Origin of the sequence: Ulvibacterium marinum (genome assembly GCF_003626755.1) — a bacterium.
Lineage (GTDB): Bacteria > Bacteroidota > Bacteroidia > Flavobacteriales > Flavobacteriaceae > Ulvibacterium > Ulvibacterium marinum.
In genome coordinates this window covers 230,687-461,372 of record NZ_RBCJ01000005.1, presented here as the reverse complement: position 1 = coordinate 461,372, position 230,686 = coordinate 230,687, and the positions used below count along the sequence as shown (strand labels likewise).

Genomic DNA, 230,686 nt, shown 5'->3' with positions numbered 1-230,686 from the left:
TAAGCTTCCGGATGCTTTGATGTATGGATTCTTAAGTTTGGCTATTTTTTTCTCCGTGCAAGTCTATTTATTGAAAACACATTGGAACAAACAATTTAATATTGAATAATCTCCCTCATCCTTTTTGAAATATTCTAGATGCTTATCTGTAAAGTATGGTCTATTATATTTATGGAATCCGTTAATTGGTAAATCCGATTTAGAACAGTACCTTGTTTGTTCTAACAACACCGACACCTCAAAATGAAAAGAAGACAGTTTTTGACAAAAAGTGGAATGGGAATGGCATCCATGGCGGTAATGTCCCAAATTCCGCATGCTTCCTATGCCTTAGGGACTACTAATATAGTTAAACAGCCCATTGGATTTCAATCCTATGTACTTAGGGAGGCCATAGGAAAAGATATTACCAAGACCTTGAGTGAAATGGTGGGATTTGGGTATGAACATGTTGAAATGTGCTCCCCTTCGGGTTATAAAGGGCCTTTTGAGCCGCTTGCGAAATATTCGGGAACGGAACTAAAAAAGATTATTTCGGATACGGGTATTCAATGTCACAGCAGTCATTTCACGTTTAGGGAGATGCGGACCAATTTGGAGGAACGCATAGATTTCGCCAATCAATTGGGGTTAAAGCACTTTGTCTGTTCCGGCGGCCTGGATGCACCAACATTGGATGAGGTAAAACAAAAGTGTGATGAACTGAACGAGATGGGAAGGAAAATAAAGGCCGGTGGTTTAGTTACCGGGTACCACAATCATAATGTGGAGTTTGAACATGAGTTTAACGGAAGGCCTGAATACGATATATTGCTAGAGGAGTTGGATTCCGACCTTGTGAAAATGCAATTTCAAACGGCGGTTATTACCCTGGGGTACAAAGCAGCTACCTATTTTGAAAAATATCCGGGAAGATTTATATCTGCACATCTTCAGGACTATTCACCTAGCGATACCACTAAGGAAATTGTCCTAGGACAAGGTATTACGGATTGGAAAGAATTTTTTGAGGCTTCAAAAAAAGGTGGACTTGAAGTAGTTTATGTTGAAATGGAGTCCAACCCCGGTACACTTGAGGGAAGTGTTGCCTATTTGAAAAATCTGTAAAGCCTAACTATTTGCTTTTCAATACAATTTGACCTTCCAAGAAAGGAACCATAGGTTAAACGAATATTCCTTTTTATATGGTTGCTGAATCGAATGCTTCTTTGGTACCTCTGGGCAACTGATTTAAGGATGCCGCATTACTTCACGGAAAACTGGAATGATGTTTCAGAAGTATACTTGTCCCCAGTATTTAGCACAACGGAGGGAAAGTCCGGTTTATTGGGAGAATCTGGATAATGTTGTGTTTCTAGACAAAAACCACTTCTTTGGGCATAGAAACCACCACCTTTTTTAGGTAGCGTACCATCTAAGAAATTACTGGTATAAAATTGAACTCCGGGTTCGGTTGAAAAAACTTCCATAACTCTTCCACTCTCTGGATGATGGACTCTTGCAATTGACCTTAAACCGTCATTTTGCCCATTCAAAACCCAACAGTGGTCATATCCCAGGCCTATTTTTACTTGCTCGTGGTCTTTTTCAATGTCGGCGCCAATAGGCTTTGGAGTGGTAAAATCGAAGGGAGTTCCCCCCACAGGAGCCAATTCCCCTAAAGGAATCAATTCGTTATCCACAGGCAGGTAATGGTCCGCATTAAGCATCATTTCATGATCTAAGATGGTTTTTGAAAAATCCCCTGAAAGATTAAAATATGAATGTTGTGTAAGGTTTACTATGGTGGTTTTATCCGTAGTCGCCTCATAAAGTACTTTCAAGGTATCATCATTTGTTAATATATAGGTGACCAAAACATCAAGATTTCCGGGATAGCCTTCTTCCATATCCTTGCTGATATAGGATAATTTTAAAGCGACGAAATCCTCTTCCTTTTCTTCGGATGCTTTCCACACCACCTTGTCGAACCCTTTTTTTCCTCCATGAAGATGGTTGTCTCCATTGTTTTTGGCCAAGGAATACTTTACTCCTTCAAGGGTAAATTTAGCGTCCGCAATCCGATTTCCATACCGGCCTACCAAGGCACCAAAGAATGGGTTTTTTTCCACATAAAGGTCCAATGAATCATAACCTAGGACGATGTTTTTAAAATCTCCTTGTTTGTTGGGAACTTTCAGGGAAGTAATAATGCCACCATAAGTAATAATGTCCACGGTCACCCCATTACTATTTTTTAAGGTGTAAAGATCCACTCGCTCACCTTCTGGTGTTGTACCGTATGTACTTTTTTGTATTGTTGGCATTTCTTTTAAGTCTTCGGAGATTTCTTCTTTGGACAATCCTTTCTTCTTTTCCGTTTTGCAATTAAAATTCAAAAGGGCCAAACTCAATATTAAAAAGGTACAAAGGTATTTATTAAAGGAAGACATCTACATTTAGATTAAACGGGTTGGACATAATTAAACGAAAGATAGCGTTTATTGCGCAATAAAAAACCGCCCGTTTCAACAATCAAGAAAACCGGGCGGTTTATGTTATTTCTATAATTTCAATTTCTATTTCACCATCTCATAGCTACGCTTAATGAAATTGGTCAGTTCCTCACCCTTAAGAAGCCCCTTGGAGAGTCTGGCCAAATCTATGGATTGGTTGATCAATCGTTCTCTTTTCTTGGCTGTTTTGGTATTCAAGATTTCACTCACCAGCTCATGATTGGTGTTTACGATAAGGTTATACATTTCCGGCATATTGCCCATACCGAACATACCACCGCCGCCGGTCTGCTGCATTTCCTTCATACGCCGCATAAACTCAGGCTCCGTGATGATAAATGGTGATGCATCGCTATCCATGGATTCGAGTTGAACGGTATATTTTTTATCTTCGATCACCTCTTCCAAATTTGTCTTGAGTTTTTCTTTCTCTTCATCGGACAATTTGGAAATTTGAGTATCCTCCTTTTTAATAAGATTATCCAAGTGATCGGCATCAACGCGTGCAAAGGAGAGCTTTTCTTTGGAAGTCTCCAGCTTTTGCATTAGATGGGAAATGATAGGCGAATCCAATAGCAATACTTCATAGCCTTTTGCTTTTGCAGCTTCAATATAGCTATGCTGTTCTTCTTGGTTCGATGCATATAGCAATATCAATTTTTCGTCCTTGTCCGTTTGATTGGCCTTAACTTTTTCCTGGAGTTCCTCAAAGGTATAATAGTTGCCATCCACGGTTGGATAAAGTGCAAATTTTTCGGCTTTCTCAAAGAATTTATCTTCGGACAACATACCGTATTCGATAACGATTTTAATATCGTTCCATTTCTTTTCGAACTCCTCCCGATCGTTTTTAAAGAGCGAGTTCAATTTGTCCGCTACTTTTCGGGTAATGTAGGAGGATATTTTCTTAACTGCGCCATCCGCCTGTAGGTAAGACCGGGATACGTTCAACGGAATATCCGGAGAATCTATGACACCTCTAAGCATGGTTAGAAATTCAGGGACGATACCCTCTACGTTATCCGTTACGAATACCTGATTTTGGTAGAGCTGAATGCGATCTTTCTGAATATTCAAATCGTTTGTCAGCTTTGGAAAATATAATATTCCCGTAAGATTAAAGGGATAATCCACATTTAAGTGGATGTGAAACAAAGGCTCCTCAAATTGCATGGGATACAATTCCCTGTAGAACTCCTTATAGTCCTTGTCTTCCAGTTCAGTGGGCTGCTTGGTCCATGCAGGATTGGGGTTGTTCACAAAATTATCCACCTCCTGGGTAGGTGCGGGATCGTCTTCCTTGGCATCCTCTGGCTTTGGTAAAGTTTCAGTGCGTGTTCCGAACTTTATGGGTATGGGCATAAACTTGTTGTACTTGCGCAACAGTTCACTTATTCTGTTATCTTCAAGAAATTCAGTGGAATCTTCCGCAATATGAAGAATAATTTCAGTACCTCTTTCTTCCTTTTTTCCTTTCTTTAAGCTAAACTCGGGGGAACCGTCGCAGGACCAGTGTACCGCCGGCTCATCTTTATAACTTTTGGTGATGATCTCCACTTTGTCGGCTACCATAAAGGAAGAATAGAACCCGAGCCCAAAGTGTCCTATAATACCGGCATCCTTTTCTGCGTCCTTGTATTTGTCCAAGAACTCCTCCGCTCCGGAAAAGGCGACCTCATTGATATATTTTTTTACCTCTTCCTCGGTCATTCCAAGTCCTTGATCAATGATGTGCAGCTTTTTTCCCTCCTTATCTACTTTTATTTCTATAATGGGGTTTCCATATTCCACTTTGGCCTCACCTATAGAAGTTAAGTGCTTGAGCTTTAGGGTTGCATCTGTAGCGTTGGATATGAGCTCCCTAAGAAATATCTCGTGGTCGCTGTACAAAAACTTTTTTATGAGAGGAAAAATGTTATCTACCGAAACATTGATCTTGCCTGTTGCCATTGTTGTATGTTTTTTTAACGTTAATAGATATCAGGCAGTCAAAAAAAATACCATACTCTACCAAAGTGACAAACTGACATATTATAGGACGCGAGATTTTAACACAAACTTTAACACCACTTTTGTTTAATTATTTTTAAAATTAATTAAACATTATGTATCTTTACCCATGATTAGGAAGAAAAATTGCTATGAGAATTTTAATTCTATAATCACGTTTGATTATTTATTGGTTAGGTTGTTTGAAAACGTGCTCTCCGTTGTGAGGGCACGTTTTTGTTTAGGATGGGGATTTTGTATTCCATTAACACAAATCCAAATCCTGTAGTAGTACCTTTATACATTATAAATAAGAAACCATGGCAACAAAGGCAAAAACAAAGAGAACATCTAAAGATGAAATCATATCACTGTATATGGAATATGTATTGGAGCATGAATCAGTTCCAAAATCCATTTACAAGTTTTGCAAGTCCAATGGTATCGAAGAAGCCGAATTCTATCAATACTTCGGTTCTTTGGAAGGATTGCAAAAAAACATCTGGGAACAGTTTTATACAAACACCGAAAATTTAATTCAAAAAAATAAAGAATATGGGCAGTTTTCCAATAGGGACAAAATGCTCACATTCTTCTACTCTTTTTTTGAACTACTCACCTTAAATAGAAGTTACGTGCTCTTTACCCTTAAGGAAGATAAAAGTCCGTTAAAGAATTTGGCCCAGTTAAAGGGGCTTAGAAAGCACATTAAGGAATTTGCCAAGGATCTTATTGAGGATGGTAACTCCGAAAAATCCCTTAAGCTGACCAAACATAATCCCCAGCTATTTTCTGAGGGTGCCTGGCTCCAATTCCTGTTTGTACTGAGATTTTGGATGAATGATGAATCCGCCGGGTTCGAAAAAACGGACATGGCCATTGAAAAATCCATTAATACCATTTTTGATGTATTTGACAACACACCGTTGGAAAATATTGTGGATTTTGGAAAATTCCTCTATAAAGAAACTTTTGCATAACCTATTCAAATAGATTGGATACTATTGAAAACACTGGACAAAATACCTACGGGAAAAATAGAACGGGCAAGTAAACTGGTAAAGACCGGTGTAAAGATAGGAGGCAACTACGTAAAGTATTATGGAAAAAAACTTGTAAACCCGGAACTTTCCAAGGACAAGTTGAACGAGGATAATGCGGAGGACATCTACGATGGATTAAAGAGCCTAAAAGGCAGTGCGCTTAAGGTGGCCCAGATGCTGAGCATGGAAAAAAACTTACTGCCCAGGGCTTACGTTGACAAATTTTCACTTTCGCAATTTTCTGTCCCACCGCTTTCGGCCCCCTTGGTCCGCAAAACTTTTAAAAAGTACCTAAACAAATACCCCGAAGAGATTTTTGATAGTTTTGAACGCGATTCCATTAATGCGGCAAGTATAGGGCAGGTGCACAAGGCGACCAAGGATGGTAAGGAATTGGCGGTTAAGATACAATATCCAGGTGTTGCTGAAAGCATAAGTAGCGACTTGGCCTTGGTTAGGCCCATTGCAATTAGAATGTTTAATCTTCAGGGAAAAGATTCAGACAAATATTTTAAGGAAGTCGAACACAAATTGATTGAAGAAACCAATTATATTCTTGAAATACGCCAGAGCAAGGAAATTACCGAGGCCTGTGAAGTGATTCCCAATTTGGAATTTCCGCAATATTATGAAGAATTGTCCAGCGAGCGTATCATTACCATGGATTGGATGCATGGGCAACATCTCAGCGAGTTTTCCAAGTCCGGGTTTCCAAAAGAACTAGGGAACAAATTGGGGCAGACCCTATGGGATTTTTATATGTTTCAAATTCATGGATTACGTAAGGTACACGCTGATCCCCATCCCGGCAACTTCTTGGTTAGCGATAAAGAAACATTAATAGCCATTGATTTTGGGTGCATCAAGGAGGTCCCGGATGAATTTTATACACCATATTTTGAATTGGCCAAAAAGGAAAATATCGAGAACGATACCATTTTTATGGAAAAACTATATGAGCTCGAAATTTTGACCCAGACCGATTCTCCGGAAGAGCTTAAGTTCTTCAAGGCCCTTTTCAAAGAAATGTTGACACTTTTTACTTCACCTTTTAATGAAGAATATTTTGATTTTGGCGCAGACGATTTTTGGCTCAAAATTGCCGATTTAAGCGAACGTTACTCCAAGGATGGCCAAATACGAAAAATGAACGGTAATCGAGGATCAAAACACTTTTTGTATATGAACCGTACTTTTTTTGGCCTATACAATCTATTACATGATCTTAAGGCTACTGTAGACGTAAATCGTTTTAGCAGATATTTATCCTAAAGCTTCCTTTCAAAAACCCCTTCATCCTACATTTTTGGTTATATTGGCACCGATTATTTAGCTTTTTTTAGTTTGATCGCTTTAGAAAGTTATGGATAAATAATCAAGGAAATTAAAAAAAGAAATCTTATGTACAATGCTAAGGTTCTGGGCTTGGGATATTTTGTCCCGGATAATGTAGTGACCAATGACGATTTGTCCCAGGTTATGGACACCAATGATGAATGGATTCAAGAGCGTACGGGCATCAAGGAACGCAGACATGTGATCAAGGGAGAGGACACTACCGCTACCATGGGTGTAAAGGCCGCAAAAATTGCTATTGAACGCGCTGGAATCGATAAAGATGATATCGATTTTATCATTTTCGCTACATTAAGTCCTGATTATTATTTTCCAGGTCCAGGAGTTCTGGTACAACGGGATTTGGGTATAAAAACAGTGGGAGCCCTAGATATAAGAAACCAGTGCTCCGGATTTATATACGCGGTCTCCGTGGCCGATCAGTACATTAAAAGTGGGATGTACAAGAATATTTTGGTCATAGGCTCCGAAGTACATTCTACAGGTTTGGATATGACCACTAGGGGTAGGGGTGTTTCGGTTATTTTTGGCGACGGTGCCGGTGCAGCGGTTCTGAGTAGGGAAGAGGATAGGTCCAAGGGAATTCTTTCCACGCACCTACATGCCGAGGGACAGCATGCAGAAGAGCTATCCTTAATTGCTCCGGGAATGGGCAAGCGATGGATAACCGACATTATTGATGAAGATGATCCGGAAGATGTTTCGTATTACCCACATATGAACGGGCAATTTGTTTTTAAAAATGCCGTGGTTCGTTTTAGTGAGGTCATCAAGGAAGGGCTTGAAGCAAATAATCTAAAGATCGGCGACATAGATATGTTGATCCCGCATCAGGCCAATTTAAGGATTTCTCAATTTATCCAGAAGAGTTTTCGACTAAGGGATGACCAAGTATTCAATAATATCATGAGATATGGCAATACTACGGCCGCTTCTATACCCATTGCCCTTACCGAAGTATGGGAGCAAGGTAAAATAAAGGAGGGTGATCTGGTGGTCTTGGCGGCATTTGGTAGTGGATTTTCCTGGGGTAGTGCAATACTTAGATGGTAGCGCTATGGGAAAGCGGATGTCACGGCTTACACCAAGATTAATTAACTTCATTAAAAATCAACGGCTATTTTTTGTCGCAACCGCAATGCAGGATGGCCACATAAACCTTTCCCCGAAAGGATTGGATTCTTTTAAAGTCATTAATGAAAATAGGGTTATTTGGTTAAACCTTACAGGCAGTGGGAATGAAACGGCTACCCATCTTTTGTATAATGAGCGAATGACCCTAATGTTCTGTGCCTTTGAAGGCCCACCAATGATTCTTAGACTTTACGGCTCTGCCAAGGTATATCATCAGTATGACGACTTATGGGAAGAAAACATTGGTTTTTTTCCAGAGATAGCAGGTGCCAGGCAATTAATCGATATGCAAGTTGAACTTGTCCAAGTCTCCTGTGGTTTTGGGGTTCCCCTAATGGATTATAAACAGCAAAGGAAGGAATTGGCAGCATGGGCAGAGGAACGGGGCGAGGAAGGTTTAAAGGAATATAGGGAAAAGAAAAATACCATCAGTTTGGATGGTCACACTACCAACGTTATTAAGTAAAACAAAACCCTGACTTTAAAGTCAGGGTTTCTTCTATTGATAGACCAGCGTTCAGAGTTTAACCAACCAATCCCTCTGGCACCGGCTCTATCAATATTCCTTTATAGGATTCCTCCACTGCCTTGTTTGGTATTGCTGTCCCTTCTTTTGCGCTGTGCGGCCCTATTCTTTCCACTTCCGAACATATAGGAAAGCCCTGCATAAACCGTTTGGCTTTCCCAGTTAAACTGACCATTTTGTACAAAAGGTCTTTCCCCGTCAAAGGCAAAACGCATTGTATTGAATACATCATTGAAATTGAGGCTAAAAGTGCCCTTGCCTTGGGCAAAACTGTACCGTGCCCCGGTATTTACAAAATATAAAGGCTTCACCAAAAATTGAATATTCTGGTTTTCTCCCCTATAGAAACCGAATAATTGCAGGGTAAGTTTTTTACCAACTTTAAAACTATTGTTCATACGAAAGTTCCATGCCGTGTTCTCCACTTCTACCTTTTCCACTACAATGTCATCTTCGGTGGCCGAAGAGTTATCGGTTAAAAGGCTTTCTGTAATTCCACGTTGTGTTTGCGAAAAGAGATCAAAGCTTCCGTTGATACTCCACCATTTGGTAGGTTTATAATTGCTGGATATCTCCACCCCATAAGCAGAAGTATTGTCAAAATTATCAAAGGTCAGTATCAATTTGTTCAGGTCTAATCGGTCTACATACACCGCTCTATTGATTTCATCGGCAATGGTCCTATAGAAGACTCCTGCTGTAATACTTCCTTTTTCCATTCTTCGGGTATAATTCGCTTCCATAGAATTTGTAAACTGGGGTACCAAGCTAGGGTTGCCGAAAGAAGATATCAATGGTGTGGCCCATTCCCGTATAGGGTTCACTTGTTGTAACCCAGGTCGGTCAACGCGTCTGCTGAAACTAAGTTGAAACTGGTTTTTTTCCGTGGGCGTATAGGTCAAAAAACCGGAAGGATAAATTTGCGTGTAATTATCCGTAAAAGCTCGTATTCTATTGGTATCCGCCTTAACTTCCACATCCTCTATGCGCGCACCTATTTGATAGGACCATTTCTCGCGATTCTGTCCAAACGTGACATAGGCCGAATATATATCCATTCCGTAGACAAAATCGGTTTCCGGTGTGGGTATAAGGTTACCGGCAGAGTTGAAGGACAACCCCGTTGAAGCGTAATCTACGTTGGTCTCAAAAAGACGTGTTTCCACTCCCACTTCTAGTTTGGATATGGAATCCAGCGGATTAACATAGTCTAAATTGGCTATGGTCTGTGTACGCTTTGTATCCACAAAATCCATATAATCCGGAAAAACGGTAGTACCAGTGGAACTAAAATTGGCATCCTCGTCATTCTTAAATCGGTTGTAGTCTACTTCCAATTCTATATTGTGCCCTTCTTTTTTAAATTCCATTTTGTAATCAAAATTGTATTGCTCACTGGAATTCTCCTGCACATTGTCAAAGAATTGAGTAGTATTTCTACTCAGCTCATCATAGTAGATGACATCGGTTACTCCCTTAAATTTTCCGTCGTATATATTTTGATTGGTAAAAAAGGAAATGGTATTCTTATCGTTCAGATAAAAATCCACCCCTAATTTATATAGATGCGATTTGTTGTTGTCGAAAAAATCAAAAATCTGTTCGGAGTTTTCCTCATCCCTAAAAATAAAGCCATCGTTCACATATTTACCAATATTATTGCCATAGTTGCCGTATAGGTTAAATTTTCCATTTCGGTAGTTCAAGTCTAGGGAACTATTGAATTTTGCTTCTATGCCTACGGTAAGACCAGTATTTATGGTGCCATTAAAACCAATATTCGCATTTTTATGCAACACGATATTAATGATACCACTCATGCCCTCCGGGTTGTATTTGGCCGAAGGATTTGTTATAAGTTCGATAGACTTTATGGAAGTGGACGGAATTTGACGTAATAATTGCGCAACGGGAACATTGGACAATTTCCCATCGACCATGACCCGTACATTGGAATTTCCCCGCAAAGTAAGCTCCCCGGTCTGTTGATCTACATTTACGGAAGGTATGTTGCTCATGATATCGGAAGCTGTAGGTCCCATGGTCGTGAGATCCTTGCCTACATTGATTACCTTACGATCTATCTTCTGTTCTATCGTGGTGCGTTCGCCAACTACTTCTACATTGGACAGTTCTTCTGCCTCCTCTTCCAGCGCAATTGTGCCTAGATTTAGCTTTCTATCCTTTTTAGAAATTGTTATCTGCTGGGAATGTGTTTTGTATCCGATGAACTGTACCTCGAATATGAGGTCGCCCTCGGGTAGGTTCTTTATTTCAAAGGTGCCGTCCTCTTGTGTAATCCCACCTGTTTTGTCGTTAGACCCATCCTGCGTTTTAATTACTATTGCGGCATAGGCAATGGGTTGTTGTAAGGCCTTATCTATAATCTTGCCGGTTACGCTGCCGATTCTTAAGTCCGATTCCGGTGGGGTATTGGCAGACGTAGTAATACATAGGAACACTGCTAAAAGCAGCAATACTTTTTTCATGGTTGTTCGTTTTTTTTGATTTGTCCACCTTACAGTGGATAGATGATTGATGTTACCTAAGTGGACGACAGAAATTAGGTTATGTTACCCAAGAGCATTCCTTTAACGTTTCTTTAACTTCTTTTGAGTAAGTATGCCCATGGTTTTTATTTGCTGTATTTTGCTCCTATGCAGTATGTTGAAACCGTTATCTTTGTCCTTTATGGCTGAAGGAAAAAATAATTTTCTTGACGTAATAAAACACAAAACCCTGACGTTTCCGTCAGGGTTTCTGTCATCGATTCAACCATACTAAACACTAACCATTAACTATAAACATATAGCCTCATCGATGACCAAAATTGTATTTAGAGTGATTTTTGCACATTATTGTTAGACGATTTTTTTTTTGGAAAAGTAACAAATCGAATAAATTTTAACACCCCAATATGAACTTATGAAAAAAACACTTGTTTTCGGAGCTTCTTTAAAACCAAACCGTTACAGCAATCTAGCCGTAAATCGGCTTATCGAAAACGATATAGTAACTCAAGCATTTGGAAGAGAACCTGGGGAAATTTCTGGCGTACAAGTTAAGACCAAATTAACCGATTTTCAAAATATTCACACCATAACTTTGTATATAGGTGCAAGCCGTCAGCCTGAGTATTACGGGGAAATTCTGAAATTGGCACCGAAAAGGGTAATCTTTAATCCTGGTACGGAGAACCCGGAATTTTATAAGCTACTTAGGGACAATGGCATAGAGGTGGAGGTAGCCTGTACCTTGGTTTTATTGGCTACGGGGCAATATTAAAAATTCAGTTATTTTTCACAGGAATTTTCGGACTTAACTTTAACATCCGTCAATAGGTATTTCACCGGATTTTTTTGCCGTTTATCAATGAAAATATCTCCTATGCTTTCTTGTCCCGTAAAAACCATAGTCCAATAAAAGTCAAAATGCCATTGATTGGTAATAATTCATAACCTACTTGGTAGCCTCCCAAATTTTCCGATGGTATCTTCCCAAAAATGTAAATTAACCCAACGGAGATAAGTGCAACGATCCAAACATAGTTGTCCTTTACTTGGTATTTGGTAAAAATCCCGAAAGTGAACATACCCAAAAGTGGGCCGTAGGTATAGGTTGCAACCGTTAAGAGACCATCAATAACATTTCTATCCAGGATGTGCTTAAAGATAATGACAACTACGACCAAAAGCAGACTCATTCCAATATGGGTGCGTTTACGAACTTTTTTTCGTTCGGACTCCGGTTTTTTTTCAATACCCAGGAAATCCACACAAAAGGAGGTAGTCAATGAGGTTAGGGCGCTATCCGCGCTACTATAGGCAGCTGCGATGAGCCCCAACATAAAGGTGATGGCCACGATTATTCCCAAACCGCTGTTCAGGGCAATTTCAGGAAAGAGAAGATCGGATTTTGGGGTACCGTCCATTAAAGGGGTTGCAATATCAAACTTGTTTGCATAAATAAACAATAAGGCTCCGAGAAGTAAAAAAGCAAAGTTTACGACTATAAGTACCAAACTAAAGGATACCATATTTTTTTGCGCATCCTTCAAGGATTTACAGGTGAGGTTTTTTTGCATCATATCTTGGTCCAGCCCGGTCATACAAATGGTAATGAATATACCGCCCAAAAAGGACTTTACAAAATGCGTCTTACCAAAGAAATCATCCACGAACAATACTTTATTATACTCTTTCAGTTCTTCTGAAGCCAAAAACTCGGCGAAGCTCCAATCTAATTTTTGATTGATGAAATAAATGGAAAATCCAACGGAAAGCAACATGAATAGGGTTTGCAACGTATCTGTCCAAACGATGGTCTTTATACCTCCTTTAAAGGTATATATCCAAATAAGTAAAATGGAAAGAACCACAGTGAGTTCAAAAGGCACGTTCCACGCGTCAAAAACAAATTGCTGCAGTACAATGGCCACCAAGAACAGACGAAAGGAGGCGCCCAGAACCCTGGATACAAAGAAAGAGATAGCCCCCACCTTGTAACTGGTAGTCCCAAAACGTTGTTTTAGATACTCATAGATAGAGGTAACGTTAAGCCTGTAGTATATGGGCATTAATATATAAGCAATTACAAAATAGCCGGCCAGATATCCAAAGACCACCTGCATATAACTGAATTGGGAGTCTTCCACCCATCCTGGAACAGAAATAAAGGTAACCCCGGACAATGAGGCGCCTATCATTCCAAAGGCCACCAAATACCACGGTGATTGCCTTCCTGCCTTGAAAAAATCATCGTTGGAATCGTTTTTGCCCGTAAAATAGGATATGAGTAATAACAGTATAAAATAGGCCCCTATCAGAAGCAGAATGTGGCTAGCGGTCATTGAAATAATTTAAAGGCAAAGTACGAAAAGTAAAAATAGTATGTAATTTTGTGGTTATGGAATTTTCATCCAAGCTTTTGGAAAACGCGGTGTATGAAATGTCGCAATTGCCCGGTATCGGTAAACGAACTGCATTGCGATTGGTATTGCATTTGTTGAAACAGCCCAATGAACGAACGGTCAATTTGTCCAGTGCGCTACTTAACCTCAAGGATTCGATAAAGTTTTGCAAGAACTGTCATAACATATCCGATGTTGTCTTGTGCGAGATTTGTGCCAATCCCAAAAGGGACAGGACCTTGGTGTGTGTCGTTGAAGATATCCGTGATGTCATGGCCTTGGAGAATACAGGGCAATACAAAGGTCTCTACCACGTTTTGGACGGTAAAATATCCCCCATGGAAGGAATAGGCCCACAAGACCTTAACATTCATTCGTTGGTGGACAAGGCAAAGCAGGGAGAAATAAAGGAACTTATTTTTGCATTGAGTTCTACTATGGAAGGCGACACCACTAACTTTTATATCTACAAGCAACTGGAGGGATTGGATATAAAAACCTCTACGATTGCCAGGGGTATTGCCGTAGGGGATGAATTAGAATATGCGGATGAGATTACTTTGGGGCGTAGTATTTTGAACCGGATTCCATTTGAAGGTTCCTTAAAAGCGAATTAATCTTTTTCCTCGGATTATGCGTTAAACCTAAAGATTGGATACTTTTTTTGATATTTTTGCAAAGTATTGGATAAAATAAGCATGTAGAATAATAATATGTCAAAGTTTGAGCTAAAATTACCTCGTATGGGGGAGAGCGTGGCGGAGGCTACCTTGACGACTTGGTTAAAAGAAGTTGGGGATTCCATAGAAATGGATGAGCCGGTTTTTGAGATAGCGACGGACAAAGTGGATTCGGAGGTACCAAGTGAGGTAGAGGGCGTTCTTCTGGAAAAACTGTTCACTGTTGACGAGATCATAAAAGTAGGGGAAACTGTTGCCATTATAGAGGTGAACGGAGAAAACCCTTCCTCAGAGACCAATATAAGTGATGCGGATGGTATCAATAAAGAATTGGAGGATGCCCAAAATGAAGCTCCGGTAGAAGCTGTAGCTATAGCGGAGGACATGATATCCGTGGCCCGAGAAACTGTGGATGCCCCTGTAAAGGATTACAGTACATCGGAACGTTTTTATTCCCCATTGGTCAAGAATATTGCCAAAGAAGAAGGTATTTCCATTGAAGAACTGGAAGCAATAAATGGTACTGGAAAAGAAGGACGGGTAACCAAGAATGATATTCTCGCCTACATTGAAAACAGAAAATCCGGGAAACAAAAAGACGTTCAAAAAATTGACCTTGAACCACAACCGGAGCCTTCAAGACCTCATACTGCAGTGCCTATTGAGAAGCATGAAGTGTCTACCGTGCAGTCCAATGGTTTGGATGAGGTCATCGAAATGTCCCGAATGGGCAAATTGATCGCCAAACATATGGTGGAGAGTGTTTCTACAGCTGCCCATGTACAGAGTTTCATAGAGGTTGATGTAACCAATATTGTAAATTGGCGTAAGAAAGTAAAAGATGCCTTTGAAAAGGCAGAGGGAGAAAAATTGACCTTCACCCCAATCTTTATAGAAGCCATTGCCAAAGCGTTAAAAAAATACCCGTTGATGAATATTTCCGTAGATGGGGAAAGAATCATCAAGAAAAAGAATATTAATATCGGTATGGCCGCGGCCCTTCCAGATGGCAACCTTATTGTCCCTGTCATCAAAAATGCGGACCAATTGAATTTGGTAGGTATGGCCAAAGTGGTCAATGACCTGGCCAATAGGGCACGTAACAATGCTTTGAAACCGGACGAGATCAAGGAAGGTACCTACACGGTTACCAATGTGGGAACTTTTGGAAGTGTTTTTGGAACCCCAATTATCAACCAACCCCAGGTAGGAATATTGGCTTTGGGGGCCATTCGAAAAGTTCCCGCCGTAATTGAAACCAATGAAGGCGATTTCATAGGAATACGCAGTAAAATGTATTTGTCCCACAGCTATGATCATAGAGTGGTGAACGGGGCTTTGGGCAGCATGTTTGCAAAAGCAGTGGCCGATTATTTGGAAAGTTGGGATGTAAACAGGGAATTATAGTTCCATCATTTAAATCATTCCTATCACCCAATCCTCATTTTTCGGTTCTATTTTTCTGTGGTTACCCTTATCTTTGATGTTTTACCAAACACCAAAGACATTTTTGAATGAAGTATTGCCTCCATAGAAATTGGAGATTTCTGTATTTTACCCTATTTACCTTCCTTTTGTTCCAAACCAGTTTTTCACAGGAAGAAACCAAGGCAAAAGGCCGAATCAAACTCTTTATCGAATGTAGTTGCGAGCGAAGCTATATTCGGCAGGAGATCAATTTTGTGGATCATGTTCGTGACCAAGGTCTGGCCAATGTAAATCTTTTTATCTATGATATTGCCAATGGGAGTGGTGGACGTACCTATAAATTAGAATTTGAAGGAGTTGGCGCATATGAAGGTACTTTGGCACAACGTTCCTATGATACCAATGTAAACATGACTGCCGATGAAGTACGCAACGGCCTGGTAGTAACTGTGAAATCGGGTCTTCTGGTATATCTCATACAGTCTGATTTGGCCGAAAAGATAGATTATAAAATAACAGCGGAAGGACTGAGCCAACAGCAGGATATCGATTTTGATGATCCCTGGAACAATTGGATTTTTGAAGTATATGGCGAAGCTGACCTGGATAGGGAAACCAGCAGGAGGGAATTTGAATATGAAGTTGGTTTTGAGAGCGACCATGTTACGGAAAATTGGCGTATAAGGACCGACCTACAGTTGAATCAGGCCAATGCCGAGTTTGAACGAGACGATGAGACCTTTACCAGTGAGCGTTTTCGTTATTCGGGTGCCGGAAGTATTGTTAGAAGTCTATCTGACCATTGGTCTGCGGGTATTTTTGGAGGTGCACGGCACGATACGTTCACCAATCTCGATTTTAGGTATTACTTCACACCTGCAATCGAGTACAATATATTCCCCTACCGAGAGGTGTTGCGTAGGGAAATTGTCTTTGCCTATAAAATTGGATATTTCCACAACGATTATATAGAACCTACTATATTCGGACAGATGCAAGAAGGCATCTTCAACCATTCCTTGGATGTACAGGTGCGTTATAGGCAGCCTTGGGGCAATATCTATTCCCGCTTAAGGGGCTCTACCTTTCTGGACGATTTTGAAAAAAATAGGATACAACTTTTTGGTAGGTTCTCCATACGGGTCTTTAAAGGTCTGGCCATAAGTTTTTCCGGGGATTTTGAAATTATCAGAGATCAGATCAACCTACCTGCCGGGGATGCCTCTATAGAGGATGTATTATTGCAGCAACGGCAAATTGCCACGGACTTTGAACTAGGGTTCGGATTTGGTTTAAGCTATACTTTTGGTTCGGCCTTCAATAATATTATCAATACCAGATTATAACTTTCATTGGGTATCTTTATAGTGAATTAGACCGGAATGAGACGTTTTCTAATACTCTGTATAGTCCTAGTAGTTTCTTGTGGGCCGAAGAAGTCCGATCAAGATGTATCCGCTTATCAAAAGATGGAATTCAAAGACAGGAACGGCCTACTTCCCTACCGTATTTTATTGCCGAAAGACTATGACAAGGATAAAGCATATCCCCTGGTATTGGTACTCCATGGGGCAGGGGAAAGAGGAAATGATAACGAGTCCCAATTGAGCTATGGTGCGGACCTATTTCTTCAAGAGGATATCCGGAAAGAATATCCGGCTATTGTTGTCTTTCCCCAATGTCCGGAGGATGGATACTGGGCGAATGTAAAAAAGGAACAGTTTCTTCTCTTCTTTACCTTTACTTTTTATCCGGATGGCGAACCTACTTCGGCCATGAAATCGCTTCAAGGATTGTTAAAAAATATTACGGAAAATTATAAAATAGATTCCAAAAGAATGTTTGTGGGCGGACTATCTATGGGCGGTATGGGAACATTGGAGCTGGTACGAAGAAATCCCGGGACATTTGCCGCAGCCTTCGCCATTTGTGGCGGCGCCCATCCAGATACCGCTCCCCAACTAGTAGGTACACCCCTGTGGCTTTTTCACGGAGATTCCGACATGGTAGTGGACTATGAACATTCCCAAAAAATGGCCGCCGCTTTAAAAAAGGTGGGGGGAGAGGTCAAATTTACTACCTATGAAGATGTAAACCACAACAGCTGGGAAAATGCCTTTGTGGAACCCGAGCTTTTGCCATGGCTGTTCTCACATTCTTTGGAATAAATTTTTAGTAATTTATCTTCATGGGAAAATCTATGGCTATCTTTGCCAAATATGGAATTAAAACTCACAAAACCCATTTGTTTTTTTGATTTGGAGACCACGGGCACCAATGTGGCGAAGGACAGGATAGTGGAAATTTCCATTTTGAAAGTACATCCCAATGGGAACAAGGAAAGTAGAACTTGGTTGGTAAATCCCGAAATGAAGATTCCCGAGGAAGTTATTGCCGTTCATGGTATTTCCAACGAAAAAGTGGCCAATGAGCCTACGTTCAAAGAGCTCTCCAAAGAGATCTATAGTATGATCAAGGACAGTGATTTGGGCGGATTCAACTCCAATCGTTTCGATATTCCCTTGTTGGCCGAGGAGATGCTCAGGGCCGAAATAGATTTTGATATGAAAAATATGGTTTCGGTAGATGTACAGACCATTTTCCATAAAATGGAAAAACGGACTTTGGCCGCTGCCTATAAGTTTTATTGTGATAAGGAATTGACCGATGCCCATAGTGCCGAGGCGGATACCCAAGCCACCTATGAAGTCCTACTGTCACAATTGGAGCGTTACCCGGAATTGGAGAATGATGTGAAGAAATTGGCAGAGTTCTCCACACATAAAAAGATGGTGGACTTTGCAGGATTCATTGCTTTGGATGACAATGGAGAGGAGGTCTTTTCTTTTGGAAAACACAGAGGTAAAAAAGTATTGGATGTTTTGGAACAGGAACCAGGTTATTTCGGATGGATTCAGAATGCAGATTTTCCCTTATATACCAAAAAAGTACTGACGGGCATACGACTTAAAAGCCTTAATTCCAAGTTGGGATAAAGTAGCAATGTACTGTACGCAGTGAAAGAAATTCAGCAATATAAATTTACAAACTTCCATACTTTTTGAACTTTCGTCCATTGACTTAATAACTCAGTAACTCTCAATAACCTATTAAATCAATAACTCTGATAACTCAGTAAACAACAAAACCTGATCCCAATGAAACTCATCTGTATAGGTAGAAACTACACGGAGCATATCCGGGAGCTGGCCAATGAAAAACCTGAATCTCCAGTACTATTTATTAAACCGGATTCGGCCATACTGCCCAAGGAGCAGGATTTTTACATACCGGACTTTTCCAATGATGTACATTATGAGGTTGAAGTATTGGTGAAGATCAAGAAGGTTGGAAAGCATATCCATAAGAAATTTGCACATACCTACTATGATGAAATAGGTCTGGGAATTGATTTCACGGCTAGGGACTTACAAGCCCGGTTAAAGGAAAAAGGATTACCTTGGGAAAAAGCCAAGGGCTTTGATGGGGCTGCCGTCATTGGCGAGTGGCTGCCGAAGGCCAAATTTAAAGATTTGGATGAACTGAGTTTTTCACTTTTCAAAAATGGGGAGGAAGTACAAAAGGGAAATACGGCGTTGATGCTTTGGAAGATAGATGAACTTATTTCGTATGCATCCGAGTTTTTTATGCTGAAAAAAGGGGATGTAATTTTTACAGGTACTCCGGCCGGTGTTGGAAGAATTCAGGCAAATGACTATCTTTCGGGAGTATTGGAGGGGCAGGAACTATTTTCCGTAAAAATTAAGTAGATGATTTACAACCTAGATAAAATCAATGAAATGGCCGAAGGTGATGAAGATTTCATCAATTCCGTCATTTCAGTATTTTTGGACGAAGTGCCCCAGGATTTGGAAGCTTTACAAAGTGCCTTGAAACAAGGAAACTATGACCAGGTGTACAAATTGGCCCATAAAATAAAGCCCAATGTAGACCTCTTGGGTATGGAACAGACGAGGGCCGCTGCCTTGGAAATAGAGACCTTAGGAAAGAAAGAAGCTAATATGGCTGAGATCGAGAGAATCTTTCCCTCTCTTAAAAAGGATATCGATCAGGTAGTCTCCGAGCTTAAAAAAGACTTTGGTCTATAATGCTTGCCGAAATCATTACCATTGGCGATGAGATTCTCATTGGCCAAATAGTAGATACCAATTCGGCTTTCATAGCCAAGGAACTGAACAAAATTGGGGTTTCCGTTTTCCAGATAACTTCGGTTCAGGACGATAACGACCACATCATAAAAGCACTAGGGGAGGCCGAGGAAAGAGCAAATGTTGTTATTGTCACTGGTGGATTGGGTCCAACTAAAGATGATGTCACCAAGAAAGCCTTTTGCGAATTTTTCCAGGATACTTTGGTCAAGGACACGAAGGTTTTGGCCTATATTGAACATTTATTCGCCAAATATATTTCCACTCCCATTTCGGATATCAATAGACAGCAGGCCTGGGTGCCTTCCAAAGCCATGGTATTACATAATGCCCACGGAACTGCTCCAGGGATGTGGATGCAATCCAATGAGGTATCCTTTATTTCACTTCCGGGAGTTCCCTTTGAGATGAAAAATTTAATGGTGAACGAGGTAATCCCAAAAATCGTAGAAAAGTTCAAGCGTCCCTATATCATTCATAAAACTTTGGTAACCTATGGTCTGGGGGAAAGTGCAATTGCCGAGAAAATTGAATCTTGGGAAGAAAATCTCCCGTCCTTTATCAAAATGGCTTATTTACCCAACCTAGGGAAAGTCCGATTGCGATTAACCGCCAAAGGGACAAATAAGAAAGTTCTGGAAGATGCCATTGAGCAGGCATCCCAGGAACTATATCCTTTGATCGGAGATATTCTATACGGCACCGAGGATGAAGAGACCCTAGAGGAGGTAGTTGCCAAATTATTGACCCAAAAGGAGCTGACATTAGCCACCGCCGAAAGCTTTACCGGGGGAAAGATTGCCCAACAATTGACCAGTATACCTGGAGCCTCGGCCTATTTTAAGGGAAGTGTGGTGAGCTATGCCACGGAAACCAAGATGGATGTACTTGGGGTACCCCTGGATAGTATAGACAAACACTCAGTAGTAAGCGGTGAAGTCGCTAAAATCATGGCCGAAAACGTAAAACACTTGCTTAAGGCTAATTTTGCTATTGCTACTACCGGAAATGCCGGTCCCACAAAAGGGGATTCGGATGAGGAGATCGGGACGGTATATATTGCCATAGCCACCCCAGAGCATGTTTTTGCGGAAAAATTCAATATGGGGAATCATAGGGAACGTATCGTTCAAAAGTCTGTCCATAAGGCACTTGAATTGCTTCAGAAAGAAATTTTAAAAATCTGAACTAAATTTTGTCCGTACCGTAAAAAAGATATAAATTTGCACCCTGTTTAAAGAAAATCCAGCGCAATGTCAAAAGTTTGTGAAATTACGGGTAAAAGGGCAATGTTCGGAAACAACGTTTCGTTTTCCATCAACAAGACGCGAAGAAGGTTCAACGTAAACCTTTCCAAAAAGCGTTTCTATATCCCTGAGGAAGACCGTTGGGTTACCTTGAAGGTTTCGGCCAAGGCTTTGAAGACTATCAACAAAAAAGGGATTTCCGCTGTTTTAAAGGAAGCTAAGGCGCAAGGATTTATAAAGTAAGACAATGGCAAAGAAGGGAAATAGGGTACAGGTAATCTTAGAGTGTACGGAGCACAAGAATTCAGGTGTTCCAGGTACCTCAAGGTACATCACAACAAAAAATAAGAAGAACACTCCAGAGCGGATAGAAATCAAAAAATACAATCCAATCCTAAGGAAGGTTACAGTTCATAAAGAAATTAAGTAAATTTCCGCAAAACGGAAGAGAAGATACAATACGAGTCATGGCAAAGAAAACGGTAGCAACTTTACAATCCAGTTCTAAAAGATTGACCAAAGCAATAAAAATGGTAAAATCACCTAAATCCGGGGCCTATACTTTTGTGGAATCCGTTATGCCACCGGAAATGGTAAATGAATGGATTGCGAAAAAGTAACGAAATTTCCAAACATATAAAGAAGCCGTCCGCAAATTTGCGGACGGCTTTTTTTATGACCAACACCAAACTTCAAATGGTCGAGTGCATTGTAATTTGATGGTAAAGACCGTTACCTTCCTTCCGATAGTATCAATTTTCCGACCTAGGATTTGTTTTGGTCTGTCCTAGTACCTAACTTAAAACCTCTCCAACAGGTGGTTTCTTACCTTTAACCAAAGACTTTCCCTTGGGTTTACGCCATTTACTTTCATATCTTTGACAAAAGCATTTTATAGGACATATGAGCTTATTCAAAAACATATTTTCTGCCAAGAAAAAGGAAACGCTGGACAAGGGACTGGAAAAGACCAAGACGAATTTTTTCTCAAAATTGAGCAAGGCCGTTGCCGGTAAATCCAAGGTAGATGATGATGTATTGGACAATCTGGAAGAGGTTTTGGTGACTTCCGATGTTGGCGTGGATACCACCCTAAAAGTCATTGAGCGTATTGAGGCCAGGGTGGCCAGGGATAAATATATGGGGACCGATGAACTGAATACTATTCTTAGGGAAGAGATTGCCGACCTACTTTCCGAGACCCATACCGGGGAAGAAACGGAATACAGCATCCCCATGGACAAAAGACCGTATGTTATCATGGTCGTTGGGGTCAATGGTGTAGGCAAGACCACCACCATAGGAAAATTGGCCTACCAGTTTAAAAAGCAGGGATTAAAAGTAGTATTGGGTGCGGCCGATACCTTTCGAGCCGCGGCCATAGACCAGCTGCAGGTTTGGGCGGATAGGGTAGATGTACCCATAGTAAAACAAAAAATGGGCAGTGATCCTGCTTCCGTAGCTTTTGATACCTTAAGTTCCGCGGTTTCACAAGGAGCCGATGTGGTCATAATAGATACCGCCGGCCGCTTGCACAATAAAGTGAATTTAATGAACGAACTGACCAAGGTGAAAAAAGTAATGCAAAAAGTGGTGGACGATACCCCGCATGAAGTTTTATTGGTATTGGATGGTTCCACAGGACAGAATGCCTTTGAACAGGCTAAACAATTCACCAAAGCTACCGAGGTAACTGCGTTGGCGGTCACTAAGTTGGATGGAACCGCCAAGGGAGGTGTAGTTATCGGTATTTCAGATCAATTTCAAATTCCCGTTAAGTATATTGGTGTAGGTGAGGGGATGGAAGATCTTCAGGTTTTTAACAAGTACGAATTCGTGGATTCCTTTTTTAAGATTTAGGTGGGGAAGAAATAATTGAAGCATGGAATTTCCAGGTTGATATGCAGGGTCTTTGAATATAAGTAATCATATAACTACAGGACAATTTTAGTGGGATATGAATATAAAAGGAATTTGGGCAAAATGGAAACAGCTTCATGTATAAGGCCTATATTCTGGACATATCAAAAAAGCTATGGGCGGCGGTTACGGATCTGATTCCGATAGTTGTAGTGGTCGTTTTTTTTCAAACCGTTGTTATTCAACAGCCCTTCCCCGAAATTGGTGAAGTTATTATAGGCATTCTGTTCGTTATCATCGGGTTAATGCTTTTTATTGAAGGGTTGGAAATCGGATTGTTTCCTATCGGGGAGGCCATGGCATATGCCTTGGCCAAGAAGGGAAGTCTTTTTTGGTTGTTAATTTTTTCCTTTGCCCTTGGCTTTTCTACCACCATAGCCGAACCGGCGCTGATAGCAGTGGCCAAGGAAGCCTCAATAATATCCTCGGACGCCGGGTTGATCGAGAATAATCAAAATACCATGAAAACCTACGCCTTTGGCCTGCGTTTGGCAGTTGCCTTTTCTGTGGGTCTGGCCATTGTTATTGGCGTATTGCGTATTCTTAAGGGTTGGCCCTTATATTACCTGATTATAGGGGGCTATGTGCTGGTGATGTTAATGACCATTATTGCCCCTGAGGAAATCATCGGTCTGGCGTATGATGCAGGTGGGGTCACCACGTCTACCATAACCGTACCATTGGTCACGGCCTTGGGTGTTGGTCTGGCCACCGTTATTAAAGGTAGGAGCCCCTTATTGGATGGTTTTGGCCTTATTGCCTTTGCATCACTTTTGCCTATGGTTTTTGTTATGGCGTATGGATTATTTTGGTTTTAGCTAAAACGTAGCCTATGTTCGATTTTATGATGGAATTTGTATGGATCCTTATATATACCCTTAGGGACGTACTGCCTATTATAGCATTGATCGTTTTCTTTCAATGGTTCGTCTTAAAGCAACCAATACCCCATTTGAAGAAAGTTGTGTTGGGAGGGGTTTATGTGGTACTAGGACTCGCTTTGTTCCTTATGGGATTGGAAAAGGCCCTTTTTCCTTTAGGGAAAATTATGGCGACCCAACTGTCCGATCCCGCTTTTATTGAGGCAAGCGGAAATGCGTTGACCGATTGGAAATCGTATTATTGGATTTATATTTTTGCCGCGCTGATCGGGTTCTCAACAACCATTGCCGAGCCATCCCTTATAGCTGTGGCCATTAAGGCCGGCGAAGTTTCCGCCGGGACCATCAGCCCTTGGGGACTACGGATTACCGTGGCTATAGGCGTTGCCTTTGCCCTGGCTCTGGGGACATTTCGAATAGTAACCGGAACACCCTTGTTCATTTATATTATGATAGGGTATATGGTCGTAATTGTCCAGACTATTTTTGCGCCCAAACGACTTATTGCGTTAGCCTATGACTCCGGAGGGGTCACCACTTCCACGGTTACAGTGCCCTTGGTGGCCGCACTTGGATTAGGATTATCCACTGCGGTACCCGGTAGGAATCCCGCTGTGGACGGATTTGGCCTTATCGCTTTTGCCAGCTTGTTCCCCATAATAACCGTATTGGGCTATGCCCAGTTTATGAGCCTAAAAAATAGAGTATTAAAAATTAAAATGGAGAAAGATGCAGTTTAAATTGATTATGGCCTTTGTTAAACCCAATATCTGTGATGATGTTGTGGATGCTATGAAAGAGGCCGGAGCTACCGGAGCTACCATTATCCCGGCCAGAGGTACGGGAATTCATGAAGCGAAGTCCTTTTTTGGACTTAGTATCGAGGATAAGACGGATATCATCGTGTTTCTGGTAGAGGAACACGTGGTGGAAAATCTTCTAAAGGTTATCCGGGAGGCCGGAAAATTCGACAAACCCGGAACGGGGATCGCCTTTGTTTTACCGGTAGAACACATTGCCGGTTTGGAAAGTCAGATGAAGAAGTTTAAAGATCAGGCGAGGGACAAGTATTTTTAAGACATTCCGTAATTTAGGGAAATACGGATTAAGTATAAACTAGAGCAAACATGGATACAAAAAGAGGATTTCAAGGGGCCAAGGACGTCATGACCAAAAGAGTGGTCTTAATAGACGGGATGGCCACGGCCAAGGAGGCCGTTGATGTCATGCGCAAAGAAGGTGTTGAAGCCTTGATCGTTAAAAAGCGTCACCCGCAGGATGCCTATGGCATTGTGGTGATACACGATTTGATCAAAGGCGTCATCATTCCCGACAAAACTTCCGAGGAAGTAAACGTATTCGAGATCATGACCAAACCGGTCATCAGTGTTCCGGCCGATATGGAGGTGCGCTATGTGGCCAGTCTGTTGATGAAAGTCGGGTTCCGGATGGCCCCGGTGGAGGAAAATGGGGAATATATCGGGATGGTCTCTATTTCGGATCTGATATTGGATAATTTACTTTTCTAGCACTACTAAAGGCTGAAAAGTCACTTAATGTCTAAAGAAATTATTGTGTCCGAGGACCCCTTATTTCGGATATTTTGTATCCATTATTTTCTTTTTATTGTTTTGGTCATTGTTAATCACAACTGCGGTTTAATACATTCACAGAATCTCAATGAAACAAAAACATTCCTAAAACCTAAGCCCGATGACTATGGCCAGCGAATATGACCAAATTACCGCATTCCATTACTCAGCTTTTCGACCTTCGTTACACTTACCGATTTTAAAGGAATGTTTGGAAGAAGGCGTACAGCATTCCTTTGGGTTGGACGTGGGGTGTGGAACGGGACAATCTTCCATTGCATTGACCCATTTTTGCAAAAAGGTGATGGGGATTGAACCGAGCAGAGAAATGTTGGAAAAATCAATTCAACACCCCAGGATAACCTATAGCTACTATAATGGACAAGATTTCAACTTTTCGGATGACTGCTTTGACCTTATTGGTTTTGCCGGTTCCTTGTATTATGGAAAATCCCAACAATTGCTGGATGAGGTTATAAGAGTGGGCAAGAACAATTCCCGGACAATCATTTATGATTTTGAATTATCCTTGGATACTATACTTAAAAGGCTAAATTTAGAACCTTCGCTTGAACAAGATTCACATTACGATCACGAAGTGAACTTCAACGGTTTAAATCAAGAACATATAAAATTGGAAAAGGAGTTCAAAGGGAATTTGCAATTGGAAATTTCCATATCAAATATTTCACACCTATTGTTGTCTTCCAAAGACAATTACAACTTGCTATTGGAATCTTTTGGAAAAGACGATCTTTACCAGACGGTTTTAAAAGAACTTCGTTCAAGGATGAATTCGGAAAATATAGTTATCGGCGCAAAGACCTATTCAACGGTGTATCGCATCAAAAAATAGGTATTAAAAATGTTGATATTCAAAAGGAAAAAGCTTATCCTACTGTGCAAAACCATAGGTGAAACTATATGTAACTTGGCTATCAAGGAATTTTACCGCACCGAAGTAATCCAAAACAAGGGAATTAAGAATTGAGAAAAGTATGGGAGAAATTCCCGTTGGCGAAGGTTCACATGACAAGTACAGAAATTAAAGATAATGGTAAAAAATATCGCAGCTAATAAAAGGATTGATCTTCTTTGCAACTGTAGGCAGGTTCAATAATTTAACCTTTATCCGTATACTAAAATCAGAAATATGAATAGACTAGTTTTAATACTTTTTATGGGCCTTGTGCTTTCTTGTCAGGAGAAAAAGAGTTCCGAAAGAGCTCAAGAAGATACTCAAATAAGTACTCGGGACTCCTTGACACGTGAACTGAATCAAATTCATGAAGCCGGATTTATCAACGGCTTTGGGGTTGCCCTGGTGAATCAAGACGGGATTTTATATGAAGCAGGAATAGGATTCTCTGATATGGAAGGCAAAAGGGCATATACCGAAAACACGATTCAAAATATTGGCTCGGTCTCCAAAACATTAATTGGAATAGCACTTCTAAAGGCACAAGAAATGGGAAAATTGAATTTGGACGACCCTATAAATCAATACCTTCCCTTTAAGGTGAACAATCCAAATTACCCTAAACTGCCCCTTACGATACGGCATTTAGCAACACATACATCTACTATTTTGGATACGGATTTTTACAACGCCAAAGCTTATGTGCTTAAGGATGAACAGGAGAAATCGAATCCGGATTCTGTAAAATTGAATGAGAATTTCAACGCTCCGGACTCTCATATGCCTATGATCGACTTTCTGGAAAAAGTACTTTCCAAGAAGGGAGAATGGTATGGGAAGGATGGGTTTTCCCAAAACAAGCCCGGAGAAATTTATGAGTATTCCAATGTTGGGGCCACTTTGGCCGGCGCAATTTTGGAAATCGCCGTTCAAAAACCGTACAGCGAATTCACCAAAGCACATATTTTGGAACCCTTGGGAATGTCGTCCTCCGGGTGGGCCTTTGAAAACATCGATTTGACCCAACATTCCAAACTTTATTCCGATCCAAAAACCGAAATTCCATGGTATTCCCTGATAACGTATCCCGATGGAGGATTAATAACAAGCAGTAATAATTTAGGAATTTATCTTTCTGAATTGATTAAGGGTCACTCTGGCGGGGGAACTTTGTTGCAAAAAGAGAGTTACGATGAACTCTTTAGGGAGCAATTGCCAGCGGGCAGTTTTCCGGAACGGGACGAAGAGGATGACTATGATGATGAGTACAATACGGGAATCTTTATGGGATTTACGCCAAGAGGTTACATTGGCCATACGGGTGGGGATCCCGGGATCGCAACCTATATGTTCTTTAATCCGGAGACAAAAATTGGACGAATTTTAATAATCAATACTTCCGTTTCCAATTCCGGTGGTGTAGATGAGTTTTATTCCATCTGGAATACACTGGGGAAATACGAGAACAAATTGAAGTAACAAAAGCTAGCTAGTAGCAACCTAGGTCAATTGGAATTTTACCGATTCGGATTTATTTACCTGATATTCAAAGAAAACCGATGAAAGGGTTATCTTGTACTAGGATGCATTTGGTTTAAAACTTTGAACCTATTAAAATCAAAACCTTTGAAAACATATATTGGACCAACGGACGAATCGCAAAAGGAATTCTATCTACAGTTTAAAGGAAAGGGTCCCATAACAATGCTGAATCTAGTGAAGTTTAAGCCTATCGCCGAGTATTCTGGAACAGGGATGCCGCAGGCAAAGGAAAGGATTTCCGGAAAGGAAGCCTATGCCAAGTATTTGGAATTGACCCTTCCAGTAATGAAGAAAGCTGGCGGTAACATTAAGTTTTATGGCAGCTGTGGAGATTTCTTGATAGGTCCGGAAAATAAAGGTTGGGACGCCGTATTGTTAGTTGAATATGAATCTGTTGATGTTTTCGTAGCGTTTGCCCAAAGTGAGGCCTATCTTAAAAATGCCGGGCATAGGACCGCCTCACTCGAAGATTCCAGATTACTTCCAATAGTAGCATCGGAACTATAATTCAGTTGTTATCTTAGTGGTCTACGGTCATCTTAAAAAAGAAGTCCATATGAAACAAATGCAATGGTTTAATGAACCGGAGGAGTGGAACGTTGATGAAAACGATTCGCTTTCCATGTATGTGACCCCTTATACGGACTTCTGGAGAATCACCCATTATGGATTTACGGTGGATGATGGTCTCTTCTACCATTGCACACTTGGCGGGGAGTTTCAATTGAACGTTAAATTAACGGGAGAATACAGAAATAGGTTTGACCAAATGGGTTTAATGATTCGTAAAGATGAAAAAAACTGGATTAAAACCGGAGTGGAATATGTGGATAAAAAAATGCATGTAAGTGCCGTGGTCACATTCGAAAAAAGCGATTGGAGTGTGGTAGAACTGCCACATAATCCTCAGTCCATCTGGCTAAAGGTTATCCGACGTTTGGATGCAGTGGAAATATATTATTCCCTGGACAACAAGGGTTTTAAAATGCTTAGATTGGCCTATTTTCCTGATAATACCCCCGTTATGGTCGGGCTGACTGCAGCCGCACCGGATGGTGATGGGTTTAAGGCAGTATTTGAGGATTTTAAGATTAGACATTTGCCTGACGTACGAAGGAAAAAATGGCTCGAGGATAACAAACCTGATTAACGGATTACCGGGCACTTTAATCCAAATATTGAAGTTCACCCAACGAAATACACAAATGGCCCGTATGAGAAAAACAAAATACAAAGCTTTTGTACAATATTTGGCAGTTATAGTATCAACAGGGATATTGTTATCCTGTCAATCGGAAAAGGTTGAACTTCCGCCTCCGAATATTGTATGGATTACCTCGGAGGATAACTCCAAGCATTATCTTAAACTTTTTGATGAAAATGGGGTATCCACTCCAAACATTGAATCATTGGCCGAGCAAGGGTTGGTCTTTACCAGGGCTTTTTCCAATGCTCCGGTATGTAGCGTAGCCCGATCCACTCTAATTTCCGGATGTTACAGCCCTCGGATAGGGACGCAATTCCACAGAAAATATATTCCTGTTCCTATGCCGGATTCGCTGCAAATGTTCCCCTCATACCTACGCGAAGCGGGCTACTTTACTTCCAATAACCAAAAAAAGGATTATAACATTATTGAGGGAGAAGGAGTATGGGACGAATCCTCCGAAGAGGCCACCTGGCGGCATAGAGCGGGTGACCAGCCATTTTTCCACGTGTTTAATATCGGGGTCTCCCACGAGTCCGGTTTGCACTTTTCTTCCCAGGAAATGGACTCCATTGTTACAGAAACAGGGGAGAATACATTTGAAGTTCAACCCAATCATCCGCAAACCCGAACTTTTAAATATACCAACGCCTATTATCGGGATAAGATCCGTACCATGGATAGCAAAGTGGGCGAAGTAGTAGATCAATTGAGAAAGGATGGATTAATGGAGAATACCTTTATCTTTTACTTTGGTGATCATGGCGGGGTTTTGCCGGGCAGTAAGGGATATCTGTACGAAACCGGCCTGCATATACCGCTGGTTGTCCGTATTCCCGAAAACTATAGACATCTGGTGAATTTCTCGACGCAAAGCACAGTTAAGGGCTTTGTTAGTTTTGTAGATTTTGCACCTACTGTATTGAATCTTGCGGGGATTACCATTCCCAAAGAAATGGACGGAAAACCATTTTTGGGTCCAAAACTCACTCCTGACGAACTGAATGCGCGAGACATAACTTTTAGCTATGCGGACCGGTTTGATGAAAAATATGATATGGTCCGTGCGGTCCGCAAAGGAAAATACAAGTATATCCGAAGCTATACGCCCTTTAACCCAGATGGATTAATGAATAACTACCGTTACAAACAATTGGCCTACCAGGAATGGCAAGCAATGTATGCCATGGGAGACTTGAACGAAATACAATCCGCCTTTTTTGAACCCCGGCAACCCGAACTGTTGTTCGACGTGGAAGCCGACCCCTTTGAGACCGTAAACCTTGCCGATCAGCCTGGTTATGAGGATATACGCGCTGATATGCACCTAACGTTGAATACATGGGTAAAAGGAATGCCAGATCTTTCCTTTTTTCCAGAACATTACCTGATAGAGCAAGCCTTTATCGATCCTGTAGTCTTTGGAAAGGAGCAACATGAAAAAATTAAGCACTATGCGGATATTTCCAATCTTTCCCTTTTACCTTTCAAGGAAGCCAAAGATCAGTTGATAGCCAGTCTTCAATCCTCCGATCCGTGGGAGCGATACTGGGCAATTAGTGTATGTAGTAGCTTTCGGGAGAGGGCAAAGGCATTGGAGGCACAAATAAGTGAATTGGCCTTAAGCGATTTGGAATTGATCAATCGGGTGCGGGCGGCTGAGTTCCTTGGAATTGTTCAAGCGGCCAATCCTTCGGAAATCATGTCAAAAGCGCTTTATGAGAGTAAAAAACCGAGTGAGGCATTGCTCATACTAAACTCGATTGTTTTAATGCAATCCACCAACTCGGCTTATACATTTGATTTGGACAGGGATAAAATAGCGACTTTGGTTGCGGAAGACGCTCAGGTGAAAAGGCGTTTGGATTATTTAATCCCATAGGAACAACTAGAAAAGCCAAGGAGGTTGATTTGCTTGCGAAAGCACTAATCCGTATAGTTGTGATCCGTGGTCAAATGGGACAATAGCTGCCAATCCTCGGTATCTTTTTTATAAATTCGGGTATATTTGATCCAGAAGGGATTTTTGTTTTTTCTACTTATGGTTGTTTTCCCCTTTATTATGGCAATACCATTACCAAGGGTCACGTTTTGAGCGTTGACCACTCTGGAAATATAGGTCCCTTCCTCGGAGGCCTTTTTTACATCGCTCAACCATTGCTGTTTATTCTGTGCATCTCCTGAACCATGGGTGAAAACAAAGTTTTCGGCATAGGCCTTCTCCAGAAAGTTTATATCGCCATTTGCCACCGCATTTTCAATAGCCGTTTCAAAGGCCATTATCTCTCTTTCTCCATCGGAAACTACAGGTTGGGCTTGGCTCCATAGGGGGAGAACCAATAAAAATGCGAGTAAACACTTCATGGGATTAAATGTAACAATTATTCAAACAGCATGCATAAACTAAATTGTTAATTGATCAAAGCTTCGTTCAATTTCCACAGGGAATCTAATGTTTCATTAGCCTTTGTCCGTCAGGGATCTAAATTAATGGACTTTTTAGTCAATAGAAATCCGTTGTAGGGATACCGTTAGGTTGTGGCCACCTTAAAAATTGAAGAAATCGCTCTAAAATAAACTTGTTCCAAGACCTTGTTGTACTTTTGCACCTGCCCGGAAGTAAGGGACAAAGTTATGCGCACGAAATCCATTAAAAAGAACAGGATAAATGTGGTCACTTTGGGTTGTAGCAAAAATGTCTACGATTCAGAAGTCCTTATGGGGCAATTGCGTGCCAATGATAAGGAAGTGGTCCATGAGGAGGAAGGCAATGTGGTGGTTATCAATACCTGTGGGTTTATTGCCAATGCCAAGGAAGAAAGTGTAAACACCATTCTGGAATACGTACAGAAAAAAGAGGAGGGGCAAGTCGACAAGGTTTTTGTTACTGGATGTCTGAGTGAACGATACAAACCTGATTTACAAAAGGAAATTCCGAATGTGGACGAATATTTTGGAACCAGTGACCTTCCCAATCTGCTCAAAGCTCTAGGTGCAGACTACAAACATGAGCTGATCGGGGAGCGTCTGACCACCACTCCAAAGAACTATGCTTATCTAAAAATCGCCGAAGGGTGTGACCGACCTTGTTCGTTCTGTGCCATTCCCCTAATGCGGGGTAAGCACAAAAGCAAACCTATTGAGGAATTGCTGGCCGAGGCGGAAAAATTAGCAGCCAAAGGTGTAAAGGAATTGATTCTGATAGCGCAAGATCTTACCTACTATGGTCTGGATTTGTACAAAAAACGAAATCTGGCCGAATTGCTTCAAAAGTTAGCTAAGGTAGAAGGCATCGAATGGATACGGCTGCACTATGCCTTCCCTACCGGATTTCCGATGGATGTTTTAAAGGTTATGCGACAGGAACCTAAAATCTGCAACTACATTGATATTCCCTTACAGCATATTTCCGACGCTATATTAAAGAGTATGCGCCGGGGTACCACGCAAACAAAGACCACAAAATTGCTTCAGGATTTTAGGGCGGCCGTTCCGGAAATGGCTATTAGAACCACCTTGATCGTTGGGTACCCGGGAGAAACTGAAGAAGATTTCTTGATCCTTAAGAATTGGGTGAAGGAAATGCGCTTTGAGCGTCTAGGTTGTTTTACCTATAGCCATGAGGAAAATACCCATGCCTATAATTTGGTCGATGATGTGCCTGAAGGGGTAAAGCAGCAACGTGCCAACGAAATTATGGAAATCCAATCCCAAATATCCTGGGAACTGAATCAGCGAAAAATAGGAAAGACGTTCCGATGTATTATTGATCGAAAAGAAGGCAATTATTTTGTTGGACGAACCGAATTTGATTCCCCGGACGTGGATAATGAGGTTCTTATCGATGCTACCAAACACTATGTAAAGGTTGGTGATTTTATAAACATTCGGATTACGGAAGCAGCCGATTTTGATCTATACGGCGAGCCTGTTTAATTGCTGTCCTGGGTTCCCCGAAAGAATAACATATCGAGACAGTATAGTAAAGTGCCAAATTCCAAATCTATCGTCTAGTATCTAAAACCGAACAGGGGTTGGAAGGACACGGCATGCTTTGCAAGAGGACTCAAATGGATAGAGTTTTGATTTATTCCTTATTTTAGTGCAGACCAACGCGATAATCACTTTTCCCATTTTGAAAAACAATAGATTTATGAAAGCCAACTTGCAATTTGCCCTTCTTGGATTGCTTCAATGTGTTTCCTGTCAGGAAAGCCATAATTTCTCAATTGAGATTTTAGATGATGAGGCACTCAGTCTTATTGATCCAAACACTGAAATAGAAGTAATCGGAAGTGGGTTCGAATGGACGGAGGGTCCTTTATGGATCGATTCGGGGAGCTATCTGCTCTTTTCGGACATTCCGAATAATACGGTTTTCAAAATTGATGAGGCCGGTGATTTGACTACATATTTAAAACCTTCCGGCTATTTGGGTGAGGCTTTCGATGGAAAGGAGCCCGGTTCCAATGGATTACTTTTAGATCCCACGGGGAGATTGGTTCTCATGCAACATGGAGAACGAAGGGTGGCCCGAATGAAGACCTCATTGGATGCACCCAATCCCGATTACGAGGCTGTTGTGGATAACTATCAAGGTAAACGTTTCAATAGTCCCAACGATGGGGTTTTTGATAGCCGGGGCAATCTTTATTTTACGGATCCACCCTATGGACTCCCCAAGCAAATGGAGGACCCGAACAAGGAGCTCGATTTTCAAGGGGTGTACTGCCTAAATACGTCGGGTGAACTCATTTTGGTAGATCAATTGACCCGACCCAATGGCATAGCTTTGTCCCCGGATGAGTCTAAGCTGTTTGTGGCTGTTTCAGATCCGGAAAGTGCGGTTTGGTATCAATATGATCTTACAGCTCCGGGAATGGTAAAGGACAAGAGGATATTTTATGATACCACTTCGTTAATTGGCCAAGAGGGTCAACAAGGATTACCGGATGGTATGAAAATGCATAGTAAAGGATATCTTTTTGCCACAGGCCCTGGAGGCATATGGATATTCAATATTTCGGGAAAAGCTATTGCACGGATTCATACCGGCCAAGCTACGGCCAATTGCGAATTTACCACCGATGAAAAGACACTTTTTATGGCTGCGGATGACTATATGTTGAAAGTATCCTTAAAATAGACTTTGTCCGATTGATCCATGAAAAGCTTTGGATTTCATCGAATAGTTTTCCATGGCTATAGAAGCATGTCAAGGTAAATAGCAAAATAATTGTATACCCTTATACCATGATCTACTTTTTGAAGTGATTCGCTACAATTATTCGGATTGCTGTAAAAAGGCCAACAAATCCGCCATTTCTTGGGTATCCATGCTATTTTCCAAGCCCTCGTACATCATTGAGCTTCCTGTAGAGGAAAAACGGTCAATATCATTTTTGCCGATTATTTTTTCCGTGCCTCCTACCATACGCAGACCTATTTCAGAATCGGTTTCATTGGTAACGATTCCTGTATAAATAGTGCCGTCCTTGGTTTGTACTTGATGGTTTAGATATTTGGTATCCACAGCGGCATTGGGATCTAAAATGTCGTAAAGCAGGGACTCCTTACTTTTGCGGTTGATTTCGGTCAACACAGGTCCCACATCATTTCCTAGCTCCCCATACCTATGGCATTGGGCACAGACATTTTGGAACACCTCCCTGCCTTTTTCGGACTTGCCTTGCAACTCCAATGACGGGCGCATAGCTTCAATAGCCTCCTTTCGTTGTACTACTCCGGCGTCCGAGAATAAGAATTCCGCTCTTTTCCGAATACCTTCATCATTCGAAAAAAGAAGGGTTCTCCGTCTTTCCAAATCCAAGTTGAACTCTCCCAAGCCTACCTTTTTATTTTCCATTGCCGTAAGGAGGGCATCATGGTGTGAGGATTTATACAAAAGGATATTCGTAGCATGTTTACGTGCCTGTGGCCCCAAGGTAGGCCAAAGCTCAATGAGTCGGGATGCTATATTCACGTCATTGGAACGCCAAAATTGGGACAGCGCCTCTTCTTGAAGTTGTAAGGGTTGTTTGTTGTCCAATAAGCGGTACAATAGAGCTTCACGGCTCTTAAAATCATCCAGTCCCACTAATTTTAAACGTTTCAGACGTTCTTCTACGGGAAGCTTTTTGTCAAAAAGGGATTGAGATGCTTGCTCAATAAGATTTTCAATTTTGGACGAGGCCGGCAAGGCTAGAATTTGCCGAAATTCTCCCGTGGCCTGTATTCTGGCAAAATCGGACCCCTCCTCCAAGGCTTCCAAATTTTCCACCAATCGACGGTTTCCCCTCGAGTTTATCAAGTCCGGGTTTCCTTTTTTCCAACCTCGGGACAGTGCCTTTATCAATTTGGTTTGTGTCTCAGGGGCGATTCCATCTTTTTGTAAGGCGAATAGAATATCGGCGGTCCTTTCCTTTTTTTCAGTTTTTCCGATCAATTCCGTTAATATTTCCAGTACTCTAATCTCCCTGGACTTAGAAGATGATGATCCCATGGATAATCTATTCTGAACAAAGTCTAAGGCTTGCCGTTCAAGGGCACTTGCGATGGACAAGGTAACCCACTGATCTCTATCAGGCTGACCTAGTTGGGTTGAAAGGACTCGGGCAATTGTATCCTTTTTCATATTGTAGTTCTCCTCTTGGAGCGTACTTAAAGCAAGGGTTGCCTGCATGCGTACACGGGCATGGCTGTCCTGGGTCAGGGCAAGAATAGGATTAACCAGATCCAGCTTCCCATTCAGAGTTTTTTCTGCGATTTTTAGGGCATTTTCACGTACACCAGGCGATGTATCTTCCAATGCCGCATTTAAATCGGATTCGTCCAAAGCTTGTAATCCTTCCAATACCCACATGCTGTGCAGTCTAGCCAAGGGATTGGTTGAAGTCTTAAACAGTTCTTTAAGAAAGGGGATAGCCTCGCTTTGTTTTTCGGTGACCAACAGACGATGGGTGGTGATTCTTTTCCATTGGTTGGAATCCCCTAACAACACTACCAGGGCTTCGATATCATCTAAAGGAAGGGGTGAAATCTTAGAGGCACTTCTATTTTTAGGGGTTATACGATAGATTCTACCCTTTTCCTTTCCAGCATTAAGGTCCATTTTTACCTCTAGTTCATCGGGGATCCATTCTGGATGTTCTATGACTTCACGATGCATATCTACCACATATAGCGCTCCATCTGGTCCTACGGTCATGTTTACCGGCCGGAAGGACCGTTCCTTGGAGGCAAGGAATTCCGCCTTGTCACGATCTCTACTAGTTTTAAATGAGGCCCCCATAGGGGAAAGGACATCCAAATGAACCAAATTAAGCACGCAATCCGCAACCAACAAACTGGAATTGAGTCCTTCGGGAAAAATTCCTCCGCCATAGTAGGTGATTCCGCAGGCCCCGGAAAAATAACCCGATTGCTCCGGATGGTTTACCCGAGTTTCCTGCTCCCCAATTGGGTATACCCGCGATAATCCATTTTCTTCATGGTCCGAAATATTGGTCAAGGCATGCGATGGCGAAGTGGGTAGGTTTTCTATGTACCTATCTTCGAATACCAAATGGGATACATGCTCCAGATTATGGGTCTCGTATAAATGCCCCCAATCATCAAAGGTGATTTTAAAACCTCCGGAAGATTCCCCTACACGGGCCAGCACTTCCCTTTCCAAATGGAATTTTAAATCGGTTCCCCGTAGATCCAAAACGTTTTCCGGAGCGTTCACGAAGAAAGGTTTTCCCGAATTACCGCCATTGGCGGCGTAGATCCAATTGTCCATGCCATAAGTAAGGCCATTAAAGTTATGCTGCAGATTGCCCGTGCTAAACCCATCCATTAGTATTTTTCGGGTATCGGCTTCCCCATTTTTATCCGTATCGCCTATCCAGAGTAGATGAGGCGGTGAAGCTACCAAAAAGCCGTTTTTATAAGGCATAAATGAAGATGCAATTCCCAAGTCAGGGGCATACACCTGTCTTTCATCATAGATTCCATCTTCATCAATATCCACTAGTTGTACTAGTCTACTATCAGCATCGCGCAACGGATAACCGGGCATTTCCAAAACGAAGGCCCTTCCCTGTTCATCAAATTTGAATTCTACCGGATCAAATACCAAAGGTTCGGAGGCAACTCGTTGCAAATTGAAATCGGGGTGTACTTCAAAGCCCTCGGGAGTATTCTTTTTATCTATTTTACAGCTTACGAGCAATAGTGGAATAAGGATAATGAAAGGAAATCGATTCATAGGAACAAGATACTAAATTCGGTACTAAAGGAATCCTTTGGAGCATGGGAAAGCGAGCTAGGTTGTACGGTTTCAGATTTATGGTTACATTTAAAAAAAGATGATAAATCCCATCCGATGAAGAACAATCCGAAGCATGCCCGATCCAGACGTAGATTTTTGAAAAATTCCACCGCTTTGGCAACAGGAATTGTATTGAGTGAACCCTTTGTTTTTGGAGCACCTTCTATTTTGTCCTCGTACAACCGAAACGACTCCAAAATTAATGGAGTACAAATAGGGTGCATTACCTATTCTTTTCGGGAGATGCCGGATCAAAGTGCAGAGGCCACTTTGCAATATGTCCTTGATGCGGGTATCAGTGCTATTGAATTGATGGGCGACCCCGCCGAACATTTCGCCGGAAAACCAAAAAACCCGGTAGATCGAAGAACTTTTTATGGTATGATGCGAAAAAGTAAGAGTGGTGAACTTACCGAGGATCAAATTCAGGAATTTGGGGAAATGAAGTCCCAGTTGGAGAGTCACAGAAAAGTGGTGGCGGATTGGCGTTCAACGGTGGGTATGGGCAAGTTTGAGGAACTCAAAAAAATGTATGCGGATAAAGGGGTGCATATTTATGCTTTTAAGCCAAATGCTTTTGGGGCAAAAAATACCAATGCAGAAATTGATTATGGCCTTCGTGCCGCCAAGGCATTGGGAGCGGATCATGTGACCTTGGAGTTGCCGGGCAATGATGCCCATACGAAAAAGTTGGGTGCTATGGCAGCAAAACATGGTATGGATGTGGCCTACCACGGGCACACCCAACAGACCCCTACCTTTTGGGATACGGCCCTAAAGCAGTCCGAACACAATATGTTGAATTTGGATTTGGGACATTACATCGCCGGAGGGAATACCGATGCTATGGAACTTATACAGGGCAAATATAAACGCATAAGCAGTATGCATTTAAAGGATCGCAGAAACCCTGAGAATGGCCAGGACAACATGCCTTTTGGAAAGGGAGATACCCCAATTGTGGAAGTGCTACAACTTATGCGGGATCAGAAATATACGTATCCCGTATCCATTGAACTGGAATATGAGGTACCCAAGGATTCAAACCCCGTTAAGGAGGTCGCCAAATGTTTGGACTATTGTGGAAAGGCCCTGGAGGGTTAGGAAAAGGCTATCTTTAAAATTTGAATTCCTTGTACAAATTTTTCATTTGGTATTCAGCATTTTATTCAAGCCCTCTTTATCAAATAGTATTCTGCCCACCTTAATGTCCGACCAACCTTCTTTCAATTCATAGGTAAAAGTTGGTTTATTATTTATTAGCTCACAATCTATGTAGTAATTCGAGACTTTTTCGTTTGTGGCATTTTTTAGTCTTTGTATGTGAGTGGATATTATAAAGTAGGAATTATCATATTTGCTCAAACCATTTATGGTCGTTTTGCAAATCTCGAAACCATCCTCAACATTTGTGCCACTAAAGAGCTCATCGAAAACAGCAAAACACTTCTTTCCCTTAGAGGCATTTTCTACTACCTTTTTAAGGTTCATTACCTCGGACATGAAATGACTATACCCTTTTAAAAGGTCATCTTTTCTATTAATCTGGATGGAGAAATGATTGCAAAAAGGGATTTCTCCGATGGATGCCGGTATCGCTAATCCAAGATGTCCAAAATACATACACAGTCCTACCGCTTTGAGAAAGGTGGATTTACCTGACATATTCGGACCATTCAAAACTATTACATTACTAGTGGTTTCAAAGTTGTTTTTTACAGGTTCGTCAATCAAGGGGTGGTAAAAGTCAAGAAGTCTTATTCCCTTTTCGTTGATACTCGGAAAAGTAAAGTCATGCTTAAGAATTCCAAAATTTATGGATAAATACGCCTCGAACCTAAACAAGTCTTGCCAAAAGGTTGAAATCATTTCTTTTCTTTTGAGTTCACCAATTTTTTCAGTTAAGCCTATGACGTGTTTATCTTTTAACTTATGTTCCCTTACAAGGTTTTCATGCTTTTTTAACTCAAAGTTTGAAAGAAATTGTAAAATCCGTTTGATGTTAGAACGATATCCTTGCGGAAACCGTTTTAAGTCTAGCCGTATAAAATATTTTGATTCTAGGCGATGAAAAAATAATATTAGCTGATTAAGTCTGCTCTTGTAGTTTGTTTTCTCCTTTTTTGAGGCGAACAACCTGTATCGAAACTTTTTTTGGGATAAGTCTTCAATTTTTGCGTCGTTCAGAAAAAAATGAACTTCGTTTAAATATAGGACAGTATATGAATACTCCTGTAGAATTTTATTGTTAGCGGCAAAACCCTTAAGAATATTTTGGCGTTCGAGAATTTCCTTTGCCGAAGTTAAAGGTGTCTCTAAAATTTCAAGAATTTCTTTCTTGGTGAAGGTATTGAGCGAATAGTTGAATAAGGGTAAAACTTCATTCTCGATATTTAAATCCTGTACATTGCTCATTCTTCATTTTAAATGAAATGTCCGGTTAAGTTACGAATAACCATTGGATATAAATATGAAGTGTACTTAGCTAACTTTTTACTGCTCGGACTTGTTTACTATTAATCCAACATGAACAGGGCATTGGCGATAAAGAGTTTACCATTTTCCCAAAAGCCACGGAAAAGCGGATTATCTACCAGATATACGACCTGGCCTTTCCCATATTTCTCAACCCCGAAGATTAAGGTTTTTCCTATCTTTTTCTGGGCTTCACTTCCTGCAAATCCTGATACGGGGGATTGGGTACTATCTTCAAAATAAGCCACCGTGCCCGTATCGAGATAGTCATAGGCATAGGTATTGTTTTTGAGTGTAAAATAGGTGTCGCCATAGCCAAAGGCCAAGGGATGTGTAGGGTCCACCTTGGTCTTGAAAATAGCTCCTTCAATTTTCCTCTTTAGTTTTTCACGCAAGGTTTCCTCATAGGCTAACATATGTTCATTGGAATCCTTCTCTTTCTCTTTTTGTTTTAGACCAAAGCCATGGTTTCCGATCAAACCTTGAATGGCCCCGCCCATGGCGATGAGCCGCCCCCCGTTGGACACCCATTTTTTAAGTCGTTGCAATTTTTCTGCATCCACAAAATCCGAGTAGCCTTCACCATCGGGTAAGATCAATATGTCATACTCGGACAAATCAACACTTTCCATATAGTCCGTATCGATCACTGTTAGGGGATAGTGCAATTGCTGTTCAAAAAAGTGCCATATTTCACCAAACCGTAAGGTAGATGTAGGCTTACCGGACAGCATAGCCACCTTTACATTAGGTACCATAAGCACATATTCCGATCCAAAATCCTTTCCGCTCTCTACGAAACCCGTATCCGTTGTGCCCAAGGTAATCCGGTGTTTATGAGCAATTTCTGTTAGAAGCGGGATGAACTCCTTATTGTTCGCGTTGTCCCCTTTAGTAATGATAAGGCTTCCGCGGTCATATCTTTCACCTTGGGTGGTAAATGGTTGTTTTGCGAAGCGAACCCGAATATTTTCTTGTATAAGCTCTGCCAAAAAACGGGCATCCTTTATGCTCTTCCAATCCGAAACGTAGGCATAGGTGTCTTTTGAAATATTGGCTCCCTTGGGCTCATTTATCCGCCAAGGATTGCCGCCCGTATCGGCTTCGATCTTTGCCTCGGACGCCAAGGCATCAAGGCCGTAGGCATAAGGGAGGGACCAAGCTGTAATATCGTAGGTAAGGGAGTCGCTTAATTTGGCATCGGGTTCAAAAAGTACCTTGACCAAAGTTCCCTTGCGTTGGTCCGTAGAAATCACCATACTCTTTTCGGAGCTTCTAAGACTACCGTTTTTTCCGGTTAAATATCGAAATCCTTTTACGGTACCGCCCTTGCCCGATCCGTATTCAATTTGATGTTGATCCAATAATTGGGCGAGAGCATCCAATTTTTCGGCATTGCCGTTGAGAAGATAACTTTTGTATTTATAGTTCTTGTCGTTATAGAACTTTTTGAATTCCGTGTTCAATTTTTCGGCGTTCTTTGCCGATATTTCCACAGTAGATAGTCCCGTGGTATGGTGGTGTGCAATTCTGTCCTTAAGGGTCAGCGTGTCACCAATTTGCGTAATGATACCTAGTCCGGCCTTTCCACTACCACCTTGCTCATAGGTCATCCCGATTCCGCCATTGTAGGTAGGATAGGTATCCCCATAGCTGGGATACAACAAATCAAAAGATTCCTTGGTAAAATAGAACCATCCTTTGGCATCAAAATACTTTGCATGGTTTTTACCAATGGCTATTTGAAAAGATTTCTGAAAATCGGTAATTACCTCATGGTAAGGTTCTGCGGCCGGTGCGAAATAATAAGGCTCGTCAACGCCTTGTTCATGGAAGTCCACATGGACGTGGGGCAACCATTTATTGAATACTTTGAGGCGTTGTCGGCTTTCTGTCTGAGTAAGCCAGGCCCAATCCCTATTCAAATCGAACATATAATGGTTGCTTCGGCCTGTCCACCATCCCTGATGGTGCTCCTTACTATTGGGATCTACGTTGTAGGGCGTGTTTTTATATTGATTGTACCAATTAACATAACGGTCCCGTCCATCGGGATTTATACATGGGTCAATAATCACCACCGTATTTTTGAGGTAATCACTTTTTTCTGTCAAAAGTGAGTGGATAGTCTTCATGGAGGCTTCCGTACTTACACTCTCGTTGCCATGCACATTATAGCTAAGCCAAACAATGGCCTTTGAAGCATTTCCTTCACCTTCCATCCCCCGCAAATGCTCGGTTCGGATACCCTCCAGATTCCTCATATTCTCGGCACTGGAAATATAGGCCAGCAAAAGAGAACGTCGCTCATACGTTTTGCCGTATTCCAATAGTTGCATACGTTCGGGGACCTTTTCTGCCAAATACTTGTAGTAGTCCACCACTTGATGATGTCTTGTAAATTGGGTTCCCAGAGGATATCCCAAAAATTCCGAGGGCGATTTTAGGTCCTGGGGAACTACCGAAAAGGGCAATGTAGTAAGTAATACCGCAAGTAAAAATTGCTTCATGAAGTTAGAATTAGATTTTGAAGTAAGTCAAATCTAACGATTCTTGGATAAAAACTGCATCAAAATCCATCACTGGTCCTAAATTCGGTTTAACGTATTTTTAGGAACTCCAAAAAGCGATAGTTTTATCTTTACGGGTATTTTGACCCGACCTATGGATATTGAATGTCTTCCCTTTGATCACACCGGTTATTTTTCGGAATTGATATGTGATTATCTAAAGGAAAAAAAATCACTTCGCTCCTTTTACCATCGTTTCCCAAATTTGGAGAATTTTCAAAAACAAGTAGAAGAAAAAACCAAGAACTTTCCTCAATCCCGTAGGGAAGTGCTGTATGATGCGCTTCAAAATCAGTATAAGGGGGTTCAAATCACCAAAAAGACAGAAACCCATATCCGACAGCTCAAGGAACCGATTACCTTTACCGTAGCGACTGGGCACCAACTCAACCTCTTTACAGGTCCCCTATATTTTCTATATAAGATTGTTTCTACTATAAACCTTACCCTTGAACTAAAAAAAGCGTATCCCCGGTATAATTTTGTGCCCGTATATTGGATGGCAACGGAGGATCACGACTTTGAGGAAATCAATTTTTTCAACTTCAAGGGCAAAAAAATACAATGGAACCCGGATAACCTTCAGGGCGGTGCCGTTGGACATTTTTCAACTGAAGGACTAAAGGAGGTTTACCAAGCTTTTACCAATGAACTTGGGAATAACGGCAATGCTGAGGCATTAAAACAACTTTTTGAGAAGAGTTATCTGGAAAATAATAACCTAACCGATGCCACAAGGTATTTGGCCAATGCTCTTTTTGGGGAATATGGTCTGGTAATTATTGATGGGGACGATGTGAATCTGAAGAAACAAATGATTCCCTATGTAAAAAAAGATGTTTTGGAAAAGATGGGGTTTCAAAAGGTTGCCGAAACGATTTCAAGTTTGGAAGCTCTACCCACAAAATATAATATCCAGGTCAATCCACGGGAAATCAATTACTTCTATCTCGCAGAGGGTATTCGGGAACGAATTATTGAAAAGGAGGGAAGATTTTATGTGAATGAAACGGAGATTGAATTTTCAAAGGATCAACTGCTGGCCGAACTGGAAGACCATCCCGAGCGTTTTTCGCCCAATGTGATTATGCGACCGGTATACCAGGAAGTAATTCTACCCAACCTTTGCTACATTGGTGGGGGAGGGGAATTGGCCTATTGGTTGGAGTTGCAATCCATGTTCGAAACCATGGGCGTAACTTTTCCAGTACTGTCCTTACGAAACTCTGTTTTGGTAATCGCGAAAAAGCAGTATGACAAGTTGAAGCGACTGAATCTGTCCACAACAGATTTGTTTCTAAAACAAAGTAGTTTTATCAACAAGAAGATTAGGGAAATTTCCAATATCGACATTGATTTTACTCCCCAAAAAAAATACTTGGAGGAACAGTTCAAAGCATTGTACGATTTGGCTGAACAAACGGACAAGTCCTTTTTGGGAGCCGTAAAAGCACAGGAGGTAAAACAAAAAAAGGGGTTGGATAGCTTGGAAAAACGCCTGTTAAAAGCGCAAAAACGAAAATTGGCGGATCATGTGACCCGAATTACGGACATCCAAAATGAACTTTTCCCCAACCAATCGCTTCAAGAACGAACCTTGAATTTCTCGGAACTCTACTTGGAGCTTGGGGATGACCTGATACCTATGCTAGTTAAAGTACTAAAGCCACTGCACCAAGAGTTTTTAATATTGACTTACTGATTATCTTGGAGATGTGGCTTTTTAGCGAACCGTCATGTGCATATCCTCGGAAGAAAACAACTGGGCCTAGGGAACCAAAAAGTCGCTTTTCCATGAATTATTTATCTTGGAATATTTAATTCGTAGGTGATTGGGTCGTTGCAATTTTAGGTATTCAATTTTAAAGGGTTCTATTTCCACAACACAAAAATAATTTTTGTCCTCAAGGTATTCCACAGCATCCGGATTTGAAATATCACTTCCAGGTGCTACCGAAGTGGTATAGTCTTTTCTGCTACCAGGCTGTACCTCTTTCCAGTACTTTTCAAGAATTTCCCCTTTGGTATGGATATCGGCCAATCCTTCAATTTTGATTTGAACCAATTTTTTAGGATGATAAAAAAGAAGACTTACCCTATTATTCTCCTTGATGTGCAAGATTTTTTTGGAACGCTGATCCGTATAGATAGAAATATTTAAATCCTCGGATACCTTTCTAAGCACCACCGTTCGAAGGCGGGGCATACGTTCCAATCCTACAGTGGCCATAGTGCAATATCGGAAGGGATGCGCTTTCTCGGTGGCTCCATTTTGCAGTTCTTTCGTTAATTCTTTCCAGAAAAGAGTATTCATTTTCAGCACCTTATACTTAAAGATAAAAAAAATTAAAAAAATAGGTAGGGTATTTTGGGGATGGGTTGTTCTATATACAAATTGCTATGAGTTGAGATTGATAAACTTCATCCCGATTCATCCCATATATTCGGGATGAGGTTTTCTTAAGATATCAAATTTTTATTTGAGTTAGTTAAATAAGTTCATGTGTTTAGGTTGGTTTTTTGATTTTGACAAAAGCCTCGATGTAGGGTCGAGGCTTTTTCTTTTAGCCTGAACCTGTATAATATGCCCCACTATATATAAATTGAGAACCCCGCCGGATATCTATCCGGCGGGGTTTTTCTATAAATCATCATAAGTAAACCTAGCTTTTGACCCTTGGAGTTTGGATATCAAAGCCCCAACAGAAAACTGTTAAGAATACTATTCGACTTTATAAGTTTTCCTTCCGGGTCCTACCCCCTTTAGGGTAAGAGATTTCCATTCCTTGGGTAGGATGGGGTTCTTTTGTACGATGCCCTCGTCCGTGATATCCAACCCTCCAAAACCGAAAAGAACCACCTGTAGCATACCTCCGGCCCCGGTGGCAAAATAAGGGTTATCGCTAGTGGCCGCTTCTGCCAAGGCACCAAAGGGTGGGCGTTTGTTGGGTTCATAGCTACGTCTAAAAAGCCGGTATGCCTCTTTGGCATTGCCCAAGCGGGCATAAATGACTGCAAAGACCGATTGCCCCATGGCAGGGCCTTCCTCTGCCAATTTGGGTTCATAGTATTTTAAATCTTTCAAAACGGTTGTTTCGTCATTCACTACATCCAAAGGATAGGTCAATAGATTTACATCGGCCTGTTTTATGCGTTCGCCGTTATAGGTGGCATGTTCCTTTGTGGTGCCATCAGGAAATTTTAATATCCTGATTTTTGAAGCTACTTCTACCCATTCCGGATTGGGCTTTTCACCAACTTTATTGGCAGCCAAAGTGGCAAACTCCAAAGCGGTAATGGCAGATCCATTGGTAAAGGCATTATCATCCACGTTTGGGGCAAATTCATTGGCACCTACAACATTTTTGATGCTATAGCTACCATCCTCATTTTTAGCGGCCCTACTTACCCAATAATCGGCCACCTCCTTCATTAGGGGATACCCTTTTTCCCTTAACCACTCTAGATTTTTGGTAACCCGATAATAGTTCCAGAAGGCAATGGACACATCTGCCGTGATATGATGTTCAAAGGTTCCTGTCAATGCCCAAGCTGGGGTCGCCTCTTCACCGGTGTCATCGCTTTCCCAGGGAAACATGGCTCCTTTGTACCCAAAATTGATGGCCTTTTCCTTCGCCTTGTCCAGTCTATCCGAACGATAATTCACCAATGAACGGGCAATATCCTGATTGAGCATCAATAGGGGAGGGAACATCCACAATTCCGTATCCCAAAAAATATGTCCGTTATAGTTTTGGGAGGAGAGTCCCATGGGTGCAATACTCAAATTCGAGTCTCCTCGGGAAAAGGCGTAAAGGTGGTAGAGTGCCAAACGCACATCCAATTGATCTTGGAGATTACCTTCAATAATAATGTCCCCTTCCCATAAATCGGCCCATAATTTTTTGTGTTGATCCAAAAGATCTTCCCTTGGGGTAAGGAGATTGAAAATAACAAAGCGTTCCGATTCCGTTTGGGGGTCTTCAAAATCTTGTGTACTACATTCAGCTCCGGTCCAGGCAAATTCAAACTCTTCTCCCTTTTTGAGTTCTTTTTCAAAGGAGAGTCGGTTATCATATTCCGATACTTTTTCGTGTACCAATTGGGGTCTTTGATGTTCCCGGGTGGAGTTAATGGCATGCCAAATAAAAGTGGCAGATATACCCACGGTATGTTTTCCCATTCTGCTCTTTGCTACAGTCTGAAGTATGGGCATGGTGGTCTCCAAATCCTGTAACACCCGAAATGTACTAAGAGGTTCAACGTATTCTTCAGGAGTACTGATCTTGCCTGTTGCCTTAACAGAAATTGATTTTGTAGGAATTAATTTAATATCCACATAACCAGAATATTGAACGTTTCTAAGTGCATAAATAGTATAAGTTATTTTTGCTTTATCCTTAAAGCTAAAGGAGGTGGTAAAAGCGGCCGTTTTCATGTCAAGGACCTGCTCAAAATCACTTATGTTTTCCTCGGTGATCTTTTCGCCATCTATCTCCAGGTCCAAATTGGCAAAGTTCATTCCCAACAGGATTTTGCTTACCCCCAAAGGCGATTCCTTGTCGTAGACATTGTTTAAAATAATGGATTTGGTTTTGAAAGGTTTATCCTCTGGCAGAATTCCGATTCGACCGTTGGCCGTAACGATCCCCGTATATTTTTCTACTTTTCCAGAGGAAATAATCCAGCCGTTTTCTTGAGCTTTTAGGGCAAAACAAAAAAGCATGCATAGGAATGCCGTTTTAGTCTTCATAATTATAAGTTTGAGTTAGTTGTTTAATCGAATTTAATCCACATTGTATTCCAGCCGCATGGTTATGGAAGCAGTCTTATTTTTTGAGGCGGTATTATAAGCTCCGCCCCAACTGTAATCTTCCCCGGAGTTCTGTCCAGTTATTTGAAAGACACCCATTCGGGCTGAAATAAGATCACCCAAACGCCCTCCTGCATTTTCGGCAATTTTCTCAGCGCGGATTCGGGCATCCTCGGTGGCTTTTGAAATCATTTCTATCTTCAAATCGGCTAATTTGGTGTAATAGTATCGTGGTGGGGAGGAATTGAATTGAACGCCTTTGTTTAAAAGTTCGGTGATTTCACGGGAAACTTCCTCTATCATGGCAACGTCGGTCGACTCGATCTGTACGGATTGAATTAATTCATAGCCTCGAAATGTGCTGCCGACAAAATTGCCGTTTTCATATTTGTTGTCCCGTTGCTCAATGGTCTGTACCGAGTTAAATATGATATTATCAGAATTGATTCCCTTGGAGGTCAAATACTCTTTCACGATTTCCTTTTGCTTGTTCAGTTGCTCAAACGCCGAAGTAAGCACGGTATTGAAAGAGGAAAAGCGACCTTCCCAAACAATAAGGTCCGAAGTAAAATTTTCATTGCCCAGGCCCGTTACGGAAATGACTTGCGGCGGATTTGCTCTTTCTACATAGGCATTCCCCAAAAAAAAGGCGGCAAGGACTATGGCAATACCAAAGATAATTGCAGTAATATGTTTCATAATGGTGTTGTGTAAAGTATTTGATAAATATACCGAAAAGATACTTTTCCAAATAGGTCAAATTCTTATTTTTGCCCATGCAAAACAACGTCCTTATCCTTGACTTTGGCTCCCAGTATACCCAATTGATTGCAAGACGCGTACGAGAGTTGAATATTTTCTGTGAAATTAAACCCTATAACAAACTTCCTGATGACCTTTCCGCATATGGAGCGGTCATCCTTTCCGGATCGCCCTTTTCGGTAAGGGCAGAGGATGCCCCGCATCCCGATCTGTCCAAAATAAAGGGAAAAAAACCCATTTTGGCCATTTGTTACGGGGCACAATATTTGGCTCATTTTCATGGCGGGAATGTGGCCCCCTCCAATACCCGCGAATATGGTAGGGCCCGCTTGACTACTATTAAAAATGATGAACCCTTTTTTTATGAGATTTCGGAGAGTTCCCAAGTTTGGATGAGTCATAGCGATACCATTAAGGAATTGCCAACTGGTGCCGTTCGTTTGGCCAGTACCTCCGACGTAGAAAATGCTGCATATCGGATAGATGGGGAGCAGACCTTTGGAATTCAATTTCATCCGGAGGTATATCACACTATCCAAGGAAAGCAAGTTTTGGAGAATTTTTTGGTTCATATAGCGGGGCTAAAACAGACCTGGACCCCAGATGCTTTTGCAGAAACTACAGTGAACGAACTTCGGGAGAAAATCGGGAACCAGAAAGTTATCCTCGGATTGTCCGGGGGTGTGGATTCTACGGTAGCCGCCGTTTTATTGCATAAAGCCATTGGGAAACACCTGCATTGTATTTTTGTAAACAATGGACTTTTACGCAAAAATGAGTTCACGGACGTTCTAGAACAATACAAAGGCATGGGCCTAAACGTTAAGGGGGTGGATGCTTCGGCACGCTTTTTGGATGCCTTGGCAGGAGAGGACGATCCCGAGCGAAAACGAAAAATTATCGGTAGGGTGTTTATCGAAGTTTTTGATGATGAGTCGCATTTGGTAGAAGATGCACAGTGGTTAGGACAGGGAACGATTTACCCGGATGTCATCGAATCCGTTTCAGCCACGGGAGGACCCTCTGCAACTATAAAAAGCCATCATAATGTTGGCGGGTTGCCGGATTTTATGAAATTGAAAGTCGTTGAACCCTTGAAGATGTTGTTTAAGGACGAAGTGCGCAGGGTAGGTGCCAGTTTGGGAATTGCGGATGAACGTTTAGGAAGGCATCCTTTTCCTGGGCCGGGATTGGCCATTCGAATTTTGGGAGACATTACCCGTGAAAAAGTGGCCATTTTACAGGAAGTTGATGCCATTTTTATCGATGGATTACGGGAATGGGGTCTTTATGATAAGGTTTGGCAGGCCGGAGCCATGCTTTTACCCGTAAATAGTGTAGGGGTTATGGGAGATGAACGTACATATGAAAAATGTGTAGCTTTACGGGCCGTAGAAAGTACCGACGGTATGACTGCGGATTGGGTTAATCTGCCCTATGAATTTTTGCAAAAAACCTCCAACGAAATAATAAATAAGGTTCCTGGCGTTAATAGAGTAGTATATGATATTAGTTCCAAGCCCCCGGCAACCATAGAATGGGAATAGAATGAACCGATTTTTTAAGAACACTATCCTGGTTTTGCTATTGGTCTTTATGGGCCATATAGCTTTCGCACAACAATTTGTAACCCACGCCGTGAAGGAGGGTGAGACCTTGGAGAGTATTGCCAAGCAATATCGAGTTACCCCCTACAACATTCTTAAGTTCAACAAGGAGCTAAAACAGAATGATGAGTTGTCCCCCAACACTATTTTGGTAATCCCCTCAGGTTTGGCGGCAGGCCAAGACCCATCCGCACCAGTGGCCGGTAAGAAAAAATTGTTTCCAGAGGAAGAGCCCCAAGAACAAATAGAACCATCAGGATTTGGGCGACATAAGGTGCGCAAAAAGGAAACCTTGTATGGCATTGCAAAACGGTACAATATAACCGAGGAAGATATAAAACGATACAATAGGGAGCTATATTCAAGCCAGTTACGGAAAAAAATGATTCTGAGAATTCCAAAATATCCGGAGCAAAGGGGAAGAACGGAGCGAGACTCCATTTTGGAAGCCGATTTTGAGATTTATACCGTAGCTCCCAAGGAGACCCGTTGGAGTATTGCCCATAAATATGGGATTACCATAGATAGCATGTTGGTGCTCAATCCCGACCTTTCCAAGATTACGGATTACCTGAGGGAAGGACAGGAGCTCCGTTTGCCCAAAATGCCCGGTAGCACAACGGAAAACCAGGAAACAGAATTATATATTTCGTACACCGTACCTCCAAAAATGAATTTTTATCGTCTAGAAAAGGAATTTGGGGTAAAATCCGATGAAATTGTACGGTTAAATCCGGAAATTGCCGAACGTGGGGGGTTAAAGGAAGGTATGGTCATACGCCTTCCCGAAAAAAAGCTAGATCCGGGTGCCATTAATACAGAGAACTATATTTTCTACGAGGTAAAGCCTAAACAGACCGTTTTTTCCCTGACCCGAAAGTTGGGGATTTCGTATGAAGATTTATTGCTTTTAAACCCAGACCTTAAAGAAGGCCTTAAGGCAGGGATGGTACTTAAACTTCCTACGGACCAGAAAGGTGATTTTGAGGTTAGAAACGCACTGGTATTGGATAAAATAAACCTTTTGGACAGCATTGATCCGGCCAATAGACCCAAACTACTGTTTCTCTTGCCGTTTCGTCTGGATCGTTTAAATCTCAGGGATAAGGAAAGTGTAGAGACCAATATTGAAAATCGTAATGATATTAAATACAGCCTGGGGCTTTATTCCGGGGCTCTTGTAGCTTTGGATTCTATAGCGGAACTTGGAATTTCGGTGGATGTAAGAACGTATGACAACCAATTAAACTTGGCTAGGACCAAGGAAGTTCTTTTTCGGGAAAACCTGTTGGATGTTGATGCCGTTGTAGGTCCCTTGGATGAACAATCTTTAAAGGAAGTGGCCGTACGCACTTCTGTTCACGGTATACCTGTAATTGCCCCTGTCCCGGTCAAAAGTGATATAAGTTTAAACAATGTGTTTTTTTCATATACTTCCGACAATATTTTGAGAAAGCGTATGCTTCAACATGTCACGGACAGTCTTACGGGGCAGAATGTTGTGGTTATCGCCGATCAAAAGAACGGGGTAGTAAAAGATTCCATTTTGGCTAAATTTCCGATGGCAAAGGTCTTGGAGGTCAAAGAAGAGGAAAAAAACATAGGTATAAATCGGGAAAAATTGGCCACCATGCTGTCGGAGGAGGTCGAAAATTGGGTTTTTGTGGAAACGGGTAATTTTAAGTTGATTTCCAGTGTAGTCTCTATTTTAAATTCCTTCAACGGTGCTTTGTTAGATGTGGAAAGTAGTACGGAAAAACTAAAAGTGAGAATGTTTACGACCAATAAGAATAGAGCGTTTGAGAACGATGTTATTTCCAGCTCACATTTATCCAATCTAAGATTCACCTATCCCTCAGTGTATCGGGAAGTGGCCAATGATAAATTCGTTAAGCGATATCGAAAACGTTTTGGCGATACTCCGGACCGATATGCCGTGCGCGGTTTTGATATTACGTACGACCTGCTTTTAAAATTGGCCTATAAGAACAATTTAATGGAAGCTTCCAAACTTATTGGAAAGACCGAATATACCGGAAACACCTTTGATTATGAGAAGGATTTTGCCACTGGCTACTTCAACCAAGCTTCATATATTATGACGTATGATAATTTACGGATCAAGGAGGTAAAAGAAAACCCATGACGTCAAAAGTGATTTATTCTGGTGAGTTGCGTACCGAATGCGAGCATGTCCGTTCAGGCAATACTTTTATTACAGATGCCCCTTTGGACAACAACGGTAAAGGAGAGGCCTTTTCTCCCACGGATACCGTTGCTACTGCGTTGGCAAGTTGTATGCTTACTGTAATGGGAATAAAAGCCAATGGGTTGGAAGTGGATTTGACCGATTCATCCGCGGAAATCACCAAACATATGGCCTCTGATCCCAGACGGATTTCAAAGATTGAAGTCAAGTTGAATCTTCCCGCCCATGTATCCGGAAAAAATCGTAAAATATTGGAAAATACGGCCAGAACTTGTCCGGTCCTTTATAGTTTACACGCCGACATTAAAAAAGAAATTGATTTTCATTGGGTACTTTAAGGCTATTTTCTTTTTCATTTTTATTACTTGGCCTGAGCACCGTTTTCTGCCAGGAGGAGGAAACCATTCCTTGGAGTGCGGATAGAAAATTGACTTGGGAGGACTTTAAGGGCAAGCCTTTAAAAACGGAATGGGCCGCTGCTACCACGGCCAGTGGAATTAGTTACGAGTTCTCCACATCCGGAACACTTGACAATTTGAAAGTAGATTTCAAGGTACATACCGACTTTTATCCACAAAAATCCTGGTATCGCCCGGAAATGTGCAATTCTGTAGTGTTAAGCCATGAGCAATTACACTTTGATATCTCCGAGTTGTTCGCAAGAAAGATGCGGAGAAGATTAAATGAAACTTCATTTACTCGAAATGTAAAGGCTGAGGTAAGGAAAATTTATAGGGAAACCTTAAAGAGTCTCACAGCATTTCAAAACAAATATGACCATCAGACCAATTTTTCCAGAAATATAGAGCAACAGCTAATTTGGAACAAAAAAATTAGTGAGGCGCTTTCCGCTACGGGATCAAGTCCCATGAAATAAGAAACCCCATACTATTATAGCGGAATCCAGAAATTTATACGTCGCAAATGGTGACCCCCTGTTTTAAAGCGGCTATTTTGTCTTCCCAGGAAGGAACGAACTCTTGGGCAACATGACCTTTATAACCGGTTTTTAAGATCGCTTTCATAATGGCCGGGTAATACAACTCCTGGGTCTCATCAATTTCATGCCTCCCTGGATTTCCTCCAGTGTGGTAGTGCCCAATATATTGATGGTAATCCTGAATATTGCGTATAATATCACCTTCCATAATCTGCATGTGGTATATATCGTACAGGAGCTTAAAATTTTCGGATCCCAACTGCTTGCATAATTCGGCGCCCCACTCCGTATGGTCGCACATGTAATCCTTATGGTCTACCTTTGAGTTCAGCAATTCCATTTGAATGACCACTCCGTGTTTTTCTGCCGAAGGCATTATTTTTTTGAGTCCCGCAACACAGTTTTTTAACCCAACACCATCATCCATTCCATTTCGGTTTCCGCTAAAACAGATAAGGTTGGTATACCCCGCCTTGGCGACCTTGGGAATTATTTGTAGATAATCGGCTATAAGTTCCTCATGGTATTGCGGATCGTTCCACCCTTTTTCTATCCCCATCCCCGCGCCCCAGCACATGGACGCGTGAATATCATATTTTTTCAAAAGGGGCCAATCTTCTGGGCCAACAAGGTCTATGGCCTTTACGCCCAAACCTTTTAAATCTTGTAGAAACGTTTCCAACGGTATGGAGTTGTAGCACCAATAACATGCGCTATGGTTTATATTGTTCTTTAGCTCTAGAGGTTTTTGTGTTATGGGCTTCATGGCATTTCCTGTTTTGCCGGCCAACATTCCAACGGATGCCACCGCCGAGGTTCCGATAAATGCTCTTCGTTTCATGATGAATTTTCTTTTTTGTTCCGTTTTAAAGATAGAACAATTAAATTTATCCATGGACGTATTTCCGGATGGAGAAAAGTTAAGGGAACTGGCACATTATAAAATGCCGTTTGGAAAGTATAAGGATAGCTATTTGATCGATTTACCCGAGCCCTATTTAGCCTGGTTTAAGCGAAACGGCTTTCCAAAAGGAAAACTAGGCAATTTACTGCAAGCCACTTTGGAAATAAAAATCAATGGTCTGGAACCGTTGATCCGTAAGGTTCAAAAAGATTTTCCCAAGGATTCCCTGTAATTTCCTTGGGCAATTCGTATCTTTGAATCCCGTAATCACGAATGCATCATGTCCAATACCAAATACATCTTCGTTACGGGGGGAGTAACTTCATCACTTGGAAAAGGTATTATTGCGGCTTCATTGGCAAAATTGCTTCAAGCTCGCGGCTATAAAACCACCATTCAAAAACTTGACCCTTATATTAATGTAGATCCAGGGACCTTAAATCCCTATGAACATGGCGAGTGCTATGTGACTGATGACGGAGCTGAAACCGATTTGGACCTTGGGCATTATGAGCGTTTTTTGAACGTACGAACATCACAGGCAAATAACGTAACTACTGGAAGGATATATCAAAGTGTCATAGAAAAAGAACGTAGGGGCGAATTTTTGGGAAAGACCGTCCAAGTAGTGCCCCATATTACCAACGAAATAAAGGAGCGCATACAGATTCTGGGTAAAAGTGGCGAATATGATATCGTCATTACTGAAATAGGGGGTACCGTTGGGGATATAGAATCCCTTCCTTATATTGAAGCAGTAAGGCAGCTCCTATGGGAGTTAGGGGATAATAACGGTATTGTAATCCATCTTACGCTGGTACCATATCTTTCCGCCGCAGGAGAACTGAAGACGAAGCCTACCCAACATTCCGTAAAAACATTAATGGAAAGTGGGATTAAGGCAGATATTCTGGTCTGTAGGACAGAACATGAAATTTCGGATGAAATAAAGGAAAAACTGGCCTTATTCTGTAATGTAAAGCGAGAGGCAGTAATCCAGTCCATAGATGCTTCCACTATTTATGATGTGCCTATTTTGATGCAACAGGAAGGTTTGGATACCGTAGCGCTTCAAAAACTGACCTTAACAGATACTAGCACACCGGATTTGAGACAGTGGAGAGAATTTCTGGAGCGGCATAAGAATCCCAAAAATGAGATAACGGTAGGACTTATTGGTAAATATGTGGAGTTGCAGGATTCGTACAAATCCATATTGGAGTCCTTTATCCATGCAGGAGCTGCCAATGAGGTGCGGGTAAACGTAAGATCTATACATTCGGAATATCTGTCGGAAAAGAACCTTGAACAGGAATTAAGGGGGCTTCATGGGTTGCTTGTTGCCCCAGGCTTTGGCGAGCGGGGAATAGAGGGAAAAATTAAAGCTGTGCAGTATGCCCGGGAAAGTAACATCCCGTTTTTGGGAATCTGTCTAGGAATGCAAATGGCCGTAATCGAATACGCCCGGAATGTTTTGGGGCTTACCGATGCCAATTCTACGGAAATGGACGAGTACACGACCCACCCCGTAATTAATTTAATGGAGGAGCAGAAGACCATTGTAAACAAAGGGGGTACTATGCGATTGGGAGCTTGGGACTGTACACTCTTTGAGGATAGTTTAGTTGAGCAAATCTACCAAGGGGCTAGCGAAATATCCGAAAGACATCGTCATCGATATGAGTTTAACAACAATTACAAGGAACAGCTAGAGGATGCCGGCCTTGTTGCTTCTGGTATTAATGCAGAAACAGGATTGGTAGAAATTGTGGAATTGGCCGATCATCCTTGGTTCATTGGTGTACAATATCACCCCGAATATAAAAGTACGGTTGCCAATCCACATCCACTTTTTGTAGGTTTTGTAAAGGCCGCGTTAACGCATAAAAAAAGACAAACCAATGCCAGTTTGGCATAAACTCCGGATTTGGACATATATTTGCAGACCCTAACAAACGAGATAGGCCTCCAGTTCTAAATAACCAGTGGGTCGCCAAATCAAATTTTAGATGGAAGAAAAGAAAATAGACATCAATTCTATAATAGGCTTTGTGCTCATTTTTGGCATACTCATTTATATGTTTTATCAGAATAGGCCTACTCCTGAAGAATTGGAAGTGGAAAAAGCCAAACAGGAACAGGTTGAGGCCGCTGCGTCAGAAAAGGAAGATGTTCCCGAAAAAAATGTGCAGGCCACACCAACCATTGACCTTCAAGACTCCTTGGCGGTCGCCAACTACAAAAATACGATAGGTGCCTTCGGATATACGGCAACATCGGATGCGACTACCAAACTGGAAAATGATTTGGTTTCCCTGGAAGTAAGCAACAAGGGAGGGCAAATAATAGAGGCCAGAATGAAGCAGTTCCATACCTACGACTCTGTGCCGGTTTATTTGGTAAAGGATGGTAATGCGTCTTTTGGATTAACTTTTTCTACTTCGGACAATAGGGTGTTGAATAGCCAAGATTTGTATTTTGAGCCATCATTATCCCAAAATGGGGATAATACGGTACTTTCCATGAAGGCCAAGGTATCCCCGAACCAGTTTTTGGAATATCGCTATGAAATGAAACCCGATGATTATTTAGTTGGGTTTACTATGCGTTCCCAAGGTCTCAATGGGATAATAAATGCCGGTCAACCCGTAAATTTAGAATGGAACCTAAAGGGTATTAGACATTCCAAAAGTATTAAGTACGAAAATAGATATACTAGGCTAACCTATCGTCACGAAGATGCGAAGATAAGCAAGCTTTCTGAAGGGAGTGACGATGAGGAGACCGAGGAAGATGTAAAATGGATATCTTATCGTCAGCATTTTTTCAGTTCTATACTAGCTACCAAGAATAATTTTAAAGAAGCTAATTTATCTTCCAAGAACTTGGTAGAAGAAGAAAGTAAGACCGCAGCATTTACTAAGGCTTATAGTTCGGTGATGCCTATTGAACTTAGTGGAGGGGAGGTATCCTTGGATATGGATTGGTATTATGGCCCAACGGATGTTGCGGTATTAGATAATTATAAGGAGTATGATCTGGCGGATTCCATCCCTTTTGGCTGGGGAATCTTTGGTTGGATCAACCGATATATCTTTACGCCTTTCTATTCTTTGTTGAGTTCCTTTTTGCCATTTGGTATCGCAATTGTGGTTATGACCATTTTGGTTCGTTTGGCCATGTCTCCGGTTACCTATAAATCCTATCTTTCACAGGCCAAGATGAAGGTGCTAAAACCGGAGATTACGGAATTGGGTGAAAAGTACAAGGACAACGCCATGAAGAAGCAACAAGAAACCATGAAGTTGTACAACAAGGCCGGTGTTAGCCCTATGAGCGGTTGCGTTCCCGCCCTGTTGCAGATGCCTATCTTCTATGCACTGTTTATGTTCTTTCCAACATCTTTTGCCTTACGCCAAAAACCATTTCTTTGGGCAGATGACCTTTCGTCCTATGATACCATTTTTGAGTGGTCTACCAATATTCCGGTAATCTCAACATTCTATGGCAATCATGTAAGTCTGTTTCCAATCCTGGCCTCTGTAGCCATATTCTTCTATATGATGATGACTACGGGTCAAAATATGCCACAGCAACCAGGGATGCCCAATATGAAGTTCATCATGTACCTGATGCCTTTTATGATGTTGATTTTCTTTAACAACTATGCCAGTGGATTGAGCCTGTATTATTTTGTCTCCAATCTTATTACCATAGGAATCATGTTGGTGATTAAAAGATTTATTCTGGATGAGGATAAAATCCATGCCCAAATACAGGAAAATAAAAAGAAGCCCAAAAAAGAGAATAAATTCCAACGTAAGATGCGCGAAATGATGGAGCAAGCCGAGGAGCAAAAGAAAGTAGGGAGGCGTTAATTTAGAATTTTTCAGTATTTAAGAAACCTTGAAAATGCTTTTTCAAGGTTTTTTTATGCCATTTGTTTTTTACATATTAAACCTTATCCCTTAAACGTTATCTAAGTTGTAACGATCCAAATAATTTAAAAATGAAAAATCTAAAATATGGTATCGTCATTTTTTTAGTGGCATTCCTGTTTTCCGGATATCAGGCTGAAGCACAAGTAAGGCGACCCGTAGTAAAGACGGTAAGGGTGAGCAAAAAGACAAAGCGTAAAGTTAGAAGACACAATAGAAGGGTGAGACGTAGGACCTTAAGGCGGTTACCCTCCGGCAGTAGGGCTGTGATTTTTAGAAATGTTTCCTATTATCCCGTAAGGGGAATGTTCTTTGTAGCAAGAAGAGGGGCATATGTAAGGGCTTTCCCGCCAAGAGGCTTCAGGCTAAGGGTTTTGCCGGTCTCTGCGGTTGCGCTACATGTGCGCGGCACAAGATATGCCTATGCCGATGGGATATACTATCAGCAGATACAGGATGAATACGAAATAGTAGATCCTCCTGTGGGAGCGGTGGTAAAAGAGCTGCCCGAAGATGCGGAGGAAATTGATTTTGACGGAGTCTCTGTTTATGAACTAAATAATGCTCTTTACGAGGCTGTAGAGGATGGTTATGAAGTTATTGACCTTTTGGAGGACTAATACCTTAAATAAAAAACAAAGGCCCGGACAATTTGTCCGGGCCTTTTGGCTTTAAAAAGAGGTTTAGTTTGGTAAGATTTGGGACAGCAAATATGGCCTGTAAATTCCATCAAAAAAAAATGAAGTTGTAAAGTGTTGGTTTTTGTATGCTAACCGGTTTGAAATTGATGTTTAGGTTTTAAGAATTCCTAAAATGATAAAGAAAAACTCCCGAGGATTTTTTCCTCGGGAGTCTTGAACAAATCAATTCATCAATCAAAACTAACTAACTTTCTTAATGGCTCGGGGGATTTAATGCATCCAATACTTCCTGAGGCAACAATACTTTGTCAATAAGGTGTACAATACCGTTGCTAGCCATTTGGTCCGGTCCAATTACGTTGGCATCCGTGTCCGTCTTATCGCGAATATCAATATCATGTCCATGGACAATGGCGAATAAGGACTCTCCTTGGAAGGTAACAATTTCCTGGTGATTGGTAAGGGTGGATGATTCTACCGCTGCACCGGAAACTACATGATATGTCAAAACCGTAGCCAATAAATCCTTTTCAGCTTGGGTATCAAAATCGGCCAAGCTATGATAGTCATCGCCTAAAGCATCCAATAAATCTGCAAAAGCCTTATTAGTGGGGGCAAAAACCGTAAAGGGGCCTTCTCCACTCAATACATCTACCAAACCAGCATCGGCCTGAATCAAGGCTTCGACCAATAGGCTCAAGTCATCAACAGACTGTGCCAATTGCACGATATTGGGTGTGGGTGGATTTAAGATATCCAAAACCTCTTGGGGCAACAATACCTTATTGATTACGTGTACAACCCCATTACTTCCCTCTACATCTGGAAGGACCACAGTGGCATTGTCCTCGGTAGCATCATCAATGTGTACCATGCCATCGTTAATTGAAATTCCAACATTTTCACCTTGGAAAGTCTCGATCATTTGTCCATCACTAAGGTCTGTAGAAAGCGCTTTAGTGCCGGCAACTACATGGTAGGTCAATACTTTTACCAACAATGCTTTTTCTTCATCGGTATCGAAATCGGCAAGGCTGTGGTAATCATCTCCTAAAAGTTCCAACAAGGCTACAAAAGCATGATTGGTAGGGGCAAATACCGTAAAGGGACCTGCGCCTCCCAAGGTCTCTACGAGACCGGCATCCGCTTGGATGAGAGCTTCGACCAATAAGCTTAAATCATCCGTAGCCACTGCCAATTCTACAATGGTCTTCATGTTTAAGGCCGTTACAAAATCAATGGCCGATTGCGGCAACAAAACTTTGTCAATAGTATGTGCCACTCCGTTGGAGGCCATAATATCCGTACCTGTGATATTGGCGTTTACGTCAGAGGCATCTCCAATAACAAAGGTATCTCCGGATGCAATTATTTCGATACTATTGTCGGTAAAGGCAGTGGGAACGGGACCTTCGGCCAAATCAGCTTCCTTAACTTCCGCGCCAGCTATAACGTGATATAATAGGATGTCCTTTAAAAGAGCGATTTCAGCTTCCTCATCAAAATCATCCAGGCTATTGTAATCATCCCCTAATACTCCTAAGAGGGCAACAAAAGCGTCATCTGTTGGAGCTAGTACGGTAAATGGTCCATCTGAGCTTAAAGTTTCTGCCAACCCTGCTTTGATAACGGCCGCTTCTAAAACGGAAAGCGCCTCTGTAGCCACCACAACATCTACCAAAGTACCAAGTTCATTTTCCATTTCGCCGCCATTCAAAGCGTCAATTATAGCCTGAGGCAACAATACTTTGTCTATTACATGGACAATGCCATTACTTGCGCCAACATCTGGGATGACAACTTTCGCTGCATCAACATCTTCGCCTTGCTTGTCCTTAATTTTTACGTCATCGCCCAACATTACGGTTACATCCTCTCCCTGAACCGTGGTTATGGTCTGACCATCGGAAAGATCCGAAGATTCAGCAGCAATGCCAGAAACTACATGATAACTAAGGATAGTGGCCAAAATATCTCTCTCTTCATCGGTATCAAAATCATCCAATGAATCAAATCCGTCCAGTGCTTCCAGCAAGGAGGTAAAAGCTTCATTGGTAGGGGCAAATACGGTAAACGGACCTTCACCGCTTAGGATGCCTATCAAGTCGATGTCATCTTTTTCATCCGCTTTGGATAGGGCTGCTACCAAAGAGCTTAAAGCATCTTGACCCTGTGCGGTCTCAACAATGTTGATCGCATCATTTTTGGCTACTAGATTGTCATCTTCACTGTCGTCATCACATGAGAGTGAGAATACTGAAGCCAGAGCAAGTACCAGCATACTCTTAAATCGAATCATTTTTTTCATAATAAAGTGTTTTAGGAATAAAATTGTTTAATAAAAAATTTTGTGGGTTGAACAAAAAAATAAAACATCATTTATGTCAATACTTAAACTAAAGTCAAAATCTGTTGAATTTTAAAGTAGTTTTTTTATTTAATAAAAAAATATTGTTTGACATTTATTCATTTTGTTTAAACACAAAGAAGATACTCCTAATTAAAAAAGGTTGCTTTTGTTTTACTTATTTTATAAAAAGTTTAACAAATATGACATAACATACTATGTGTCGACAAAGAGGTAAGGGTATAAAAAAACCGCCTCTAGGGCGGTTTTTAAAATTTTGAAAGAGATCTTTAGTTTTCAGTATCTGGCAACATAACTTGATCAATAAGGTGGATTACACCGTTGCTTGCCTGAATATCCACAAACCCAATGTTGACATCATCGTTCCCCGACCCATCTGTAATCACTGCTATAAAAGGAGCATTTACCTGCAAGGATACGGTGATATCGTCACCCTCCAATGTAGTTAGGTTAAGGCCTTCAGAAAGACCGCTGCTCCTATTATTTCCCGATACCACATGGTGTTGGAGCACTGCGGTTAGGAGGGATTCGTCAATATCTGAAAGTGAGGACCAATCCGGATTAGAATCCAATAATTCATCAAAAGCTTGATCCACAGGGGCAAAAACAGTAAAAGGACCCTCTCCCGACAAAATAGTTGCAAAATCCGTTCCGGGGGTCGCTGAGGTCAAGGCAATGGTCAATTGTTCAAAATTAAAATCCTCACCAACAAAAGTGACGACCGTCGGCAAATCGATTACCGCATCAACAATATGTATGGTTCCGTTTGAGGCTAAAATATCTGCTCCACCATTTACCACACTGGAAATACCATTAAATTCTACACCATCAGTAGCATCGAAATAAAGGGAAAGATTGGAGCCTTCTGTAGGGCCGGAGGCCAAAGTTGCCGCATAATTTCGCTGAAGTACGGTCAAATCACTTGAACTTAGTTCAGTCCCAATGACATGGTTCAATAAAATTTGGGTTAGAGCATCAACTGGAACATCCTGTACAGAAGTAAAATTATTCTGCCCCAAAAACGTATTAAAAGCCGCGTTGGTTGGGGCTAGGACAGTAAACGATCCACTTGCCTCTAATTCATCAGTTAGATTGGCACGTTGCAATGCCTCTACTAATATGCTCAAATCCGGGGTGGCAACGGCAAGTTCCACTATGTTTTCCCCTGACCGCGGTGGGCCATCATTGTCGTCCGAGTTACAGGAAGTTGCCGCTATTAAAATAAGGGTCAACGGCAAAAATTTGAATAACACAAGATACTTTTTCATAATCAATTATTTTGAATTTTAAGTTAAAGTCGTAATATTTTTAGTAGCCATAACAAGTCAACATCGTATTTTATGAAAATTTTAATATCATGTACTTCGAACTAGTAAAACGTGAAAATATTTGAAAAATTGATTCAAATATCTACCTTTTGTTTTGAATGAGAAGTAAACCCGACTCTAATTAAGAGTTTACAAGTGTTTTTTTTGCAAGTCTATTTTACGACGAAGGCCGCAAAACTGCGGCCTTTATACTAATACTTTAGGTACAATAAATACGTATCAATAACGATTTAGTTGGTGGTGTCTGGTATCAAAACCTTATTCACTACATGGATTACACCATTGCCAGCTTGAACGTCCACGGCAATAATGCCAATGTCCGTGTTTCCTGCGCCATCGGTGATATCCGCGATGTTGTCGCCACTTCCGGGCAGCGTTACTGTAATACCGTCACCTTCCAAAGTGGTTGCGGGGGTAGTACCGTCAGGTGTTAGGTCGGTGGAACGAATATTGGCTCCGGCTACGACATGGTGTAGCAGAACGGCTTCCAATTCAAAGAAATCCGGTATAGCATCCTGAGCCTCTAGAGCTTCATTGGTCGGAGCAAAAACAGTGAAATCAGGGTTTATTCCATCCCCATTTCCACCAGATGTCCTTGATAGTATTTCTACGAAATCCGTGTCTGGGGTAAGGTCAGTTAATGCGGCGACCAAGGTAGAGAAATCTGGATTTGCTGTTGCAAAAGTTACAACTGTTGGGATGTCTATTACGCCATCTACCGCATGAATGATGCCGTTTGTGGCAACAATATCCGCCGCTGCTACACTGCTTACACCATTTATTCTGACCCCATCATCAGTGTTGATATAAACATTCAAATTATCACCGTCCGCATTTGTGGCAGCTGTGGTTATATCATAACCGGTTTGAAGATCTCCGGAGAGGGCTGCAGTTCCTACAACGACATGGTTGGATAGAATATTCGCAATTTCGTTCTCACTGGTAAATCCGTCAAAGGCAGTATTGACCGGTGCAAAAACCGTGTAATTCGTGTCGGTGGCCGATAACAAGTCTGTAAAAGTGGTGTCGTCATCTGCTGTCAACAACCCAACCAAACTGGTAAGGTTCGGATTGGCCACGGCATGGTCCACAATATTAGGAAGGCCAATTACCGCATCCACTATATGAACAACACCATTGATTGCCTTGTTGTCTGGAGCACTAACTTCTGATACCCCATTCAAGGTAACCACATCCGCTACATTTACAAAAAGACTTAAATTGTTCTCTCCCGCTCCGGCGGTGGAAAGTGTAGATTCATAGCCTGTAGCCAAGTCGGTAGAAAGTTTCGTGCCACTTACCACATGGTTCAAAAGTACTTGGGTCAAGACATCTACAGGTACTGCCGATAAATCTGCAAAGTCGTTGGCTTCCAAAAAGGCGGTAAAAGCTTCATTTGTTGGGGCAAGAACTGTAAATGGCCCGTCACCTGCCAATACTGTAGGTAAATCCCCATTGGCAGCTTGTAAGGCGGCGACCAGATTGCTCAAGCTAGGGGTGGCAATGGCCAAGTCGGTTATGGATACTAATAATACATCCGCTAGGGCATCCAAAGCTGCTTGAGGCAACAGTACCTTATCAATAATATGAACAATACCATTACTCGTCATAACATCTGGCGTGGTAACTTGAGCAGCTTCTCCGGCAGCATCCGTAAAGAATACTCCTCCATCAAGACTAACGGTCAAAGTTCCGCCTTCAAGGGTAGTGACCGATTGATCTGCCGTTAAATCCGTAGAAGCTACCGCAGCTCCGGAAACGACATGATACGTAAGTATTGTGGCCAATAGGTCTTGAAGTTGTTCACTGTTAAAATCATCCAACGAATCAAATCCGTCCAGACGGGCAAGTAAGTCTGTAAAGGCATCATTGTTAGGCGCTAAAACTGTAAATGTGCCGTTTTCGTCACTTAAGGCAGCGACTAAGTCATTGGCGGCACTTTCATCTGCTTTCTGTAAGGCAGCAACTAAGGTGCTCAGGGAGTTTTCCCCTAAAGCAGTTTCCACAATATTTAAGGGGTCCATAGGTTGTTCGGGTGGTGTGGTTGGCCCGTTATCATCATCGGAACAAGAAGCCGCCAAGAACAACGCCATAGTCAAAATTGAAAAGGTAAAAATTTTGGAAATTTTTTTCATGATATTTATAATATTAGGAATTTATGTTTAACAAATATATATTAATACTTAAACAAAATATTTCATTTATTAAATGTTTAACAAACGAAACATGGATTTAATCAATTGATTTATATGATAGAATAAGGTGTTTGTGGCATAGCCACAGGCTAGATGAGGAATAAACGAAAGAGTTGCTTTTGTTTAATTTGTTTTATAAAAAATTTAACAAATTATAAAATTGCTTAATACTTAACAATACGGTTTTGCTTTTTGTGATAAGGTATTTTTGTAATTTTACAGACTATATTAAGGAAGATGAAAAAAGTGGTAATCGGACTTTCCGGAGGAGTGGACTCCAGCGTTGCGGCCTACCTTCTTAAAAAACAGGGATACGATGTCATTGGACTTTTTATGAAGAATTGGCACGATGATTCTGTGACGATATCCGAGGAGTGTCCCTGGTTGGAGGATAGTAATGATGCCCTTATTGTGGCAGAAAAATTAGGTATCCCGTTCCAAACCATAGATTTAAGTACGGAGTATAAGGAACGCATTGTCGATTACATGTTCCGCGAATATGAAAAAGGACGTACGCCTAATCCGGATGTACTTTGTAATCGAGAAATCAAATTTGACGTTTTTCTTAAAATAGCTCTTAAACTGGGAGCGGATTATGTAGCAACAGGCCATTATTGTAGAAAGGATATACAAAAGAATGAGAATGGTACCGAAACCTATAGACTTCTGGCCGGCCTGGACAACAATAAGGACCAATCTTATTTTTTATGCCAACTTTCCCAAGAGCAACTGTCCAAAACACTTTTTCCAGTTGGTGAATTAACTAAGCCGGAGGTGCGAAAAATAGCCTCGGACAACAACTTGATTACTGCGGATAAAAAGGATTCCCAAGGACTTTGCTTTATAGGAAAGGTGCGACTTCCCGATTTTTTGCAACAAAAATTGAAGCCAAAAAAAGGTGTCATAGTAGAGGTGCCGGCAGACGTCCCCCAGTATTTGGCTTCAAAGAGCAAATTTGAAACAAAAGAAGAAGAATTGGCATTTATGTCCGAAAAGCCAGTATATAATTTAGATGATGGCAGGGTAGTAGGCGAGCATCAGGGCGCACACTATTTTACCAAAGGGCAACGAAAGGGATTGGATGTTGGAGGCACTAAGGAACCTCTATTTGTCATTGAAACGGATGTTGAAGAAAACATCATATATACCGGTCAGGGCAAATCACACCCTGGATTGTATAGGAGAACACTATTCGTTAATGACGATGAACTCCATTGGATTCGTCAGGACTTGGCCTTGGAGGTAGATGGTACAATGCAAGTTACAGCTCGGATCCGTTATCGACAACCTTTACAAAAGGCTACCCTTTATAAAATAGAGAAGGGGCTTTATGTTGATTTTGAGGAAAAACAGTCTGCTATTACGGAAGGTCAGTTTGTGGCTTGGTATATGGACGATGAACTTGTGGGGTCAGGGGTTATTTCCTGAAATCCATAGTTGTAACACTTCGGATGTTATAGTTTATGCAAAACAGGATAACACAACTCTTTAATATAAAATATCCCATCGTTCAGGCGGGAATGGTGTGGGCCAGTGGATGGCGACTGGCTTCGGCAGTTTCCAATGCCGGGGGATTAGGTCTGATAGGTTCGGGAAGTATGTATCCGGAAGTACTGCGCGAGCATATCCAAAAATGTAAACAGGCTACAGAAAAACCTTTTGGTGTAAATATCCCCATGCTTTATCTGGACCTTGATAGGATTATGGACATTATTATTGAAACTGGTGTTAAAACTGTATTTACTTCCGCCGGAAACCCAAACACCTGGACGTCCTATTTAAAGGAAAATGGAATAACCGTAGTCCATGTGGTAAGCAGTGTTAAGTTTGCTTTAAAGGCCCAAGAGGCTGGAGTGGATGCCGTTGTGGCAGAGGGATTTGAGGCAGGAGGCCATAATGGGCGTGACGAAACTACCACCTTAGTCTTAATACCTAGCGTTAAGGAAAAATTAGAAATCCCGCTATTGGCCGCGGGAGGAATTGCCACAGGGAGAGCTATGCTGGCAGCTATGATACTCGGAGCGGATGGCGTGCAGATAGGAAGCCGATTTGTAGCAAGTTTAGAGGCTTCCTCACATGAGCTGTTTAAACAAGAGGTGATCAAGGCCAAAGAAGGGGATACCATTCTAACCCTAAAGGAACTCGCTCCGGTTCGATTATTAAAAAACAAATTCTATAAAGATATACGGCAGGCGTATGCGGATGATTCAAGCCCAGAACAACTAAAAGCCTTGTTAGGCAGGGGCCGGGCCAAAAAGGGCATGTTCGAAGGGAATTTGGAAGAAGGCGAATTGGAAATAGGCCAAGTCTCCGCTTTGATTAATTCAGTAAAGCCGGCGGCCACTATTGTAGATGAAATTATGGATGAGTTCTTCGAGGCCAAAAAAGAAATAGAGACTACTCGTTTCTTACCATAAACCACTTCTTTCCTTAGGTATTTAGACTTTTTTAAGTAATGTTGATTATATTGTGTCGAGATTAATCAACAAAATAGCTTAATGGCAAATATCAATGGAAAGGCCGTACAGCAACATACCTATGATGCCATAGTAGTGGGTTCAGGTATTAGTGGAGGCTGGGCGGCGAAAGAATTGTGCGAAAAAGGATTAAAGACTTTGGTACTGGAACGGGGTAGAATGGTAAAGCATGTACAGGACTATCCTACTATGACCAAGGATCCTTGGGATTATGAACTGAGAGGTGCCCTGGAACATGAAGAAAAGCAAAAACATGCCAGTTCAATTACAAGAGTAGGATGGGGGGGTGCGGATACCGAGCATTTTTTTGCAAATGATAAGGACAATCCATATACCGAGATAAAACCTTTCATCTGGATTCGTGGGCATCAGGTTGGGGGCCGATCCTTAACATGGGGCAAACAAACATACCGATGGAGTGACCTTGATTTTGAGGCTAATGCAAAAGATGGCCATGGTGTGGATTGGCCCATTCGTTATAAGGATATTGAACCTTGGTATACGTATGTTGAAAAATTTGCCGGAATAAGCGGTGAAGCTCTGGGTCTACCGCATTTACCGGATAGTCATTTTTTACCTCCGATGGAGTTGAACTGTGTAGAGAAGCATGCGAAAAAGAACATTGAAGAAAAATTTGAGGGGAGACATCTCATTATAGGTAGATGCGCCCATCTGACCAAACCCATAAACAGCCGCGGAAAATGCCAGTTTAGAAATCGCTGTTCCCGGGGCTGTCCATATGGTGCCTATTTTAGCAGTAATGCGGTAACACTTCCAGCAGCCGAAAAGACGGGTAACTTAACCATGCGGCCCAATTCTATTGTGAGTTCCATTATTTACGATGACGAAAAAGGAAAGGCGACCGGGGTGCGGATCGTGGACTCTGAAACTATGGAAGAAATGGAATACTATGCGAAAATTATTTTTTGCAATGCCTCGGCCATAAGTTCTACTAAGATTTTATTGAATTCCAAATCTGATCGTTTTCCCGATGGACTGGGCAATGATAGTGGAGAGTTGGGTCATAATCTTATGGATCATACGTATAAGGTGGGTGCCATGGGATCCATTGAAGGCTTTGAAGATCAATACTATTCCGGGCGAAGACCTAACGGAATCTATATACCACGTTATGTGAATCTGGATGAAAAAACCAAGTCGGATAGTTTTCTTCGAGGTTTTGGCTATCAGGGCGGAGCAGGACGGTCTAACTGGGGTTCTGGAATTAATTCCGATAATTTTGGTGGCGATTTCAAGGATAAACTCTTCAAACCGGGACCTTGGGGCTTTTTCATTACCGGATTTGCGGAATGCCTTCCCTATCATGAGAACAAAGTGACACTTAATTCCGATTTGAAAGACAAGTGGGGCCAACCTATATTGAATATAGATTGTGAGTTCAAGGAAAATGAACTCCGAATGAATGATCAAATTAAATCGGATGCCGTAGATATGCTAGAAAAATCAGGATTCAAGGATATTTTGCCCTTCGATAATGAAAGTCCACCGGGCCATGGTATCCATGAAATGGGAACTGCCCGAATGGGCAAGGATCCTAAAACCTCTGTTTTAAATGGTTTCAACCAGGTGCACGCTGCGAAAAATGTTTTCGTAACGGATGGTGCATGTATGACTTCTTCCTCCTGCGTCAATCCGTCCTTAACCTATATGGCAATCACGGCACGCGCAGCGGACCACGCCGTAAAAGAATTAAAAAGACAAAATATATAAGCATGGATAGAAGAATAGCCATAAAAAATACAGCATTGTTAATAGGTGCCACTTTGGGGAGCTCTACTTTGACAGGCCTTTTGCAATCTTGCCAAAATCAAAAGCGTATCGATTGGGTTCCTGTCTTTTTTACTGGGGAGCAAGCTGCCGTAGTTTCTGAAATTACTGAAATGATATTGCCCCGGACCGAGACTCCAGGAGCCAAGGATCTTAAGGTGGATATCTTTGTAGATCTAATGTTCGGAAAGGCCCTTTCACCTGAAGATCAAGAACATGTTAGGAAAGGATATGACCGATTTGAAGCGATTTGCCAGGAGAAATTCAATAAATCGTTTCTGGATTTGGGTAACGAGGAACGAAAAGAGGTTCTAGAACAGGTGGAAGTCGAAACCAATACATTCAATCCCGCCGTATGGGGAAGCCCTTTGGGTAAACAAGAACCCATCGATTTTTATCGGAGGGTAAAGCAATTTACATTGGTAGGTTACTTTACTTCCGAAGAAATCGGGAAAAATCACTTGCAATATGACCCTATCCCAGGGGATTATAAGGGCTGCTTTCCCTACAATGGGGAAAATTCCTGGACATTATAAATACCGAAGGAACTTTCTTCAGAGGTCAATCGTCCTTTAAACTGGCTAGAAATTCCATCAGGTCCCGTAGCTCACGTTTATTGATAAGGAGGCCCATGGGCGGCATTGCCGAAGGCATGTTTTCCCTCTTTTTTATCCTTGAAACTGCTATCTCCATGGGTTCGGCATCTGAAGTCCTCAATATAATTTCTTCTTTTGTTTCCTCTTCTAGGACCCCTGTAACTTTTTGGCCATCTTTCAACGTTAACCTTACGCTACCATAACCAGGAGCCAATCGAACACTAGGTTCTATGAGCGATTCCAGAAGTTGCTCCCGGGTTAGGAGGGCGCCGATGTTATCCAATGGCGGACCTACTTGTCCACCCGCACCGTTTACCGCATGGCATCGTACACATTGGGCGGTAGGATTATTGGTAAAAACACTCCGTCCCCGCCACCAGTTGCCCCCATAGAGGGTTTCGGTATAGGAATCCATGGTATTGCCATTGCTTTTTATTTTGTCAAGTTGGGCAATTAGTTTTTCGGAATCAGTAGCTTCCACTGCTTCAATAAGGTCCAGAATTACTCCTTGAGAGAGTTTGTTGTTATCTGCCATTTGAATCAATCCGTGTAACACATTTTCGCTTTTGTCCAGGGAGAGCTCACCCAAAACCCCTAGCATTTCCTGTTGTTCAAGCACGGACCCGTTCTTAAAAATAGGATTTACAATGTTTGGCAATTTGTCTTTACTTACATCCAATTTTCCAATAAGTCCTACGGCAACTGATCTAACTTTTTCGCTTTTATCCTTCATGCCCATTTCCATGGCCATTTGGATATTGGATTCGTCCAATTGGGCCAGGGCCCCAAGAGCAGCGGCACGAACCTCGGCATCGGAATTTCTTCGCATTAGACCGTATAAATCCGAATTATGGGAGTCGATGCCCAAAGTCCCTAAAACCTTTGTTGCTCCTATGAGAATAGCCGGGTCCTTATCCTTTAGAAAAAAAGGAATATCTTTTTCAATTTTTTGTTTTACCGTATTAGGGTCTCGTGTAATTTCACCCCTAAAACGGCCATCCACACGATCTAAAACGGATGGGGATGCCCAGGAACCAATAACCTCCAGGGCTTCCCTTCTTAAATTACTATTGACCTCTGGTCGTTTGGCAAATGCAATAAGATTGTCCAATTCTTTTTCCCCACCCACACGCAGAGAAGCATTAATACTTCTTCGTAACAAGGGTTCGGAAGAGAACCTTTCTTGGGTAAGGATTTCCGCTAAATCCGGCAAAGCTTCTTCAATGGACCAATCGTCGTTGATGGCACGGGCCGCTTCGGTAACGATATATTCGTCTGTATCTCCTAAAAATTGTGATACCCGTGCATCTTGTAACCTTCTAAGAACAAGCACAGCGGCAATACGAAGACTTTTTTTGGGGTTGTCCACGAGGTTGAGCATCGGTTCTGCCTTTCCAATACGTGACAAGGCCAAAACACCTGCATGCCTTAGATATAGATCCTTATCGTCATTGGCCGAAACCATATCTAGCAAAGGTTGGACGGCTTCCGTATATTTTACTCTACCCAAGGCCTGTGCGCCAAAGAATTTTACCCTGTCGTTTTCGTGCTTCAGTAACGGGATTAGAGCAGGACCAGCTTCGGAATATTTTACATCACCCAAGACCTTGGCTGCCTGGGCAATAATTTCTGGATCTTTATCGGACAGGAGTTCTAACAAAACTTCAGCCTTTCCATCATTTTTTGCCGCAATTTGGCCAATGCCCCATATGGCATGGATGCGTGCAAACTGGTTTGTACCCTCCTTGGCAATATCCCTTAAGGCCCTATATCCCCAAAATGTACTTTTGGCCAATTGAAACTGGGCTTTTTTACGTATTCGCATATCGGGGTAGGACAATAGGTTGGTCAACTCCTCTGTGGATTGATCCTCATAATCCAAGGTCATAAGGTGCTGGGTTTCTTTCCGTTCCTGGCTTAGGTCGTTTTTTCCTTCCTCTACATCCAATTTCCAGATACGACCATAATTTTTGGTCCCCCAACCGTTGATCCAATCGGCCAGATACAAGGCTCCATCTGGCCCGAATTTTAGGGCAGTGGGCAGAACCCCACTTAGAACATCCATATCTGACTGCAATTCAAAGGAAGCTCCCTTAGGTTTTAAATCGAAAGACCAAATATGGGAACGCCCTGGATCACCGACAAACTCGACCAAAAAGAAGCGATTTAGCCAATCCTTGCCCAATGCAGTTCCGGGATTGTAGGCCATTCCGGTTGGGCCGTTGTGAAAGTTGGCGATGGGAGGAATGATATAGGCTGCTTGCCCTTCCCATCTCGGAACAAAAAGTTTTTCGTCCATCCAAACCTTGTAGCTGTTGTTTTTTGGATCGGTGTACTTCCCATATTGCCAATTGGCCCGCCATCCAGCATCAGACCCTTCCACTATATGGACCAGACGCTCACTTTCACCTGCATGGTCTCCATCGTTGTCCGAAGAGATAATATTTCCGTAGGCATCAAAAACAAATTCGTGTGTGTTTCGTAATCCTCGGGCAAATACCTCAAAATCAGTTCCATCGGGATTGCTGCGAACAATAACACCCTGATTGGGATAATGATGTTTTTCACCATCCACAGTGGTTATACTGGCACCAATATCCCCTATGCCCCAATAAATCTTCCCGTCAGGACCCTCAACCGCGCCGGACATTCCATGAGCTCCAAAACCTATGTGTACTGCAAATCCATGTGCTATGGAAGTTTTCTCGTCCAATACCTGGTCTTCGTTGGTATCCGTAAGCCGCCACATATCTGGCCCTACACCCACAAATACCTCTTCGTCCCTTACCAATAGGGCACCTGCTACATCTGTGATCTCTTCATTGAAATCTTCCAAAATTCGGGTCGATTTGTCTGCGACACCATTTTTATTGGTATCCTCCAGCATCCATACTTCGTCCTTTTCAACGGTAAGGTCTTTCCAGTCATGGATACTGTCATTGTTCAAATCTGGAAACCATTCGTTCTCTTTACTTTTCTCAGGGGCAAAGGTGGTGCGCAAGAAGTTTCGTCTATCCTCTACGGATTGCAATGAAATGGATGCCGTCATCCAATCTTGATGCCCTCGTATATCGAACTCCGAATTTTTTTGGCGATTGGTGCTTGTTAAATAGATTTTACCAAAATTATCAATGTCCATAGCTATGGGGTCTGGCGCCAGGGAATCCGATGCCCATAGGCTTAAAACAAGTCCATCCGCAATCTTGGGAGCTATGTTTTTTCTTGCTTCCAAGGCCTGAGTCATTTCCTGTACTGAATCCTCATAAACGGTCAGAGGTGTTTCCCTTGGTTTTGTGGACTTTGTATTGCAAGACACAAAAAGGGTTAAGGCTATTAATAGGTATGTGGAGATTCGGGAGAATATATTGTATTTCATTAGGTACGGATATTTTGGTAATGAAGGTTTGTGCGAACTAAAATAAGGAATTCCCACTCAAGAAAAATTGTATAACCGTTTATTGTTTTAAACCGAAGTCTTTTAATGGATTTTCTTAGGTGCAAACTTGAGGAAGTATCGAACTAATTTTACTGATGTAATTCTACGATCCATATATCTAAATGGTAAAATTGATTAAAAACTGCAAAGCACAAATTTTCCGTTTTAAGGGTATGCGAAAGAAAGTATGGTTACTTTTGAAAACCATGAAACAGAGGACCATTGTATTTATGTTGACCTTGATTGCTTTTCAAAGCAATGCCCAAATTGAACAGGACAAGGTATTGCATTTTGGGGTAGGAGCCTTATGTGGTTTGGGCGGCGCCGTTCTTGCCGATGAACTTTCGGACGGAAATCGGTTTTGGATTTTTACCGGAGCGGTAGCTGGTAGTCTGCTCGCAGGTGTGGCAAAGGAAGCTTGGGATGAACAACAGAACAACGCCTGGGACAACGGGGACCTTGCGGCCACCGTTTTGGGTGGAGTTGCCGTAGGAGTCACCATTGAGTTGTTTTCCGGAAAAAAAAGAAAAGCAAGACATAGAGCTAAGGTGGCGTTTTATGAAAGTACCATGGGAACTTCCATCACCAATACCTTGGATCGTTCCTTGGATTCTAGAATAAATCCATCAACCTCCCAAATTCCGTATCCATCCCGTTTTCCCAAAGATTGATTATTAATTAAGACTTCCCCATCTAAAACAAAGATGTATACCCCGTTACTTTTTTTCTTTAGGGTATAGGTTTCCGAGGAACCTGAGTCAAAATCCCCCAAATGAAACCAAGCATCTTGATGTACCCAGACTCCCTGGTCTTGTTTGTTCGGAGACAGAATTTGATAAAAGACGTTTTTCCTTTCGATATCCTTTAAGGATATTTGATCATAGCGTGGCTCCACGTTTTGCTTATTGGGAAACATCCAAATCTGAAGAAACTTCACGGGTTTGTCAGGATTCTTATTGTACTCACTATGCTGAATACCGGTACCAGCGCTCATGACCTGAACATCTCCCTGCCTAATGATAGCAGAATTCCCCATACTATCCATATGCTGCAAATCACCTTCAAGGGGAATGGAAATAATCTCCATGTTGTTATGCGGATGTGTGCCAAATCCTCTAGCTTCGGAAACCACATCGTCATTGAGCACTCGTAAAACCCCGAAATTCATTCGATCCGAGTCGTAATAATTGGCAAAACTAAAAGTATGGTGGGAATCCAACCAACCATGATTGGCATGGCCTCGACTTTCGGCTGTATGTAAAACAAATGGCATAACTAATCAATTCTAAATTTCAACTGTGGTCAATTTTAATAATGTTCCGGACACCTTCCAAATAAGGCGTGGGGGAAAGGTTAAATCGCTTTTCAAATTTACTACTGTCAAAAACATAGGTTCTATCATACTGATATAGCATTTCTACCATCTCTTTCATAATGGGGATAAATAACCCGAGTATCCGTACCAAAAACCTTGGAGCGGTTTGGTACCTTGGAGGTACTCCCATTTCTTTGGCAATGGTTTCTATCCACTCCTTTCCTGTATACGGATTTGATGCAGTAGGTAAATGCCAGACTTCATTATAGGCATCATCAGTATTTCCCAATAGGGCCGTTGCTTTCCCGGCGTCCGGAGTATAGGTAAAAGAGTGCCTTTGGTCAATGGAAACCAACCAATTAGCCTTTTGATTTGAAGCTAGTTTCTTGAATACCATTTCCGTCAACATACTGGTCTGATTTATGGATGGGCCATAAAAATCGGCAGATCTGGCGATGAGCGCTGTAAGTTCTCCTGCTTCGATCTGATTCCAAATCATCTGTGCAATTTCGGCCCGGATCTTTCCTTTTTTGCTCGGGGGATTTATGGGCGTATCCTCTGTCATACCGTTTAGATGGTCTTTATCGTACATATAGATGTTATCAAAGAAGACCAATTTTGAGTTATTGGCCTTACAAGCGTTAATAACATTTTCCATAAACTTGGACCAACTCTCCTGCCAGACTTTAGAGCTATAGGGAAATCCTACGGTAACATAAACGATGGAAGAGCCTTTTACAGCTTTTTGGACCGCAGCGGGATTCAGCAAATCAGCGGATACCAGTTCGTCCGTTGCATTCACTTTTTCTGGATTTCGGCTTACCAATCGTATGTTGGAGGTATATTGGGTAAGTGCCTTGGCAAGTTCCGTACCTATGGCCCCTCCTGAGCCTAAAATTGTTTGCATGGCCTTTATTCTTTAGGGTTGGTGAACCCTGTTAAAGTTAACAAACTTTTGTCCGTTATCTTTTGCACTCACCATGTTTTGTCATCTTAATTTTTTGAGAGGTCATCTTATATAAGTCCGCGAGCCTTTATTTCCAAATATTTATTGATGGTATTAATGGTGAGATCTTCAGGCTTGGTTAGGATGGTCTGTATGCCATACCGTTGCAATTCCTTTTGCATTAACCGTTTTTCCAGAGAAAACTTTTCGGCTATGGTTTTATGGTAAATGGCCTGCAGGTCTTCTGCGTCGGTGGCTATAAGTTCCTCCAGTTCCGTATTTTCAAAGAATATAACTACCAATACATGATGTTTTGCCATGGCCAGAAGAAAGGGTAATTGCCGCTTGAGCCCTGAAATATGTTCAAAGTTTGTGTAGAGGAGCAATAAGCTTCTATGGGTCACCTTTCGTTTAATATGTGCATAAAGCAATCCAAAATCGGAATCGGTAAACTCGGTGGTAATGTTATATAATTTTTCCAAAATGGTATTAAGGTGGGTAATCTTCTGCAGTGCGGGGACGAAGGATTCAATGTTCTTTGAAAAAGTAAGCATTCCCGTTTTATCGTTTCTTTTTAAGGCCACATTGGAAAAGGCCAGGGTAGCATTAATGGCGTAGTCCAATAATTTTAATTCATTAAAGGGCATTTTCATTACCCTACCCGTGTCTATTAGAGAATAAATAGGTTGTGATTTTTCATCCTGATATTGATTGACCATCAAATGATTGTGCTTAGCAGTAGCCTTCCAATTTATGGTCCTAAAATCATCTCCTCTTACATATTCCTTTATCTGCTCAAACTCTTGGGTATGCCCGATGCGGCGGATTTTTTTTAAACCGAATTCCGTAAGCTTATTGCTTATGGCCAGAAAATCATAGTGTTGCATTTGGATGATACTTGGGTATACAGGCACCATTTGATCTTTTTGAAAGACAAAGCGTCGCTTTACGATTTTTAGGGGTGACGATGCATACACATTCAGGCTGCCAAATACATATTCGCCCCGGTCCACCGGACGCACCGAATACTCAAATGTTTTCCATTCCCCCTTTATAATAGAGGTCTTATGTATAAAATCCCTTTTTTGAAATTGGATCGGGAGTTCATCAATAATGGATATATAGGTTTTAAAAGGATAATGTGTGGCAAACTGGATGCTTAGGGGATTTACATCACTATTGGATAGTTTTTGGGGAAGCTTCCTTTTGGCTTCAAGGCCTTTTGCATGGGAATAGAGCAAATAGGCATCGAACAGGAATAGGCCCAGAAGCACCCATGTGAGCAGCCACGCAACAGGATAAAGCCAAGGTAGCCAATACGATAGCACAAAACATGCGGATAATAGGGCAAGGTATCTGAAAAATGTGTTATGTATGTAGAACGACCTTAAAAAATGCACAGCTTAACGCGGTATTTCAACAGATTCCATAATCATTTGTACAACGCTATCCGTGGTAACCCCTTCCATTTCACGTTCCGGAGTAAGGATAATCCGATGATTCAGTACCGGAACCGAGGCTTTTTTTACATCTTCGGGAATAACAAAATCGCGTCCATTGATGGCGGCAAAAGCCTTGGCAGCGTTTAAGGTGGCTATAGAGGCCCTGGGAGAACCACCCAGATACAAATGGGGATGGTTACGGGTTTTTGTGATGATGTTGGCGATGTACTTGACTATTTTTTCCTCGACAATGATTTCCTGGATCTTGGATTTATAATCCGCCAACTGTTTCGGTGTAATAACAGACTTTATCATTTCCTGAGGTTTTGAACCTTGCCGTTCATGATGGGTCTGAATGATTTGTATTTCTTCCTCAACCGATGGGTAAGCAACCTTTATCTTAAAAATAAACCGATCCAGTTGTGCTTCGGGCAGTGCATAGGTGCCTTCCTGTTCAATGGGATTTTGTGTGGCCAACACCATGAAAGGGGTATCCATAGTGTAGGTTGTGCCATCCATGGTTACCTGGCGCTCCTCCATGGTCTCAAACAAAGCGGCCTGGGTCTTTGCGGGTGCGCGATTAATTTCGTCTATCAATATGATATTCGAAAAAATAGGGCCCTGTTTGAACTCAAATTCCGAGGAGTTTAGGTTAAAGATGGAAGTCCCAAGAATGTCACTAGGCATTAAGTCCGGAGTGAACTGGATCCGACTAAAATCGGTCTTTAAGGTCTTGGCAAAAAGTTTGGCCGTAATGGTTTTGGCAATCCCGGGAACACCCTCTATTAGTACATGACCATCCACTAAAAGGGATACAATGAGCAGTTCTACAAAATCTTTTTGACCTATAATGACCTTGGAAAGTTCAGCCTTGATATCGTCAACAGTTTTTTTTAGGTCTTCCAGCGGAATACGACTGTTAAAACTAAGCTCCTCTTCCGGAGTATTATTTTCTTCCATTTGCTTTTACTTTGAATTTCTCTATTAATGTATTGAGTTTTTTGAGTTCGATGTCACTTATTTCTGTACGAACTTTTAGTTTTTCCATAAGGTTGAACAATTCCTTTACTTCTTCCAAGGAATGGTCACTGCGGGATGCAAGGTTGCTATAAAATCCTTCATCCCTATTTTGGGTATCCAAATAAAAATGGGACCGCAGGTACTCCAAAAAGTAGGCTATTTTATGTTCGGCTATCTGTTTTTGTTCCCCTTTTTCAAAATACATATCCGCGATGGTCCTAGTAAAGGCAAGTGTTTGATTTTTTAGGGGATGTACTACAGGTATGGCCCTTTGTTTTCTTTTTCCCTCAAAAATCACATAAAAAAGAGCACCTATCAATGCAATGTAGTAGGCCCATTTTAATGCTTTGGTGTTCAAGAAAATATGCATTGGAGATGTATAGAATGTTTTTCCGGCCTTATGATGATTGTCCATATAGATAGTTCGCGAACCATCCAAATAGGATAATAGACCGGCCGTATAATCTTTATTTCCTTCTTTTAGAATAAAGTAATTGGTAAATGCCTTGGGAAATAAAGAAAGGATAATTTCCCCTTTGCCGAACTTTTGTTTGATAACATTAAAGTGTGCCGTTTGAATACTATCGCTTACGGATGGGATTTCCACCGCTCCCAGAATATGGGTATTCAAGGTATCCAAAGATTCAAAATAGGAGGCATATCCATCTTTATTAAATGGATGGGGGGAATCTTTTTTTAGCATGGGATGAACCAGTTTATGAAATTGCACTCCTTCCTCCCCAAAGCCTGCATAAAGAGAACCGGTTTTTAGATGTAAAGTATCCAATAATTGCTCTTCAAAACCTCCTGCGGCCATAAATAGGTTATTGCCTGCGGCGGTCCAATCCAGGAGTGCATTCAATTCTGTTTCCCCAAATTCAATACGGTCGTTTACAAAAAAGTAGGTGCCCTCTATACTGGAACTGGTGGTTAAAAATTCAAAAGGCGAAACATGTATTTGCTCAATAGTACCCGAAAAAAAATTTGCCATGACCTCATTGAGCACATAAGTGCCATAGGGTATTTTGTGCTGCACAACATAAGAAGGAAACCAATTGATTTCCTTTGGCTTATTGTACTGCATAAGCATTAAAAGAGCAACGGTCAGTAAGGCTATGATAATATAGGTGACTCCCTTTTTACCCATTTTTAAGTATTCTTTTTTTAAAGGAGGTAAAAGTGGTTTCAAGCCTAGTATATTTAACCTCATCGATATCAAACTCCCCGTACCAGATATAGTCGTACAACCAGGTAATATGGCCGAACGGTTGTTTCAGTTCAGGTTCTTCAATTTCGGAGATGTAATCGGCATTGGTCTTCTGAAGCTGCCATTCTATAAACTCTCCATCGCTGAGCATTTTTAAAATATGGAGATAGTAATATCGTATCGCCAAGCGATAGTCCTTTTGTTGTATGGCTTCTTGAATCAACTGTTGTATGTCCTCGTTTTTAATAATGTGCTCCTCCTCGGAAAGCGTTACAGAGGATTGATTTTTTTTGGAATAAAGCAGTGACCTTGCATTGACGTTTAGAAAAAACTTAATGAGTAAAAAAAGAAGCAACCCCAAAAGGATATAAGGTATCCAGCTGAAAAATTCCGCTAAAAAACCAGCTGCTTTTTCTACACCAAAAAGCCATTGAAAAAAGTGGAGCAGCAAATTCCAAAGCCAAGTCAAGAAGTTATCCCACCAAGAAGGGTTGGATTCAATAACCTCATAATTAAAGTCAGGATTGTCTTTAAAGGTTTGTAAATCCTCATTTGTTATTTTTTTGATTTCTAAAGACCCGGTATCAAAAACAAGGCCAGTGGAATCCTTTTGCCCCGAAACCGAAATTGTCCCCAGAATCAATAGGCAAAAAAAAGATAAAAGTTTCCGCATACCTAGTTTTCAGGAGTTTTACCTAAATTTTGAATGCGTTCGTAGGTACCTGTGAAATTCTTTTTCTCGTTTAAGTTAAAATATACAAAGGCAGCAGCAATAACGGATATCAAATTAAGCAGAAGACTGGCCAAAGTGCTTAGTACATTCAACAGGATGTAGATGGGATCTACAAAATTACCGGTCATGGTTTCGGCATCCAACTCTCCGGAAAAAATGCCCATTTTCATCCAGCTATAAATGGCGGCCGGTATGTTAAAGGCATAGCTGGCGATACCAACGATTATACCAATGACCAATAGCGTGGCAAAGGTAATCCACCACTCATCCTTTATCAGGGTAAAGCTATATCCATAGGCATCCGTAGCTCCTTTTTGGTCAAATACCAATACGGAAAAAGAAAGCACCAAAGGTACATATAGGTAAACTCCGGGAATGACGCAGGCCATAAATCCGGCTATGATGGATAGCACCACCAAAAACCCCAATCCAATAAAACTCCATAAGGTGGCGTATACTTCCCTTTTAATTTCGGTCAAATCAATACTGCCTTTGTTGCTTGCATAGGATTTTATATAATGCAAGGTTGTGGACTGTGAGATGGAATAGACCAGCACCAAGGAAATTAGGAAAACAAAAAGGGACAACACCATTACGGCTCCTCCAAATATCTGATCGGATGGTTCTGATCCAATATCAAAAAAAGGTTGAAACGAATACAGATAAAACCCTGAAGCTATAAGCATTACAACCAAATATGGGCCGACTATCTTGAAGTACGTAGCAAAAAAGGGTTTAAATTGGCTACGGAGAAAGGCAAAGGTGTCCGACAGAATCTCCCCAAGTTCGCGTTGTTTTTTAAACTCAATGTAGTCATCCTTCATGGTTTAGTTTTTTATGGATTTGTCTCGGATAAATAATATAATAGAATATGATCAGTGCTAATGATCCACCAATAATCAGAATAGCCAATGTATCTGGCATTTCAGTATGTCGGGTAACGAACCCTTCCAGAAATCCGGCGATAATGAAGAAGGGTACGGTACTGATCATGATTTTCAGACCGTTTTTCACTCCCCTTTTAAAGGACTCCAATCGGGTATAGGTTCCAGGGAACAGCATTCCATTGGCCAACACCAAGCCTGCACATCCTGCTATAATAATGACCGAAATCTCTATGGTACCATGGATCCAAATGGTACGTACAGACTCCCATAGAAGTCCCTTGTCATAAAAAAAATATTGAAAACTACCGAGCATAATGCCGTTCTGAAGCATAATGATCAAGGTGCCCAAGCCAAGAAAAATTCCATAGGCAAAGGCCAGCAGGGCCACACGGATATTGTTGATGGTTATACCTAGGAACATGTTGAACTCGCCCATCTCCTTGTAAACGGCCATAGGATCACCCTTTTCTATATTTTCCAAGGTCATGTTTACATAACCATCCCCTAAAATAGATCGGACAAAATCCCCCTCATTGGCCGAAGAAAAAGCGCCTACCACAACAAAAAAGGAAAAAACCAGAAAGGCGATGAGCAATTCCCTATGATGGTAATAGAACATAGTGGGAAACTCGGTCTTCCAAAACTCGACAATACGATTTTTAGGTTCCCTTTTGGTCCTATAAATCTTTTGATGTGCTTGCGATGCCAGGGAATTTAGATAGAATTCCGTATTGCTACCACCATAAAAGGTCTTGGCATAACTAAGGTGGTCTGTGATTTCAATGTAGAGGTCGGACAATACATCGGGCGCTATCTTCGTTTTGTTGGACAGGGCATTTTCAAAAACAGCCCATTTGTCTTTATTTTGCTTTACGAATGCCGCCTCGCGCATCAACTTTGGGTTTACCTCAAAGAAACGAAACTATGGAACAATTTCAAATAGAAACGGCCCAAAATATAAGTATCGATCAAAATACGGCCCATCTCGGAGACCGCATGCTGGCGTACATCATAGACAGTTTTGTGATATTGGCCTATACAGTATTAATGATTTGGTTGTTGTTGGCACTTGACGTAGATTTTGCCGATATGTGGGCGCTGTATTTACTATTAAGTTTGCCTGCTTTTTTGTATTACGTTCTCTTGGAAACCTTTACGGACGGGAAGACGATCGGGAAGAACCTTATGCACATTCGTGTTGTAAAACTGGATGGTTCAAAGCCAAATTTTGCCAGTTATTTTGTTCGATGGATTTTACGAATAATCGATGTGGCCTTAAGTTCAGGAGGGGTGGCGGTATTGACCATATTGATTAGGGGCAAAGGACAGCGTGTAGGGGATATTGCCGCTGGGACTACGGTTATAAGCGAGCGTAAAAGGGTTTTTTTAAAAGACACTATCTTGCGGGAGTTGCCTCAGGATTATGCTCCAAAATTTCCCCAGGTCACTGTTTTTAAGGATAGGGAGATGCAGACCATAAAGGAGCTTTATGATGTTGCACGAGTAAACGGAGACCACCAAATTATTGTTTCACTGAGTGATAAGATCAAGGAAGTGGCCGAAATAGTTACGGATCTAAAACCCATTGATTTCGTGGATATTGCCATTAAGGATTACAATTACTATACCCAACAGCTATAGTCTCATGTTCTATTATATAATTGATATTCTAGGAACCATTGCCTTTGCCATTTCGGGAGTATTGGTGGCCATGGAAAAAAAGCTGGATCTTTTCGGGGTATGTATTATTGCCTTTGTAACCGCGGTAGGAGGGGGGACCCTGAGGGATATGCTTATCGGCGATACACCGGTCGTATGGATGCGTAGTTCTGATTACGTCATTACGATTTTGGGGTCCGTAGTTTTCGCCATTCTTTTTGTAAACCAGCTAAAATATTTGAGAAGGACACTTTTTTTGTTCGATACTATAGGTATTGGGCTTTTTACGATGGTTGGCATAGAGAAGGGAATTTCAGCCGATCTAATGCCCGTAATGTGTATTTTCCTAGGAACCATAACGGCTTCCTTTGGTGGGGTAATTCGTGATATCCTATGCAATGAGATTCCTGTGATTTTCAGAAAAGAAGTCTATGCCACAGCATGTGTTTTTGGAGGAATCAGTTATTTTCTTTTGATTAAGCTGCCTTGGGACGGGGCCTTTTCCTATGTCACAGCGATTCTTATCATCATTAGTATCCGATTATTGGCGGTACGCTTTAAGATTACTTTGCCTAACATCTACAGAAACAAAAAGTAAAACTTCAAATTCCAAATTACAAGCATCAAAATCCAAAAAGATGATTTGCAGCTTAATTATTGAAAGATAAGTGTCTATTTTGAAATCATTACTGTCCGGTTAGAGACAAAAGACCGCTATGCTGATAGACTTAAGAGGTAAGACTTCGTTTTAAGCATTTGAAAACCAAATAGTAGTAATTTGGATCTAACGTGAAAAGGGAAGGTAGTCATATCCTGATAAGCAAGCCCCTAAACGGGATATTTTATGGTAAACCCTACCCATATTGGCATATTTACACCTGAAAAAACTTTTAGCGGACAACAATGTTTTGAAATATATGACTTTGATATTAGTCCTTGGTTCGCCTTCCTGAAATACTATTTTCTTGGAATTTGGAATATGAGTTTTGTAATTTCAGTTTCAGAATTTGGGTTTTGGCGCTTAGACTGTGCTTATGCTAGCCCTCTTCGCCGTAGCAGCAAAGCTACGAAGGCTGAAAAGCTTCAGCGACACGCGTACGCTCAGCATGACATATTGGGTTATCGAAAGTTAAGTTCTAAGTTTGAGTTTTGGAATTTGGTGCTTCGACTTCGCTCAGCATGACATATTGGGTTATCGAAAGTTAAGGTCTAAGTTTGGGTTTGGAATTTCAACCGGCATCTACTCCAAAACCTCCGCCTTTTCTATATATACATTTTGAAAGGGCCAATCTCCTTTGCCTACCCTTACTTTGTTAATTTTATCCACCACTTCCATTCCCTGGATTACTTTTCCAAAGGGTGTATATTCCCCATCCAGATGATACGAGCCCGGATTGGTTACTACGATAAAAAACTCGTAGGGCGAGGCCAACATATGCGGATTGTTGATTTCACTACTGGGCATGGATAACGTACCTCTATGATGCTTATATCCTTTACGGGTGTCCGGTGGCAGGAGATAACGGCCAATTTCCCGACGTTTTTCCGGGGTGGCCTTGTCATCTGCATTGCCACCTTGGATGATGAAGTTTTTTACCACGCGATGAAACTGTGTGCCATCAAAATATCCTTTCCGGGTCAAGAAAATAAAATTGGCCTTGTGGTAGGGTACATTGTCATAAAGCTGCACGGTAAAACTGCCCATACTGGTAGTTAATTTTACCTTATTCACTTTTAGGTCCTTTTGGTAATCAAAGAAAAAATCGATGGCATTTTCCTCGGTAAGCAAGAACTTTTCCTCCTCCTGTATGGATGTTAGGGAATCAATTTGCGTGGTATCCTTCTCTGCGGATTTTACCTGTTCTCCAATCTGTTTTTTAGCCGAGGAATCCCCACATCCAGCCAAAAATAGTAGTAATATTGTATGCAAAGTGATTTTTTTCAATAGCATGGATTTCGATTTATTTTCCCAACGACTTTCAAAAATAAAAAATCTACCCTTACCGGGTGAAGTCTCCCATTTTAAAATGGCTCCCGAAACAAGGATTAGATTAATGCAGGAAGCAAGACAAAAAAAGAGAAATCCAAAAAGAGCCGCGGTAATGGCCTTGTTCTATCCGGATACTAATGCCTTGGCACACATACTACTAATCCTTAGAAAGGCCCATCCCAAGGACGTACACTCAGGACAAGTAGGTTTTCCCGGTGGTCAATCAGAGCAGGGTGATAGGGATTTAAGGGAGACGGCCCTTAGGGAAACCCATGAGGAAGTAGGTGTTCCCTCAACTGAAATTGAAGTCATACGGTCATTGAGTGAGATTTATATTCCTCCCAGCAATTTTGAAGTACGTCCCTACATAGGCATTCATCAAAATAGGAAGCCTTTATTTGCGCCTCAACAATCCGAGGTAGAAGCTTTGGTAGAGGTTCCGGTTGCTGACTTTATGGACGATTCCAAAATTTTTATGCAAAAGCTCAGTACTTCGTATGCGGCAAATATTGATGTACCTGCCTTTAATTTAAATGGTTACACCGTTTGGGGTGCTACGGCCATGATGCTAAGTGAGATCAAGGAGTTGTTGAAACAGGTCTTATAGCTCCATATTTTGTAGTTTTGCCTCTATGGGTTTATTCAAGGAAAATCCTTTTGGGCATATTCTCTTTTTAAAAAAGTGGCTCATTCGAGTCATGGGGCTCATGACACACTCACGGTACAAGGGCTTTAATACCTTGGAAATTGAAGGTTCGGAAATCCTAAGAAACCTCCCTGAAACAAACGTTCTTTTTGTAAGCAATCATCAGACCTACTTTGCAGATGTAGTGGCCATGTTCCATGTTTTTAATGCCAGCTTATCGGGAAGGGAAGACTCCCTTAAGAACTTGGGTTATCTATGGAACCCGAAATTGAACGTGTATTATGTGGCAGCTGCCGAGACCATGAAAAAGAACCTGCTCACCAAAGTCTTTGCCTATGCGGGCTCTATTAGTGTGGAGCGAACCTGGCGATCGGAAGGACAGGATGTAAAACGGCAGGTAAAAATGAGCGATATTTCCAATATAGGTAAAGCGTTGACAGATGGTTGGGTCATTACCTTTCCCCAGGGTACGACTACTCCCTGGAAACCCTTACGAAAGGGTACCGCACATATCATCAAAAAATATAAGCCAGTGGTGGTTCCGGTAGTTATTGATGGATTTCGGCGTTCGTTTGATAAAAAGGGACTTCGGGTCAAGAAAAAAGGAATTTTGCAATCCATGGTAATAAAAGGACCTTTGGAAATAGATTACAAGAACGAATCTGCCGAATCTATTATCGAAAAATTGGAATACGCCATAGAACAACACCCTTCTTTTTTGAAAGTGATTTCCCAAAAGGAATTATTGGCCTATGAACAGGAAAATGAATTGCGAAGGTTCCGCAATCGAAAGAAAGTTTAAATTTCCAGGCGTTTCAACTCCTGATAGTTTTTTTTAAGTTTCCTCAGCAAGATTCCGTAAAGTAAAAAATAGATTCCGCCCATTACAAGGGTAAAGAAGAATCCTCCTAGAATAACCCCCCAGAATACCATAGTCCGGATTTCTTCCAATGTTCTCTTTTTTAGCACCTCCTCAAAACCATCGATACTCATTAAGACATCATCTACGAAATACATTTCCAAGGCGTAGTACAAAAAGAAGACAAAAAACATGCTCAGGGAAAAAATGATATAATAGAAAGCCGTTTTTCTAGTAAGGATTATTTTGTCCATAAGGGTTTTGGCGTTTTCCAGAACGGAAATCTCCCTGTAGCGTTTGTAAAAAAGATAAATGAAATAGACGACCACCGCATAATAAAAAATGGATAAAATCAGAAGGCCAAGGTTAAAGGTGGAGTTGTCCAAAAGGGCCATTGAATTCCTAATCGATGGGAACAAAAATAATAATTGGGGAAGCGAAATCTCCAAAACACTAATGATCAATATCCATCTAACTATGGAAGAAGATTTTTTCCATAGCATGTTCTGTATTTCATCAAAGGACAATTTGGGAAGCTCCGCTCCCTTTTTTTGCCAATCTTTCTTCAAAAGTTCTAATTCGTCCATCATATCCTTAAGGATTCAATATGGTTTTCAATTTATTCTTGATTCGATTCATCTTTACCCTGGCGTTCACCTCTGTGATACCCAAGGTCTCTGCAATCTCCCTATAGTCTTTGTCCTCCAAATAAAGAAAGACAAGTGCCTTTTCAATATCGCCTAATTGTTTTAGGGCGTTGTACATTAGTTTCAGCTGTTTCTCCTCGGTCTCATCATATTCGTCGGCCTTTATCTTAAAAATTACGGACTCATAATCTTGGGTGATTACCTGTCTTTTTGATTTCCGATATAAAGTAATAGCCGTATTCAACGCTACGCGGTACATCCATGTACTGAATTTGGATTCGCCCCGAAATTTGGGATAAGCCTTCCATAATTGTATGGTTATTTCCTGAAAAAGGTCATTGTGCGAATCCCTATCATTGGTGTATAGCGTACACACCTTATGAACAATATTCTGATTGTTCTCAAGCTCTGTAACAAATTGATGTTCCAGTTCTTTGTTCACGTACGGGTTGGTAAGTTGTTATAGATTAGTATAGGGTTACTTTGTTTTGTTACAGTCTAGGTATAGAAGTTTATGATTACAAGTGTTTTAGAAGGTTTCAATTTCATTTTTCCCACTTGAATTTTTTAGGATTAAAGTGAATTTAACTCGATTTTTCTGCCCTCCGGCCTCTCAAACTCCAGCCGTAGATCCAGTTTTGCTATTTTTTTATTGTCCAACTTATAGACCAGTATAAACTCCATATCCGAAATATTGATGAAAGTAGAGTAGAGCGTACCGCCCGTTCTACCCTTCTTATCAACAGCCGGTGTTTGAACGGCACTGCCAACAGTGTTTGCAACTTTCAAAAAACTTATGGAATCTTTACTTTTCTCCAAGGCCTCCAAGTTTTTTTGGATGGCATTGTACCTTGGGCACGGATGGTTTCCTTTTGCGGGGTCGGCCAGTAAAAAATTGGTCATGATTAATTTATGGTTCGTTATAGGAATGATTTTCCGTTCTCCGTCCAACCACTCGATAACCACGGCATTTCCAGTGGCATCTCCGAACATAATATGGGCATCCGATAAAGCTATTTTTCGTTTTTCAATAAATGCAATGGCATCCTGTATGGTTTTACAGGAGGCCAAAACATCGTCGCCTAAATTTCCCTTTATTTTTTTGGAACCTTTTATTCTGGGTTGTTCCGGGGTAACTGCACCATCAAAAAACAATCCTGCTTCATTAATTCCGCCCTGTGCAAAATCATCCCAACCGTACCAGAGACGGGCCAATTCCCCTTTGGATTTTGGAACGATCTGAATATAGGCATCCACATCATACCAATAATCCTCATTGTTGGCCACATAGATTTTTCCTGTTATGGAGTCGATGTAATATACGACGGAACAGGCATGGCTTACTACTGAAAAAAGTAGAATGACAAGAAAAAAAAGAAGTTGTTGTTGTTTTGGCATAGCCCGTTTTAAGTGGCTTAAATATACTAAAATCGGTTTCAATGCAATTGATAAATTACCGCTTGGTAGGGTTCTAGTACAAACCTTGTATCCTTTTTAAGTTTAGCTGCCTTATCATTGCTAATAACAAGTTTGGCATGCTCAAAATCTAGTTGTTTCAGATTAATTTTGGCTTGTTTTATAGAAAAACTGAGCAATACCAAGAACGTATTTTTACTATCGCTGCGGGTGTATGCATAGATATCTTCATTTTGTGGCGCTAGCAAGGTATAGTCTCCATAGATTAAAGTAGTATTGGACTTACGAACACCAATCATACGTCTAAAATAGTTGAGTACGGAATCTTCTTCGGACTCCTGTACCATGACGTTTATACCTTCCTGATGATTCTTGTTGATTCCTATCCAAGGTTTTGAGCAGGTAAAACCGGCGTTTTCTGAAAAATCCCATTGCATAGGTGTTCGGGCATTGTCCCTACTGGCGTGTTTTTCATTTTGGATAAACGCTTCAATATTTCCTCCTTCATTTTTAAAAGTCTCAAAACGGTTCAAAGTATTGATGTCCCGGTAGTCCTCAATGTCATCGAACTTGATATTGGTCATTCCTATTTCCTCGCCGTACAGAAAATATGGAGTTCCCCTCATGGTAAGCACGAATGTATGGAGCATAGTGGCCGAATTGTGCCAATGCGCTTTTGAATCATTTCCCCAACGGCTTACGGCCCGGGGAAAGTCATGATTGTTCAAATAGATGCTTCCCCAACCTTTTAGGGCAAAAATGGAATCCCACTTGGAATGTATCCGCTTGAAATCGGTAAGCTTCCATTTTTCTTTTCGCATCGTAAACATTTGGCCTGGCTCTCGATCAAGATCCATCAAATCAAAATGAAAGAACATATTAAGTTCCTCTCGATCCTCATTAACGAAATCCAATGCACGATCAATGGATATGCCGGTTCCCTCACCAACGGTCATCACATCATAATTGCTTAGTACCTCCTTGTTCATCTCGTGCAAATATTCATGGAGTCTGGGCCCATTGGCATAGTATGGGATAAAATCTCCTCCATATTCTTCGGGAAGTTCTGGAAAGTCCGTATCCTTTGAAATAAATGAAATGACATCCATACGAAAACCATCGACCCCTTTATCGAACCAGAATTTCATGAGGTCATAGATTTCCTGCCGTACTTTGGGGTTTTCCCAATTTAGATCGGGCTGTTTTTCTGAAAAACAATGCAAGTAATACGCTTTGGTACTTGGGTCATATTTCCAGGCATTCTCCTCAATGTCAAAAAAGCTCCAACGCTTGGGCGGTTTTCCTTTTTCCTCTGGCCACCAATGGTAATAATCCCGATAGGGGTTGTCACAGGATTTTCTGGATTCCATGAACCAAGGGTGTTCGTCACTACTATGATTCACTACAAGGTCCATAACCAACTTTAGACCTCTTTGTTTCATTCCTTTGAGCAACTCGTCAAAATCCGCCATGGTACCGAATTCCTCCATTATGCCCCGGTAATCGCTTATATCATAGCCATGATCGTCATTTGGGGATTTGTATATGGGGTTCAACCAAACAATATCTACTCCCAGGCTTTTAATGTAATCCAGCCTCTGGATAATACCCCTTAAGTCTCCTATACCATTGCCGGTTGTATCTTGAAAACTTCTAGGATAGATCTGGTAGACAATACCTTCTTTCCACCATTTTCGCTTTGATCGTTCTTCCATACAAACTTTTTGCGGGACCCTAATATATTGTTTTCTTTAAGAAAAATTGGGTCTGGAAAAATCTTAAATCAACTATAACGATTGCGTTCCCTATTTTTTTGCAAATGAACTCCTTAATACTCTCGATACTGCTTAAATTCAAAGCTTTTCCTTTAAGATGAAGGCGAATACCTGTACGTTAAATTCATTTTAAATATTTAGGAATACCAAAGCGTTTCATCTACTTTTAGATATGCAATTACCAAAAACGAAGCCTGTGTTTTCACACTTAAAAGTTCCCAAGATCCTTTTCTTTTTTATGGGGCTCGTTGTGATGTATAGTCAAGAACCTAAGCCGGACCCCTTAGGTCTTATGAAGCAAGGCAATTTAAACATAGAAGGGTTTTCATACCCCTTATTTTTCAGCAATGAGGAACACTCGTCTTTTCTGATCAATTATGATTTATCCGAAGAACTGGATGTCCTGTTGGAAGGTTTTCACGATACATATATTGTTTCCAATAGGTTTAGAACCGCTCTTTTGGGAAGGTATTATCTTACGGAAAAGTTATACCTTCTTTCTGGAATGGAATTGGAAAGGGAAGCGAAAAAAGATGGGCGAGCCCCTTTGGCTCCCAGAATAGGTGTTATATCAGGTGCTGGCTATGAAGTACAGGAAAACTTTTTTTTGGAAGCAAGGGCTAACATACAATTTAATGATTCCAAGATGGGAAGCTTTGGAGAACCTCTTATTCCTACTCCTGCCCTGTATTCATTGGGAGGAAAATTCAAGTTCTGATATAAATGTATCTCTTTTAATTTCTAGGGTGGTATTTGTTCATAACGTCGGAAAGATGGCTACGATCTACGTGCATGTAGACCTCGGTCGTGGTAATGCTTTCATGGCCTAGCATTTGTTGTATGGCCCTGAGGTCCGCTCCATTTTCCAAGAGATGGGTGGCAAAGGAATGCCTGAACGTATGCGGGCTAATACTTTTCTGTAGTCCGATTTTTTCCGCAAGTCGTTTAATGATGGTGAATATCATGGCCCTTGTCAATTTTTTGCCCCTTCTGTTGAGAAAAAGGATATCCTCGTGGCCCTTTTGGATTTTTTGATGTATTCGGATTTCATTTCTATAGATGTCGATGTATTTTATATTGATGGTCCCTATAGGTACAAACCGTTGTTTGTCTCCTTTACCTGTAACTTTGACAAAACCTTCCTCAAAAAAAAGATCCGAAATCTTTAGGCCGATCAGTTCAGAAACACGCAGACCGCATCCATACAAGGTTTCTAGCATGGCACGGTTTCGCTCTCCTTCCGGCTTGCTTAAATCTATGGCCCCGATAAGCGTATCTATTTCAGGTTCAGAAAGGGTATCCGGGAGTTTTCGTCCAATTTTTGGGGACTCCAAAAGATCCATAGGGTTGTCAGTTCTGTATTCCTCAAAGACCAAATAATTAAAGAAACCCTTAAGTCCGGAAATGATACGGGCCTGTGAGCGGGGGTTAACAGTTTTGGCGATATCGTAGATAAATCTTTGTACTGTTTCCATGCTTACTTTTATTGGGTCCTCCAGAATGTTATGTGTTTCCAGATACAGTATAAGCTTGTTTACGTCCCTTTGGTAACTTTTGATGGAATTTTGGGCCAAGCCTCGCTCTATTCTTAAATAGTGCTGATAATCCTTCAATGCTTGTTGCCAATTCATGGTTTAAAGATACATCATGTCCAAGATTTCCATACCATCAATTCATAAATGCCACAAGTTGTTTTTGCAAAGTACGGAGGTGTTTTTAACAAAATTAAAACTTCCTTAATCGAAAATATCATTGAGTGAAATGGCTTTATTAGACGTTTTTTTCAGCATTGAAATGAAATTTTAAAACGGGTACTCTCTAAAAAATGGTACTTTTGTGTAGACAACCCTTAAATATGAAAACATGAAAAAAGCAACTTTCCTAACCGTTTTGTTTTCCTTTTTTATCTTACAATGCGCCTTGGCCCAAATACAGGGCACCAGTGGCATAGGTGCCGATGGAACGGTTGCCGTAAAGGCAGGATTTAACCTTTCCTCACTGGGTGGTGATAGTAGGTATGATTATGGCTCCAAGCCCGGTTTTCATATTGGGGGATTGGTAGAAATTCCCTTTTCAGATGTTATTATTCTTCAACCGGAAGTGCTTCTCTCCTTTCAGGGTAGTGGTACATTCCTGGATGATGACATCAATTTGTTTTACCTCAATGTACCTTTGATCGGTAAATACAATGTTTGGGACAATCTTTTTATAGAGGCCGGACCACAATTTAGCGTTTTACTTTCCAGTAATATTGATGAGGATACCTATGGTACTTTGGTTACACCGGACAAGAATACGTTCGACATTGGTTTTGCCCTGGGAGCGGGATATCGGTTGGACGAGAACTTTTATTTCCAGTTGCGTTTTATTCCTGGGTTTATCAATGTGGTCAAGGATTTCGACTCCAAAAACCGAGTGTTACAGATTTCTGCCAGTTACTTCTTTTAAAATCCAAAAGGAGGTAAAAATACTTTTCAAGCACTTATGTACTGTCTCCCGATAACCAAAGGGATAAGTGCTATTTTGCCTACTTCATTCAGTTTAGCATATTGGTGATCGCCTATACTCGCAAAAATATCTTCCAATTCATGAGTGTCACTATCCTTATTGATGCACCTATAAAGCCTGTGTACAACGGTTTTCCCAAATTTGGCAACAAAGTTGCTTCATCGTGTAGGTTAATGGACATATTTGACGTTATGGTACCAATAATCCATAATTATGAAACAAACCATATACGTCTTTGTCTTTATTTTATTCCGATGGTCCATCAATGCGCAAGAAGGATTTAAACTGGGCATTCAAGGCGGATTGCCCCTTGGGGACTTCAATGATGAGGTAAGTTTATTTGTTGGAGCAGATGTAGGTTATTCGTGGGCCTTGGGCCAGTTGGTGGACCTTGGTGCCACTGTTGGTTTTATCCATGGCTTTGCCGAAACTTTTCAAGATCAAGCCGTATCAGTTGATTTACCCAATGTACAGTTTTTGCCCTTGGCCGCTTCCATCCGGATTTGGCCTTCCAATTCCTTATCCTTTGGGATAAATGCCGGAACCGCCTTGGGTATCAATGATGGCAATGATGGTGGGCTTTATTATAGACCTATCATTGGCTTTTTGTTGGGTCCACAAACCGAATTGAATCTTTCCTATACCGGAATACAATTGGACGAAAGCACTTGGAACTCTGCCAATCTTGGTGTAATCTATACCTTTCCTACCGGGCGCAGGCGTTGATTCCAAAATCACCTGACCAACATTTTTTTTACGGGCGCTAATTTGTTTATTTTAGCTATATGAAAATCATTATAATCAACGGCCCCAACTTAAACCTTTTAGGCAAACGGGAGCCGGAGGTATATGGCAATCAGACTTTTGAGGACTATTTTTCGATACTGCAGTTCAAGTTCAAGGATGTGCAGTTGGAGTATTACCAATCCAATATCGAGGGGGAGATTATTGGCAAACTTCAGGAAGTGGGGTTTTCCTATGATGGTGTTGTCCTTAATGCAGCCTCCTACACCCATACATCGGTGGGTATCGGTGATGCAGTTAAGGCTATTGAGACGCCGGTTGTAGAGGTACATATCTCCAATACCCATAAACGGGAGGACTTCCGACATGTTTCCTATATCTCTTCGGGCGCCAAAGGGGTCATCCTCGGCTTTGGCCTACAAAGCTATGATTTGGCGATACAGAGTTTTTTGGGAAATATCACAGAATAGGCAATATCCCGAGTGGTGTTTGGGTATCAGAAGGGCAAACCTTGTTCGGTCATTCAAAAACAGGTGCAAAATTTATCCCCTTATTGCTCGGATTGTAACGGCTTTAGATATTTCTTGTCCATATAAAACGTACCAAAAGGCAACAAGGAGGCTAAAACCAATATGAACAATCGCTTTATGGTCCACTTTTTTTCCATCCAAAAAATAATGGCAAAAAGCAGATAAGCAATAAACAAAGCTCCATGGGCGTACCCAATATAGATATTGGGTTCACGGATGCCCGCCCAATACTTTAGGGGCATACTGATGGCAAAAAGCATCAGATAGGAAATACCTTCAAGTACAGCGGTAATTCTAAATGTGGTGAGCATTTTTTAAAGTGGTAAACGTTTTATATGAGCACAGCCTAGACCTTAAGGTTTCGACTGCGCTCAACCTGACATTATTTTATAAATGGATTACTTCATCATAGGCATCGGCCACGGCTTCCATTACGGCTTCGCTCATAGTAGGGTGGGGGTGAACCGCTTTTAAGACTTCGTGTCCTGTAGTTTCCAGTTTTCGTGCGACTACCGCTTCGGCTATCATATCCGTAACACCTGCACCGATCATATGGCAACCCAGCCATTCCCCATATTTGGCATCAAAGATAACCTTAACAAATCCATCTGCCTTACCGGAGGCCTTAGCTTTTCCACTGGCAGAAAATGGGAATTTCCCCACTTTAATATCATGCCCGGCCTCTTTTGCCTGTGTTTCGGTCAATCCTACGGAAGCTACTTCGGGCATACAATACGTACATCCAGGAATATTGCCATAGTCCAGGGGCTCTACATGCATGCCTTTTATTTTTTCCACACAAAGGATGCCTTCCGCAGAGGCCACATGGGCCAAGGCCTGCCCCGGGGTAACATCGCCAATAGCGTAGTAGCCGGGAATATTGGTCTGGTAATAATCATTGACCAGAATTTTATCACGGTCGGTGGCAATCCCCACATCTTCCAAACCAATGTTTTCAATATTCGATTTTATACCCACCGCGGAAAGGACGATATCCGCCTCAAGTACCTGCTCGCCTTTTGAAGTCTTTACGGTGGCCTTTACACCTTCTCCCGACGTATCAACACTTGTAACTTCGGAGGAGGTCATAATCTTAATGCCCGTCTTTTTAAAACTTCGTTCCAGTTGCTTGGAGACCTCTTCGTCCTCAACCGGAACTATGCGCGGTAGAAATTCCACTACGGTCACTTCGGTACCCATGGCATTATAGAAATAGGCAAATTCGATACCTATGGCCCCGCTACCTACTACGATCATCTTCTTCGGTTGCTTGTCCAAGGACATGGCTTCCCGATAACCGATTATCTTCTTGCCATCTTGAGGTAGGCTGGGCAATTCACGACTACGTGCACCAGTAGCGATAATGACATGTTCTGCACTATATTCTGTTTCCTTACCTTCTGTATCGGTAACGGCTATTTTTTTTCCAGGTTTCAGTTTCCCAAAACCCGAAATGACCTCGATCTTGTTCTTCTTCATCAAAAACTGTACGCCCTTGCTCATACCATCAGCAACCCCCCGGCTACGTTTTACCACAGCATTGAAATCCTTGTCCACATCATTTGCCTTAAGGCCATAATCCTCGGCATGTTGTAGATATTCAAATACTTGGGCGGACTTTAGCAAGGCTTTCGTAGGGATACAACCCCAATTTAGACAAACCCCGCCGAGGCTTTCTTTTTCAACAATCGCGGTTTTGAAACCCAATTGGGAAGCCCTAATAGCGGTAACATAACCACCGGGGCCACTACCCAAAACAATAACATCGAAATTGGCCATTTTTAAACTTTTTAGAGATTACCTCTCGAAAGGTCCCGAATAGATCATCGAGCGAGAGCGGTGCAAAAGTACGGAAATCAGAACCCAAATTACAAATTCAAAACCCCAATTGTTTGCTAAGGAATTCTAAATGATAAATCAAAACATGGATTTACTGATTCTCTCTTTTTCTAAGTTTTGAAACGTTTTTTGGATTGAAAAGTGAAACCTTTTAAGATGTTGTTTTATTTCGATCCTAAATATAAGATGCCCCTATTCATTGGAACAATATGCCAACTATTAAGTTAGGTTAACTCAGTTAAAGTAATGAAAGATGTGAGGTGTTTTTATTCCTTGGCTACAAAATCCAGTGCCACGCCGTTGATACAGTGTCGTTTTCCTGTGGTGTTCCTAGGGCCATCATCAAATACATGTCCTAAGTGACCCCCACATGTAGCGCAATGTTCCTCGGTACGTTTGTAGCCTATTTTATAGTCTACATCGTAAGCCACGTTGCCTTCTATTTCCCGATCAAAACTAGGCCAGCCGGTACCGGAATCGAATTTGAATTTACTTTCAAAAAGCGGAGTACCACAACCCGCACAAACATAGGTTCCTTCTTCCTTGTTATCCAAAAGCTCACTACTGAAGGCATTTTCCGTAGCGGCCTTGCGCAGTACATAGAATTCCATATCGTTAAGCTCCTTTCTCCATTCCTCTTCCGTTTTGGATACAGGGAAAGTTTTTTCTTCTTTTTTATCTGGATTGGAGGCGATTTCCTTTTCTTGGGAATTTCCTTTACATCCGGTTATTAGTAGGATGAAGGCGATCAAAAGTGTTTTACTGTTCATGAAAATTAGTTTATACTACATTTTTTAGATTGGACGACACAATTGGTAAATCCTTTCAAATGTAATCCACTTTATGAAATGAATTGCGTTAAGGTTTTGCTAATGCCATCTACCCAATAGGAAAAGCCCCATTCGCCATTTGGGGAACAAGGCCTTTCCTGTGTTTTATATGGTAAGATGATTAATCCAATTGTATTTTTTTAATATCCTTTTCTTCGATACCCAAAGAGCGCATTACGGCATCGATATTGGATTTATCCATTTTTGAAGATAATCCTAAATCTGCTGGAATAACAACGATTCTAAAAACCTGGTTTTGGACCAAATCCGCTGGAACCAAACCTGCATCAAATTCCGGTTCTACCAAAACGCTATAATCATTTAGGGTAAAGTCAAAATTGTAGAACAACAATCCCTGATCGGAAAAGAAAGGCTGTGGCAATTGTCGCCAAACGTCGAGGTCATTGTTTACTTCCTCCAATCGATACATGAGCACCACATCGTCCTGTAATAATATTACATCATCCGGGAAGGGCTCAAGAGCAAACTCGTACCTGTTCAGGTCTGCATTTAAAACCATATCAATATCAATTTCAAAGGCGATTGCCTCAAATTCGGGACCTGGAGGTCCCTGGGCACCATCTGCTCCATCAAATCCGTCCAATCCTGGAGGCCCTGCCGGACCCTCGCAGGATATAAAAAATAGGGCCAATACTGTACTAAATACCAAAGTTGTTTTTTTCATAATTACTGTATTTTAGCTAGAGATATGATTCTTTTTTGTACCTGTTTCAAAAAGCGTTCCAAAAATGAAATCGGTAGAATTTGACTTCCTCAAAGAACCCAAGATTTGTGCCTCTCTCATGCGGGATTATCGTTTTATTTCCTATTTTTAGCAAAACCGGACAAACCTTAAACTATGTTAAGACAACAACGTGTTGTTATAGAAAATGTTTCACCACAAATTCAATGTGGGGCGTTTTTTATCAAGAGGACCGTAGGCGAAAAAATAACGGTATATGCCGATGTGCTTCCCGATGGCCATGATGTTATCCAGGCCGAAATTCTTTATAAGCACGAGAGTGAGAAGAAATATTCGGTGGTCCGTATGCAAGATCAAGGACAGGATGTATATTTTGAAACCTTTGCGGTAGATAAACAAGGATTTTACGACTATAAGGTACAGGGATGGGTAGACCATGCCCTTAACTGGCAGCATGGTATTGAGGCCAAACTTGAGGATGGCCAACACGTAAAGAGCGAACTTTTGGACGGCGTGCAGTACTTGGAGTACGTTTCCAAAAAAGCGCCCGCCCAGGAGAGACCATATCTTCAGAAACTAATAAGGCTTTTTAAAGAAGACAATTCTTATAATGAGGCGGTAAAGGAAGCCGTTTCCCCCAAATTACACGAATTGTTTTTGAGCTGCCCTCAACGTTTTCTAGCCAATAGCAGTAAAGTGCTTCAAGTATATGTTGATCGCAAGAAGGCTAATTTTAGCACCTGGTACGAGTTTTTTCCAAGATCTTCCTCGACAAAGACCAATACGCATGGGACTTTTAAGGATTGTGAACTATTACTGCCCAGAATAGCCAATATGGGCTTTGATGTAGTGTATTTTCCGCCTGTGCATCCCATAGGGGAGGTAAACCGGAAAGGGAAAAACAACACCGTAAATGCAATTGAGGGCGATTCCGGTGTACCGTGGGCCATTGGATCTAAATTGGGAGGGCATACCGCCATACATCCGGAACTGGGGACTGAAAAAGACTTTAAGAACTTGATCAAAAAGGCAAATGACCATGGAATAGAGATTGCTATGGATCTTGCTTTTCAGGCGGCCCCGGACCATCCATATATTACCGAACATCCGGAATGGTTTAGAAAGCGGCCTGATGGAACCATCCAATATGCCGAAAACCCTCCTAAAAAGTATCAGGATATCGTCAATTTTTATTTTGAATCCAAGGCATATAAAGAGCTGTGGGAGGAACTATTGAACGTCACTCTACATTGGGTCAATTGTGGGGTTCACATTTTTAGGGTAGACAACCCCCATACCAAACCCTATTATTTTTGGAATTGGCTTATTGGCCAAGTCAAAAAGGATTATCCGGACGTGCTGTTCTTGGCAGAGGCGTTTTCCCGGCCAAGGGTTATGCAGCAATTGGCCAAACAGGGCTTCTCGCAATCCTATACCTATTTTACCTGGAGGGTATGGAAACATGAGCTTATAGAGTATATGGTAGAGCTTACCCAAACAGAAATGAAGGAGTACTACCGTCCCAATTTTTGGCCCAATACCCCCGACATTAATCCGTACCATCTACAGGGGGCCAATGAGGCGATGCATCTTATTCGGTATGCCCTGGCCGCGACAATGAGTGGAAACATAGGAATCTATGGACCGGTGTTTGAATATATGGATACCGCTGCCCTTCCGGGGAAGGAAGAATACATGAATTGCGAAAAATATGAGATACGCCATTGGGACTGGTCCAAGGAAAACAAATTGACCTATGTTATAAGCAAAATAAATGCGGCACGTAAAGCGCATGAATGCCTACAGCAAACCAATAACATTCGTTTTTGTACTATAGACAATGATAATTTGATCGCTTTTTATAAGTGGAACGATGATTGTACGGACCAAATGTTGATTGTAATCAGTTTGGATCCTTATTACTCCCAAAGGGGCACGGTTCAACTTCCATTGGAAGGCTTGGGAATCCATGCAGGGCAATCCGTACAGGTCCATGATGTTGTTACGGATAATGGGTACCTTTGGCACAGTGAATGGAACTTTATAGAACTGCATCCTGCATTGCCCTTTCACCTATTCCATATCAATACGTAAGAGATGACCAAAAAGAAAAAGGAATCCTTGGCACGACCACCTTATCATTTCGATACCATATGGGAAGAATTGATGGGGAACGATAAGTTTGTCAAAGTATTTCTTTCCGATGTGCTGGAGAATTATGTGGTACAGCAAAGGTGGTATGGCGGTAAGGCCAGTAAGCTGAAATATTTGGAGCTTCAGGAGTATTTTAGGATTCAACAAAATGAGGAAGTCTACTATGGCCTTTTATTGCAGGTTAATTTTGAAGAGGCCTTCTACCAACATTACTTCTTGCCCATTGCCTTTGTATCCGATGAAAGTTTTGCCGAGAAAGACCGCATATTACCCATAAAAATAAAGGACCAGGAAGGTTATATTATAGACGCGCTCAATCTTGAGGCCTTTCGAAAATTGGTCTTTGAGCGTATCATGACGGCCGTACCCAATGATACTACCAAAGTGAGGTATCATAAAAGTGCCAGTTTTTCAGAAACGGAGTACGTATCCTCCAGATTTATGGGCTTGGAGCAGAGTAACACTTCGGTCATAATCAATGATAGGTTGGTCATTAAGTTTTTCCGCAGAATTTATTCCGATAAAAATCCCGACTATGAAATGACCCGATTTCTCTCCGAGGAGAAAGAGTACAGGAACATACCGGCATATAAAGGAAGTATCAACGTCATCGATTCCGATAATGTGAATATCACAATTGCCCTAATGCAGGAATTGGTGCCCAACCAAGGGGATGCATGGGAGTATATGTTGGGGGAGCTACATAAAATATTCTGCAATCTGGAATACAAGCGTATCCAAGTCAAGAACTTGCCTGAAACCTCGATGTTTAAAAATTTAGGCATTAACGATGTACCTCCACAGATTATTGATTGGGCCGGGCTTAATATTTTTTTGAAAATCCAAAAACTTGCGCAAAGAACTGCGGAGATGCACATTGCCTTGGGATCCGAATTTGGCGATACAGCCTTTCACCCCACACATTTTAACGGGGACTATGAAGTATGGTTAAAGAATAGGCTGTTGTATCAATTTCAGAATCGTTTGAATATCGTTGAGAACAATATGCACCGCTTGGAGGGACTTTCCTTGGAATTGGCCCAGGAGTTTTTAGAACGGAAGAACGAGATACGAAAACGATTCGTAAATTTTGATTGGACCAAATTGAAAGGGGAGCGCATACGAATACATGGGGATTATCATTTGGGCCAGGTATTGGTTCAGGAAGACGACTTCTACTTGCTGGACTTTGAAGGCGAGCCGGAGAGCACTATTCGGGACCGTAAAGTGAAACAACCTCCCCTAAAGGACGTTGCCGGTATTTTTCGCTCTTTCCACTATGCAATTTATGCTACCATCTTTGGAAAAGGGGAAGAGTATCCGTATTCACGGGAAGACCTATATAAGGCAGGCGAAATATTATATCGCTATTTCATCGGGGTGTTCTTGGGAAGCTATGTAGGGTTGATACAGGAACACAACCTTAACATAGGATATGTCCAAGAACGTATATTTCTTCTGAAATACTGTATGTTGGAAAAGGCAGTCTACGAATTAGGTTACGAAATGAATTCCAGGCCACAGTGGGCAGTAATACCCTTGGAAGGTATTATGGGAATTATTAACGATACTAACTAAACAATACTATGGAAAACGTAATAGCGTACAGTCTATTTACCGATTTTGATATTGACCTTTTTAAATCTGGAAAGCACTATCAGCTTTATAAGAAACTGGGATCACATCCCTTGGAACTGAATGGCCAAAAGGGCACCTATTTTGCCGTATGGGCACCAACTGCCAAATCCGTATCGGTAGTGGGCGATTTCAATTATTGGATCGAGGGCGACCACAAACTCTTTGTACGATGGGACGAAAGTGGTATTTGGGAGGGATTCATCCCAGGTATAGATCAAGGCTCTTTATATAAATACAAAATACACTCCCATAATAACGATATCAAGACGGAAAAAGCAGATCCTTTTGCGCGTTATTGTCAACATCCGCCCAATACGGCGTCTGTAGTTTGGAATGATAATTACAAATGGAAGGACAAAAAGTGGATGGGTTATCGCGGCGATAAAAATGGTCTGGATAGGCCCTACTCCGTATATGAGGTGCATCTAGGTTCTTGGAAACGCAAAAATGGAAACGAATATCTGTCCTATGTCGATTTATCCGAAGATCTGGTAAAATATGTAAAGGATATGGGCTTTACGCACGTGGAGTTTATGCCTATTATGGAGTATCCATACGATCCCTCATGGGGCTACCAATTAACGGGGTATTTTGCACCGACCTCAAGATTTGGAAAACCGGAGGATTTTAAATTATTAGTAGATAAGCTTCACCAAAATGATATTGGGGTCATCTTGGATTGGGTTCCTTCCCACTTTCCCGAGGATGCCCATGGACTTGGCTTTTTTGATGGATCTCACCTTTATGAAAACCCGGATCGTCGTAGGGGTTACCATCCCGATTGGAAAAGTTTGATTTTCAACTATGGTAGGAACGAAGTCAGGGCCTTCCTCATTAGTAATGCCATGTTCTGGCTGGAACAATATCATGTGGATGGTCTAAGGGTAGATGCCGTGGCCTCCATGCTCTATTTGGACTACTCGCGGGAAGAAGGAGAATGGGAGCCCAATATATATGGCAACAACGAAAATCTGGAAGCCATATCCTTTATTCGGGAACTCAACGAAACGGTTTATGGGAATTATCCGGATGTACAGACCATTGCAGAGGAATCCACAGCATTTTCCGGAGTTTCCAGACCTGTAAATTTAGGGGGGCTAGGTTTTGGGATGAAATGGATGATGGGATGGATGCACGATACCTTGGAGTATTTCAAAAAAGAACCTGTCTACAGGAAACATCATCAAAATGATATCACTTTCAGTATGACCTATGCCTTTACCGAAAACTTCATGTTGCCCTTTTCGCATGATGAGGTGGTCTATGGCAAGCAGTCCCTTATTTACCGCATGCCCGGGGATGAATGGCAGCAATTTGCCAATCTGCGATTGCTTTTTGGTTATATGTTTACCCACCCCGGGGGCAATCTAATTTTTATGGGAGGGGAATTTGGCCAGACTTCGGAATGGAACTTTCAACAAAGCTTGGACTGGCATTTAAATCAATACGATTTGCATTCCGGAATCCAGGAATTGATTAAGGATTTAAATGCACTGTACAAATCGGAACCCGCGTTGTACGAAAAACAATTTAGCCATGAAGGTTTTCAATGGATAGATTATGGGGACTCGGAAAACTCGGTCCTTACGTATATCCGCCGGGGCCATGATGATAAGAATGATATTATCGTTGCCTGCAATTTTACACCCGTACCCCGGGAAAAATACCGTATCGGTGTTCCAAAATCCAAGGCCTTGAAAGAAATTTTTAATAGCGATGCCACAAAATATGGTGGCAGTGGCACACAAAATACTTCTGTGAAAATCACAAATAAAGAATGGCATGGATATAAAAAATCCATAGAAATTACCATTCCTCCTTTAGGTATCGTCATTTTAAAGTAACGAAAAGTAGCTATATCGTTATAGTTAACAATTGGTCGTAATATGTTTTCGTTATTATGGGTTAAGTCCTTAATTTGTGGCGTTTTAAATTTAACCCGCTATGATTACCAATACCGAACTTGAATATAAGGGCAATTTATACCCGAATCAGATAGTAGACTACAAAAGGGATTCGGATAAACTTTACTTTACCACAGAAAATGGCGTTATACTGGAAGTTACGGTCCTTCAAGATAGTGTCTTAAGGTTTCGATATGCAACGGAATATGTATTTGAACCCGATTTTTCATATGCCATAAGTGAAACGGCGAGTAAGGGATATAACCGCTTGGAGGTTACTGAGAATAAGACCGAGTATCTTTTAGAGACTTCCGTTCTTCAACTATTGATCGATAAAAAAACCCTGCGCACGCAGATATCCGACTTGGAAGGGAATATCATAAATGAGGACGAACTCGGTTTTCACTGGGAGGAAAATTATGAATATGGTGGCAATACCGTAAAAATGAGTAAAATAACCCAGACCGCTGAAAGTTTTTATGGTATGGGGGATAAGGCTACACACTCCAACTTAAAGGGCAAGCGTGTAAACAACTGGTGTACCGATCAGTATGCATATGGAAAAGATCAAGAACCACTTTATAAGGCAATACCATTTTATACCGGTCTTCACAAAGGTAAAAGTTATGGCATTTTCTTCGACAATACCTTTAGGACCTATTTTGATTTTGCCCATGAGCGCAGAAACATCACCAGTTTTTGGGCAGATGGCGGGGAAATGAACTACTACTTTTTTTATGGGCCACAAATGTCCGAGGTAGTACGTTCCTATACAAATTTGACAGGCACTCCGGAAATGCCCCCACAATGGGCCTTGGGATACCATCAATCCAAGTGGAGCTATTTTCCTGAAAGCAGGGTAAAGGAAATAGCCGATAACTTTAGAAAACTCAAGATTCCTTGTGATGCCATTTACCTTGATATTGATTATATGGATGGCTTTCGCTGTTTTACATGGGATAAAACGCGATTTCCCGATCCGAAACGTATGATAGGGGAATTGAATGAAGACGGTTTTAAAACTGTGGTAATGATCGATCCCGGTATCAAGGTGGACAAAGATTATTGGGTCTACCAGGAAGCCATGGAAAAGGATTATTTCTGTAAACGTGGCGATGGACCCTATATGCAGGGGAAAGTGTGGCCTGGTGCCTGTAAGTTCCCTGACTATACCAACCCGGAAGTGCGTGCATGGTGGGCGGAACTGTACAAGGAGTTTATGGCAGAGATCGGGGTACATGCCGTTTGGAACGATATGAACGAACCGGCCGTAATGGAAGTGCCCACCAAAACTGCCCCGCTGGATACCAGACACAATTATGATGGCCACCCTTGTACCCATAGAAAGGCGCACAACATCTATGGTATGCAAATGGTAAGAGCCACCTATGAAGGCGTAAAGAAGTATGTATTTCCTAAAAGGCCATTTGTCATTACCAGAGCGGCCTTTGCGGGGACCCAGAGGTATTCCTCAACTTGGACCGGGGACAATGTGGCCACCTGGGAACATTTGTGGATAGCCAACGTACAGGCACAGCGCATGTGCCTTAGCGGCTATTCCTTTGTGGGATCCGATATTGGGGGATTTGCCGAACAACCCAATGGTGAACTGTTCGCCAGATGGATTCAATTAGGTGTTTTTCATCCTTTTTGCAGGGTACACTCCAGTGGGGATCATGGCGATCAGGAACCTTGGTCCTTTGACAATGAGGTAACGGATATTGTCCGCAAGTTTATTGAATTGCGATATCAATTATTACCCTATTTGTATACCATGTTCTATAGGTATACGGAATATGGTACACCAATGTTGCAGTCCCTATTCTATTATGACCAAGAGGATACTCAGACCCACTTCCGAACGGATGAGTTTATTTTTGGAAAGCAGATTTTGGTCTGCCCGGTTCAGGAACCCAACGCAAAGGGTAGACGAATGTACGTTCCTAGAGGAAAATGGTACAATTATTGGACCGAGGAAACCATAGAAGGCGGTAAGGAAAGATGGGTAACAGCGGATATCGATAAGATTCCCCTATTCATCAAGGAAGGAGCTATAATACCTAAATATCCCGTGCAGCAATATGTGGGAGAACTTGAAATAAAGGAATTGATCCTGGATGTTTATTTTAAGATCGGCGCCGAGAATTCAATGGTTTATGAGGATGCCCAGGACGGATACGATTATAAAAAAGGGCAGTTTAGTCTACGCAAGTTTAAATTGGTAGGCAAGGAAAATGAACTAATAATTCAACAATTCAAAGATGGGTCGTATACAACTTCCTATAAGAGCTTTAAATTTAAATTACATGGATTGCCCTTTACCATAGCCACCATAGAAGTGGATAATGAGGAGGTTCCATTAAAGCAGATAAAATTGAATGGTAATAATAGCATTGAAATCGACAAGAATTTTACCGAATTACACATAACAGGAAAATAATTTTCGTATTTTTCTTATGCTAAACACTATTAAAAATGAAAAAATTAGTATTGACTTTGGTTGTTTTTATGGGCGTTGTGGCCTGTAAAACCAATCCATTTACCGGAAAAAGTACTTTAAATTTTTATCCCAACAGCCAAATATTCCCTACGGCTTTTGCACAGTACGACCAATTTTTGAACGAAAACAAGGTGGTCGAAAATACTTCGGAGGCGAAAATGATAGAGAAGGTAGGCCAAAGAATAGCTTCAGCCGCTGAAAGATGGCTATCTGCAAATGGCCAACCGGGATACCTTAAGGACTATAAATGGGAATACAACCTTGTACAGGACGAAACCGTTAACGCCTGGTGCATGCCGGGAGGGAAAATCGTTTTTTATACAGGAATTATGCCTATTTGCCAGGGAGAAACCGGCGTTGCGGTGGTCATGGGCCATGAAGTGGCACATGCCCTTGCCGATCATGGGGCACAACGGATGAGTGCCGGTACATTACAGCAATTAGGGGCTGTGGCAGGAAATGTGGCAATTAAGGACCCCCAGAAGCGTAATATGTTCAATCAGGCTTATGGCGTTGGATCTTCGGTAGGTTTGATGTTGCCCTTCAGTAGAAGCCATGAAACGGAGGCGGATTTGATCGGTCTTCAAATGATGGCAATTGCAGGATACAACCCGGATGAGGCCGCCGACCTTTGGAGGAGAATGAAAGCGAAAAGTGGAGGACAGGCCCCTCCAGAATTTCTTAGCACCCATCCTTCCAATGATACCCGAATCGCTAATCTTGAAAATTGGGCTCCGATGGCAAAACAGGAGGCAGGTAAATTTGGTGTAACATCATTTGAATAAGTATCCCAAAGAAGCAATATAAAATTGTATATTGAAAGCTGTCCGCCAATTGGCGGACAGCTTTCATCTTTTCATATGGGCAGAACAATAGCGATAAAAGGAAATCGAAAGTTATTAAATGCTTGGGCTTTCTATGATTGGGCCAATTCAGTATATAGTTTAGTTATTGCTTCGGCCATTTTCCCCATCTTTTACGGAGCATTGTTTCGAGTGGCCGAAGTTGAAAAGGTCTCTGTGTTTGGTGGAGAAATAGCTAGGGCCCCATTGATCAGTTATGTTACTTCTGCTGCTTTCTTGTTCATAGCCATAATAACACCCCTATTGTCAGGTATTGCCGATTATTTGGGTAACAAGAAGGTATTCATGAAGTTCTTCTGTTATCTGGGTGGACTTTCCTGCATAGGTCTATATTGGTTTTCCCTGGAAAATATCTATTTGGGTCTAAGTTGTTATTTTTTCGGCCTTGTTGGCTTTTGGGTGAGCTTTGCCATCAACAACTCGTACTTACCGGATATCGCATTTCCAGAGCAACAAGATCGCATTAGTGCAAAGGGTTTTTCCATGGGATATATAGGAAGCGTAATCCTTTTGCTGTTTAATCTGGCCATGGTAATGAAACCTGACCTTTTTGGTATTGAGGATAGTGTTGGGGAGGCTGCCGAATTGAAGGCCATGAAATACTCATTTGTCTCCGTCGGTATCTGGTGGATTGGTTTTGCACAGTACACTTTTTTCCACTTGCCCGAAGGGTATAAAAAGGAAGGCAAAAGAACGAATGTGATACTTAATGGTTTTCGGGAGTTAAAAAGTGTGTGGCATCAACTGGGAAATGAGACCAAACTAAAGCGTTATTTAGGCGCATTTTTTGTCTACAGTATGGCGGTCCAGACCGTTATGCTCATTGCTACCTATTTTGGCGAAGAAGAGATTAATTGGGGTTCGGATGGTGAACGTACCACAGGCTTGATTACCAGTATTTTGGTCATACAAATTGTAGCCGTTTTAGGTGCCACTTTGACCGCTAGGGCATCCAAGGCTTTTGGCAACATTCCTACACTGATAGTAATCAACCTTTTATGGGTGTCCATTTGTATCTACGCTTACTTTTTGATTACTCCTATGGACTTCTATATTGCAGCAGGATGCGTGGGCTTGGTCATGGGGGGTATACAGGCCCTGTCCCGTTCAACCTATTCCAAATTTATTCCCGAAACAACCGATACCACTTCCTTCTTCAGCTTTTATGATGTGGCGGAGAAAATTGGCATTGTAATAGGCACTTTTTTATATGGCTTTATAGCCCAGTCTACGGGCAGTATGCGGAATTCCACAATCTTTCTGGGGCTGTTTTTTTTGATTGGTATGTTTTTGCTTACCCGGGTGAATAAAACTAAAAAAGCCCCCATTGGATAATGGAAGCCTTTATTTAAACACTATTCGTTTTTTGATTTGCTTTTTAATTCAGATTATCCCCTAGAAATATCCCCGGAACCGGATGTCTTGGTATCCACCTTATCGGGATTTCCCCGGTATTCTATATCCCCAGATCCGGAAACCCGTGCTTTTAGTCTTTGATTGGCGGTAACCTGTATGTTTGCGGATCCGGATACCGTTGCCTCTACGTTCTCTGCCTCTAGCGAATAAGCCTCAACATCTCCAGAGCCTGAAATGCTCACTTCAAAATCATCTGTTTTTCCCTTAAGCCTTATATCTCCTGAACCGGACATGGACGCATTGACGGAGTTGGCTTCTACCGCTAAAGTGATGTCGCCCGATCCGGACATCGCCGTTTCAAAAGAGCTGGCCTTAATGGTCGTTTTACCAACGATATCACCTGATCCGGACAACGCAATGGAATTCACACTTTCTACGGGAACGGTTATAATAATACCTTCGTTCCATTTGGAAGGCTTTAGATTTACTCCTTTTTCAGTCTTAATGACCAGTTTCCCATTTTTGACTTCGGTTTTAATGTATTCCAAAAGGTTATCTTCTCCCCTTAAGGTTAGTTCCCCCTCATTTCCTTCCACGAGATTCACATCAAACCATCCTGATACTGAAATTGCGTCATAGTCTCCGGTAGATCGTTCTATGGTAACGGTATTGCCATTTCCTTTTATTCTCCTGCCCCATTGCGCGGTACAAGAGGCCGTAAATGCTAATACCAGACCTAATGTGATTATTTTTTTCATAATGTGTTGTTTTTTGATTTTTATTTATGTGCTAACTACTTCTTTTTCTTTTGGTAACGGAACCTGACCCCGAGACCTTACTATCAATTTTATCAGGGGAACCGATATAGTTGACATCCCCAGAACCTGAGATTCTTGCCCGGATTTCCTTGTTGGCTTTGACGTTGACATTAGCGGAGCCACTTATGGTTGCATCTACAATATCTGTCTCCATATCATAAGCCTTTATTTTTCCAGAACCTGATATCTCCGTGTTATGGTTTTCAACTTGTCCGTGAAGTATAATATTCCCGGAACCTGATATTCTGGAATTCAAGGAGTTCGCATTTACGTTCAAATCAATTTCACCTGATCCAGAAAGATTAGTGGTAAAACGTTCAGCGATTAAGGTTGAATTCCCCGAAATTGAACCTGAACCCGAAAGCGATACGGCATGTATGCTTTCAACAGGTATGGTTATCGTTATTTTGGAGAAAGAGTAGAAGGGATTTAGATTGGATCTTTTGGCCCATTCGATTTTTAGGTCCCCGTTAACTACCTCGCTATCAATATGCTTCAATTGGCTGGCCCTTCCTGTAAGGGTGATTTGGCCCTCATTCCCTTCCACTAGTTCTACATCGAACCAACCTGATACCGATATTTCATCATATTCCTCTACCGTACGTTTTTCAAGGCTTTGTGCCTGTGCCGAAAAGGTAAGGATTGAGACTAAACCGAGTAATAAGACATTTTTCATAATAGTTGGTTTTTCGATTAATTTCTTGAAAAGGACACACCGCCGTAGTCACTGGAAATGGTGACCGTGTTTCCACTATTCTGTTGTCCGTGGAAACCCTTATAATACTTGGAATGGGATTTTTCCTTACTGATATTCACTTCAAAATCATCCATACCGTTTACCCCGGCATATTCCGTATCTATTTCAAATTCGAAATGATATTGTGGAGAATATCCGATTTTGATGCCAGTATAATCTGTTCTGATTTGAAGGTTCCCGGCATCATCGGCCATATCTTCTATTTTTATTGACCCGTAATCGGCAGTGATATCCACATCACCATGTATGGTGCCCAACTTTACATTGATGTAGTCCCCACTTCCTTGAACATCGCTTGCTTCACCGATATCTATTTTTCCATAATCACAGGTATATCGTAAGTTTTCCATTTCTTCCACGGTCGAATCCGTATAATCTGCATTGATCATAAGGTCTCCAGCCTTTTCAATGGTAAAACCGGAATAGTCTGCCCGTATATCACCACTGTTAATGTAACCGATGTTCGACCTGGAAGTGTAATCAAAATTAAGCTGGTTGTTTCTCCCCCGTAATTCCCCGATTTCCAACCGGCCGTAGTCACAATTTATTTTGGCATGCCCATCCACGCGATCCAAAATGATGTTTCCATAGTCATTGTCCAAATGTACGCTGTTCTTTACAGGCAGCTTAATACTATAATTAATCTGCATATTTACATTGTTGTTTCTCCCCCAATTCCAGCCCCAACTTCCTTTATTGTCGTTGAAAATAGTTTTAGCCGAAACCATACTACTGCTTGAATCAAAGTCTACAGTGATGTTGTCCAACTTGCGCTGTACTTTGTCCTCGTTATTACCATTGGTCATAATATGTACTTCTATAAGCACACGATTCTCGTTCCAAGAGGTGATATTTAGGTTTCCATAGCTATTGTTTACTTTTAGAAGGGCATCAGAGTTTACGCTGAATTCCTTTTTTATGGTCTTTTCCTTGGTGTATCTGCCCTTTAACTTTCCCTCATTGGCCCATATAGTCAATGGAAGCATACAAAAAAGTGCCACTGCCGCGTATTTATATAGTAATGTTTTCATCATTGTAATCTTTTAATGTTTGTATAGTTTCAATTTGGTTCAGGACATCTTGCAAAAGATCTATCCTTGTTTGGAAATTGGTGATCATGGCACTGAGTATAAGCTTACTGTTACCTCCATTTAAAAGGTCCTGTTCCAATTGTAGGTAATTTGTCTCCAACTTTTTTAGCTGGGTCATGGTATCGGCAATAATCTTTTCGGTTTCCGGAGAGCTCTTACTTTCCAGTTCCCTTACTTGTTGCTCAATAAGATTGGCAAAGTAAAACTCAGTTTTGGACACCTCAGGGGAGATTTCCGCTACTTTTTCCTCCGTAGTCGCTCCGCTGTTGTAAAGGCCAAGGCCTATTGTGCAAAGCACAAGAATAGAGGCCGCTATGGACAAGGGTTTCCACCAGTTTCTTCTTTTGGGGCGTATTTGCACCACTCCTTGAGCAGCGTTCATTTTTTCCAAAAAACGCGATTCATGGCCTGGAGCTGGTTCTTCTATATCAAAAGAACCTTGTAGTCGCTCGAACAGTTTTTCCAAATTTTCGTTTTCCATCATCCTGCAATTAATAGTTTTTGTCGTAGGCTTTCCTTGGCTCTTGAAATCGTTGTCCTACAATTAGCGTAACTTATATTCATAATACCACTTATTTCTTCGTAGTCGTAACCTTCTATTAAATGTAGGGTCAAAGAAATTCTGTAATTGTCTTTCAACCGTTTCATGGCTTCCATCACCTTTTGAGCCTTCAGTTCGGTAAACGCATGATCCGAAGCAACTCCATCATTATCTTCAACCCTGTACATTACATCTTCCAAAGCAACTTCATTTTTTTTCTGCTGCTTTTTATAGTGATAGATACTGTTGTTTATTACAATTCGTTTTAGCCAAGCTCCAAATGTGACCTCCCCTTTGAACGTATGCAGTTTTGTAAACGCGTTTAAAAATGATTCCTGCATGATGTCCTCGGCTTCGGCACTGTCCTTTACAATCCTCAGGGAGATGTTGTACATCGCCTTGTAATAACGATTGTAAATTTCTAGTTGTGCACTTTGGTTTCCTTTAAGGCATAATTGCAATAAAGCATCAATATGTTCACTCTTGTGGCTCAAAAGATGGACGGTTTATATAAAAGATGATTCTATTTTTGGATTGTTACAGTAAAATATAAAAAAGTAGGTTTATCTATTATGGATATGGCATAACAATTGTTCAGTAAAGTATGGCCAGAGCATCTTATCCCACATGATTATAATGAATATAGGATGTATCGGTGTTAATAAAGCTTTAGTTGAACATAATATTCTGTCCAATTGTGACAGAATGACCGAAATAAATATATGGGAGATTCCAAATTTTCAAATTTTGACAATATGTCCTTTCATGGAATTGATGAGGACTCGGAGTTGATTCCTCTATTGACTCCAGAGGACGAGGAAAAAATGAGCAATGAAGGACTACCGGAGACCTTGCCTATTTTACCCTTGCGAAATACGGTACTATTTCCTGGTGTGGTTATCCCCATCACCGCGGGCAGGGACAAGTCCATTAATTTAATAAAGGATGCGAATAACGGATCTAAGGTTATAGGGGTAGTTTCTCAAAAGGATGAGGAAACTGAAAATCCCGATATCAATGACATCAATACCTTGGGTACAGTGGCAAGGATACTTAGGGTCCTACAAATGCCGGATGGGAATACCACGGTTATCATACAGGGCAAAAAGCGTTTTGAAATAGCCGAGATACTTACTAAAAAGCCCTACATGATGGCGACGGTGCGGGAGACAAAGGAAGAACGACCGGACGAGGACGGACAGGAATTCCTGGCCATTATAGAGTCTATAAAGGATTTGGCCTTGCGAATAATCAAAGACAACCCCAATATTCCCAGCGAGGCATCTTTTGCTATAAAGAATATTCAGAGCAATTCTTTCCTAATCAATTTTGTGTCCTCGAATTTAAATTTGGATGTAAAGGAAAAACAGGAGCTTTTGGAAATTGGGAACCTACAGGAAAGGGCTTTGGCCACTTTAAAGTATATGAACCTGGAACTACAGCGGTTGGAACTCAAAAATGATATCCAATCCAAGGTTCGAAGTGATATGGACCAGCAACAACGCGAGTACTTCCTTCATCAACAAATGAAGACCATCCAAGAGGAGTTGGGTGGTGTATCCTATGATGAAGAAGTACAGGAGATGCGTGCTAAGGCCAAGACCAAAAAGTGGGGTAAAAAGGTAAAGGAGCACTTTGAAAAGGAGTTGGCGAAAATCCAGCGAATGAATCCCCAGGTTGCGGAATACTCCATTCAAAGAAATTATCTTGATCTTTTTTTGGACCTTCCTTGGAACGAATATTCGAAGGATAAGTTCGATTTAAAAAGAGCGCAACGAATTTTGGATAGGGATCATTACGGTCTAGAGGATGTAAAACGAAGGATAATGGAGTATTTGGCGGTATTAAAGCTTCGTAATGACATGAAATCACCCATCCTTTGCCTATATGGTCCTCCGGGAGTGGGTAAGACCTCTTTGGGAAAATCGGTCGCCGAAGCTTTGGGACGGGAGTATGTGAGAATGTCCTTGGGAGGACTGCGGGACGAGGCGGAAATCCGAGGGCATCGCAAGACCTACATAGGGGCCATGCCAGGACGCATTGTACAGAGCATTAAGAAGGCAGGAACCTCTAACCCCGTTTTCATATTGGACGAAATAGATAAACTCTCCAATAGCCATCAAGGTGATCCTTCCTCTGCCATGTTAGAGGTATTGGATCCTGAGCAAAATAGTGAGTTTCATGATAATTTCCTGGAGTTGGGGTATGATCTTTCCAAAGTGATGTTCATTGCCACGGCCAATAACTTATCTACCATTCAACCTGCGTTACGGGATAGAATGGAAATTATAAATGTCACGGGTTATACGATAGAGGAAAAGGTAGAGATAGCGAAAAGGCACTTACTTCCCAAACAACTTAAGGAACATGGGCTTTCCTCCAAAGATTTAAAAATAGGAAAGCGACAATTGGAAAAGATTGTGGAAGGGTATACCCGGGAATCCGGGGTACGTTCCTTGGAAAAGCAAATTGCCAAAATGGTCCGTTATGCCGCCAAGTCTATTGCTACTGAAGAGGAGTATGATATAAAAGTGAGCAATGCCGATGTAGAGAAGGTTTTGGGGCCTGCACGTTTGGAAAGGGATAAATATGAGAACAATGAAGTTGCAGGTGTGGTCACAGGGCTTGCTTGGACAAGCGTTGGCGGGGATATCCTTTTTATAGAATCCATATTGTCCAAAGGAAAAGGCACGTTGAACATAACGGGTAACTTGGGCAAGGTGATGAAAGAATCCGCTACTATTGCCATGGAGTATATAAAATCCAACGCGGAGCGGTTTGGGATAGACACCCAAATTTTTGATAAATATAACGTACATATCCATGTACCGGAAGGCGCTACGCCTAAGGATGGACCTAGTGCCGGGATTACCATGCTCACTTCCTTGGTATCCTTGTTTACTCAAAGAAAAGTAAAGAAGAGTTTGGCCATGACCGGCGAAATAACACTTCGCGGCAAGGTATTGCCTGTTGGGGGTATCAAGGAAAAAATATTAGCCGCAAAGCGGGCAAGAATCAAGGAAATTGTTCTCTGTGAGGACAATAGAAAGGATATTCTGGACATAAAGCAGGAGTATTTAAAGGGGCTTGTTTTCCATTATGTAACGGACATGCATGAAGTTATAGACACTGCCCTGACCGACAGAAAAGTAAAGAACGCCAAAAAGCTTTAATGCCCCTCAGGAAATATTCGCTTTAAAATCATCTTTGAACTCTGTAATTCTACCTATTTTTAACCCATGGGAAAAATTACCATTGCCATAGATGGTTATTCGTCTACAGGGAAGAGTACTATTGCAAAACAATTGGCAAAAGCCTTGGACTATGTTTATATAGATACGGGTGCCATGTATAGGGCCGTAACACTATATGCACTTCAAAATAAGTTCATTGCAGAACATAGCAATGATACCGATGCTATTGTGGAATCACTTTCCAAAATAAATTTGGAATTTGCGTACAATGACAGATTGGGATATTCCGAGATGTACCTGAATGGAGTTAATGTTGAAAAAGAAATACGTACTCTGGAAGTTTCTAAATACGTAAGTAGAATAGCAGAAATTAAGGAGGTCCGTGAAATGTTAGTCGGAATGCAGCGAGAGATGGGCGAGGCAAAAGGGGTCGTCATGGATGGTAGGGACATTGGGACCGTAGTTTTCCCCAATGCCGAACTTAAGGTTTTTATGACCGCATCACCTGAAAAAAGGGCATATAGGCGATATAAGGAACTTTTGGAAAAAGGTGAAGAGGTCACCTATGAGGAGATATTGAAAAATGTAGCGTTGAGGGATCGGATAGATTCCAGCAGGGAATTTTCCCCGTTGCGAAAGGCTGATGGTGCCATAACTTTCGATAACAGTGATATGGGGCTACAAGAGCAATTTGAACGTTTACACAATTATGCAAAGCGTGTTATTGAAAGCAAAAATAAAAAGGGCACTCCATGAGCGCCCCTTTTTTTAAATAATATTTTGAACACCTTAGGCATTTGGAATAACCAAAACCTGATCGGGATGTATTACATCCGGGTTGCTTAAGATATTTGTATTGGCCGAGAAGATTTGTTTATACTTCATGGCATCTCCATAGTAGTGTTTGGCTATCTTACTAAGCGATTCCCCACTTTTGACTACATGCCTGTGATAAACCGAAGTATCGGCAACAGTAATATTAGCTTTTATATCGGAAGGGTTTTCACCACCAACTTCCTTTATCTTATCCCATAACAAGTCCTTTTCATAAGGTGTGTTGGCCTCACCTTTTATCTTGATGATATCACCTTCCTCGGTGACATTTCCGTCCTTGATTCCTAACTGTTCACCCAAACTTAAAACGGGCTGATACTTGGCTTTAACGCTCATAGTTATTCTCTTTTAATGGTTAATATTAATGCCTGAAAGATAACGATTCTTCATATATTATTATGAAAAAGCTTTGAAATACTATTTTTACACGCAGCTTCGCTATTTGTGATTTGCAAAACCATTTTTAAATTGTACTTTTGCAGTCCTTTTTTGCAAAGAGTCAAGGGGAAAAGGATACAATAAAAATAGACTTTTAACAACTTTCGGGGATATTGTTTAGCTCTTGTAACACTTCGGAATACAAATTTTAAATCAGCATATGGCTGAAGAAAAAGAAACGGCCCAGGTAGAAGAAACTACTGAAGCAGCACAGGAAACGCAAACAGCAACTCCGGTTCAAGATCCCAAGGAATTCTTGGAAAATTTTGACTGGGAAAAATACGAACAAGGGATAGAGCGCGTAGAGGACTCCAAACTTCAAGAGTTTGAGGATTTGGTAGCCGAAAACTTTGTGGACACGGCAGATGAGGAAGTGGTTGAGGGAAAAGTAGTCCACTTAACGGAGCGCGAGGCCATCATAGATATCAACGCAAAATCCGAAGGAGTTATCTCCTTAAACGAGTTTCGTTATAATCCGGACTTAAAGATTGGCGATAAGGTAGAGGTCCTGATCGATATCCGCGAGGACAAAAGTGGTCAATTGGTCCTTTCTCACAGAAAGGCTAGAACCATTAAGGCCTGGGAACGCGTAAATAATGCACATGACAAGGAAGAAATTGTAAGTGGGTTTGTAAAATGTAGGACCAAAGGCGGTATGATCGTAGATGTATTTGGTATTGAGGCCTTCCTGCCCGGTTCACAAATTGATGTAAAACCGATTCGTGACTATGACCAGTACGTGGGGAAAACCATGGAATTCAAAGTAGTTAAGATAAACCATGAATTCAAGAACGTGGTAGTTTCCCATAAGGCACTTATTGAAGCCGATATCGAAGAACAAAAGAAGGAGATTATCAGCCAGTTGGAGAAAGGACAAGTATTGGAAGGTGTTGTCAAGAACATTACCTCATACGGTGTCTTTATTGACTTAGGTGGTGTGGACGGATTGATTCATATCACCGATCTTTCCTGGAGCAGGATCAATCACCCTAACGAAGTGGTGGAGCTTGATCAAAAGCTTAATGTCGTTATCTTGGATTTTGATGAAAACAAATCAAGGATTCAACTGGGGTTAAAACAATTGGAGAAACATCCTTGGGATGCCTTGAGTGATGAGATCAAGATTGGGGACAAAGTAAAAGGGAAAGTAGTTGTTATTGCGGATTATGGGGCCTTTATAGAAGTTGTAGAAGGCGTTGAAGGGCTTATCCATGTTTCTGAAATGTCCTGGTCCACACATTTACGTTCCGCTCAGGATTTTGTAAATGTTGGTGACGAGGTAGAAGCAGTAGTATTGACCTTGGATAGGGAAGATCGTAAGATGTCTTTAGGCATAAAACAACTTACCCCAGATCCATGGACCGATATTACCACCAAATACCCTGTTGGTTCCAGACATAAGGGGATTATCAGGAACTTTACCAATTTTGGTGTATTTGTAGAATTGGAAGAGGGAATAGACGGATTGATTTATATTTCAGATCTTTCCTGGACCAAGAAAATCAAACATCCATCAGAATTTGTAACTGTTGGCGATACTATTGAAGTAGAGGTACTGGAATTGGATGTAGAGGGTCGTAAGCTTAGCCTGGGCCACAAACAGACTACGGAAAATCCTTGGGACAAATACGAAAAAGAATTTGCCGAAGGAACGGTACACAAGGCCTCCATTACTGAAATAGTGGATAAAGGAGGTACTATTGACTTCAATGAGGATATCACTGCCTTTATTCCACAACGGCACATGGAGAAAGAGGATGGGAAGAAGTTGGGCAAAGGTGAAGAGGCCGAATTTAAGATTATTGAGTTTAACAAAGACTTTAAGCGCGTAGTGGCGAGCCATACCGCTATTTTCAAGGAAGAGGAACGACGAAACGTAAAAGCAGCGGCCAAAAGGGCGGCAGTAAGTGCGGAAGAGTCCAAACCTACCCTTGGTGATGCCAACGAGCAATTACAAGCTTTAAAGGACAAAATGGAAGCCAATAAAAAGAAATAGGTTTTCAAATAATTTTCATTTCCGAAAAGACGGAAACAAAGAGCCCTGGCAAAACGCCGGGGCTTTTTTGTATCGGGGTGGATACCTTTCTGGATTGCCTTTAGCTTTTATTCTTGTCCTGAAAACATTAAAACAGAAAACTCTAAACTTTGGAATTTCTAAAAAAGATTCTTTTACCAATACCGAATAATAATCAGGAACAATCATGAAATAAACATTTCTATTGAAATACAGTATATCTTACTTTTTGGTGTGGTATACTGAAGATTTCAAATCTTTGATAATGAAGAAGATATTCATTGTTTATATGGTCAAAAAATCACCTTATTGGGAAACTGTAAAGTTTTTTGACGGTACTTGTCCAGTAATTTTACAAAGGGAAAAGTCAAAGCATAAGAAAAAACATGTAATTATTTGATTTTAAGTTGTTTATAAATTTGGCATGGATTTCGGTAGGTTTTTTAACCATCATCTTTTGGTAAGTATTTAAAAGCATACGTAGCGAGCCTCTACCGTATGGCATTCAGAGCGGATAAAACATGTTGAAGAATTATTTTAAAATTGCTTGGAGGAACATCCATGGGAACAAAGTCTTTTCTTTACTGAACATAACAGGCATGGCCACAGGCCTTCTTTGTAGCCTACTTATCTTCCTTTGGGTATCGGACGAATTGGCGATTGACCGGTATCATGAAAACTCGGAAAAGCTGTATGCCGTTTATGAAAGAGTTTTTTTTGATGGCAAAGTGGATGGGTATTATTACACCCCTGCCCATTTGTATCGTGAGCTAAAGCTAAAGTTGCCAGAAGTTGAAAAGGCAAGCCCGACCATTTTTCCGATAGTGAAAAACTTTACCAATGGTTCCAAGATATTCAAACAAACGGGAAACTACATAAGCCCAGACTATTTTGATATGTTTTCCTATAAGTTTATTGAAGGAAGTCCTAAAACGGCCATGACGGGCCCAAATGATATTGTCATTTCCAGGAAGATGGCGGAATTGTTTTTTGGCAGTGCTGAAAATGCCATGGGTAAGGCGATTACTTACGAAAACTTTGATAAATTCCAAGTGTCGGCCGTGTTCGAGGAAGCGGGTCCAAGTACCATGGAAAGAAACGATTTCTATCTGCACTGGGACATATTTTGTAAAGAAAATACCTGGACCAAGGATTGGACCAACAACGGCCCAAATACTTTTATTCAGCTTGCCGACCATACGGATGTCGGTACCGTGGAACCGAAAATCAAGAATTTCTTAAAGGACTACAATCAAAATATCGGGGAAAACTTCAATATTGAGCTGTATATGCAACCCTATGGAGATAAATATCTACATTCCAATTTTGAAAATGGCCGGATTACAGGGGGAAAGATTGAAAATGTTCGGATTTTTGGACTAATCGCTTTCTTCATTCTTTTAATAGCGTGCATCAATTTTATGAACCTTGCCTCGGCAGGTTCGTTGAAACGTGCAAAGGAAATAGGAATACGGAAAGTGTTGGGTGCGAAAAAAGGAGGGTTGGTATATCAGTTTTTAGGGGAGTCGATCTTACTCTCCCTGATAAGCACGATTTTAGCACTTCTTCTATTGGCTCTAGTACTTCCCGTATTCAACCAACTGGCGGAAAAAGAGCTGAGCCTAACTAATCTAAGCATATTTGCCTGGGCCGGTATACTGGGAATAGCCCTTCTTACAGGACTCATATCAGGAAGCTATCCAGCGTTTATGCTCTCATCTTTTAATGTAATTGGCATATTCAGAAAAAAAACCATGACAGACCACAAGTCCCAGTGGATACGCAAAGGCTTGGTCGTTTTTCAATTTTCCCTTTCCATCATCTTAATCTGTGGAATGATCATTACTTCTAAGCAGATCGATTACATTCAAAACAAAAACCTAGGTTTTGATAGACAAAATCTTTTGGCATTTCCATTGGAAGGTGACCTGATAGGCAGTTTTCAGACTTTTAAAGACCGCGCCCTGAAATTTTCCGGGGTAGAGTCCTTAACAGCGACTTACGAATCACCATTAGTAATTGGCGGTAATACCTTTGAGGTGATATGGCAAGGAAAAGAGGAAAATAACATGACATTATTTACCACCTTTCCAGCTTCTGGGGACTTTCTAAAGACTTGGGGTTGCGAGATTATCGAAGGTCGTGATTTTAAGGACAGGGATTCAGATACTATTGAATTCATCCTCAATGAGACCGCAGTTAAGGTCATGGGACTGAAAGACCCAATAGGCAAACCCTTAAGCCAATGGGGGATGGATGGTCCTATTGTGGGTGTGGTAAAGGACTTCCATTTTAAATCCATGAGGCAATCCATTGGCCCCTTAGTACTGCGAAATACTGGCAATGCTGGAACCGCTTGGCTTGGGACAGTCTTGGTCAAGATAGACCCCCATAATGTAAGACAGACCATTGCCTCGTTGGAGTCCCTTCATAGGGAACTTAACCCCGCCTTCCCTTTCCAATACAATTTCACGGACCAGCAATATAATGAGTTGTACAAAAGTGAGAACATGTTCTTTATCCTTTCTCGATATTTCTCCATCCTTGCCATCTTTATTTCTTGTTTAGGCCTATTTGGCCTAGTAATGTTCACCGCACAGCAAAAGGTAAAAGAAATTGGCATTCGCAAGGTTTTGGGAGCTTCGGTCATGGGTATTACAACATTATTGGCAAAGGACTTTCTAAAATTGGTGCTGCTGGCCATTGCCATAGGGAGCCCTATAGTTTGGTATTTAATGGATAAATGGCTGACCAATTATGAATATCGGATAGATATGCCCTTTTGGGCATTCGGAGCTGCTGGAATATTGGCTATAGGTATTGCCCTACTCACCTTAAGCTTTGAGTCCATAAAGGCCGCAAATGCGAACCCGGTTAAAAGCTTACGGGCGGAATAGTATGTATAACCGCCTTAGCTATAAAAAGCACAAGAATATTGAACCAATCCAGACCGTACGGCGTTGTTGTATAATTCATAAACTTCCCTCAAATACTAAAAATGATCAAGGAAAGATTAAAAAAGCTGAGACAGAAAAATAAATTGACCCAAATAGCCCTTGGAAAAATCTCAGGAGTATCCAACGTTCAGATTGGCAGGTACGAAAATGGATTGTCTACCCCTAGACCAGAAACTTTGGCCAAACTGGCAAAAGTTCTCGAGGTAGACCCAGCGTATTTTAAGGACAAATACAAATTTCAGGACAACACCCATCTTGATGAACATATGGAAAGACTGAAAAGGGCAATCAAAACGGAGGAAGATCTAAAAATAGTATTGGCTCTAGTTGATGTCTTTTATCATAAAAACGAGGCTAAATCTAGATAATGCCAATGAAAAAGGATTTGATGAACCTAGGAAAACCGGTCTATGTATGACCCATCTTTCCGGAATAGTTTAGGTCAAGAAAAATTTTCTATTTCAATTTAAAAAACACCGTTACGAATACTGTATGTATTTGTTCAATCTATCCATACTTTAAAGAGAAATCCCTATTTTTGTCCTTTCAAGAGTAGACGGTCTAATACATGAGCCAAAAAGTACTACTTTCCTCAAAAGAAATCAACATCATTCTTCATCGTTTGGCTTGCCAACTTCTTGAAAATCATTTGGATTTTAAGGATACTGTTTTAATTGGCCTACAACCTAGGGGCATTTTCGTAGCGCAAAGACTAAAAAAAATACTCCAATCGGAATATGGCGTAAAGGAGATAAATCTTGGTTTGTTGGACATCACTTTCTATAGGGATGATTTTAGAAGGGGGGAAAAGCCATTGGAGGCCAACACCACCAAAATAGATTTCTTGGTCGAGGATAAGAAAGTGGTTTTCATAGATGATGTACTATATACCGGGAGAAGTATAAGGGCGGCGCTTACGGCAATTCAATCCTTTGGTAGGCCCCAGGAGATTGAGCTGCTTACGCTTATTGATCGTCGTTTTAGTCGGCATTTGCCCATACAACCCAATTATAGAGGTAGGCAAGTAGATGCCATAAACGATGAGAAGGTAAAAGTAATGTGGGAGGAAAATGACGGAGAGGACGTAATTTATTTGATAAACAAATAAGAATGAGCGAATTAAGTGTTAAACACTTATTAGGAATAAAATATCTGGGAGAGAAGGATATTCAACTCATTTTTGAGACTGCTGATCATTTTAAAGAGGTCATTAACCGATCGATCAAAAAAGTACCCTCCCTTAGGGATATAACCATAGCTAATATTTTCTTTGAAAACAGTACACGAACAAAGTTGTCCTTTGAACTTGCTGAAAAACGCCTTTCGGCTGATGTCATTAATTTTTCCGCTGGACAATCATCGGTGAAAAAAGGCGAAACCTTGATCGATACGGTAAACAATATCCTCTCCATGAAGGTAGATATGGTAGTGATGCGCCATCCCAATCCGGGAGCAGGGATTTTTTTGGCCAAATATGTCAATGCTTCCATTATCAATGCGGGGGATGGAGCCCACGAACACCCTACCCAAGCTCTTCTGGATTCATACTCCATTCGGGAAAAATTGGGTGATGTGGCGGGTAAAAAAGTGGTCATTGTGGGGGATATTTTGCACTCCAGGGTAGCCTTGTCCAATATATTCGCTTTAAAGCTCCAAGGGGCCGAAGTAAAAGTATGTGGACCACGCACCTTATTGCCCAAACATATAGAATCTTTAGGTGTAGGAGTGGAGACCGATTTGCAAAAAGCCCTAAATTGGTGCGATGTGGCCAATATGCTGCGCATCCAGAATGAACGATTGGATATTAGCTACTTTCCTACCACTAGGGAATACACACAGCAATATGGGGTGAACAGAAAGTTGTTGGATGGTCTGGACAAAGAAATTGTAATTATGCATCCGGGTCCGATTAACAGAGGAGTAGAGATAACCAGTGATGTGGCTGATTCCAAACAATCCATCATTTTGAATCAAGTGGAAAACGGTGTGGCCATACGCATGGCCGTTATTTATTTGCTGGCCTCCAAAATAAAGCAATAAACCATGATTTTTGATAGGGAAGGGAATACAATCGTGGTACATCAGGAAAATATCTCGCTGAAACAATTTTTAGAAAACTTGAACAGCTCCTATCAAGAAATCAAAAATAATAATGTTATCATCAATCTTTTTTCATTTTCCGATTTAAGTTCTGGGGACATTCTGGAATTTTTGGATTTTTCCAATAGGCATAGAGCGTCCAAAAAATCATTTGTATTAGTAACTGATAAAGTTTCGTTTGATCAAGTGCCAGATGAGATTTGTGTAGTGCCAACCCTTAGGGAAGCATATGATATTATTGAAATGGAAGAAATTGAAAGAGATTTGGATTTCTAATTAATTGGCAATGAAACTTTCAATTTTAGGTTGTTACGCTGCCACTCCAAGAACACTTACCAACCCCACCTCACAAGTATTGGAAATCAGAAACCATATGTTCTTGATAGATTGTGGTGAGGGGACCCAAGTGCAATTGAGGAAGAATAGGATAAAATTCTCAAGGATTAACCACATATTTATTTCCCACTTACATGGGGACCATTTTTTCGGACTTCCTGGATTAATTTCTACTTTTCGTCTTTTGGGGCGAGACAAGGAAATGCACGTGTACGGACCAAAGGGAATAAAAGAGGCAATCACCCTTTTGTTGAAGCTGGGGGATTCATGGACCAATTATCCCTTAATTTTCCATGAGCTTACCTCCAAAGAACCCACAATACTTTTTGAGGACGATAAGGTTACTGTAGAAACCATTCCTTTGAATCATCGGGTCTATACCAATGGTTTTTTATTCAGGGAGAAGCCATTGGAACGAAAATTGAATATAGAAGCCGTAAGGGACCTTAAGATTGATAAGGCTCATTTCCGTAACATTAAAGGGGGTGAGGATGTACTATTGGACGATGGTCGAATAATTCCCAATGGGAAACTTACGTTAGATCCACCAAAACCCATGAGCTATGCGTATTGTAGCGACACCCAGTTTAAACCGGACATAACGGAACAGATAATGGGTGTGGATATTCTATATCACGAAGCCACTTTTTTGGAAACGGAAAAACATTTGTCCGCTAAAACAAAGCATGCTACGGCCAAGGAAGCGGCAACTATGGCGAAGATGGCCAAAGTTGGTAAACTTATTCTGGGGCATTATTCTACCCGATATAAATCCATTGATCTTTTTAAGGAAGAAGCCGAAGAGATTTTTGAAAATGTGGAACTTGCGGGAGACGGGAGAATTTTTCAATTTTGATTTCTATTTTCACCAAGCTTTGGTTTGAAATGTCCAATTCATCTTTCCAGAGTCCCGTCTTTTTAAGAACTTTGCCTATCTTGTTTTTTGATAATAGCACAATGCAAAACGATTTAGGGAATTATAGGAAATCATACGAAAAGAGGGCCTTAACGGAGGATAATATCTCAGACAATCCCATGGAACTCTTTCAAAAATGGTTTTATGAGGTTGAAGCCTCCGAGGGAACGGAAGAGCCTAATGCGATGACTGTTTCTACCTTGGGCTTGGATGGATTTCCAAAAAACAGGGTAGTTCTCCTTAAAAAGTATACCTATGAAGGGTTTATTTTTTACACAAACTATGAAAGTGAAAAGGGGAAGTCGATAGCCGAGAACTCCAATGTATGTCTTTCTTTTTTTTGGCCGACTATGGAGCGACAGGTCATTATAAAAGGAAATGCCGAGAAAATTGCCGAAAACCTTTCCGATGGGTATTTTGAATCCAGGCCAGAGGGCAGTAAATTGGGTGCCATAGTGTCCAACCAAAGCAGCGTTATTCCTTCCAGGGAATTTCTGGAAATAAAGTTAAAGGAGCTTGAAAAAGAATACTCTGGGAAAGATATTGAACGGCCCGATTATTGGGGAGGTTATATAGTAAAGCCCCTGTCCATTGAATTTTGGCAAGGCAGGCCTAACCGTTTGCATGACCGCATCCGTTATAGCCTTCAAGAAGATTTTGACTGGAACATAGAAAGGTTGGCGCCCTAAGGTTTCAGGTTATTGGAAACCTTAAAATTCAAGCTAAGTTTAGATTAAATGAAGACACTTATATTGGTAAGGCATGGTAAATCTTCTTGGGAGTATTCCGTAGATGATAAAGATCGCCCACTTAACGAAAGGGGAATTAATGATGGCCATTTGGTGAGTTCCATTTTTCATTCACGGGACATTGGAATCGATGCAGTTTTTTCTAGCCCTGCCAATAGGGCACTTCATACCTGCATGATTTTTCTAAGACAGTTGCACTTTCCCTTTGGCCAATTAGAACTCTCCGAAATGTTGTATGATTTTTCTGGAGATAGTGTGCTCGAGTTTGTTCAAAGCTTGGACGAGAATTTGAAAACTGTAATGATTTTTGGACACAACCATGCCTTTACACATATTGCCAATTCCTTGGGAAATACCTATATTGACAATGTCCCTACCAGTGGACTGGTCCATTTGGAATTTGATATCGACCGATGGACTTCCGTGGAAAAAGGGACTACAATACAGACCATTTTTCCAAAACATCTTAGAGAATGAACAAAACGGGAAATCAATATGTTAACAGGGAAATTAGTTGGTTGTGGTTTAATGAAAGGGTATTGCAGGAAAGTGCCGATAAGAACGTACCGCTCATAGAAAGACTTCGATTCCTAGGGATATTTTCCAACAATCTTGATGAGTTTTTTAAAGTACGTTATGCTACGGTTAAACGCATAGTGGAAGCCGGAAAGACAGGTAAAAGTGTTCTCGGAGGAGAGAAAGCGAAAGATTTGCTGGAGGAAATCACCAAAATTGTAATCAAACAGCAGGCGGACAGTATTACCATTTTAAGGAACATTGAGAAGGAACTTGAGACACAGAATATATTTCTTTTACGGGAAACGGAGCTCAATGAAAATCAAAAGGAGTTTGTAAAGAATTACTTTATTCAAAACGTGAGTCCCCAGCTCATGACCATTATTCTCAATGACCTTACCGAGTTTCCCATGTTAAAGGATACCGCGGCATATTTGGCCATAAAAATGGTGATACGGGGAGAGGAAGAAGAAAAGGAAAAAAGGTATGCGCTTATAGAAATCCCAAAAGGGATAGATCGTTTTGTGGTACTTCCCAAGGAAGGAGAAAAAAACTTCATTATTATCTTGGATGATTTGATCAGGTACTGTTTGGACAGCATTTTTACCATGTTCGAATATGAGTCCATCTCCGCACATATGATAAAAATTACCAGAGACGCCGAATTGGATATTGACAATGATCTGAGCAAAAGCTTCATCGAAAAGATATCTTCCAGTGTGGAATCTCGCAAAATAAGTGACCCCGTTAGGTTTGTATATGACAAAAGCATAGGGAGGGATACGCTTCTATTCCTCAAAGAAAAGATGAATATAGAAGATACGGACAGCGTTATCCCAGGAGGTAGATATCACAATCGAAGAGACTACATGGGCTTTCCTAGTTTAGGAAGGGAGGATTTGCTCTATGATAAGATTACTCCTTTGCCCGTCAAGGGTTTAAGTATGGAGGGCAGTCTTTTTGAGCAAATTTCAGAAAAAGACTATTTGCAATATACACCGTATCATAAATTTTCCTACGTAATTAAGTTCCTTAGGGAGGCTGCTTTGGACCCGAAGGTCCGTAGTATAAAAATAACCGTCTATCGTCTGGCCAATAACTCTCAGGTAGCCGCATCACTTATTAATGCCGTCAAAAATGGGAAACAAGTCACTGTTCAAATAGAACTACAGGCAAGGTTTGACGAACAGGCGAACATAGAATACGCGGAGCAATTACAAGCAGAAGGTGTTAAATTGATTTTTGGGGTTCCCGGCCTTAAGGTACATAGCAAAATATGTGTTATTGAACGGGAGGAGAACGAAGAAATTAAACGTTATGGGTTTATAAGTACAGGCAACTTTAATGAATCCACGGCCAGAATTTATACGGACTATACCCTTTTTACCGCACACGAAGCAATTTTAAAGGAATTGAACAAGGTTTTTGCCTTTTTTGAAACCACTTATAAGATAAACAAATACAAGCACTTGGTGGTATCCCCGCACTATACCAAAAGTACGTTTCAAAAATTGATTGATAATGAAATCGCCAATGCCATTGTAGGTAAGGAAGCTTATATAAAAATAAAAATGAACAGCTTTACTTCCTATAAAATGGTGGATAAATTGTACGAGGCGAGTAGGGCGGGCGTAAAAATTCAATTGATAATACGTGGTATATGTTGTCTGGTACCCGGAGTTAAAGGGATGAGCGATAATATTGAGGCCATAAGCATAGTGGATAAATTTCTGGAACATCCCAGGATTTTTATTTTTGCCAATGAAGATAACCCCAAAGTATACATTTCATCTGCTGATTGGATGACCCGAAACCTGGATTATCGGGTGGAAGTAGGTTGCCCTATTTATGATAAGGATGTGAAACAGGAATTAATAGATACTTTTGAAATCTCTTGGAAGGACAATTTAAAAGCCAGAATCTTTTCAGAAGAACAGGATAATGCCTATAGAAAGAGTGATGGCCCAAAGGTAAGATCGCAGTTCGCCACTTATGATTATTATTTGAACAAACTCAATTCCTGATACCTTTTTTGTTTTTCGATTTATCCATGAACAGTCTCTTTTTTTCCGAGGTTTTTCATGATATCTGCCTCGTAGACTAGTAATTCCTTCCATTTTTGATCAACTTCATCGCGTTTCCCGTACATTCTGGCAAATTTGAGGAACATGGTATAATGCGAAGCTTCACTTACCATTAATTTATGGTAGAATTCCGCTAGTTCCTTATCCTTAAGCTCTTCGGACAATAAACGAAACCTTTCGCAGCTTCTCGCCTCTATCAATGCGGCATATAGCAATCTATGGATCAACTGTGTGATTCGGCTACCGCCTTTTGGGAAGAATTTCATCAATTCGATTACATATTCGTCCTTTCTGTATTTGCCCAAGGTTTCTCCTCTTACGATAATTCTATCGTGGACCATTTTAAAATGACCCATTTCCTCTCGGGAAAGCGCAATCATTTCCTCTACCAATTCTGGATATTCGGGAAAAGTAACGATTAAGGAAATAGCCGTACTGGCCGCTTTTTGTTCACAGTAGGCATGATCGGTTAGAATTTCTCCGATGTTTTTTTCAACGATATTTACCCATCTTGGGTCCGTCGGCAGTTTTAATCCCAGCATTGTAATTGTATTTTTTCAAAATTAATAGGAATTGCGATAGAATTCAAAAGCTGGCTTATTATATTTGTTTTTATGAAATTGTTTTTTGCAATATTGGGCTGGGTTTTTGGAGCTTTGTTCCTGGTATCCGCCGTAGTGCAATATAATGACCCTGATCCTTGGATCTGGATTTTGATTTATAGTGTAGCTGCATTGGTTTCTTTTGGTTTCGCTTTAAGAAGGTTACATTACATAGTATCCTTATCTTTTGGGGTTATTGCACTATTAGGTTTTATTTATGTTTTTCCCGAAAAGTTCGAGGGTTTCGAAATAGGCGCTGGGGATATTAAGAATATTGAAGAGGGGAGGGAAGCCTTTGGGCTTCTTATCATTTCCGTTATAATGTTCATATACGCCCTTCGAACCCGATTTTTGCGAACTTCAAAAATCTAGATCAAATTCCTTGCGTAGTAGATCTATAGCGGGGTTTTTCTCCCGAAGTTTTTGATATTTTTCCTCTGGTGTAAAGGCAAATTTCTTGGCGGTTTGCTCATTAACGGTAATCCTTAGATTAATGGAATAATTGTTCAATTGCTGCCTTAAGTGCATCATTAGATCATACTGTTCCCTTTCCACCTCTTTTTTCATGGTATCATTGGGCAATTCTATCCAGATGGTGCTTTCATCAAAGAGTTTGGGTGTATCCGTGGTGAGGCTGGATGCCAGTATCTTCCTTCCTTCCCCATCTATCTTTTGTACAAAATCCGCCCAGTGTCCCTGCATATCCTTTTCGGTAAAGGCGTCTCTTGGGAGTTGGCTTTCCTCAATGGATTCCTCTTTCTTACTCAGATGATGCTCTTTTTTTGCTTTAAGGCTGGAGAGGGACAGTCCTGATATTCTTTTACCCTTTGCCTTAAGGTTTATCTTCTCCAATGTTGGCGGCCTGCTTGTAATCGGAATCGTAGAAGTAATTGTATTCGGAACTTTTGAAGTCTCAATTTCAGGACTTACGAGAACCTCCTCTTCTGCTTCCACTGTAAAAGTGGATGGTTCAACGTCTATTGGGGAGTCCTTTGAATGGGCTTCCTTTAACGTGTTGACAGTTTCAAGAACTGGAGCCGGTATATGATTAAAAAAAGATGCAGGGGCGATAGATGCGTTGGCGAATTGGTTTACATCAGTGGAATAAGGATTTTTTTTTTCAAAATCGATAGATGCCATTTTCATCAAAGCCAGTTCCACAAGTAATCTTTGGTTTTTGCTGGCTTTGTAATTTAAATCGCAATCATTGGCAATATCCAAGGCTTTCAACAAAAAGGGATTGGAAGTTTTCCCGGACTGCTCTTGATAATTTTTTTTTGCCACTTCACCCACTTCCAATAAATCGACGGTATCTTGATGTTTACACACCATTAAATCCCTAAAATGGGATGCCAGACCAACAATGAAATGATGTCCGTCAAAACCAAGGGCCAGTGTACTGTTCAATAACAATAGCAATTGGGGGATTTTATGTTGTAATATTAACTCTGTGGCCTCGAAATAGGTATCATAATCCAGTACATTTAAATTTTCCGTAACTGCCTTCCGGGTAAGTTGTTTTCCTGAAAAACTGACCACCCTATCGAATATGGAAAGCGCATCACGCATCGCACCATCGGCTTTTTGTGCAATAATATGCAAAGCATCGTCCTCGGCTTGTACACCCTGTCTTTCGGCGATATTTTTTAGATACGCCGCGGCATCCTTGACCGTAATTCGTTTAAAATCGAATATCTGGCAACGGGATAAAATGGTGGGGATTATCTTGTGCTTTTCAGTGGTGGCCAAAATAAAAATGGCATGTTTTGGTGGCTCCTCCAAGGTTTTTAAAAAGGCGTTGAATGCGGACTGGGAAAGCATATGCACCTCGTCTATGATATACACCTTGTATTTTCCGACCTGGGGTGGTATTCGTACTTGATCGATAAGGTTTCTGATATCATCTACCGAGTTGTTGGATGCTGCATCCAACTCAAAAATATTAAAGGCAAAATCCTCTTCCTCACGTTCCGTACCATCTTGATTGATCTGCTTGGCCAAAATACGGGCGCAGGTAGTTTTGCCAACTCCCCTTGGGCCACAAAAAAGCAAGGCTTGTGCCAAATGATTACTTTCAATGGCATTCAATAAGGTCTTGGTAATGGCTTCCTGTCCAACGACATCTGCAAATGTCTGTGGCCTATATTTTCTAGCTGATACGATAAATGGTTCCAATAGATGTCTTTTTGAATTGCAGCTAACTTGTTCTACAAATATAAAGATAGCTGTTTTTGATATGCCGTGATAATGGGCCATATCGTTAATTTTTATCAACAATTGGACTACCTTTGCACGGAGCAGGTCACCTTATCGCCCCCGATAGCTATCGGGGGAGGAAAGTCCGGACACCATAATGCGGCATAGCGGGTAACGCCCGTCTTCCCATACCATATGGGAAAGGACCAGTGCAACAGAAAGTATGTACAGATAATGCTGTAGTGAAATCAGGTAAACTCTATGCGGTGAAACGCCACATATACCGGCGTTATGAGGGTTGCATGCCCAAGCCGAAGGGTAGGCGGATGGAGCTTTTGGGTGACCAAAAGCCTAGATAAATGATAAGGGTCCGTATTAACGGAAACAGAATTCGGCTTATGGCCTGCTTTTTTATAGTTTTAATTTTAGCTTCACTCAGGATTTTACCCATTTTTAGATATATCAAAAAAACTAAAGATACTACCGCCATATTTTCTTGAATCCGAAAAATGAATGCACTGGGACAGATTCATATGTTTGGAATGTTCAATGATCAATATGCCATTTTCTGTAAGTAGGTCATTACTAAAAACAAGCTGGGGTATTTTTTCAAAATCATTTAGAGACATGTTATAAGGAGGATCGGCAAAGATAATATCTGCTTTTATATCGGACTTCTTCAAATAGACCAAAACATCGGCCTTAATAGGAGTGATATTAAAATTTAATTCACGGGCTATTCGTGAAATGAATTTTATGCAATTACTATTCATATCTACGGCGGAAATATGTTTAGAACCTCTGGAAGCAAACTCATAACTAATATTTCCAGTACCCGAAAACAGGTCGAGAACAGATACGTCCTTAAAATAATATCGATTGTTCAAAATGTTGAACAAAGCTTCTTTGGCCATATCGGTCGTAGGCCTAACAGGTAATTTTTTAGGGGCCAAGATCCGCTTCCCCTTATATACCCCAGAGATAATCCGCATTATAGGGAATTTAATATGGCAAAATCGATATTTTCAGATGCAGCATCTATAAAAGGATGCGACGCACCCGTAGGTACAAAAATGGAGATATGCTTAATATATTCATAACAAAGCGCATAGATTTCATCATCTTCTTCTATACTGCCAAAGAGTCGTAAGATGACGGACTCCGCATCCAGGTTCAATTGTTCCAGTGCAAAAAGGAGATAATAAAGAAAATCCTCTTTTGTATCGAATGAAAAACTATTGTACAGCAATAATTTTTTTTGGGAGATAATCACGATGTCCATATTTTTTTCGGATACATGAACATAGCAAACCGGACTTTTCCCGTTGGTATGATTTTTTAACAAAGATTCGATCAATACGGTACCGATATGCTTAAAAATGAAATCACCAAAAAGCTCATAAATATAGTTGTTGATATTGACGAAAGGTACATAAACATTGACCATGTCGTAACCTGCGATTTCGTCGAAATCTATATGATCACTTGCCAATATTTTGGCATTAAATTTAATATAATTAGGGAGCTCTTCCGGGTTGAACAGCGGTTTTGGGACCAAACCGAATAATTTGTTCTGATGAATGACAATTACTTCGGAGAACTCTTTTTGAGAAATGGAATGTTTTTTAAAGAGATCTTTTACTTCCTTTAGCAGTTTATAGGGGGTAAGGGTTATGTCAAAAGTTTTCTTTTCCGATAGCAGTACGGTATTTTTAATGGTATCCAGAATACAAAAAGAAAGTCCATTCAAACTAACTTGAATGGACAGTTTCAAAAAATCTTGAGAAATTCCCTTGGGATTATTGTTCACCTTTTTTATCGTAAATAGGAGGCCAATTACCACTTGTGCTCACTTCCTCCAAAGAACCTACTGTAATAACATTTCCATTCACCTCGTCCACTCCTATTTCAGCATTTTCCTTTGCCAATAAGTCCTTGGGCTGGTCATAAAGTATTACGTTTTTTTCCACTTTTGCTTCAAAAACAGGAGCCTTGTAGCCACTTTTTTCAATGATGTCCGCTTTCATTTCAAACTTTTCACCACCTGGTGCTCCAGGAACGTTCATCATGCTTTTATACCGATCGTCCGCTTTGAACAAGGAATCCTTAACAGATACAAAACCTAGTGTGTCGATAATTTTCACTTCTTTCAACAGGTCAATTTGGTATACCTTGTCAAACTCCATATACGAGGAATCCCTTTGCTGGGTTATCACATATTTTCCGGTGTCCACAAAAGTGATAAGGCTATTGAAATCCTTGGCGTATTTACCGTTTACCGTTTTGTACGCCTCCTGGGAATTTCGAATATCCTTTAGGTTGGAAACTACTTTGGCAAAGCGCTCTACCTTAACTTTGTTGAACTCTATGGGACCGGTAACCGATCTATAAATAAGATATCCAAGTCCTACACAAGCTATCCAAAGTACAATTTGTATTATGGTCTTCATTTCGTATGTGTTAATTAAATTTAGTGGTTAACACAAATCTACAATTTTTTTGCAAACTGCCTAATTTTTTGCATTCGGATTTTGCGCTGGATTTCATAGGTCTAATGGTAGAGAATCTCTCTGTTTTATAGGCTTAAAAGGCAAGGCTATAAATGATAAAAGGAAGGAATGTTACTTGGTAATTTGGCCTGGAATAAGACTTCTTTTATACTATTGCAGAGGTTTTGCAAGGAAATCCTCTCTATCTTTGAAAATCTATGAAAAGTCTTTCAAACACCTCCTTTTATGCTATTATGAAAGAGAAATTTCCTCATGAGCCTACCGTAGGGCAATCTGTTGTTCTCCAAAAAATGGCCGATTATCTTTTGTCCGCAGGAAAAGATAGCGTGTTCCTATTAAAAGGTTTTGCAGGTACGGGAAAAACTACAATTATAGGTACTTTGGTCAATTGCCTATGGAAGACGACCATGAAGTCCGTACTCATGGCCCCTACGGGAAGGGCAGCAAAAGTAATGTCCAATTATTCGAATACACAGGCATTTACGATACACAGAAAGATATATTTTCCAAAAAAACAGAGTGGGGGTGGAATTCAATTTGTATTGGCACCAAATAAACATAGGAATACGGTTTTTATCGTGGATGAAGCCTCCATGATTCCTGATTCCCCGGCGGATTCCAAACTTTTTGAAAACGGTTCCTTGTTAGACGATTTATTAATGTTCGTCTATTCGGGCCATAACTGCAAATTGATCTTAATAGGCGATACGGCTCAGTTGCCCCCGGTACATCTGAATATAAGTCCAGCTTTGGATGAGAACAAGTTATCTCTCAATTATAATAAAGAAATAGTTAAGGTTGAATTGGATGAAGTAGTTCGTCAAGCAGAAAATTCCGGTATTTTAGTCAACGCAACCCTGTTGCGAGAACAACTCCAAGGCAGTTTTTTTGATTCGTTTCAGTTCGATGTGAACCTTTTCAAAGACATTCAAAGATTGGTGGATGGCCATGAAATACAGGAAGCCATAGATTCCTCTTACTCCAGGAATGGGAGAGAAGAGACGGCCTTTATTGTTCGTTCAAACAAAAGGGCAAATCTTTACAATGAAAATATTAGAAGCCGGATTTTATTTCTGGAGAATGAATTGGCCGTTGGTGATTATATGATGGTGGTGAAGAACAATTATTTTTGGTTGAAGCCCAATTCAGAGGCCGGATTTATCGCGAATGGTGATATCATTGAAGTCCTTGAAATTTTTGCCCTAAAGGAGATTTACGGCTTCAAATTTGCCGAGGTAAAAGTAAGAATGGTAGATTATCCCGATCAAAAGCCATTTGAAACAGTGCTCTTACTGGATACTATACAGGCCATTACACCTTCTTTGTCCTATGAGGACGGTAATAAACTGTACCAGGAGGTAAGTAAGGATTACATGCATGAAAAGTCCAAATACAAAAGATTTTTAGGGGTTAAGAACAATAGGTATTTCAACGCTTTGCAGGTAAAGTTCTCTTATGCCATAACATGCCATAAGTCACAAGGCGGGCAATGGGATACTGTTTTTGTGGAACAACCCTATTTGCCCAATGGGGTGGATAAGGATTATCTTCGCTGGCTATATACGGCAATTACACGAGCCAAAAGGCAACTGTATCTCATTGGCTTTAAGGACAATTTTTTTGTTGGGAATGAATAAGTTAAATTCGTGTAGTTAAAGGGAGTTGTTAAACCAAGCTCCTATAAAATAGAATGACCTCGGATACCATTATTAGCATTTTTTTGGGCGTAGGCCTTGCCGCTTCTGTAGGCTTTAGGGTTTTTTTACCCTTGTTCGCCCTAAGTTTGGCTGCCTATTTTGATATTTGGGAGCTTAACGATAACTGGCAATGGGTAGGCAGCCTTGCAACCCTAATTACCTTGGGAGTGGCGACCATTGTCGAGATTTTTGCTTATTTCATTCCCTGGGTGGACAACGTTTTGGATAGCATAGCCATACCCTTGGCTGCTCTGGCCGGCACAGCCGTTATGGTCTCTACCGTCGCCAATTTAGATCCCGTTGTAACTTGGTCATTGGCCATTATAGCTGGCGGAGGTACCGCAACAGCAATTAAAGGCGCCGGTGCCACGGGTCGGTTAGCTTCTACCGTATCTACGGGAGGTCTGGCAAACCCTATAGTATCCACTGCGGAAACGGGAACCGCTCTTGTTGTCTCTGTAGCTTCTATCTTTGCACCTATATTGGCGGCTGTTCTGGTCATCATAATTTTGATTATCGTATTCAGGATATACAGAAAACTAAGGCCAAGGCCGAAAACATGAAATAGACCAACTAAAACAAAAAAAGGTGAAAGTTATTGCTATGATACCTGCGCGTTATGCCGCATCAAGATTTCCTGCAAAATTGATGAAAGATCTTATGGGCAAACCCGTAATCTTGAGGACCTATGAAGCGGCCGTGAAAACTCAGCTCTTTGATGCCGTTTACGTAGTTACCGATAGCACACTTATTTTTGATACTATTTCCAATGCCGGAGGTAGGGCGATAATGAGTTTTAAGGAACATGATTGTGGAAGTGATCGTATTGCGGAGGCGGTTGAGGATATGGACGTGGATATTATTGTAAATGTTCAGGGAGATGAACCCTTTATCGATAGGGAAAGTCTGGCAGGGGTACTAGATGTATTTCAAGGTGATGTAAAAAAAGAAATCGATTTGGCTTCCTTAATGGTTAGGATTCGAGATAAGGACGAGATCCACAATCCAAATACCGTAAAAGTTATTGTTGACCATTATAATTTCGCCCTATATTTTTCACGATCTCCTATTCCGTATCATAGGGCAGAGGAAGTTGACCCTCCTTATTTTAAACATAAAGGAATTTATGCTTTTAGAAAAAGAGCCTTGATGGATTTTCAAAAACTGCCCATGCTTCCATTAGAGGCAACGGAAAAAATTGAGGCCATTCGCTATTTGGAATATGGAAAAAAAATAAAAATGGTAGAAACGACCATTAGTGGAATAGAAATTGATACCCCTGAAGACTTAAAACGGGCACAAAAGGAATGGAAATAGATTACAGCGGCATCAAGGTTATAGGCTTTGATGCGGATGATACACTTTGGGTAAATGAAACCTATTTTAGGGAGACCGAAGAAAAATTTGCCGATTTATTGGAGGGCTATGAAACCAAGAACAAAATTGACCAAGAGCTCTTCAAAATGGAAATGAAAAATCTTGAGCTATATGGATATGGGATTAAAGGATTTATGCTTTCCATGATAGAATCTGCTATGGAAATTTCAAATAATCAAGTTTCCCAAGCAACGATATCGGAAATATTGAATCTTGGTAAAAGGATGATTGCACATCCTGTGGAACTATTGGGCGGAGTAAAGGAAGTATTAAAACAATTGAATGGAAAGTATAGACTTATAGTTCTGACCAAAGGCGATCTTTTGGACCAAGAACGCAAATTGGAACGCTCAAGCTTGTCGAATTATTTTCACCATGTTGAGGTTTTGAGTGATAAAAAAGAAGAAAACTATCTAAATTTGTTGGATCATTTGAAAATAGGGGTTCATGAATTCTTGATGATTGGGAATTCCTTAAAATCCGATGTTTTACCGATTCTCAATATAGGCGCGCAAGCCGTACATGTTCCTTTTCACACTACGTGGCAGCATGAAGAAGTATCGGTAGAAGAAGGAAAGTATACGTATCTGAAAATTAATCAATTGACAGATATTTTGAAGTATTTGTAAATCGTGCTATGGAGATTAGAAAAGAGGTTGGCGTAAGGGATTCTATCACTTCTAAAATAAGTCGTTATAGAAACTTCCCTATGGTGCCCAGGGTAATATTTGGGCGAGGAAGTTTTGATCAATTGGGCGAAATACTCATGCCCAAGCGTAGGCATTCCGAAGCTCCATTTATATTTTTGGTCGACGACGTTTTTGAAGGTACACCGTTTGCCAGTCGTATTCCTTTAATTTTTAATGATCAGGTAATTTTTGTTTCTGCCGATGAGGAACCCAAAACGGTTCAAGTTGATGCGCTGGTGGGGAGAATAAAGAGGGAGTTTAATGAACTTCCGTCCGGAATTGTTGGAATTGGTGGCGGTACCCTCTTGGATTTGGCAAAGGCCGTATCAATTTGTTTGACCAATACCGGCAGTTCTTGTGATTACCAGGGATGGGATTTGGTAAGAAAACCATCGGTTTACCACGTTGGCATTCCCACAATAAGTGGCACTGGAGCAGAGGTTTCCAGGACCACCGTTCTTTTAGGGCCTGAAAAAAAACTGGGAATAAATTCGGATCACACCACATTCGATCAAGTGATTCTAGACCCTGATTTAACCAAAGGTGTTTCAAAAGAACAGTGGTTTTACACGGGAATGGATTGTTTTATTCATTGTATAGAATCCCTCAATGGAACGTATTTAAACGCTTTCAGTCAGAGTTATGGCGAAAAGGCCTTGGAGCTTTGCAAGGAAGTGTATCTAGGCGATTTGTCGCTGGCGGATTCGAGGGACAAACTAATGATGGCCTCTTGGCACGGAGGTATGAGCATAGCATACTCCCAAGTAGGAATCGCACATGCCATGAGCTATGGACTGTCCTATTTACTTGGTGTAAAACACGGCATAGGGAATTGCATGGTGTTTCAGCATTTGGAAGAGTTTTACCCGAAAGGAGTAGCGCTTTTTAACCAAATGATGCAAAAACAAAAAGTACAACTGCCAACGGGTATCTGTTCTGACCTTACCGATAGCGACTATAAAACCATGATAAGCGTTTCCCTTGGCATGGAACCTTTGTGGGAGAATGCCCTTGGTAAGAGCTGGCGCGATATTGCCACCTGGAAAAAATTGAAATCTATTTATAGTAGGATATAATTTTTGGTGATACTAGTTGGCATTAGGGCAAACAATCCTTAGCTCATTTTTTGACTAGATTTTCAACTCGAATCACTTCTACATTTTCATTTATTAAATATCCGTACTTATGCAACAGCAAGTTAACACATGCGTACGCTAGCAAAATTTATTTACTTTAAAGTATTGGGATGGAAGTTGATCGGTTCTTTTCCCAAATTGGACAAGTGTGTGGTTATTGTTGTACCCCATACGAGTTGGATCGATTTTTTTCTTGGACTTTTGGTCCGGAGGGTATTGAATGAAGAAATCAATTATATTGCCAAGAAAAGCTTATTTAAGCCGCCATTGGGTTGGTATTTTAAGTGGATGGGAGGTGCACCTATCGATCGCAGCCAGAACAACGATACGGTTAGTGCTATTTCAAAAATCTTCAAGGAACGCAAAAAGTTTAGGTTGGCACTTTCTCCTGAGGGTACCCGCAAGAAAGTCACTCAATGGAAGACAGGGTTTTATTACATTGCCAAAAGCGCCCAGGTTCCTATTCTTATGATAGCGTTTGATTATGGCCGCAAGCAGGTGAAAATTTCAGAACCACAATACCCATCCAATACTAAAGAAATGGATTTTGAAATCTATCAAAGGTTTTTTAATGGCGTAAAGGGTAAGGTACGGGAATATAGTTTCTAATCCCTTTTAATCAATTTTTTTGGTCTGGGCTCGTCTTTTTTCTTTGCATTGCCAGGGAATACCAAATTAGTACTAGAGTAGGTGGTGCCAAACGTCACATTAGCCAAATAAACCTGGTCAATGGCATCCAATACTTGGTGGTTGGAAAGTTCCTTAAGGGGATGTGTAAAAACAGACCAAATGATTTCGTCGCTTAACGCGTACTTTACATCCAAGGCAGAATGAAAATTAGCTACTAAGGCATTCAATAACTGTTCCTCCTCTATTTCCGTAAGTTGAACAATCGGTGAAATAATTCGCATACGGTTGGCATTTTCATCATAAATCGTAAAAAGAAAAACATCCTTATAAACGAACCTAAAGGAATTGCCATTGATTTCAAAGGTGTCTGTGACCGATTCAATAAGTTCCCCCAACTTTGTAGGATTCATTTCCTGGGCCCTAATTACAGAGGTGTTGAACATAAAAAATAAAAGGTCAAGGAGGAAAAGATTGCGCATAACCGATTTTATAAGTAAGTCGTTGCCCTAGAAGCTTATTTACAAAACGGTAAAAAATAGATCAAATTGTTGGAGGGCTATTCCTTCATGGTATGATAAACGTTCTGGACATCATCGTCCTCTTCAATTTTTTCCAAGAGTTTTTCCACATCTTGGGCCTGTTCTTCGGTAAGCTCTTTCGTTACCTGAGGAATGCGTTCGAATCCGGAAGAAAGAATCTCAATGTTCCTATTCTCTAATTCCTTTTGAATAGATCCAAAACTTTCAAATGGAGCGTAAATTAAAATCCCATCATCGTCTACAAAAACCTCTTCCGTACCAAAATCGATCATATCCAATTCCAATTCCTCAGGATCTATATCATCTCCATTGATTCGGAAATTACAGGTATGATCAAACATGAACTCTACCGATCCTGAAGTTCCCAAACTACCATCACACTTATTGAAATAACTTCTTATGTTGGCTACGGTACGGGTATTGTTATCGGTAGCGGTTTCAATAAGTATGGCAATCCCATGAGGGGCATAACCCTCAAAAAGGACTTCTTTATAATCCCCTTGGTTCTTATCCGATGCCCTTTTTATGGCCCGTTCAATATTGTCCTTGGGCATGTTAACGGACTTGGCGTTCTGGATTACCGCCCGCAACCTGGCATTTGAATCGGGATCTGGCCCACCTTCCTTAACGGCTATAACAATATCTTTCCCTATACGGGTAAACGCTTTGGACATGGCGGCCCACCGCTTCATTTTACGTGCTTTTCTGAACTCAAAAGCTCTTCCCATTGCCTATGATTTGTGTAATTTAATAGGCAAATTTAGCAAAATAAAAGCCTGCCGCAAGAACAAAAGGGAGTTGTCCTTTTATAGAATTATTTCCTCGATACTATGGGCAAGTTGAAAATCTTTTTCCGTAACACCGCCTGCATCATGGGTGTTTAGCCGTATTTTTAAGGAATTGTAGACATTGGTCCAATCTGGATGGTGGTTATGAGCTTCACATTCAAAGGCGATATGGGTCATCATGGAAAAGGCTTCCCTGAAATCCTTAAAGGTGAAATTGGCCTCTATGGCTCCGTCCTTGTACTGCCATCTTTCAAATTTCTCCAAACGCTCCGTTATCGTCCGTTCTGATAATTTTTCCATAGTGTTGTTTTTTGTATCCCTCTAAAAGTAAAGAATTGCATCAACCTTCTGTTGACCGATACAAGATTTAAACAAAAATTAACGCCGGAAAGAAGTTTATTTAAGAATATGATGATCAATAATTTCCTGATAACCGAACCTTAGATTTTTCGGCAACTTATTGTCTTTGGGAAGTACGGCCAAATAACGTTCTTCATTTGTAGTATACACACGCTTATAGATGGGATTAAAATTGCCGATACGATCTACAATTTCCTTTATGAATTCATCATGGTGTATTAAATCCATACTCCCCATATGATAAATGCCCGTTTTGTTTTGGTTGATCAAGTAGTGTATCTGCTGGGTAAGCTTGTCGTCATTGGTAACGTTCATAACCAAGTTTGGAAAAACCTCGATAGGCGTGTTCTTCCATATTACCTTTTTGATTTCTTTTATGCGGGGAGAGGAATTTCCGAAAACCATGGGTATCCTTAAAATGACCATCTTTTTTTTGGGAAGCCTAAGGAGCATATTTTCGATTTTTATTTTTAATCTACCATAGATGCTTTCGGACAAAGTCTTGTCGTACTCGTAGGATGGATATTTGCTGTAAGCATCAAAAACATTTGCGGAGGAAAGGAAGTAGAGGGTACACTTATTCTGCAAAATATATTCGGTAATATGTTGATGCATTTGTATCTGGGCAGCGAAGTTACCCCGCACCGCAGAAATAATATATTGGGGGCGTACTTTTTCCAAAAGGTGGAAAATATCATCCTCCTGCATATCGTATTTAAAGAATTGATGATTATCCTCGAAGGCTCTTCTGGCCGAAAAATAGGTGCCATAGGTATCAAAATAATTACAAAGTTCTTTGTAAATGGCATTACCCAAAAAACCGCTAGCCCCAAGGATTAATACTTTCTTCGACTCCAAAATCTAAAATATTGATTGATGGGATTCGGTAGTCAGTTTTTCCAAGGCTTCCATCCCTAATTTTGAATTTCCTTTGGCATTCAAGCCTGGAGACCAGACTGCAACACAATATTTTCCAGGAAGCAAGGCCACGATACCGCCGCCAACGCCGCTTTTTCCTGGTAGGCCAACTTCAAATGCGAACTCTCCTGCCTCATCATAAAAACCACAGGTAAGCATTATGGCATTAATTCTTTTCACTTGGCCCAGGGTCAAATAGGTTTTGTTCCTTTGGCACACGCCTCTGTTCATAAATATAAAAAAGGCCTTGGTAAGTTGGGCGCAGTCCATGGCTATGGAACATTGATGAAAATAAAAATCCAGTACGGTCTCCACATCATTCTTAAGGTTACCGTAGGACTTTAATAAATTCGCCGCCGCATAGTTTTTGAATCCGGTTTTCTTTTCGGACCTGGCCACTTTTTTATCGAAATCAATGGTCTGGTCATTCGTCAAGTCCCTTACGAATTGTAGAAAGTCCCTTTTTGGGTCCTGAAGCTCGGTTACCAATATATCTGCCACCACTATAGCCCCGGCATTGATGAGCGGATTCCTGGGAATCCCATTTTCAAATTCCAATAGCGATAAGTGGTTAAACGGATCTCCTGACGGTTCTACATCTACCCTGTTCAATATGGCATTGTCCACTAAGGTAAAGGCAAGTGCCAGGGAAAGAACCTTGGAAATACTTTGTATGGAAAATGCCTCATCCGAATGTCCGGTATAGTAGTTGTTTTTATTTGAGTCTACCAAATGAATACCGAACTTGGAATCGCTGACCTTGGCAAGTTCAGGAATATAGTTAGCTACCTTACCACGGTCCTTGGACTGCCTACATTGGGCACCTATAGTATCAATTATAGTTTGATAGTCTGTCATTGAGATTTGTAAAATGGGAGTCTCACTACGGTAGCCGGTACTGCGTTCTTTCTAATTTGAATGTGCAATTTACTGCCGGTTTCCGAAAAAATTAGCGGAACATACCCTAGGCCTATACCTTTGCCTAAGGAAGGTGACATGGTGCCTGAGGTCACAGAACCGATTTTTCTACCTTGCCCATCAACGATATCGTAACCTTGACGCGGAATTCCCCTATCCTCCAATTGAAACCCCACAAGCTTACGTTCCGGGCCCCTTTCTTTCTCTTTAGCTAAGTTTTCAGCATTTACAAAGTCCTTGTTAAACTTCGTAATCCATCCCAAACCAGCCTCTATTGGAGAAGTAGTTTCATCTATATCGTTGCCATAAAGGCAGTAGCCCATTTCTAGGCGAAGTGTATCACGGGCGGCTAACCCAATGGGCTTAATTCCAAAGCCCTCTCCAGCTTCCAGCACTTTCTCCCAAATTTGTTGGACTTCATTATTCTTGCAGTAGACTTCAAATCCCCCGGAGCCTGTATATCCTGTTGCTGAGATGATGACGTAATCGATACCGGCAAAATCGGCGACGACAAAATTATAGAACTTGATTTGCGATAAATCCACCGATGTTAAGCTTTGCATTGCAGCTACAGCTTTTGGGCCCTGAATGGCTAGAAGGGAATAGTCATCAGAGATATTTCTAAGGTCGGCACCCAACGTTTCATTATATTTTGAGATATGCGCCCAGTCCTTTTCAATATTGGAAGCATTTACTACTAGAAGATAGGTTTCTTCCTTAATTCGGTAAATGATTAGGTCATCCACTATGCCCCCGGTTTCATTGGGTAAGCAACTGTATTGTGCCTTCCCAATGGTTAATTTTGAAGCGTCGTTGGAGCTTACTTTTTGTATGAGTTCCAGAGCTTTTGGACCTTCGATCAGGAATTCGCCCATATGGGACACATCAAAAACGCCCACGCCTTTTCTCACAGTCTCATGCTCTAAATTTACTCCATCATAGGAAACAGGCATATTATAGCCCGCAAAAGGCACTATCTTGGCACCAAGCGCCTTATGTGTTTCGGTAAGTGCGGTATTTTTCATCTCGCTTCAATTTTGAAGCGCAAAGCTATAGAATAATTTAGCGATAGGAAAGCTTGTTTATACTATGTTTTTTATAAAGTGTTGGCACGAATAATGATTGAATCACCGCCGGCCCAATAAGTAGTCTTTTACTTCTTGATACGTAGAAATTTTGATGGACTTTTTCTCCTTATCCATTACTTTTCGAATTTGTGGTGGTATCTCCAAAGATTTTCCCAAAGTCTCCTCTACTACATCCAAAAATTTTACCGGGTGCGCAGTCTCCAGAAAAATCCCATACGTATTTGGATGGTTTTCCCTAAATTTTTTCAGTCCTAAATAACCTACGGCACCATGCGGATCCGTTACATATCCATTTTCCATATAAATTTTAAGCATGGTTCTTTTCGTTTCGATATCCGTAAAGGAATAGGAGGAGAGGTTCTGTTTCAACAAATCAAAATTGTCCTTATACAGATGCCGTATACGGATAAAATTACTGGGGTCGCCTACGTCCATGGCATTGGATATGGTGGCCGTGGAAGGTTTAGGCTCGTATTTTTGTGATTCCATAAATTGGGGTACGGTATCGTTTACATTGGTGGATGCTACAAAATGGTTTACCGGCATCCCCAGTTTTTGAGCTACCATTCCCGCACAAATATTTCCAAAGTTACCACTGGGTACAGAGAATACAATTTCTTTGTTTTTGGATTTCAATTGTTTGTAAGCGAATAAAAAATAGAACATTTGGGGCAACCATCGGGCCACGTTAATGGAATTGGCCGATGTCAACTGCATGTTTTCGAGGAGCTCTGCATCCAAAAAAGCGGTCTTTACCATTTTTTGGCAATCATCGAAGGTGCCATCTACCTCCAATGCCACTATGTTTTGTCCCAATGTGGTTAGTTGTCTTTCTTGAATATCACTTACTTTGCCACTGGGATATAAAATCACAACATTTACACCTTCTACGCCTAAAAACCCATTTGCAACAGCACCTCCCGTATCTCCTGAAGTGGCTACCAGAACAGTAACTTCACTGGCCTTTTCTTTTGAAAAATGCCCGAGGCATCTAGCCATAAATCGGGCGCCGACATCCTTAAATGCCATAGTAGGACCATGGAAAAGCTCCAGTACCGCTATGTTATCCTCTAGTTCATTTACAGGAAAGTCAAAGTCTAGAACATCTTTTAAAATATCGTTTAGAGCGGTTTCGGAAATATCATCACTAACAAATTGATGGATGGCCTTAAAGGCGATTTCATGATTTGACAAACTTTCAATGCCTCCAAAAAATCCAATAGGCAAAGGAGTGATTTTTTCCGGAAAATATAATCCACGATCTGGGGCTATGCCTTTGACAACCGCATCCTTAAAGGATACTTTGGGAGCTTTCTCGTTTAAACTGTAAAAATTCATTGATCTAATGGCTTAATACCCAATGTGTTTATTCTTGAAACATGTACATCGTAGTCGACCCCTATTTTTTGATATATCTCTTTCATTGTATGGGCTACTCTTTTCGCAACGGTCTCACCTTTGCTAAACGCGAAAATGGAAGGACCGGAACCTGAAATTCCACAACCCAGTGCCCCTGCTTCCAATGATTCGGATTTAATGGTGTCATATCCTGGAATTAGAATGGAACGAATGGGTTCCACGATATGGTCTACCAATGATCGTCCGATCAATTCATAATCTTCTTGGAAAAGCCCTGCAATTAATCCACCTACATTGCCCCATTGTTTAATGCCATCCGCCAAGGTAATGTTGGTCTTCAATATCTTTCGTGAATCAGAGGTCTTCACTTCTATTTGTGGATGGATTACCGTAGCATACAATTTGGAAGGGCTGGGTATGGAAATAATATCCAAGGGGTCATAACTACGTACCAAGGTAAATCCACCCAACAAGGCTGGGGCAACATTATCGGCATGGGCAACACCACTGGCCAATCGTTCCCCTTCCATGGCGAACTTCACCAGGTCCACATTGGAAAATGGTCTGCCCAATAACTGGTTTATGCCCCAAACGGCTCCTGCAGAACTGGCCGCACTACTACCTATCCCGCTTCCGGCCTTGATTTTCTTATAAATCTCTATTTCAAAACCGTCCTCATAATCAACATGTTCCAACAATGCCATACCTGCTACACCTGCAACATTCAAATGGGTTTCCAATGGCAAGTCCTGTCCTTCCAGTTTGGTAATTTTTATACCTTTTTCCTTAGCCTTCCGAATTACCATTTCGTCCCCAACGGCATCCAGCGCAACACCTAGTACATCAAATCCACAGGAAATATTGGCGATGGTAGCCGGACAGAATAATTTAATTTTATTGGTATGCATATGTTCCTATTTGATGTGGCAATTTTTTTATTGACCATAAGGAGGTTTAAAAATTCCCAATTCGAATGATATCTGCAAAAATTCCCGAAGCGGTTACTTCAGCTCCCGCACCCGCGCCTTTTATGATCATGGGTTGATTGGGATACCGTTCCGTATAGAACAGAACAATGTTATCACTTCCTTGTAGATTATAAAAGTCATGATTTTTTGGAATTTGCTGCAACCCTACGCTGGCCCTCCCATCTTCATATTGGGCCACATATTTTAATTTGCAATCCGCTTCGTTGGCTTGTGTATACAAATCCTGAAAATCATTTTCATACTTTTTCAAGGAAGCAAAGAAATCTTCATTGCTTTTTGTCTCGAGACTCTCTTTGGGGAGAAAGGATTTATTTTCGATATCGTCAATTTCCAGTCGGTTTCCACTTTCCCTGGCCAAGATCAAAATTTTACGCATTACATCTATTCCACTAAGGTCAATTTTTGGATCTGGCTCGGTATAACCTTCCTCTTGAGCTTGTTTAACAACATCATGGAACGCAATCTTATCATTGAAATTGTTAAATACAAAATTAAGACTTCCCGATAGGACGGCCTGAATTTTCAGGACCTTATCTCCAGATGCTATTAGGTGTTTTAAAGTATCGATTATGGGTAGACCGGCACCAACGTTGGTCTCGAACAAAAAAGGCGCATTGTATTCCCGGGCCATATTTTTAAGGCCTTGATAATTTTCGTAATTCGAAGAACATGCAATTTTGTTACAGGTAACCACGGAAATACTATTGCCCAAGTAAGCATCATATGTGGATGCCACTTCGTCACTGGCCGTATTGTCCACAAAAATGCTGTTCCGATAGTTCAATTTTTGAACCGTATCAAAAAAACTATTTTTGTCCGCCTTTTCGCCTTTCTCCAATAGTCCTTCCCAGTTCTTAAGGGCAATACCGTCCTCATCAAATACCATGGTCCGTGAATTTGAAATTCCAATAATCCGGATATTCAGCTTCAAATTTTCTTTCAAGTACTTTTTCTGCTGCTGTACTTGTTTCAAAAACTTGGAACCAACATTGCCAACCCCCATGACAAAGAGATTCAACTGTTTGATGTTCTCTTCAAAAAATTCTTCGTGAAGGGCGTTCAACGCTTTTTTTACATCGTTTTTTTTGATTACGGCAGAAACATTTCGTTCAGAGGCTCCTTGGGCTATAGCCCGAATATTCACATTATTTCTCCCTAAAGTACTGAACATTTTACCACTTAACCCTTGATGACTTTTCATATTATCACCTACCAAGGCAATAATGGCCAAGTTCCCTTCGGCGATTACCGGTTTAATTCTATTTCTATCAATTTCGTATTCAAAAGCGGCATTTACGGTATTCACGGCCTCATCGGTATCCTCCGCTGAAATACCCACACAAATCGAATGCTCGGACGAGGCTTGGGTAATCAATACAACGCTGATACCTGCTTGGGAAAGCACTTCAAAAAAACGTTTCGAAATACCTGGAATACCCACCATGCCGGGACCTTCCAAAGAAAGTAGGGCAATGTTCTCCACATGACTGATACCCCGAACGGTCTTGCCCTTGCCATTCTTATTTTGGGTAATAAGCGTGCCCTTATCGTCGGGTTTAAAGGTATTCTTGATCAATATAGAAATCCCCTTGGAAAGCACGGGTTGAATTGTTGGCGGGTATAGCACTTTGGCACCAAAATGAGATAGCTCCATAGCCTCTTCATAAGAAATATGGGGTAAGGCCTTGGCCTGTTTTACAAGTTTGGGGTTTGCGGTATACATACCACTAACGTCTGTCCAGATTTCCAAAATATCCGCATTCATGGCCGCTGCGAAAATGGCCGCAGTGTAATCTGAACCTCCTCTACCTAAAGTAGTAGAATTTCCCATTTCCGAGGATGAGATGAATCCAGGGGCGACCACAATACTTTTTTGTACACTTTCAAAGAAAGTTTTACAAAGCGCATCAGTGACCTCAAAATTTACAACGGCCTTTTCATTCAGGTCATTGGTTTTGATCAGTTCCCTGCTATCCATGTACGTAACATCCATTTGTTCTTGCTTGAAGAATTCGAATATGATGTAAGATGAAAGCAATTCGCCATAACTAACAATTTTATCGGACAATTTAGTAGTTATTTCCCCTATTAAGTAAGAACCTTCCAAAAGGGTTTCCAATATGTTGAGGTCACTTTTTACCTTGCTAAGAATTCTACTTTGGCCATGAACTGGAATTAGTTGCTTGATAGTATTTAAGTGCCGCTCCTCTATGTCCTTGAGAACAGATTTATACTTCTCATTCTGTTCGGAAGCCAAATGGGCAGCTTGCAAAAGTAGGTCCGTTATTCCCCCAAATGCGGAAACAACTACTATGTTTTTAAGGTTATCACTTTGGGAGACGATATCCTTTACAAGGGCTATGTTTTTTGCGCTGGCTACGGATGTGCCACCAAATTTTAAAACTTTCATTTGATAAACTGATTGAAGTTTGCTATTGCGTTAAGGTATAGAAAATGCGAAAACGGACAAATATAGAATTGCTTACCCCAAAGGGGTGGTGATACCAAAGGTAAAAACACAATATGTATTGAATGAAGAAACTAGCATTTGTTTGTCCTACTTGTTAAAAAGCACCCTTCTTAGATAGGTTCAAATGTAGTACTTTTAGCAACCCAATCAAATGTTCGGATCAATTTTTATGGAATTGACAATTTTAAACAAAAACCTTTATTGAATGAAGATTTTCACTGCTGAACAAATCTATTTGGCGGACAAATCCACAATTAAGAATCAGCAAATTTCCAGTGCAGAGCTTATGGAAAGGGCGGCGACGGGAATTTTTGATTGGATACATAGGCGTATGCAGGGTGCCCAGGTAAAAATTCATTTATTCTGTGGCATCGGCAATAATGGTGGCGATGGTATTGCCGTTGCAAGACATTTGCAAGATCATGGTTACAATATTGGTGTTTATGTAGTGAACTACAGCAAAAAGCGATCCCAGGACTTCCTTGTCAATTTGGAGCGGTTGAAGGAAAGAAAAATATGGCCCGTTTTTTTGGAGGAAGGGTCCGAATTTCCAGGGATTGGACGGGACGATATTATCATAGACGCAGTTTTTGGAATAGGTTTAAATAGAAATCCTGATGATTGGGTCGGTAGATTAATACGGCATCTAAATGATTCGGATGCTTTTATTCTCTCCATAGATGTACCTTCCGGATTATTTTTGGATAGGGGAGTAGGGGAGAGTAAAGCAGTAGTCAAGGCCAATTATGTGTTGAGCTTTCAGGCGCCCAAGTTGATTTTTTTCCTTCCCGGCACCGGAATCTATAGCAATAACTGGGAGGTATTGGATATTGGTTTAGATCCTAGTTTTATGGCATCTACCGAAACGGATTATGAACTTATAGGAAAAAATGAGGTACTGCCCTTATATATTCCCAGGGAAAAATTTTCACACAAAGGGACCTTCGGCCACTCTTTGATTATCGGTGGAAGCCATGGTAAGATCGGGGCGGTCACCCTTGCTGCAAAGGCCTGCCTTAAGGTTGGAAGCGGCCTGGTTACGGCCTATGTACCGCAATGTGGATATATTCCTCTACAGACTTTTCTTTCCGAAGCCATGGTCATAACCGATGAAGGAGAGAAGTGTATTGAGCATTTGGATTTTGAAATTGAACCGACCGTAATAGGGATAGGTATCGGTTTGGGCGTCTCGGATAAAACGGTAAAAGCGTTTTCAGATTTTTTGTCGAAGAATGAAAAACCCTTGGTTATTGATGCGGATGGATTGAACATTCTTTCCAAGCATAAGGAGTTGATTGGAAAAATACCCGCTCAAACCGTCCTTACGCCTCATCCCAAGGAACTGGAAAGGTTAATAGGCACTTGGAAGGACGATTTTGATAAACTTGTAAAGGCGAAGGCTTTCTCAAAGAAGTATGACTGTGTCCTGGTTATAAAAGGGGCCCATACCATTACTATTTACAAGGACAAGGGATATATAAATTCCACAGGTAATCCTGGAATGGCCACAGCTGGGAGCGGCGATGCACTTGCAGGAATCATAACAGGCTTGATCGCCCAGGGATATGAACCATTATCCGCTGCAGTATTCGGTGTTTACCTGCATGGTAGGGCGGGGGATATTGTTGTCGAAAAAATAGGGTATCAAGCACTTACCGCTTCGGATATCATAACACATATGGGTGAGGCTTATTTGGATTTGTTCACCAGACCTGAAAACAAATCGGAACGTGCCTCTAAAGAAAGAGAAGAATAAATAAAGGAAACTTCAAGGAAAGACTCTATTTTGCTTTTACTCTTTGCCTAACCCAGGTCAGGGCATTATTAAACTCTATAAAGAACTTCATTGGTTTTTTGTAGAAAAGTTTTTCTATTTTAAAATTGTGCATATCCACTTCCTTTACCGAAACTATGGCGAAGGCCTTTAGATTTTCCAATTCCCTCAAGTAATTGTAAATAGTGGGGTCTATGGCATAGGAATGTTTCCGTAGACTGATAAAGCCAAAATTTTTCCCCCTAAAATGAATTTCCGATATTCCAATAATTTGATAGGCGCGCTCCAGTGTCAATGTAGCCCCCTCGTCAAAAATGGATACCATATAATTATCGTACACCTGCACTTTTCCAATCTCCAATTGATACTCTCTGACAATAACTGTCTTCTTTGGCTGTCCCACTTTCATTACGTATGTTTAATAGTGTCTGGAACGAAAGTAGATGTAAGCCTAGATTTTCTATAAAAAATTAGATTAAAGGCTCAAATATCGTTTATATTGCTTTTCAGGGGTATTTTACGTATTTTATTTCCTACACCCTTGATTAAGGGTCATAAAAAAAGGAGTCATACTGTATGACTCCCTTATCCAAAATTTACTATCTATTCTTTAGGTTTTTGAAGATTTTTCCGCCTTTTTGATCGTTATTGTCAGTTCATCATTCTTTTTGTCCAAATCCATTTGGATACTATCGCCCTCTTCCAATTTGGAGTTGACAATTTCCTCGGCCAGAGCATCTTCTATATACTTTTGAATGGCCCTTTTCAAAGGTCTGGCTCCATATTGTTTGTCAAATCCTTTTTCAGCTATATAATCCTTGGCCTTTACCGAGAGCTTAAGATTGTAGCCTATATCTTTTATTCTTGCAAACAGCTTGTCCAACTCAATATCGATGATTTTGTGAATATGCTCGCGCTCCAACGGATTAAATACAATAACATCGTCTATACGGTTAAGAAATTCAGGAGCAAAGGCCTTTTTAAGGGCACTCTCTATTACGCTTTTATGATGACTGTCCTCCTGGGCTTTTTTTGCCGCGGTTCCAAAACCAACACCTTGTCCAAAATCCTTTAACTGTCTGGCACCGATATTGGAAGTCATAATGATAATGGTATTCCTGAAATCTATTTTTCTGCCGAGACTATCGGTCAAGTAACCATCATCCAGTACTTGCAATAACATATTGAATACGTCCGGGTGTGCTTTTTCAACTTCGTCCAGTAGAATTACCGAATATGGCTTTCTTCTAACCTTTTCCGTGAGCTGTCCACCTTCTTCATAACCGACATATCCCGGAGGTGCTCCTACCAATCGTGATATGGCGAATTTTTCCATGTACTCGCTCATATCTATTCGAATAAGCGCGTCTTCGGAATCAAACAATTCCTTGGCCAATACTTTGGCCAATTGTGTTTTACCCACTCCGGTCTGCCCCAAGAAGATAAAGGAACCAATTGGTTTATTGGGATCCTTAAGTCCGGCCCTATTTCGTTGGATAGCCTTGGCCACTTTAGCTACTGCTTCATCCTGGCCAATCACATTGGCTTTTATCAATTCGGGCAATTCGGCCAACTTGTTACTTTCTGTTTGGGCTATACGATTTACAGGGATGCCACTCATCATGGAAACAACATCTGCCACATTGTCTTCGCTCACCGTTTCTTTGTGTTGCTTGCTATCTTCCTCCCACTTTTCCTGAGCAGTGGCCAAATCCTTTTCTAATCGCTTTTCATCATCCCTTAATTTGGCGGCCTCCTCATATTTTTGTTTTTTGACTACACTATTTTTAAGCTCGCGGACGTCCTCCAATTGTTTTTCCAGTTCCAATATCTGTTTAGGAACATCCATATTTACAATATGCACTCGTGATCCTGCTTCATCCATGGCGTCAATGGCCTTGTCCGGAAGGAACCGATCTGTCATATAGCGATTGGTCAGCTTCACGCAGGCAATAATGGCCTCGTCTGTATATTCTACATTATGGTGATCTTCATACTTTTCTTTGATATTCTGAAGAATCTCAATAGTCTCTTCCACAGATGTAGGCTCAACGATAACCTTTTGGAAACGTCTTTCAAGTGCACCGTCCTTTTCAATATATTGTCTATACTCGTCCAAGGTGGTGGCTCCAATACATTGAATTTCCCCTCGGGCAAGTGCGGGTTTAAACATATTGGAGGCATCTAAACTTCCAGTAGCTCCACCAGCACCAACTATAGTATGAATCTCGTCTATGAAGAGGATAACGTCGTCGTTCTTTTCAAGTTCGTTCATTACCGCCTTCATACGCTCTTCAAACTGACCTCGATATTTAGTGCCGGCTACCAAGGATGCCAAATCCAAGGTCACAACACGTTTGTTATATAATATGCGGGATACTTTCTTATTTATGATGCGAAGTGCCAGACCTTCCGCAATAGCACTTTTTCCTACTCCAGGTTCCCCTATCAGAAGGGGGTTGTTTTTCTTACGCCTACTTAAAATCTGGGATACCCGTTCTATTTCCTTTTCTCTACCTACTACGGGATCAAGTCGGTTTTCCTCCGCCAATCGGGTAAGGTCCCTTCCAAAATTGTCCAGAACCGGAGTTTTGGATTTTTTGTTCCCTTTTTGTCCAGAAGAGGTTCCAAAGGTGCTCTCTTTTCCTTCGGCGGCATCATCCGAGTCACTTGGAAATGATTCGGAAGTGGGTGCATCCACAATATCATCATCACTGGTAATCATGAATTTGAATTGCTCCTTTACCCCATCATAGTCTACTTTTAACTTGTGAAGAAGTTTGGTAGTGGGGTCGTTTTCATTGCGCAAAATGCACAATAACAAATGTGCCGTATTTATGGAAGAACTTTGAAAAAGCTTGGCTTCAAGAAATGTTGTTTTTAGTGCCCGCTCCGCCTGTCTGGTCAAATGCAGATTTTTTTTGTCTTTTTGTATGCCGCTAGGGTTCGGATTGGAGGGACTTAGAATCTCGACTTTTCGTCGCAAATGGTCCAGGTCTACATCCAAGGCGTCCAATATGCTGATGGCTTTTCCATTCCCATCACGCAAAAGTCCCAACATCAAATGTTCGGTACCTATAAAGTCATGCCCGAGTCTTAATGCTTCCTCTTTGCTGTAAGCAATCACATCCTTGACCCTAGGTGAAAAATTATCATCCATAGAAATTTTCTTTCATCTATAAAATTAGTAAATCTAGCCTTATCTCGGACAAATACCGTACCTATATTCGATAAACTAGTCCTAAATGACGAAAAAAGCATTGATTTACAAAATAATTAACAGGGTAATTATCAACGAAAAGAGGGGGTGAAAGTGTTGATAAATAATTGAATAAAGTCTTTTGGATATGCTTTAAAAGCCTCTATTTTCCGTATATTGGCATGCTTTTTTGATGAACTAAAACAACAAGATTTTAATAATGGCGGAAGGAGAAAAATTGATTCCTATCAACATTGAGGACGAAATGAAATCTGCCTACATTGATTATTCAATGTCGGTCATTGTGTCACGTGCCTTACCCGATGTCAGGGACGGTTTAAAACCGGTACACCGAAGGGTGTTGTACGGCATGCATGAACTAGGGGTCAGATCTAATAGTTCCCATAAAAAATCAGCTCGTATTGTCGGGGAGGTTTTAGGTAAATATCACCCACATGGCGACACCTCGGTTTACGACACTATGGTTCGGATGGCACAAGAATGGAGTCTTCGCTATATGTTGGTAGACGGTCAAGGAAATTTTGGTTCCATAGATGGGGATAGTCCGGCTGCAATGCGTTATACGGAAGCTCGTATGCGTAAAATTGCGGATGAGATGTTAGCGGATATCGATAAGGATACAGTGGATCATCAACTAAATTTTGACGACTCCCTGGAAGAACCTACCGTACTCCCGACACGCGTACCCAATTTGTTGGTGAACGGGGCATCAGGTATTGCCGTGGGAATGGCTACCAATATGCCGCCCCATAACCTCTCCGAGGTGGTAGATGGAACGGTTGCCCTTATAGACAATCCGGAAATAGAGATTGATGAGCTTATCACCCATATTAAAGCACCCGATTTCCCAACAGGGGGAATCATTTATGGTTATGATGGTGTAAAGGAGGCCTTTCATACAGGTCGGGGAAGGGTAAAGATGCGGGCAAAGGCTAATATTGAGGAGGTCCAAGGCAGGGAATGTATCGTGGTCACCGAGATTCCATTTCAAGTGAACAAGGCGGATATGATTAAGAAGACCGCTGATTTGATCAATGATAAGAAAATAGAAGGTATTTCCAGTATTCGTGATGAATCCGACAGGAAGGGCATGCGTATAGTATACATTTTAAAGCGTGATGCCATTCCCAATATCGTATTGAACACGCTTTACAAATACACGGCATTACAATCTTCCTTTAGTGTAAATAACATAGCCCTTGTAAACGGGCGACCGCGACTGCTCAACGTTAAGGAAATGATCCATTATTTTGTGGAGCATAGGCATGACGTGGTGGTGAGGCGCACAAAGTTTGAGCTTAAAAAAGCAGAGGACAGGGCCCATATCCTGGAGGGTCTCATTATAGCCTCTGACAATATAGATGAAGTCATCGCCATTATCCGTGCATCTTCGAATGCCGATGAAGCCCGGGAGAATTTGATGGAGCGGTTTAAGTTGACGGAAATCCAATCCAAGGCCATTGTAGAAATGCGCTTGCGCCAACTCACAGGTCTGGAGCAAGATAAGCTGCGCTCCGAATACGATGAGGTAATTAAGACCATTGCAGATCTTAAGGACATTCTGGACAAGAAGGAAAGAAGGATGCAGATTATCAAGGACGAGCTTTTAGAGGTAAAGGAGAAGTATGGGGATGAAAGAAGGTCGGAAATTAATTTTGCGGGAGGGGACTTGAGCATTGAGGATATGATTCCGGATGAGCAGGTGGTCATTACCATTTCACATGCCGGTTACATCAAGAGAACCCCGCTGACGGAGTACAAAACCCAAAATAGGGGCGGCGTTGGCCAAAAAGCATCCTCCACAAGAAACGAGGATTTTCTAGAATATCTCTTCGTTGGGACCAACCATCAATATATGTTGTTCTTTACCCAGAAAGGAAAATGTTTTTGGATGCGGGTCTATGAAATACCAGAGGGAAGTAGAACTTCTAAGGGAAGGGCCATACAAAATCTCATAAATATTGAACAGGACGATAATGTAAAGGCATTCATTTGTACCAGGGACCTTAAGGATGAGGACTATGTCAATAGCCACTATGTGATAATGGCTACTAAAAAAGGAACTGTAAAGAAAACCTCCCTGGAACAATATTCCCGACCTAGACAAAATGGGATCAACGCTATTGGTATCCGAGAAGGAGATGAGCTTTTGGAAGCCAAGCTTACCACAGGGACCAGTCAGATCCTATTAGGCCTAAAATCCGGTAAGGCCATACGGTTTGAGGAAAGCAAGACTAGGCCCATGGGTAGAAATGCCTCCGGGGTAAGGGGTATTACTTTGGCCGATGATACCGATGAGGTAATCGGTATGATTTCGGTTCATAATTTTGATGAGGATATCTTGGTAGTCTCCGAAAACGGTTATGGAAAACGATCTAGTATCGATGACTATCGGATTACCAATAGGGGAGGAAAAGGTGTAAAGACCATCTCCATTACCGAAAAGACGGGAGGCTTGGTAGCTATTAAAAATGTGTCAGATTCGGATGATTTGATGATAATCAATAAATCCGGTATCGCCATCAGAATGGGTGTAGAGGATTTAAGAGTAATGGGAAGGGCCACACAGGGTGTTAAACTCATTAATCTTAAAGATAACGATTCCATTGCGGCCGTTGCCAAGGTAATGAAGGATGAAGATGAATTGGATGAAACGGACATCCTTGATATTGAGGTAAATACAGAAGATGGCACGGCTCTTGATAATGGAAGTCCCGAAGAATCAAAAGAGGAATAATCAATAAACACTAATAATTTAATTAATTCAAAAATGAAAACTAAGGTCATATTAATGGCGGCCATGTCCTTTGCATTGGTCGGATTTGCTCAGAAGAGCGAGATAAAAACCGCGGAGAAGGCTTTAAAGGGTGGTGACGCCGTTGCTGCAAAAACTGCCTTGGACGGTGCTTCCGGAATGATTTCCGGAGCGGATGAAAAAGTACAGGCACAGTATTATTTTTTAAGGGGGAAGACCTTTGCGGACTTAGCTAAAAAGGGAGATAACAGTGCCTTTGATGAAGCGGTTTCTTCCTTTCAAAAGGTGATTGAAGTAGAAAATGCGAGTAGAAAGCTTAAGTACACTAGTGAAACCCGGCAACATTTGCAGGCGATAACTGCAGATTTAGTGAACTCTGCCGTGGAAGATAATGGTAACAAAAAGTTCAAGGAAGCAGCGGAGAAGTTATATATGGGTTATAAGATTAGCCCTCAGGATACTACCTATCTTTATTATGCCGCCAGTAGTGCGGTAAATGGAGGCCATTATGAGATGGCCTTGGAGTATTACGATGAACTACAAAGTATAGGTTATGATGGAGGTGGTGTGGTTTATAAGGCCACAAACGTTTCTACTGGAGAAGTCGAGGCCATGGACAAGGTGCAGCGTGACCTTATGGTTAAGTCAGGATCATACAAAGATCCCATAGATGAAAACACTCCTTCAAAAAAAGCAGAAATCGTTAAGAATGCTGCTTTAATTTATACTCAATTGGGACAAAATGACAAAGCGGTCGAGGCCTTTCAGAAAGCCAGGGCGGACAATCCGGATGATGTAAACCTTGTCCTTAGCGAGGCGAATCTATATTATAAGATGGGTGACAAGGACAAGTTTAAGACCCTCATGGCGGAAGCTGCCGATATGGCTCCCGATAATGCAGATTTGCACTATAATATTGGTGTAATCAATATGGAACAGGGTAATTTGGAAGAAGCTAGAGTTTCCTATAAAAAAGCCTTGGATATTAATCCAGGCTATACCAATGCACAATTGAATCTTTCCACTACCTACGTAAACGAGGGTAATGGCCTTATAGATGAAATGAATTCATTGGGGAACTCCAAAGCGGACATTGCCCGTTACGAGGAGCTAAAAGAGAAAAAGGATGGCTTGTTTAATCAAGGCGCCAATGTTTTGGAAGAAGCATTGAAGTCAAATCCGGACAATCAAGGTATTTTAACGCAGTTGAAGAACATCTATGGCGCCATGGGCGACAACGATAATTTTATGAGAGTCAAGAAGTTGTTAGGGGAATAGGAACATCCTAACATTCTCCTTGAAAAAACCCAGGTTGCATGACCTGGGTTTTTTTATATAATCTTTTTGATTACTCTAAGATTATGTGTATAATTTCCCATATCGGTGTTGAAAATACCGGTATGGTCCAATCTATCCAGACGTACCTTTCCATGAACATGAATAATGTAGTTGTTTTTCATGATGATGCCCACATGGAAAATTTCTCCTTCAGCATTATCAAAGAAGGCAAGATCCCCAGCTTCGCTCTCCTCTATAAAACTTAAGGCAGCACCTTGCCCTGATTGTCCAATGGCACTTCGGAACAATTGATACCCACAAAGCTTATAAACCAATTGGGTGAATCCGGAACAGTCCAAACCAAAAGGAGTTTTGCCTCCCAATAGGTATGGCGCATTAAGATACATCAATGCGGTACTCACGATATTGGATTTTTCCATTTTACCCTCCATACAAACCCCATCAAAAATATGAGGTAGGGTAGGCGTACTTACAATACAAGATCCCAATACCACGGGGATAAGAGCAGAATTTTCCTGGATTAAATAAGAGACCAGATCTGAACTGTATTTCGGAGTTTCAAAGGCATCGATTTCTTTATATTCCGTTTCATCAATTAGGGAAATCTGGTTATTGCTTACCCAACCTTCGCATCCATCAAAAGCATTGCGGATTTTACTCCATAGTTTTCTTCGTTCCAAAACTTTGAAGTGTTCGCCATATAACAATTGGGAAATCATTGGTGAAGTATCTTCCGCTGCGGATTTCACGGCGACTATACTAAGATGGCAAATACCGTATTGCATAGGCATTGAGCGGTAAGGCTGATTAATTTTTTCTTTCCAAGATCATTGCTGAAGCACCTCCACCGCCGTTGCAAATGGCCGCGGCTCCAATTTTGCCATTTTTTTGCTCCAAAATATTGAGCAAAGTAACCAGTATCCTGGCCCCTGAACATCCCAAGGGATGACCTAGGGAGACAGCTCCTCCATTAACATTGACATTAGTATCCGTTAGCCCTAATAATTTCATATTGGCCAATCCCACAACGGCAAAGGCTTCATTAAATTCGAAATAATCAACATCATTGAGGGATATGTTTGCCCTATCCAATGCTTTGGGGAGGGCTTTGGCCGGGGCCGTGGTGAACCATTTTGGTTCTTGGGCTGCGTCGGCATACCCTTTTACGGTGGCCAATGGTTCTATATTTAGTTCCTTTGCCTTGTCCGCACTCATTAAAACTAAGGCAGCTGCACCATCATTGATGGTAGAGGCATTGGCCGCGGTCACGGTACCATCTTTGGAGAACGCTGGCCTTAAGGACGGGATTTTTTCCATCCTTACATTTTTGTATTCCTCATCTTCATTGACCAAAATGGGTTCACCCCTGCGCTGAGGTACTTCAACTGGAATTACCTCATTTGAAAACCTACCTGATTTCCAGGCCTCTTCAGATCTCTGGTAGGATTGGATGGCAAAGGCATCCTGGTCCTCTCGGCTAAATCCGTATCGGGAAGCACAGGAATCAGCGCATACGCCCATGGCATTCTGATCATATACATCTACCAAACCATCCTTCTGCATTCCATCTACCAAAGAACTAGGGCCAAATTTCACACCATTTCGCATATGTACGTAATGTGGGATAAGACTCATATTCTCCATGCCTCCGGCAACAGCTATTGAAATATCGCCTAGGGCAATGGCCTGCGCGGCTTGCATAACGGCTTTCATGCCTGAAGCGCAAACCTTGTTTACGGTAGTACAGGGAACAGTGTCCGGGATACCGGCAAAAATAGCGGCTTGTCTTGCTGGGGCCTGACCGGTACCTGCCTGTACCACATTGCCCATGAGTACCTCTTGAATCAGTTTGGGGTCGAGTTTGATTTTTTCAAGTGCACCTTGAATGGCATTGGCACCCAATTTCGGCGCGGTAATCGTTGATAAACTACCCATAAAGCTTCCAATGGGCGTCCTTACTGCAGATACTATAACAACCTCCTTCATAACGGGAATTCTTTGCTGTTGCGAAATTAAGAAATTAAAGCGCAACACTATAGTTTACTTTTTCAAAAGACTCATGATGAATTTATATTTTCTATTTTTGATATAGATACTTGCCGCATGCGAAAATTCCTGGACAAACTATATAAAAACCAATCGCTTATTTACAAGTATTTTCTATACTTCCTCTCAATATTTTGTATTGTTTTTTTCTTTCCCAAAGGAGGAAAGTTTAAGTATGAATTTCAAAAAGGCAAGCCGTGGCAATATGAAAACCTATATGCCCCGTTTGATTTTTCAATCCAGAAAAGTATTGAAGAAATTGAGCAAGAAAAAACCCGGATTAAAAACGCTCAAATAGATTACTATCGGTATGATCAAGCTATTGTGGATGTAGTGTATGAGGAATTTGAGAACCAGTTTCAAAGCGTTTTCTCCAAAGAACGGTTTACCGAAGATCAATTGCCTACGCTAAAGGAAACAGGGAAAGAAATCCTAGGGAAGCTTTATGAAAACGGTATTGAAAAGAAGACGAGCAAAGATAGACCTGGCAGGTATATTTATTTGGTGAAAAATAACGAGGCCGAACAAATTTATGTTAATGATCTGTACCGGTTACAAGGAGTTGAAGAAGCGACCAGATCGATTCTGGACAATAAGGGCCTCTCGGACTTTTACTCTTTTTTCCAAGACCTTTTATTCGACCTTATTAAACCAAATGTATCCTACGATGAAAACCTTTCTAGAAGGGCTTTGGATGAGGAGCTTTCCAGTATATCATATACCAGGGGAACAGTTGATGAAGGAAAATTGATAATTGCCAAAGGCGAAGTTGTGGAATCCGATAATTTACAACTTCTAAATTCTCTAAAGGAAGAGTATGAATCGGAACTTTGGACAGATAGCAATCAGTATTTTATTCTTTTTGGATATACCATCCTAGTGGCGCTTGTGTTAATGATGCTGTTCCTTTTTCTTAAAAAGTATCGGAAGCACATTTTTGAAAATAACACCAAGGTTACCTTTATTTTCTTCAATATCCTATTAATGGTGTTTATCACCACATTGATGGTAAAGTATAACGAGGCGTATGTTTTTGTAGTTCCGCTTTGTATTTTACCACTTATCCTAAAGACCTTTTTTGATGCACGGTTGGGACTTTTTGCCCATGTATTGACCGTACTCATCCTTGGTTTTGTGGTGCCCAACAGTTTTGAATACATTTTTTTACAAACTATAGCCGGCATTGTGACCATATTAACCGTATCCGAATTGTACAAACGGGCCAACCTGTTTATTTCCGTTAGCCAGATTACTTTAATATATATCATTGGCTATCTGGCCTTTCATATTATACATGAGGGTAATTTGGACAACATTGCCTGGTTTACCCTTGGATTGTTCCTGTTAAATGGTATGATTACCCTTTTCGTTCAACCTTTGATTTACATTTATGAAAAAATCTTCGGGTTGGTTTCCGATGTGTCATTATTGGAACTTTCCGATACCAATTCTCGTTTATTGAAGGAGCTGTCCAATAAAGCTCCGGGTACTTTTCATCATTCCCTGCAAGTGGCAAATTTGTCCGAAGCGGCGGCTAATGAGATTGGTGCCAGTGCCATGTTGGTAAGGGTAGGTGCCTTGTATCATGATATCGGGAAAATGAACAATCCTACGTATTTTACGGAAAATCAAGTTACCAATGTAAATCCGCATCATGATTTGTCCCCAAAGGATAGTGCAAAGATTATTATTGATCATGTCATTCACGGGATAGAGATTGCCCGTAAGAACAATTTACCAGATAGAATAATCGATTTCATACGTTCCCATCATGGAACTACTTTGGTCTATTATTTTTTTAAGAAGCAACAAGAGTTATCAGGTGAGATCAATAAAGATGATTTCAAATATCCCGGGCCGACCCCTTTTTCAAAGGAAACTGCAATCCTTATGATGGCAGATTCCGTGGAGGCCGCTTCAAAAAGTCTTAAGGATCCCACATTTCCTATAATAAATGAGTTTGTTGACAAGATAATTGCCGGGCAAATGCAGGCCGATCAATTCCTTAATGCCAATATTACCTTTAAGGAAATAGAGATGATCAAAAAAGTTTTTAAGCAAAAGTTGACAAATATCTATCATTTAAGAGTAGAATATCCGGAATAATTGTAGGGATAAACTAGGTAAAAAACTAACAAAAATAGTTGCGTTCCATCCTTTGAAGAATTACATTTGCACCCGCCTGAATGCAGAAAATTTTTTCGGCGGGCAGGTCCGCATTTTAGAGGATGTGGAACAAATTGAAATTTTGGAGAGGTGCCGGAGTGGTAACGGAGCAGATTGCTAATCTGTCGACGCGCAAGTGTCGCCTGGGTTCGAGTCCCAGTCTCTCCGCCTTCGTCGGCCTGAGCCATTGAAAGCGAAGGCCGACTTTTAAATTAGGAAGGCCAACTTTGGCGGATAGACTCCGCCCGCCTGCCTGACGTCAGGCAGGGTTCTCGGACTACTTTTGAGGGTAGTTGGCTTTGGAATTTGAGATTTGAAGTATTGAAATTTACACCATACGGGGTGTAGCCCGCCCAAGCTAAAGCCATGGCGGATAAACTCCGCCCGGAATCGCGCCACGGCGCTCCTTTCCCTTTTTGGGATTTGGAATTTGAAGTATTGGAATTTTTACACCACTCGGGGTGTAGCGTAGCCCGGTTATCGCGCCTGCTTTGGGAGCAGGAGGTCGCAGGTTCGAATCCTGCCACCCCGACTTAACTATTTTCATATAGTTGCATAACGTTGCAAATCACCTGATTTGCAACGTTTTATGTTTTTAGGGGTATCAAATGAAACCTCATGAAACCATAAGAAAACACCACTCTGGTGTCCAAATCGGGAATTGCTTACCATAGTATTTTTTGTACATTGAAGTAGCTTTAGAAGGTATTTAACCCTGTGTTCTTTACCATTTGATTTATTAATTTAAAGCTATGTAATATGTTAGAAAACAGTAGATTATCAGTCGTTTTTGTCGCACGAAAGCACAACAAGGAGACAGGGAAGCTAAGACTTTATGCGCGGGTCACTGTAGATGCCAAAAGAGCGGAATTTAGTCTAAATCGGGAATTGGCGGTGTCCCTTTGGGACGAAAAACGCAAAAGAGGAAAGGGATTTTCAAAGTATGTGATTTCCTTAAACAAGTATCTGGATCAAGTTTTTACCGGACTGCATGAAGCCCATCGACAACTTTTACAAGAGGATGTTTACATCACCTCTGCGGCGATAAAGGCGAGGTTTCTTAAAGAAGACGACCGAGGTAAGAGCTTATTGGATTTGATTGCCTACCATAATACCACCATGGTAAGTGTACTAAGACCCGGAACGATGAAGAATTACTATAGCACCGAACGCTGTATCAAGGAGTTTTTAGCGGAAGAAAGGGGAGTTGAGGATGTACCGCTTAAAAAACTCAATTATGGCTTCATCGTTGACTTCGAACAATACATTAGGAAGTACAAACCGGCTACCCGTATGGGCTGTGCCAATAACGGAACCATGAAACACATGGAACGGCTAAAAAAGATGTCAAGGTTGGCCGTAAAGTTGGAATTGCTGGAGAAAGACCCTTTTATTAATTTCAAATTGCGGTTTGAAAAAGTGGAACGCCAATTTTTAACGGAGCGGGAGTTGCAACTCATCGAAGAAACCGCGTTTAAAGTACGAAGTACCCAACATATTAAAGACTTATTTGTTTTTGCCTGTTACACAGGCCTTTCCTTTATTGACGTGCAGGAGTTAAAAGCTGACCATTTGGTAAAGGGCATGGATGGTAGAGATTGGCTTTATACCAAAAGAACTAAGACCGACGAACCTCTAAAGATTCCCTTGTTGCCAAAGGCGAAGGAAATCATCGATAAGTATAAAGAGGACCCTGACTTATTTGAGAATGGCAGATTGCTACCCATGTATAGTAACCCAATGATAAATCGGACATTAAAGGATATTGCCAAAGTTTGCGGTATTCGTAAGAAGGTAACCTTTCATGTGGCACGTCATACTTTTGCAACTGCCATAACCCTTTCAAATGGAGTGCCTATTGAAACTGTTTCTAAGCTATTAGGGCATACCAAATTATCTACTACTCAAATTTATGCAAGGGTGGTTGAAAAGAAGGTAGGGGAGGATATGCAGAATTTGATGGTTACGATGAAGAGAAAGAATTATGGGGCCGAGGAAGTTTCTTAGTTTATACTATTATTGTCTTGCATGGTAATGCTTTGTTTGGGTTGAGCAAAATATATAGCAATGTACTTTCCTTAAATTTTTCTTCTAGAAATTTTCTTCTCAAAAGGTGATGAAATACTTATCAGCTAACCGATGGTAAGAAGTGAGGCAAAGCGCATGCAACATTATATTACAGCAAGTTTTAATTTTATTGCGGATTTCCGTAATTGATTACTTGTTAATTTCCTATATTTAGAAACTCCAATTTTCTTACCTACAAAACCTATTTTTTAGCATATTTCAAGACATTATAATTGAAATGTTTTGATAGCTCAAGACCCTCTTGTTTACCACTAAAATCATCAATATCAATGAATCAAACAACTCTCAAAACGGTTCTATTGGATAATTCTTACTATTCAGTGGGTTTTCCAGAAGAGAAATGGGACGAATTAATCAAAAGAAACAATTATCTATCACAAATAGATGGATACTTTGATAAAGAAGTAGACGTAGTTTTTATTGAAGGTGATGAGGATTCGGGAAAGACTACTTTATGTGCACAATATGCAAAAAAGGGTGGAGCTTCAGTAATTTCGATTTTTTTTAATCCTCACAATGATATGGATTATGAAATTGGCTTCTATTGTACAAATTTCGTGAATCAAGCGAAGAATATTTTAGGACATGAAGAAGCCTCGGAGGATGCTTTTTATGGATTGGAAGAATATAGGCAGTTCCCATTTTTATTAAGAAAATATCTTAAAAAAACCAAAGGGAAGTTAACAATAATATTGGATGGTCTTGAAGGGTTAAATCATAAACATCATGAATTTTTCAGAAACTTGCTACTATCGGTTCCTTTCGGAGATAATAGTTTTAGAATAATTATTAGTGGCGAGGAACAGGAATTTCTAGATTTTCATCCAAAACTTAAAAAACAGAAAATCAAGTCTATAAATCTGGCTGGCTTTTCAGACCCAGAAATTATAAATTATCTTGGAATTAAGGAAGTAAATACCAAGGATAGGAGATTAAAAGATTTATATAAGATTACGAAAGGACTTCCAGGTAGATTGAAAATTTTAAAAAGATTACTTAGTGAGGAAGATATTTCGCTTGAGGAAATATCTAAATCCAAGTCATATTCGCATTGGTTGGAGTACGATTGCAACTCAATTGATTTAAGTGATAAAAACCATAATAAAATCGTCTCTTTACTTGCTCTAAAAGACAAATCGTATCCAATCGGTCATATTGCTAATATTTGTTCATTAGACATCAAAGAAGCGGAACAAATAATTGATTCAAATAGCATATTTGAAAAATTAGGTGACAACATTCGGCTTTCCTCGCAAGCGCATAAGCAATATTTTGCCAATTTGTTAAGAGGAAATAAAAAGACTGTTGATGAAATGCTTATTGATTTTTATGCTTCAGAAAACTCGATAAATTCTTTGATAGAGTTACCAAAACTACATGCCAATTCAAACGAATGGGATAAGGTAATAAATGTTTTAAACGAAGAGTATTTACCAAGAATTGTGGAAAGTACTGGTTCGCTTAAAATTGTAAATGAGAGCCTTGAATTAGGTTTGGAAGCTTCTAAAAATATGGGGAAGCATTCTGAATTATGGAGATTTTCTATACAAGGTAGTATTGTAAACGAGTTGGACAACTATCTTTTTTGGGAGTCGGAGATTCGGGCAAGAATAGCTATTCATGACTTTACTGGAGCTGTATCCTTAGCTGAAAGTGCGGTATTGAAGATTGATAGGTTAAGGTTGTTAGCTCTTATAGCCAAACATCAAAAAGAATATAGCAAATCTGTAGACGAAGACTTAATTAAATTAATACAAGACCTATATGAAACCACGGACTTATTTTCTGTTGGAAGCAAAATATTTGATATAGTTTCTGATCTGTTATATGCAATTCCAAATTTGGCTATCGAAATCATCGAAAAATCTTCAGGCAAAACTCCAGAAAGTGATATTAATGATTGGATTATTACGAAACTCTCTATCGCTGCAATCGATTCTGATTCAAAAGAAGAGAATGACATAGGCAAGGAAGAATCAAAAAAAATTGAGGCTGTTAACAAATTGGATAACTCTTCTGCAAAGAAGATAACGAAAGCAATTTCTTTTTTAGTTGGGAATTATACTTCTGAAAGACTAATTAACGAGGTTAATAAACTGTCTGAACCAAATGAAAAATTAAGGCTACTAAGACTATGGCTGAGCAATAATAAAACAAATATCAATGATGTTCAAATTGTTATTGAAATTGCCCTCGATGAACTGGTGAAATCATCTTCTGAAAATCAAATCAACTTTGATTCTTTAAAAGAACTATCAAGCTTATTACCCTTTATCAAGGATGTAGAGGCTAAACATAAATTATTGAGTAGGTTCAAATCCTTGGAGAAGGATATTTCCGAACTTGGTTTAACCAAGAATAAATATATATACCAGCTTAATATTTTTCATACAGAATTTGTACTTCATGAAAGAAATTGGAAAAAAACACTGGAAAAGATTATCGAAGAGATAGGCAAAATAAATGATACGCTAATAAAACTAGATTCTTTTGCTGAAGTCTATTCAAAATTGAAGACAATCAGGAATGAATATATAGGAAATAGAAATGTTCAGATTTACGCAATCGTCCTTGAACTCTCTAAAAAATTATATGATGAAACATCATATCATTTTAGAATATCCCGTTATCTACTAAAGACCATAGGGAATAAAAATCCAATACTAGCGCTAAAGATATGTGATAATATCAATAGTGTCTACCAGAAAGAATTGGCCAAAATGTTGGTGTTGGATTCTTATTTGGATAACAATCTACGCTATGTTAAGCTTCCCTTATTGCAAAAAATTGAAGATTCGTTAGAATATACCGAGATGCATGAACAACTTATAATAGCAATTTTGGAAAGGTATTCGGAAGCAAAATCTTTACATTTTAATACAATAAGAGATTTGTTCATCTACACTGAAAAAATTAAAAAAATCAAAAATTTAAGCTTTAGATTATATGGTTTCGTTTTACAATATAAAATACTAGCTAAAAATCCAGAATGGAAAACCAGGCTATCGCTAAAACAACAAAATCTAATTTATGATACATGGGGAAAAATTGAATCGGACTGGGATAGGGTAGATAATGGTTTTGTGGTGTGTGCTGACTTAGCTGAAATAGCGCCAATTTTTGCAAAAAGAATCTTTGGCGAAAGTGATATTATAAAGAGAAATAGTTGGATTGATTCAAGTTTGGTCGCTCAGACCTACATTATAAGCATTAAATTAATATTAAAGGCCTTCTCCGGGTTAATAATACACAAACAAGAAACTGTTTCTGATTATAAAACAATCGAAAGTTTAATAAACAGAATTCCCTCTGAAACAAACAAATTAAATTTATGGACGGAACTAGGGCTAATAGTAGAATCAGAAGGCCGTAGGGAATTAGGTCAAAGGATTTTAGAGGAACATGTTTATCCAATTCTGGTCTCTCTTGAAGATAAAAAGATTGACTTAGACAACGTATCTACAAGTCTTTTATTTGTTCATTTATATAATCCTGAAAGTGCTTTAAAATATGCTGCCACTAGCTTGAGTATCGAAACACAAGAAAGTTTATATGGTAAAATCTGTTATTACTATATATCCAAAAGAAGTCCGTTTGAGTTATATGAAGATGAGATAGTAAAATTTAAAGCTGATTATAATGACATTACTAAGGCCATACAAGTTCTAACCTCGGCAAATGTTGACAATAATATTTACTACCATTTAAAAGATATATGTAATGCCATAAAGGATGGTAAAAAGGGGAAATTATCATCATTACAAGTAAATGTCTTGATAGAAAGCCTGGAAACTTTGGTAAAAGAAAAATTACCTGACCCTAAAAATATAAAGCATAAAGGATATCAAATCCTTGCCAGTGCTAAAATTGCAAATATTAAAACCAAGGGTGTCAAGCATAAAGAGTTTTGGGATAACTTAATAAGCTTAGCAGATGATATTCCTAATAAGTCTGATAAGATTTATGTCAAATCAGTTTTACTAGAGGAAATTCCTTTTGAAAAAATAAACAATGGAAAAGAGGTAAAACCCAAAATATTCAATGAAATTATTCAAAGTCTTGAGTCTTTAAGTGTGCATTATGAATTCATTCAAAGAGTTAATGATATTACTGCAATAATGCATGAAACCAATAAAAAACAATGGAATGAATTAGTTCAAAAAGCCTTCAACTTATCAGAAAAACTTGAAAAAGGTAAAGATATATACAATTCTCAGAAAAAAATAATAGACTCCATGTATAGATTGGAGCCTTCATTTGCGAAGAAATTAATCAAAACAATTGACAAGGAAAATAAGGAGACAAATATTGGAAAACTTCTTCATGACCACTATGAAAGTCTAGAAATTTCCAATAAAATTAAGAATAACACAGAATTATTAGATAGAGAAAAAAATAATAGTAAAATATTGATTAAATCTGTTATATCGGCTCTTAAATCTTTGAATTCGGATAGGCTAACTCCAAAAAAAATTAATGAAATAACAAATTATTTGACAATAGGAAAGAAACTTCCCTTGCATGATATCTTTCCGGTATATGTGTATTACCTTTCTAATTGTCACAGGACATACCGAGCTGCAAAATTGACGGGTAGAGTTAAAAATCTTCATATCGACAATTTTAGAGAAGCGATAAAGGCTACTGAACTTATTCAGTTATTATCTCATAGGCGAAAACAAAGTGAAAAATCTACTAGAAAGTATTTTGTTGATAATGAATTCTCAAAAAACCGTTTAATAAGACCAAAGAGCAGAGAGGAAGCCCTTTCATTTATTAGGGATTGGATGAATGACGAAGTCGAAGAATTTATTCTAATTGGTGATCCTTATTTCGAATCTGAAGATTTGGACATTCTTAAAATAATAAAAGAATCCTGTGATGAAGAAATTGATGTAGAAATTTTAGGTTCTAAAAATGGTCCTGTAGAAGGAACGGAACAAAAGTTTAAAAAATATTGGAAGAAGATATCTGATGAACTACCTCCATATACAAATGTGACTTTTGTATGGATACCAGAGAAAAACAACGACACACCCTTTCATGACAGATGGTTGATTACCAAAAATAGTGGGCTCAGATTAGGAACGTCTATAAATTCTATTGGCCGTGGAAAGGATAGCGAGTTGTCTGTTATGAAACCTACAGATTCATTGAAAATTCAAGAAAATATACTTCTAGAATATGTCAGAAACCGTAAAAAGTCTCACAATAATCAAAGACTATCATATAAAAGTTTTAGTTTATAAAAATTATTGAGTTGATGTGGCCTAAGAAGATTTTAGCAAAACAATCCTCCTACGCCAAAAGGGCTTCGGCGGACGCTGTAGGCGAGGGTAGCGGCCACATTTGTAAGCATGCCAAGCCCCTGCGGAAGTCGAATAACCCTTCCACTCCAATCCTCCCCAGCGGACACGCTCCGCCGGTCCACAGGGAAGTCTTTCCGCTCCGGCCTGCCGGCCTGTGGCAGGTTTTCCCGACCTCCTCGGAGCCGCGCGAAAGAACAAGCGGCGAAGGGCCGCTTGACCTTTCTTCCCCCTATCCACAAAATCTGAATACGTCCATCCTGATAATCGACCATCCCATCGATAATTGAATGAACCACAGTTTCTTTTTAACTATCTTGAAATCAATAGTTAGGACAATTGAAAAGGATAATCCATCATATCGCCAGTTGGTTGGTAGGCCTAAATGACAGGAAGGACAAAATCAACCAAGACCTTACCGCTTTTATGAAAAGAGGTAACAATGGACTGATTGTGGGCTTTGCCGTTTTTGGAGTAATTGCCGTTCTTTCATCGCTCAATCTTTACAAGGATTATGGCAAACTTTGGCTTGCCCTAATCCCAATTGGTCTGCTCGTAACCTTCTTCTTTGCGATACTGGTGTTGGGCGCATATAAGGAGAAAACGAGGTACAGAAACCGGAGTTCAAGAATGAAGCTGGTCAGTTTCAATATGGATTTCAACGAGCGCATTCTTAGAAGGATTTATGGCTCATTGACCAAATATGAATACTTGGACGAGAACCTGAGCAGCTTCCAAGATTTTTATAATGTACTTGTCCTAAATTTCGATGAACATGATTCAGCCCTACATTTTATTTGTACCCAACCCCAGCTAAAATATATTTTGGACAAGTTCAAGCAACATAAAAAGGGGATAAGTCTTAAGTCCTTTGAGCGTTCCAAAAAAATATACCACAAAGGAAATTTGATTTCCGCAGAAACATTATCAAAAAAGTATAATGAGTTTCCACCGGACCGTGAATTCGAGCAAAGAATAGATTCATTTTTCGATTTCTTGGGGGATATTTAGAAATTTCAAGGGGGAGACTTCCCCTTTTTGCCCTTCCATCTGCTATCATCCGTTTACATTGCATCGCACATTTGTAACACAAGCTGGCCGCATTGCGGCTCTTTTAAAAGCGAAAATTATGGAAACGGAAAACGATATGGTGGAAATACTAAAAGAAATCAAGGGGCTGCTATCCCATCAAAAGAAAGTGATGAACGTGGATGACCTTGTGGCCTATACGGGACTTTCAAAAAGCAAGATCTACAAACTAACACAATTGCGTTTGATTCCCATGGGCGGCAACAAACACATTCGCCAAAAATTCTTCAATAAGGATATCATCGATGCATGGCTGATGGGCGAACCTAATCTAACGGATGACTATTTGGAACGGGAATTTGATAAACAACTTTCACGAAGTAAGAAATAATACTTCATCAAAAAAACATACCGATTAGTGATAGTTAAATGATAATAGGAAGTATGTGGATAGGGAGAAAAAAGAGTGAAACGGAGTGTAGTGGAAAAATGCGTCTGAGTGAGAATTCGAGATGTGTCATTGTCATGACAAATCTCGCTTTTGCTCCCGGTGGTCGCAAAAGATCGGAACTGTTGATAGGGCCATCGACTTATAATTTAAAGATGGGGTTCCGATTCGTTTATTTAAAAATGGTTTGTTCCGATTAAAGAATTATTGAACGTGAAAAAGGAGTTCGTACAATTTCGATGTTCCATTTATGAAAAGAAACTGCTCAGGGTCAAGGCCAAAAAGAGCGGACTTTCCATAAGCGAGTATTGTCGCCGTGCCGCATTTGAGGACAGGATCATCGAACGCTTTACAAAGGAACAGATCGAAATGTACAAGATGCTGGCCAAGTACGAACTCAACTTTAAACGCATCGGCAATATGTTCCGGAAACGCAATCCGAGACTGGCCAATGAAGTGGTACAATTGGCAAATGAGATACGCAAACATCTTTTGGGTTTCAAGAAATGATAGGTCTTGGAAAATCCATAGCGCATACAGGGGCTTCCATGGGCTATGGATGGAACCAGGAAAAAGATGCCAAAGTGGTGTATCGGGAACATCTGTCAGGGGAGAATCCAAAGGAAATCACCCAAGAGTTCAAGGTCGTTCAATCTCAGAACCACAAATGCAAAAAGAATACGTTGAGCTTTGTTTTAAGTCCGACCGTAGAAGATGGGAAGGAACTTAACGAAAAAGAACTAAAGGAAACTACAGAGCGATTTGTCAAGGAAATGAAATTACAGGAACGACAGGCCATTGCATTCGTACATCGGAACAAAAAACATCTACACATCCATTTATATGTAAACCGTATCGGTTTTGATGGAAAGGCTTATAAGGACAACTTTATCGGAAAACGCAGCCAACAGGCGGCGGAAAGAGTGGCCTGGCAAATGGGCCTGACCACCGTAAGGGAAGTGCAACAACAAAAGCTGGAGAAGGTCAAGGAAGTAAGAGCGGAAATCAGGCAAATCCACGAAAAGGTAATTTCAGAAATGAGGCCCAAGGACTTTGACCATTACATCAAGTACATGAAAGAAAAAGATGTTCAAGTGATTCCCAGCATCAACAAGTCAAACCGGCTACAAGGTTTCCGATTTGGGTACAAAGGCCATGAACTGAAAGGAAGCGATGTACACCGTTCCATGTCCATGGCACGGATCGCCGAGCGAATCGGATTTGGCAAACAGGTTTCTCAAAATATCACTAAAGACCAAACCATGAAACTATTGGGGAATACGGTACAAGTATCGCCAAATCTGGCCGCTAAAATCGCGGCCAAGGTAGTTAAACAAGTCATCAAAAGAACGATAGATAAAGGGATTGGTGTCGGAATAGAAATCTAGGACTATGGCAAAAATGGACGAAATCATGGAAGTGCTGACCCAAGAAATAGCCGGGTTCAATACATCCATTGCCAAACTTGAAAAACTTTCAGAAAAGTTCAAAAACCTAGAGGTCGAAATGGATACCTCGAAATTGGAGTTCCGTCTGGACGATTTCATAAAAACACAAAAGCGAACCATAGAATCCTATGAAAACAGAATGGAACAAGTACTGAAAAAAATTGAAAAGTCAAGATGGACACCAAAATGGGAGGTTGCAGTGATATACATAGTCATGTGTCTAAACACCATTGCGTTCAGTTATTTAGGTTACTATTTCGTCAACTATGAACAGAAAAAGGAAGCCGCAGTGGCTAAAGGCAAAGAAGAAGGACTAGGCAAAGCAAGAGGGTATTTCGATGACCATCCGATAATCTACAAGGATTTTGAAAGGTGGGCCAAACGGAAGGATAGCGTTCCAAATCAAGAGTAGGGCTGCGCCCTATGGAATTTCTTTTCACCCGCCTCTGGCGGGCTTCCCGCTTATCTTCCCGAACGCGGAAGAAATTCCACAGGATCCAGGCGCAAAGTTCTAGGTAAGATTTGGGATGGAATGTGTTGGAAGGTCAGTATTAAATCGTCTCAATAAATGCTTTGTTTAATTAGACATTATATTTTTGATTTTCATCTTAGGAAAGGTATATCTGCATCTATTAGGCATTGTACAATTAATTGACATTTTTTGTCAATTTTTTTTACACCTAAATGGGGCCAATTTAAAATGCTAATCATAACTATTTGATTTAAAGAATATTAATAAATTGGAATAGTTATTGGGTAAAATCTAACATCTTCGAGATGTCTGTGTTCTATTTCTAGTGCCATTCAAAGGCAGATATCTCGTATCATTGATCAAAAAATAAACCATGTTCAAAAACTATCTAAAAATCGCTTGGAGGAATCTTCGGAGAAGAAAGGGATTTACTATCATTAACATACTTGGGTTATCCCTCGGGTTTGGGTGCAGTATCTTGATCTTTCTCTTCGTTAGCCATCACATGAGCTACGACACTTTTCATAAAAACTCGGATAGGATTTATCGTGTGGTAACCGAAATGCACCAAGACAAGGTCGAATATATATCCAGTGTTCCTCCGGGGTTCGTCAATGAATTCAGAACGGACTACGTTTACGCGGAAAAAGTAGGAAAACTGGTAAACGACTACAATAGGGTTATCGATGTAGAAACGAATACCGACAAAATCAAGTTTAAGCAAAATGTGGTTTTTGCTGAAAAAGAGCTGTTCCAGATTTTTAATTTTCCATTGGTTGATGGCACAAATAATATCGGGCTGGAAGAACCTAATACTGCATTGGTTACCGAAGAAATGGCCAACAAAATGTTCGGAAACGAAAACCCTGTCGGAAAGACTTTTACGATCGACGGCAAGGAACCAATTCGAATAACCGCAATACTGAGGGATCTGCCCAAAACGAGCCAGATCAAGGGCGATATTTTTGTTTCGTTCAAAACCCTGGAGAACTATAATAAAATTATGGCCAGCGAGACCTGGGCGGGTATCAACCCGACTTTGCAGTGTTATGCCCTTCTAAAGCCTGACCAGAACATTTCGCAAATAGAAGATAAGTTCGGGCAACTCGTAGAAAAGAACCGTCCGAACAGCAACAATGTCCACCACTATAAATTACAACCGCTTGCGGAAGTTCATTTTAATCCTGATTATGGTGGGGACACCAACAAAAAAACGCTATGGACATTTTCGTTGATAGGCCTTTTTCTACTTATCATGGCCTGTATCAACTTTATCAATATAGCAACTGCACAGTCGGTCCATCGCTCCAAAGAAGTTGGTATACGAAAGGTTCTAGGGGGAAATAAAAAGCAACTTTTCTGGCAATTCATGGCCGAAACTTTTATTATTTCGATAGCTGCCTTTCTGATCGGGCTGGCACTTAGTCTGTTGACGTTGCCATATTTCAACTCGATTTTTGATTTGGAACTTACGCACGAAGGACTTTTAGGCGTAAGGTTTTTTATGTTCTCGGCCTTTTTATTGCTTTTGGTTGCTATCCTGTCCGGCAGCTATCCAGGTGTTCTCATAGCCCGTATATTGCCCATTTTGGCTTTAAAACAAAAACTTTCAACGACGAATACCGGAAGTTTGAATATCAGAAAAACACTGGTGGTAGTTCAATTTAGCATATCCATCGTTCTAATTATAGCCACTTTGGTAATCAGCAAGCAAATCAAATACGCTGTCAATTCCGATCTCGGCTTTGACAAGGAAGCGATGGTAATGGTCAATCTTCCAGGAAAATTGGCTCCTGAAAGGAAGGAAGGTCTAAAAGAACGTATAAGTACACTGTCAGGTGTAGAAAAAATAACAGCTTGCGCGTCCGCCCCAGCAGCATCTACTTGGACTTGGGGAACCAGTATGAAATATGCCAATAGGCCAGAAGAAGAACCGTTTTACGTTGAAGCGAAAATAGCGGACGAGGATTATCTAGCCACCTTCGATCTTGATTTGGTGGCCGGAAGAAATTTTATCCTTAAAGACTCCATTCAGGAAGTCTTGGTCAACGAGACCTTATCAAAAAAGTTGGGATTGGCATCTCCCGATGAATTGATTGGAAAAAAAGTAAAAATCGCACATATTCAGGCAAACATCGTAGGTGTTGTAGCCGACTTCCATGACCAAACTTTTCATGGGAACATCAATCCGATTTTCATGGCCCCCGACCCGAATTGGTTTTATGAATTCGGAATAAAGGTCAATATGGCCAATAAAGAAAAGACATTAACGGAAATCGAAAAGTTATGGTCATCGGTTTTCCCTAATTATGTTTTCGAATATACCTTCTTGGATGACAAAGTAGCCCAGAGCTATAAAAGGGAAAAACAGTTTTTAGCACTGACCAACCTCTTCAGTATTCTGGCCATTATTATCGGGTGCCTTGGCATCTATGGCCTCATTTCCTTCTTTGTGGTACAGAAAACAAAAGAAATAGGCATACGTAAAGTATTAGGTGGTAGCGTTCGAAGTATCCTAATATTGATTACCGGGGATTTTTTAAAGCTTATTTTGGTATCGGGGCTTATAGCCTCTCCCATAGCTTGGTACTTTTTAAACGATTGGCTGGAAGGCTTTGCTTATAGAACACAAATGTCTTGGTGGGTATTTGGCATTGCCATTGGAGGACTGCTCTTGATAACCATGATTACGGTAAGTTATCAATCTATAAAAGCTGCCTTGGCCAACCCCGTAAAAAGTTTACGGACAGAATAAATCATCAAAAAACGAGAACCATGTTCAAAAACTATCTAAAAATCGCTTGGCGAAATCTAACGAAAAACAAGCAGCAGACTATCATCAATCTATTGGGTCTGACCGTGGGTACGGTAAGTTGCCTGACCATTTTACTATATGTTTTTGACCAAACGGGTTATGATGAACATCATGATAATGCTGAAAACATATACCGGGTAAGGACATTCATAGAGAGAGATGGGCAGGAAGATTTCGTATCGGCCGCAACCGGGCCACCGACCGGGCCAGCCATGAAAGCTGATTTTCCTGAAGTGATCGAAGCCTGTCGTATCGTTTTTACCGACGAATTCGGGATAAAACCGATACGTGCCACCGATAGCGAAGATGGGTATTATGAGACAAATGTCTATTTAGCCGATTCGACGATTTTCAAGGTGTTCGCCTATAAGTTCGTTGAGGGTACCGCAAAGTCGGCGTTGAGCGCACCCAATACCGTGGCACTTTCATCAGTGCTGGCCAAAAAACTTTTTGGCAATGAAAAGGCATTGAACAAAACCGTGGAATGGGGCAGCGGCGAAGATGCACAAACTTTAACGGTTACTGGTGTCTTTGATGAAACCTTTGGAAAAACGCATCTAAACCCCAATTATATCGTTACCATGAATACACCGGGAATGGGGGAATTCATTAGGACGATGGACAACTTCAGGACCAACAACTTTGTATATACTTACGTCAGTTTGGCACCGGGCACAAATGCGGAACATTTACAGTCGAAACTCCCCGATTTCTTAAAATCCCACGGTGGGGAATTGGTTGCGGACAAAAGTATTTTTCTTCAAAAAGTAACCGACATACATCTCTATTCCAAAGGAATAAAATTTCAAATTGACAAGGTTTCAAGTATAGAATACCTTTATTTTTTATTGACTTTGGCCTTTTTTATACAATTGGTGGCCTGTATCAACTTCATTAACTTGAGTACTGCACGCGCAAATAAACGAGCCATGGAAATCGGGGTCCGCAAAGTAGTCGGTGCGGGTAAAAACGCCTTGGTACGGCAGTTTTTTGGGGAATCTTTATTGCTGTCCTTTTTAGCGGTGCTTATAAGTATCCCCAGTACCCTGATGTTGTTGGGCTTTGTAAATAAAATCACTCAAAGCGATTTAGGATATATTGATTTGCTCAATGCCAAAATTTTGCTCATTCTTGTTGGGTTAGGATTTATTACCGGTCTGGTAGCGGGTATTTATCCCGCCTTGATTTTATCATCCATCAAACCCGTAAAAGTTTTGAAGGGCACCATCAATCTGCAATCGGGCAATGGGACTTTCCGAAGGGTGCTGGTCGTTTTTCAATTTGTGGTTTCCATTGGACTTGTAGCCGCCGTGATCATCATCACGCAACAGTTTAGCTATACACAGAACAAGGATTTAGGTTTTGTTAAGGATAATCTTCTTGCCGTGCGTATGGGCAGTAGCACCGTAAACGATAATTACGATGCTTTAAAATCCCAGTTCATGGCATTATCAGGAGTATCTCATGTAGCCGGACTGAAATATTCCCCTGCGGAAAGAGTGCTAAATGATTTCAACCTCTATCTACCCGGAAAGAATCCTGAAAAAGGAATCAATATCCAGAACAATGGTGTTAGTGAAGATTATTTTAAAGCAATGAAAATCAAACTATTACAAGGTCGGGAATTTAGGGAAGGAGATGAGATGCAAGTGATAGTTAATCAAACTTTGCTCCAAGACCTGAATATCGACTCAGAGCGGGCTTTAGGTTCCAAGCTTTTGAATACCCAAGGGGATGAAACCATGGAGTTTGAAATTGTCGGGGTCGCAAACGATTTTCATTTTGCAGATCTCAAAAACCCTATTGAGCCGTTGTTGCTTTATAAGTCAAGCCGCCTTAATTGGATGGTGCTGAGGATGGAAACTGCAAATTACAAGGATTTATTAGGGCAATTGGAACAGATTTGGAAAGCTACGATCAAGAATGTTCCTTTTACTTATGCATTTATGGATCAAGAGGTAGATAAAATGTATGAAGAAGAAAAAAGATTGGGAAATATTTCTGCACTCTTTACCATTATCGCAATTCTTATCAGTTACCTCGGCCTCTTCGGCCTCGTATCCTATGTAGCCGAACAAAAGAAAAAGGAGATAGGCATTAGAAAAGTGCTGGGGGCAAGTATCAATTCCGTGGTACGATTACTTACCAAGGACTTTCTAAAACTCGTTGGCATCGCCTTTTTGATCGCTGCCCCCATAGCGTACTATCTTATGCAGCGTTGGTTAGAAGGATACACCTATCGCATCGAAATTCATTGGTGGGTTTTTGTCTTGGCTGGGGGTTTTGCTTTGGTCATTACATTGTTTACCGTAGGATTTCAGTCGATAAAATCGGCATTGGCCAATCCGGTCAAAAGTTTGCGGACAGAGTGAAACATATGGAAATTTAGGACATCTTTACTTTAAAGAAGATGGGTCTATTTGTAATAGTATCATCAATCAAAAATGCCAATCATGCTAAAACACAATCTAAAATTATTCTTCAGGAATATAAAAAAGTATAAGAGCACTTTTCTCATAAATGTAATCGGGCTTTCAACAGGTTTAGCCTGTGTACTATTGATTGCACTTTGGGTAGTTGATGAACTACAAGTTGACAAGTTTCATAAAAATGATACGGAACTGTATCAAGTCTGGAACAAATTCGAAAACCCCGATGGAATTAAGCTAGCGTTTTGGACACCTGATATGCTTGCAGAGACGATGGCGGAACAACTGCCGGAAGTAAAATATGCATCGCCATTCATACCGGGCGGATGGTTAGGAAATATGCCGTTAACCACTGAAAAAGAAACCTACAAAGCATCTGGAGTATTTGCAGGCAGGGACTACTTCAAAATGTTCTCATATGAATTAATTAAGGGCACTGAAGACCAAGTGTTGACAGATATCAGTTCAATCGTAATATCAGAATCTTTGGCTACGAAAATCTTTGGTAGTCCGGATGAAGCGATAGGAAAAGCATTGGAATGGAACGCCCTCAACACCAATGAGACACATACCGTAAGTGGTATTTTTAAGGACTTGCCCTCAAATTCCACACAACAATTTGATTTCATATTACCTTTTGAACGATTTGTAAAATTGTCCCCCAATATCGGAAGAGAATCCAGTTGGACCCAGAATGCCCCAATTACCTATATCGTTTTGGAAAAAGGTACAAACGTGGAGCGGTTCGCAAAAAAGATAGCGGGTTTTTCAAAGGCACAAGACGATAATGTGGAGGCCGATTTATTTCTAAAGCAATATTCCACCAACTATTTGCACGGAAATTTTGAAAATGGAAAAGTCGTGGGCGGTCGAATAGAATATGTGTACTTGTTTTCGGCAATAGCCCTTTTTATATTGATTATCGCCTGTATCAATTTTATGAACCTTTCCACCGCCAATGCCACTCGAAGAGTAAAGGAAATTGGTATCAAAAAGGCCTTGGGATCCCAGCGTCGAACTTTGATCTGGCAATATTTTGGGGAAGCCATATTAACGGCATTCTTTTCATTACTGGTCGCAATACTGATAATGGCAGCCATATTACCACAATTCAATATGATTACCGGCAAAACGCTATCGTTGTTACCGGATTTTCAGACCATGGCTATAATACTGACTACGGTGCTTTTTACGGGACTATTGGCGGGAAGCTATCCAGCACTTCATCTTTCGCGCTTCAATCCAGTGGCCATTTTAAAAGGAAAATTGAAAAGTGCCACTAGTGAAGTTTGGGTACGCCAAGGTCTGGTGGTATTTCAATTTGGACTATCCATCATCTTGATTGTGGCCGTATTGGTAGTATACAAACAAATCGATTTTGTACAGTCAAAAAACCTTGGAATGGAAAAAGACAATGTAATCTATTTTCAAAAGGAAGGGCTATTACAATCAAAGTCAGAAGCTTTTTTGGAAAAAGTAAATACGATTCCGGGAGTTTTGAACGCTACTACAGCCGTACAAAATTTTGTAGGTTCCCAAATGAACAATACCAGTGGAGTTAGATGGCCGGGACAAGAAGAAGGAACCACCATCGATTTCACGGATATGGGTACAAGTGTGGGTCTGATAGAAACACTCGATATCGAAGTGGCGGAAGGCAGGGCTTTTTCAAAGGCATTTGCATCGGATAGCACTAGCGCAATCCTTTTTAACGAAACGGCCATAAGAACTATGGGGCTGAAGGATCCGGTAGGTAAAACAGTTAATTTATGGGGAGAAGACCGTCAGATAGTCGGGGTCGTCAAAGATTTCCACTTTCAATCCTTCCGTGAAGCCATTCGACCAATGTTCTTTAGGTTGGTTCCAGAAAAACAGACCTTTTTGTTTATGGCAAAACTGGCAGCGGGAAGTGAAAGGGAGACTTTGGCCCAATTAAAGGAGATTTATGGTGAATTCAATCCGGGATACACTTTTGATTACAAATTTTTGGATACCGATTTTCAGGCCTTGTACGAATCGGAAAATAGGGTCGCAGTGCTCTCCAAATACTTTGCCGGTCTTGCTATCCTAATTTCTTGTTTGGGCCTTTTGGGATTGGCAACTTTTACGGCCGAACGGCGTAGAAAGGAAATCAGCATCCGAAAAGTTCTGGGACAAACCGCTACGCAGGTCACTGTAATGCTTACCATCGAGTTTGCAAAACTTGTTATCATATCGATTTTAATTTCGCTCCCGCTCGCCTATTGGTTGACTAGCAATTGGCTTTCGGGATTTGTATATCGGATTCCCCTAAGTTTCTGGTATTTCCTAGGTGCTGGTATTGTTGCACTATTGGTTGCCATGCTTACTGTAGGTAGTCAGGCAATTCAAGCGGCGAACAAAAATCCGGTAAACGGATTAAGGGAGGAATAATCATCAAGCGAAAAAATTAAATCATGTTAAAAAATCACATCAAAATAGCATTCCGGTTTTTTAGAAAAAATAGGCTGTTTTCAGCTATTAATGTTCTAGGGCTTACTATCGGCATAACTGCATTTGTATTATTGACCCGATATGTGGTTTACGAAAAAAGTTATGATGAACACCTGCCCAATGTTGATGATCTCTATCGTGTGACCTTAACTAACAATTTAGGCAATAAAGGGTTTCAGACCTCAGCTACCAATCATCCAACAGTGGGTCCGGCCATGCTCGCAGATTTCCCGGAAGTGGAAGATTTTACTCGTATCGTGAATAAATCCATACCTCTTTCGGGTACTGTTATCCTATCATATACAAACGAACACGGCGAAAAGATCCAATCCGATGTCAAGGACGACATTATTTATTTAGCGAACAATTCCATTATCGAAATGTTCGCCATCGACTTGTATCAAGGAAACCCAGAATCAGCTTTGAAAGAACCGAATACAATCATTCTTTCTCAAAATATTGCAAAACGGTTTTTTGGGAATGAAAATCCGATTGGCAAACAGATCAAGCTGAACGACGGTTTTGAGTTAAAGGTAACAGGGGTGTTCGAAGAAGCCCCACAAAATACGCATTTGCCATTGGGCATGGTAGTTTCTTATGCTACGTTAGGTAGTGATAATGACTGGACAAACAGCTGGGTATGGCCCGAATTCTACAATTATATAAAACTTCGACCTGGTACTGACCCAAAACTAATTGAATCACGATTTCCTGCATTTGCCCAGAAATATCTTAGTGATATTATGAATGAGCATGGTTTTGAGGCGAGATTCGCATTACAGCCAGTGAGGGACATTCATCTGAAGTCCGATCTGAAAAAAGAAATTTCCACCAATAATAGCGAAGCAACGCTCTATTTTTTAATGCTGGTCGCGGCATTCATTATCGCCATTGCCCTTATCAACTTTATCAACCTATCTACTGCCAAATCGATGGAGCGCGCAAAAGAGGTAGGGCTGAAAAAAGTCGTGGGAGCGAGTAAAAGGATGCTTGTTTGGCAATTTTTGTTCGAATCGTTGTTCATCAACTTCTTTGCGACGCTTTTGTCCGTTCTATTGGTTAGTCTGTGTATTCCATCTTTCAACGCATTGGTCGGATTGGAAGTCTTGAGTTTGGGAATGTGGGCCGAATGGGAGGTTTGGATGGCTATGCTGGTAATATTCATGGGCGGTGGAATCCTTGCCGGACTATATCCCGCCTTCGTCCTTTCTGGTTTTGTGCCCGTCGATGTGCTAAAAGGGAGCTTTGAGAAAACAGGAAAAGGGTTGGTGCTGAGAAAGGCGCTCGTGGTTACCCAATTTGCTATTTCGATTGCACTGATCGCAGGTACTTTCATTGTTTACAATCAGTACTCGTTTATGCAGAATCAGGATTTGGGTTTTGACGCCAACCACAATTTGGTGCTTCGTGCGCCAATCTACACCGATTCTACTATTCAAGGGAAAGTCGAAACATTTAAGAATGAATTAGAACAAAGTCCGAAAATCAACTCTGTCACCTTATCAAATGAAATCCCGGGGCGGGCCATTGAATGGGAAAATGGGGTAAGAAAGCCACAGGAAGGTAAGGAGTTGGCGGTAGGGAGCAAGTTTTTAAGTGTAGACAACGACTTTTTGACAACTTACGATATTCGATTGTTGGCCGGAAGGGACTTTGTCGAAGGTGATGCAACATTTTACTATGATGATGATGGCCCAGTACGGCAAGGACACAGGGCCATATTGAACAATTCGGCCGCAAAAATCTTGGGATTCAACAAACCAGAAATGGCGCTCAACCAAAAGATAGTGTACCAATTCGGCCCAATGGATCGTACCGCGGAAGTCATCGGAGTGGTAGAGGACCATCACCAGCAATCGTTACAACAAGCCTATAGCCCCATAATACTTCTGTATTTCGATGGCTACAACTACGCAAGTTATATAACCGTAAACATTGCTGGAAATGTACATGAACCGATGAATGAGATAAAGGCCAAATACAAGGAATTTTTTCCTGATGATCTATACAACCACTTCTTTGTAGATGAACATTTTAATCGACAATACGAGGCCGACATCAAATTCGGAAAGGTTTGTTTGCTCTTTTCCATTTTAGCCATATTAATTGCAGCCTTGGGACTATTCGGACTAGGTTCGTATATGGCCGTGCAGAAAACCAAGGAAATAAGCATTCGAAAAGTCTTGGGTGCGTCTGTTGGACAAGCGTTGGTAATCATTCCGAAAACACTGTTGAGTCTTGTTTTGATATCGGGAGCAATAGCCCTGCCTATTATTTATTTCATTACGAAAAAATGGTTGGAAGGTTATGCCTTTAAAATTGAGATGGGAATTTGGATGTTTGCAGTACCCCTGCTCATTGTAATGCTCGTGGCTTTGTTGTCCATCATCTCTCAATCCCTTAGAACTGCAATGGTAAATCCCGCAGATACCTTGCGAAGCGAATAGAAACAACGAATAGATCTTAAACTATGTTCAAAAACTATCTAAAAATCGCATGGAGAAACTTGTTGAAGGACAAGCAGCAGACATTAATCAATTTATTGGGTCTTACAATCGGTACAATAAGTTGCTTGACAATTCTTTTGTACGTCTTTGATCAAACAGGATATGATCAGCACCACGATAGGGCGGCATCTATTCATCGCGTGCGCATGATAACCGACGGTAGCGGAGCAAACACCGAAACAATCAATTCCGCCACTACAGGCCCCCCTATTGCCTTCGCCTTGAAAGAAGACTTTCCTGAAATAGAACAGGTAACCCGGGTGATCAACATTGATTTATTTAATGTTGATATGATAAAAGCTTCAGGGGCCGATGAAGGCTTGTACGAGCCCAGAGCCTATCTGGCGGATTCTACCTTCTTTCGGATTTTCAACTATCGTATGTTGGAAGGGAATTCGAAATCGCTGAACGAATCTAGCACCTTGGTACTTTCATCCACCCTGGCCAAAAAATTATTCGGAGATGAAAAAGCAATGGATAAGGTCGTGGAGATTTCGGGATTTAGTGGAGAACCCAATAAGTTGACTGTAAAGGGGGTTTTTGATGAGGATTCCGGAAAATCCCATTTGAACCCGAACTATATAATAAGCATGAATACCCCGGGTCTCGGAGCTTACGTAAGACAGGTTACCGATTATGTGACCAATACTTTTATTTATACCTATGTGAAATTAAAACCGGGCACAAGAGCAGATGGACTGCAACAAAAACTACCCGATTTTTTAAAATCACGGGCAGGGACACAATTGGAAGAAAGAGGTATCAAACGAACATTGTTGCTACAACCAGTAACCGATATCCACTTGTATTCAGCTGGAATAACTTCTCAAATAGATAAGGTCTCAAATATTCAATACCTGTATATGTTATCGATATTGGCATTGTTTATCCAGTTGATAGCCTGCGTCAATTTTATTAACCTGAGTACGGCCAGAGCCAATAAAAGAGGTAAGGAAATCGGTATTAGAAAGGTTGTAGGTGCCGATAAGGGATCGTTGATTTTTCAATTTTTAGGCGAATCCGTGCTATTATCTTTCTTTGCTGTTCTAGTAAGTGTTCCCATTACAATAGCACTGCTACCTTTTATCAATGAACTAGCGGATAGTAACCTGTCCTATGTCAATTTATTGGATGGCGGAATCATACTTTCGTTAATTATGCTGGGGGTTTTAACAGGCTTGCTTGCCGGTATCTACCCGGCCTTGGTACTGTCTTCGGTTAAAACGGCCTCGGTCTTAAAGAACGTAATTAACAAAGATTCAAAAAGTGGAAATTTACGTAGGGCGTTAGTGGTCTTTCAATTTGTACTGTCCATTGGTTTAATCAGTATCGTCATTATTATTTGGCAACAATTCAACTATACACAAGAAAAAAATCTAGGGTTTAAAAAGGAGAATTTGATTTCCTTGGAGATGAATACCGAAAGTGCCAGAACCAATTTCTATCCTTTAAAGTCACAGTACTTAAATATTACAGGCGTAAAATCCATAACCGGAAATTGGGTATCCCCATCCGAGGACATCAACTACGAATTGGACCTTTATCTTCCAGGGAAGAGTGCCGAAGAACATATTGAAGGCTATTTGAATTGGGTGGGCGAGGACTATACCGAAACTGCGGGGATTACCTTGCTCGATGGAAGGGGCTTAAGACAGACCGACAGTACGCAGGTTATTGTAAACGAATCTACTTTGAGAGCAATGGGTATTCCAAAGGATAGGGCCATAGGCTCTAAAATGGTATCGGCAACGGACGATGGCAATCTCGAATTTGAAATTGTTGGGGTTGTAAGCGATTTTCACTACGCATCTTTTAAAGAAGCGATAGCACCCTTGGTACTCCAAGGAATAGCCGCCCCACGTAGAATGTTGATTCGGTTGGAGGCCGGTCGCCTAGAGGAAATCCTAACAAGCATGCAACAGATATGGAAATCTACTGTGGTAAGTACCCCCTTTATGTATTCCTTTGTTGACAAAGGTGTAGAAAGGCGTTATGAAGAGGAAAAACGAATTGGGAAAATCGCCGCCTTTTTTACCATTCTTGCCATACTTATCGCTACCCTGGGTCTTTTTGGTCTAGTCTCATATACAGCGGAACAGAAGAAAAAGGAGATCGGTATTCGAAAAGTACTGGGCGCTAGCATTGGTTCTGTTGTTCAACTATTGACCAAAGATTTCATAAAGTTGGTTATAATAGCATTTGTTCTAGCAGTTCCCATTTCCTATTTACTCATGCAGCGGTGGTTGGAGAATTACACGTATAAAATTGATATTGAATGGTGGACATTTTTACTTGCAGGCAGCGGGGCCTTGGTCATTACGTTCCTGACTGTTGGTTTCCAATCAATAAAGTCGGCGACCATCAATCCAGTAGAAAGTATTCGAACAGAGTAGCTGTCTAAAACGGCAGATTTTCGGGTCTACTTTGGGATTTCAGGTAGTTTTTTCTTGGATGTCTCAACCCCGGTCTTTTTTGGTAGTCTCCAAAAACGTCCTTTTATGGGATTAAAATTCTCGAATAAATAATTAGATTTCTATCAATTTAACCAACTTTTTAAAGAAGAAATTCTTAATGAGTATTTGCTGAAGGTCAACCGTCGCATTTGGAATATGAAAGGTGCGCCATATTCGGTTTTTGTTTATCCCCCTGCGGTGGACAAGCGCTTACCTATTGAAACCCCATAAAAACCGGACAGGATTCGCGCGCATAGTTTTGTGGTAAGATTTGGGACATACTCAAATATATTTCCAAGAAATTCTACAACTAAATTGGCAAAAAAAATCAGAACCTTTTAAGGGTATCTCGTTTCTCATTTTTTATGTGCAATTTTGATAAACCTTGCCCCCAAAGTTTCCGTATTTTTTAGACTTATTCTTATCCCCTCCCTATCATACAGATTTAAACCTCTAAGCTCCAATTCTAGCGGTTAGCGAGTAAAATTTTTCCTATTTCATGGAGTCCTACTGTGGTTAGTGGGATAGGAGGTTAAAAATTATCTATGCTATTTTCTTAATACCATTATGGATAAGTACATGGCGGAATAGATTAAGCGAAAGTTATGCCGGCACATAATTGTCCATGATAATAAAAAAAATGAACAGATTTAATCTTTGTTGGTACAATTCATAGCTTAAAATAATCTATAATACCATTTCTAATGATTATTTTTGTAGGTAAATATTTTAATATGTTAGATATTTACCTACACAAAATCCTACAGATTAAGTTTATTCCAATCTTTTTCATTTGTTTCCTTTCAGCTTGTTCCGAGGAAAGTAAGATGCTCAAAGTGGCGTTAGAGTCTTCTGGAAAGAACAAAGGTGAACTAGAAAAAGTATTACAACACTACAGTGATCCCAACGATAGTTTGAAAAAAAGAGCAGCCGTTTTTTTAATTGAAAATATGCTTCACAAAAAATCCTTCAACAATATCTTGTTTAAGGATAAAATAGATTTTTTCAAGAAGATTGAATTTATTTGGAAAGACTCAACATTAACTAAATCTGCCAAAAACGAAAAATTTGATTCTTCATATGAATCCATGCAATTGGAGGATGCAATTTCTAACTTGGAGCTTCACGAGAATCTTCAAATCATAAAATCCAACTACTTAATAGAAAATATTGAACTTGCTTTTGAGGCTTGGAAGAAATTCCCGTGGTCTGAAGAAGTATCATTTGATAACTTCTGCAATTACGTATTGCCTTATAGGGTATTTGATGAACCCATTGGAAACTGGCGGAAGATTTTAATGAACAGGTATGAATGGGTTCTTGATTCTATAAAAAACCCGACCGACATGAGGGAAGCCACCATTCTCATTAACAAATCATTCAATAAAAGCATGGATTATTTTTCACACTTAAGAAAAATACCTAATGCTCTGGGTTTTGAAGAACTGGATTCTTTAAAGATAGGTAAATGTGACCATCTGGTAATAATGAATGTATACGCTTTAAGAGCAATGGGTATTCCGACGTCAGCGGAAGGTGCTATTTGGGCCAACCACCGTGCGGGTCACACCTGGTGTTCGATTCAAGAAAAAGAGAAACTTCTCTTTGCCTTCGACCCGTTATATCCTCCGGAAGTTTCTGATTCTTTATATCTGAATGGGGAATTCAATCAAATTCCTGAAAATAGCATATCTAAGATGAAAGCGGCAAAGGTTCATCGGAATACTTATAAAAACTACTATAAAAATATTCCTTCTTTGTCTGAAGATTTTAGCAATGCGGCTTCTATTTCATCAACAATAGGTATCAACCTTCTGGATGTGACCTCGGAATATGATATTCCATCAGCTAGGCTTAACTTGAAATTAGTTTCTGGGGAAAGTGATGACATTTTGTTTTTGAAGATATTCAATAAGGACCACTGGAAAAAAATAGTCTGGAGTGAAAAGGACCATAATGGTTCTTATAATTTCAACAATTTGGGTACTGGGATAGTTTATTTACCAACTTTTTTATATGATACCATTACAATCCCTCCTTTCATATTTAAAGAAGATGGCTCCCTACATTATTTAAAGCCGAATTTGAACTTGCTCAAACCTATCAAGCTTAAACGGAAGTATTTTACTAGAGCCTATGTTAACAATGCACTTAATAAAATGGTAGGGGGAATTTTTCAAGGTGCAAACCGTAAAGATTTCAGTGATGTTGAAAATTTGTTTGAAATACGTTCTACCCCTGAGCCTCGTACCAATGAGTATTCTTTTGTATCTAAGAATAAGTATCGTTATGTTCGATTTTTTTTGCCTGAAAACCTTTGTAGAGTTGCCGAAATGCGTTTCTATGGAAAATCCTATTTAAACAACAAAAAGTCGAATGTTGAACTTTTTGGAAAGTTGATAAGTAGCAAATTTAAAAAAAACAGTGGGCCTGATAGGATATGGGACAGTGATGTGCTGACATATTTTGTTGCCGATAAAAAAAAAGGCGGATGGGTTGGATTAGATTTAGGTGAAAGAAATCAAACCCATATTAATAGTGTCCGCTTCTACCCCCCTAGTGATGGTAATTCCATAGAAATAGGCGATTTATATGAGTTGTTCTATTGGTGCTTAGGGAATTGGAAGTCCTTGGGTCAAAAAATTGCAGAAGCTGAAGAGTTATTGTTTGAAAACTGTCCAGATAATGCCTTGTTGATTCTCAAAAACCATAGCAAAGGATCAGACGTAAGAATATTTACTTATGAAAATGACCAGCAAGTTTGGTGGTGACCGTTCAGTTTAAGTTCAACTTTTCCCGGTAGGCAATGCCGGTATACTCAAAGTTCACATATATGACATCAACTTATTGGTCAATATTTCCTTAACATCAGCGCACCTAAACGTTCCAAACTTCCTAACTAAGCCATGGCCATCTAGAAAATTCACAAATATCAAAAAAGCTCTTGTGCTTCTATATCATTATCGTTTGAACCTAAAGGTAATACCAACCGCTATCACCTTGACTGAGAAGAATCCATGAATGTAATTTGTGCGTTTTCGGTTCAAACAACAATGTTCCTAAAGGTTCATCAGGTCGTTCCTTTCTATAATATACCATAACAAAAGGTACAACCCTTTTGAGCGCGCTCTGAAATGGGCGATATATTTCATGTTGCTTGTAGAAACGCAAGGGTTTCGCATCCAAATTTTGGATTCCTACCTTTTTTATGGTGGCAGGAATAAAGGAAAAAATCGTATCGAAATTTTCCATATCATATAGGGTTCCCTTATGCTTCAACGTATCACTATCGACGTAGATATATTTTTTAAATAAGGTATCCTTGGAAATATCTGATTTATCCCTAGCGTTCACGTATTCCGCCAAACCCTTAAGATTTTTATAATATTCGACTTCGTGCGGCAACCAGTCTCTAAAATCCTCTTCTTGAGAAAAAAGATTTAAGATGCAAAAGAAGAAAAAGAATAATGTGTGAAATTTCATTTGCTTATCCATTTATGGGCATCCTGCGGATCTGCTAGGTGCATTTCCACCTGTAGTGTTAATAGTAACTCCGTTTCCACTGGACATGCCTCTAATATTCTCTCCAAGCTGACCAGGATTTTCACCACCTTGAAATACAACACCTGGATATGCTCCCCAAGCATCATCAATGTCCATTCCTGCTAAGTTACCTATTTCTCTTGCAAAATTAGTACAATTGTACAAATTTATGTCGTAGACAGAATCATAGTTTATGGCTGCATTCATAATTGTTTGAAGGGTGCTCCCTGAGACAGTTACCGAAATACTGACATCATAAGCGTCTCCGCCATTATTTCCCATTCTACTAGGACCATATAGCGATTTTGGACCATCTTTTTCAGGATAAAATCCAAAAACAGCACTCGTTGAGCCTTGATGTATCCCCACAAATGCATGACCAACGTTAGTACCATGACTTGGAGCTGAACTACCCTTTTTAGGTTGATCAGCGTATACAGTGATTACGGCATTTTGGCTTGTATTTAGACACTCGAAAAACTCTGTCATGTTTGCTATGGGAAAGTCAGGTCCTAAAACGTCCATTATGGCTTCCCCATCCCAATTGTTGTTAACATTGGTGACCGAATATCCCCCGGATGAAGTATAGGAATACGTATGATTATAATAACCCCCCGATCTATAAAAATTGTTTGTATAGTAGGATACAGTGGCCCAATTGACAGAGGAATAAGAATTCGCATTGTTTAGACTGTTTCTGTGAAATGTAACGGTCACTCCAGGAAGTGCCCAAGCACCAATATCGTAATCCCATGTCCAAGAAGTACCGTCTTCTGGCTCACTAAAAGAGGTCGTTGTGGGCAATAACCCACGAGGTTGGACGCTCACCGATTCAACCAGTTTTTTAACTTCAATGATATTCCCTTCAAGATTCAAAGCAACTTCTCGTACAAAACCTTCGAAGGGAGTACTCACATAAACAATTCCAGACGAGGGCGCATTATTGTCGAGTCGGATTTCCAATCGAAAAGTACTTTTTTGCGATTTGGACGTTAGAGATTTTATCCTCAAAGTCATTTCTGGAATACTTTCTGCATTTTCCCAGTCCCATACAATACTATTTTCTGTAATTACATTGGAGCGAGTGGACATTTCATTTTCGTACCAGTTTTTGACCTTTGAGATCTCTGAAGGGTCAACTTTGATACCGGATTTAACTTTTACAACATTAAAAGGATCGTCTTCAACTATTGCGTCCTTGGTACAGGAAAAAACAATGGAAAACAATAAGACAGGTAGAACTATGCGTTTTCTCATGAGAATTGATTTATTTTCTTACAAAATTAGAAAGATCTTCTTTAATTTCCAAGATTTTCGGATTATAATTCTTAACAGGCTGTTGCATTATTTCCAGTGCTGTTTTTTTCGCTAGGTGATAGTGTCCCATTTTCTTGTAGAAAAGGAAAAGATAGTACTTAGGAACAAAAAGATTTGGTACCACCTTAGTGGCAAACTCGTAATTTTGCAATGCCTTATCATTATCCTTGATTGCTTCGTAACAGATTCCTAGATACGTATAGACACTGCTTGAAGAAATCCGATTACTGCATAGTTGAAATGGCTCCATGGCGGTTTTCGTTTTATTGTTCTCGACCAATATAGCACCATAATGGAAAAGGAATTCTGGAAATCCCTCAAGCTTATTGTGAAGTTGATGCAATGATCTGATATACGACTTTGGAGAACTATTACTTATGACTTTCTGCCGCTCCCAATTTTTCAAGGCGTTTAAAGTCGTGATTTCTGTTAGGACCACGAAGAAAAGGAATATAAAAAATATGATATTCGCTATCTTGATGTAATTACTGGGCATTTTATATTTAACACTTTCTTTAAGAGAACAGCCTATTCCTATAAACCCAAAAAAGAGGAAGGACGACTCCATTTGGTCGAGAGGGTAGGAAAACAGTGAGAAAACAAAAAATGCGGCCAAAAGTGAAAGCAATGATAAATCGTGCCGTATTTTTCTTAGCAAGAAAAAAATTGCCAAGCAAAAAAACAAGAACCCTATAGCACCATATTCTATTATTATTTTCAAAGGCAGATTAAAGGAAAAATAATTATCTCCGGAAACCCACCGTTCTTCCTTGGTAGAACTTTCCTTTTCAAAGTACAACCCTTGATATTTATTATAGATTGCTCCAAATCTATTAGCACCTATACCAAGGATTGGATTGTCCTTGATGATTTCCGTTGATACTTTCCAAATCAGCAACCTTCCGCTTATGGACTCTTTTTTAAAAGTAAGGAAAAGTGAAATTGTTAAAGCCCCTGCCAAAAGCATATATTTCCATTTGACCTTGAGCAAAATGGGAATTCCTAAAACAATCATTAATAGGGCTGCTCGAGAAGTGGTAGCAAAAAGTATTAAAAAAAGAGGTAAAAGACTTAGAGACACTCCAGCCTTACTATAGGCGGAAACTTTCTTTTTTAAAAACGAGATACCTATTAGTATCCCAGTTGACATAAGAAATGCCAGCATGGAAGAGTTGGAAAAGTTTCCTTTAATCTTATTTGAATTTATTTCTGATAGACCATTTTCAAAGACCTTGCCCATATCTACCTGTCCTATAGAAATAAATGCCTGATAGAGGGCAATCGAGTAAATGGCCACGTAAAAGTTTCTTCTATCTGTGGTTGTCCTTAAGCGCCTCCCCAGTATGTAAGCTATTGAATACAAAAACAGCCACCGTGCATTGTACATGGCGTATTCCACATTAAAACCAATGAACAAAAAAATCATAGCATAAATGAACAGCAGAGCCAATATAATATCCACAAAATCAAAATTGATTGGTTTTTTTTTGGACAGAATTGCGAATAATAAGAGAATTGCTAGTATTGAGGAAAGAAGAATGTTGGCTCCAACTGAAGAACTAGTTTGTTTCCAGACATCATCATAGGAAGTTATCAGTACCAGGACAATAAAAACAGTCCCGGCAAGAATCCCAGCATTATTTACAATATGATGTTTGATTCCTAATCTCATGCTTAGTATCTATTACTTATAAGAAGAAATATTCTTTAGTCCATTTTGAATTAAATAATTATGTTCATCAAGCTGAATCATCAAGATACATGCTGAGGGCGATTTAAACAGAAATAAACACAAAACATATGGTAAAACATAAAATAGGGTTACACCCGTATTAAGTAAGAAATTTCTTTAAATTTAGTAAAATTATATGATGTAAATTTTCGCTCGACATTAAATTCGTTTAAATAGGAGCTTCGTGGCTCCCTATAATTTGATAGACTACTTAATAAATTTTTACATTTAGTTTTCTTATGAAAAAGAGTCAAGAAAAAATGATTTTAGGTGGTGTTTATGCAAGGAAAGGTAGAATGTTTACTGCCCATCCTGAGATATGAAGAAACAGAATATATTGGTGAATTAAAGAATTGACTAACAGTTTTTTGAATAAATCCTGCCTTATAGTATCTTTCTTTGGAACTGCTTAAATTGTCTTTCCTATTCATAATTTTTACATAGAAACTGATTTATTTGAAAGATGGTTCTCGGTAAACTTGCTTTTTCATGTGACAGTTAAAATCTAATGATCTCCTCCCATTAGTCCTATTTTCGGATAAGGCTACACTAGGATAATTTTAAGGTGTAATTTACCCTTACTTTGTTACAATAAATAATAAAATTTACCCTTACTTTGTTACAAATAATTGATATATTTACCCTTACTTTGTTACAGAATATATAAAAGGTGAATTTTAAAAGACACGCAACTACTTATTTGAATGACTGGAAAGTCAGTAAAAATAGGAAACCGCTCATTCTGAGAGGGGCAAGGCAGGTAGGAAAGACGACCCTGATCAAGGAATTTGCCAAAAATTACAAACACTATATTTTCTTGAATCTTGAAAAATCAGCCGATAGGACGGTTTTTGGAACCTACGATGATGCCGGAACCCTTGTGGAGGCCTTATTTCTATCCAATAATATCAGTCCGAAAGAACAAGGAAATACTTTACTTTTTATTGATGAAATACAGGAATTGCCCAAAGCCATTCAATCGTTACGCTATTTTTTTGAGGAAATTCCCGATTTAAATGTTATAGCAGCAGGATCCTTATTGGAATTTACGATGAAAGATGTAGATAGTTTCCCTGTCGGGCGTATAGAATATTTGTATCTCTATCCCTTAAATTTCCAGGAGTATCTAGAAGCCATTCAACATACCGCGGCCTTAGGGCAATTGAATACTATTCCGGTCAAACCAGTGGCACATAGAACCTTATTGAACTTATTCCATAGATATGCCATTATTGGGGGTATGCCAGAGGTCGTGAAAACGGATATTGAAAACAACAATTTGGCCGAACTGCCCAAGGTATATGAAAGTATATGGGGTACTTACAAGAATGATGTCGAAAAATATGCGTCAGGTACAAGTGAAAGACGCGTTATCAAACATATTATGGATACAGCACATCTTTCCCTAGATCAACGCATCAAATTTCAAAATTTCGGAAACTCCAACTATAGGTCAAGAGAAGTAGGGGAGGCCATGCGTAATTTAGACGCAGCGAAAATCATACAACTTATTTATCCTACTACGGATATCGAACCGCCTATCAAACCGGATATCAAAAAATCACCGAGGCTACAGTTTTTAGATACTGGCTTAATAAACTACACTTTGGAAATACAAGCCCAGCTATTAGGCATGGAAGATTTGAGCAATGCTTTTAAAGGTGCGATTATACCACACCTGATAACCCAAGAGATCATCTCATTAAATACGATAACTAATACCAAGCCTAATTTCTGGGTACGGGAAAAGAAGCAATCATCATCCGAAGTGGATTTAGTCTACTCCTACGGGGATAAAGTAATTCCTATTGAAATTAAATCAGGTGCGACCGGAACCTTAAAATCGTTACATCAGTTTATGGAAAGAACGGACCATCCGTATGCCTTAAGAATTTACGAGGGAGAGTTCAATGTGCAGAATTCAACCACGGTAGATGGGACACCTTTTTTGTTAATGAACTTGCCTTATTATTTGGGGACGCAACTCCCAAAGTATATAGATTACTTTGTTAGCAATTATTCGTTGAAATAGATTTAGCGAAACGAGTTACTAAACGAAAAGCGGGCTATTTGCAGTTAAATGAATCCAAGTGTAATTATATGAAAATATTCCTTATTTTTAGGTTGTAAACAGCACAAAGTAAGTACGTTCTTTTGCTACTTTTTTTGTCAAGTGTCCATATCGGGATTTGATTTTAATAAGTGCGATTAAAATACTGAAAATCAATTATTTGTAACGAAAGGTGGCATGCTGCCACCCCGACGAACCGCCTTTCAAGGCGTACCAAAACCCTGCTAATCGTATGATTTGCAGGGTTTTTCATTTTCTCTGTATTCATTTGAATCGTTTTGAAACCATCCTTTTGGTGTGCAATTCGGTGTACAAAGCGGTACACAATTTGTTGTAAATTTAAATAGCATTTAGCCCATTTAGATGTAGTCTTTAAACAAAAAATGTTTAACTAAAAAGACTTACAACATGCGTACGGACAGTACATTAGGAGTAATCTTCTTCACTCGCAAGAAAAGGAACGACCCCGAAAAACTGGATATCTACGTCCGGATTACGGTCAACAAGAAACGCGCGGAATTCAGCATAAAACGTGACATTGCGGTGTGCAATTGGGACATTTTCAGGTGTAGGGCCAAAGAAATTGACCAAAACTTGATTTTATTAAATACCTATTTGGATGACGTATACGCCGAAGTTCTCAACGCCCACAAGCAATTAAACTCCGAAAGAAAGCTGATTACAGCCAAGGCAATTAAGTTAAGGTACTTCGGGGAGGACGAAGAACGCATGACTTTAATGAAGGCGGTTGAATACCACAATAACAACATCAATAATTCACTCAAGCCAGGCACGCTTAAGAATTACTTTTCTACTGAAAAATATTTAAAGCAATTTCTGCAAGAGCGTTTAAAGACCGATGATATTTATTTGATTCAATTGAATTATAAATTCATCGTCAACTTCGAACACTATATTAGAACCTATAAGCCTATTAAAGCACGAAAGACCTGTTCAAATAACGGTGTGATGAAGCACCTTGAGAGGCTGATGAAAATCACTAATCTCGCACTCAAAATGGAATGGTTGGAAAAAGACCCTTTTAGAAATTTCAAACTTAATTACATAAGAAATGAGCGAGACTATCTAACAGAAAGGGAGCTTGATTTGATAGAAAATACTTCTTTTATGACCCTGGGCTTGAAACGGGTCAAAGATATATTCTTGTTCAGTTGTTATACTGGTCTTTCCTATATTGATATCAGGGAATTGCATCCCACTCAGATTCTGGTGGGAATCGATGGAAATAAATGGATACATACAAAAAGGGCAAAAACCAATGAACCGGTCAAAATTCCACTTCTATCAAGAGCAAAAGAAATTCTAGATAAGTACGAGAAGGAAAAGGAATTAACTGGCAACCTTCTTCCCGTTTATAGTAATCAAAAGACCAACAAGAATTTAAAGGAGATTGCCAAAGTTTGTGGTATTCATAAAAACATAACCTTTCATGTGGCTCGCCATACTTTCGCAACAACCATAACACTGTCCAATGGAGTTCCGATTGAAACCGTTTCAAAACTTTTAGGCCACACCAAACTATCAACCACTCAAATTTACGCCAGGGTATTGCAGAAGAAGGTAGGGGAGGACATGCAAAATCTGATGAATCTTTTTGAAGCAAAAAAGAGACAAAGAAGCGAAGCCCCCAAATCGCACCATAACTGACCTTGCACGAGGTTCCTGTCCGATTTTTGTAGCGTTCGGAAAGATAAGGGTCAAGCAAAAATCGGATAGGGTGCAATCGCGAAAGAGTACGTGGCATTGTCGAAATGGAATAACTCTGCGAGTTATTTCCAGTCCGACAAGCGATACATCATTTGGACAAGTACTGACAACCAAATCCTTAAACATCCTTTAAGGGATGTTCAACGATTTTCCCCTTTCGCCTAAATATTCTCAAAATTCTACCCTTAACAATCTTAAAGTTTTTGGTTTCTGGACTTCTCCTGAAGAGGGCTTTTACCTTTTAGTAAAAGTGTATTCTTTTTTGAAGTGCAGCGGAAAAAAGGGAATAGCAAGAGGGTGATGCGCTAAAGCGACATCACATTGGTTTTCGGATTTTCAAATACTTGAAAATCAGTAGTTTGAATCCTTTTTAGGCCAAATAAATTTACAGTATAAAAATTTGATTTACTGTAAATGGCTTCGGAAGCCATGAAAACACTAAAAAGTTTGACGCAAAAAAGTAAAATCATGGAGAAAAAACAGAAAAACAAATACGAATATTCGGCTATCAGTATCAAGGCCGATGTGGCAGTAAGGTTTCGAAGGTACAGCAAGCAGTTTTCAAAGTCGAACAGCGAGGTATTACATCGGATGCTATTCTTTCTTCAATGGAACGGTCTAGACCCATTTGGAGCGAGTGTTGAAAAAATAGTTTCCGAAATCCAGAAGAACCGGAAGCAAATCGAGTACCTCATTTCCATTATCAAGAACATGGAAAAGCTACATATTAGGCCTACTCATGAAATGGTAAAGATTTTGTTCGAGGCCTATTGCAAGAACAAAAAAGATATCAAAAAAGAGAGCAGGTTTCTACCCCAACCAATCATCGAAGTAGCTAGAGAAAATTATTCAAGATTAAAACATGAACGATTGGAAAGAGATTTCAAAGAGTACAAAAAAGAATGCAACAAACTATTGGAAAAAATTGAAGTTACAGAACCCACCTTTGGAAAACCATACCTGAAGGTAAATCTCTCCCAAGGAGAATATGAACAGCTTAGAAGACAATTAAACATGAATTAGTTATGTATATAACCATTTCACCACAAAAAATGGGAAGTACCTATACTTCAAGTGTTGGAGCTTATGTCGAATATCTTGAAAAGGAAGATTTGGGGAAACTCCCAGATCTACGGGAACATTTCTTTGACCAATACAATGATAATATGTCTTCCGAAAAGGTCATTTCCGAAATCGATGGCAATACTGCTAAATTGAGAAAACGAGATTCAAAATTTTATTCGCTGGTCGTAAGTCCTAGTCAGCGCGAATTAAAGGCTATCAACAATGACCCTTGCCATCTAAGAAAATATGTTAGGGAACTAATGAAAGACTATGCTGACTCCTTTTATCGAAACCAACAGGTTACCGTGGACAGCATTAAGTATTATGCCAAGATAGAACATCAACGCACTTTTAGGGGTTTTGAAAAACATGTCATAGAGAATGCCCCATACCGAAAAGAGATTGCAAAACTAAGAAACGACATTCGAAAAGTGGAACGTGGCGAAATCAAGGGAAATGTAAAAAAGTTGGAAAAGAAAATCGAAAAACTCTATTATCAAGCACCTCATAAACAGAACGGAAAAATGATAGTAGCTGGAATGCAAAAAGAGGGCTTTCAGACACATGTACATATCATCATCAGCCGAAAGGATGTAAATAATACCTATACGCTATCTCCCTTGGCCAAACATAAAGCCTCCGAAGTAATATTGAATGGCAAACCTACAAAACGGGGATTTGATAGGGACAAATTTTATGAAGCCTCGGAAAAGACCTTTGACCGAGTGGCGGGCTATGAGCGAAATTATATTGAAACATATAGTGCAAAAAAGGATTATGTCAAGAATCCGGGGAAGTTTTATGCTAGTCTAGTTGGATTGCCAATCAGAGAAAAAGATATTGCTTTTAAATTGCTCCGTAACACAGGGATGAAAATTCCAAATATTCCCGTGAACCAACATCAGGTAGCGATGAAAATTATTAAGAGCTTGCAGAAGGGGATAGGGCGAGCTGTTCGGTCTAGTGGAATTGATATTGGTTACTGATATATTTTTTGAGGGAGCAAAAGTGTCCCGTAAAAGGTTGATTAACGAGAATACTTAAAGAGACCAGGAATGGCACTTTTAAAGCAATGGCTTTTCTCCCTTTTGAAACTGTTCCATTAATCTGCCGTTTTAAAGCACTAGATATTTCTTCATCATCAAAATTCCAAAATATTGACAAGAGCATAAGTTTCGGCTCAATATTATTTATATATTTGTATAACATACAATGTATAACTAATGGCTAACAAAGGACTCGGTGAATTTGAGGAATTGGTACTTCTTGCAGTCTGTATCCTTGACGGAGAAGGATATGGCATCTCGGTAAAGAAGGAAGTCGAAAGACATTCAGGGCGTTCCATTCTATTGGGAGCGGTTCATATTACCCTTTACCGCCTTCAGGATAAAGGGCTTTTACAGTCCAAAATAGGGGGCAGTACAGTGAAAAGAGGTGGCCGGAGCAAACGGTTCTTTAAAATTACCGACTCGGGTCTGAAACATTTGAAGGCCGCACAGGAAGTGCGCCAAAAGATGTGGGAACTCATTCCACAATTGAAATTTAATATGTAGTGCGCCAAAAAGAAGAAAACAATACGCCCGCGCTTGCCAATTGGCTTGCCTCTAAATTCCTTAAGAAAACACAGCACGAGGAATTTCTGGGCGACCTAGAGGAAATATATCGGGAAAGGGTATCCCGGAACGGAAAATTTTATGCCCGCATGAAATACTGGTTGGATATGTTCCATATCCTCATTGGATTCAGTGTTCTTAACCCTTTTAAAACAGACTCGGCCATGTACGGACATTATTTGATTATCGCCAAACGTAACTTATGGAGAAACAAGGTGTATTCCGCGATAAACATTTTCGGGCTGGCGACAGGAATGGGTATCTGTTTATTGATTTGCCAGTACGTCTATTTCGAGTCCGGTTATGACAAATTTCACCGGAATTTTGAAAATATCTTTCGTGTGCTCATCCACGAGAACAGGAATGGGACGGACCAAGGTACTTCCCCTTACGCGACCTACATGTTTGGGGAGGCGGCAAAAGATGAAATTCCTGAAATCGAAGATTTCGTAAGGGTGCTCAAGGCCAACGAATCGGCCGTTGTGAGCCATCCCAGGTCTGGCAGGCCTGTTAACGAAAACGCCTCCAACTTTTTATTCGCCGATGAATCCTTTCTAGAAGTATTCGACTTTCCATTAAAAAGTGGCGCCAAGGAATCCGCCCTGAACGGAATGGGCAGTATCGTAATTACCCAAAAAACATCGGAAAAGTATTTTGGTTCCGATGACCCCATCGGTAGTACATTGGAGATAAACGGAGGAAATTTGCCTGGAAACTACATCGTTACGGGCGTACTGAAAGAACTTCCCCTGAACAGTCAATTTCAATTTGATTTTCTGTTGCCTTTGGAAAATTTTTGGAAAAATGGCAACGGGGGTTCGGTAAATAGATATGGTGGATGGATCCGTGAAATGTTCGCTACCTATTTTACAATTTCAGAATCGGGAGATGTTCCTTTGATAAGCTCAAAGTTGGACGAACTCTTCTTGAAGTACAGGGGACGGGAAAACGCCGATCAACAGGTCGTTGAAAAGACAAGGTTGCAGCCCATTGGTGACGTCCATTTAAAATCGGAATCCTATGCTAGCATAGACTTTGTGTCCAACAAAGGTAGCCTAAAGGATGTCCGGATTTTTTCTTTGGTCGCATTCTTTGTCCTTTTTATCGCCTGGGTGAACTATATCAACCTTTCAACGGCACGCTCCATGCAAAGGGCAAGGGAAGTAGGCGTCCGAAAATCCATCGGTGCGTTCAGGCGACAGTTGATAGGGCAGTTCCTTGTCGAATCCACTCTTATAAATATCGTTGCGGCTTTTCTGGCTATAGGTATAGCGTTTTTGGCATTGCCATTATTGGGCCGGATAGTAGGAAAGGAACTTCAATTGAGCCTGCTCTGGATTCCTATGTTCTGGGGGATTTTTTTTGCCATTGTCCTTATCGGTTCCTTTCTTTCCGGCCTATACCCAGCTTTTATTCTTTCTGGATTTAAGCCTATTAGCATGCTTGGTACCGCCAAAACGGTCCAGGCCGGTAACACTACTTTAAGAAAAGGACTTATTACATTTCAGTTTTTGACCTCCCTTATCCTTATTTCGGGCACGTATTTGGTCTACAAACAGATTACGTACATGAAAAATCAGGAACTTGGCATGAACATCGAAAAAGTGCTGGTCCTTAAAGGGCCTAAGATAATCAAAGATTCCCCCAAGGTAATCGATGGCACGGACATGAATCAAATCAGGGCCTTCAATGAATTTAGCCGATCGACTTTTCGAACCTTTAGGGACGAAGTTTCCACGGACAGATCGATTTCCAAAGTAGCCGGATCCTATAGCTTGCCTGGAAGGGTGGATTTCATTCCGATTTCCGACAATCGAAAATTGGGCCTTCCCGAAAGTGCGGGTCGATATGGAAGGTTGGCCTTCGCCTCTCTGGACTTTTTGGAAACCTTTGGATTTGAACTTATGGCCGGAAGTACATTTACAAAGGAAATGTCGGAGGAAGAGTATGTGATAATCAATGAAGAGGCGGTAAGGAGTTTCGGGTTCGGTTCTGCCAGGGATGCCGTAGGGGAAAAACTGATTTCAGGTGGAATTCCCGTAACCGTTATCGGGGTTGTCAAGGATTTCCATTGGGAATCCCTAAGGGAACCGGATGCCCCGTATATATTCTCGTTTACCGACTCCACGCCTCCTTATATATCTTTTAGGATGGACCTTTCCGATATCCATGCATCTCTTGAACATATCGAGCGCGTCTATGATTTGTTCTATCCCGGCAATCCCTTTGATTATTTTTTCCTTGAGGAGGATTTCAACAGACAATATCAGGCGGATGTACGTTTCGGAAACCTGTTCTTGGCTTTCACGATTTTGGGTATCCTTATTGCCTGTATCGGACTTTTCGCACTGGTTTCCTATTCGGCAACACTCAGGATGAAGGAAATAGGCGTTAGGAAGGTCCTGGGGGCAGGCACCGGAAACCTTATGATGTTGTTGTCCAAGGAATATTTGGTCCTGCTCCTATGGGCCACTGTGCTGGCAATTCCCATAATTCTATATACCAGTAAGGAATGGCTGGAGGGTTATGCATTTAGGACAAGTATCGGTTTTGACCTGCTCCTGATCCCTGCATCCATTTTATTGGTCATTTCGATTGTCACGGTCAGTCGCCAAACTTATTCCGCAGCTACATTAAACCCTGTCAAGGCCTTGAAAATGGATACATAGTGGAAAACAAAAAAAACGGAACACCGACCTTGGCCAATTGGCTTGCCTCGAAATTCCTTAAGAAAACACAGCACGAGGAATTTCTGGGCGACCTAGAGGAAATATATCGGGAAAGGGTATCCCGAAACGGAAAACTTTATGCCCGCATGAAATACTGGTTGGATATGTTGCATATCCTCATTGGATTCAGTGTTCTTAACCCTTTTAAAACAGACTCGGCCATGTACGGACATTATTTGATTATCGCCAAACGCAACTTATGGAGAAACAAGGTCTATTCATTGATCAACATTCTAAGCCTGGGCATTGGTATAGGCGTATGTCTATTGATCGCGGCCTATGTTTATTTCGAACTAAGCTATGACAGGTTCCACGATAACCTTGACAACACGTATCGGGTAATCGTGGAGCAGACCAAGGACAGTGGCGAAAAGGGTTCAAGTCCGTATACCGCATATGCATTTGCAGAGACCGCAAAGGCCGAGATACCCGAAATAGAATCGTTCACAAGGGTCTTTCAGGCCGATGAGAGTGCGATTGTCACAGACCCGGAATCCGAAAAGACCATCAACCAGGAGGCGGCCAGTTTTCTTTATGCGGACGGGAACTTTCTGGAGCGGTTCGATTTCCCGTTGAAGACAGGTACACAGGAGTCGGTCCTGAGCGGGTTGTACGATATCGTGATCACCGAGGAAATCGCCGAAAAGTACTTTGGCCAAAGAAACCCCGTCGGGAAAGATCTAAGGATTGACGGGGGCAATTCCTCAGGGACCTATACCATTACCGGCGTTCTGGAAAAGTTGCCCTTGAACAGCCATTTGAAATTCGGTTTTTTGCTGCCGATCGAGAATTTTTGGAAGCAGGGCAACGGTGGTTCCGTTAACCGGTACGGGGGATGGGAACGCCAATGGTACGGGACTTATTTAACCTTGGGCAGCACCGCCGAGCCGGCAACCGTAAGCAAAAAACTGGACGGGCTGCTACTGAAATACGAAGGTCAAGTGCTCTCCGAGAACAGGGGCGTTGAAAAAACGACTTTACAGAACTTGGGCGATATCCATTTAAGGTCCGATAAATATACGGTTCCCGATTACGCGGCGAACAAGGGCAACCTGCTCAACGTCCGGATTTTTACCATAATCGCTTTCTTTATTCTTTTTACGGCGTGGTTCAATTACATTAATCTTTCCACTGCCCGGTCGATGCATAGGGCAAAAGAGGTCGGTATTAGAAAATCCATCGGTGCCCGTAAAAAACAGTTGGTCCGCCAGTTCCTCATGGAATCGCTATTGGTCAACATAATAGCGGCCTTGTTTGCTTTGGGCCTGGCCTTGTCTGCCTTGCCCTTTTTAAGTTCTATTATAGGCAAGGAACTGGATTATGGTCTTTTCCAAATCCCATCTTTCTGGATTTTCTTTTTGGCCGTAACCATCTTGGGTTCGCTGCTTTCGGGACTGTATCCGGCATTCGTATTGTCTTCCTTTAGACCTATTGGTGCACTCGCGGGAGGCAAGATAGCGTCTTTGGGAAACCTTAGTCTGCGCAAGGGGCTCATCGCCTTCCAATTCGTTACATCCCTATTATTGATCGCCGGAACCTTCTTGGTATACAAACAGGTCACCTTCATGAAAAACCAAGAGCTTGGGATGGACATGGAAAGAGTCGTGGTCCTGAAAGGCCCTACGATCATTTCGGATATGCCCGAGGTTACGGATGGTACGAATATGGAACAGATAAGGGAGGCGCAGGCATTCACCAAAACTATTTTCGATTCTTTCAAGGACGAGATCATTGCCCATAGTTCGATTTCCGCTGTTACCGGATCCCGTGCCATACCGGGGATGTCAAAGAATATCTCAAGACAGGATATCCGGAAAATGGGCGAACCTGAAAGTGTCGGCAAGTATGGTAGGTCTTTTCCTATCGGATCGGGGTTTATAGAAACCTATGGCTTGGAGCTATTGGCAGGAAAGTCCTTAAGCGAGGATATGGCAAAGGATGAATACGTCATTGTCAATGAGGAAGCACTTAAAGCTTATGGTCTGGGCTCTCCACAGGATGCTTTACAGGAAAAAATAATGATCGGTTCAAAACCAAGGACCATAGCAGGCGTAGTCAAGAATTTTCATTGGCAATCCCTACGCGACAAACACACTCCGTACGTTCTTCGTTCGGGCGGGGGAATAAATGTCTTTATTTCCGCAAAGATCAATACGTCCGACATTGAGGGATCGTTGGCCCATATCCAGAAAGTCTACGATTCTTTCTACCCTGGTAACCCTCTGGACTATTTCTTTATGGACGATGCCTTTAATCGGCAATATCTGGAGGACATACAGTTCGGAAACCTTTTCCTGGGATTTTCGCTATTGGCCATCCTTATTGCCTGTATCGGGCTTTTTGCACTTGTTTCCTACTCGGCGAACCTGAAGACAAAGGAAGTCGGCATCCGGAAGGTACTTGGTGCAAGCACGGGCAATTTGATGCTCCTGCTGTCCAAGGAGTATCTTGTAGTACTCGGTATTGCCGTGGCATTCTCAATTCCCGCTATCCTCTATTTCGGTAAATCGTGGCTGGACAATTATGCCTTCAGGACCGAGCTGGGAATGGATTTAGTCATTGTACCGGCAACGGTGCTCTTGCTGATATCCGTTTTAACGGTAAGCCGACAAACGTATTCCACCGCAACTTCCAATCCTGTTGACGCTTTGAGGCCCGAGTAGTCCATAAAAGGCCTCTTGGCTTTTCTCCAGTATTTTTTTAACAGTCCTGTAAAATCAACCTTTCCTGGGCATCTACTCATTCCCACAAAAAAGTTCAATTAAATCGCCCTTTAAAAAATGTAAATCTACCGAGAAGTGAGTTATGTAAACAGGATATAATCAATGAGGATATATTCCTAAATTATTTAATAACTAAATTCTCATGTTGTACGACGTACAAAAAAATCAAATGATTATTAATGAAGTATAAAGCAATTTTTATTGATGTTGACGGAACGCTTCTAACAGATGAACTAATTATTTCGTCAGGAACAAAAGAAGTATTAGGTAAATTAAATAAGCAGGGCATACTAATCTCTATTGTTACCGCAAGACCTCCTGGGGCTTCTTTGCCGTACTATAATGAATTAGGCGTTACCGAAAATCCTATTATTTGCTTTAATGGAGCCTTGATTATGCAAAATAATATGGTATTACATGAAGAAGTTATCGGTGCAATGGAGATTATGCAAATAATCAATGAGGTCAAAAATTTTAATATCAACATTAGTTTATATAAACATCATGATTGGTACACAAACCAAATTGATTATTGGATTAAACAAGAGGTTCAAATCACCCACGCCAAAGTAACTAAAATTGATTTTGATTTGCTTATCTCTTCTAACTTTTATGCCAATAAATTACTCCTTATGGGGCAACCATTTGAAATAAGTAATGTAGAAACCCACTTGAAGAATATTGGCTTTGATTATTTAAATATTCACAAATCAAAACCGACTTATTTAGAAATAATGAATAATAGTGCCTCAAAAAGTCGAGGCATCGAAGGGATTATTAAGGTATTGGATATTACAGCAGATGAAATCATTACAATTGGGGATAACTTCAATGATATTGATATGTTTTTGTTGGCAAGGACCAGTATTGCAATGGGTAATGCACCTGAAGAGGTTAAGAAATATGCCACAATAGTTACGGACAACAATAACTCTGACGGAATAAGAAAAGCATTAAATAATCTGATAAAAAAGTAAATACGCCATACAACAAGGGCTATGGTAAAGCTGTCTTGTTGGTTAAGAGAAAGAACAATTCTTATTTTTACTAAAGCTCGATTTTACGGTTCGAAATTTGCCGAATTTCAACCCACCAGAAATCATAGGGATTACCGTTGGAGGCCATTCAGTTAAATCTTATATTTTTAAAATCTCGGATAAGGAAGAATTGCAGAAACTATGGTTGAAGAGCTCTTTCTGAGTATGGGATTTAACGTTTTCAGACATGGGATAGGTTTTATTCCCGATCGTCATTTCACCACTTGTGTAAGTTTCCTTACCATGTGCAATGGTGCTTTGCGAAATCAATTGATCGGCTATATGGTCCTTCATGCTGCAAACTCCTTGGTGAAAATATCTTTTCCCCATATTGGCAAGGGGATAAACATGGACAATAGCTTAATTGATCTGTAGGACTCCCATAGGGATTAATTCTAGTACTTTCAATTTTCAAATACCTGCTTCTTGAAAACATGGATACCTGTCTACATTTCGAAATCCATAATTTTTTTTTAAATTTATTGCCAACTCTTCATTGACCCAATGTTAAGAATATCGAATACTCAAGAATTGCTACGTAGAATCGCTTTGGACGATATCGATGCGTTTGAGGAAATCTATAAGACCTATTCCGGCAAAATGTTGGTATATGGCCTCAATGTTCTAAAAAAGCGTGAGATAATTGAGGATATCGTTCAGAACATTTTTACGGACCTTTGGGTAAAGCGTAGGGATGTAAATATATCCAATTTGCAGTCCTATTTATTCAGGGCGGTGAAGTATCAGATTTTTAACCACCTTAGAAGTAATAAACTCTCCCAGGAAGACCTTACCCGATTTAACATCATTGACCTTTCCATGAATATATCACGTGATTTGGAATACTCCGAGTTGGAAGAAATCATACAGGATTGTGTGGGCAAACTTCCCGGTCGATGTCAACAGATTTTTGTCTTAAGTAGATATCAACATAAATCGAACAAGGAGATTGCAACTGCCTTGGATATTTCTATGCAGGCAGTAAAGAATCAGATTTCGAAGGCAATCGGAATTATTCGATACAGCCTACAACAGGAAGAATTGATTATACCTGTACTACTTCTAAACTTCCCTTTTTTGAGCTAAATACGGCGATAATTATCCACTATAACTGGAAGAGGTCAAATGTGATATTAAATTTTGGCGACCACTTGGTAATAGATCGAATATAAGCCGATAACCCTTTGTACGATTTTTTTTAGCCCTAACGTGTACCATTTTGCAAATTTGGTTACTTAATACTACATAGGGGTTTCTTTTTAATCAATTTTACAAAAGGGATTTAATGGACAACAAGGAGATCAAAGCGCTTTTAGACAAGTACATCAGAAATGAATGCACCGATGAGGAAATAGCATTGCTCGAAAAATTTTTGGAGTCGTATCAGAAGAAAGAATCGAATTATGATGCCGATAAGCTGGAAACTCTGGAGGTTTCAAAAGACAAGGTTTGGAACAGGGTAAGGTCCGGTATCGAAAAGGAGGAGAGACATACACCCGTTTTCCCCCTATTGAAATATGCTGCGGCAATTGTGCTTTTTATAAGTTCGGCCCTCTATTTTTTCTATAGTACGAATGAAGTGGATAATAATAGAGAAGTTTTGCAAATAGAAGAAAACGCAGTTGTTCTGAAAATCGGGGACCATACCGGACAAAAGCTGAACATTTTGGGGAAACAACCTGTAAAAAACAAAAATGGAAAAATCATAGCTACACAAAGCGGCACGCGATTGGTGTATAATTCATCAGAAGATGTTTCCGAACCGACATATAATGAAATAATGGTGCCCTATGGAAAAAAGTTTCAATTGGAACTTTCGGACGGTACCGTGGTACATCTAAATTCCGGAACATCCCTGCGATTTCCCGAACAGTTTATTGAAGGAAGCGAAAGGGAAGTCTTTCTTGACGGCGAAGCCTATTTTGAAGTGACCAAGCGTAAACAACAACCCTTTTTTGTTCATGCAGGTGATATGAAAGTTGCCGTATTGGGCACCCGGTTCGTTGCCAATTCCTATGAGGGCAATAAAAACTATACGGTGCTGATGGAAGGTAGCGTCTCCATAAGCGATAAAACAACAAGGACCAAACCACAACTGATGATTCCCGGGCAAAAGGCCGTGTTTTTGGAAAACGAAATTGGTATCAGCGAGGTAAATGCCAATGATTACATACGATGGTTACAAGGAGAGTTATCTTTCAACAATCAGCCCTTTCCTGAAATAATCCAGAAAATAGAGCGCAAGTATAACGTCACCATTAAAAACGAATATGGGCGGTTGAACGACCTCAAGTTCAGGGGTAGGTTCAATGACGAAACCATTTTGGACCTTATGGATGTTTTTAAGGAGACCGCAGGATTCGAATATAAAATTGAAGCCAATGAAATAATAATCACAGCACCTTAATACCAAAAAAATCAGAGGTACGCGGCAACGTACCTCTGATATAAATTGATTTCGAAAGTCAACACAATTAACTAATCAAAATCCTTTAAAATTATGGAAAAAAACACTTTGTTTTTCAGATTCCTGAGAAACATCTTCAAAAAAAATCTAAAAATGAAGCTTTCGGTTCTGTTCTTTACACTGGCGCTATTTCATGTACATGCCGGTTCGTATGCCCAGAACAAGAAGCTGACCCTATCGATGCAAAATACCTCTGTCGAAAGCATTTTGATCAAAATAGAGTCCGAGAGCAAATTCAGGTTTTTCTATATCACATCGGAGGTCGATGTAGCCAGGGAGACTTCCATTGATGTACGGGATACCTCGATTGCCGATATATTGGAGTTGTTGTTTCCTAATGGTTCCGTGGACTATTCCGTGAAAAAAAAGCAGATAATCCTCAAACCCGGAAAGGGCCCCGATCCGGTACCCGGCGATACGGATATTCAAATTTCCGAAACAACCGATGTTCAGGGAATAACGGTAAGCGGTACGGTGACCGATAACAATGGAATGCCTATTGGGGGGGTCAATATCCTGGAAAGGAATACCAATAATGGGGTGGCCTCTGATTTTGATGGAAACTACACTATTACCGTTGAAAACAGTGAGTCGATTTTGGTTTTCAGCTACTTAGGGTTTGATACCAAGGAAATTCCGGTCGGGGAACAGCAAGTTATTGATGTGGCAATGGAGGAAAATAACCAAGGACTCGAAGAAGTAGTAGTCATTGGATATGGTTCTAGAAAGAAAAAAGATATTACAGGTGCTATTTCTACAATAGACTCCGATGATTTTGCCGATCAGGTAAATTCAAGTGCTGAATTCGCAATTCAAGGAAAGTTGCCAGGGGTTTTCATATCTAACCCAGGCTCCAATCCTAATAGCCGACCCGATGTTCGGATCCGAGGGGTATCAACCTTAGGGTTCAATGACCCGCTATACGTTATAGACGGGGTTCCTGTTATAGAAGGGGGTGCTGCGTCCACCAACGATCGCGATCAGGATAATCGGGGAGGAGTAAATATTCTAAACCTTATAAATCCGAACGACATCGAATCCATCTCAGTTCTAAAAGATGCTTCTGCCACGGCAATTTACGGGGTTAGGGCTTCCAACGGGGTTATCCTAATCGAAACAAAACGAGGCAGGTCTGGTAAAACCAACATCAATTTCACACAGCGGTACGGTATTTCACAATTAAATAAGCGGTACAACACCTTGAACACGCAGCAATATGCTGCTATTGCCAACCAGGCGTGGGACAATAGTATATCCGAATCTAGGGACGATGAAGACTTCGGGATACTGTTTGACCCAGCGTCTGCAGAATATTTGGGAGACAGCCCCACCTTTGATTGGCTTGAAAGAGGGCTGCGTAATACTGCAGTATTACAAGAATACAATGTGTCCGTAACTGGTGGATCTGAAAAAAGTAATTTCGCTTTTAGTGCAGGTTATGCCGGTCAAGAAGATGTGCTTTTTGACACCTCTTTCAAAAGGTACTCCATGAGTATTAATTCGGATCACAAAATAACCGATTGGTTGACCATTGGTGAATCTTATCGATTGGCAATTACCGAAAGTCCTGATGAACAGGTGTTCAATGGTGACTTGTTCAGAAGACTATCTTTAGCGGCACCTTGGCAGCCCTTTTTAAATCCAAATGGTTTAAATGGCTACCAAGAGATCGGAAGAGACATTGACGGAAGTTTCGTTGAACAAGGATATGGTCCGGGAACAACAGCCAACTACTTTGGTTATGCTGATTTTTGGCAGCAAGAATCGACACTTGTCCGTAATCTAGGTTCGGCCTATGTGGAACTAAAACCATTTGAGGGTTTTCGTTTGAGGGGAACGATCAGTGTTGACTATTTTACGAACCAAAGAGACCAATTTAGATTGGCGGAATCTGGCCTGTTTAGAGACGGTGAACTAGACCCAAGTAGTACCAGGGTCAGTAGAAGAGAGACCAAAAACTTTAATCTTACCACCGAATTTTTGGCAGGATACAACAAGAGTTTCGGAAATCATAATATTGATTTAACCTTCAATTTTATGGACCAAAAGGCAAAATGGGACATCCTTAACATTGATGCAATCAATACCGGGCTTACTTCTTTTGATCAACGAAGAATTGAAACGGCTTTGGCAGCGGAGAATAAAGTAGCAGCACTTAACAGAAATGAATCGGGCCTTATAGGGTATTTAGGTAGGGTAAGCTATAATTATGACAGTAAATACTACATAGACGGTACTATACGCCGCGATGGCTCCTCCAAATTTGCAGAGGGCTTTAAATATGGAACTTTTCCGGCCGTTGGCATAGCATGGCGTGTATCTTCCGAAAAGTTTTTGGAAAATGTTACTTGGTTGAACGATTTAAAGTTTAGGGCGGGTTGGGGTCAAACCGGTAATCAAGAGACTAGGGACTTTGCATATCTATCTTTAGTAAATCCAGGGCCTTCTTACCCGACAGGAAATGGCAACTTAAATTCCGGAGCGGTATTAGGCGATTTTCCTATAATTGATACGACTTGGGAGACCGTAACCAGCACCAATTTTGGGCTGGATGCGACCTTGTTCAATAATAAAGTGAGCCTTACGGCGGAATATTACGATAGAAAGACCGAAGATATCCTTCAAGCGATCAATATTCCACAGGTTATAGGTGCATTAACGCAGCCTGTGGTAAATCTGGCTACTGTCGAAAACTCGGGTTTTGAATTTGACTTCAATTATAATGACCAGTTTGGAGCACTGGGCTTCAGCGCAGGGTTTAATTTTACGACTGTGGAAAATAACGTAACCAGTCTTTTTAACAATAATCCACAGGGGACACAGGAAGAACGAATAGAAATAGGATTCCCAATCGGTTATATCTATGGTTATCAAACCGATGGTATATTACAGAACGATGCAGAAGTAGATGCCTATCTGGCAGAAATTGAAGATCCTGGCAATACTGGACAGTTGGCACCCGGGGACTACCGGTTTAAAGACCTATTTGGAGAGCCGACCGAGGCCGATGGTGAATTTGCCTACCGCAGCGAAGGTGCTGACGGAACTATTAATGGACTTGACAGAACGTATTTAGGAAAGACAATCCCCGGATACTATTATGGTCTCAACCTAGGTTTGGACTATAAAGGATTTGATTTGAGGTTAACTTTCCGTGGCGTTGGGGACGTACAACGATATAATCAGGAGAAACAAGTAGGAGAATCCGTGAACACTCCAGGATCCACTAACTACTTCGCTACTTTGTTGGATAGTTGGACACCTAGTAATCCTTCAACCACCCAACCAAGGGTAGTCTCTGGTGACCCATCGGGCAATAATCGGTTCTCTGATCGCTGGATTGAAGATGCGGATTTCTTTAGATTGCAGAATCTTCAATTTGGATATTCGTTCAAACCACAAATACTTGAACAGCTCAGGGCTTCCAACTTACGTATTTATACGACACTGACAAACGTCTTCGTTATCACGCCCTATTCCGGTCTAGACCCTGAAGATGACACCACGCCATTTACCTTTACAATGGGCTTGAATATTGGTTTTTAATTAAAAATATTAGCAAAAGATGAAGAGAATAACAAATTATATGATTAGTGGGGCAATGTTGCTGGCATTGTCCTGTAACGATGATACTATCGATTTAAATCCAATCGGTGAAACCGAGGCAGATTTCTTTCAAAGTGAAGCACAGATGCAACAGGCCGTTTTTGGGGTTTATCAAAAATTAGGTTTTTTTTATCAATGGAACGCACAGGCTTACGTACACAGAGCAGATCTTCTCCCTTCCGATGACCTTACAAGAACAGGTAGCGGTCCTTTTGAGAATTTCGAGGCTTTGGACGGAAATAATGGTATTGTAGGTGACATCTATCAGTACTCCTACGAATTGTTGGCGCGTGCAAATACTCTATTAACGAAGATAGAGGAAAATGGAGAGTTTGCCTATTCCATTGAGCCAGATCTAAAAGAAGTACACAGAGGGGAAGCACTGTTTCTACGTTCTTATGTAAATTTTAGGTTATGGAATACATTTGGCACGGCGCCCTTGGTAACAGAACGGATTACGGTTTTGGAGGATGCCTTTCCACCCAATACTACTGGAACTGAACTCCTTGATCAGGCTGTACTGGATTTAAGGGAAGCTATTAGTGGCCTTCCGGAAGCTTGGGATGAAGAAAACGTTGGGCGAGCAACGAAAAATTCCGCGCGTGGACTGCTTCAAAAAATATTGGTATTTCGTGGAACCGTCAAGAATGACAATGCAGATTTTACGGAAGCCATAAATGTTTTTAATAGTATAAATTCGGTAAGCTTGATGCCCAATTATATTGATAATTTTGATGTTCAGAAGGAAAATAATGCAGAATCGCTTTTTGAATTGCAAGCAGAAGACAATGTTGGCAACCTAAACGGTTGGCTGCCAATTGCTACCGACGATCCAGAATTTGCGGCCATTGGCGAAATAAACGCGTATTATGGTTACTACATAGGCACTTTCGTTGCTGGAACTACATATTTGGCCACTCCCTCTTTGTTAAACGCTTATGAAACTGGGGATCCTAGATTGAATTTGGCTTTTGATCCAGCGGATGAAAATCAAAATGTACGTAAGTATGTAAGTACAGATGAGGAGATACCTGGGGCAAACCCAAACCAGCTATCTGCGAACAATACACGTATTCTACGATATGCGGATGCCTTACTTTTAAATGCAGAAGCCATAGTGCGCACCGGTGGTAGTCTATCCGATGCCATCGCTTTGGTAAACCAAGTTCGCGAAAGGGCCCGTAATTCTGCCGAAACACCGTCCGCAGTTCCTGCTGATTTGACTGTTCCTGCAACAGCGGATGAAGCGTTGGAACTCATTTTTAACGAGAGAAGATTGGAGCTGGCGGCAGAAGAAGGTCATAGATGGCACGATTTAAGAAGGAGACATATAGCGGGCGAGATCGATTTAACGAACTGGGACTTCAGTTCTCCTGACCCCACATTCAATTTTCAGCCGTTTAATGTCTATTTCCCGTTACCTGAAAACGAAGTAATTCAAAGCCCGAATTTAAACCAAAATGAGGGGTACTAAGAAAGTTGTTTTAGTTAGTTTGTTGAATTTGGGATGGACACTTTTAGTGTCCGTCCCTTTTAGATGCCCAAGTAAATGCGGTTTGTTCTAATTATTGTTGTATTTGCATCGACCTTGTACTCTTGTTCGGAAAAGGATGGCACTCTTTTCAATTTCATTCCTCCTGAAACAAGTGGGATCGACTTCAACAACATTGTAATTGGAAACGATAGTCTGAACGTTATGGATTACGACTACTTTTATAATGGTGGTGGCGTAGGAATCGGTGACTTTAATTTGGATGGATTACCGGATATCTTCTTTTCCGGAAATATGACCTCCTCAAAACTGTATTTGAACAAGGGCAACTTAAAATTCGAGGACATCACGGAATCTGCTGGAATATCCACCGATGATTGGTGTACCGGGGTATCTATTATCGATATTAATCAAGACGGCCGGCCCGATATACATGTTGCCACGGGATCCAACACCGATAAGGCATCACAAGGAAACTACTTCTTTATCAACGTTACGACCGGGGACGATGGGGTTCGGTTTGAAGAAAAGTCCCTGGAAATGGGTTTGAAGGATTCCATCTATGCTATGCAGGCCGCTTGGCTGGATTATGACAAGGACAATGATCTAGATCTCTTTATTATTCACAATGCATTGGAGGACTATCAGAAAAATATCCCCCTAGGTCAACGTAAGGATGGCAGCGGCAAAAGCACAGATAAACTCTATCGCAACGAAGGCCTTCAAAATGGACTACCTTATTTTACCGATGTTTCCAGGGAAGCAGGCATACTCATAGAGGGTTGGAGTTTGGGTGTGGCCGTATCGGATTTTAATGGGGATAACTTCCCAGACCTATATGTCGCCAATGATTTTTTGTCCAATGATATTCTATACATTAACAACACGGATGGTACCTTCAGCAATAAAATTGGAAGCTACATAAGACATCAAAGCCATAACAGTATGGGTATTGATGTGGCCGACCTGAACAATGACGCCGCCCCGGATATTGTGGTTTTGGATATGCTCCCAGAGGATAACCTAAGGCATAAGACTATGTTTCCCGATATAGCCTTTAACAATTCAAAAAATGTTTTATCCAAAGGATATCAGCAACAATATGTGCGCAACGTATTACAACTTAATAACGGAAATAGGACTTTTAGTGAAATAGGTTATTTGGCCGGTATCTCCGCTACCGATTGGAGCTGGTCGCCTTTAATTGCGGATTTTGACAATGATGGCCATCGGGACCTATATGTTACCAATGGCTATGTAAAGGAGATTACCGATCTGGATTTTGTGGATAACTATAACAAGGGAAGTATATTCGGAACAAAAGAGACCAAACGGAAAAAACTGGTGGAGCAATTGAACGCGATGAAAGGGGTCAAAAAGTCCAATCGCTTTTTCAGGAATTCAGGGGAACTGATCTTTATCGACAAAACTGAACTTTCCGGGCTGCAACGGCCATCGTTCTCCAACGGTGCGGTATACGCAGATCTTGATGTGGATGGAGATCTCGATATAATCGTCAACAATATAAACGACCCTGCTTTTGTCTTCGAGAATACCACGATTCAAAAGGAAAAAATCCGGAATAATTTCTTGAAATTACGTTTCACACCGCAACACAGGGCCTTAGGGGCCAAAATCTACCTTTATGCTAATGGGGAAAGACAATTTTCGGAATATTATCCGTCACGGGGCTATCTTTCTTCAGTAGGGCCTGCTGTTCATTTTGGTCTCAAAAACGCCGGAAAGGTAGATTCGTTAAAAATCATGTGGCCAACGGATTCGTTGTCCGTTTTGAAAGATGTTCAGGTAAATCAGGAGCTTTTGATACCCGTAGGGCATATGCCCAAACGGGAAACTTCAAGAGTAAACCCTCTGACCGAAACCGTATTTCACAGGGTCCCTGTCAATGGAATTTCGTACGTGCATAAGGAAAATGGCTTTAATGATTTTGACCATTGGCCCTTGCACTTTAGATCTTACGACAAACTTGGCCCGGCGATAACTACCGGCGATATCAATGGCGATTATATGGATGATATTATAGTCGGGGGTGCCGCAGGGGAAAGCGGCCGAATTTATTTTGGTGACGAAAGCGGAAACTTTACGGAATCCAAAAGTTTTGATGAAATCAACAAGGAGTTTGAGGATACGGAATTGGTGCTGTTCGATGCCGACGGTGATGGCGACCTTGATCTATATTGCGCTAGCGGCACTTCGGAACACTTTTCAAGGGCAGACCTTTTACAAGATCGTTTTTATTTCAACGACGGGAGGGGTGCTTTCAAGTATAGGAAGAGTGCTTTACCGAAAATCAAGGAGATTACCGCTACCGTTGCTCCCCTGGACTATGATAGGGATGGGGATTTAGATCTTTTCATAGGGGGGAGGGTACGGCCGAACGCCTATCCGGAATCTCCCCGTTCCTATTTGCTGCAGAACGACGGCAAAGGTAATTTCAAAGATGTGACGAAGTCGCACTCCAGGGAGCTCCTATATCCAGGGATGGTTACCTCCGCAGCGATAGCGGATATCGACAAAGATGGCTGGGACGATTTAGTGCTGGTCGGTGAATGGATGCCGATCGACATGTATTATAACAAAAAAGGGGTCTTAAAAAAGCAAAAAGGCCCTAACGGTCTTGAGGCATCCAATGGTTGGTGGAATTGTATAGCGGTTGCCGACCTGGACAACGATGGAGATCTAGATTTTTTGCTGGGTAATTGGGGACTTAATAACCCTTTTAAAGCGAATAGGAAAGAACCTTTAAGGATTTATGCAAAGGACTACGACAATAATGGTACCATTGAGGCCATAATGACCTATTACAATCAAGGTGAGGAATACATTGTACACCCTAGAAATACATTGACCAAACAATTACCTGTATTACGCCAACGTGTAAAGGACTACAAAACATATGGTGAAACTCCTTTTCATGGTATATTTGGGAAAGCGGACATCAAGGGAGCAAAAGTTTGGGAGGCTATGGAGTTGGCCTCTGGTTTCATTGAGAATCTGGGGGGCTGTCAATTTAGGTTTCATGCATTTCCCATTGAGGCACAGTGGGCGCCTATCTTGGATTTTGAAATTACCGATCTCAATAAAGATGTTTTTCCTGATGTCTTGGGGGTCGGTAACTTTTACGGTACCGAAGTATTGACGGGAAATTATGATGCCGGTAACGGGATCTGTATGTTGGGGCAAAAGAATGGAGGGTTTAAAGTGGTCCGTATGTCGGAAAGTGGCTTTTACTTTGGCGGGGAAGCCCGTAAAATAGATATCTTGAACAATGTCCATGGTAAAAGGATACCAAAACGATTTATTATCGTGTCGCAAAACGACAGTTTGCAGTTCCTAGAAAATAGCGGGGGCTTCAATTTTATCGACCCTAATCCAACTGATTAGAATTATAATGATACATATTAACACAAAATTCCGCGGGGAAGTAACCTACGATGCCATAGTTGTAGGAACAGGGGTTTCAGGTGGCTGGGCGGCGAAGGAGCTCTGCGAGGGAGGGCTAAGGACTTTAGTTCTGGAGCGTGGAAGGAATGTACGCCATATTCAAGATTACCCAACAATGAACGATGACCAATGGGACATGGAGTGCAAAGGCAACCTCACCCAGGAAGAATTGAAAAGCAAGCCCAAACAGTCTCGCTCTGGTGCCGGGCGAAGAAAAGAAACGGCCCATTTCTTTGTCAATGATCTAGAGAACCCCTATAACGAGGACAAACCGTTCGACTGGATCCGTGGATATCAGGTAGGGGGTCGTTCCCTCATCTGGGGGAGAAAATGTTTTCGCCTAAGCGACCTTGATTTTGAGGCCAATAAAAGGGACGGACATGGTGTTGATTGGCCCATCCGCTACAAGGATATCGCCCCTTGGTACTCCTATGTGGAAAAGCATGCGGGTATTGCAGGAAATCGGGATGGAATCCCCCATTTGCCCGATGGCGAGTTTATGCCGCCGTTTGAACTGAATTGTGTGGAGCAACATGCGAAGGAGCGGATTGAGGCAACATTTCCGGACCGCTATCTAATTACTACGCGAACTGCCAACATTACCGAACCGAAGGACCACCGAGGCAAATGTATGAGCCGGCACAGATGTGACCGTGGTTGTCCGTTTGGTGCCTCGTTCAGCAGCCAGTCGGCAACTCTGCCCTATGCCGAAGCTACGGGAAATATGACTTTTAGGCCTAACTCCATCGTGTCACAAGTACTTTATGATGCCGATTTAAAAAGAGCAATCGGGGTTAGGGTCATCGACACCGAGACCAAAGATCAAATAGACTATTATGCCAGGATAATTTTTCTGAATGCCTCGGCAATGGCTTCAGCCGCTATATTGTTGAATTCAAGATCAGACCGTTTTCCTGATGGTATGGGCAACGATTCCGGAGAGTTGGGCCATAATGTCATGGATCATGCCATGGGAGCCGGGGCGGGTGGTACCATGGAAGGATTCGAGGACAAGTATTATAAGGGGAGAAAACCAGGAGGCTTTTACGTACCCCGTTTTCGGAATACAAACAAAAATACTGTCACCGATAAATTTATTCGAGGCTACGGCTATCAGGGCGGGGCAAAGCGATCAGGTTGGCAAAGAGGGCAAAATGATTTCGGATTTGGGGGCGATTTCAAGGACAACCTTCTAGAACCGGGACCTTGGGGAATAGGCATGGGCGGTTTTGTGGAATGTCTTCCCTATCATGAAAATCGGATGTACCTCAATTATGATATGTTGGATAAATGGGATCAGCCTACCATCACCTTTGATGCGGAGTTCAAGGAAAACGAAAAAAAGATGTGTGAGGATGCCGCGGTGATGGCCGCGGAAATGTTGGAAGCAGTGGGAGCCAAAAATGTGGGGTCAAACTGCAAAATCACGAATATTGGTCTGGGTATTCATGAAATGGGTACGGCAAGAATGGGTCGTGACCCCAAAACCTCGGTGTTGAACGCATTCAATCAAATACATGCCGTGCCCAATGTTTTTCTAACAGATGGTGCTTGTATGACCTCATCTGCCTGTCAGAACCCCTCATTGACCTATATGGCCTTAACGGCACGTGCTGCGAGCTATGCCATAAAACAATTTAGAAACCGTATACTGTAATTATGAAAAGAAGGAAGGCAATACAGTCCTTATGCGCGGCACTGGGATATACCTTGACCCCGGGCACGGTAACCGGTTTGCTCTTGTCCTGTGAGGCAAAAAAGAGCGAACCCTTTTGGGAACCCATGTTTTTCGAACAAAAAGACGCGAACCTGGTGGCACAGTTAGGGGAGGCTTTTTTACCTCGCACCCAAACGCCGGGAGCCAAAGATGTTGGGGCGCATATTTTTGTAGATGTATTTATGGGGAAAGTATCCGGTTCGGAAGATCAGGAACTATTCCGAAAAGGTGTAAAGGCACTACGTTCAAAATTCGAGAAAATTACCCAAAAGCCCATAATTGATGGAGGTACCATGGATTATTCAAAAGTATTGCATACCCTTTATGGCGTACCCAAGGACAAGCAGCCAACCATAACCCAACTTTTGGATGGAGGCGTCCCGGAAGGTAAAGAAGAAAAAGAGAACTTCTACACGTATTCCTTCTTGAGAATTTTCAAAAAAATACTAATGATGGGTTACTATGCCTCAAAAGAAATCGGGGAAAACGTACTCTCCTATCTTCCGGTGCCCGGGGATTATGAGGGCTGTATTCCGGTTGAATCGGTTGGCCGTGCATGGTCGATTACCTAGAAATGGATATCAAATGAACAGACGTCGATTTTCAAAAAAACTAGGATTGGGAACAGCTTCCTTGGTGCTCGCCCCCAGTGTTGTAGGTTGTTTGGCAACGGTTCCATCAAAGCGGTTCGGTATTATCCTAAATACCGTCAAGGATGCCATGGCCCACGATTTCGAAGCTACGTTACGGGCATTGAAGGAAATGGGGTATCGCTATGTAGAAGGCGGATTTTATGGGGATTCGTTAAAATCTTATGCAAAAACCTTAAAGGGTATTGGATTGAAGGGAATTGGCCACGGATCTTCAATGGGTGAATTAAAAAAGGACTTTGCCCGTTATGTGGAGATTGCCGAAACCTTAGAGCATCAATACATCATATGCTATTATCCATGGATGGTAGGCAATGACCAAATTGATGAAAAGAGAACTTTTGAAACCGTGGAACGTTTAAACGGATTGGGGAAAAGAATAAAAGATCGGGGATTCCAATTTTGCTGGCATCCCCACAATTTTGAATTCAAGACCCTTAAGGATGGAAGACGACCTTTTGACATCATCATGGACAACACCGACCCGGAATTGGTACAACTACAATTGGATACCTACTGGTTTAAAAAGGGGGGCGGTTCGGTAATAGAGTATATCAACGCTTACAAACGCCGCATACCCCTTTTTCATCTAAAGGATATGGCCAGGGACGGTTCTATCAGCTGCCCGGGACAAGGTATTATGCCCATTCAAAAAATTTTGGCCTCCAACGCGGCAGCGGACAGTATGTGGATCGTAGAAGTAGAGAATATACCTAACGGATTGACCTGTGCCGGTGAAGCTATTGATTTCCTGAAGCACTAAAATGGCCTAAGCCCTACATAACTTAGGTTACCTAAGTTTTAGGTTTTGAGCGAACGGGCCTCAATTGATAACCTTGTGTTTCTTTAAAAAACCAGGGTCGATTTCAACACCCAACCCGGCCCCTGTGGGAACCTTAAACTTCCCATTTTCAACATTCAGGGATGATGAATCCGAATACACGGGCACAATGGGATCGTTCGTATTTTTTGTACATGGGTTATATGCGCCCCCATTTGGAATGGCCGATAAAAAGTGCATGGCATACAGATATCCGACACCCGATCCGCTCAAATGGGGTATGCACCTGACCCCTACCGCATCTGCCATACGTGCCACTTTGATGGACCTGATCATACCTCCGAAATAAAACATATCTGGTCGTACTATCTGTAAAATGTCATCACCCAACATCCAGCGAAAGTTTCGCATACTCGCTTCCTGCTCACCCCCCGCGATCGGAACTTTTAGGGCATCGGCCACTTCCTGGGTCGCGTGGTACCAATCAAAAGGCAGAGGTTCTTCGTACATTGCATAATCGTAATCTTCCAAGATATTTCCTATACGGATGGCCTCTTTCACATCATACCCGCCATTGGCATCAACACCTAGCCACATAGCATCTCCAAGTTCCTTTCGTGCCATGGCGATAATCCGTTCAGACCTGCCCTTTACTTTTTCCGAATTCCCGCCCATTTTCCCACCAATTTTAAACTTAACTGCGTTGTATCCTGTGGCGTCCAAAATCCTTTTGGTTTCCGCTATTGATTTTTCAGGGGAAAGATGTCGGAATCTCGTAGGCAAATACACTCTCGGTTCCGGGTTGTGAATTTTACCTATCAGCTTCCCTATGGGTTTCCCGATACGTTTCCCCAACATGTCCAATATAGCGAACTCTACCGTCGCTACTGGCACCCATAGGGCATAGCTTTGGAATTTGTAATTGCTCTTGTATTTGTAGACGTCTTCTATTAATCTATCTAGATCTAATGCATCTTTCCCAATAAAAAAGGGTGCAATTCTTTTTGTGAAGATAGGATAGAGATAATCCATTCTCAGGTTATTGGAAATACTGAGTCCCTCTGCCCCATCGGACGAGTTAACCTTACATATAAAGGAATTTTCATGTTCCCAAAGTGTTACGTTCGCAATACGTACGGGCCCATCAAAAAAATTTGTTTTGAGTACTGGCAGGGCCAAGGCTTTATCTATTTTGTCATAACGTGAAGGGTCTTTCCCCTTTGACCTTGGGAGCCGCGAAGAAAATCCGTAAAGAAAGGGTACGCTTCCGGCCGCTGTAATTCTTTGTATAAAACTTCTTCTTGATGTCATCTTAGGCATGTGACCCTTAGCGCTTAAAAAAATGTCGTATCACCAATTCCATCTTAATATCAAGATACACAAAAATTAGCTGACATTTAGACTTCATTAAGAAAGAACAAGGCAATCCGATTCGTAAGTTTTTGATTGCAACAATGGTATGCGGCAGGATCTTATGGCAAACGGTTTTCAAACAGCTTTCCCAAAGCTCGCCGATTGTCCAAAATCCGTCACCTAAATAGAGTATACCTCGACAAGATTGGACATTAAAAATCCTGTTTTAGGGCCAAGTATTCGTTCTAGGCGTTTTGTTATGTCCGGACATAAAACGCATTTATTTGAAAATCTGGATTTATGCTATTTCCGAAAGTGCCTATGGAGGTATTGGACAAAAAACTAATAATTGACAAGCAAGACCCAATCTTCCTCACTAGGTGGAACTATGAAACCTTTCCTCGACAAAATATTGCTTTGCTCTCCGGTTCTGGGATTGTACCATTTTAAAGAGTTTATGGGCCGACTCAATGAGGTACTATTTAGTTTTAACCGCCTTTTTGATGGGACGTAAATCACAGCGCTGGTCCGCTCTTTTGTAAAAGCTGAAATGGCGTAGTTGTTAGAGGCATATTCACCTGCCGAATCCTCGAGGAGGGTCCCCAACCAATCCGGTTCCAAGGTTTCAAAACCAACATGTTCCATCAGGTTGGCCAGATGAATAAGACTTAGGGCCCCTTCAAGTTCTAGAACCTCTTTCCAATTTTTGGGAATTTTCCAATTTACACTACCGTAGGCGTGACCTGCAGAACCACTTAAAGCCGCCCAATAGGCCTGTTTACGGATCTGTGTCGGATTTCCCCAATCATCGTGTTCTCGTTCATAATTGCTTTCTCCCAAAAAGAAAGGCATTTTGTTCTTCCTGTACTCATCATAGGCAACTTCATATACGTCTGGTTGGATTTTGTTCCATGCTTTGTTAAACCCTCGAAAATAGGTGTAAATCATACTTACATCCAACCAATTTGCGCCGGGATATACATCGGTACTGGAATGCGTGCTAGCGGCATGGTATGTAAATAATTGATCGGTGGTTGTTTCCATTAACCCTTTGACCAAGGCTCCATATTCCTCGATAGCATTGAAAGGGTCGTTGTCTCCCCCAATGATCCACATGATATTCAGATACTTACCATAACGGTTTCCAAGCCATTTACCGAACTCATACGTCTTTTTGACACCATTGACCATCATGGGCAATGGATTGCCGTCGACATCATTTCCGGCCATATCACCCCTACAACAACCTGACCACAATGGTACAATGGCTATATACATGTTATGGTTTTTGGCAATTTCTAAAACGGCATCCACTCTTTCGAAAAATTTTTCGTTAGGTCTGGAAAAATCACGGTCTCCCAGCCATGGACTTTCCCCGTTAAAATCCAATTGGCCCTTTGATCCCGTTAACATGATCTGCAAGGCATTGAACCCCTGTTCTTTTCGTCTTTTAATATAGTATTCCGCGTCTACCGGTTTCAAATCGAAAAAAAGGTGCCAAGGGGTATCCGCTTGGTAAAAAAAAGGTACTGAATCCGTATCGATAAGGTGCCTTCCATTTTTACTCACGGACAGCGGAAAGGAAACTTGGGCAAATGCGGATGAAAAAAGGAATAAAACAATTGAAACCAGGGGTAAGGTAGTCTTCATAATCAATAGTGGTGTTATTCGTTGTTTGGAATTGCTAACTCTAATGTTAGTGCCATGGCCCATTGACTTCCAAAAGGCTGTCATAAAGACTTAAAGTTAAGAAGGTGAAAATAAATAGGTCCTAACCTAGTAATACAAGTTTTCCACATAAGTTTCAGTTGGATTTAAAAACCACTTATTGTCATAATAATTGCAAAAGTCAAGATAATTGATTTTACTGGTGATAAAATTATTGGGAATATTGATTTAGACAAATCCAATATAATACCTCTAACGATGATAAGCTCCTATGGGGTAAATAGTCTTGGTTTTCATTTAATGAAAGGTTACAAAATTTCAGATAGGGTCGATGACCAAGCCTTTTACCGCTATTGCGATTCTTAAGGCTGTGGAAGATGGACTGCTGGATTTGAACAAAAAGATTACAGATTATTTACCCGATTATCCAAAAACACCTGGGGATGGAATCAAGATACGCATCTTTTATCGCACACTTCCGGTATAATCGATTTTCCGGATATCCCCAATTTTGAATGGAATCTGGAACGACTCGGACATTCGCAGGAAATGATGTTGGGGTATTTTAAGGACAAAGAACCGAAGTTCCAGGCGGGAATCGATTTTAGATACAGCAATCTGGGATATTATTTACTGACCGTTATTCTGGAGAAGGTCAAAGGAAAGGAGTTCGCTGAGATACTACAAACCTAAATCTTTGATATAGCCCAGATGGAAAATACAAGTGTTGCCAGATTCAGAACCGTGCTGTACGAAAGGGCCGAGGGCTATGCAAATACTAGGAAAGAAGTAATAAATGCCCCTCCTTGGGACCAATCTATAGTAAAGGGGTCCGGGGATATGATATCGACGGTGGAAGATTTGTTTTTGTTCAGTCGGGCGTTATTTTCCAACAAGTTGCTGTCCGCAAAATACATGGAAATTATGTTCACACCCTCACTACCCGAAAAAGATAACTATGCTTATGGATGGTTCGTCAGTCTTCCTGATAAACATACGGGAAGTATCAATGGCTTCAGCGCAATATTGACTCATCTTACCGATGATAATTGCACAATCACTATCTTATCAAATCTGCATGGGGTTAAGACTATTGGGATTACTAAGGACATTAAGAAAATAATATATTAAGAGTTTAATATTCTGTTGAAGTCAACATCTCAAGTACTTTTCATTTGTCTTATAAAACCAACATTTCTCAGGAATTTGTTCTTTCTACCCAATCTGTCCTATTAACCCGCTGTTTTTATAGGACAAAAATGGAAAGATATTTACATTTTTTTACTAATTCAATTCTTCAAGAGATTTAAACACCGAAGAACTATAACTTTTACCAATAGGGATTTCTAGTTTTCCAATCTCAATATCCTGTTTGGTGTAGGCTGTGACTTTATGCAGGTTCACAATATAAGAACGATGGGTTCTAAGAAACCTATTATCAAGAGTCTGCTCAAAAGATTTCAGGCTTTGTTTTACCAAGTGGTTGTCCTTTCCACAGATAATCTTGATATAATCCCTGACACTTTCAATACATAATATGTCATCAAAAAATACCTTTACCTGCTTTCTATCCTTCCGAACAAAGACATAGTCCTTTTTGGTCACATTGGCACCTTCGCCTAGGACCGTAGAATTTTGTATATGTTCCAAGAATTTCTCTATGGCCTTAAAAAACCGAGCGAAGGAGATGGGTTTCAAGAGGTAGTCAACAGCACTCAATTCGAAACCTTCCAAAGCAAAATCACGATAAGCGGTCGTAAAAATGACCTTGGGCTTGTGTATAAGGTTTTTGAAAAAATCCGTACCCTTTAAAACCGGCATTTCGATATCTAAAAAAAGTAAATCTACTTTTTCCTCTTTGAGGATTTTACTAGCTTCAATCGCACTGGCGCAAGAAGCGATTAGCTCAAAATCATCCAATTGCGTCAAATGTTTCTTAATGAGTCCCCTTGCTAGCGCTTCATCATCGACAATTACACATTTGTACTTCATTTCCTTTTTAGTCTTAGTGCAACTTTATAACTGTCCTCTTCATCGACAATCGTTAACTCATGTGAATTCGGATACAATAATTCCAATTGCTGTTTCACATTCTTGAGTCCGAGAGGTTCTTCATTTTCTGTATTCTCCTCTATAATACCAATGGGTTTTGAATTGCAGATTGAAAACAAAACATCCGTTGTATCGACGGTAAGAGAGATATTGATTCTCGCGTTTTTCAATTCTTGTACGACCCCATGTTTGAAAGCATTTTCCACAAACGTCAGTAACAAAAGGGGGGCCATCTTGTCTTCAGGTTCGACTTGATGATCAAATTCTACTACAACCCGATTTCCATAACGTATTTCTTCCAAAGAAAGATAGTTTTCGATAAGCTCTATTTCTTTTTGAACGGGCACATAATTTTCTTTGCAACGGTAGAGAATGTAATCCAAAATATTCGAAAGCCGTTCAATAACCTCCGGTGTTTTGTCCGATTTGTCCAAGGCCAAAGCGTATAGGTTGTTTAGGGTATTGAACAAAAAATGTGGGTTCAGTTGATTTCGTAAAGCAGTAAGTTCGGCAATTTTTTTTTGCTCGTTGAGCTTTAAATACTTTTGCTGATTCTTATAAAAACGGGCCATCAACAATAGAGCGGTAGGTGTAAGATATAGAATGCACTTACTTAGAAAAACTGAAAAATAGGTCAATCTTTTTCCATAAGACTCAACGGCATAATTTCTTTGTATTTCGTTGTACGAATCAAAGTATTCGACATCAAAATAATACATCTTGACCGCTTGATAAAAGGCATATACGGCCATTAATAAAATAAGCAGCCAAAAGACAAAAAGGCCAGTTTTCTTTTGGTTCAGAAATTTGGGCATCAGTACATACAAACAGGTATAGGCCGTAATAATCTGTGCCAATACGAGGAGTCCGTATGATTCGAACACATGTCTATAACTGCCATACGAACTGACATTGTTCACGGACAGTACAAAATACAAATACACAGCTCCCCAAAACAACAGGTGCCTTACAACAGGGTTCTCAAAATATGTGAGCAATCTATTCATACCTAATTCATAAAAATAATCTTTCTAGGTCGTCATAAAACCAATAGTCTACGAAACCGTGGTTTTGGGCTATGAATACGCCAAAACCAACAATAAAAGCCTTATGGACTATCCGTAGTCCAAAAAGCTGCATTCATCTACTATTTCAAAAACCACTTGTACATAACTATAGCTTTGAAAATAGTCAAAAAGTAAATGATGGTTAAAATTTTAAAGGTTATTGTCGTACTAACCGCTTTAGGGATGCAAAACTACTCTAATGCACAAGCAATCAATTCAATAACAGGCAATGTAATCAATTCAAAAAATAAGGTTTTGTTAGGAAATGCCCTTATTATTTCGCCTATGGATTCTACTATTGTCAAGGGGACAAGTTTTTTTGAGGGAATTTTTGAACTGACCGATTTAAAAGAGAAACGTGTTTTGCTAAAATTAACTTCTCTCGAATTTGTGGATACCTATATCACGGTCGAATACAAAGGCATTTCCGAAATAAACTTGGGCAACATTATTGTTGCCGAGGCGAATAACGAATTGCAAGAAGTAGTTGTTATTGCGAAAACTCCGCTGGTCAAGGAAAGAGCAGATGGTTCTATCGAGGTCAAGGTAGCGAATACCACATTGGCGACCAGTACATCAGTGATTGAAATACTAAGTAGATCGCCTAGTATCGTAACCGATGAGGACAATGGGGTGGAAGTTTTCGGAAAAGGGGCGGCTGTTATATATGTCAATGGTATAAAAGTAGCCAACGAACGGTTATCAACGCTTTCGCCCTCTAATATCGAAAGTATCGAGATCATCAGCAATCCCGGCCCCAGATACGATGCAGAAGGCAATGCCGTCATCAATATTATAACCAAGCGCACTATGGATGAAGGCTCGAAAGGGACGGTAAAAAATTATTATAGTTACAGTGGTTTTGCAGGGTACGACAATAGGACCAATGTAGATTACAATTATTCAAAAGGGAAATGGTCGGTTAATGGAAACTATGGTCTGCTTATAGGGAATGATCGATGGAGTTGGAGAACCTCTCGAACAAGAGATACCACCGAAGACTTTTTCATGTCGGACATCAAAGCGGATTCGAGGAGTAAAATGGAGAATTTTTCAAACTATGGACTTGGCCTTCAATTCAATGCTACCGAAAACAGCTATTTATCGTTGGAATATAATGGAGCCTTTGAAGATCTGGGAGGTACCAGGCTAAGTGAGAATACGATAACCGACAATGAGATCGGCATCTATACTAGTAAACTATCCCGTGATGATAGTACCCTAAAGAATACCCTCAACCTAAATTATTACAATAAAATTGACAGTTTGGGTTCAAATCTTTTCGTTGGAGGCCAGTTTTCCGGTTACAATAATGATTTTGATAATGATATTGATGAATCCAATAGTATCGATGGTATAGAAAGTAATGGCCTGATAAATAATATAGGAGAAAACAATATCAATATTTTCAGTTTACAATCTGACTATACCAAAGCAATTGAGAATTCACATCTTTTGGAATTAGGGATAAAATACGGGTATGTCAACATTAATTCGGAAACCCTGTTTTTTGATATTGACAATATTAGGGCACCGGTCAAAAACGAAGTATTATCTAGCAATTTTGAATATGACGAGAAGGTTCCTGCCGCTTATATTAATTATAAGGGAAGTATATCGGATAGTGTAAACTATAGTTTCGGACTACGGACAGAACTAACGGATATTAAACTATTTACCAGCGTTGACGGTGGCGAAATAATTGAGGACAACTATATTAACTTCTTCCCGAACGCTTCTATAAATGCTAGGTTGTCAGGGGGACTAAGTGCTTATCTTACGTATTCCTCAAGAATAATAAGACCACCTTATAATAGATTGAACCCCTTTGTGGTCTATCAAGATGCTTTTACCTCGGTACGTGGAAACAGAGACCTTCAACCTTCAAAGGTACATTCGATAGAACTCGGATGGGCTTTTAAAAATTGGAGTTTAAAAACAGGATATAACTATACTATCGGTCCAATTACAGGTGGCGCTTTCCAATCGGAAGATAACCCGAGGGAATACATCTTGCAGCAAGTTAACGTTAGCAAAGAGCATGCTTTGTTTGCCACCTTATCCAAGAATATAAACCTAAAATGGTTGAAGTCCATAAACAATCTAAGCTGGAGCTACAATAAGCTTGTGGACGATACGGGAACTTTTGATATTAGTGTGAGTCGACCTTACTATTATGCCTACTCCCAGAATACTTTCGATATCCAAGATTGGTTTACTTTGTATGTCACAGCTTGGTATTTAAGCGACATGCAAGATGGCATCAAGTTGAGAAAAGGCCAATCTTCGGTCAATATAGGCCTAGAAAAAAAAATGTTCAATAATGCTTTTACATTCAATCTTGATTTCAATGACATTTTTTACGACGTGATGTACGATGGTGGATACAGAATAGGCACTACCGATGTTATTTACGCCAACCAGCTCAACACCAATTATGTTCGGCTTTCGGCATCCTATAATTTTGGAAAATTGAAAGAATCCAAATATAACAACAAGAATGTTGGGGAAACTGAAAACAAAAGAGTTCAATAGAGATTTAGTTCGTGCCAAAAAAAGAACCTTTCTTGAGAATCTACTCTTTCTGTCGAAAGAGTCTCATTAACTCCCCGTTTTATGAGACATAATTTAATCAACCCTATTTTTTTCCTCCTCGGTCCCAGTGCCCCTTTGTCTTGCTGACTTGAGTTTACGGTTGCCAAAGCTGTTGGAATAGGTCAGCATAAAGGTACGATTGAATATATCGAAAGTATTTACCGTATTTAAGTTTTGTTCAGGAATATCCGTGACCACTGTCCATTTCACTGCATCGAACAAATCATTTATTTTGAAGCCGATCGTACCCCACTTTTCGCCAAGTTTTTTTTGCACGCCTATATTGAAGCTGTAGAATTCTTCGAGGGTCGAGGTGCCTATAAAGCCAAGTATCGAAGGACTGTTGTAATTAAAGTTGATTTCAGAAGTAAGGTCTTTTGCCATGGTAAATGACTGGGTATGATTGATATTAAGCGAATTTTGTTCAAAGTTGAATAATGTCCCGTTCAATGTTGTTGTGATTTTGGTGTTGAGAAATATAAAACTATTCTGAATTTTCCACCAATTGGTAACCGTCAAAGGTAAACCTAGGGTCAAGGAAAAAATTTGGGAGCGGTCTAAATTCGTAGCTCCGAAAATTAGCCGCTCATTTACCTCGTCGAAACGTGATTGAAATTTGGAAATCGTACCATCTTCAACTGAGTATTGTGCCGACAATATTGCCGATCGATAATTTACATCGAATTTTATCGAATTTGAAATAGCTGGCTGAACCGCCGGATTTCCCGAAAAGAAGGTAGTAGGGTCGACGAAAATGACAAAAGGCGCCATGTCGTTAAAAGTCGGTCTGGTAATACGTCTGGAATAGGAAAAATTTAAATTCAAAGTATCATTTACCTTATGTGAGATATAAGCGGTCGGGAAGAGCTCCCCAAATTGTCTATCGACAACTTTGCCTTGTACATTTGAAACAAGTTCTGAATCGGTATGCTCATAGCGAAGCCCCAATTGCAGATTGGTCTTATCGCTTATGGCATAATCAAGACTTCCATAACCGGCTAGTATGCGTTCTTTGAGATTACTTATGTCAGTCAGACTTGGGTCTTCAATGAAATCTTGCCCTTGAAAAGTGCCAACTGTCACATCGTTGTCGAAGTCGCTGAAAACTCCTTTTACCCCCACTTCCAATTTAACCCTATCGGTCACTTTTTTGTTATAATCCATTTTAATGGCCGTTACGGTTATCGGCGTGGTTTTATCACTTTGGGTAAGTTCTTCCCTTAAGAAATCATTATTGCCATCGAAGAAGCTGTTGGTATACCTTGTGGGGTTTTCGAGGCGGTATTTCAAATAATCCAGATCAATACTAATGAACTCGTCTTCATTGAAATCATGCTTCAAGTTGATATTCGACCCAAAATGTTGCAATTGGTTACGTTCGGTATTCAACAATTCAATAAAAGCCCTTGGTGTGCCGCTTTCTGTCTCCCTGCTTTGGTTTATGGCATCCATAGTCCATTTGTTATCATTGGCCCATACCAACAGGCCCATCACCGTTTTGTCAGATAGTTGGTAATCCAAGCCCGCACGAATGCCATGATTGCGCTGAATCGGGTCTCGATTTGAAATGGTGGAAATGTTGACCGGCAATGCGTTCGTATTACTAAAATTCCGATCAAACTCAAACAATTGACCTTGGGCGTCTCGTTGAAAAGAGTAGTTGCCATAAAGGTTGATTCGGTTTTTTCTGTAATTGAAATTGATATTGTCGGAAGTTGTCGTACCATTACCAACTCCGAACGACAGAGAATAAGAACCATTGAGTCCTACATCGGTCCGTTCTTTGAAAACAATGTTGATGAAACCCGCATTGCCCTCTGCATCGAAATTGGCAGGTGGTGTCGTAATCAATTCAATGGTTTCGATATTATTCGCATTCATGCCCTGCAAAAGTTGCACAACACTCGATGCCGGCATATAACTTTGTTTGCCATTGATCATCACAACGACCCCGTTCTTGCCCACCAATGAAATTGAACTATTCTGCCGATCGAAAATTACTCCTGGTGAGCGTTCAAGAATTTCAAGCGCTGAAGATCCAACGGAGAGAATACTACTTGCCACGTTGATGACCATGCGGTCGATTTTTTGGGCGTATAGATTTTTTTTTGATGACACCGTGACTTCATCCAATTCGACACCTTGGGAAAGTACAATCGTGGACAGTGTTAGTTTTGAACTCCCATCAAATTCGAATGACTCGGTTGAATTTGGTTTAAATCCCATCATGCTAGCAGATACGGTATATGCTCCTTTGGCAACATCCTCCATTAAAAATATGCCGCTCTCATCGGTTATGGCCCCCTTGACCAAAGTGGAATCCCCCGTCTTTAGCAATAATACATTAACATAGGCTAAGGGATCACCCACTTCATCTTGCACTTTTCCGTCAATGGAGTTTTGGCCATATGAAAATAGCGAAGCGGATAAAACTAAAACTCCCAATAGAAAACGATGGTATATTTTGTGTACCATATACATTTGTTTTGTTTTTCGATTTTTAAGGGGGAACTTGACTTAACACTTCGCGGCTGACACTAGGCCTTAGCCTCTAAAATCAAATTGAATGGTGTTTCGGTGGCCCTTCTAAACTGGGTAAAACCGCCCGAAGTCGCTACTTCCCGCAAACGTTTTTCACCGGCTTGGGCACCCAAGGCCAGACCGACTTCCTGATTGAGGGAGCAAGGCGTGCAGAGCGTAGTTGAAAAGGCATAGAAGGCCCTTCCGACGGGATTAAGGTTTTCCTCCAGGGTATCCTTTGCAAAAGGTTCGACTATCATACAAGTGCCATCTGGCTTCAATGCTTTTTTTACATGGGCGCATGCGCCAACCGGATCGCCCATATCGTGTAGACAATCGAAAAAGGCGATAAAATCATAATCTTCTCCCGGAAAGTCTTTAGCGGTAGCCACTTCAAAAGAAATATTGGTTACCCCAGTTTCCTTTGCTCTTTCTCTGGCCTGTTCTATGGATTTATCATGATAATCATATCCGATAAAAGTAGAATTCGGATAGGCCTTGGCCATAATAATGGTGGAAGCCGCATGACCGCAACCGATGTCGGCAACCTTGGCGCCGTCTTTTAATTTGGCCTCGACCCCTTCCAAAGATGGAATCCACTGGTTTACTAAGTTGCTTTCATATGATGGGCTAAAGAATTTCTCCGTGCCACAGAAAAGGCAGGTACTATGGTCTCCCCAAGCCACACCTTCGCCAGATTGGAATGCCTTTTCCATTTTTGGCGCATCAGTATAGACCGATGTAATGGCGTAGAATGCACCGGTCATAAATACGGGGCTATTTTCATCGCCAAAAACAGCCGCTTGTTCAGGCGTCATTGAAAAACTTTTGGTTTCGGCATCATAGGAGACATAGCCAGATGCCGCCTGCGCCGACAACCATTCACGTACGTATCTTTCGGCGGTGTTTGTCTCATCTGCCAGTTCTGTGGAATTCATTGGCCCAGATGCCGCCAAAGATTTGAAAAGCCCCAATTTATCCCCTAAGAGCACCAGAGGTCCATTAGCGGCGGCGCCCATTTCGGTTACTACTTTCCCCAATAATTCGTTTAATTTTTCTTCGTTTAGTTCCATGATTTTTATGTTTAAGTGAATACTCGATTTTAGTTATTCGGGGGAACTAAGTGGTATTGTATGGTTAAGGAAATGGTAAGAAATAGGCTTTTATCATTCTGGTCAAATGGCTGCTATATTTGCGCTCAATGGATTATTCAAGTGGTAATTTTTTTTACCTGGCCTGATATGTCGGGTTTTAATTTTATACCTTATTTAAAGGGGAGTGGTGCTCGTGAACAATTTTCCATCCATTGGTCGTCTTCAAGAACAATAGCGTTATTTGGTCGTTAACGACAACGAGGTCTTGACCGAATTTCAGATGAAAATCAGAATGAAAGGTCACATTGGCCACATCGCCATAGACTGCAATCTGTAAGTCTTTTGCATCGAATTTTACTACTTCTGTGACACCGCCAAAAACAGTGCGTTCAAATGTTTCATTAGCTTCGCCTCCATTACGTGGTTCTCCTTTTTGAATTCGGTAAACTTTGGTCCGTAGGCATGAAATGAAATTAGCTTATCCATGTCCCCGTCTTTAAGGCTATGCGCGATGGCACCGAAAGTTTCCATTATTTCTTGTTGTGCTTCAGGAAATTGATCATTCAACAAATCGATTTTTGCCTCTTGGGCTGAAGCTTTTTCTATGCATTCAGAAATTAAAACTCCGAAGATTAGAAGTGTTGCAAATGTCATTTTTGTTTTCATACTTTAATATTTAAGTGAATACTTGATTCTGTCTTTTCAGAATCTTTTTATCGCCTATAAATCGATGAATCAAAGATGGAAATAAGGCTTGTGTCAAGCCTAATAGACATGTTGCAAGGATGTTAAGCTTTCGGTCAGCGATTAAAATTATGGTGCAGAACCTTCAACTGATGTTGAAAAGGTTATTTGAGAAGATTAATTTTCCAAAGAATTTTTTATCGGTAAGCCAATACTGGAAAACCCTACTTTTTCGTATAAATCGATATATCGAGGGTCGTTTCTGATGGGTGCCAATAACGGTTCTTCGCGTAGCCAGGTCATTTCAACCTCATGTCGATCATAGGACCTTTGTAACCACGTAAAGGTTTTTTCGTAATCTTCAACGGTGGAATAGAATAACGCAAGGAACCAAGCCGGGCTGCCGGATGAACCTTCATTGTATTTGTCGATCAATTCTTTCAAGAACTTTGCCTTATCCTTAGAATTATCATCCATTTGGGCATATACCGCATTCAACCACATTAAAATTGGGGGATAATCAGGGAATTGAGTCAGTAATTTGTGAAGTTGGTTTTTTGATTTTTCGTATTCTCCGAGGTAAAAATATAGTTTCGCGGATTCTCGCAAATAAAACCAGTTATCATTATACAAGGGGTCCGTTTGTGTCAATATTTCTGCGGCTTCATCATTAGAACCTAAATAGAACATGGCCTCTGCTTTAAAGAACGGAAAAAATACATTTGACGGGTCATTTATCATAAGACGTTCAATCGCTTTAAGGGTTTCTTCTGGCCTTCCAGTTTTAATGGGATAATCAAGTGATATGACAGATGGCTTGTCCTCTATGGAATTGTGCAGTATACTTTGATGAAATTTCTCTACAAGTTCAAAATTCCAATCATAAAAAAACCTTCCAGTATTAAGTTCTTCGGCAATCCGTAGATTGTCCGGTTCTATTTTCAGTGCTTGTTTTAAATACGCCTTTGCGTTGCTCCAAGCTTTTTGCTCATCATAAAAACCCCAAACTGACCCACCCATATGCCAAACATTAGCCATTTCTATATAGGGTTGTACAAAATTCGAATCTG

At 40.8% G+C, this 230,686-nt stretch carries 183 protein-coding genes, 2 tRNA genes, 1 other RNA gene and 1 pseudogene (2 of these 187 cut by a window edge); 116 read left to right on the top strand and 71 right to left on the bottom strand.

Features of this window, described 5'->3' with window-relative positions; translation table 11 throughout:
* Positions 1 to 109 carry the 3' end of a hypothetical protein gene (locus D7Z94_RS23240; protein WP_120714020.1) on the top strand. 311 nt of this gene lie to the left of the window's left edge, so only the last 109 of its 420 coding nucleotides appear in the window; the start codon falls outside the window, past its left edge; the stop codon is at positions 107 to 109.
* A 134-nt stretch (positions 110 to 243) separates the two neighbouring features.
* The gene (locus tag D7Z94_RS23235; protein WP_120714019.1) at positions 244 to 1,107 is read left to right on the top strand and encodes a sugar phosphate isomerase/epimerase family protein; all 864 of its coding nucleotides are present in this window, start codon (positions 244 to 246) and stop codon (positions 1,105 to 1,107) included.
* A gap of 137 nt (positions 1,108 to 1,244) precedes the next feature.
* On the opposite strand, the gene D7Z94_RS23230 is transcribed toward D7Z94_RS23235, so the two are convergent.
* Together D7Z94_RS23230 and htpG are read right to left on the bottom strand one after the other, a co-directional pair.
* Entirely contained in the window at positions 1,245 to 2,432 is a 1,188-nt protein-coding gene (locus tag D7Z94_RS23230) for an aldose epimerase family protein (protein ID WP_120714018.1), read from the bottom strand.
* A 126-nt stretch (positions 2,433 to 2,558) separates the two neighbouring features.
* Entirely contained in the window at positions 2,559 to 4,445 is a 1,887-nt protein-coding gene (htpG, locus tag D7Z94_RS23225) for a molecular chaperone HtpG (protein WP_120714017.1), read from the bottom strand.
* 359 nt (positions 4,446 to 4,804) lie between these two features.
* On the opposite strand from htpG, the gene D7Z94_RS23220 reads away from it, so the two are divergent.
* From D7Z94_RS23220 to D7Z94_RS23205, 4 genes are all read left to right on the top strand, one after another.
* On the top strand, positions 4,805 to 5,464 hold the full coding sequence (locus D7Z94_RS23220; RefSeq protein ID WP_120714016.1) for a TetR family transcriptional regulator C-terminal domain-containing protein: 660 nt from the start codon (positions 4,805 to 4,807) through the stop codon (positions 5,462 to 5,464).
* 24 nt (positions 5,465 to 5,488) lie between these two features.
* Positions 5,489 to 6,799, top strand: coding sequence for an ABC1 kinase family protein (locus tag D7Z94_RS23215; RefSeq protein ID WP_120714015.1), 1,311 nt, complete (start codon positions 5,489 to 5,491; stop codon positions 6,797 to 6,799).
* Between the two features lie 129 nt (positions 6,800 to 6,928).
* Positions 6,929 to 7,936: a 3-oxoacyl-ACP synthase III family protein gene (locus D7Z94_RS23210; RefSeq protein ID WP_120714014.1), complete on the top strand. Its 1,008-nt coding sequence runs from the start codon at positions 6,929 to 6,931 to the stop codon at positions 7,934 to 7,936.
* A gap of 4 nt (positions 7,937 to 7,940) precedes the next feature.
* On the top strand, positions 7,941 to 8,483 hold the full coding sequence (locus D7Z94_RS23205) for a pyridoxamine 5'-phosphate oxidase family protein (RefSeq protein WP_120714013.1): 543 nt from the start codon (positions 7,941 to 7,943) through the stop codon (positions 8,481 to 8,483).
* A gap of 101 nt (positions 8,484 to 8,584) precedes the next feature.
* Here the strand turns inward: D7Z94_RS23205 and D7Z94_RS23200 are convergent, their stop codons facing one another.
* Positions 8,585 to 11,032, bottom strand: a complete 2,448-nt coding sequence (locus tag D7Z94_RS23200) for a TonB-dependent receptor domain-containing protein (RefSeq protein WP_120714012.1) — start codon at positions 11,030 to 11,032, stop codon at positions 8,585 to 8,587.
* Positions 11,033 to 11,468: 436 nt separating this feature from the next.
* Between D7Z94_RS23200 and D7Z94_RS23195 the strand changes: the two genes are divergently transcribed.
* On the top strand, positions 11,469 to 11,828 hold the full coding sequence (locus D7Z94_RS23195) for a CoA-binding protein (RefSeq protein ID WP_120714011.1): 360 nt from the start codon (positions 11,469 to 11,471) through the stop codon (positions 11,826 to 11,828).
* Between the two features lie 100 nt (positions 11,829 to 11,928).
* On the opposite strand, the gene D7Z94_RS23190 is transcribed toward D7Z94_RS23195, so the two are convergent.
* Positions 11,929 to 13,392 (bottom strand): sodium:solute symporter, encoded by a 1,464-nt coding sequence (locus tag D7Z94_RS23190; protein WP_120714010.1) that lies wholly within the window; start codon positions 13,390 to 13,392, stop codon positions 11,929 to 11,931.
* A 56-nt stretch (positions 13,393 to 13,448) separates the two neighbouring features.
* Between D7Z94_RS23190 and recR the strand changes: the two genes are divergently transcribed.
* The 21 genes from recR to D7Z94_RS23085 all read left to right on the top strand — a co-directional run bounded on the left by recR (position 13,449) and on the right by D7Z94_RS23085 (position 30,919).
* Entirely contained in the window at positions 13,449 to 14,069 is a 621-nt protein-coding gene (gene recR, locus D7Z94_RS23185; RefSeq protein WP_120714009.1) for a recombination mediator RecR, read from the top strand.
* Between the two features lie 96 nt (positions 14,070 to 14,165).
* Positions 14,166 to 15,539, top strand: coding sequence for a dihydrolipoamide acetyltransferase family protein (locus tag D7Z94_RS23180; RefSeq protein WP_120714008.1), 1,374 nt, complete (start codon positions 14,166 to 14,168; stop codon positions 15,537 to 15,539).
* A gap of 107 nt (positions 15,540 to 15,646) precedes the next feature.
* Entirely contained in the window at positions 15,647 to 16,906 is a 1,260-nt protein-coding gene (locus tag D7Z94_RS23175) for a DUF481 domain-containing protein (RefSeq protein WP_120714007.1), read from the top strand.
* A gap of 36 nt (positions 16,907 to 16,942) precedes the next feature.
* Positions 16,943 to 17,728 carry a carboxylesterase family protein gene (locus D7Z94_RS23170; RefSeq protein ID WP_120714006.1) on the top strand — a complete coding sequence of 262 codons (786 nt, stop codon included), beginning with the start codon at positions 16,943 to 16,945 and terminating at the stop codon, positions 17,726 to 17,728.
* Positions 17,729 to 17,779: 51 nt separating this feature from the next.
* The gene (locus D7Z94_RS23165; RefSeq protein WP_120714005.1) at positions 17,780 to 18,556 is read left to right on the top strand and encodes a 3'-5' exonuclease; all 777 of its coding nucleotides are present in this window, start codon (positions 17,780 to 17,782) and stop codon (positions 18,554 to 18,556) included.
* A gap of 162 nt (positions 18,557 to 18,718) precedes the next feature.
* Positions 18,719 to 19,330, top strand: a complete 612-nt coding sequence (locus D7Z94_RS23160; RefSeq protein WP_120714004.1) for a fumarylacetoacetate hydrolase family protein — start codon at positions 18,719 to 18,721, stop codon at positions 19,328 to 19,330.
* The gene (locus D7Z94_RS23155; RefSeq protein ID WP_120714003.1) at positions 19,331 to 19,669 is read left to right on the top strand and encodes an Hpt domain-containing protein; all 339 of its coding nucleotides are present in this window, start codon (positions 19,331 to 19,333) and stop codon (positions 19,667 to 19,669) included.
* Positions 19,669 to 20,916, top strand: a complete 1,248-nt coding sequence (locus D7Z94_RS23150) for a competence/damage-inducible protein A (RefSeq protein WP_120714002.1) — start codon at positions 19,669 to 19,671, stop codon at positions 20,914 to 20,916. Before D7Z94_RS23155 ends, D7Z94_RS23150 begins: the two co-directional genes overlap by 1 nt.
* A gap of 66 nt (positions 20,917 to 20,982) precedes the next feature.
* A complete protein-coding gene (gene rpmB / locus D7Z94_RS23145; RefSeq protein ID WP_120714001.1) occupies positions 20,983 to 21,219 on the top strand; it encodes a 50S ribosomal protein L28 in 237 nt (78 codons plus the stop codon).
* 4 nt (positions 21,220 to 21,223) lie between these two features.
* Positions 21,224 to 21,406, top strand: coding sequence for a 50S ribosomal protein L33 (gene rpmG, locus D7Z94_RS23140; RefSeq protein WP_120714000.1), 183 nt, complete (start codon positions 21,224 to 21,226; stop codon positions 21,404 to 21,406).
* A gap of 37 nt (positions 21,407 to 21,443) precedes the next feature.
* Positions 21,444 to 21,596, top strand: coding sequence for a DUF4295 domain-containing protein (locus D7Z94_RS23135; RefSeq protein WP_120713999.1), 153 nt, complete (start codon positions 21,444 to 21,446; stop codon positions 21,594 to 21,596).
* Positions 21,597 to 21,879: 283 nt separating this feature from the next.
* Positions 21,880 to 22,836 carry a signal recognition particle-docking protein FtsY gene (gene ftsY / locus D7Z94_RS23130; protein WP_120713998.1) on the top strand — a complete coding sequence of 319 codons (957 nt, stop codon included), beginning with the start codon at positions 21,880 to 21,882 and terminating at the stop codon, positions 22,834 to 22,836.
* Positions 22,837 to 22,973: 137 nt separating this feature from the next.
* Positions 22,974 to 23,714, top strand: coding sequence for a DUF1538 domain-containing protein (locus D7Z94_RS23125; RefSeq protein ID WP_120713997.1), 741 nt, complete (start codon positions 22,974 to 22,976; stop codon positions 23,712 to 23,714).
* Between the two features lie 14 nt (positions 23,715 to 23,728).
* On the top strand, positions 23,729 to 24,517 hold the full coding sequence (locus tag D7Z94_RS23120) for a DUF1538 domain-containing protein (protein WP_211341848.1): 789 nt from the start codon (positions 23,729 to 23,731) through the stop codon (positions 24,515 to 24,517).
* Positions 24,507 to 24,854, top strand: a complete 348-nt coding sequence (locus D7Z94_RS23115; protein WP_120713996.1) for a P-II family nitrogen regulator — start codon at positions 24,507 to 24,509, stop codon at positions 24,852 to 24,854. Before D7Z94_RS23120 ends, D7Z94_RS23115 begins: the two co-directional genes overlap by 11 nt.
* Positions 24,855 to 24,904: 50 nt before the next feature.
* Positions 24,905 to 25,306, top strand: coding sequence for a CBS domain-containing protein (locus D7Z94_RS23110; protein WP_120713995.1), 402 nt, complete (start codon positions 24,905 to 24,907; stop codon positions 25,304 to 25,306).
* Positions 25,307 to 25,496: 190 nt separating this feature from the next.
* Complete coding sequence (locus D7Z94_RS23105; RefSeq protein ID WP_158594712.1) at positions 25,497 to 26,225, top strand: class I SAM-dependent methyltransferase; 729 nt, start codon at positions 25,497 to 25,499, stop codon at positions 26,223 to 26,225.
* 297 nt (positions 26,226 to 26,522) lie between these two features.
* Positions 26,523 to 27,767, top strand: a complete 1,245-nt coding sequence (locus D7Z94_RS23100) for a serine hydrolase domain-containing protein (RefSeq protein WP_245967286.1) — start codon at positions 26,523 to 26,525, stop codon at positions 27,765 to 27,767.
* A 147-nt stretch (positions 27,768 to 27,914) separates the two neighbouring features.
* Positions 27,915 to 28,337: a DUF1330 domain-containing protein gene (locus D7Z94_RS23095; RefSeq protein WP_120714070.1), complete on the top strand. Its 423-nt coding sequence runs from the start codon at positions 27,915 to 27,917 to the stop codon at positions 28,335 to 28,337.
* Between the two features lie 49 nt (positions 28,338 to 28,386).
* Positions 28,387 to 28,980 carry a DUF1349 domain-containing protein gene (locus D7Z94_RS23090; RefSeq protein WP_120713992.1) on the top strand — a complete coding sequence of 198 codons (594 nt, stop codon included), beginning with the start codon at positions 28,387 to 28,389 and terminating at the stop codon, positions 28,978 to 28,980.
* Positions 28,981 to 29,044: 64 nt separating this feature from the next.
* Positions 29,045 to 30,919: a sulfatase family protein gene (locus D7Z94_RS23085; RefSeq protein WP_158594711.1), complete on the top strand. Its 1,875-nt coding sequence runs from the start codon at positions 29,045 to 29,047 to the stop codon at positions 30,917 to 30,919.
* Positions 30,920 to 30,963: 44 nt separating this feature from the next.
* Here the strand turns inward: D7Z94_RS23085 and D7Z94_RS23080 are convergent, their stop codons facing one another.
* Positions 30,964 to 31,401 (bottom strand): nuclear transport factor 2 family protein, encoded by a 438-nt coding sequence (locus D7Z94_RS23080; RefSeq protein WP_120713990.1) that lies wholly within the window; start codon positions 31,399 to 31,401, stop codon positions 30,964 to 30,966.
* A 270-nt stretch (positions 31,402 to 31,671) separates the two neighbouring features.
* On the opposite strand from D7Z94_RS23080, the gene rimO reads away from it, so the two are divergent.
* Together rimO and D7Z94_RS23070 are read left to right on the top strand one after the other, a co-directional pair.
* Positions 31,672 to 32,973, top strand: a complete 1,302-nt coding sequence (rimO, locus tag D7Z94_RS23075) for a 30S ribosomal protein S12 methylthiotransferase RimO (RefSeq protein ID WP_120713989.1) — start codon at positions 31,672 to 31,674, stop codon at positions 32,971 to 32,973.
* A gap of 217 nt (positions 32,974 to 33,190) precedes the next feature.
* Positions 33,191 to 34,183, top strand: a complete 993-nt coding sequence (locus D7Z94_RS23070) for an SMP-30/gluconolactonase/LRE family protein (protein ID WP_120713988.1) — start codon at positions 33,191 to 33,193, stop codon at positions 34,181 to 34,183.
* A gap of 138 nt (positions 34,184 to 34,321) precedes the next feature.
* On the opposite strand, the gene D7Z94_RS23065 is transcribed toward D7Z94_RS23070, so the two are convergent.
* Positions 34,322 to 37,288: a PVC-type heme-binding CxxCH protein gene (locus tag D7Z94_RS23065; RefSeq protein WP_120713987.1), complete on the bottom strand. Its 2,967-nt coding sequence runs from the start codon at positions 37,286 to 37,288 to the stop codon at positions 34,322 to 34,324.
* Positions 37,289 to 37,405: 117 nt separating this feature from the next.
* On the opposite strand from D7Z94_RS23065, the gene D7Z94_RS23060 reads away from it, so the two are divergent.
* A complete protein-coding gene (locus tag D7Z94_RS23060) occupies positions 37,406 to 38,455 on the top strand; it encodes a sugar phosphate isomerase/epimerase family protein (protein WP_120713986.1) in 1,050 nt (349 codons plus the stop codon).
* 42 nt (positions 38,456 to 38,497) lie between these two features.
* Here the strand turns inward: D7Z94_RS23060 and D7Z94_RS23055 are convergent, their stop codons facing one another.
* A complete protein-coding gene (locus tag D7Z94_RS23055; protein ID WP_120713985.1) occupies positions 38,498 to 39,766 on the bottom strand; it encodes a MutS-related protein in 1,269 nt (422 codons plus the stop codon).
* 101 nt (positions 39,767 to 39,867) lie between these two features.
* On the bottom strand, positions 39,868 to 42,336 hold the full coding sequence (locus D7Z94_RS23050) for a M14 family metallopeptidase (protein ID WP_120713984.1): 2,469 nt from the start codon (positions 42,334 to 42,336) through the stop codon (positions 39,868 to 39,870).
* A gap of 154 nt (positions 42,337 to 42,490) precedes the next feature.
* Here D7Z94_RS23050 and bshC point away from each other — a divergent pair, with 154 nt between their 5' ends.
* Positions 42,491 to 44,098 (top strand): bacillithiol biosynthesis cysteine-adding enzyme BshC, encoded by a 1,608-nt coding sequence (bshC, locus tag D7Z94_RS23045; RefSeq protein ID WP_120713983.1) that lies wholly within the window; start codon positions 42,491 to 42,493, stop codon positions 44,096 to 44,098.
* A gap of 66 nt (positions 44,099 to 44,164) precedes the next feature.
* Here the strand turns inward: bshC and D7Z94_RS23040 are convergent, their stop codons facing one another.
* The 3 genes from D7Z94_RS23040 to D7Z94_RS23030 form a co-directional block, all read right to left on the bottom strand.
* Positions 44,165 to 44,710: a pyridoxamine 5'-phosphate oxidase family protein gene (locus D7Z94_RS23040; protein ID WP_120713982.1), complete on the bottom strand. Its 546-nt coding sequence runs from the start codon at positions 44,708 to 44,710 to the stop codon at positions 44,165 to 44,167.
* A gap of 408 nt (positions 44,711 to 45,118) precedes the next feature.
* Positions 45,119 to 47,149 (bottom strand): glycosyl hydrolase family 95 catalytic domain-containing protein, encoded by a 2,031-nt coding sequence (locus tag D7Z94_RS23035; RefSeq protein WP_120713981.1) that lies wholly within the window; start codon positions 47,147 to 47,149, stop codon positions 45,119 to 45,121.
* 33 nt (positions 47,150 to 47,182) lie between these two features.
* Positions 47,183 to 47,908, bottom strand: coding sequence for an SIMPL domain-containing protein (locus D7Z94_RS23030; RefSeq protein ID WP_120713980.1), 726 nt, complete (start codon positions 47,906 to 47,908; stop codon positions 47,183 to 47,185).
* Between the two features lie 77 nt (positions 47,909 to 47,985).
* Between D7Z94_RS23030 and guaA the strand changes: the two genes are divergently transcribed.
* The 4 genes from guaA to D7Z94_RS23010 are packed head-to-tail and all read left to right on the top strand — an operon-like array spanning position 47,986 to position 52,664.
* Positions 47,986 to 49,518: a glutamine-hydrolyzing GMP synthase gene (gene guaA, locus D7Z94_RS23025; protein WP_120713979.1), complete on the top strand. Its 1,533-nt coding sequence runs from the start codon at positions 47,986 to 47,988 to the stop codon at positions 49,516 to 49,518.
* A gap of 1 nt (position 49,519) precedes the next feature.
* Positions 49,520 to 51,724 (top strand): PBP1 and LysM peptidoglycan-binding domain-containing protein, encoded by a 2,205-nt coding sequence (locus tag D7Z94_RS23020; protein ID WP_120713978.1) that lies wholly within the window; start codon positions 49,520 to 49,522, stop codon positions 51,722 to 51,724.
* Entirely contained in the window at positions 51,721 to 52,125 is a 405-nt protein-coding gene (locus D7Z94_RS23015) for an OsmC family protein (RefSeq protein WP_120713977.1), read from the top strand. The genes D7Z94_RS23020 and D7Z94_RS23015 overlap by 4 nt, the downstream gene beginning before the upstream one ends.
* Entirely contained in the window at positions 52,113 to 52,664 is a 552-nt protein-coding gene (locus D7Z94_RS23010) for a DUF922 domain-containing protein (protein ID WP_120713976.1), read from the top strand. Before D7Z94_RS23015 ends, D7Z94_RS23010 begins: the two co-directional genes overlap by 13 nt.
* A 34-nt stretch (positions 52,665 to 52,698) precedes the next feature.
* Here D7Z94_RS23010 and D7Z94_RS23005 read toward each other — a convergent pair whose 3' ends face one another.
* Positions 52,699 to 53,568 carry a hydroxypyruvate isomerase family protein gene (locus D7Z94_RS23005; protein ID WP_120714069.1) on the bottom strand — a complete coding sequence of 290 codons (870 nt, stop codon included), beginning with the start codon at positions 53,566 to 53,568 and terminating at the stop codon, positions 52,699 to 52,701.
* Positions 53,569 to 53,620: 52 nt separating this feature from the next.
* Between D7Z94_RS23005 and D7Z94_RS23000 the strand changes: the two genes are divergently transcribed.
* The 4 genes from D7Z94_RS23000 (at position 53,621) to D7Z94_RS22985 (ending at position 58,189) form a co-directional block, all read left to right on the top strand.
* Positions 53,621 to 53,863, top strand: a complete 243-nt coding sequence (locus D7Z94_RS23000) for a DUF3820 family protein (protein ID WP_120713975.1) — start codon at positions 53,621 to 53,623, stop codon at positions 53,861 to 53,863.
* Between the two features lie 48 nt (positions 53,864 to 53,911).
* Positions 53,912 to 55,549, top strand: coding sequence for a CTP synthase (locus D7Z94_RS22995; protein WP_120713974.1), 1,638 nt, complete (start codon positions 53,912 to 53,914; stop codon positions 55,547 to 55,549).
* Between the two features lie 91 nt (positions 55,550 to 55,640).
* Positions 55,641 to 57,509, top strand: a complete 1,869-nt coding sequence (gene yidC, locus D7Z94_RS22990; protein WP_120713973.1) for a membrane protein insertase YidC — start codon at positions 55,641 to 55,643, stop codon at positions 57,507 to 57,509.
* A 131-nt stretch (positions 57,510 to 57,640) separates the two neighbouring features.
* A complete protein-coding gene (locus tag D7Z94_RS22985) occupies positions 57,641 to 58,189 on the top strand; it encodes a DUF6515 family protein (protein WP_120713972.1) in 549 nt (182 codons plus the stop codon).
* A 274-nt stretch (positions 58,190 to 58,463) separates the two neighbouring features.
* Here D7Z94_RS22985 and D7Z94_RS22980 read toward each other — a convergent pair whose 3' ends face one another.
* From D7Z94_RS22980 to D7Z94_RS22970, 3 genes are all read right to left on the bottom strand, one after another.
* Positions 58,464 to 60,518 carry a fasciclin domain-containing protein gene (locus D7Z94_RS22980; protein WP_120713971.1) on the bottom strand — a complete coding sequence of 685 codons (2,055 nt, stop codon included), beginning with the start codon at positions 60,516 to 60,518 and terminating at the stop codon, positions 58,464 to 58,466.
* A gap of 329 nt (positions 60,519 to 60,847) precedes the next feature.
* Positions 60,848 to 61,846 (bottom strand): fasciclin domain-containing protein, encoded by a 999-nt coding sequence (locus D7Z94_RS22975; protein WP_120713970.1) that lies wholly within the window; start codon positions 61,844 to 61,846, stop codon positions 60,848 to 60,850.
* Between the two features lie 290 nt (positions 61,847 to 62,136).
* A complete protein-coding gene (locus D7Z94_RS22970) occupies positions 62,137 to 64,041 on the bottom strand; it encodes a fasciclin domain-containing protein (RefSeq protein ID WP_120713969.1) in 1,905 nt (634 codons plus the stop codon).
* 297 nt (positions 64,042 to 64,338) lie between these two features.
* On the opposite strand from D7Z94_RS22970, the gene mnmA reads away from it, so the two are divergent.
* The 4 genes from mnmA to D7Z94_RS22950 all read left to right on the top strand — a co-directional run bounded on the left by mnmA (position 64,339) and on the right by D7Z94_RS22950 (position 68,902).
* Positions 64,339 to 65,529 (top strand): tRNA 2-thiouridine(34) synthase MnmA, encoded by a 1,191-nt coding sequence (gene mnmA / locus D7Z94_RS22965; protein WP_120713968.1) that lies wholly within the window; start codon positions 64,339 to 64,341, stop codon positions 65,527 to 65,529.
* Positions 65,530 to 65,564: 35 nt separating this feature from the next.
* A complete protein-coding gene (locus D7Z94_RS22960) occupies positions 65,565 to 66,518 on the top strand; it encodes an NAD(P)H-dependent flavin oxidoreductase (protein ID WP_120713967.1) in 954 nt (317 codons plus the stop codon).
* Between the two features lie 81 nt (positions 66,519 to 66,599).
* Entirely contained in the window at positions 66,600 to 68,309 is a 1,710-nt protein-coding gene (locus D7Z94_RS22955) for a GMC oxidoreductase (protein ID WP_120713966.1), read from the top strand.
* Positions 68,310 to 68,311: 2 nt separating this feature from the next.
* Entirely contained in the window at positions 68,312 to 68,902 is a 591-nt protein-coding gene (locus D7Z94_RS22950; RefSeq protein WP_158594710.1) for a gluconate 2-dehydrogenase subunit 3 family protein, read from the top strand.
* A 25-nt stretch (positions 68,903 to 68,927) separates the two neighbouring features.
* On the opposite strand, the gene D7Z94_RS22945 is transcribed toward D7Z94_RS22950, so the two are convergent.
* A complete protein-coding gene (locus tag D7Z94_RS22945; RefSeq protein WP_120713964.1) occupies positions 68,928 to 72,338 on the bottom strand; it encodes a HEAT repeat domain-containing protein in 3,411 nt (1,136 codons plus the stop codon).
* A 266-nt stretch (positions 72,339 to 72,604) separates the two neighbouring features.
* Here D7Z94_RS22945 and D7Z94_RS22940 point away from each other — a divergent pair, with 266 nt between their 5' ends.
* Positions 72,605 to 73,069: a hypothetical protein gene (locus tag D7Z94_RS22940; protein WP_211341847.1), complete on the top strand. Its 465-nt coding sequence runs from the start codon at positions 72,605 to 72,607 to the stop codon at positions 73,067 to 73,069.
* Here the strand turns inward: D7Z94_RS22940 and D7Z94_RS22935 are convergent.
* The 8 genes from D7Z94_RS22935 to D7Z94_RS22900 form a co-directional block, all read right to left on the bottom strand.
* Complete coding sequence (locus tag D7Z94_RS22935; protein ID WP_120713963.1) at positions 72,955 to 73,671, bottom strand: pirin family protein; 717 nt, start codon at positions 73,669 to 73,671, stop codon at positions 72,955 to 72,957. The two genes, D7Z94_RS22940 and D7Z94_RS22935, sit on opposite strands and share 115 nt — an antisense overlap.
* Before the next feature lie 19 nt (positions 73,672 to 73,690).
* Positions 73,691 to 74,620 carry an NAD-dependent epimerase/dehydratase family protein gene (locus tag D7Z94_RS22930; protein ID WP_120713962.1) on the bottom strand — a complete coding sequence of 310 codons (930 nt, stop codon included), beginning with the start codon at positions 74,618 to 74,620 and terminating at the stop codon, positions 73,691 to 73,693.
* 107 nt (positions 74,621 to 74,727) lie between these two features.
* The gene (locus D7Z94_RS22925) at positions 74,728 to 76,059 is read right to left on the bottom strand and encodes a DUF58 domain-containing protein (RefSeq protein ID WP_120713961.1); all 1,332 of its coding nucleotides are present in this window, start codon (positions 76,057 to 76,059) and stop codon (positions 74,728 to 74,730) included.
* A gap of 3 nt (positions 76,060 to 76,062) precedes the next feature.
* Positions 76,063 to 77,061, bottom strand: coding sequence for an AAA family ATPase (locus D7Z94_RS22920; RefSeq protein ID WP_120713960.1), 999 nt, complete (start codon positions 77,059 to 77,061; stop codon positions 76,063 to 76,065).
* Entirely contained in the window at positions 77,048 to 78,268 is a 1,221-nt protein-coding gene (locus tag D7Z94_RS22915) for a DUF4350 domain-containing protein (protein ID WP_120713959.1), read from the bottom strand. Before D7Z94_RS22915 ends, D7Z94_RS22920 begins: the two co-directional genes overlap by 14 nt.
* Positions 78,261 to 79,001 carry a DUF4129 domain-containing protein gene (locus D7Z94_RS22910; protein WP_120713958.1) on the bottom strand — a complete coding sequence of 247 codons (741 nt, stop codon included), beginning with the start codon at positions 78,999 to 79,001 and terminating at the stop codon, positions 78,261 to 78,263. The genes D7Z94_RS22915 and D7Z94_RS22910 overlap by 8 nt, the downstream gene beginning before the upstream one ends.
* Before the next feature lie 2 nt (positions 79,002 to 79,003).
* The gene (locus tag D7Z94_RS22905; RefSeq protein ID WP_120713957.1) at positions 79,004 to 79,885 is read right to left on the bottom strand and encodes a hypothetical protein; all 882 of its coding nucleotides are present in this window, start codon (positions 79,883 to 79,885) and stop codon (positions 79,004 to 79,006) included.
* Positions 79,875 to 80,840, bottom strand: a complete 966-nt coding sequence (locus D7Z94_RS22900) for a stage II sporulation protein M (protein ID WP_120713956.1) — start codon at positions 80,838 to 80,840, stop codon at positions 79,875 to 79,877. The genes D7Z94_RS22905 and D7Z94_RS22900 overlap by 11 nt, the downstream gene beginning before the upstream one ends.
* A 32-nt stretch (positions 80,841 to 80,872) precedes the next feature.
* On the opposite strand from D7Z94_RS22900, the gene D7Z94_RS22895 reads away from it, so the two are divergent.
* Both D7Z94_RS22895 and D7Z94_RS22890 read left to right on the top strand, forming a co-directional pair.
* A complete protein-coding gene (locus tag D7Z94_RS22895; RefSeq protein WP_120713955.1) occupies positions 80,873 to 81,589 on the top strand; it encodes an RDD family protein in 717 nt (238 codons plus the stop codon).
* Positions 81,590 to 81,593: 4 nt separating this feature from the next.
* Positions 81,594 to 82,205, top strand: coding sequence for a trimeric intracellular cation channel family protein (locus D7Z94_RS22890; protein WP_120713954.1), 612 nt, complete (start codon positions 81,594 to 81,596; stop codon positions 82,203 to 82,205).
* Positions 82,206 to 82,847: 642 nt separating this feature from the next.
* On the opposite strand, the gene D7Z94_RS22880 is transcribed toward D7Z94_RS22890, so the two are convergent.
* Entirely contained in the window at positions 82,848 to 83,558 is a 711-nt protein-coding gene (locus tag D7Z94_RS22880) for a peptidylprolyl isomerase (RefSeq protein ID WP_120713952.1), read from the bottom strand.
* Between D7Z94_RS22880 and D7Z94_RS22875 the strand changes: the two genes are divergently transcribed.
* Together D7Z94_RS22875 and D7Z94_RS22870 are read left to right on the top strand one after the other, a co-directional pair.
* The gene (locus D7Z94_RS22875; protein WP_120713951.1) at positions 83,557 to 84,204 is read left to right on the top strand and encodes an NUDIX hydrolase; all 648 of its coding nucleotides are present in this window, start codon (positions 83,557 to 83,559) and stop codon (positions 84,202 to 84,204) included. The genes D7Z94_RS22880 and D7Z94_RS22875 overlap by 2 nt on opposite strands.
* A 25-nt stretch (positions 84,205 to 84,229) precedes the next feature.
* Entirely contained in the window at positions 84,230 to 85,045 is an 816-nt protein-coding gene (locus D7Z94_RS22870) for a lysophospholipid acyltransferase family protein (RefSeq protein WP_120713950.1), read from the top strand.
* On the opposite strand, the gene D7Z94_RS22865 is transcribed toward D7Z94_RS22870, so the two are convergent.
* The 4 genes from D7Z94_RS22865 to D7Z94_RS22850 form a co-directional block, all read right to left on the bottom strand.
* Positions 85,042 to 85,692: a hypothetical protein gene (locus D7Z94_RS22865; protein WP_120713949.1), complete on the bottom strand. Its 651-nt coding sequence runs from the start codon at positions 85,690 to 85,692 to the stop codon at positions 85,042 to 85,044. The genes D7Z94_RS22870 and D7Z94_RS22865 overlap by 4 nt on opposite strands.
* A 4-nt stretch (positions 85,693 to 85,696) precedes the next feature.
* Positions 85,697 to 86,191 carry an RNA polymerase sigma factor gene (locus D7Z94_RS22860; protein WP_120713948.1) on the bottom strand — a complete coding sequence of 165 codons (495 nt, stop codon included), beginning with the start codon at positions 86,189 to 86,191 and terminating at the stop codon, positions 85,697 to 85,699.
* 131 nt (positions 86,192 to 86,322) lie between these two features.
* Positions 86,323 to 87,147 (bottom strand): carcinine hydrolase/isopenicillin-N N-acyltransferase family protein, encoded by an 825-nt coding sequence (locus D7Z94_RS22855; RefSeq protein WP_120713947.1) that lies wholly within the window; start codon positions 87,145 to 87,147, stop codon positions 86,323 to 86,325.
* A gap of 38 nt (positions 87,148 to 87,185) precedes the next feature.
* Complete coding sequence (locus D7Z94_RS22850) at positions 87,186 to 88,880, bottom strand: glycoside hydrolase family 13 protein (protein ID WP_120713946.1); 1,695 nt, start codon at positions 88,878 to 88,880, stop codon at positions 87,186 to 87,188.
* Positions 88,881 to 89,136: 256 nt separating this feature from the next.
* Between D7Z94_RS22850 and D7Z94_RS22845 the strand changes: the two genes are divergently transcribed.
* Positions 89,137 to 89,658 (top strand): hypothetical protein, encoded by a 522-nt coding sequence (locus tag D7Z94_RS22845; protein WP_147415974.1) that lies wholly within the window; start codon positions 89,137 to 89,139, stop codon positions 89,656 to 89,658.
* 16 nt (positions 89,659 to 89,674) lie between these two features.
* Here D7Z94_RS22845 and xerD read toward each other — a convergent pair whose 3' ends face one another.
* A complete protein-coding gene (xerD, locus tag D7Z94_RS22840) occupies positions 89,675 to 90,571 on the bottom strand; it encodes a site-specific tyrosine recombinase XerD (RefSeq protein WP_120713944.1) in 897 nt (298 codons plus the stop codon).
* Between the two features lie 232 nt (positions 90,572 to 90,803).
* Here xerD and D7Z94_RS22835 point away from each other — a divergent pair, with 232 nt between their 5' ends.
* The 3 genes from D7Z94_RS22835 to aroQ all read left to right on the top strand — a co-directional run bounded on the left by D7Z94_RS22835 (position 90,804) and on the right by aroQ (position 92,662).
* Complete coding sequence (locus D7Z94_RS22835; protein ID WP_120713943.1) at positions 90,804 to 91,388, top strand: porin family protein; 585 nt, start codon at positions 90,804 to 90,806, stop codon at positions 91,386 to 91,388.
* A gap of 273 nt (positions 91,389 to 91,661) precedes the next feature.
* Complete coding sequence (locus tag D7Z94_RS22830) at positions 91,662 to 92,174, top strand: hypothetical protein (protein WP_120713942.1); 513 nt, start codon at positions 91,662 to 91,664, stop codon at positions 92,172 to 92,174.
* A gap of 59 nt (positions 92,175 to 92,233) precedes the next feature.
* The gene (gene aroQ, locus D7Z94_RS22825) at positions 92,234 to 92,662 is read left to right on the top strand and encodes a type II 3-dehydroquinate dehydratase (RefSeq protein WP_120713941.1); all 429 of its coding nucleotides are present in this window, start codon (positions 92,234 to 92,236) and stop codon (positions 92,660 to 92,662) included.
* 80 nt (positions 92,663 to 92,742) lie between these two features.
* On the opposite strand, the gene D7Z94_RS22820 is transcribed toward aroQ, so the two are convergent.
* From D7Z94_RS22820 to D7Z94_RS22805, 4 genes are all read right to left on the bottom strand, one after another.
* Positions 92,743 to 93,033, bottom strand: coding sequence for a DUF3817 domain-containing protein (locus D7Z94_RS22820; protein WP_120713940.1), 291 nt, complete (start codon positions 93,031 to 93,033; stop codon positions 92,743 to 92,745).
* A 76-nt stretch (positions 93,034 to 93,109) separates the two neighbouring features.
* Positions 93,110 to 94,501 (bottom strand): dihydrolipoyl dehydrogenase, encoded by a 1,392-nt coding sequence (lpdA, locus tag D7Z94_RS22815; protein ID WP_120713939.1) that lies wholly within the window; start codon positions 94,499 to 94,501, stop codon positions 93,110 to 93,112.
* A 326-nt stretch (positions 94,502 to 94,827) separates the two neighbouring features.
* Positions 94,828 to 95,331 (bottom strand): peptide-methionine (R)-S-oxide reductase MsrB, encoded by a 504-nt coding sequence (gene msrB, locus D7Z94_RS22810; RefSeq protein WP_120713938.1) that lies wholly within the window; start codon positions 95,329 to 95,331, stop codon positions 94,828 to 94,830.
* Positions 95,332 to 95,512: 181 nt separating this feature from the next.
* Entirely contained in the window at positions 95,513 to 96,076 is a 564-nt protein-coding gene (locus D7Z94_RS22805) for a collagen-like triple helix repeat-containing protein (protein WP_120713937.1), read from the bottom strand.
* A gap of 174 nt (positions 96,077 to 96,250) precedes the next feature.
* On the opposite strand from D7Z94_RS22805, the gene D7Z94_RS22800 reads away from it, so the two are divergent.
* The 6 genes from D7Z94_RS22800 to D7Z94_RS22775 all read left to right on the top strand — a co-directional run bounded on the left by D7Z94_RS22800 (position 96,251) and on the right by D7Z94_RS22775 (position 106,488).
* Positions 96,251 to 98,188: an alpha-1,4-glucan--maltose-1-phosphate maltosyltransferase gene (locus tag D7Z94_RS22800; protein WP_120713936.1), complete on the top strand. Its 1,938-nt coding sequence runs from the start codon at positions 96,251 to 96,253 to the stop codon at positions 98,186 to 98,188.
* 3 nt (positions 98,189 to 98,191) lie between these two features.
* On the top strand, positions 98,192 to 99,826 hold the full coding sequence (locus D7Z94_RS22795) for a maltokinase N-terminal cap-like domain-containing protein (protein WP_120713935.1): 1,635 nt from the start codon (positions 98,192 to 98,194) through the stop codon (positions 99,824 to 99,826).
* An 8-nt stretch (positions 99,827 to 99,834) separates the two neighbouring features.
* Positions 99,835 to 101,730 carry a 1,4-alpha-glucan branching protein GlgB gene (glgB, locus tag D7Z94_RS22790; RefSeq protein ID WP_120713934.1) on the top strand — a complete coding sequence of 632 codons (1,896 nt, stop codon included), beginning with the start codon at positions 99,835 to 99,837 and terminating at the stop codon, positions 101,728 to 101,730.
* Positions 101,731 to 101,830: 100 nt separating this feature from the next.
* Positions 101,831 to 104,230 carry a glycoside hydrolase family 31 protein gene (locus D7Z94_RS22785; RefSeq protein ID WP_120713933.1) on the top strand — a complete coding sequence of 800 codons (2,400 nt, stop codon included), beginning with the start codon at positions 101,831 to 101,833 and terminating at the stop codon, positions 104,228 to 104,230.
* A 35-nt stretch (positions 104,231 to 104,265) separates the two neighbouring features.
* A complete protein-coding gene (locus tag D7Z94_RS22780) occupies positions 104,266 to 105,075 on the top strand; it encodes a M48 family metallopeptidase (protein WP_120713932.1) in 810 nt (269 codons plus the stop codon).
* A 75-nt stretch (positions 105,076 to 105,150) separates the two neighbouring features.
* The gene (locus D7Z94_RS22775; RefSeq protein ID WP_120713931.1) at positions 105,151 to 106,488 is read left to right on the top strand and encodes an MFS transporter; all 1,338 of its coding nucleotides are present in this window, start codon (positions 105,151 to 105,153) and stop codon (positions 106,486 to 106,488) included.
* A gap of 53 nt (positions 106,489 to 106,541) precedes the next feature.
* Here the strand turns inward: D7Z94_RS22775 and D7Z94_RS22770 are convergent, their stop codons facing one another.
* From D7Z94_RS22770 to D7Z94_RS22750, 5 genes are read right to left on the bottom strand one after another with little or no spacing between them, the layout of a single operon-like run.
* Complete coding sequence (locus tag D7Z94_RS22770; RefSeq protein ID WP_120713930.1) at positions 106,542 to 107,267, bottom strand: head GIN domain-containing protein; 726 nt, start codon at positions 107,265 to 107,267, stop codon at positions 106,542 to 106,544.
* A 31-nt stretch (positions 107,268 to 107,298) separates the two neighbouring features.
* Positions 107,299 to 108,003, bottom strand: a complete 705-nt coding sequence (locus D7Z94_RS22765) for a head GIN domain-containing protein (RefSeq protein WP_120713929.1) — start codon at positions 108,001 to 108,003, stop codon at positions 107,299 to 107,301.
* A 17-nt stretch (positions 108,004 to 108,020) separates the two neighbouring features.
* Positions 108,021 to 109,115 (bottom strand): DUF4097 family beta strand repeat-containing protein, encoded by a 1,095-nt coding sequence (locus D7Z94_RS22760; RefSeq protein WP_120713928.1) that lies wholly within the window; start codon positions 109,113 to 109,115, stop codon positions 108,021 to 108,023.
* Positions 109,096 to 109,656: a hypothetical protein gene (locus D7Z94_RS22755; RefSeq protein WP_120714068.1), complete on the bottom strand. Its 561-nt coding sequence runs from the start codon at positions 109,654 to 109,656 to the stop codon at positions 109,096 to 109,098. Before D7Z94_RS22755 ends, D7Z94_RS22760 begins: the two co-directional genes overlap by 20 nt.
* Entirely contained in the window at positions 109,656 to 110,210 is a 555-nt protein-coding gene (locus D7Z94_RS22750) for an RNA polymerase sigma factor (RefSeq protein WP_120713927.1), read from the bottom strand. Before D7Z94_RS22750 ends, D7Z94_RS22755 begins: the two co-directional genes overlap by 1 nt.
* 228 nt (positions 110,211 to 110,438) lie before the next feature.
* Between D7Z94_RS22750 and lon the strand changes: the two genes are divergently transcribed.
* Both lon and cmk read left to right on the top strand, forming a co-directional pair.
* Entirely contained in the window at positions 110,439 to 112,889 is a 2,451-nt protein-coding gene (gene lon / locus D7Z94_RS22745) for an endopeptidase La (protein WP_120713926.1), read from the top strand.
* Positions 112,890 to 112,955: 66 nt separating this feature from the next.
* Complete coding sequence (gene cmk / locus D7Z94_RS22740; RefSeq protein ID WP_120713925.1) at positions 112,956 to 113,666, top strand: (d)CMP kinase; 711 nt, start codon at positions 112,956 to 112,958, stop codon at positions 113,664 to 113,666.
* A gap of 33 nt (positions 113,667 to 113,699) precedes the next feature.
* On the opposite strand, the gene D7Z94_RS22735 is transcribed toward cmk, so the two are convergent.
* Positions 113,700 to 114,080, bottom strand: coding sequence for a LysM peptidoglycan-binding domain-containing protein (locus tag D7Z94_RS22735; RefSeq protein ID WP_120713924.1), 381 nt, complete (start codon positions 114,078 to 114,080; stop codon positions 113,700 to 113,702).
* Between the two features lie 262 nt (positions 114,081 to 114,342).
* On the opposite strand from D7Z94_RS22735, the gene rpsA reads away from it, so the two are divergent.
* The 10 genes from rpsA to ppk1 all read left to right on the top strand — a co-directional run bounded on the left by rpsA (position 114,343) and on the right by ppk1 (position 125,794).
* Positions 114,343 to 116,178, top strand: a complete 1,836-nt coding sequence (gene rpsA / locus D7Z94_RS22730) for a 30S ribosomal protein S1 (protein ID WP_120713923.1) — start codon at positions 114,343 to 114,345, stop codon at positions 116,176 to 116,178.
* Positions 116,179 to 116,717: 539 nt separating this feature from the next.
* Positions 116,718 to 119,093, top strand: a complete 2,376-nt coding sequence (locus D7Z94_RS22720; protein ID WP_120713921.1) for an ABC transporter permease — start codon at positions 116,718 to 116,720, stop codon at positions 119,091 to 119,093.
* Positions 119,094 to 119,194: 101 nt separating this feature from the next.
* Positions 119,195 to 119,521, top strand: a complete 327-nt coding sequence (locus D7Z94_RS22715) for a helix-turn-helix domain-containing protein (RefSeq protein ID WP_120713920.1) — start codon at positions 119,195 to 119,197, stop codon at positions 119,519 to 119,521.
* Between the two features lie 200 nt (positions 119,522 to 119,721).
* Entirely contained in the window at positions 119,722 to 120,261 is a 540-nt protein-coding gene (pyrR, locus tag D7Z94_RS22710) for a bifunctional pyr operon transcriptional regulator/uracil phosphoribosyltransferase PyrR (protein ID WP_120713919.1), read from the top strand.
* Between the two features lie 2 nt (positions 120,262 to 120,263).
* Positions 120,264 to 121,193, top strand: coding sequence for an aspartate carbamoyltransferase catalytic subunit (locus D7Z94_RS22705; protein ID WP_120713918.1), 930 nt, complete (start codon positions 120,264 to 120,266; stop codon positions 121,191 to 121,193).
* Between the two features lie 3 nt (positions 121,194 to 121,196).
* A complete protein-coding gene (locus D7Z94_RS22700) occupies positions 121,197 to 121,529 on the top strand; it encodes a ribonuclease Z (RefSeq protein WP_120713917.1) in 333 nt (110 codons plus the stop codon).
* Between the two features lie 10 nt (positions 121,530 to 121,539).
* The gene (locus D7Z94_RS22695; RefSeq protein WP_120713916.1) at positions 121,540 to 122,445 is read left to right on the top strand and encodes a ribonuclease Z; all 906 of its coding nucleotides are present in this window, start codon (positions 121,540 to 121,542) and stop codon (positions 122,443 to 122,445) included.
* 101 nt (positions 122,446 to 122,546) lie between these two features.
* Complete coding sequence (gene pdxH, locus D7Z94_RS22690; protein WP_120714067.1) at positions 122,547 to 123,194, top strand: pyridoxamine 5'-phosphate oxidase; 648 nt, start codon at positions 122,547 to 122,549, stop codon at positions 123,192 to 123,194.
* Between the two features lie 48 nt (positions 123,195 to 123,242).
* Entirely contained in the window at positions 123,243 to 123,731 is a 489-nt protein-coding gene (locus tag D7Z94_RS22685) for a SixA phosphatase family protein (RefSeq protein WP_120713915.1), read from the top strand.
* Entirely contained in the window at positions 123,728 to 125,794 is a 2,067-nt protein-coding gene (gene ppk1 / locus D7Z94_RS22680; RefSeq protein ID WP_120713914.1) for a polyphosphate kinase 1, read from the top strand. The genes D7Z94_RS22685 and ppk1 overlap by 4 nt, the downstream gene beginning before the upstream one ends.
* Before the next feature lie 20 nt (positions 125,795 to 125,814).
* Here the strand turns inward: ppk1 and miaE are convergent, their stop codons facing one another.
* A complete protein-coding gene (gene miaE / locus D7Z94_RS22675) occupies positions 125,815 to 126,396 on the bottom strand; it encodes a tRNA-(ms[2]io[6]A)-hydroxylase (RefSeq protein WP_120713913.1) in 582 nt (193 codons plus the stop codon).
* Between the two features lie 72 nt (positions 126,397 to 126,468).
* On the opposite strand from miaE, the gene D7Z94_RS22670 reads away from it, so the two are divergent.
* A complete protein-coding gene (locus D7Z94_RS22670) occupies positions 126,469 to 126,828 on the top strand; it encodes a transmembrane 220 family protein (RefSeq protein WP_120713912.1) in 360 nt (119 codons plus the stop codon).
* Here the strand turns inward: D7Z94_RS22670 and D7Z94_RS22665 are convergent.
* On the bottom strand, positions 126,817 to 128,631 hold the full coding sequence (locus D7Z94_RS22665; RefSeq protein ID WP_120714066.1) for a DNA polymerase III subunit gamma/tau: 1,815 nt from the start codon (positions 128,629 to 128,631) through the stop codon (positions 126,817 to 126,819). The two genes, D7Z94_RS22670 and D7Z94_RS22665, sit on opposite strands and share 12 nt — an antisense overlap.
* A 119-nt stretch (positions 128,632 to 128,750) precedes the next feature.
* Between D7Z94_RS22665 and rnpB the strand changes: the two genes are divergently transcribed.
* Positions 128,751 to 129,066, top strand: an RNA gene (gene rnpB / locus D7Z94_RS22660) — RNase P RNA component class A.
* 29 nt (positions 129,067 to 129,095) lie between these two features.
* On the opposite strand, the gene D7Z94_RS22655 is transcribed toward rnpB, so the two are convergent.
* Genes D7Z94_RS22655 through D7Z94_RS22645 form a run of 3 tightly spaced genes read right to left on the bottom strand, consistent with a single transcriptional unit; the run spans position 129,096 to position 131,102 of the window.
* Positions 129,096 to 129,644, bottom strand: coding sequence for an RsmD family RNA methyltransferase (locus D7Z94_RS22655; RefSeq protein ID WP_120713911.1), 549 nt, complete (start codon positions 129,642 to 129,644; stop codon positions 129,096 to 129,098).
* Positions 129,644 to 130,462, bottom strand: coding sequence for a DUF3822 family protein (locus D7Z94_RS22650; RefSeq protein ID WP_245967285.1), 819 nt, complete (start codon positions 130,460 to 130,462; stop codon positions 129,644 to 129,646). Before D7Z94_RS22650 ends, D7Z94_RS22655 begins: the two co-directional genes overlap by 1 nt.
* A complete protein-coding gene (locus tag D7Z94_RS22645; protein ID WP_120713910.1) occupies positions 130,452 to 131,102 on the bottom strand; it encodes a hypothetical protein in 651 nt (216 codons plus the stop codon). The genes D7Z94_RS22650 and D7Z94_RS22645 overlap by 11 nt, the downstream gene beginning before the upstream one ends.
* Before the next feature lie 257 nt (positions 131,103 to 131,359).
* Here D7Z94_RS22645 and D7Z94_RS22640 point away from each other — a divergent pair, with 257 nt between their 5' ends.
* The 6 genes from D7Z94_RS22640 to D7Z94_RS22615 all read left to right on the top strand — a co-directional run bounded on the left by D7Z94_RS22640 (position 131,360) and on the right by D7Z94_RS22615 (position 136,670).
* Complete coding sequence (locus tag D7Z94_RS22640; protein WP_120713909.1) at positions 131,360 to 132,799, top strand: ATP-dependent DNA helicase; 1,440 nt, start codon at positions 131,360 to 131,362, stop codon at positions 132,797 to 132,799.
* Between the two features lie 53 nt (positions 132,800 to 132,852).
* Positions 132,853 to 133,422, top strand: a complete 570-nt coding sequence (locus D7Z94_RS22635; protein ID WP_120713908.1) for a DUF4126 domain-containing protein — start codon at positions 132,853 to 132,855, stop codon at positions 133,420 to 133,422.
* Positions 133,423 to 133,462: 40 nt separating this feature from the next.
* Positions 133,463 to 134,176 carry a 3-deoxy-manno-octulosonate cytidylyltransferase gene (gene kdsB, locus D7Z94_RS22630; RefSeq protein WP_211341851.1) on the top strand — a complete coding sequence of 238 codons (714 nt, stop codon included), beginning with the start codon at positions 133,463 to 133,465 and terminating at the stop codon, positions 134,174 to 134,176.
* Positions 134,167 to 134,865, top strand: a complete 699-nt coding sequence (locus tag D7Z94_RS22625) for an HAD family hydrolase (protein WP_120713906.1) — start codon at positions 134,167 to 134,169, stop codon at positions 134,863 to 134,865. Before kdsB ends, D7Z94_RS22625 begins: the two co-directional genes overlap by 10 nt.
* A gap of 8 nt (positions 134,866 to 134,873) precedes the next feature.
* Positions 134,874 to 136,001, top strand: coding sequence for an iron-containing alcohol dehydrogenase family protein (locus D7Z94_RS22620; protein ID WP_120713905.1), 1,128 nt, complete (start codon positions 134,874 to 134,876; stop codon positions 135,999 to 136,001).
* 129 nt (positions 136,002 to 136,130) lie between these two features.
* Positions 136,131 to 136,670 carry a 1-acyl-sn-glycerol-3-phosphate acyltransferase gene (locus tag D7Z94_RS22615; protein WP_120713904.1) on the top strand — a complete coding sequence of 180 codons (540 nt, stop codon included), beginning with the start codon at positions 136,131 to 136,133 and terminating at the stop codon, positions 136,668 to 136,670.
* Here D7Z94_RS22615 and D7Z94_RS22610 read toward each other — a convergent pair.
* The 9 genes from D7Z94_RS22610 to thrA all read right to left on the bottom strand — a co-directional run bounded on the left by D7Z94_RS22610 (position 136,667) and on the right by thrA (position 146,060).
* Positions 136,667 to 137,170, bottom strand: a complete 504-nt coding sequence (locus D7Z94_RS22610; protein WP_245967284.1) for a YbjN domain-containing protein — start codon at positions 137,168 to 137,170, stop codon at positions 136,667 to 136,669. The genes D7Z94_RS22615 and D7Z94_RS22610 overlap by 4 nt on opposite strands.
* 77 nt (positions 137,171 to 137,247) lie before the next feature.
* A complete protein-coding gene (locus D7Z94_RS22605) occupies positions 137,248 to 137,958 on the bottom strand; it encodes a YebC/PmpR family DNA-binding transcriptional regulator (protein WP_120713903.1) in 711 nt (236 codons plus the stop codon).
* Between the two features lie 78 nt (positions 137,959 to 138,036).
* On the bottom strand, positions 138,037 to 138,318 hold the full coding sequence (locus D7Z94_RS22600; protein ID WP_120713902.1) for a 4a-hydroxytetrahydrobiopterin dehydratase: 282 nt from the start codon (positions 138,316 to 138,318) through the stop codon (positions 138,037 to 138,039).
* Between the two features lie 96 nt (positions 138,319 to 138,414).
* Positions 138,415 to 139,236, bottom strand: coding sequence for a sugar nucleotide-binding protein (locus D7Z94_RS22595; RefSeq protein WP_120713901.1), 822 nt, complete (start codon positions 139,234 to 139,236; stop codon positions 138,415 to 138,417).
* A 3-nt stretch (positions 139,237 to 139,239) separates the two neighbouring features.
* Positions 139,240 to 140,154 (bottom strand): glutaminase, encoded by a 915-nt coding sequence (locus D7Z94_RS22590; protein ID WP_120713900.1) that lies wholly within the window; start codon positions 140,152 to 140,154, stop codon positions 139,240 to 139,242.
* Positions 140,151 to 141,239, bottom strand: coding sequence for a glycine cleavage system aminomethyltransferase GcvT (gcvT, locus tag D7Z94_RS22585; protein ID WP_120713899.1), 1,089 nt, complete (start codon positions 141,237 to 141,239; stop codon positions 140,151 to 140,153). Before gcvT ends, D7Z94_RS22590 begins: the two co-directional genes overlap by 4 nt.
* Before the next feature lie 102 nt (positions 141,240 to 141,341).
* On the bottom strand, positions 141,342 to 142,640 hold the full coding sequence (gene thrC, locus D7Z94_RS22580; RefSeq protein ID WP_120713898.1) for a threonine synthase: 1,299 nt from the start codon (positions 142,638 to 142,640) through the stop codon (positions 141,342 to 141,344).
* Positions 142,637 to 143,569: a homoserine kinase gene (locus D7Z94_RS22575; protein WP_120713897.1), complete on the bottom strand. Its 933-nt coding sequence runs from the start codon at positions 143,567 to 143,569 to the stop codon at positions 142,637 to 142,639. The genes thrC and D7Z94_RS22575 overlap by 4 nt, the downstream gene beginning before the upstream one ends.
* Before the next feature lie 46 nt (positions 143,570 to 143,615).
* The gene (thrA, locus tag D7Z94_RS22570; protein WP_120713896.1) at positions 143,616 to 146,060 is read right to left on the bottom strand and encodes a bifunctional aspartate kinase/homoserine dehydrogenase I; all 2,445 of its coding nucleotides are present in this window, start codon (positions 146,058 to 146,060) and stop codon (positions 143,616 to 143,618) included.
* Between the two features lie 265 nt (positions 146,061 to 146,325).
* On the opposite strand from thrA, the gene D7Z94_RS22565 reads away from it, so the two are divergent.
* Positions 146,326 to 147,876, top strand: coding sequence for an NAD(P)H-hydrate dehydratase (locus D7Z94_RS22565; protein WP_120713895.1), 1,551 nt, complete (start codon positions 146,326 to 146,328; stop codon positions 147,874 to 147,876).
* Between the two features lie 25 nt (positions 147,877 to 147,901).
* Here the strand turns inward: D7Z94_RS22565 and D7Z94_RS22560 are convergent, their stop codons facing one another.
* Together D7Z94_RS22560 and D7Z94_RS22555 are read right to left on the bottom strand one after the other, a co-directional pair.
* On the bottom strand, positions 147,902 to 148,303 hold the full coding sequence (locus D7Z94_RS22560; protein ID WP_120713894.1) for an STAS/SEC14 domain-containing protein: 402 nt from the start codon (positions 148,301 to 148,303) through the stop codon (positions 147,902 to 147,904).
* Positions 148,304 to 148,504: 201 nt separating this feature from the next.
* Complete coding sequence (locus D7Z94_RS22555; protein WP_120713893.1) at positions 148,505 to 151,054, bottom strand: ATP-dependent Clp protease ATP-binding subunit; 2,550 nt, start codon at positions 151,052 to 151,054, stop codon at positions 148,505 to 148,507.
* Positions 151,055 to 151,313: 259 nt separating this feature from the next.
* On the opposite strand from D7Z94_RS22555, the gene gyrA reads away from it, so the two are divergent.
* Complete coding sequence (gyrA, locus tag D7Z94_RS22550) at positions 151,314 to 153,851, top strand: DNA gyrase subunit A (protein ID WP_120713892.1); 2,538 nt, start codon at positions 151,314 to 151,316, stop codon at positions 153,849 to 153,851.
* Between the two features lie 33 nt (positions 153,852 to 153,884).
* Positions 153,885 to 155,147, top strand: coding sequence for a tetratricopeptide repeat protein (locus D7Z94_RS22545; protein WP_120713891.1), 1,263 nt, complete (start codon positions 153,885 to 153,887; stop codon positions 155,145 to 155,147).
* A gap of 53 nt (positions 155,148 to 155,200) precedes the next feature.
* On the opposite strand, the gene D7Z94_RS22540 is transcribed toward D7Z94_RS22545, so the two are convergent.
* Positions 155,201 to 155,953, bottom strand: a complete 753-nt coding sequence (locus D7Z94_RS22540; protein WP_120714063.1) for a C40 family peptidase — start codon at positions 155,951 to 155,953, stop codon at positions 155,201 to 155,203.
* Between the two features lie 22 nt (positions 155,954 to 155,975).
* Complete coding sequence (locus D7Z94_RS22535; protein WP_120713890.1) at positions 155,976 to 157,154, bottom strand: acetyl-CoA C-acyltransferase; 1,179 nt, start codon at positions 157,152 to 157,154, stop codon at positions 155,976 to 155,978.
* Positions 157,155 to 157,271: 117 nt separating this feature from the next.
* Between D7Z94_RS22535 and D7Z94_RS22530 the strand changes: the two genes are divergently transcribed.
* The 16 genes from D7Z94_RS22530 (at position 157,272) to D7Z94_RS22450 (ending at position 185,618) form a co-directional block, all read left to right on the top strand.
* Entirely contained in the window at positions 157,272 to 159,320 is a 2,049-nt protein-coding gene (locus D7Z94_RS22530; RefSeq protein ID WP_120713889.1) for an HD family phosphohydrolase, read from the top strand.
* A 144-nt stretch (positions 159,321 to 159,464) separates the two neighbouring features.
* Positions 159,465 to 159,548: transfer RNA gene (locus tag D7Z94_RS22525), tRNA-Ser, on the top strand.
* Between the two features lie 289 nt (positions 159,549 to 159,837).
* Positions 159,838 to 159,912, top strand: a tRNA-Pro gene (locus D7Z94_RS22520).
* 227 nt (positions 159,913 to 160,139) lie between these two features.
* Positions 160,140 to 161,387: a site-specific integrase gene (locus tag D7Z94_RS22515; RefSeq protein ID WP_120713888.1), complete on the top strand. Its 1,248-nt coding sequence runs from the start codon at positions 160,140 to 160,142 to the stop codon at positions 161,385 to 161,387.
* A 350-nt stretch (positions 161,388 to 161,737) separates the two neighbouring features.
* Complete coding sequence (locus tag D7Z94_RS22510) at positions 161,738 to 166,717, top strand: hypothetical protein (RefSeq protein ID WP_120713887.1); 4,980 nt, start codon at positions 161,738 to 161,740, stop codon at positions 166,715 to 166,717.
* 396 nt (positions 166,718 to 167,113) lie between these two features.
* The gene (locus D7Z94_RS22500) at positions 167,114 to 167,785 is read left to right on the top strand and encodes a hypothetical protein (RefSeq protein WP_120713885.1); all 672 of its coding nucleotides are present in this window, start codon (positions 167,114 to 167,116) and stop codon (positions 167,783 to 167,785) included.
* Between the two features lie 118 nt (positions 167,786 to 167,903).
* A complete protein-coding gene (locus D7Z94_RS22495) occupies positions 167,904 to 168,194 on the top strand; it encodes a helix-turn-helix transcriptional regulator (RefSeq protein WP_120713884.1) in 291 nt (96 codons plus the stop codon).
* Between the two features lie 270 nt (positions 168,195 to 168,464).
* A complete protein-coding gene (gene mbpA / locus D7Z94_RS22490; RefSeq protein WP_120714062.1) occupies positions 168,465 to 168,761 on the top strand; it encodes a mobilization protein MbpA in 297 nt (98 codons plus the stop codon).
* Positions 168,758 to 169,639, top strand: a complete 882-nt coding sequence (locus tag D7Z94_RS22485; protein ID WP_120713883.1) for a relaxase/mobilization nuclease domain-containing protein — start codon at positions 168,758 to 168,760, stop codon at positions 169,637 to 169,639. The genes mbpA and D7Z94_RS22485 overlap by 4 nt, the downstream gene beginning before the upstream one ends.
* A 4-nt stretch (positions 169,640 to 169,643) precedes the next feature.
* The gene (locus D7Z94_RS22480) at positions 169,644 to 170,111 is read left to right on the top strand and encodes a DUF6730 family protein (protein ID WP_120713882.1); all 468 of its coding nucleotides are present in this window, start codon (positions 169,644 to 169,646) and stop codon (positions 170,109 to 170,111) included.
* Between the two features lie 433 nt (positions 170,112 to 170,544).
* Positions 170,545 to 172,926 (top strand): ABC transporter permease, encoded by a 2,382-nt coding sequence (locus D7Z94_RS22475; protein ID WP_120713881.1) that lies wholly within the window; start codon positions 170,545 to 170,547, stop codon positions 172,924 to 172,926.
* Positions 172,927 to 172,946: 20 nt separating this feature from the next.
* A complete protein-coding gene (locus D7Z94_RS22470; RefSeq protein WP_120713880.1) occupies positions 172,947 to 175,358 on the top strand; it encodes an ABC transporter permease in 2,412 nt (803 codons plus the stop codon).
* Between the two features lie 81 nt (positions 175,359 to 175,439).
* Positions 175,440 to 177,827, top strand: a complete 2,388-nt coding sequence (locus D7Z94_RS22465) for an ABC transporter permease (protein ID WP_120713879.1) — start codon at positions 175,440 to 175,442, stop codon at positions 177,825 to 177,827.
* 23 nt (positions 177,828 to 177,850) lie between these two features.
* Positions 177,851 to 180,334 (top strand): ABC transporter permease, encoded by a 2,484-nt coding sequence (locus D7Z94_RS22460; protein ID WP_120713878.1) that lies wholly within the window; start codon positions 177,851 to 177,853, stop codon positions 180,332 to 180,334.
* A gap of 23 nt (positions 180,335 to 180,357) precedes the next feature.
* Complete coding sequence (locus D7Z94_RS22455; protein WP_120713877.1) at positions 180,358 to 182,787, top strand: ABC transporter permease; 2,430 nt, start codon at positions 180,358 to 180,360, stop codon at positions 182,785 to 182,787.
* Between the two features lie 764 nt (positions 182,788 to 183,551).
* Positions 183,552 to 185,618, top strand: a complete 2,067-nt coding sequence (locus D7Z94_RS22450) for a hypothetical protein (protein ID WP_120713876.1) — start codon at positions 183,552 to 183,554, stop codon at positions 185,616 to 185,618.
* A 202-nt stretch (positions 185,619 to 185,820) separates the two neighbouring features.
* Here D7Z94_RS22450 and D7Z94_RS22445 read toward each other — a convergent pair whose 3' ends face one another.
* Genes D7Z94_RS22445 through D7Z94_RS22435 form a run of 3 tightly spaced genes read right to left on the bottom strand, consistent with a single transcriptional unit; the run spans position 185,821 to position 189,379 of the window.
* Positions 185,821 to 186,330, bottom strand: a complete 510-nt coding sequence (locus D7Z94_RS22445) for a hypothetical protein (protein WP_147415972.1) — start codon at positions 186,328 to 186,330, stop codon at positions 185,821 to 185,823.
* Positions 186,331 to 186,342: 12 nt separating this feature from the next.
* On the bottom strand, positions 186,343 to 187,647 hold the full coding sequence (locus D7Z94_RS22440; RefSeq protein ID WP_120713874.1) for a hypothetical protein: 1,305 nt from the start codon (positions 187,645 to 187,647) through the stop codon (positions 186,343 to 186,345).
* 10 nt (positions 187,648 to 187,657) lie between these two features.
* Positions 187,658 to 189,379 (bottom strand): O-antigen ligase family protein, encoded by a 1,722-nt coding sequence (locus D7Z94_RS22435; RefSeq protein ID WP_120713873.1) that lies wholly within the window; start codon positions 189,377 to 189,379, stop codon positions 187,658 to 187,660.
* A 730-nt stretch (positions 189,380 to 190,109) separates the two neighbouring features.
* On the opposite strand from D7Z94_RS22435, the gene D7Z94_RS22430 reads away from it, so the two are divergent.
* From D7Z94_RS22430 to D7Z94_RS22390, 8 genes are all read left to right on the top strand, one after another.
* Positions 190,110 to 191,471: an ATP-binding protein gene (locus D7Z94_RS22430; protein WP_120713872.1), complete on the top strand. Its 1,362-nt coding sequence runs from the start codon at positions 190,110 to 190,112 to the stop codon at positions 191,469 to 191,471.
* A 447-nt stretch (positions 191,472 to 191,918) separates the two neighbouring features.
* Positions 191,919 to 193,178 carry a site-specific integrase gene (locus D7Z94_RS22425; RefSeq protein ID WP_120713871.1) on the top strand — a complete coding sequence of 420 codons (1,260 nt, stop codon included), beginning with the start codon at positions 191,919 to 191,921 and terminating at the stop codon, positions 193,176 to 193,178.
* A gap of 528 nt (positions 193,179 to 193,706) precedes the next feature.
* A complete protein-coding gene (locus tag D7Z94_RS22420) occupies positions 193,707 to 194,261 on the top strand; it encodes a BfmA/BtgA family mobilization protein (RefSeq protein WP_147415970.1) in 555 nt (184 codons plus the stop codon).
* A gap of 2 nt (positions 194,262 to 194,263) precedes the next feature.
* Positions 194,264 to 195,289, top strand: a complete 1,026-nt coding sequence (mobB, locus tag D7Z94_RS22415) for a MobB family relaxase (protein ID WP_120713869.1) — start codon at positions 194,264 to 194,266, stop codon at positions 195,287 to 195,289.
* A 237-nt stretch (positions 195,290 to 195,526) separates the two neighbouring features.
* Entirely contained in the window at positions 195,527 to 195,856 is a 330-nt protein-coding gene (locus tag D7Z94_RS22405; protein ID WP_120713867.1) for a PadR family transcriptional regulator, read from the top strand.
* Positions 195,856 to 198,585 (top strand): ABC transporter permease, encoded by a 2,730-nt coding sequence (locus D7Z94_RS22400; RefSeq protein ID WP_120713866.1) that lies wholly within the window; start codon positions 195,856 to 195,858, stop codon positions 198,583 to 198,585. Before D7Z94_RS22405 ends, D7Z94_RS22400 begins: the two co-directional genes overlap by 1 nt.
* Positions 198,585 to 201,308 carry an ABC transporter permease gene (locus D7Z94_RS22395; RefSeq protein ID WP_120713865.1) on the top strand — a complete coding sequence of 908 codons (2,724 nt, stop codon included), beginning with the start codon at positions 198,585 to 198,587 and terminating at the stop codon, positions 201,306 to 201,308. Before D7Z94_RS22400 ends, D7Z94_RS22395 begins: the two co-directional genes overlap by 1 nt.
* A 239-nt stretch (positions 201,309 to 201,547) precedes the next feature.
* Positions 201,548 to 202,345: a Cof-type HAD-IIB family hydrolase gene (locus D7Z94_RS22390; RefSeq protein WP_120713864.1), complete on the top strand. Its 798-nt coding sequence runs from the start codon at positions 201,548 to 201,550 to the stop codon at positions 202,343 to 202,345.
* A 159-nt stretch (positions 202,346 to 202,504) separates the two neighbouring features.
* Here the strand turns inward: D7Z94_RS22390 and D7Z94_RS25560 are convergent, their stop codons facing one another.
* Positions 202,505 to 202,699, bottom strand: a complete 195-nt coding sequence (locus D7Z94_RS25560; RefSeq protein ID WP_147415968.1) for a hypothetical protein — start codon at positions 202,697 to 202,699, stop codon at positions 202,505 to 202,507.
* Between the two features lie 210 nt (positions 202,700 to 202,909).
* Between D7Z94_RS25560 and D7Z94_RS22380 the strand changes: the two genes are divergently transcribed.
* The 8 genes from D7Z94_RS22380 to D7Z94_RS22345 all read left to right on the top strand — a co-directional run bounded on the left by D7Z94_RS22380 (position 202,910) and on the right by D7Z94_RS22345 (position 216,565).
* Positions 202,910 to 203,491 carry an RNA polymerase sigma-70 factor gene (locus D7Z94_RS22380; protein ID WP_120713862.1) on the top strand — a complete coding sequence of 194 codons (582 nt, stop codon included), beginning with the start codon at positions 202,910 to 202,912 and terminating at the stop codon, positions 203,489 to 203,491.
* Positions 203,492 to 203,690: 199 nt separating this feature from the next.
* The gene (locus D7Z94_RS22375) at positions 203,691 to 204,812 is read left to right on the top strand and encodes a FecR family protein (RefSeq protein WP_120713861.1); all 1,122 of its coding nucleotides are present in this window, start codon (positions 203,691 to 203,693) and stop codon (positions 204,810 to 204,812) included.
* Positions 204,813 to 204,965: 153 nt separating this feature from the next.
* Positions 204,966 to 208,418 carry a SusC/RagA family TonB-linked outer membrane protein gene (locus D7Z94_RS22370; RefSeq protein WP_158594709.1) on the top strand — a complete coding sequence of 1,151 codons (3,453 nt, stop codon included), beginning with the start codon at positions 204,966 to 204,968 and terminating at the stop codon, positions 208,416 to 208,418.
* A gap of 19 nt (positions 208,419 to 208,437) precedes the next feature.
* The gene (locus D7Z94_RS22365) at positions 208,438 to 209,952 is read left to right on the top strand and encodes a RagB/SusD family nutrient uptake outer membrane protein (RefSeq protein WP_120713859.1); all 1,515 of its coding nucleotides are present in this window, start codon (positions 208,438 to 208,440) and stop codon (positions 209,950 to 209,952) included.
* A 75-nt stretch (positions 209,953 to 210,027) separates the two neighbouring features.
* On the top strand, positions 210,028 to 213,375 hold the full coding sequence (locus D7Z94_RS22360; RefSeq protein ID WP_120713858.1) for a VCBS repeat-containing protein: 3,348 nt from the start codon (positions 210,028 to 210,030) through the stop codon (positions 213,373 to 213,375).
* A gap of 7 nt (positions 213,376 to 213,382) precedes the next feature.
* On the top strand, positions 213,383 to 215,092 hold the full coding sequence (locus tag D7Z94_RS22355; protein ID WP_120713857.1) for a GMC oxidoreductase: 1,710 nt from the start codon (positions 213,383 to 213,385) through the stop codon (positions 215,090 to 215,092).
* Between the two features lie 2 nt (positions 215,093 to 215,094).
* On the top strand, positions 215,095 to 215,724 hold the full coding sequence (locus tag D7Z94_RS22350; protein WP_120713856.1) for a gluconate 2-dehydrogenase subunit 3 family protein: 630 nt from the start codon (positions 215,095 to 215,097) through the stop codon (positions 215,722 to 215,724).
* Between the two features lie 13 nt (positions 215,725 to 215,737).
* Entirely contained in the window at positions 215,738 to 216,565 is an 828-nt protein-coding gene (locus tag D7Z94_RS22345; RefSeq protein WP_158594708.1) for a sugar phosphate isomerase/epimerase family protein, read from the top strand.
* A 60-nt stretch (positions 216,566 to 216,625) separates the two neighbouring features.
* On the opposite strand, the gene D7Z94_RS22340 is transcribed toward D7Z94_RS22345, so the two are convergent.
* Both D7Z94_RS22340 and D7Z94_RS22335 read right to left on the bottom strand, forming a co-directional pair.
* Entirely contained in the window at positions 216,626 to 217,894 is a 1,269-nt protein-coding gene (locus D7Z94_RS22340) for a mandelate racemase/muconate lactonizing enzyme family protein (protein WP_120713854.1), read from the bottom strand.
* 384 nt (positions 217,895 to 218,278) lie between these two features.
* Complete coding sequence (locus tag D7Z94_RS22335; protein WP_120713853.1) at positions 218,279 to 219,670, bottom strand: apiosidase-like domain-containing protein; 1,392 nt, start codon at positions 219,668 to 219,670, stop codon at positions 218,279 to 218,281.
* A gap of 265 nt (positions 219,671 to 219,935) precedes the next feature.
* On the opposite strand from D7Z94_RS22335, the pseudogene D7Z94_RS26040 reads away from it, so the two are divergent.
* A pseudogene (locus D7Z94_RS26040) lies at positions 219,936 to 220,735 on the top strand (serine hydrolase domain-containing protein).
* A gap of 153 nt (positions 220,736 to 220,888) precedes the next feature.
* On the opposite strand, the gene D7Z94_RS22315 reads toward D7Z94_RS26040, so the two are convergent.
* Both D7Z94_RS22315 and D7Z94_RS22310 read right to left on the bottom strand, forming a co-directional pair.
* On the bottom strand, positions 220,889 to 221,596 hold the full coding sequence (locus D7Z94_RS22315; protein ID WP_120713849.1) for a LytR/AlgR family response regulator transcription factor: 708 nt from the start codon (positions 221,594 to 221,596) through the stop codon (positions 220,889 to 220,891).
* The gene (locus D7Z94_RS22310; protein WP_120713848.1) at positions 221,593 to 222,663 is read right to left on the bottom strand and encodes a sensor histidine kinase; all 1,071 of its coding nucleotides are present in this window, start codon (positions 222,661 to 222,663) and stop codon (positions 221,593 to 221,595) included. Before D7Z94_RS22310 ends, D7Z94_RS22315 begins: the two co-directional genes overlap by 4 nt.
* Positions 222,664 to 222,906: 243 nt before the next feature.
* On the opposite strand from D7Z94_RS22310, the gene D7Z94_RS22305 reads away from it, so the two are divergent.
* Entirely contained in the window at positions 222,907 to 225,258 is a 2,352-nt protein-coding gene (locus tag D7Z94_RS22305) for an outer membrane beta-barrel family protein (protein ID WP_158594707.1), read from the top strand.
* Between the two features lie 93 nt (positions 225,259 to 225,351).
* Here the strand turns inward: D7Z94_RS22305 and D7Z94_RS22300 are convergent, their stop codons facing one another.
* From D7Z94_RS22300 to D7Z94_RS22285, 5 genes are all read right to left on the bottom strand, one after another.
* The gene (locus D7Z94_RS22300) at positions 225,352 to 227,793 is read right to left on the bottom strand and encodes a TonB-dependent receptor domain-containing protein (RefSeq protein ID WP_158594706.1); all 2,442 of its coding nucleotides are present in this window, start codon (positions 227,791 to 227,793) and stop codon (positions 225,352 to 225,354) included.
* A 62-nt stretch (positions 227,794 to 227,855) separates the two neighbouring features.
* Entirely contained in the window at positions 227,856 to 228,911 is a 1,056-nt protein-coding gene (locus tag D7Z94_RS22295; RefSeq protein WP_120713845.1) for a class I SAM-dependent methyltransferase, read from the bottom strand.
* A gap of 184 nt (positions 228,912 to 229,095) precedes the next feature.
* Positions 229,096 to 229,371 carry a nuclear transport factor 2 family protein gene (locus D7Z94_RS26035; RefSeq protein ID WP_245967291.1) on the bottom strand — a complete coding sequence of 92 codons (276 nt, stop codon included), beginning with the start codon at positions 229,369 to 229,371 and terminating at the stop codon, positions 229,096 to 229,098.
* Positions 229,290 to 229,598, bottom strand: coding sequence for a hypothetical protein (locus D7Z94_RS26030; protein ID WP_245967283.1), 309 nt, complete (start codon positions 229,596 to 229,598; stop codon positions 229,290 to 229,292). Before D7Z94_RS26030 ends, D7Z94_RS26035 begins: the two co-directional genes overlap by 82 nt.
* A 195-nt stretch (positions 229,599 to 229,793) precedes the next feature.
* A protein-coding gene (locus D7Z94_RS22285) for a helix-turn-helix domain-containing protein (RefSeq protein ID WP_120713844.1) crosses the window boundary here: on the bottom strand, positions 229,794 to 230,686 show its 3' portion. Its footprint extends 1,120 nt past the window's final position; only the last 893 of its 2,013 coding nucleotides appear in the window; its start codon lies beyond the right edge, outside the window; it ends in the stop codon at positions 229,794 to 229,796.

What these genes read in the sequence shown, in the direction of transcription:
- D7Z94_RS23235 (WP_120714019.1), top strand. Translation starts at nt 244, where the DNA reads ATGAAAAGAAGACAGTTTTTGACAAAAAGTGGAATGGGAATGGCATCC.
- D7Z94_RS23230 (WP_120714018.1), bottom strand. Translation starts at nt 2,432, where the DNA reads ATGTCTTCCTTTAATAAATACCTTTGTACCTTTTTAATATTGAGTTTG.
- htpG (WP_120714017.1), bottom strand. Translation starts at nt 4,445, where the DNA reads ATGGCAACAGGCAAGATCAATGTTTCGGTAGATAACATTTTTCCTCTC.
- D7Z94_RS23220 (WP_120714016.1), top strand. Translation starts at nt 4,805, where the DNA reads ATGGCAACAAAGGCAAAAACAAAGAGAACATCTAAAGATGAAATCATA.
- D7Z94_RS23210 (WP_120714014.1), top strand. Translation starts at nt 6,929, where the DNA reads ATGTACAATGCTAAGGTTCTGGGCTTGGGATATTTTGTCCCGGATAAT.
- D7Z94_RS23205 (WP_120714013.1), top strand. Translation starts at nt 7,941, where the DNA reads ATGGGAAAGCGGATGTCACGGCTTACACCAAGATTAATTAACTTCATT.
- D7Z94_RS23200 (WP_120714012.1), bottom strand. Translation starts at nt 11,032, where the DNA reads ATGAAAAAAGTATTGCTGCTTTTAGCAGTGTTCCTATGTATTACTACG.
- D7Z94_RS23195 (WP_120714011.1), top strand. Translation starts at nt 11,469, where the DNA reads ATGAAAAAAACACTTGTTTTCGGAGCTTCTTTAAAACCAAACCGTTAC.
- D7Z94_RS23190 (WP_120714010.1), bottom strand. Translation starts at nt 13,392, where the DNA reads ATGACCGCTAGCCACATTCTGCTTCTGATAGGGGCCTATTTTATACTG.
- recR (WP_120714009.1), top strand. Translation starts at nt 13,449, where the DNA reads ATGGAATTTTCATCCAAGCTTTTGGAAAACGCGGTGTATGAAATGTCG.
- D7Z94_RS23180 (WP_120714008.1), top strand. Translation starts at nt 14,166, where the DNA reads ATGTCAAAGTTTGAGCTAAAATTACCTCGTATGGGGGAGAGCGTGGCG.
- D7Z94_RS23175 (WP_120714007.1), top strand. Translation starts at nt 15,647, where the DNA reads ATGAAGTATTGCCTCCATAGAAATTGGAGATTTCTGTATTTTACCCTA.
- D7Z94_RS23170 (WP_120714006.1), top strand. Translation starts at nt 16,943, where the DNA reads ATGAGACGTTTTCTAATACTCTGTATAGTCCTAGTAGTTTCTTGTGGG.
- D7Z94_RS23165 (WP_120714005.1), top strand. Translation starts at nt 17,780, where the DNA reads ATGGAATTAAAACTCACAAAACCCATTTGTTTTTTTGATTTGGAGACC.
- D7Z94_RS23160 (WP_120714004.1), top strand. Translation starts at nt 18,719, where the DNA reads ATGAAACTCATCTGTATAGGTAGAAACTACACGGAGCATATCCGGGAG.
- D7Z94_RS23155 (WP_120714003.1), top strand. Translation starts at nt 19,331, where the DNA reads ATGATTTACAACCTAGATAAAATCAATGAAATGGCCGAAGGTGATGAA.
- D7Z94_RS23150 (WP_120714002.1), top strand. Translation starts at nt 19,669, where the DNA reads ATGCTTGCCGAAATCATTACCATTGGCGATGAGATTCTCATTGGCCAA.
- rpmB (WP_120714001.1), top strand. Translation starts at nt 20,983, where the DNA reads ATGTCAAAAGTTTGTGAAATTACGGGTAAAAGGGCAATGTTCGGAAAC.
- rpmG (WP_120714000.1), top strand. Translation starts at nt 21,224, where the DNA reads ATGGCAAAGAAGGGAAATAGGGTACAGGTAATCTTAGAGTGTACGGAG.
- D7Z94_RS23135 (WP_120713999.1), top strand. Translation starts at nt 21,444, where the DNA reads ATGGCAAAGAAAACGGTAGCAACTTTACAATCCAGTTCTAAAAGATTG.
- ftsY (WP_120713998.1), top strand. Translation starts at nt 21,880, where the DNA reads ATGAGCTTATTCAAAAACATATTTTCTGCCAAGAAAAAGGAAACGCTG.
- D7Z94_RS23125 (WP_120713997.1), top strand. Translation starts at nt 22,974, where the DNA reads ATGTATAAGGCCTATATTCTGGACATATCAAAAAAGCTATGGGCGGCG.
- D7Z94_RS23120 (WP_211341848.1), top strand. Translation starts at nt 23,729, where the DNA reads ATGTTCGATTTTATGATGGAATTTGTATGGATCCTTATATATACCCTT.
- D7Z94_RS23115 (WP_120713996.1), top strand. Translation starts at nt 24,507, where the DNA reads ATGCAGTTTAAATTGATTATGGCCTTTGTTAAACCCAATATCTGTGAT.
- D7Z94_RS23110 (WP_120713995.1), top strand. Translation starts at nt 24,905, where the DNA reads ATGGATACAAAAAGAGGATTTCAAGGGGCCAAGGACGTCATGACCAAA.
- D7Z94_RS23105 (WP_158594712.1), top strand. Translation starts at nt 25,497, where the DNA reads ATGGCCAGCGAATATGACCAAATTACCGCATTCCATTACTCAGCTTTT.
- D7Z94_RS23100 (WP_245967286.1), top strand. Translation starts at nt 26,523, where the DNA reads ATGAATAGACTAGTTTTAATACTTTTTATGGGCCTTGTGCTTTCTTGT.
- D7Z94_RS23090 (WP_120713992.1), top strand. Translation starts at nt 28,387, where the DNA reads ATGAAACAAATGCAATGGTTTAATGAACCGGAGGAGTGGAACGTTGAT.
- D7Z94_RS23085 (WP_158594711.1), top strand. Translation starts at nt 29,045, where the DNA reads ATGAGAAAAACAAAATACAAAGCTTTTGTACAATATTTGGCAGTTATA.
- D7Z94_RS23080 (WP_120713990.1), bottom strand. Translation starts at nt 31,401, where the DNA reads ATGAAGTGTTTACTCGCATTTTTATTGGTTCTCCCCCTATGGAGCCAA.
- rimO (WP_120713989.1), top strand. Translation starts at nt 31,672, where the DNA reads ATGCGCACGAAATCCATTAAAAAGAACAGGATAAATGTGGTCACTTTG.
- D7Z94_RS23070 (WP_120713988.1), top strand. Translation starts at nt 33,191, where the DNA reads ATGAAAGCCAACTTGCAATTTGCCCTTCTTGGATTGCTTCAATGTGTT.
- D7Z94_RS23065 (WP_120713987.1), bottom strand. Translation starts at nt 37,288, where the DNA reads ATGAATCGATTTCCTTTCATTATCCTTATTCCACTATTGCTCGTAAGC.
- D7Z94_RS23060 (WP_120713986.1), top strand. Translation starts at nt 37,406, where the DNA reads ATGAAGAACAATCCGAAGCATGCCCGATCCAGACGTAGATTTTTGAAA.
- D7Z94_RS23055 (WP_120713985.1), bottom strand. Translation starts at nt 39,766, where the DNA reads ATGAGCAATGTACAGGATTTAAATATCGAGAATGAAGTTTTACCCTTA.
- D7Z94_RS23050 (WP_120713984.1), bottom strand. Translation starts at nt 42,336, where the DNA reads ATGAAGCAATTTTTACTTGCGGTATTACTTACTACATTGCCCTTTTCG.
- bshC (WP_120713983.1), top strand. Translation starts at nt 42,491, where the DNA reads ATGGATATTGAATGTCTTCCCTTTGATCACACCGGTTATTTTTCGGAA.
- D7Z94_RS23040 (WP_120713982.1), bottom strand. Translation starts at nt 44,710, where the DNA reads ATGAATACTCTTTTCTGGAAAGAATTAACGAAAGAACTGCAAAATGGA.
- D7Z94_RS23035 (WP_120713981.1), bottom strand. Translation starts at nt 47,149, where the DNA reads ATGAAGACTAAAACGGCATTCCTATGCATGCTTTTTTGTTTTGCCCTA.
- D7Z94_RS23030 (WP_120713980.1), bottom strand. Translation starts at nt 47,908, where the DNA reads ATGAAACATATTACTGCAATTATCTTTGGTATTGCCATAGTCCTTGCC.
- guaA (WP_120713979.1), top strand. Translation starts at nt 47,986, where the DNA reads ATGCAAAACAACGTCCTTATCCTTGACTTTGGCTCCCAGTATACCCAA.
- D7Z94_RS23020 (WP_120713978.1), top strand. Translation starts at nt 49,520, where the DNA reads ATGAACCGATTTTTTAAGAACACTATCCTGGTTTTGCTATTGGTCTTT.
- D7Z94_RS23015 (WP_120713977.1), top strand. Translation starts at nt 51,721, where the DNA reads ATGACGTCAAAAGTGATTTATTCTGGTGAGTTGCGTACCGAATGCGAG.
- D7Z94_RS23005 (WP_120714069.1), bottom strand. Translation starts at nt 53,568, where the DNA reads ATGAAACGAAGAGCATTTATCGGAACCTCGGCGGTGGCATCCGTTGGA.
- D7Z94_RS23000 (WP_120713975.1), top strand. Translation starts at nt 53,621, where the DNA reads ATGGACGTATTTCCGGATGGAGAAAAGTTAAGGGAACTGGCACATTAT.
- D7Z94_RS22995 (WP_120713974.1), top strand. Translation starts at nt 53,912, where the DNA reads ATGTCCAATACCAAATACATCTTCGTTACGGGGGGAGTAACTTCATCA.
- yidC (WP_120713973.1), top strand. Translation starts at nt 55,641, where the DNA reads ATGGAAGAAAAGAAAATAGACATCAATTCTATAATAGGCTTTGTGCTC.
- D7Z94_RS22985 (WP_120713972.1), top strand. Translation starts at nt 57,641, where the DNA reads ATGAAAAATCTAAAATATGGTATCGTCATTTTTTTAGTGGCATTCCTG.
- D7Z94_RS22980 (WP_120713971.1), bottom strand. Translation starts at nt 60,518, where the DNA reads ATGAAAAAAATGATTCGATTTAAGAGTATGCTGGTACTTGCTCTGGCT.
- D7Z94_RS22975 (WP_120713970.1), bottom strand. Translation starts at nt 61,846, where the DNA reads ATGAAAAAGTATCTTGTGTTATTCAAATTTTTGCCGTTGACCCTTATT.
- D7Z94_RS22970 (WP_120713969.1), bottom strand. Translation starts at nt 64,041, where the DNA reads ATGAAAAAAATTTCCAAAATTTTTACCTTTTCAATTTTGACTATGGCG.
- mnmA (WP_120713968.1), top strand. Translation starts at nt 64,339, where the DNA reads ATGAAAAAAGTGGTAATCGGACTTTCCGGAGGAGTGGACTCCAGCGTT.
- D7Z94_RS22960 (WP_120713967.1), top strand. Translation starts at nt 65,565, where the DNA reads ATGCAAAACAGGATAACACAACTCTTTAATATAAAATATCCCATCGTT.
- D7Z94_RS22955 (WP_120713966.1), top strand. Translation starts at nt 66,600, where the DNA reads ATGGCAAATATCAATGGAAAGGCCGTACAGCAACATACCTATGATGCC.
- D7Z94_RS22950 (WP_158594710.1), top strand. Translation starts at nt 68,312, where the DNA reads ATGGATAGAAGAATAGCCATAAAAAATACAGCATTGTTAATAGGTGCC.
- D7Z94_RS22945 (WP_120713964.1), bottom strand. Translation starts at nt 72,338, where the DNA reads ATGAAATACAATATATTCTCCCGAATCTCCACATACCTATTAATAGCC.
- D7Z94_RS22940 (WP_211341847.1), top strand. Translation starts at nt 72,605, where the DNA reads ATGAAACAGAGGACCATTGTATTTATGTTGACCTTGATTGCTTTTCAA.
- D7Z94_RS22935 (WP_120713963.1), bottom strand. Translation starts at nt 73,671, where the DNA reads ATGCCATTTGTTTTACATACAGCCGAAAGTCGAGGCCATGCCAATCAT.
- D7Z94_RS22930 (WP_120713962.1), bottom strand. Translation starts at nt 74,620, where the DNA reads ATGCAAACAATTTTAGGCTCAGGAGGGGCCATAGGTACGGAACTTGCC.
- D7Z94_RS22920 (WP_120713960.1), bottom strand. Translation starts at nt 77,061, where the DNA reads ATGGAAGAAAATAATACTCCGGAAGAGGAGCTTAGTTTTAACAGTCGT.
- D7Z94_RS22915 (WP_120713959.1), bottom strand. Translation starts at nt 78,268, where the DNA reads ATGGGTAAAAAGGGAGTCACCTATATTATCATAGCCTTACTGACCGTT.
- D7Z94_RS22910 (WP_120713958.1), bottom strand. Translation starts at nt 79,001, where the DNA reads ATGCGGAAACTTTTATCTTTTTTTTGCCTATTGATTCTGGGGACAATT.
- D7Z94_RS22905 (WP_120713957.1), bottom strand. Translation starts at nt 79,885, where the DNA reads ATGAAGGATGACTACATTGAGTTTAAAAAACAACGCGAACTTGGGGAG.
- D7Z94_RS22900 (WP_120713956.1), bottom strand. Translation starts at nt 80,840, where the DNA reads ATGCGCGAGGCGGCATTCGTAAAGCAAAATAAAGACAAATGGGCTGTT.
- D7Z94_RS22895 (WP_120713955.1), top strand. Translation starts at nt 80,873, where the DNA reads ATGGAACAATTTCAAATAGAAACGGCCCAAAATATAAGTATCGATCAA.
- D7Z94_RS22890 (WP_120713954.1), top strand. Translation starts at nt 81,594, where the DNA reads ATGTTCTATTATATAATTGATATTCTAGGAACCATTGCCTTTGCCATT.
- D7Z94_RS22875 (WP_120713951.1), top strand. Translation starts at nt 83,557, where the DNA reads ATGGATTTCGATTTATTTTCCCAACGACTTTCAAAAATAAAAAATCTA.
- D7Z94_RS22880 (WP_120713952.1), bottom strand. Translation starts at nt 83,558, where the DNA reads ATGCTATTGAAAAAAATCACTTTGCATACAATATTACTACTATTTTTG.
- D7Z94_RS22870 (WP_120713950.1), top strand. Translation starts at nt 84,230, where the DNA reads ATGGGTTTATTCAAGGAAAATCCTTTTGGGCATATTCTCTTTTTAAAA.
- D7Z94_RS22865 (WP_120713949.1), bottom strand. Translation starts at nt 85,692, where the DNA reads ATGATGGACGAATTAGAACTTTTGAAGAAAGATTGGCAAAAAAAGGGA.
- D7Z94_RS22855 (WP_120713947.1), bottom strand. Translation starts at nt 87,147, where the DNA reads ATGCCAAAACAACAACAACTTCTTTTTTTTCTTGTCATTCTACTTTTT.
- D7Z94_RS22850 (WP_120713946.1), bottom strand. Translation starts at nt 88,880, where the DNA reads ATGGAAGAACGATCAAAGCGAAAATGGTGGAAAGAAGGTATTGTCTAC.
- xerD (WP_120713944.1), bottom strand. Translation starts at nt 90,571, where the DNA reads ATGAATTGGCAACAAGCATTGAAGGATTATCAGCACTATTTAAGAATA.
- D7Z94_RS22835 (WP_120713943.1), top strand. Translation starts at nt 90,804, where the DNA reads ATGAAAAAAGCAACTTTCCTAACCGTTTTGTTTTCCTTTTTTATCTTA.
- D7Z94_RS22830 (WP_120713942.1), top strand. Translation starts at nt 91,662, where the DNA reads ATGAAACAAACCATATACGTCTTTGTCTTTATTTTATTCCGATGGTCC.
- aroQ (WP_120713941.1), top strand. Translation starts at nt 92,234, where the DNA reads ATGAAAATCATTATAATCAACGGCCCCAACTTAAACCTTTTAGGCAAA.
- D7Z94_RS22820 (WP_120713940.1), bottom strand. Translation starts at nt 93,033, where the DNA reads ATGCTCACCACATTTAGAATTACCGCTGTACTTGAAGGTATTTCCTAT.
- lpdA (WP_120713939.1), bottom strand. Translation starts at nt 94,501, where the DNA reads ATGGCCAATTTCGATGTTATTGTTTTGGGTAGTGGCCCCGGTGGTTAT.
- msrB (WP_120713938.1), bottom strand. Translation starts at nt 95,331, where the DNA reads ATGAACAGTAAAACACTTTTGATCGCCTTCATCCTACTAATAACCGGA.
- D7Z94_RS22805 (WP_120713937.1), bottom strand. Translation starts at nt 96,076, where the DNA reads ATGAAAAAAACAACTTTGGTATTTAGTACAGTATTGGCCCTATTTTTT.
- D7Z94_RS22800 (WP_120713936.1), top strand. Translation starts at nt 96,251, where the DNA reads ATGTTAAGACAACAACGTGTTGTTATAGAAAATGTTTCACCACAAATT.
- D7Z94_RS22795 (WP_120713935.1), top strand. Translation starts at nt 98,192, where the DNA reads ATGACCAAAAAGAAAAAGGAATCCTTGGCACGACCACCTTATCATTTC.
- glgB (WP_120713934.1), top strand. Translation starts at nt 99,835, where the DNA reads ATGGAAAACGTAATAGCGTACAGTCTATTTACCGATTTTGATATTGAC.
- D7Z94_RS22785 (WP_120713933.1), top strand. Translation starts at nt 101,831, where the DNA reads ATGATTACCAATACCGAACTTGAATATAAGGGCAATTTATACCCGAAT.
- D7Z94_RS22780 (WP_120713932.1), top strand. Translation starts at nt 104,266, where the DNA reads ATGAAAAAATTAGTATTGACTTTGGTTGTTTTTATGGGCGTTGTGGCC.
- D7Z94_RS22775 (WP_120713931.1), top strand. Translation starts at nt 105,151, where the DNA reads ATGGGCAGAACAATAGCGATAAAAGGAAATCGAAAGTTATTAAATGCT.
- D7Z94_RS22770 (WP_120713930.1), bottom strand. Translation starts at nt 107,267, where the DNA reads ATGAAAAAAATAATCACATTAGGTCTGGTATTAGCATTTACGGCCTCT.
- D7Z94_RS22765 (WP_120713929.1), bottom strand. Translation starts at nt 108,003, where the DNA reads ATGAAAAATGTCTTATTACTCGGTTTAGTCTCAATCCTTACCTTTTCG.
- D7Z94_RS22760 (WP_120713928.1), bottom strand. Translation starts at nt 109,115, where the DNA reads ATGAAAACATTACTATATAAATACGCGGCAGTGGCACTTTTTTGTATG.
- D7Z94_RS22755 (WP_120714068.1), bottom strand. Translation starts at nt 109,656, where the DNA reads ATGGAAAACGAAAATTTGGAAAAACTGTTCGAGCGACTACAAGGTTCT.
- lon (WP_120713926.1), top strand. Translation starts at nt 110,439, where the DNA reads ATGGGAGATTCCAAATTTTCAAATTTTGACAATATGTCCTTTCATGGA.
- cmk (WP_120713925.1), top strand. Translation starts at nt 112,956, where the DNA reads ATGGGAAAAATTACCATTGCCATAGATGGTTATTCGTCTACAGGGAAG.
- D7Z94_RS22735 (WP_120713924.1), bottom strand. Translation starts at nt 114,080, where the DNA reads ATGAGCGTTAAAGCCAAGTATCAGCCCGTTTTAAGTTTGGGTGAACAG.
- rpsA (WP_120713923.1), top strand. Translation starts at nt 114,343, where the DNA reads ATGGCTGAAGAAAAAGAAACGGCCCAGGTAGAAGAAACTACTGAAGCA.
- D7Z94_RS22720 (WP_120713921.1), top strand. Translation starts at nt 116,718, where the DNA reads ATGTTGAAGAATTATTTTAAAATTGCTTGGAGGAACATCCATGGGAAC.
- D7Z94_RS22715 (WP_120713920.1), top strand. Translation starts at nt 119,195, where the DNA reads ATGATCAAGGAAAGATTAAAAAAGCTGAGACAGAAAAATAAATTGACC.
- pyrR (WP_120713919.1), top strand. Translation starts at nt 119,722, where the DNA reads ATGAGCCAAAAAGTACTACTTTCCTCAAAAGAAATCAACATCATTCTT.
- D7Z94_RS22705 (WP_120713918.1), top strand. Translation starts at nt 120,264, where the DNA reads ATGAGCGAATTAAGTGTTAAACACTTATTAGGAATAAAATATCTGGGA.
- D7Z94_RS22700 (WP_120713917.1), top strand. Translation starts at nt 121,197, where the DNA reads ATGATTTTTGATAGGGAAGGGAATACAATCGTGGTACATCAGGAAAAT.
- D7Z94_RS22695 (WP_120713916.1), top strand. Translation starts at nt 121,540, where the DNA reads ATGAAACTTTCAATTTTAGGTTGTTACGCTGCCACTCCAAGAACACTT.
- pdxH (WP_120714067.1), top strand. Translation starts at nt 122,547, where the DNA reads ATGCAAAACGATTTAGGGAATTATAGGAAATCATACGAAAAGAGGGCC.
- D7Z94_RS22685 (WP_120713915.1), top strand. Translation starts at nt 123,243, where the DNA reads ATGAAGACACTTATATTGGTAAGGCATGGTAAATCTTCTTGGGAGTAT.
- ppk1 (WP_120713914.1), top strand. Translation starts at nt 123,728, where the DNA reads ATGAACAAAACGGGAAATCAATATGTTAACAGGGAAATTAGTTGGTTG.
- miaE (WP_120713913.1), bottom strand. Translation starts at nt 126,396, where the DNA reads ATGCTGGGATTAAAACTGCCGACGGACCCAAGATGGGTAAATATCGTT.
- D7Z94_RS22670 (WP_120713912.1), top strand. Translation starts at nt 126,469, where the DNA reads ATGAAATTGTTTTTTGCAATATTGGGCTGGGTTTTTGGAGCTTTGTTC.
- D7Z94_RS22655 (WP_120713911.1), bottom strand. Translation starts at nt 129,644, where the DNA reads ATGCGGATTATCTCTGGGGTATATAAGGGGAAGCGGATCTTGGCCCCT.
- D7Z94_RS22645 (WP_120713910.1), bottom strand. Translation starts at nt 131,102, where the DNA reads ATGAAGACCATAATACAAATTGTACTTTGGATAGCTTGTGTAGGACTT.
- D7Z94_RS22640 (WP_120713909.1), top strand. Translation starts at nt 131,360, where the DNA reads ATGAAAAGTCTTTCAAACACCTCCTTTTATGCTATTATGAAAGAGAAA.
- D7Z94_RS22635 (WP_120713908.1), top strand. Translation starts at nt 132,853, where the DNA reads ATGACCTCGGATACCATTATTAGCATTTTTTTGGGCGTAGGCCTTGCC.
- kdsB (WP_211341851.1), top strand. Translation starts at nt 133,463, where the DNA reads ATGATACCTGCGCGTTATGCCGCATCAAGATTTCCTGCAAAATTGATG.
- D7Z94_RS22625 (WP_120713906.1), top strand. Translation starts at nt 134,167, where the DNA reads ATGGAAATAGATTACAGCGGCATCAAGGTTATAGGCTTTGATGCGGAT.
- D7Z94_RS22620 (WP_120713905.1), top strand. Translation starts at nt 134,874, where the DNA reads ATGGAGATTAGAAAAGAGGTTGGCGTAAGGGATTCTATCACTTCTAAA.
- D7Z94_RS22615 (WP_120713904.1), top strand. Translation starts at nt 136,131, where the DNA reads ATGCGTACGCTAGCAAAATTTATTTACTTTAAAGTATTGGGATGGAAG.
- D7Z94_RS22610 (WP_245967284.1), bottom strand. Translation starts at nt 137,170, where the DNA reads ATGCGCAATCTTTTCCTCCTTGACCTTTTATTTTTTATGTTCAACACC.
- D7Z94_RS22605 (WP_120713903.1), bottom strand. Translation starts at nt 137,958, where the DNA reads ATGGGAAGAGCTTTTGAGTTCAGAAAAGCACGTAAAATGAAGCGGTGG.
- D7Z94_RS22600 (WP_120713902.1), bottom strand. Translation starts at nt 138,318, where the DNA reads ATGGAAAAATTATCAGAACGGACGATAACGGAGCGTTTGGAGAAATTT.
- D7Z94_RS22590 (WP_120713900.1), bottom strand. Translation starts at nt 140,154, where the DNA reads ATGACAGACTATCAAACTATAATTGATACTATAGGTGCCCAATGTAGG.
- gcvT (WP_120713899.1), bottom strand. Translation starts at nt 141,239, where the DNA reads ATGAAAAATACCGCACTTACCGAAACACATAAGGCGCTTGGTGCCAAG.
- thrC (WP_120713898.1), bottom strand. Translation starts at nt 142,640, where the DNA reads ATGAATTTTTACAGTTTAAACGAGAAAGCTCCCAAAGTATCCTTTAAG.
- D7Z94_RS22575 (WP_120713897.1), bottom strand. Translation starts at nt 143,569, where the DNA reads ATGCATACCAATAAAATTAAATTATTCTGTCCGGCTACCATCGCCAAT.
- thrA (WP_120713896.1), bottom strand. Translation starts at nt 146,060, where the DNA reads ATGAAAGTTTTAAAATTTGGTGGCACATCCGTAGCCAGCGCAAAAAAC.
- D7Z94_RS22565 (WP_120713895.1), top strand. Translation starts at nt 146,326, where the DNA reads ATGAAGATTTTCACTGCTGAACAAATCTATTTGGCGGACAAATCCACA.
- D7Z94_RS22560 (WP_120713894.1), bottom strand. Translation starts at nt 148,303, where the DNA reads ATGAAAGTGGGACAGCCAAAGAAGACAGTTATTGTCAGAGAGTATCAA.
- D7Z94_RS22555 (WP_120713893.1), bottom strand. Translation starts at nt 151,054, where the DNA reads ATGGATGATAATTTTTCACCTAGGGTCAAGGATGTGATTGCTTACAGC.
- gyrA (WP_120713892.1), top strand. Translation starts at nt 151,314, where the DNA reads ATGGCGGAAGGAGAAAAATTGATTCCTATCAACATTGAGGACGAAATG.
- D7Z94_RS22545 (WP_120713891.1), top strand. Translation starts at nt 153,885, where the DNA reads ATGAAAACTAAGGTCATATTAATGGCGGCCATGTCCTTTGCATTGGTC.
- D7Z94_RS22540 (WP_120714063.1), bottom strand. Translation starts at nt 155,953, where the DNA reads ATGCAATACGGTATTTGCCATCTTAGTATAGTCGCCGTGAAATCCGCA.
- D7Z94_RS22535 (WP_120713890.1), bottom strand. Translation starts at nt 157,154, where the DNA reads ATGAAGGAGGTTGTTATAGTATCTGCAGTAAGGACGCCCATTGGAAGC.
- D7Z94_RS22530 (WP_120713889.1), top strand. Translation starts at nt 157,272, where the DNA reads ATGCGAAAATTCCTGGACAAACTATATAAAAACCAATCGCTTATTTAC.
- D7Z94_RS22515 (WP_120713888.1), top strand. Translation starts at nt 160,140, where the DNA reads ATGTTAGAAAACAGTAGATTATCAGTCGTTTTTGTCGCACGAAAGCAC.
- D7Z94_RS22510 (WP_120713887.1), top strand. Translation starts at nt 161,738, where the DNA reads ATGAATCAAACAACTCTCAAAACGGTTCTATTGGATAATTCTTACTAT.
- D7Z94_RS22495 (WP_120713884.1), top strand. Translation starts at nt 167,904, where the DNA reads ATGGAAACGGAAAACGATATGGTGGAAATACTAAAAGAAATCAAGGGG.
- D7Z94_RS22485 (WP_120713883.1), top strand. Translation starts at nt 168,758, where the DNA reads ATGATAGGTCTTGGAAAATCCATAGCGCATACAGGGGCTTCCATGGGC.
- D7Z94_RS22480 (WP_120713882.1), top strand. Translation starts at nt 169,644, where the DNA reads ATGGCAAAAATGGACGAAATCATGGAAGTGCTGACCCAAGAAATAGCC.
- D7Z94_RS22475 (WP_120713881.1), top strand. Translation starts at nt 170,545, where the DNA reads ATGTTCAAAAACTATCTAAAAATCGCTTGGAGGAATCTTCGGAGAAGA.
- D7Z94_RS22470 (WP_120713880.1), top strand. Translation starts at nt 172,947, where the DNA reads ATGTTCAAAAACTATCTAAAAATCGCTTGGCGAAATCTAACGAAAAAC.
- D7Z94_RS22465 (WP_120713879.1), top strand. Translation starts at nt 175,440, where the DNA reads ATGCTAAAACACAATCTAAAATTATTCTTCAGGAATATAAAAAAGTAT.
- D7Z94_RS22460 (WP_120713878.1), top strand. Translation starts at nt 177,851, where the DNA reads ATGTTAAAAAATCACATCAAAATAGCATTCCGGTTTTTTAGAAAAAAT.
- D7Z94_RS22455 (WP_120713877.1), top strand. Translation starts at nt 180,358, where the DNA reads ATGTTCAAAAACTATCTAAAAATCGCATGGAGAAACTTGTTGAAGGAC.
- D7Z94_RS22450 (WP_120713876.1), top strand. Translation starts at nt 183,552, where the DNA reads ATGATTATTTTTGTAGGTAAATATTTTAATATGTTAGATATTTACCTA.
- D7Z94_RS22445 (WP_147415972.1), bottom strand. Translation starts at nt 186,330, where the DNA reads ATGAAATTTCACACATTATTCTTTTTCTTCTTTTGCATCTTAAATCTT.
- D7Z94_RS22440 (WP_120713874.1), bottom strand. Translation starts at nt 187,647, where the DNA reads ATGAGAAAACGCATAGTTCTACCTGTCTTATTGTTTTCCATTGTTTTT.
- D7Z94_RS22435 (WP_120713873.1), bottom strand. Translation starts at nt 189,379, where the DNA reads ATGAGATTAGGAATCAAACATCATATTGTAAATAATGCTGGGATTCTT.
- D7Z94_RS22425 (WP_120713871.1), top strand. Translation starts at nt 191,919, where the DNA reads ATGCGTACGGACAGTACATTAGGAGTAATCTTCTTCACTCGCAAGAAA.
- D7Z94_RS22420 (WP_147415970.1), top strand. Translation starts at nt 193,707, where the DNA reads ATGGAGAAAAAACAGAAAAACAAATACGAATATTCGGCTATCAGTATC.
- mobB (WP_120713869.1), top strand. Translation starts at nt 194,264, where the DNA reads ATGTATATAACCATTTCACCACAAAAAATGGGAAGTACCTATACTTCA.
- D7Z94_RS22405 (WP_120713867.1), top strand. Translation starts at nt 195,527, where the DNA reads ATGGCTAACAAAGGACTCGGTGAATTTGAGGAATTGGTACTTCTTGCA.
- D7Z94_RS22390 (WP_120713864.1), top strand. Translation starts at nt 201,548, where the DNA reads ATGAAGTATAAAGCAATTTTTATTGATGTTGACGGAACGCTTCTAACA.
- D7Z94_RS25560 (WP_147415968.1), bottom strand. Translation starts at nt 202,699, where the DNA reads ATGAAGGACCATATAGCCGATCAATTGATTTCGCAAAGCACCATTGCA.
- D7Z94_RS22380 (WP_120713862.1), top strand. Translation starts at nt 202,910, where the DNA reads ATGTTAAGAATATCGAATACTCAAGAATTGCTACGTAGAATCGCTTTG.
- D7Z94_RS22375 (WP_120713861.1), top strand. Translation starts at nt 203,691, where the DNA reads ATGGACAACAAGGAGATCAAAGCGCTTTTAGACAAGTACATCAGAAAT.
- D7Z94_RS22370 (WP_158594709.1), top strand. Translation starts at nt 204,966, where the DNA reads ATGAAGCTTTCGGTTCTGTTCTTTACACTGGCGCTATTTCATGTACAT.
- D7Z94_RS22365 (WP_120713859.1), top strand. Translation starts at nt 208,438, where the DNA reads ATGAAGAGAATAACAAATTATATGATTAGTGGGGCAATGTTGCTGGCA.
- D7Z94_RS22360 (WP_120713858.1), top strand. Translation starts at nt 210,028, where the DNA reads ATGCGGTTTGTTCTAATTATTGTTGTATTTGCATCGACCTTGTACTCT.
- D7Z94_RS22355 (WP_120713857.1), top strand. Translation starts at nt 213,383, where the DNA reads ATGATACATATTAACACAAAATTCCGCGGGGAAGTAACCTACGATGCC.
- D7Z94_RS22350 (WP_120713856.1), top strand. Translation starts at nt 215,095, where the DNA reads ATGAAAAGAAGGAAGGCAATACAGTCCTTATGCGCGGCACTGGGATAT.
- D7Z94_RS22345 (WP_158594708.1), top strand. Translation starts at nt 215,738, where the DNA reads ATGAACAGACGTCGATTTTCAAAAAAACTAGGATTGGGAACAGCTTCC.
- D7Z94_RS22340 (WP_120713854.1), bottom strand. Translation starts at nt 217,894, where the DNA reads ATGACATCAAGAAGAAGTTTTATACAAAGAATTACAGCGGCCGGAAGC.
- D7Z94_RS22335 (WP_120713853.1), bottom strand. Translation starts at nt 219,670, where the DNA reads ATGACAGCCTTTTGGAAGTCAATGGGCCATGGCACTAACATTAGAGTT.
- D7Z94_RS22315 (WP_120713849.1), bottom strand. Translation starts at nt 221,596, where the DNA reads ATGAAGTACAAATGTGTAATTGTCGATGATGAAGCGCTAGCAAGGGGA.
- D7Z94_RS22310 (WP_120713848.1), bottom strand. Translation starts at nt 222,663, where the DNA reads ATGAATAGATTGCTCACATATTTTGAGAACCCTGTTGTAAGGCACCTG.
- D7Z94_RS22305 (WP_158594707.1), top strand. Translation starts at nt 222,907, where the DNA reads ATGCAAAACTACTCTAATGCACAAGCAATCAATTCAATAACAGGCAAT.
- D7Z94_RS22300 (WP_158594706.1), bottom strand. Translation starts at nt 227,793, where the DNA reads ATGGTACACAAAATATACCATCGTTTTCTATTGGGAGTTTTAGTTTTA.
- D7Z94_RS22295 (WP_120713845.1), bottom strand. Translation starts at nt 228,911, where the DNA reads ATGGAACTAAACGAAGAAAAATTAAACGAATTATTGGGGAAAGTAGTA.
- D7Z94_RS26030 (WP_245967283.1), bottom strand. Translation starts at nt 229,598, where the DNA reads ATGAAAACAAAAATGACATTTGCAACACTTCTAATCTTCGGAGTTTTA.